This window comes from Paenibacillus mobilis, assembly GCF_058267595.1.
The window spans coordinates 172,369-401,931 of record NZ_JBZCMS010000001.1; the positions used below are offsets into that span (position 1 = coordinate 172,369).

A 229,563-nucleotide genomic window follows, 5' to 3' on the forward strand; every position below is an offset into this window, starting at 1 on the left:
TTGGCGACATTCCGGAGAAAACCCGCAGCCTGATTCCGCAAGCAGCCGCGTTGGAGCTTGCCGATCCCGGCGATTATTATTTTGCCGTAGGCAAAACTGTTTCAGGGGTCCAGTCCACGAAAGGCAGAGGATATATGAAGGGGCATCCGCCGTTTGAATTCCAGACCGCACTGCCCGTTCACGGATCGACTGCCTATGAAAGAGCCGACCGGCTCAGAGCTGAAATCGGCGAGATAGCGGACGGATGGAAAAGCGGCAGGGCGCCGCGGGTTCCCTCGACGCCGGCCAAGGTGAACTTAAGGGAACTGCTTCCTGTCGGCCGGCAGTTTGGTCTCCAGCCGGCTTCGGTACCGGTTCCGGTCGGTCTTGATGCTGAAGATTTGACCCCGGTCTCCGTTCAACTGGGCAGCGGTCCGCATTTCATAGTCGCGGCTCCGATGGGCGGCGGCAAAACGACCTTTTTGCAAAGCTGGATGTTGTCCTTGTCCTGGCATGCCGCTCCGGAGAATTTGGCTATTTATATCCTGGAGGCCCGGGCGGCGCAGCCGGACAGCCCCCATTTGTCGATGCTTTCAAAACTTCCCCATGTACGGGGAATTGGCTTGGGGGAAAGCGGGGCGGCCGATATTCTCGGTATGCTGCAGGAGGATATGCGGCTTCAGGAAGAGAGCGGAAAATCACGGCCGGTAAAATTGCTGGTCATCGATGATGCGGATCTGCTTGCCCGAAGACTGACCGATTTTACGGTTAAGGACCGGCTGACGGAGCTGGTGCGGGGAAGCCGCGACAGCGGGCTGCATGTTGTGCTCGCGGGCGTGCCGGCGGATTTCCCGGCATACGGGACCGATTGGGTGGCCGAAGTGAAAGCTTGTCAGACCGGTTTTATCCTGGGCACCAAGGATCCTTCCGATTTGGCATTTATGCGGATTCCGATGAAGGAATCGGCGTCGGGACAAGGGGAACTGCCTGTGCTTCCGCCGGGTGAAGGTTTTTACGTGAACCGGAGATATATGCGAATTAAAACGGCGGTTCCTTTCGACAAAGTCTGGACGCCCGAAACTTGGGTTACACGGGTCTGCGACCAATGGGAAATGAGCGTATGAAGGGAGGTGACCTAGTGCTGACTACAAACGATATACGCAAAGAGGCAATCAACCTGGAGACGAAGGAACTTTTTTTTCTGGCCGGCATTTTGGGCTCGGACCGGCTGCTCGGGGTGGAAGATCCTTTTTTGGGTTACCTTTCGGATGAAATTGCAGTGGAGTGGGAGCAGGCGAAAAGTTCTTTGCTTGCCAAAGGGTATTTAACCAGCGGGGCCACGGAAAATGAACTGACGATGAGGCCCGAGGTGTTCGCGAGAGTTGCCATCGCGGGATTTGCCGAACGTGCCTGCTGGGTGCGTTACGAACATGACACGGAAGCCTTCGAGGGATACCTGCATATCACGAATGAAAAAGTCGTTGAAGTGGCTCGCGAAGGCGAGACAGACGATATTTATACCCTGAAGGAATTGGGTAACGTGGAGGAAGCATCGGGTTTGCTGGTAGAAAGAATGAAATGGAGAAGGGAATCTCTCTCCGATCTGCCGGCACTGCTGCTTTCACGGCGCAAATTTAACGAACTGTACGAAAAAAGCGGCACGATGGATCTGGAGGAGCTGAGCAATGAGCTTTCCCAGTCTACGGGGGATATTGAAGCTTCCTGGGCGCTTGCCAAATGTTTGAAGGACCGCGTCTGCGAAGGGGAGCTGCAGCTTTCCATCTGGAATGAAGAGGGATGGGAGAGCCAGGGGGCCGCTTTTATTGTAGGACAATCGATGAATTGGTTAATCCGGATGAGTCTCCGGGATGAAGAGGATTGGCTGGTGGCTACGCCGGCTACAAAAAAACAGTTTCAGGATATGCTGCTGCTGTGGCTGGAACAGCCGCCAGAAACAGATGAAAGGGGATAATCCATGCGTATCAGTTTAGAACCCGAACAACTCCGGTCTGCGGGCAGCGGCCTGCAGCGCTCTGCGGAGCAGCTTCATACGATTGCCGAGCATTTAAACCGCCTTCTGTATTCATTCAGCCAGGAAAATGAATCCGCATGGGCCGCCGTCCACGCCAAGTGGGAGCAGGCTCGCCGCTTGTCCGATCAGTTCGGACAGGAGCTGTTCCGTTTGGGACAAGGCCTGCAGGTGAGCTCCCTATCTTTTGAAGAAGAGGACCGGCATTTTGGCGGCGCGTTGTCCAGAGGAAGAGGAAGCTATGGACAGGCGGCAAGCCTGTACCGGACACTCCGGCTGGGAACGGAATCGCTCATTCTTCCGTCGGCCAAATTTTCTCCGGGCATCATCTCCAATCCCAGATCGGCCGTCGATGCCGTGCGCAGGGAGCGGAACGAAACAAAATATAGCGCCGCAGAGCTTCCGGCGGTATGGGACACCGATCTGCCGGGTCAGCCCGGATCAACGGAAGAGCCTGCGTGGAATCCAGCCGTTTATTCAGGACAGGTGCGAAAAAAAGCGGCAGACAGAATGCTTCTGAAGGAAGCTGCCTTAAATCCGCAGCCTTGGGTATTTACCAATCCGGCTTCCGGGTTATAGCACTACCGCTGAGGATTATAAAGTGGAATGATTTAAAAAATCAAAAACCACTGATTCATTTTATTCGAATTTGGTTAAATGTTTTCGATACTCTTCCGTCCGAGGATTCCAATGAAGGGAGTAAAACCATGCCAGGTAGAATTACGGTTAATCCGGAACAAATTGAAGAGATGGCTCGTCAATTTCTTCAAGGCGGCGAGCAAAGCCGTCAGATTATCGCCGGGCTGACCAAAATGGTAAGCAGCCTGGAACAGGATTGGGAGGGGCTGTCTAAACAGCGCTTTTTCCATGAATTTCAGGAAGCAGACAAGCAAATGAAAGCTTTCGTGTACATGCTGGAGTCGATAGGCGAAGAGCTTGCGGCTATGTCAAACAAGTTCAGGAATTTGGATCAGAAACGTTTTTAGCATGGGTAAAAGCTTGAGGCCATTGCTATTGGCCTATAGTTAGTCAACGGCACGAAGCGGGCTTGCAGCCCGATACATACAATACCAGGTTTGCGCCCGCAGGATAGAGCCTTCTCTGCCGCAGCGGGCGGACAGAAAGAGGGAAAGAGGAATGGCTTTTAATCCGAATCCGGGAGATCAACTTCAAATTGGCGGAAGGGCCTACATCATTGGAACTCATCCGGCGGCTCCGGGCATGGCTTACGCGCAGGCCGGGCGTCAGGGCGTTGTGTACCAGCTGATCCCGGAAAATGGAGAAGCCAGCCTGACGATGGCCTTAAAAATCTTTTTGCCCAAGTTCAGGATCCCTTCCCATGTGCATTTATCGCAAACGATGGATGCGTTCAGCCAAATTCAGGGCTTGAAAGTTTGCAAACGCGAGGTGCTTACCCCGGAGAGGAACGGCGAACTGATTGCGGAGTATCCGGATTTGCTGTACGCCGTCCTTATGCCCTGGATCCATGGCTGGACGTGGATGGACAAGATCGCAGGAGGAGAGAAGCTTTCCCCGGCGGAAAGCCTGAATGCGGCTCGAGCGCTCGCATCGGTAGGTTCTGCCATGGAGCAGAGAGGGTTGGCCCATTGCGATTTGTCCGCGCCAAACGTCATGTTTACGGGAAACGGACAGGCAAACATCGAACTGGTTGACGTTGAACAGATGTTCAGTCCGCGGCTGGACCCTCCTGATCTGCTGCTCGGAGGATCGCCGGGATATGCGTCTTACCGGACGTCTTCGCCTGATTCTGCCCCTCACTGGAACGCTTATGCGGACAGGTTTCCCGGCGCGGTGATGATCGCCGAAATGCTGGGCTGGTGCGAACCGGAAATCCGAGCTCAAGCCTTTGGGGAAAGTTATTTTGACCCTGAAGAGATGCAGCGTTCTACGGAAAGATATCTCTTGATGGTCAAAACGCTTGACAATCGGTGGGGGAAGGAACCGGCGGAGCTGTTCGCAAGGGCCTGGGGCAGCGGGGACGCGCGGTCTTGTCCGACTTTCGGCGAATGGGTCGTTGCCTTGTCGAAGGCTTCCGTCCGCTTAGCAGCGGCCGGGCTAAAGGAAGAAGAGGTTTCTCCGGGCATTTCGGCGTCTGAAATTGAAGCCGGGGTTCCGTTTCCGGCACTGCCGGTCAAAGAAGGAGCAGATATTTTGGATGAGATTCCTCTTTCTACGTCTGCAGCGCGTTATGGCCCTGAGAGGGAAGCTGTTTTAATGGCGGAAAAGGCAAGGAAGCTGGAGCGCCAAGGCCAAAAGGAGGAGGCGCTGGGGTTGTATCGTCAAGCCCTGAAAGCTTCCGTGCAGAACAGCCCGCTTTACCACGAAATCGATGCTGCGGTTATGGAGCTTAAACAGCAAAGCCGTGAAGCCGACGTCCGGAACGAAACTTCCGGGGCAGGAAAAGATCCTAAGGACAGCCCTTGGCGGCTTCATGCCGCGCAGCGTTCGGCAGCGGTCCTCTCCCGGCGCCGTCTTTGGACCGGCGGCGGAATCGCAGCGGTTTTGCTGCTGATTTTGCTTGGTGTTCTGCTGGTTGAAGGATATCCGCCAGGAACGGCCAAACCGCTGGCCGATCCGTCAGGTTCGTCTTCTGCGCCGCCGAAGGCTGCGGGATCTCCATCCTCCGGCCAGACGTCCGGTACGGAATTGGCCCTGCAGGATGAAACGAAACAGGCTGAAGCCGACCGGATCGCCCGCGAAGAGGAAGAGAAACGGCTCGCGGCCGAAAAAGCGGAATTGGACAAGGAAAAACAGCAGGCTGAGATTAAAGCGGCGCTTCAAAAGAAATATGATCAGCAGGCCGTATATAATAAATACCTTGAATGGAAAGCAAACAAAGCGCAGCAGCAGGCCCAGGAGAAAGCGGCAGCCGAGGAGGCCGCCAAAAGGGAAGCGGAGAAAAAAGCAGCACAGGAAGCGGAACAGAAAAAACTTGAGGCCGCCAAGCTGAAGCAGGCCCAGGCTCTTAAAGCGGCAAGGCAGCAAAAAACGGTCAAAATGATCGCTTATTATAACTCGGCTTATAACGCCCAAACCGGAGGACACCGGGATATGGCGGAGAAGTACTGCCGGGATTTCCTGGCTATTTATGACACGGATGCCCAATACTTCGTTAAAACCGGCGAGATAGGCAAACGTGTCGGGCACATTTATAAGTATCTGCAGAGCTCGACTTACGAGCTGCCGGATGTTTAAGGTGCAGGCTTACAGCATAAGAAAAGAAGGGAACAAGCATGACATATACGGTACAAGCGTCACAGCGAACACCCGCATTGATCATTTACCTGATCGACATCAGCGCTTCCATGAACATGCTGATGGAGGGCAAAAGAAGAATCGACATCGTTTATGAGGCGCTTTCGCTGGCCGTCCGGCAAATGGTGTTCCGCTCCACGAAAGGCACCCGGCTCACTCCCCGCTACCGGGTAGCGATGCTGGCCTACAGCGATGAAGTGTACGATTTGCTCGGGGGAGTCAAAGGGATTGATGAAATCGCCGCATTGGGGACGCTCCCCTGGATGTCGCCCAAACGTTTTTCGGACAGCGCGAAGGCGTTTTTGCAGGCTGAAAAAATTTTGCGGGACGAGCTTCCTTACATGCAGGATTGCCCGGCGCCGCTCATTTGCCATATGACCGACGGCGTGCATACCGGACAGGACCCGCTGCCGATTGCCAAGCGGATTATGGAGCTGGGCGTTCCGGACGGCAACGTGCTGGTCGAAAATATTTTTATTACCGATCATTTGCTGAACGAACCTGTCGCGGAGCCGCGCAGATGGGGCGGAATAACGGCCGGAACAATCCTTAAGGATGACCACGGCGAGCTGCTGCGGCAAATGTCCTCCCCGCTGCCGCCAAGCTACCGCGAGATGCTGCTTGAAGCCGACTACCAGCTGTCGGAAGAAGCGCTGATGCTTCTGCCTGGTACTTGCGCCGAGCTGGTGTCCGTAGGTTTTCAAATGTCTGCGGCGACGCCGGTCAGATAGGAGGCGGTGACTTGAAGCTACCATCCAGGGGAAACGGCGGCAGAAAGCATCCCGAGCCTTTTATATGGGTCAGCCGGCAGGATAAGCTTCAGCCTATAGCCTCTTGGACTAACGGAGGATTAACCTGCCGTTATGGTTACAGCCCGTCCGCCGAAAGCAGCAGCTACGGAGAACCCGGACAGGACTTCGGGGCGGTGGCCGTCGAGGAAGGCGCAGTCCGTTTTGTCTTGTGCGACGGGGTGTCCTTAAGCTACCGGGGAGATTACGGCGCCAGGGTTTTAGGCGAAGGATTGTTTGACTGGCTGCGCAAACCGCCCGTGATGGAAAGGGAGCCGGTCGTCCGTCTGCTTGAGAAGCTGTCTTCAAAGGCGAACCGGGGATTGTCGCGGCTGGAGCTTCCGGAGGAGCTTCCACCGCTCGTTCGGGACGTTTTGCTGGAGAAGAGAAGCAGAGGCACCTCGGCCATGTTTGTTTGCGGCCACCTTATCCGTCCTTCGGGCGGAAGGGGCGGTTTGCTGCGGCTGCTTTGGCAGGGGGATTTGCGCATCCGTCTCTGGAAAGAGGGGGAAGAGAATCGAATTTTCCCGGCGGCCAGCTTCCGGACAGACGAGAGCTGGACAAGCCAGGAACCTGAACGCAAGACGGGGCAAGCAGCTGCCGCGGCGAACCTGCCGCATATGTTGACCGTGCCCCTTTCGCCGGGAGAAACAGGCGGCCTGCTGCTGTACACTGACGGTCTGGAGTCGCTTGACGTTTCTAACCTCCCGCTTTCCGAACACAAGCTGGCAAACATTTTTAACGGAGAGCCGCCTGCAGGGGAGCTGGAGGACGACGCTTCGCTGCTTGAGCTGAGCTGGAGTGCTCAACCCGTTGGTTCTTTAAACAGAAAAAAGCCGAAGAAAAAAAACTGAGGTTGCATCCAAGCAAACAGAACGTATTGGAATCTTCTCAATAAGCGGAGCGAAGGCTCTGGAGAGGTTTCAGGCTGTTTGCTTTTTTTGTTTGTCTTTTTTTTTGCGTTTTTTAGATAGGGAATTTTTAGATATAAATCTTTTGAACGGATTATTTCGAGCCTTATGATTTAGGAGTTACCCCTTTTGGGTAATACTGAGTTAGCAGGTTAGAGCTTACAGGCATTTGTAGAATATAACATCCAATTACGAAGGAGCGCGCGCATATGACAGGATTTTCTCGTAACCACCCCCGTTTTCACGGAAAAACGGCGATCGTAACCGGCGCGGGGTCGGGAATCGGCAAAGCAACGGCCATCCAGCTGGCGAAAGAAGGAGCGAAGGTGGCGCTTTTTGATTTGAACAATCAGCGGACTTCTTCGACCGAATCGGAAATTAATACGATTTTCCATGGCGTTTCGCGGGCTTTCGATGTCGATGTGGCGGACGAAGCCAGAGTGGCTCAAGCCGTCAGGGAAGCAGCCGATTATTTCGGCGGCGTGGACATTTTGTTTGCGAATGCCGGCATCAACGGGGCCTGGGGCCCGATTGAGGATATGAAGCTCGAGGATTGGGAGAAGACGCTGCGGATTAACTTGAACGGCACCTTCCTTTCGGTCAAACATGCCATCCCTTATATGAAAAAAAGAGGTGCGGGCAGCATTGTCATTACGAGCTCGATCAACGGGCTGGACCGTTTTGCCGGCTGGGGGGCTTCCGCTTACAGCACGACCAAAGCGGGGCAGGTCGCTTTCGCCAAAATGGCGGCGCTGGAGCTGGCCAAGTTCAAAATCCGCGTGAACGTCATCAGTCCGGGGGCCATAGCCACCAATATTGACGAATCGACGGAATTCAGCGACGAGCTGAAAGAAATCGTGATCCCCGTTGAATATCCGGAGGGCAGTCAGCCGCTGGCGGACGGCCCGGGGCAGCCGGAAGACGTGGCTGAGCTGGTCTGTTTCCTGGCTTCGGACGCTTCCAAACATATTACCGGAGCCCGGGTGCGGATCGACGGGGCGGAGGCTTTGCTGTAAGCTTTCAGGAGTCGTGGACATTAAAATAGACCTCGAGGCAGCCAGCCGACGGGGACTAAATAAAATAAGCCGAACATGGAGGGCCCCAGCCTCTTTGTTCGGCTTATTTATTGGTTATTACGGGTACAGGCTGCTGTCCGCAACAAGGATTTCAAGACTTTCCCATTTACTTTCCGCTGCTTAGCGGGTCCCCTCGATCAGTCGCCGGATCATTTCGGAAGTAAGCGTAAACGGCTTGCCGGAAATCCGTTCAAGCTTAAATCCGGAAATCAGTTCGGAGGCTTTAACGGCTTCCGGTCTGTCCGTCAGACCGCTGATATAAGCCAGCCATCCGATGACCTTCTCCGCCGGCACTCCGGAGCGGCGCAGATGAGCCAGGCTAAGATCTCCGTGCCGTTTTGCCAGCCGGCGCCCGTCTTCCCCCATAATCAGCGGCGCATGGGCGAACCGGGGAGGCATCCACCCCAAAGCTTCATATAAGGCCAGCTGGCGAGGGGTAGAATCCAGCAGATCGCTTCCGCGCAGCACATCGGTAATTTCCATAGCCGCATCGTCCACCGTAACGGCCAGCTGATAGGAAAACATGCCGTCCGCCCGTTTGACGATAAAATCGCCGCCGCTTGCCTCGGTGAAATGCTGAGGGCCGGCAATGCCGTCGTAAATGTCGTAGCGTTCGTTCCGGAACGCAAAACGAAGGGAAGGCCTTTTAAGCTGCGCTCGCAAATCGCGTTCCTCCGCGGACAGTCCCCGGCAGGTGCCGGGATATGCCGGGCCTTCCGAAGCCAGCCCGTGCGGAGCCCCGGCTATTTGCAGCAGCTCCGTCCGGCTGCAAAAGCAGGGATACAAACGATCCTTCTGCTTGAGCTGCCGCAGCGCCGCTTCATACCGTTCCAGCCGTTCACTTTGCGTATACGGAGCGAAAGGGCCTCCCTGCCCGGGGCCTTCATCCCAATGGAGCCCCAGCCATTCCATATCCTCAATAATCGTTTGAACCAGCTCGGTTTTGGAGCGCTGAAGGTCGATATCCTCAATCCGCAGCACAAATACGCCGTTTGCGGCCCTGGCTTGCAGCCAGGACAACAAGGCGATTTTGGCATTGCCCAGATGCATCATCCCGGAAGGGGTGGGCGCAAAACGTCCTCTTACCATAACCATCACTTCCTATCGAGTCTTTGCTTAAGTGAGCGAGGTTCGTCGTGCAGACGGAATCTGCGGTTAAAACCTGCCTGCTCTACCATTTCTCATCCCATTATCATAGCAAAAGCGGCCCCGACTTGCACGGCCGCCGGGTTTTGACAGGATTTTGCGGCCCGCTTATGATTAGAACAGCAAACCAGGAAGAACAGGAGAAACAAAGATGAAATTACCGGTTGACGATTGTTTGCCCGAGCTGGTCCAGGCGCTTGCGGAAGGCGCAAATGCGGTATTGATCGCGGAGCCGGGAGCGGGCAAAACGACAAGAACGCCGCTTGCGCTAGTCAAGGAGTCCTGGCTGGACGGTCAGGGCATCCTTATGCTGGAGCCCCGGCGCCTGGCGGCCCGTTCTGCCGCTGCTTATATGGCGCGCGAGCTCGGGGAGCAGGTGGGAGAAACGGTCGGCTACCGCATCCGGATGGAGAGCAAAACCGGCCCTAAAACCCGGATTACGGTGGTTACCGAGGGGATTTTAACCCAAATGCTGCAAAATGACCCGGCCCTGATCGGGACCGGATTGATTATATTTGATGAATTTCACGAAAGGAATCTTCATTCCGACCTTGGACTGGCGTTGGCCAGACAAAGCCAGCTGCTGCTGCGGGAGGACCTGCGCCTTTTGGTCATGTCGGCTACCCTGAGGGAAGGGCCGGTGGCGGAGCTGCTGGGCGGCGCGAAGGTGGTTCGCAGCGGAGGACGGGTGTTCCCGGTGGAAACCCGCTATTTGCCGGAGCGCAGCGAAGCGCCGCTGGAGATGCAGGTTCGCCGGACGGTTCTTGCGGCGCTTCAGGAACATGCGGGGAGCCTGCTCGTTTTCCTGCCGGGCATCCGCGAAATCCGCAAAGCCGAGCAGCTGCTGGGAACCGGCGGTCTAAATGGCGCGAAGGTGGTCAGGCTGTATGGCAGCATGACGCAGGAGGAGCAGCAGGAAGCGATTAAAGCCCTGCCGGACGGGCGGAGGAAAATTGTGCTGGCGACCTCCATTGCGGAGTCGAGCTTAACCGTGGAAGGAATCACGGTGGTCATTGACAGCGGGCTGCGGCGGACGGAGCTGTTTTCGCCCCGGACCGGGATGGGGCGGCTGACGACGGTGCGGGCGGCCCGGGACTCGGCCGACCAGCGGCGCGGGCGCGCGGGCCGGACCGCGCCCGGTGTGTGTTACCGCCTGTGGACGGAAGAGGACGACAGGCAGCTTCGGGAGGAGACGCCGCCGGAAATGCTGGAGGCGGATCTGGCGCCGCTGGCCCTGGCGCTGGCGGTGTGGGGTTCGCCCCCGTCCGAGCTGGACTGGCTGACGCCGCCGCCGCAAGGGCCTTTTGCTGCGGCGGTCCAGCTGCTCCAGGCGCTTGGCGCGCTGGACGAGGACGGGAAGCTGACCCGGTCCGGCCGGGAAATGGCCGGACTGGGCCTGCATCCGCGCCTGGGCCGGATGCTGCTGGAGGCCGGACGCCTCGGTTACGGGCGTCTGGCCTGCCTGCTCGCCGCGCTGCTCGAGGATTCCCGCCAGCTTCGCGCTGGCGGGAACGACGCCGACGTGCGGCGGGCGCTGGCCGCGCTGCTGGCGGCGGAGCGCAGCGCGGACCCGTCAGGCGCAGACCATGCCGCGCCTGGCCTGCCGGCGGCTGCCTCGCTGCAGCCGCTGCTGCGCCAAAGCCGGCGCTGGGCGCAGCAGCTTGGCGCCGGCCGGGAGCCGCTTCCTTCTAGCGCGGAAGCGGAAGACGTCTGCGGACTCCTGCTGTCGTTCGCCTTCCCGGACCGGATCGGCCAGCTGCGTCCCGGCGGTCGATACCTGCTGAGCGGCGGGCGCGGCGCGGTTTTGCCCGCCGCTTCGCCGCTTGTGGGCAGCCCTTATATCGTGGCTGCCGACGTGGACGACGAAGGGACGGAAGGCCGTATCGTCTGGGCGGCCCCCCTGGAACAGGTACAGATCGAGCAGTACTGGCGCCCGCTCATGAAGGAATCCAAACGGGTCGTTTGGGATGAGGCTACCGAATCGGTCAGGGCCTGGCATACGGTGATGCTGGGAGCGGTCGTATACAAGGAAACCCCGGATCCGAAGCCTTCCCGGGAGGATATCCAGCGAGCGCTCCTGGAGACGATCGCGGGCGGCGGCATCGGCCTGCTGCCTTGGAACGCCAAATCTCGCCAGCTTCAGGCGCGCATCGAATTTCTTGCCCGTTATGCTCCCGAAGAATGGCCGGACGTCTCCGACGAAGCGCTTCAGCGGCGGGCCGTGGAATGGATCGGCCCTTATGCCGCGGGTTTCAGGCGCAGGTCGGATTTGCAGAAGCTGAACCTGGTGCAAATGCTGGAAAGCCTTCTTACCTGGGAGCAGAAGCGGCAGCTTGATCAGGAAGCGCCTTCTGCCATCCAGGTGCCAAGCGGCTCCAGAATCGCCGTAGCCTACGAAGGACCGCAGGCCCCCTATATTTCGGTGAAGCTGCAGGAGATGTTTGGCCAACTGGATACGCCGAAGCTTGCTTTCGGCCGCGCGCCTTTGACCATTCATCTGCTTTCGCCGGCTGGGCGTCCGGTTCAGGTTACATCAGACCTGCGGAGTTTTTGGGAAAATACCTACTTTGAGGTTAAAAAAGACCTGAAAGGGCGTTATCCCAAACATTATTGGCCGGACGACCCGCTTGCCGCGGAAGCTACCCGGAGAGTGCGCCCGAACGGAAGCAAATAACAAGCGGGAATCACGATAAGCGTTTAATCCTGCTCCTCCTGGGTAAAAGTAGGTTGTACGACCTACTTTTAAGGAGGCGGTAAAGATGGCTAAGAAAATCGTAGGTGTTTTTGAAACGGAAAAAGAAGCGACGGCTGCCATTTCGGCGCTGCAGCAGCAAGGATATAATGCGGAGGGCATTTCCGTCATAACCCGGGACCGCCGGGACAGCGAAGCGATCGCCGAGGATACCGGGACCAAAGCGCCTGAAGGCGTTGCGACGGGGGCGGCTACCGGCGGCGTATTGGGCGGGGTAACCGGCCTGCTGGCGGGTCTTGGCCTGCTGGCCATACCGGGAGTAGGTCCGATTTTGGCGGCGGGACCTATTGCTGCTGCTTTAACGGGGGCGGCCGTAGGAGCCGGTGCAGGAGGCATTGTAGGCGGTCTGGTGGGTTTGGGCATTCCGGAAGAGGAAGCCCGCGAATATGAAGGTTACCTTAATGAAGGTAAAATCCTGGTTCTGGTCGATGAAGAAGAGGCAACCCGCCAGACCCGGGTGTATGATGCTTTCCGCGACAACCGGGCATTAAATGCCAGCCGATTTGACGATATCGACCCGGGAGAGGTCGGGGCGGGCGCCCATTATGGCGTAAATGACGCTCCTATAGACGGCTACACGCGGAAGTAATCTCGCGATCCGGTATACCGTCCAAGTTTTTATAGGTTCATAAAATTATTGAAATGCTTTTGAAATAAGCTTTTCAGCATTTTAAGCCCTGCGCTGGCGCAGGGCTGTTTTTTTCATTAAGAGGTTAGTTCATTAGCGATCCATTTATTAGCAGTCAGCCCACGAAATCCTGAAGAGGCGTTAATGAATCAGCCGGCTGTCCTTCACCTTTTTGACGAAAGACGAAGATACCGAATTGATGATCTCCTTCAAGCCGATGCCTACAGCGAGGGCGCTGGCCGCAAACAGGAACAGCATCAAAGCGGAGGAGCCGACGACATCCCATAAAATCCCCCCGACCGCCTCGCGCATCATGCGGATGGCATAAGTGAAAGGGAGGAACGGATAAACCGCCTGGAAAAAGGGCGGGGTCACCTGAATCGGAAAGGTGCCGCCGGAGCCGGCCAGCTGAAGCACCAGCAGCACGATCGCCATCGCTTTGCCGACGTTGCCGAAGACGGAGACAAGCGTATAGATCATGAGCATAAAAACGCTGCTGAGTACGGCGCCGAACACCACAAACCAAACCGGAGAAGCGACATAGGTACCGAGCAGCAGCAGATCCCCGGCCGTTACAAAGACGGACTGCAGCACCGCCAGCGTCCAGAATGTGAGGAACCGTCCAAAATAGACCTCATAACTGCGGTAGGAAATCCCGGGTTCATGGACTTCCACCGTCAGAAGCGAAACCAGCAGCAGGCCGCCGACCCAAAGCGAAAGAGTGGAGAAGAAGGGGGACATCGCCGAGCCGTAATTCGGAATAGGAAAAAGCTGATGCTCCGACAACGTTACCGGTTCGGCAAAAAATTGGCTTTCCTTCTGAAAATTCAGCTTCAGCAAATCGATCAGGCTCTGCAGGTCTCCTTCTTTGGCGAGCGCCCGGAGCTTCTCCGCTAATTCATGAACCTTTTGCTCAGCCTCGGGGAGCTGTCGGTTCAGAACGGCCGCTTCCCGGCTGCCGATCATAATGCCTGCGGCGGCATCGCCCAAAATTTTGCCCACCTCGGGCAAGGTTTTTTTGGCTCCTGTCAGCAGGTCGCCGGCTTCTTTCGCTGACGTTTGCGCTTCGCTTACCGTTTTTAAAATCGCCGGCTGAATGTCGCTGTCGAAGCGGTCCAGCATATCACTGGCTGCTGCCGAGATTTCGTTTGATAAGAGAGCGAAACGGTCCAGTTGGGCAGGGGGAATCGAAGCCCCGGCTTTAGCTGCATTGAGCAGCGTGCCGTTCAATTCCTCCAGCTTGCCCAGCTGGTCCGCGATTTGCGTGACCCGGCTTGCAGTCCGGCCTAAAACGGCTGATGACGCCTCGGTGCGGCTCCAATTCCGCAGGTTGTTCAGCAGCACGGCCAAACTTTCGGAAGCCTGGCGTACGGCCGTTAAGGCCGCCTGATTCTGCTCCAGCCGCGGAAGGGCTTCCCGGACCGAATCGCTTGCTTCTACGGTTTTCAGCTCCTCCGCCAAGGCGGCGGAGCCGGCCGCCGTCTGCCGGATTTGCGTTAAAACCGCTTTGGCTGCAGGGCCGGTGGACCCCAGCACAGTTTGGCTGTTTTGCAGAAAATCGGACAGGGCGGAAGCCGCCTTAAGCCCTTTGTCCGCCAAATCCTCCGCTTCCGGCAGGGCCGTTTGGACGCGCGACACGATGCTGCCTGCCTCGTTCAAATCGGTCTGAGCGGTTTGTGCGGCGCGGTTGATTTCCGGAAAACGGCTCTCCAGCTTAAAAACAAGCGAGGTGAGCTTCTGAATCAGAGGAAGCTGCTCCTGCAGCTCGGCTCCAAGTTCGTTAAACATTTTAAAAATGGCCCCGTTAGCGGTTTTAACGAAATTTTTGCTGACCTCTTCGACAATGGAGCTGGCCCCTTTGGAAGTGATTTTCGGGGCGACGGCATTTATTTTTTCGTTCACGTAATAGTTGATTTCCGCTTTCTGCAGGTTTTCGGTCAGGACGGAAGCGATCCGCTCCGAAAAATCGGCCGGAATTTCGATCGATGCGTAAAATTCCCCTCGCTGCACGCCGCTTAAGGCCGCCTCGGGGGTCGTAAATACCCAGCCGATGCTGTGATTTTCTTTTAAGGAACCGATGATTTCATTTCCGACGTTGATGTTTTTGTTCTGGACAACAGCTCCGGAATCCAGGCTGGCCACGGCTACGCTGAGCCCTTTGGTCTGACCGTAAGGATCCCAGGAGGCCAGAATGTTGAACCAGGCGTACAGCGAAGGCAACAGGACCAGTCCACCAATCACCACGGCGGCGGCCCAGTTGCGGGTCATTCTGCGAAGATCCCCGGCATAAATGGAAAAAATATGGCTCATCATGTTCTCCGATCCGCTTTTTTGCTTATTGTTTGTGAGCGGAAGGGATAATATGCCTGCTTGTTCCTTGGGACTTTGAAAGTCCTAAAGGAAAATAAATCGGATTTTTTATATTGACGAATAGAAAAGCCTGATTTATGATGGACACAACAAAAAGCAAATTTTCTGATGGCGTGTTACCATGGACGTATAAATGGGCATGAGCCAAGGAAAACTTCCCTTTAATCCCAAAGGCGCAAGTTTATCCTTGGCTCTTTTTGTTTTGCTTTTTGGGTTTTGAACGGTTGCTCTTTGAAGCGCGGCATTTATTTTTTTATGCAGGGGGCGGTGACGATGAAAGAAGCTGATGTTTTACAAGTCCAGCGGATTATAGGCAACAATGTCGTCATGGCGAACACGGTCAACACCAACAAGGAGTATGTACTGCTGGGCAAAGGAATCGGCTTTATTGTAAAAAATGAGGGTACGATAGACGTAAACGATCCCAGGATTGAAAAGAGGTTCAGGCTCGAGGACCGGGAACAGTGGAGCCAGTATCAGAGTATTCTTGAGGATTTTGATCCTAAAGTCATAGAAATCACGGACAAAATCATCGATAACATTTCCAGTGAATTTCCGGGCAAACTTAATGACAAGGTTTATCTGGCGCTGCCAAGCCATCTTCAGTTTACGATTTACCGCATCCGCAACGGCATGGACATTATCAACCCTTTTCTGCTGGAAACCAAGCTTTCTTTTCCAAAGGAATTTGAGATCGCTTCCAGAATTGCCGAAATGATCGGGCAGGAATTTGAGCTTGAAATCCCGGAGGACGAAATCGGTTTTCTTACCTACCATGTTTATTCTGCGGTAAGCGACGTCCCCGTCGGCCAGCTGGTCAAGGCCTCCAACATCGTCGGAAGGCTGCTTGAAGCGATCCAGCAGGAGAAAAACGTTGATTTCGAGCAAGGCAGCTTAAGCCATGTGCGCCTGATGCTGCATCTGCGATATTCCATTGAGCGGATTCTGCAGGGGCACTCAGTCGATAATCCCTTTGTCAACCATATCCGGTTTGAATACCGGGAAGAATACGCCCTGGCCCAGAAGCTTGGACGCATTATGGCTGAAGAGCTGGATGCCAAGGTGCCCGAAGAAGAAATTTGTTATATGGCCATGCATCTCTACCGGCTGTTTCAGAGAATCCGCAAGTAGAGACAGTTAAAGTCCGAATCATTAAAAGAAAAAACAACTTAGTCCATCTGGAGGTAAACTAGCATGTTCTCAAAATGGAGAAATAAAAGTAATACTAAACAAGCCGTCGAGATTCTGGCCCCCGTCAGCGGTGTGGCTGTACCGCTCTCCGCCGTTCCGGACGAAGCTTTTGCTGCCGGACACATGGGAAAAGGGCTTGCCGTCGAGCCGAATGAGGGCAGATTGATTTCTCCCTTTAATGGTACCGTAGCGCATGTGATCAAGTCAAATCATGCCCTCATGCTTGAACAGGAAGGATCGGGACTTCAGTTCCTTTTCCATATAGGCATCAACACGGTTTCCCTGAAAGGCGAAGGTTTTACCAGCCATGTCTCCGTAGGCGACCAGGTAAAACAAGGCCAGCTCCTGCTTGAGTTTGATCTTGAGAAAATCAAGGCGGCAGGTTATCCCGTCATCACGCCGATTATCGTGACTAACGCGGATGAACTCGTTGAAAGCCTGACGCAAGCTGAAGGTCCGGTAAAAGCCGGGCAGGATGCCGTTTTAACAATGGTTTTACGAAAATAAATTATAGATGAAAGGGTGTTGATCACATGTTGGCTTTTCTTCAGAAAATCGGGAAATCCCTCATGCTTCCGGTTGCCACGCTGCCAGCGGCGGCCATCCTGCTTCGTTTCGGCAACATCGATTACGTCAAGGATTTTCATTTCGGTGAGGTAGGCAAGTTTTTAAACCAATACGTCGCACCTTTCCTGGCTGCCGGCGGGGGGACGATTTTTGACAACCTGCCGATGATTTTTGCGATCGGGGTTGCGATCGGACTGGCCGGCGACGCGGTAGCCGCATTGTCGGCGGCGCTCGGTTACCTGATTCTGCTGCAGGTGCTTGCCAAAGTGCCTACGGTATTCACCGGTGTTATGAGCGCTGACGCCAAGCTGGATATGGGTGTTCTCGGCGGTATCTTTACCGGCTGCATCGCAGCGTTCCTGTACAGAAAATATTACAATATCAAGCTGCCGGACTGGCTCGGCTTTTTTGGCGGCAAACGTTTTGTGCCGATGGTTACTGCCGGCGCCATGGTTGTATCCGGTATTATCTTCGGTTTGATCTGGGGTCCGGTGCAGGAAGCGCTGGATACCTTCGGCAACTGGATCGTGTCTCTTGGCGGCGTCGGCGCAGGCATTTACATGCTGGCAAACCGTTTGCTCGTCCCTTTTGGCCTTCACCACATCATCAACTCGATCGTCTGGTTCCAAATCGGTGATTTCACCGACGCTGCGGGCAAAGTCATCCACGGCGACCTGAACCGTTTCTTTGCCGGCGACAAATCGGCGGGCATGTTCATGACCGGTTTCTTCCCGATTATGATGTTTGCGCTGCCGGGTGCGGCTTTTGCCATCATTCATACGGCAAGACCGGAAAGAAGAAAAGCGGTAGCTTCGATCTTTATCGGTGCCGCGGTAGCTTCCTTCCTGACAGGGATTACTGAACCGCTTGAGTTCTCCTTTATGTTTGTTGCGCCGTTCCTGTACGTGATCCACGCGATACTGACCGGTGTAGCCGGATTTATCATGTATGCGCTTGGCGTGAAATTAGGTTTTGGATTCTCAGCCGGTTTCATCGACTATGCGCTGAACTTCCCGCTTTCGACCAAACCGCTGGTGCTTATTCCGGTAGGGCTTGTGTTTGCCGTCGTTTATTACTTCTTGTTCAGGATCCTCATTGTGAAGCTGAATCTAAAAACGCCGGGACGCGAAGACGACATCGAGCTGTCCGCAAACGGAGAAGCGGCTTTGGCCGGAGCGGTAGCTTCCGCCGACAGCCAGGCGGCTAAAATTCTGGCGGCTATCGGCGGCGCCGATAACGTAGAATCCGTTGACGCCTGCATTACCCGTCTGCGGCTGGTCGTTAAAGACGATAAGGCTGTCAGCGATCCAACGCTGCGCGGCTTGGGCGCTTCTGGCGTCATGCGCCTTGGCAAAGGCGCCGTGCAGGTCGTGTTTGGACCAAGATCGGAAAGCATCAAAGACGAAATCAAGAAACTGCTGTAATCGCAGCAGCCTGCCTATTCTAAACTGCGGTTAGGCTGTGGGCCTGAGCGGTATGTGTCAGGCGAAAAACATGTAAAACCGGCGTCCACGTGTCGCCGGTTTTTTATTTTTGCAAGCATTGTTCAAGATCCTATGAAGAGGTTCAGCGGCTTCGGGGCACGAACTTTCCGTTTTGCCTTCTACCCATTATTGTCGTATATTCGTAAAAGAGCAGGAACGTCTTATTGCAAGTATAATAGAGGTTTTTTATAGCTGGAGGATTATTTGCGATGTCTTATAAACAGGTCAAATGGCTGATACTCCTGTTTCCGCCTTTGCTGGTCGGGTTGTGGGAGCTGGTGCGCCACACGCTGCTGATGCCTTATTTTTCGATGAGCATGGGGAATGCCGTTACGCCGGTCCTGCTTTTTCTGGTCAGTCTGGCTTTTTTGTTTCCTTTATTCAGGCGGTTGGAAAGAATTCAGGAGGAGCTGCAGCAGGAACGCGCGGCCAATGCCAGGCTTGAAGCGAGAGAACAGCTCGCAAGAGAACTGCACGATGGAATCGCGCAGTCGCTGTTTCTGCTGGCGGTCAAGCTGGAGAGAGCGGAGAAGCAGCGTCAGAAAGGCGAAGATATCCCGCTGGACGAACTCAGGAAAACGGTTCACAAGGTGAATGATTACGTCCGGCAGGCCATTTCCAACCTGCGGTACCCCGCGGAGGAAACGCCGCTTACGGGGGAAACGATGATCAGCCTCATTAACGATCTGGGCCGGGAAGTGCAGATCGGGCTCCACCTGCAGTGGGGGCTGGAGGAGAGACGGCTGACGGTTCAAGAGAAGGTTGAACTTCTGGCTTGTATTCGGGAAGCCGTCATGAATGCGCAGAAGCACTCCGGGCAAAACGAGGCCTATATAGAAGCTTGTCCGGTTGGCCCGGGTTGGAAGGTTACGATCCGGGATTACGGAAAAGGCGTCGCCCCCGAGGAGCTGGACAAGCCGGGAAAATACGGTCTGAGAATTATGCGGGAACGCGCGGCCAACATGGGCTGGCAGGTTTCGCTGGACACCCTTGAGGGGCAAACCGAGATCAGGATCATAAAGCCGTGACGGCTAAAGGAGAACTTGGATCATGAAAGCAAGAATATTGGTAGTTGACGATAATGCGCATGCGAGGGAAGGAATTTTCGAAATTCTGGCTGATGACGAAGCTTTTGAAGTGATCGGCATGGCTTCGGGCGGGCGGGAGGCGATCACGCTGACCGAGCAATATATGCCGGATTTGATCATCATGGATATCGGCATGCCGGATATGGACGGTCTCGAGGCGACAAGAACGATCAAGCTGCGGTTTCCCTATATCAAAATCGTGCTGGTGACGGTGTCCGATGACGCCGCTTATCTGTTTGAGGCCTTAAAACAAGGGGCCCAGGGTTTTTTGCTGAAAAATCTTTCACCCTCTACCTGGCTTGAATATTTGCATGCCGTCCTGAATGACGAAGCGATGTTTTCCAGCGAGCTGGCCCTGCAAATTTTGCGGGAAATCCCGGCGGCATCCCGTACCGAGCAGGAGAGAGAACATCCTTTAACGGCGCGGGAGCGGGAAATTCTCCAGTGGGTCGCCCAAGGAATGACCAACCGCGAGGTGGCGGAAGTGCTGGAAATTTCCGACCAAACCGTAAAAAATCATCTCAAGAACATCATGCACAAGCTGCAGCTTGAAAACCGGGTTCAGCTCACCCGCTACGCCATGGAACGGGGGTGGGTCAAAGCCCGCCGGGACAGCAAGGAGCAGCGCAGAAAACGTTAATAGTAATAAATAACGTTAGCAATCGATAAACAACGATAATAATCGAAAAAAATCATACGGACGGCCGCCTGGAACAGGGGCCGTTTTTTGCTGCCCCGCAATTTTAATGGAATCAAAAGGACTTTATTTTTGGAGATTATTCGCATGATTGCAACCCTATTTATATTATTACAACATATGAAAAATTCATAATAGTAAAAGCTATACTCCCAACTCCTTTACTACTTTCCATTAAACCTTCACTTTACTCTCCCTGGATTCTAAAAGCCCCGAAAAAAGCCTGAATTGAACCTGTTTCTAATTTTTCATATAATAAAAGAGCTTGGATTATTACCGGAGATAAGAAGGGGGAAAATCATGGCTTTTATGATTGCCCAACGGGCTTTTTTGAAGCTGTATCTGTTGAAGCTGGTGGAAGAGCACAGAGGGTACGGCTATCAGATGCTGGAAGAATTGAAAAGCGAATTCGCACCGCTGGGTTACGTACCTCCGCAAAGCGAAATTTATCGTGCTCTGCACGAGCTTGTCCAGGAAGGCGTGTTATACCGCACCAAAAAGCTGAAAGGCGGAGATCCGGGCGTCGATTTCCAGGAAATCGTTTTATACCACTTTACGGACGGGGGAATGGAGAAAGCGCAGCTGTACCGCAAACAGGTCAAAACAGATTTGGACCGGTGCCTGGGCCTTTTGAACAAGGCGACCCGCGATCATTTTGTTTGAGCGTAAGAAACTGGGAGGCCGCTTTCTTTTCTGCTGTAAGCTTATGATTTGAAATTAAAAAAAATTTAGTTGACAAGTGACTAATGACCACTTACTATAATAAATATAGTTATAAAATAAATTTTAGTTAATTCTCAGGAGGGAAACCATGGCACACGTTTTGTTTATTAAAGCTAACGGCCGCCCGGCCGAGCAATCCGTTTCCGTTAAATTGTACGAAAGTTTTCTGCACAGCTACAAAGCTGCACATCCAGAAGACGCAGTAACCGAGCTTGATCTGTTTGCAGCAGACCTTCCTTACTACGACAACGATATGCTGACTGGCCTGTACAAACTGGGCAACGATATCCCGGCTACACCGGCTGAGCAAAAAGCCGCTGACCTGGCTAATACTTACCTGGATCAATTCCTGGCTGCCGATAAAGTCGTATTTGCGTTCCCGCTCTGGAACTTCACGATTCCGGCACAATTGCTGACTTACCTGTTCTACCTGAACCAAGCCGGCAAAACTTTCAAATACACGGCTGAAGGTCCAGTTGGCCTTGTAGGCGAAAAGAAAATTGCCCTGCTGAACGCACGCGGCGGCGTTTATTCCGAAGGTCCTATGGCCGGTCTGGAAATGTCCCTGAACTATGTGAAGAACGTGCTTGCATTCTGGGGCGTTCAAAACCCTGAATTGGTAGTGGTTGAAGGCCATAACCAATTCGGAGACCGCGCTGAAGCCATCATCAGCGAAGGCGTTAAGAAAGCTGCCGAGCTGGCTGCTAAATTCTAATTTTTGACCCTTGTATAGCCTTTGTTATTAACATAAGAAAGTTAAGAGAGAGCCGTCTGAAGACGGTTCTCTTTTTTTATTTTTATAAGAAAGAGTATAAGTTTCCCGGGCTTCCCGTAAAGTAAGCTAGAAGGCAATTTGCAACATAATGAAATCAACTTGCCAATACATGGTGAATACAATTATACTCAGGTATATTTTAGGAGGAGTTGCAGACATCATGGACTTGAACTGGGAAATCGCCTTAAAAATGGGGATAGCGCTTCTATTCGGGCTGCTGATCGGGATCGACCGGCAGTTAAAGCAGAAGCCGCTTGGCATAAAAACAAGCATGGTCATCTCGATAGCCAGCTGCTTGATTACGATCGTGTCGATCGAATCCTTTCATAAATTTGCCGGACCGGACCATCCGAATATGGATCCAATGCGCCTGGCTGCGCAAATCGTAAGCGGAATAGGTTTTCTGGGCGCCGGCGTCATTCTGCGCAGGAACAATGACGCTATCTCGGGATTAACTTCGGCTGCGCTGATTTGGGCGGCTTCCGGCCTCGGAATCGCCGTAGGGGCAGGATTCTATGAAGAAGCGGCTATAGCGGTGATCCTGCTGATTATTTCCGTGAACTTCGTCCCGTATATGATAAAAGTAGTCGGCCCGACGAATTTGAATAAAAGAGACGTTAATATAAAAATCGTCTTAAAAACGAACGACTCTTTAACCGATATGATCCGTACCATTGAAAATACCCATTTCGTCAAATTGGAAGATATCTCAAAGGAACATCGCATCCGGCATTTGAAGATTAAAGACCTGGACGGCGAGCGGCAGCAGGTCAGCATGGTTTTGTCCGCGCAGCGCAAGGAATTCGCCACGGAGATTTATTATTTTATCCGTCATTTGGATTACGTGATCAGCGTGGAGGTGGAGCAATTATAAACTCTGCACCCGGTTCCCGAAGCAGCCGGGCAGCGGCGACCGACGAAAAAAGAGGGCTGGACCACGGCTCTGGACGATGCTGCACCATATATTTCCGGAAGCTTTTCGGGAGAATGAGTTCGGTAATTTGAGTTATAGGTGTGTCCGTTTCTAGGAAACAGAAGGCGAATTTGCTGTCCAACGGGATCATGTTAGAATAGAAGCTATCAAAGAACTAAAGGATGGTTGTTTCCCTTGGACAAACAAATTCTGATTGTGGATGATGACGATAAAATTGCAAGACTGGTCGAGATTTATTTATTAAATGAAGGTTTTTCGGTGGCCAAAGCCTCAGGAGGCGCCCAGGCGCTTGAAATTATGAGTAGAGAAGAGATCCAGTTAATCATTTTGGACGTGATGATGCCCGGTATGGACGGCATTGACGTTTGCATCCGGATCCGCGAAACCCATACCACGCCGATTCTGATGCTTAGCGCCAAAGACAGCGACATGGACAAAATCAACGGACTGATGACCGGCGCGGACGATTATATGGTCAAGCCGTTTAACCCCCTGGAGCTGGTTGCCCGGGTGAAGTCGCTGCTGCGGCGTTCTTCCTATCAGGCAGTGCCTTCTTCGTCGTCGGAACATGTCATTAAAATCGGCCCGCTGCAGTGCGACAAAGAGACGCATTCGGCGACTGTATACGGTTCCCCGGTCAAGCTGACTCCGATTGAGTTCGGGATTTTATATTTGCTGGCGAGCCACCCGGGGCGGGTATTCAGCTCGGAGGAAATTTTTGAGCTGATCTGGAAGGACAAGTATTTTGATTCCAACAACTCCGTTACCGTGCATATCAGCAGGCTGAGGGACAAGCTGGAGAAAGAGATGGAAGGCGAAAAGCTGATTCATACGGTGTGGGGGGTAGGTTATAAACTTGAAGGCTAGCTTACGTGTACTGGCATGGCTGTTTTGGACCGCCATTTCGTCGGTCATCGCTTTTTTGCTGTTTATTTTACTGGCGAAATCGGTCTTTATGTTTTATCCTTCCATCAACGTTCAATCGGTTCTGATTTGGGTCAACCGGTATATCGGTTATCCGGAAGCTTATTATTACGCGGCTTTCCCGATCGTGCTGCTCTTCTCTGTCTATTTCTTCCGGAGGGAGATGCGGCGCAGGGAACGGAGCTATCTGGATCAATTAATCGATGAAGTGCACTTGATCGGCCATGTTGGCCCGGATCATAAAATTACGGTACGCTCCATCGGCCAGCTCGGTCAACTGGCGGCGGATATCAACAGCATGCTGGACCGGCTGAAACTGTCGGTTGAGGAGGAACGGCGCGCGGAACAGACGAAAAACGAACTGATCACGAACATTTCCCACGATTTGCGCACGCCGCTTACCACGATTACCGGCTATCTCGGTTTGGTGGAGCAGGACAAATACCGCGATGAGGTCGAGCTTCGTTATTATATGAACATGGCCTACGAGGAATCGATCCGTTTGAAGAAGCTGATGGAGGATTTGTTTGAATATACCCGGCTCAGCAATAAAGGCAATAATATGCAGTGGGCCCGGATTAACGTCGCTGAGATGCTGAACCAGCTGGTTGCCCAGTTTGGCTGGCAGCTGCATGAGCACGGGATGGAAGCCAGGCTGGCCATTGAGGGGCAGCTAGTCATATGGGCGGACGGCGACAAGCTCAGAAGGGTTTATGAAAACCTCATTACGAACGCCATTCGTTACGGCCAGGACGGTTATTTTCTCGATATCCGCGGACGGGTGCAGGGGGACGAAATTGTTACGGAGGTCGTCAACTATGGCGAGCCGATTCCGCAGCGGGATCTCCCGTACCTGTTCGAGCGGTTTTACCGGGTCGAGAAGTCCAGAGCCCAGCATACGGGAGGATCGGGAATCGGCCTGGCGATTGCGAAAAATATCGTCGAGCTGCATCATGGCTCCATTTCCGCGGACAGCGACGAGGAACGGACGATTTTTACGGTGCGTCTGCCTCAAAAATACAACCAGCCGGAGCAGGAGAACACGTAAAAAGCGGCAAAAAAGTTACCGTTCCTCGCAAATCTTAATAAATTCTTTATAAATTCTTAGCGGTACAGTAAGCTCTGGTCGGCATAATAGAAGCTGAGCCTGGAGAAATCCGGGGGAAGCGGCGCCGTAACGGCGCCCGGATTGGATCAGAGGAGGAAACCGAAATGAAATCTGACAGTCTGGATACGATTTACAGGGAATATCAGATGGACGTGTACCGCTATTTATTGGGATTATGCAAGGATCACTATACAGCAGAAGACTTGATGCAGGAAACTTTTTACCGTGCTTTTATACATTTGGATCAAACGCAGAACGACAGGGTGAAACCCTGGCTGATCCGGGTGGCTTACCATGCCTTTATCGATAAAACCCGGAAGGAAAGCCGCATGAAAACATACGACGCTGATTACTTCCGTTCCCTGCCGGATCTAGATACGCCGGAAGCCCGGCTGATGAAGTCGGAGAACAAGGAAAACCTTTACGAACGGCTCGGGCGGTTGTCGGAGCAGCAGCAGGAAGCGATTTACCTTTATGATATCCTGGGCTACTCTTACCGTGAGGCGTCGGAAATGATGGGCATGAAGCTCTCCCGCTACAAAATCGTTTTGTATCGTGCCCGACAGCGTCTGAAACAGGATTGCCTCAAAGGCAGCCAAACCTTTTTGGAGGTCATTTAGCCCTCCGGCCATAGTTGTGCTGGGATGCAAATAATCTGTCATGTATAATAGCAATCATAACCTTTTAATAGGCAGATTATAGCAGGGAAAGAGGCGGGACGGAATGAGCGAGCAGTATCGCATCGAATCGCTGAATGTCGGCAAACCCCAGCCGCTGAAAGCGAATGCCCGGGAAGTAATGTCAGGTTTCGGAAAACGGGCGACCGAAGAACGTTTATTATTGGCTGAAACCCAATTGGAGGGAGACGGCCAAGGCGACACGGTCCACCATGGAGGCGTGGATAAAGCCGTTTGCGTGTACTGTTTTGAACATTATCCGTATTGGGAGCAAAAGCTGAACATACCGCTAAAGCCAGGTGCTTTCGGCGAAAATGTAACCCTTGCCGGAATGACGGAAGAAGACGTTTGTATTGGCGATATCTTCAAGTGGGGAGAGGCCGTCGTACAGGTAAGCCAGCCCAGGCAGCCCTGCTACAAAATTGCCGTCTACCATCAGATTCCGGAATTAACCGCATACGTCGAACAAACCGGATTCACCGGATTTTATCTGCGCGTTTTGAAGCCGGGTATAGTAAGCAGGCAGGACCTTCTGTTGAAATCGGAAAAGGATCCGCTGGGAATAACGATTGCCTATGCCAATGACATCATGTACCGCAGCAAGAAGGATCAGGCAGGACTTTTAAAAGTTCTGGAAGTGAAAGCCTTGTCGGAAAGCTGGAGAAAAACGTTGACCAAACGGCTGGAAAAGCTGGATTAAACCGCTCGTCAAACGTTTAAAGAATCGTCTGAGTTGTCCAAAATGAAGAGGGTGCCCTTACCAGTCCGGTAGCGGGTTCCTCTTTATTTTTTTGTGGAGAACCGCGGACAAGGTTTGAACAAGCCAAGACGTTAGCCTATAATGATGGATGATTTTGGAATCTGCGCAAGAAGAGAACCAGTGAATAAGGGAGGAACAAAGAAAGGTGAAAAAAAACGAAAATAACGCCAGTGGAGAGCCTGCGATAGAGGACTCAGACTCTTTATACTGGATCAAGAGGATGAGAATGACAAGCGAGGAGATTCTTTCGCACAGCTACAGGGTTTCTTCCATAGCCGAACGGCTCGGGGAGGAATTGAACCTGTCGGAATCCGAGCTTGGGGAGCTCCGGAGAGGGTGCTTCCTTCATGACATCGGGAAGGTTATGGTTCCCGGAGACATCCTGCACAAGCCCGGGAAGCTGAACGAAATGGAGCAGAAAACGCTGGGACTGCACCCCATTTTGGGCGAGCTGATTGTGTCCACGATTCCCGGCCTCGGGCCTGCCGTTTCAAGCACCGTTAGATCCCATCACGAAAGGTGGGACGGCAGCGGGTATCCCGATCACCTGAAAGGGGAGAAGATCCCGCTTTTTGCACGCATTTGCAGCATTGCCGATGCGTTTGACCATATGCTTCAAGAAAGGACCGTACATAAAAGGAAAGCGCTCGAGGAAGCCAAAAGTAAATTGCAGCAAGGCCGCGATCAAAAGTTCGACGCGGAATTAGTTTCGGTATTTTTAAATCTTCCAGATGAGATGTTAAGCATTTATTCCCTTTAATTAGCAATTATAGAGCCATAAACTTCACTTTAGCTGTCAAAACGTTCATAATAGGAAATGTAACCCAATTTAAAGGAGGATTTCTGAATGCCTACTTCCCTGCAGGACAGAGTTGCGCTAAACAATGGAGTTGAAATGCCTTGGTTTGGTCTTGGTGTCTTTAAAGTGAAAGAGGGCAATGAAGTCGTGGAATCGGTGAAAGCCGCCATTAAAAATGGATACCGCAGCATCGATACCGCTGCCGCCTACAAAAACGAAGAAGGCGTTGGACAAGCCATCGCGGAATCAATCCGGGAATATGGCGTTCCCCGCCAAGAGTTGTTCATTACCTCCAAGGTTTGGAATTCGGATCAAGGTTACCAAAGCACGCTGGATGCGTTTGAGCTTTCCCTGAACAAGCTGGGTCTCGATTACCTGGATCTTTATCTGATTCATTGGCCGGTGAAAGGCAAATATAAAGAAACCTGGAAGGCGCTCGAGAAAATTTATAACGACGGCAAAGCACGCGCTATCGGAGTAAGCAACTTCCACGTCCATCATTTGGAGGATTTATTGACTGATGCTTCAGTCGTGCCGGCGGTGGATCAAATTGAATTCCATCCGTATTTGTCCCAGCCGGAGCTGCGTGAATATGCGCCGAAGAAAGGCATCCGGCTGGAGGCCTGGTCTCCGCTTGCTCAAGGCCATATTTTGAAAGATGAGGTAATCGGCAAAATTGCGGCAGATCATGGCAAAACGCCGGCCCAGGTCGTGCTGCGCTGGGATCTTCAGCAGGAAGTGATAACCATCCCTAAATCCATTCATGAGGCGCGGATTATCGAAAATGCCAATCTGTTCGATTTCCAACTGTCCGACAGCGAAATGAAAGCCATCAACGATTTGAACAAAAACCAGCGGATCGGTTCAGATCCGGATAACTTTAATTTCTAATCCCGATGATCTTTGGGATCGGAGCGGCCTTAAAAGAGAAAACGAACCGGAGCAGAAGAATTGCCTGCTGCCCGGCTCGTTTTTTTGTTGCGCAGATAACCAGCGATGGGAGCCCCCGGAAATTCCTCTATTCTCTACTGCCGAAATGCGAACAAAATGGTATATTTAATGAAGATGGCTGACCGGCGCTGCCAAAGGCAGCTGGCGGACAACGTACATAACTAGTGATTTTATGCAGAAGGAGGCCAAGGGCATAAGACGAAGTTTTCTGCTTAAGAAGCGTTCTAAGGCATTCCCGCAGCGGGTTGTGAGGATAGAGGTGCTGAAGGTTAACCTTTAAAATCCAATTTTGCAGGAGGAAGATAAAAAATGATTGTCATAAGAAAAATGAGGCCGGAGGAGCGGCGTTTGGAGCTTACGAAGGCGAACGGCTGGCGGGTTTCGCCGTGCTTGCGCCTAAGTTTCGCGGAATCAATCGGGACCAGCTGCAGCTGGATCTGATGTACGTAACCCGCTCGCATCGCAGAAAAGGACTGGGCAGCCAACTGATGAACGAGATGAAACAGGAGGCTTTCCGCCGAGGGGCCCGTTACCTGTATATTTCATCTACGGAAACGGATTCGGCCGTTAATTTCTAACGGTACTCGGGCAGCGTACCCACGGATGAAGTTGATCGTGAGCTGTTTGAGCTGGAGCCTGAGGACATCCATATGCTCATGAAGCTGGATCCGTCCGAAGCGGACAGTTCCCGGCCGGATATGGAGGAGAACGATATTGAGGAGCAATAAGGGGTATTTTTATCTTTTGGTATGGATTGCGGTAGCGGTCCTGCTGCTTTATTACGGAAATTCCTGGCTGGGCCAGATGAAGCACAAGACGAACATAGCGGGCGATAAAAATTTTGCGATTATCGGCGAAACCGCTTATGCCTTGGTGCTTGGCGCCTGCCTGAGTCTGCTTGTTGGCATACCCGGCCGCTTCAAGCCCCACAAGCCGCTGCTGCTGGCTTTGTTTGCACCCAGCTTTATTTTGTTTATGTATGCTATAGCGGGTCAATATATGAAATTGCCGGAAATTCCGTGGTATTCCGAGGTTACTCAGTATGAGGGCCGGTTCTTTTTCGGGATCGTAAGCGGATTTTCCCTGATTCAGGGTTTGTTCGAAAGCAGGAGAAGATAGTCCAAATATTGGGCAAACTAAGGAAGGCAACCGGATGGAAGAATTCCAACGGAGTTAGCCAAAGGAGGCGAAGACATGTCCTTCGAGAACAAGAAGGTAGTGGTAACCGGAGCCGGACAGGGAATCGGCAAAGGGGTAGCGGAGGCTTATGCGAAAGCCGGAGCTCATGTCGTGCTGGCCGATGTCCATGCGGAACTGGGCGCGGCAGCGGCGGCAGCTATTCGGCAGGACGGAGGCAAAGCCGATTTTATCGTTTGCGACGTCAAGTCCGAAACTTCCGTTCGGGAGCTGATGGAGCAGGCCGCCGGGGAAGACGGTGCCTTGGATATTTTAATCAACAACGCAGGGTTAGGAATATGGAAATCGCCGCTCGAGCTTGAAATCGCCGAATGGGACCATGTGCTGAATACGAATGCGCGGGGCTGCTTCCTTTGCGCGCGTGAAGCTGCGAAATACATGAGAATATCGGGCGGGGGCTCCATCGTGAATCTGGCTTCAACGCGTGCGCTCATGTCGGAGCCGAACAGCGAGGCGTACGCCGCTTCAAAAGGCGCTATCGTGGCTTTAACCCATGCGCTGGCGGTTTCCCTCGGACCGGACGGCATTACGGTCAACTGTATCAGTCCGGGGTGGATCGAAAACGGAGATTACGAAGCCCTTCGCCCGGAAGATCATCAGCAGCATCCGTCCGGACGTGTCGGCAAAGCCGAGGACATCGCCCGGGCTTGTCTGTATTTGACTTCTCCCGACAACGATTTTGTGACGGGCGTTAATTTGGTTGTGGACGGCGGTATGACCCGAAAAATGATCTACGAGGAATAGACGAAAACCTAAAGTTTAGAATCAAATAGCTTGCTTAAAACTTCGAACGGTAGTCTTGAATCATAAAAAAAGCCGGTCCGGAAAATTCCGGAGCCGGTTTTTTTGTTTATCTTTGGCAGCGCCTTTGTTTAAATAAAGGCGCTGCCTTTTTGATTTACGTTAAAGGCGTTTGAACGGCCCGCGCGGCGTTAACCCGCCCGTTTCTCCACAGCGTTCCCGTGCCGGAAACAGGATCGGCGGAATGGAGCAGGGCATTTTGAATCTGGATGTTGGATCTTCCCTGGGCAGCCGACGCTCCAATCCATAACCACATACGAAATTCCTCCCTAACTTTTGATAGAAACTAGAGCACGGAGTATTCTATGCGGTTTTGATAGAAGAGGTTTGGGTTTGGCTTCCCCTTAAAAAACCTAATGAAATTGTAGAAGATGATGGCGAGTTTGAATGTTAAGAATCCGGAGAAAGCTCTAGACTTGAGATAAGGCAGATTCAATCGATTTTGGGGAGGTGATTTCAATCACAGAACAGATCTACGCCGGCACGGTGTTTGCCGCAGGGATATTATCTTTTTTTTCGCCATGCATCCTGCCCTTGCTGCCGGTCTATTTGGCTTATCTCGGCAGTTCCGGGACAAACGGGGTTAAAGCAAGCGAAGGATTGCGCGGAGGGATCGGCTTCTCGCCGATGCTGGCCGGAAGAACGCTGGTATTCATTTTGGGTTTGTCGACCGTATTTGTTTTATTGGGATTTGGAGCGGGGGCGCTTGGAAGCGTGCTGAACAGTTCCGTTTTTATAACGGCTTGCGGAGTCGTCGTGATCGCTTTCGGTCTTTACCAAACCGGAATCATCCATCTTCCTTTCTTAGAAAGGGAAAAAAAGATGCAGGCTGATTTTCAGCATAACCGCGGATGGTTTGGCGCCTATTTACTTGGCTTCACGTTCAGTTTCGGATGGACTCCCTGCATCGGTCCGGTGCTGGCTGCCGTCATCAGTTTTTCCGCCAGCGGCGGCTCCTGGGTGCAGGGCGTGATCTATATGAGCATTTACGCATTGGGTTTGGCGGTTCCATTTTTGGTGATGTCCTTGTTTTCCGGGCTCCTGCTGACGCGAATCCGCGGTCTTTACAAACATATGAACAAGCTGAAGATTTTATCGGGGGTGGTCCTGATGGTCATGGGGCTGCTGCTGGTAACCAACAAACTTAATGCGATTACGGCTTATTTTCAATTTTAGAAGGAGTGGAGAGAGATGAACGGTAAACGAAAAAAATGGGTATGGGGAGCGGCGGCGGTCGCCGCTTTGGCGGTTGTTTTTGTCGGAGCGGAAGGGCTCGATAAACAAGGGGGGATTTCCCTCAACAGTTCGGCAAGCGCTGCAGAGACGGCAGGTCAGCCGCTTAATCAGGGCAAACCGGCCCCCGAGTTCAACCTTAAGGATACGAAAGGCAACTCCGTATCCCTCGCCGATTTTAAGGGGGAGAAGGTTTATGTGAAGTTTTGGGCTTCCTGGTGCCCGATCTGTCTGGCAGGGCTGGATGAAATCAACCAGCTTTCCGGCGAATCGCATGATTACAAGGTGGTGACCATCGTGAGTCCCGGGTACAACGGAGAGCAGTCGGAAAAGGATTTTGTCGACTGGTTCTCCAAGCGTGGCTACAACAACATGGAAGTGCTGCTTGACGAAGGCGGTTCTTTGGCCAAACAATTCGGGGTCCGGGGTTATCCAACTTCCTTTTACATCGGCTCGGACGGCGTTTTGGCAAAAAGCGTGCCGGGGCATAACCCCAACGATCTGATTGCGCAAACCATTGATTCGATCCACTAGCCTTACAGAAACATAATAACGAATTTGTTCCAAGGAGGACGAATATGAAACGAATCAAGTTGTTTTCCGGTTTAGCAAGTGTTTTATTTCTTATCATGGCGATTACGGCTTGTTCCCCTTATAATCAAATAAGCGGAGCCGCCGAAACTGTTGCCGCCGCCGCAGGAAGCGCCTTGGACAGCAGCGCGCGTGTTACGACGGCTTCTTTGCCCAATCCGAATAAAGAAGTGGACTACTCCCACAGTCAGCTGCGTACGATTTATTTGGCCGGCGGGTGTTTCTGGGGAATTGAGGCTTACATCTCTCGTATTTACGGCGTAAGCGACGCCGTCAACGGTTATGCCAACGGCACGGGAGCAAATCCGACATATGAAGATGTGGAGAGAGGGAACCGGGGGTTCGCGGAAACCGTCAAAGTCACGTATGACCCGTCCCGGGTATCGCTCAAAATGCTGCTCGAGGATTATTTCAAGGTTATTGATCCTACCAGCCTGAACAAACAAGGAAACGACCGCGGTGTTCAGTACCGTACAGGCATTTATTTCGATGACAAAAACGACCTGCCCGTCATTCAGGCCGCCGTTGCGGCGGAGCAAACCAAATACGACAAAAAGATCGTGACCGAGGTGCTGCCGCTCGGCAACTATTATATGGCGGAAGAGTACCATCAGGACTACTTGGAGAAACACCCGGACGGTTACTGCCACGTCGATTTAGGCATCCTGAAGGATCAGACCGTACAAATCGATCCGGCCAAATATCCGAAACCCAGCAATGAAGAGCTGAAGAAAAAGCTGACCAGCGAGCAGTACCAGGTAGCCGTGCTTGGGGATACGGAGCATGCATTCTCCAATGAATACTGGGATAATTACGATCCAGGCATTTACGTGGATGTTACGACAGGCGAACCGCTGTTTTCCAGTGCGGATAAATACGATTCGGGCTGCGGATGGCCCAGCTTCACCAAACCGATCATTCCTGAGGTTGTTAATTATAAAAAAGATACCAGCTTTGGCCTCGTTCGGACCGAGGTTCGCAGCCGTGCGGGAAATATCCACCTTGGACACGTATTTGATGACGGACCAGCGGACAAGGGCGGAAAAAGATACTGCATCGACAGCGCCTCGATCCGTTTCGTACCTGAAGCCGACATGGACAAAGAAGGCTACGGCGATTTGATCAGTGTCGTAAAATGAAGCCGAAGGAGCTCATTCTTTCATGTATAAACTGCTTCTTGTTGAAGATGAAGAGTTGATCCGAAATGGAATCAAACGTTTTGTGCCTTTCGAAGAACTGAACATCGCCGAAATATTCGAGGCGGAGAACGGGGAAGAGGGGCTGCAAATTTTTCAGGAGCACAAGCCGGATCTTGTGCTCCTTGACATTAATATGCCCCGAATGAACGGCCTGGATTTTGCGTCAAAAATCAAGGCAATGAAACCCTCCGTCAAAATTGCGATCATTACCGGCTACGATTATTATGATTACGCGGTTACCGCGCTTAAGCTCGGAGTGGACGATTATGTGCTAAAACCCGTCTCGCGGGCCGATGTGTTTGAAGTGCTGGGCAAATTGGTCCGTAAGCTTAAAGGGGAAATCCAGCAGGAAGAACTGCTTAACCTGTTAAAGGAATTTAATGCCAAACCCGCAAGCCCGCAAGAGGAAGCCGAGCCGGATAACGAAAGAAAACTCATCGATGAGGCCGTGGAAAGGAATTTGGCCAATCCGGAGTTTTCCCTGACGGTATTGGCGGAGCAAATCGGGTACAGCCCCGGTTATATGAGCACGCTTTTTAAAAGGTTATACAACGCATCCTTCCAGGACTACGTGGCACACGAAAGACTGGAACGGGCCAAGCTTCGGCTGCTGGCTACCGATAAAAAAATTTACGAAATTTCCGAAGAAGTCGGGTTTGATAATCCCAACTATTTCAGCTCCTCGTTCAGAAAAAAATACGGCATGTCGCCGCTTCAATATAGGGAAAGGATTAAAGAAGGATGAAGCTGTTCGTTCGTTCGCTGCAATTTCGCATTTCCTGGATTTATATGCTCATCAGCATCCTGACGATCGGGATCACCGGGTCCGTTCTGTACGCTGGCATATCCCGCGTAGTTATGCATGAATCCGTGGAATCCAGCCAGATGACGATCTCCAAGGGCGGCACTTATGTCGTGATGTACCTGGACCGCCTTAAAGTGCTTGCCCAAACGCTCGCTGACAGTCCCCTGACGAAAAGAACGCTGGCGTCAAAGGACAAAACCGGAGAGCGGGACGTTCTCGTCTCCATAGATAATGTGCTGGCCGCGGACCCTTTCATTAAATCGGTAATCGTGATCGGCAAAGACGGTTATGTGCTGTCGAACGAAAAAAATTTAAATATGACCCGCTCTTCCGACATGATGAAGGAGCCTTGGTACGCCGCCGCCGTACACAGCAGCGTGCCCTCTCTGACTTCCGCTCGGATGCAAAATTTTTCGATGAACAAAAACGATTGGGTCATTTCTTTGAGCCGGGAAGTCCGGGATGATGCCGGTCAAAACCTGGGTGTTGTTTTACTGGATGTAGATTATAAGGGTTTTGAAGATAATTTGAACAGCCTGAATCTCGGAAGCGAAGGATATGTCTGCATCCTAAACGCGCAGAACGAGGTGGTTTACCATAAGGATGTTTCTTATTTTACCAACGCCTCCAAAAAGCAGGAGCTTATCGATCTGAAGGAAGGCTCGCAGGGGTATGACGAGAAACAGAACAGGCTGGTTTATCAAACCAAGCTGGAAGGCACGGATTGGACCCTGATTGGGGTCAGCTCCCTGGACGGACTCCGCCAGATCCGGACTCAGCTGCTGAGGACGTTTCTGATCGTGGCGGCCGCTTTGCTGCTGTTCATGTTCTTGACGTCGCCTTGGATCGCCAAAGGGCTTACGCGTCCGGTCCGGCGGCTGGAGGCAGCCATGCAGCAGGTGCAAAACGGACGGCTTGCGGTCAGCGTTCCCGAAACGGGCGTGACGGAAGTCCAGGGACTGGCCCGGCATTTTAACGTCATGGTTCAGGAAATCAGCCAGCTCCTTGAAGACAAGGAAGCTAAAGAACGGGCTCTGCGGATGCATGAGCTCAGCGTGCTGCACAGTCAAATTAATCCTCATTTTCTCTATAACACGCTGGATACCATTGTATGGATGGCCGAATTTCAGGATACCGAGCGGGTCATAGCAACAACGAAAGCTTTGGCGGAATTTTTCCAGTTGTCCTTAAGCGGAGGCAGTGAGTTTACTACCGTCGAGAAAGAGCTGGCGCATGTGACCCAATATCTGTTTATTCAGAAGGAACGTTACGGGGAAAAGCTTTCCTACGAAATCAGCTGCGATCCGGAGCTTAAGGAGATTACGATTCCGAAAATCATTCTGCAGCCGCTGGTCGAAAATGCGGTGTATCACGGCATAAGGGAGAAAAAGGGTCCCGGATCGATCCGTATCGGCTGTGCAAAAACGGAAGACGGCAGAATTGAATTTTCCGTGAAGGACGATGGGGAGGGTTTTGATCCCGGCAGGCTTGAGCATTCTTCAGGCTTGTCCAGGCTGGGAGGCGTAGGCATCCGGAATGTGGATGAGCGGTTAAAGCTTTATTATGGGCCCCATTACGGAGTTACCCTGCATTCCATGCCGGGCAAGGGCACGGAGGTGCTGGTCCATATTCCTTATCGGCAGGAACTTAAAAGTTCATCTTAATCCTTTCTATGGCAAGTCTTTGGCAAAGCCTGCGGGACGCTGGATAAAAACAGCGGTTTTGCAGGCTTGTTTTGCTGTGTTTAACGGTTATATTTTTTGCAGCGGCGGCTTCCTGCCGATTTTAAGTTATTAGCTTTCCTAGAACTGGTTAAAAATAAGAAGAGATGCGAACCCTAACTTTTCAGACATGCACCTCTCTTCAGAGGGGACACGGAAACAAGGACCGCGGCCTGATCAGGCTATCCGGCGGTTCGTCGGCAGGAGGAGGCAGAAAGGATGCAAGAGAGATGGTGGAAGGAAAGCGTTGTATATCAAATTTATCCGGTGAGCTTCCGGGATACTAACGGGGATGGCATAGGCGACCTTCGCGGGATTACGTCCAAGCTGGATTATTTGAAGGACCTTGGCGTAGACGTCATCTGGGTATGCCCGATCTACAAATCTCCAAACCACGACAACGGTTATGACATAAGCGATTATTGCGACATTATGAAAGAGTTCGGCACCATGGAAGACTTTGACCGGATGCTCCGGGAAATCCATGCCCGCGGGATGAGGCTTGTCATGGACCTCGTCCTGAATCATACTTCCGACGAGCATCCGTGGTTTCTCGAATCCGCATCCTCAAAGGATAATCCCAAAAGGGACTATTATATTTGGCGCAAGGGCAAAAATAACGGCCCACCCAACAACTGGGAATCCTACTTCAGCGGTTCGGTATGGGAGTATGACGACAAAACGGATGAATATTACCTGCATCTATACTCCAAACATCAGCCGGACCTGAATTGGGAAAATCAGACTGTTATCGATGAGCTGCACAATATGGTGCATTGGTGGCTTAAAAAAGGGGTCGACGGCTTCCGCTTTGATGCGGTTGCCCATATCGTAAAAGCCCAAGGCCTTCCCGACGCCCTGAATCCGGACAATTCGAAGACGGTCCGTGCTTACGAGATGTTTTCCAATCTGGAAAAGGTTCATACCCTCTTGCAGAATCTCAATGATAAGGTGCTTTATTTCTACGACATCATGACGGTTGGCGAAACGTCGGGTCTAGGTCCCGAGCAGGCTTTGGATTATGTGGGCGATACGCGGCGGGAGCTGAATATGGTGTTCCAGTTTGAGCATATGTTTCTCGACGCGGTGTCGCCCGGCAGCGGCAAATGGGATTATAAAGCGTGGAATCTGCTGGATTTGAAGAAAGTGATGAGCTTGTGGCAGACCGTTCTTCACGGCAAGGGCTGGAACGCCAATTATCTGAATAATCATGATCAGCCAAGATCGGTCAGCCGTTTTGGCAATGACGGCGAATACCGGGTCGAATCCGCCAAAATGCTCGCCACCTTCATCCATACGCTGGAAGGGACGCCGTATATTTATCAGGGCGAGGAGATCGGCATGACCAATGCGGATTTCGCGTCCATCGGGGATTACCGGGATGTCGAGACGCTGAACCTGTATCAGGAGCGGAAATTGGAGGGAGTGCCGGAGGAAGAGCTGATGGCGATGATCAAGCGGAAAAGCAGGGACAATGCCCGCACGCCGATGCAGTGGGACGATACGGAGCATGCCGGTTTTACGGCTGGCCGGCCATGGATTAAGGTCAACGACAACTATAGAGAAATCAATGTGGCCCAGGCCGTCAAGGATCCGGATTCCATCTATCACTATTACCGCAAACTGATCGCTTTGCGCAAGGAACATAAAGTCATCGTATACGGAGAGTACAAGCTGCTGTTTCCTCTGCACACGGAGATATACGCCTATACCCGCACGCTGGAGGAAGACGGACTGCTGGTGCTGCTTAATTTCTTTGATGAGGAGCCGCCGTGCGAGCTGCCGGCCGACCTGCGGGACAAGGAGCTGGAGCTGCTGATCTCCAATTATGAGCAGGCTCCGGGAGAACAAATCAGTAAGCTGAAGCTAAGGCCTTACGAAGCAAGGGTTTATAAATATAGGGTGTAAGACGCTTTAATGAACAGGTAATGACGTATAGGAGAGAGGGAAAGAAAATGATATATGATTGCTTGATCATCGGGGGAGGCATTGCGGGATTGCAGGCCGCCATTCAGCTTGGCCGTTATTCCGCCCACAAGATTCTGGTGGTGGACGCAGGGAAGGGCCGTTCGACGTTATGCCGGGAATACCATAACCTGCTCGGGTTTCCGGACGGGATTTCCGGAGAAGAACTGCGGAGCCGTGGCAGACGCCAGGCCGAGTCTTTTGGGGTGGAATTCACGGAAGACCGGATCGTGCAGGCGAAGAAGGAAGGAGAGATATTCAAGCTGACAGGGTCCGGAGGGGCAAGCTATGCTGCCCGCACGCTGCTGCTTGCTACCGGACTTCTGGACCGTTATCCGGCCATTCCCGGCCTTGAGCCTACCTTCGGACGGAGTGTGTATGTATGCCCGGACTGCGACGGGTATGAAATCGAGGGCCGGAAGACGCTGGTCATCGGCTCGGGAAATCCCGGGGCCAATATGGCGCTGCTGATGGCGGAACGCGCCGAAAGCTTGATTTACATTAACCACGAGAAAGAGCATGTGGATGAAGAGAAACACCGCCAGATGCATCAGGCTGGCATTCGTTACATGGAGCAGGCCGTGACGGAGATCCTCCACGAAAATGACGGCTATATCCAGGCCGCCATGCTGGAAGACGGCTCTTTGGTGGAGACGGAGCGGGGATTTATCGCTTTTGGCGGCAATCATGTGAATGCTGAAATTGCAGAGCAGCTGGGCATCGAGCTGCATCATAACCGTCATGTGGAGTCCAATCCCCGTTCCAAAATGACCAACGTGGACGGTGTATGGATTGCCGGAGACCTTGGCGTGCACTCCGAGCTGGTCACCGCAGCTATGGGGGACGGGGCCATAGCTGCTGTCTGGATCAATAAAACGCTCCGCAAAATGAAGCAAGAGCAGTCCCATTAAAGAGGAGGCCGATTAGGAACAGCCCGGTCTTCGTTCCCAAAACAAAAAGCCGGATCCCGCAAATGCTGCGGTCCGGCCTTTTGTTTGCTTATTTTTCCCGAAGGAAGGTTTATCCCTGTACGATCAGGTTCTGCGGTTCTCCACGCTTTTCATCCGGTTTTGGTCGTCATCCTGACGGTCGGTACTGAATTCCTGTCCCGCAGGCGCTTCCCCGTCTTCACTCACGCTTCTTGCAAAGCTGGCAAATTCCTCTTTCTGCTGAATCAGTTCCTGCTTGTGCTTCAACAACTCTTTCGGATCCTGAGTAGTCATAAGAACTCCTCCTTTGAAGTTTCGATGCACATTTATTATTACCCGAGGGCGGTCGGTCCAAACTTTCCTGCTGGAGGCTGCGGTTTTATGATATATTGAAAATATTTAATTCAGCAAAGGCAAAGCAGGCGGGGTTACGCCCCCTTTCGACGTGAAGCGGAGGAGAATAGCATGTCAGAACTTATTTATGAAATCAAAGATGCCGAACTCGGTGATTTGGGACGGATCGTGGAAATCTACAACTCGACGATTGCGGGCCGGCAGGTGACGGCCGATCTGGAGCCGATCACGGCGGAAAGCCGGATCCCGTGGTTTGAGCACCATAGTCCGGATCATCGCCCTTTGTGGGTGCTTAGAATAGATGGTCAGATTGCGGCCTGGCTCAGCTTTCAGTCTTTCTACGGCCGGCCGGCTTATCTCGGGACGGCGGAAATCAGCATTTACACAGCCCAAGAATTCCGATCAAAAGGGCTCGGCAGCATCCTTGTCCGGCATGCGATCGACAAATGTCCGGAGATCGGGGTACATACGCTGCTTGGTTTTGTATTCGGCCATAACGAGCCAAGCCTTGGTTTGCTCCGCAAATTCGGGTTTGAAACCTGGGGCCATCTGCCGAAGGTGGCCAACATGGACGGAATCGAGCGGGATTTAGTCATTGTGGGCCTGCGAGTAACGGACTAAAGAGCCTGCTGGCGGTTAAAAAAGAAGACCGAAACGCGAACAACCGCCTGGAGCGCTCCGGGCGGTTGTTTTTTCGTTCCGGTTTTTATTTTGGCGCTGCTGCTGTGTTCCTGTCTGCGGCTTCCGCGCTTGCTCTCCTGCGATACAACAGGATCAGCAGCGCCGAGCCGGCAAATGCGGCGGTTACAAGCCACAGCGGGATGCGCGGATCGATGGTGTAAGCCCAGCCGCCGATGATGCCGGCCGGCGAGGTCAGCAGCAAAATGAAAACCGAAAGCATGGAAAACATTTTGGCTCTTTTTTCGTCGTCAATGGCATTCTGGACCGCCGCTTCCAGGTAAGGCGAGCTGATCATCAGCCCTACGGCGGACAAAACGGTGCTGAGTCCCACCCAAAGGAGATTGCCGGTCGGGAAGACCGCAAGCATGACATTCGACGCTACGGAAAGCCAGAAGCCGGCGGTCATGGCCCGAGTCTCCGCAGAGGAAGAAATTTTTGGCATGATCAGCCATAGGGCCAGCAGCATGACGGCGGAAGAAACGGCCGGGAACAAAGAAATAATGCCGCTGCTGATATGTAAATAATCCGCAAGATACAAGGACAGGTACGTAGTTTTGAGCGTAGCCTGAAAATTAAACAGGATGTAAACTCCGAAGATCAGCAGCAGGCTTCTGCTGCGGAAAATCTCCCGGGCCGAACCCCAGTAGTCCTGCCAAATCTCTTTAAATCCGAGCTCACGGGTTTCCCGCATTTTCCGAAGCCCGATTTCGGTTTCACGGGTCGTTAAATGGCGGCCTACAAACTGAATCGTCATCATGACGCAAGCAAGCGCATACATCATCCGGACGCCGCTAACAAGCCCGTAATGTGCCACAAGCAGGCCGCCCAGCGGGGCGAACAAACCGCCGATCACGCCGATAATTTGCAGCAGCGTAAACACATAGGTCCGGTCCTCCGGTTTGGAGTCCTCGACGATCAGGCAATAGAAAGCGGTGTTTGGCACGCGCTGAAACCCATTCAGCAAAGCGGCGATCAGGAAAAACCAGACGTTTTGGGAAACGGCCCACAGCAGGGTGGCCATGGTCCAGCTAAGCAGGTCGAAATACAAAATCGAGCCCTTCCGTCCCATCCGGTCCGTCAAATACCCGCTTACCAAAGAGGAAAACACCTGAACCACCAGACCGAGGGTCGTAATCCACCCAATGGCGGTCTCCGTTATCCCCAGCTCGTACATATACAAGGTAGCGTAAGTCGAAAACATGCTGTAAGGGATCAAAAACAGCGGCTCGAAAGCCAAGCTTCCTCGGCTGTTCCCCTTCAGCCGGCTAAAAATAGGTCGCATTCATAAGGTCCTCCGGTCAAAAAAGCTGAATGGGTCATGGCTGGCAAAAACTACGTAAATGGTACTATAGTCTCTCCGGAAGCACAACCCGATTTTTTAGACACCTTTTCCGCAGGAGCTATACGTTGTTAACAGCCAAGAAGCGGGTAATGTATAAAACAGATAAGGAAACAGGAACCCGAAGCAGGGAACCAGGAAACAGAAGATGGGCAGACGGGAGGTGTTCCTCCGGGCCTAACGGGAACCGTTTCAGGCCAGGGAGGAGTTTTCAATGGACATCGTTAAACTGATTGTGGTCATTTTGCTGATTTTATGTACGGCCTTTTTTGTAGCATCCGAATATTCGGTGATCCGCGTGCGGATCTCCCGGATCGAGCAGCTTGCGGCCGCGGGGAATAAAAAAGCGGCTGCGGTGCAGAGCATTCTGAGCAGGCTGGACGAATACCTATCGGCCTGCCAGCTGGGCAACACGCTGACGGCGCTGGCTTTGGGCTGGCTCGGGGAATCTACGATCGAGCACCTGCTCGCGCCGCTGTTCGAGCTGCTGAACGTTCCGGCTTCGGTCGAATCGGTCGTTTCTTTTCTGATTGCCTTTATGCTGCTGACGTTCTTCGAAGTTGTGGTCGGCGAGCTTGTACCCAAATCCTTTGCTATTCAGCTTGCCGAACCGATGGCGATGTTTTTCAGCCGGCCGCTGATCATTTTTTATAAACTTACTTATCCGATTAACTGGTTTCTGAGCCGCTCTTCCCGGCTGATCACCGGGTGGTTTGGCATAAAGCCGGCTGGAGAGCACGAAACGGTGCAAACGGAAGCCGAGCTGCGCCTCGCATTATCCGAGGGCTACAAAAGCGGTCAGATCAATCCTTTTGAATACCGCTACTTAAATAACATTTTTGAGCTCGACAAGCTGGCGGTGCAGGGCATCATGGTGCCGAGAACGGAAATCCAGTCGGTGCCCCGGGACATGCGTCTATCCGATTTCCTGCAAAAAGAAGACAGCACCCGGTACGCGTATTATCCGGTGACCCTTGACCATGACAAAGACCGGATCGCAGGGATTGTGGATACCCGTGAGCTGCTCGGAAGTTATATCCGAAGGCAGTCGGACGGATCGGAGCCGGTCGGCCAATTCGTCAAACCCGTCATCCATGTGATCGATACGATCCGGGCCCAAAACCTGCTGCTCAAGATGCAGAAGGAAGGGATTAAAATGGCGGTGCTTCAAGATGAATTCGGCGGAACTACGGGGATCGTCACGATTGAGGATATTATCGAAAGCATCATCGGCGATATCGGGGACGAGCCCTACGCCGGCGTTCACGAAGAAGAAATTATAGAGCTTGAGGAAGGTCTCTACCGGATTAATCCGAAGGTGCCGCTCTATGAAATCAACAACCGGCTGCATGCCGGCCTGGAAACCGGGGAAGCCCATACGCTGGGCGGCTGGATGCTGACCCGGAAATACGATCTTGTGACCGGCGGCATGATTTCTTCCAAAAATTATGTGTTTACCGTTAAGGAAATGGAACGCGGGCAGCTTAAATGGATCGAAGCGCGCAAATTAACCCGCGAAGAGCAGGTGGAGATGAAAAATAAGCAAAGCGGCGTCCAGCGCCCCGCCCACTGATCTTAACGGGACGGAGCCAGATCTGACGGCTATCAAGCCGAGCTCCAAAGCTTTGCAGCAAAAATCCCGGAAGTGCTCCGTTTGCGGCACATCCGGGATTTTTGCGAAAGATCTCCGTCCGCCCTCTTTCGCTTATTTCGCTTTATGGTCCTGTTCAAACGCGGCAACGGAATCCGCGCTCGGGTAAACGTAAGGAACGGAAGGTTCGGCTTCAGGAGCGATTTGGTCGGCGTCAATCCGCAGCACTTCCTGTCCCCCGACGGTTTCCACATTGATTTTCCCCGTTACTTTGATCCAAGCATCCTTGGCGACCGGCGCGGCAGAAGCCGGGGTTTTGACCAGGACGCCGAACGGAAGAGCGTCGGCAGTGCAGCATAATACCAGGAAACGGCCTACCGCAAATTCGTCTGCCGATTTGCCGACAGCGGCATCTTTATAAACAAAACCGGTAAGGGAGATAGATTTGCCGATGAAATCCTGCTTAAAAAGCTCGATAGCCCCGATCGTTTCTGAATAAATATCCGGCGTAACTTGAATGACGGGCTCCGCATACAGAAGACCGGCAAGCCGGGCGAATTCTTCGTTATATTCGTCCGGAGCGGTAAACGTTTTTGACGGCTTGACGGAAACCTTCTCCGTTGCCGTTTGAGCGGTTTGATCCGTTTGCGCCGCTTGCGGCGTTTTGCCGCCAGTCCCGGCTCCGGCTGCGGCTTTCAGGGCGGCCTTTTCCTTGCTGACATGCTCCTCCTGAAGCGGGGTGGTCAGCGAGAATCCTTTGGTGGAAGCGGCGGCGCTGCCTAAGGGCCGGTTCGGAAACAAGGCGCCGAAAGCAACCGGCAGGAGAAACAAAACGTAGACGGCGGTTCTTTTAAATAAGGATTTGGGCACCTCATGGCTGCAGCCGCAGACCGGATCGTCGTCCGGCGCAATAGCGCGGTAGGCGGTAAAAACCGCCATCAGGCCCAGCAGGATCGGGCAGGGCAGCATCCATTTTTCCATGCGCGGAGCCAAATAATATTGAAGGGAACCGGTTTTGACCAGACTGCCGATCAACAAGGCCAAACCCAGCAGCAGCACGGCCTGTATCGCATGGTGGCGTTTTGACGAAGGCGCGGCGTTCATAAGGAGCCTCCTTCCGCAATAATTGGTTTAAGGGATCAGGAAACGGTCTGCGAGCAGACATCCGATCAGCACCAGAGGAGGGACGACAAGCATAAGGATCAGAACAAATTTAGCCTTGAAGGCGGAAAGCAGCATCAGCATGTTTTTGAAATCCAGCATCGGTCCCAGCACCAGGAAGGACAGCAGGGCACCGTGCGAAAAGGTATGCATAAACGTGGAAGCCACAAAAGCGTCCGAGGTGGAACAGAGCGAAAGCACAAACCCGAGACCCATCATAAAGGCATAGGAAGCCGCGGGGCCGCTGGCAAAAGCGGCAAGTGAATCGCGGGAGACGAAGGTTTGCAGCGCAGCCGTGATCAGGCAGCCGATAATGAGATATTTTCCGGCGTCCAAAAAATCGTCCGAGGCGTGCTGGAACAACGAAATCGTTTTGGTCTTGAACGAATGACCGCCTCCGAACCATTTGACCTCGGCATGCTCGTGACCCGAACTGTCGGCCAGCGTATGGCGCAGCGGATTTTTACGAACGACCAGATATAGCACAAATCCCGTTGCGGCCGCAACGAACAAGGCGATGCCGAGCCGGGCGTAGATCATTTCCGGATGCCCCTGGAAAGCAAGGGCCGTTGCCCCGAAAACGATCGGATTAACGATGGGGCCGGACAACAGGAAAACGGTAGCGGTGTAAGCGGGCATGCCTTTTTGCACGAGTCTTTTCACCAGCGGAATCATGCCGCATTCGCATACGGGGAACAGGGCCCCGAGCAGACAAGCCATGGCAATACCTGCCAAAGGATTTTTCGGCCACTTGCGTGCCAGAAAATCCTCCGGCATGATAAGATGAATCATAGAAGAAGCGAGCGCTCCGAAAAGGATAAAGGGCACCGCTTCGAGAAATATACCCAGGAAATGGTTTTTAAAGGTGGCCAGCTCGGCATTTCCGGTCAAGGACCCCCATTTGGGGAGCAGGACCACCAGGCAAGCCAACAACAAAGAGAAAGGGAGGATCAGGGAAAACCGTTTCAAAACCACAGCAGCACTCATCATTCACACTCCGATTACGCTTTTCAAAGTTCTTGTCCTCTATGAATTGTATTTGCGCAGCAAGCCGAATATGACAATCCATTCTAGTATTCTTTTAACACCAGTTTTTCTTGCCTCTTCAAATGTTAGTTACCGATTAACGAAACTCCGCAAAGGTTAAACATTAGTATTGGCAGTCCCGTACCTTGAGGCTCCCCAGTCATTTTTAGAAGAAGGTGTATCTTTGACCGCAAACAGCGGTTGAATTCGTGGAAGAGTTTGAAGGGTTGAAGAAACTGGAGGAGGCGCAATCAGGATGAAAAAAGAAGTCGTAGCTATGCTGTTAGCCGGCGGACAGGGGAAACGCCTGAAAGGGCTAACTAAATCTCTTGCCAAACCGGCGGTTTATTTTGGCGGCACATACCGGATCATAGATTTCCCGCTCAGCAACTGCACGCATTCCGGAATAGACACGGTGGGGGTACTGACCCAATACGAACCGCTGGTTCTGCATTCATATATCGGAGTAGGCAGCGATTGGGACCTCGACCGCAGGGGCGGGGGCGTGTACGTTTTGCCTCCCCATGAAAGGGAGAACGGCAGCAGCTGGTATCAGGGAACGGCGGACGCGATCTACCGGAACCTGAATTTTATCGAGCAGTTTGACCCCGAGCACGTGCTGGTCCTTTCCGGCGACCATATCTACAAAATGGATTACAATGAAATGCTCCGTTTCCATAAGGAAAAAAACTCGGACTGCACCATCTCCGTGATAGACGTGACGGCGCAGGAGGCAACGCGTTTCGGCATTTTAAATACAAACGATGATTTAAGCATTTATGAATTTGAAGAGAAACCGCAGGTGCCGAAAAGCACGCTGGCCTCCATGGGCATCTATTTATTCAAGTGGGAGGTGCTGAAGCGGTTCCTGATCGAAGACAAACAGACGGAAGCCTCCTCGTATGATTTCGGCAAGGACATCATTCCGCTGATGCTGGCGAACCAAAAGAAGCTTTACGCTTATCCGTTCGACGGTTACTGGAAGGACGTCGGCACCATCCAAAGCTTGTGGGAAGCCAATATGGACCTGCTCTGCGAAGAGCCTGAGCTGAATCTGAACGATCCGGCCTGGCGCATTTATACGAAAAGCCCCAACCAGCCGGCGGAGTTTATCGCCCCGGATGCCCGGCTCAGCAACTGCATGATCAACGAAGGCTGCGTCGTGAACGGCGAGGTGAGCCGCTCCATCTTGTTCTTTGGAGTAGAGGTGGGAGAAGGCAGCGTCATTAAAGATTCCGTCATTCATCCGAAAGTCAAAATCGGACGCAACGTCCGCATCCATAAAGCGATCGTGAACGAAAGCCTGGTGATTCCGGACGGGACCGTCATCGGTTCCGAGGATGCGGCCGACATTGTGCTTGTCCACTCCGACGATTTTGCCTACAGCCCGGATGGCGGAAAGGAAGCGATGAAACGATGAAAAAGCTGATCGGTGTCATTAACCTGGACGACGAGCTGGATCAATTAAATGAACTGACCTATTTTCGCTGCGGCGCCGCCGTTCCTTTTGCCGGGAGATACCGGCTGATCGATTTCGTGCTGTCGAACATGACCAACGCGGGAATCGTGGACATTGCCTTGTTTGTCCGCCGGAAATACCGTTCGCTGATGGACCATTTGGGGGAAGGCAAGTCCTGGGACCTGGACCGCAATCACGGCGGATTGTTTATTTTGCCTCCGGACTGGAACGACCCGACGGATGTTTCCCTCGGCGACCTTCAGCACGTTCACAACAACATGGACTTCTTCTACCGCAGCTCCGGCAGCCATATGGTGCATTCGGGCAGCCGCCATATCAGCAAAGTGAATTTGCGCGAGGTTTATCAGCAGCATATGGAAAGCGGCGCCGACATTACGCTTATTTACAAACCGGTGCCGGAGCTCCGTCCCGAGCATGAAGCCTGCCTCCGGATCGATACGGACGGTCAGGGCTGGGTGACGGACATTCATAAGGAGCTTGATCATCCGAATATATACATGGAAATGTTTATAATGGATAAATATAAATATTTGGAGCTGGTTAAGGACTGCATTGCGCATGGAAAAAACCAGTTTTTCCGCGACGCGATCCAGGAAAACCGCGACCGCCTCAAAATCGGAGCCTATACTTATACGGGTTATCACGCCGTCATCAACTCGATTGAAAGTTATTTCGCGAACAGCATGGATTTGCTGCGGCGTGACCACTATGAAGACCTGTTCCGGGAAAATCCGATCCGCACCAAAATCAAATATGAGGTGCCGGCCAAATACCAGGAGAGCGCGGATGTAAAGAGCTCGCTCGTAGCCAATGGCTGCATGATCGCCGGCCAGGTCGAAAACAGCATTCTTTTCCGCGGGGTTCAGGTAGGCAAGGGGGCCCGCATTTCGAATTCCATCCTGATGCAAAAATGCGTGATCGAAGAAAACGCGGTGATCGAAAATGTCATCATGGATAAAGACGTTCGCCTGTCCCGCGGGGTCACGCTGATGGGCGATTCCAAAAAGCCGTTTGTCATAGCGAAAAGCAGTCACATTTAAGGACGCAGCGGGCAGGAGGAATAGACCTTGTTTAAAGACAAAGAAAGCTTTAAGCGCGCTTTTACGAAACAGCTGGTGGATAAACTGGGCGTACCGCTGGAGGAAGCGTCGGAGGCCGACGTTTACAAAATCATCAGCGGCATGATCCGCGAACAGGTCGGCCGGGATTGGGCCCAGACCAATACGTTGTATAAAGAGCAGAAGGAGAAGCAGGTATATTATTTCTCCATGGAATTCCTGATCGGGAGGCTGCTGGGAAACAATCTGCTGAACCTGGGCGTGCTGGAAACGGTTAAGGAAGGCCTGGCCGAGCTGGGTTATCCGTTTCATGAAGTCGAAGAGCAGGAAAGCGACGCGGGACTCGGGAACGGAGGACTGGGCAGGCTTGCCGCCTGCTTCCTGGACTCGCTGGCTTCCCTTCAATATGCCGGGCATGGTACGGGTATCCGTTATAAATACGGATTATTTGAGCAGAAAATCATGGACGGCAATCAGGTGGAGCTGCCGGATTATTGGCTGCAGAAGGGCAATGAATGGGAGATCCGCCGGCCGGATAAGCAGGTCGAGGTTCGCTTCTGGGGCAATGTCGTGACCCGCGAGGTCCAGGGCCGTTTGATCTTTGAAACCGTGCAGTATGAGGCGGTCCGGGCTGTTCCGTACGATGTGCCGATCATCGGCTACGGGCACCCGCATATCAATACGCTCCGGCTCTGGAGCGCCGAATCGATGATGGACCCGTTCCGCCAGCCCTCCGGCCAGGACGGCAGCTACTACCGATATCTGGACTATAACCGTTCGGTAGAGTCGATCTCCGAGTTCCTGTATCCGGACGATTCCCATTATGACGGCAAGCTTTTGCGGCTAAAGCAGCAGTATTTCCTGTGCTCGGCCGGCGTGCAAAGCGTGCTGCGGACGTTCGGCAAGCTGAACCTTCCGCTTACGGAGCTGCCGAGCAAAGTCGCCATTCAGATCAACGATACGCATCCGACCCTGGTCATTCCGGAGCTGATGCGGATCCTGATCGACGACAACGGTTTCGGCTGGGACGAAGCCTGGGACATTACGAATAGAGTGGTCGGGTACACGAACCATACCATTCTAAGCGAAGCATTGGAGAAATGGCCGCAGCAGATGGTCAAGGAGCTTGTCCCGCGCATTTACATGATCATTGAAGAGATCGACCGCCGCTTCCGGATCCAGTTAAACGAACGTTATCCGGATCAGCCGGAACGGGTGGCCCGCATGGCGGTCATAGGCAACAACCAGATCCGGATGGCGCATCTGGCGATTCACGGCGGACATTCCATCAACGGGGTGGCGGCGCTGCACACGGAGATTTTGAAGAAACGGGAAATGAAAGATTTTTACGAGCTGTATCCCGAACGCTTCAACAACAAAACAAACGGGATTACGCACCGCCGCTGGCTAATGTACGCCAATCCCGGGCTGGCCTCCCTCGTTACCGAATGCATTGGCACAAGGTGGGTCAAACATCCCCAGGAGCTGAACGGCCTTATCAAATGCTGCAAGGATACCGCCTTTCAGAACGAGGTCGCCAAGGTCAAAAATCAAAACAAAGAACAGCTGGCGCAGTATATTTTTGAGAAGCAGGGCATTACCGTCCATCCGGGTTCCTTGTTCGATATCCAGGTCAAACGCCTGCATGCCTATAAAAGGCAGCTGCTGAACGTGTTCCACATCATCCATTTGTACAATCAGCTTAAGGAAAATCCGAATATGGACATCGTGCCGCGGACCTTTATTTTTGGAGCCAAAGCCGCGCCGAGTTATTATTTGGCTAAACGGATCATCAAGCTGATCAATACGGTTGCCGCCCGGATTAACAAAGATAAATCGGTGCAGGAGGTGCTTAAGGTCATTTTCCTGGAAAATTACTCCGTCTCCCTTGCCGAAAAAATCATTCCGGCCGCCGACGTCAGCGAACAAATTTCCACCGCCAGCAAGGAGGCTTCGGGAACCGGCAACATGAAATTCATGATGAACGGGGCATTGACAGTCGGCACCATGGACGGCGCCAACGTGGAAATGTATGAGATGCTGGGTGACGAAAACATGTTTATCTTCGGCCTGAGCGCGGAACAGGTGCAGAATTTCTATCAGTACGGCGGATATTCTGCCTGGGATACGTACAACAGCGACTCCCGTATTCACGAGGTAATGGACCAGCTGATCACGCCGGGATTAATCTGTTCCCAGGAAAATGAATTCAGGGACATCTACCAATCCATCCTGGACCACAATGACGAATATTTTGTGCTGAAGGATTTTTCGAGTTACATCGAAGCCCATTTGAACATCGACCTGGCTTACCGCAACAAACCGGATTGGCAGAAAAAAGCGATATTGAACATCGCCCACTCTGGCAAATTTTCCAGCGACTGCACGATCCGCGAATATGCTTCTGAAATTTGGAAGGTGAATCCGGTGCGTCGTAATCCGTAACGTCATTACAAAGAGAGGTGCCCCGGCCAGGTGATGGCCTCGGGGGGGCCTCTTTTTGCCTGTGCGAGCAAAAAAGATTGACGCTGAGAATGATTATCAATAAAATGGAAGTTGCATGGTTAAATCAGCTTGTCATGTATACATAATTGACAGCAAGGCAGATAGGAGCAGATGGATGATGGAAGCAACCTCATCAAATCCTGCGGAGACGAGAACTGAAGGCGCTCCGGAGCATAATAAACCGAAAGGACGGCCGCTGGCGGCCGTTACGATATTGATCGGCGGAGCGGCGCTGCTTGTCCTGGCGCTGCTGTTTTCCATTTCGGTAGGTTCGATTTCCATTCCGCTCAGGACGGTTTGGCAGGCCTTGTTTCACTTTAATCCGGATGTGACGGACCACCAAGTGATCCGCGAAATCAGGCTGCCTAGAGCTCTTGCCGGCGTTCTGGTCGGCGCGGGCCTTGCGGTTTCCGGCGCGGTCATGCAGGGCATGACCCGCAACCCGATCGCCGACCCGGGGCTGCTGGGGCTTAACTCCGGGGCGGGATTTGTGCTCGCCGCCGTGTTTGCTTTTTCCCCGAATATGTCCTATACAAGTTTGATCTTATTTTCTTTTTTGGGTGCCGGAATCGGGGCAGGGCTGGTATTCGGGATCGGCTCTTTGTCCAAAGCGGGGCTGACGCCGATGAGGCTGGCGCTTTCTGGCGCGGCCGTCAGCGCGCTGCTCTCCGCCCTGGCCGAAGGCATCGCCGTTTATTTCAAAATCGGGCAGGACCTGGCCTTCTGGTATGCGGGCGGCTTGGCGGGCATTCATTGGACCCAGGTGAAAATTATGTTCCCGTGGGTGGCCGCCGCTTTGATCGGGGCGATCTGCTTATCCCGCTCCATAACGGTGCTGAGTCTGGGCGACGAAGTGTCCTCCGGGCTCGGCCAGCGGAACGGGCTAATCCGTCTGGGCGGCACGCTGGTTGTGCTGGTGCTCGCCGGAGCGGCGGTTTCCGCCGTAGGGGTGATCGGTTTTCTCGGTCTGCTGATTCCGCATATCGTACGTTACCTGGTCGGGGTCGATTACCGGTGGGTAATTCCCTGCTCAGGCATGTTTGGCGCTTTGCTGATTGTCGTGGCGGATATCGGCTCCCGGGTCATCAACCCGCTGCAGGAAGTGCCGGTCGGCGGTTTGATCGCGTTGATCGGCGTTCCGTATTTTCTGTATCTGGTCCGTAAAGGAGGCAGAGAAATGCGATGAAAAGTTCTCCTTACAGCCACCTGAACCGGCGGTCCAGGACAGCGATAGGAATCGCCATCCTGCTTGTGGCCGCTATTATAGCGGTTTTTCTGATCAGTATGAATCTGGGCGCCGTCCGGATGTCGCCGGGGGAGGTTGTCCAAACCTTGTTCGGCGGCGGGGACGCCCGTCAGCACCTGGTATTGTTCAAGCTGCGGCTGCCGAGGATCGTCATTTCGGTGTTGATCGGCGCAGGGCTTGCCGTCTCCGGTGCCATTATGCAGGGCTTGACCCGCAACCCGCTTGCGGAGCCTGGCATTTTGGGCATCAACGCCGGTGCGGGTTTGGCGATTATGCTGTACGCGTCGTATTTTCCGGTTGTGACGCTGGGGACGGCCTTTATGATGCCGCTGTGCGCGCTTGCCGGCGCGGCGCTGACGGCCGTGCTGATCTACAGCCTGGCTACCAAGAAATCGGAGGGTTTGTCTCCGACCAGCCTGGTGCTTAACGGCATCGGCATAGCCGCCGGCATCAGCGCGGCGATGATCGTTCTGGCCGTGCGGCTGACGCCGGAGAAATACCAGTCCATTTACATTTGGCTGGCCGGGAGCATCAGCGGCACCACCTGGGATTACGTGCTGGCCCTGCTGCCTTGGATTGTGATCCTTATCCCTTATGTGATCTATAAATCACAAGTGTTGAATATCCTGATGCTTGGCGATAAGACCGCTTTAGGACTTGGAGCGAATCTGGAAAAAGACCGCTTCGGCCTGCTCGCCGCGGCCGTCGGCCTCGCGGCTGCCTGCGTGGCCTCCGGCGGAGCGATCAGCTTTGTCGGCTTGATCGGTCCGCACCTGGCCAGACGCCTGGCTGGTCCGAACCACAAGCAGCTGCTGCCGATTTCGGCGCTGCTGGGCGCGCTGCTGGTGCTGGTCGGCGATTCGATCGGACGTTCCGTGATGCACACCGGCGAGGTGCCGACCGGGATCGTAGTCGCCGTCATCGGCGCGCCTTATTTCCTGTATCTGCTCGCCAAGGCCAAAGCCTAGCCGACAGGAAGGCATAGTTGAAGGTTTTCCGCGCTCACGAAGCCGCCCGTTCCGACAGGACTACGGACGGCTTTGTTATATTTTTATTACACAGTCACGGATCCGATTTTGCAAAAGAGGCATGTTCAATCCGCCCGAAGTGGATATAATTGAAAAGAGAACATTTCAAAATTGAGGAAAGGGGCCCCATCCGTCCCATGGAGATATTTTTTACCGTTTTGATTTTGTTGGGGCTGGTCGGCTTATCCAATCTGCTGAACCGTTTTGCTCCGTTTGTGCCGGTGCCCTTGTTTCAGATTGCGCTGGGTGCAATCATCAGTATTATTCCGCCGTATATTCATCTGCCGTTGAATCCGGAGCTGTTTTTTGTGCTGTTCATCGCTCCGCTGCTTTATAATGACGGCAAAAAAACGCCGAGAGGCGAGCTGTGGAGCCTGCGCGCGTCCATCCTGCTCATGGCGCTCGGCCTTGTATTTGCGACAGTTGTAGTCGCCGGCTATTTCATTCATTTTCGGATTCCGTCGATTCCGCTGGCTGCGGCGTTTGCGCTCGCGGCCATCCTGTCGCCGACCGATGCTGTAGCGGTCAGCTCGCTGGCCGGCCGGATCAAGCTGCCGAGACGGATCATGCGCCTGCTGGAAGGCGAGTCGCTGATGAACGACGCCTCCGGCCTAGTCGCGTTTAAGTTTGCCGTGGCCGCGGCCGTCACCGGCGTATTTTCGCTTGCCGACGCGACGCTCAGCTTTTTCCTGATCGCGATCGGCGGGCTGCTGATCGGGGCCGTGTTGGCGCTGCTGATCTTTCGCCTGCAGGCCTGGATCCGCAGCCTTGGCATGGAAGACGTGACGCTGCTGATGCTTGTGCAGATCCTGACTCCGTTCCTGATCTACATCAACGCCGAGGAGCTCGGCGTTTCCGGCATCCTGGCCGTTGTGGCCGCAGGCCTTGTCCATTCGATGGATACGGACCGGATCAGCTCGCCTCATTACCGCCTGCGGGTAACGTCCGACAGCACCTGGTCCGTCATCCTTTTTCTACTGAACGGCCTGGTGTTTGTCATCCTGGGCCTGCAGCTGCCGGATGTCGCCAGGGTGATTTTCCAGGATCCGTCCTTCAGCAACGGACAGGTGCTTGGTTATATCGCCGAAATTTCCCTGCTGCTGCTCGCTCTGCGGTTCGTTTGGGTGTATTTGTTCTGGAGAGTGGGGAACGGCGACAACCAGGAGCATACCGAGCTGGATCAGCACCGGTTCAAAACGTCGCTGTTGACGGCTTTGTCCGGGGTCCGGGGGACGGTTACGCTGGCCGGTGCGTTTTCCATTCCGTTTTTTCTCGGAAGCGGGAACGCTTTTCCGGAACGCAACCTCATTATTTTTATAGCCGCCGGCGTTATTCTGTTTACCCTGCTGGTAGCCAGCATCGTGCTCCCGCTGCTCTCCCGCAGTCCTAATGCGGAAGATGTCCAGGAGGAGAAGGAGCAGGAAGTTACGGCACGGGTAGCGCTGCTGCAGAAGGCGATCGCCGTCACCAAAGACGAGATGACGGACGATAATAAGCGTGCCGCTATGGAGCTGATTTCGTATTACAATCAGGAAATCCGCGAAATGCAGTCCCTCGTGGTGCAGGACATTGACGAGTTCCGGGAAACGGAATGCGAGGTCCGGCTGCTTGGCGTCAAAGCGGAACGCGCTGAAATTGCAGCTTTGGTCAAACGGGGAGAACTTGACGAAGAGGTTGCCTCCAAATTTTACGATATGATCGACGAGATGGAATATATGCTGACGACACGGAGAAAGTTCAGAATGCGTTTTTCTTTCTTTGTGCTTTTGTTCCGGAGGGTCTTTAACAAGCTGTTCCGCCCGTCGGCTCTGCACAGGGAGAAAGCCCGGTTTGCCGAATATAAGAATGCCAAGGTCAAGACCTGCCAGGCGGCCATCCAGGCCATTTCCGACAATCTGTGCGCCGAGAACCGGATGATCTCCACCGGAGTGATTACCCGGTACAAGGAAATGATTTACCGGCTGACCGCCACAAGAGAGCTCGATGATTCCCCTGAACTTAAGGAGCATAAGAAAGAGCTGAGAATGAAGGCCGTACAGGCCGAGCGGGACGAAGTGCAAACGATGTATGAGAAAGGCAGCATCTCCCGTTCGGTCGCGAACAAACTGCGCCAGTTTATCAATATGGTGGAGGCGTCCCTGCTGGACGAAGAACCGGAGCACGGCTGATCGAAAAAGCTAGAAAAAACCGCAAGGCTAATGCCTTGCGGTTTTTTTGCTTATTGCTGTTTATGCAGGGGAGGGAGAGGTTCCTTTTGCCGATGCCGGAAGAAGGGAAAACGAATCCCGGAAGGATCCGTGATCTGTGTGCCCCGTGATCCATGCGTGCTTTTCCTATTGCTGCACCTGTCGCTGGTGCTCCAATACCTTCTTGTGGGAGGGCAGCAGCAGGGAAGAAAGGACGATTGAAAGTCCGATAAAAAAGACCACGATAAACACGATATGCATGCCGTGGGCCAGCGCTTCTATGCTGACATTTTCCCCGTGGGCGGCTGTCCCGCCCGTGTTTTCTTTTCCATAATTCAGAATGGAAGTGTTGAAGATCGATCCGAATACGGCGATCCCGACGGTTTGTCCAATCGAACGCATGAAGGTATTCGACGCGGTTGCCGCCCCGCGCTGCTCCCAGCCGACGGCGGATTGAATCAACACGGTTGTTGGCGTGGTGGCATATCCCATTCCGAGCCCGATCACAATCATGATGCCGACAAAATACCAATACGGCGATCCGAGCTCCAGGGCCATCAGCCAGGTGCTGCCAAGGGCGATCAGGACGGAACCGGCTACGGCCGTGAATTTTGACCCGATTTTATACATATAACGTCCGGCAAACGTAGCCGCCAGCGGCCATGCAACCGACATTGGCATCAAGGTCAGGCCGGAACTTGTGGCGCTGTGGCCCAAAATGGACTGAATCCACATCGGCAAATAAACGTTAACCCCAATTACGATAGCGCTCGTAAGGAAACTCACGAGGTTGGAGACCGAAATAACCGGAATCCGGAACAAGGAAGGCGGGAGCATCGGTTCCTTCACTTTGGTTTCGATGTAGCCGAAGAGGGCCATAAACACGACCGCTACGGCCAGCAGGGTGTAGATCGGGCCTGAATTCCAGGCGTATTTCTGTCCTTCGCCGGCGTTAAGCAGCGCGTACAAAAGAGCGGAAATGCCGATGGTAAAAGTAAGCGCGCCCCAATAGTCGATGTTCCGGGTCGACTTCTTGTCCAGCGACTCATGAAAGTAGAGGACGATAAGGACAAGTGAAATCAGCCCGATCGGCAGATTGATATAGAAAATCCAGCGCCAGCTGACCTGGTCCACAAAAAATCCGCCTACAAGCGGCCCGAGCAGGCCGGCAATTCCCCAGACCGAGCTGAATACGCCCTGCATTTTCGCGCGTTGTTCGCCCGGATAGAGGTCCCCGATAATGGTAAAGGTCAAGGGCATAACGGCTCCGGCGCCAATTCCCTGAATCGCCCGGAACCAGATCAATTGGCTCATCGTTTGTGCCGCCCCCGACAGCATGGAGCCGGCGACAAACAAAACGACGCCGATGATAAAAATGTTTTTCCGCCCGAACAAATCGGCTAACTTCCCGTAAATCGGAGTGGTAACCGAAGTGGTGAGCGTATAAATGGCGAAAACCCAGCTGATTAAGGACAATCCGCTGAGGTCGCTTACGATTTCCGGCGTTGCCGTGCTGACGACCGTAACATCGATGGCGACCAGCAAAATGGCCACAAGCATGGCGACGGTCACCATTTTTCGATTGGTTGTTTTCTTGGACATGGTTGTTATTCTCCCTATTTTGTTGTTCTTGTTTTCTCCCTTTCCCTGCGCTGCTATTAAGCGGAGAATCATCCCACTTATATTAATCGTGGAATTCTCCGATTGTCAATGTGTGCCAAAAGGAGCGAAGGAGACAGCGCGGTGGCTCGGCCGAACTAGAAACCGGTTTTTGCGGAGGCAAAAATGGGTTATAAAAAGGAAAGGCAAACCAAAGCGGGTGAAGGCGACCGAGGCTTTAAGCGCAAACCGCCTGCATGGTCCGGCTTTTTTTCGGTTTCACCGTGAATTATAATGTACATATTGTAAATGGAAGAGATCAGCAGCAGGATTCATGCACAGGAGATCAGCAGCGGCATGGAACTGATAAAGGGGAGGAAACTTAGCGTTGTCCGTTCAGAAGGAAAGGCAGATGACCAGCAATTACGGAGATCCCGTCATTACCGGGGGAGTGAGCGTATTTGACGCCGCGTTTGATGAAGCCTATTTTTATGACGGAAATGATCTTGGCGCTGTTTATACGGAAGAACAAACCAAATTCCGTTTGTGGGCCCCTACGGCGGGCGAAGCCTGGGTGAATGTGTACGAGAGCTGGGATTCGGCCGCCGCGGATAGGCGGAGGATGCGCAGGGACGTTAAAGGGACCTGGGTACTGGAAGCCGGCGGAGATTTGGCGGGTCTTTATTATACTTATACGGTAAAAATAGGCGACGAGCTGCACGAAGCCGTGGATCCTTACGCCAGGGCGGTCGGCGTCAACGGCGATAAGGGCTGCATCCTGGCTCCTGAAAGTACGGTTCCGCCGCGGTGGACAAACGACAAGCCGCCTCTTGACTCGCATCTGGATGCAGTGATTTATGAAATCCATGTCCGGGACGCCACTATCCATCCGGCCAGCGGGGTTCGGCATAAAGGAAAGTATTTGGGCCTAAGCGAAAGCGGCACCCGTGGACCCGGGGGGATTCCGACCGGATTGGACCACATCGCCAACCTGGGGGTTACGCATGTTCAGCTGCTGCCGGTCTACGATTACGCGACAGAAAGCGTAGATGAGACCCGGCTGGATGAACCCCAGTATAATTGGGGATATGATCCCAAAAATTATAACGTGCCGGAAGGCTCCTACGCCACGGATCCTTATGATCCGGCCGTGCGGATCCGGGAGCTCAAACACCTGATCCAGACCTTGCATGACCGTGGACTGCGGGTTGTAATGGATGTGGTCTATAACCACGTTTATGATGGGCATCTGATTCACTTTACCCAGCTCGTACCCGGTTATTATTTGCGTTATACGCCTGACCGGCACTTTTCAAACGGTTCGGGCTGCGGCAATGACGTGGCCTCGGAACGCCCGATGGTAACCAAATTTATAGTCGATTCTGTCTTGTATTGGGCAAAGGAATACCATATTGACGGCTTCAGATTTGATTTGATGGGACTGCTGGATGTGGAAACGATGAAGGAGCTCCGTCGGCGGCTGGATGAGCTGGATCCGTCGATCCTCCTCTACGGGGAAGGCTGGAACATTCCGACCGCGCTTGCGCCCGAGCGTCAGGCCTCCATGGCGAATGCGGCCCGGCTGCCGGGCATCGGCCATTTCAGCGATTTAATCCGCAATGCCGTTAAAGGCGACGTGTTTAATCCCCATGACGGAGGTTTTATTACGGGGACCGGCGGCCTTGAGAATCAAATCCGTAAAGCCATAGTCGGCAGCATTCCTTATAATGAAGAAATCAGAGGGTTTGCCCTTGAGCCGGTCCAATCGGTCAATTATGCGGAGTGCCATGACAATTATACGATGTGGGATAAAATCGTGATGTCCACCGGCAGCGAAGCGGCTTTGCTCCGACCGGCGATGCACCGCCTCGGTTCGGCAATTATCCTCACCAGCCAAGGCCTCCCTTTTATTCACGCGGGACAGGAATTTCTCCGGACAAAAGACGGCGTGGAGAACAGCTATAACGCCGAGGATTTGGTCAACCGGCTGGACTGGGACCGCTGCAACGTGCATCGGGAAGACGTCTCTTATTTGAAAGAACTCATTGCTTTGCGTAAAAAACATCCGGCTTTCCGGCTTCAAAACGCCGATTCGATCCGTCAGCATCTGCGCTTCGAGCTGTCTCCCTACCATTCCGTAGCCTACACGTTAAGGGAGCATGCGGGGGGAGATCCGGACCGGCATTTATACGTGATTTATAACGCCAATAGGGAGCGGATTACGGTGAACCTGCCTGAGCTGGGCAAGTGGGAGCTCCGGTTCGGAGAAAACCTGATTGTCGGCCTTGAGGAGGGCCGGCTCGATCTGGAAGGCATAGGTATGGTTGTTTTAGGAATTCGATAAAGCAGCTTGCCGGCCGCCCCTGTTTTGGCTCAAGCCCGAACCAGTGGAAGGAATAAATAGAAAAATGACAAAACATCAAACAGACAATGAGGTGCGGCCGCTCCGGCTGAGCGTGCTGGACCTGGTGCCGCAGGCGGAAGGGGCTTCGGCGGAGCAGGCCGTATCCGAAGCGGTAAAATTGGCCCAGCTAGCCGAGCAGGCCGGTTACGAACGTTACTGGGCAGCGGAGCATCATGACCTGCCCGGTCTGGCCTGCGCGGCGCCCGAGGTGCTGCTGGCCCACATCGGCGCCGTTACCCGGCGGATCCGGCTGGGGACGGGGGCGCTGCTGCTCCCGCACTACAGCCCGCTGAAGGTAGCCGAAACGTTCCGGCTGCTGGCGGCGCTTCATCCCGGCCGGATGGATTTGGGCATCGGCCGCGCTCCAGGCGGACCGGCCCATGCTTCTATGGCGCTCAGCGGGAATTTCCTGCAGCGCGTTTACGGCATGGAGCAGTCGGTGCAGGCCTTGATCGAACTGCTTGAAGACACTTATGCCTCTGACGGAGGGCCTGTCCAGGCCAAGCCGGTACCGGCGGCGCCCCCGGCAGTCTGGATGCTGGGGACCGCAAGCAAAAGCGCCGTTTATGCGGCCCAAAACGGCTGCGGGTTTGTATTCGGCGCCTTTATGAGCGACGAGGATCCCGGCCAGGCTATCGCTTCCTACCGCGAGGCTTTTGTGCCTTCCAAACGGCTGTCCAGGCCGGAAGCGATCGTTGCGGTCAGCGTTTTATGCGCCGATACGGCGGAGGAAGCGGAGAAGCTGGCGGAAGAAAGCCGGAAAGCGCGGCCGGATACGTCCGTACAAGCCCCACGGAAGCATAACCTCCGCGGGACGGCGGGGCGTGCGGCCGGGCAGTTGAAGCAGTGGCAGGATGAATACGGCCTTGAAGAGTTCCTGATTCTGACGCCTACTTCGAATTACGAGGCCAGAAAACGGTCCTACCGGCTGCTGGCGGATTACGTAAAACTTATGGAAAGCAAGGGATGAAGCGGGACGATGAAGCGGAATGATGAGAAAGCAAAGGACGAGCATCGGTGCACGGAACCGTCTGACTGTTTTTGCCGTGCATGCCCTGATTGCTTCACCGCTTCAGCCGAAAGATCAAAAAGCATGGGGAAACGTCTGGCGTTCTCCATGCTTTTTATTAACAAGCGGATTCCCGGGCTTTTTTCCTGAGTGCCTGGATTCGTTCGGTGTTGTATTCGGTGTCCGGTTTCGGTATCCGCCCCCGATTGTCCGTTACCAGAGTAGTTTAAAGGACTTTAATGAGCTCTGATGACCCGGGTTTTAGTATGCTGTTTGGCGCTCAGCGGCTTGACATAGTGCGGTTTGATTTTGCAAATTTTGCGTTTGGCCGTGCCCAGACGACGGGGTCTGGCCACCTTTACGCCGAATTTCCGCAGCGCCCAGTCGACGGGAAAAGAAATCGAAAGCCGGCCGTTGTCCGAGCCAGCAAAATTAACGGCGGCTGCGAAGTTTTTGTCCCTCGTCAGCCAGACGGATCCGGAATCGCCGGCCAGCGATACCGGGTCCTTCCCCCGGATGACGCTTTGATTTTTGAACTGGACGACGTCCAGTCCGCCAAAGCCGTCATAGGAGACGTTGACGTCCGTATTGATGGACTCAACGGTCCCGTAGACGAGTCCGGTCGTCCGGCCTACCTTTTTAAACCGGTCCCCGACTTTATAGGAAGAGACGCTGCCGGGCAATACGCCGAATTTGGCGTAGCGGGGAGAGAGGAGCGAACGGCGGAGCGGAACGGACAGGGCCGCATCCATAAAGTTGTCGCCGCTGCTTTTCAGTTTGACGAAGCGGTACAGCTTTCCGATTTTGTCCTTTTTGATCGTGCCGCCGTCCGCGCCGCCAGGCTGCAGCGTTTCGGAGAAACCGGCCGTATTGTTCCGGTTCAGGACATGGTTGTTGCTTAAAATGTAGAGAGCGCCTTCCTTATCCGCCACGATGAGGCCGGCGGTGCCGGAGGCCTGCTCGGTGCCGACGCTGTAGCCTGCGATCACCGGCCGGATCCGCTTCTGAAACGGCGTGCCGGAGGCATGCAGCCGGAAACGTTTGGCATGGACGTAGCGGACGGGGACCGTAATTTTTTTGCCTTTGTAGCGGATTGTATGCGCTTGTTTGCGGGCGGGTACCCGTTTGGTTGTTGCCGTATTTGAAAAAGCTCCCGTATACACGATAACCGCAGCTCCCCGGCTCGGTTTGCCGGGCTGCCGGTAACCGACCCCGACGGCATGGACGCCAGGCTGCTTCAAAAGCTGCTTGGACAAGCGTTCCTTCACGCGGTTTGCTGCCCGAAAATCAGCCAAATGGAATCACCTTCCTTATAAGAGTAGTACATTTTATGAAGGCTTGACGGAATGGTGAGGCCAATGATATAAGGAAAACGCGGAGAAAAGGGCAAATAAATGAAACTTTGACCCGGCAATCTGCGTATTAGATAGTATTTTCAAAATTTAAAGGAGTTGTTGAGTTCGTGGATAGTGATAGGCTAGGGTTAAAATTAGTTTTGGTTGTAGTATTGATCGGGCTGTCGGCGTTTTTCGTGGCCGTGGAGTTTGCGGCGGTGCGGATGCGTCCAAGCCGGGTAGACCAGCTCATTGCGGAAGGAAAACGAAACGCCTTATCGGTAAAGAAAGTTCTAAGCCATCTGGACGGCTATCTGTCGGCTTGCCAGCTGGGGATCACCATCACCTCCCTCGGACTTGGTTTCCTTGGAGAATCTACGGTGGAAAAGCTGCTGCATCCTTTGTTCCATGCGCTGCATATGCCGGATGCGCTCAGCGGGGCGATTTCCCTGATCCTGGCTTTTGCCATCATTACCTATTTCCATGTGGTGGTCGGTGAGCTTGCTCCGAAGACCGTCGCCATCCGCAAGACGGAAACCATTATTCTGCTTACGGCAGGCGCGATCATCTGGTTCAACAAACTAATGTACCCGTTTATCTGGCTGCTGAACGGTTCAGCCAATTTGCTCGTCAAGCTGTTTGGCATCAAGCCCGCTTCCGAGCATGAAGAAGCCCACTCCGAAGAGGAACTTCAAATCATTTTAAGCGAAAGTTATGAAAGCGGAAAAATCAATCAGGCCGAATACGGGTACGTGAGCCGCATTTTCGCCTTCGACAACATGCTGGCGAAAGAAATCATGGTACCTCGTACGGACATGATTTGTTTATATACGAATTTAAGCCGGGACGAAAATTTAAAAATCATTAAGGAACAGCAGTATACCCGTTTCCCGGTGGTGCAGGACAGCAAGGACCATGTTATCGGGATCATCAATACGAAGCAGTTTTTTCTGAAATACAATGACCAGCCGGACCTGGACGTTTCGGCGCTGATCCAGCCGGTGTTGTCCGTGGCCGAAACGATGCCGGTTAACGACCTGCTGAAGAAAATGCAGAAGGAACGTACGCATATTGCAATTTTGATTGACGAATACGGCGGAACCTCCGGCATGGTGACCATCGAGGACATTCTCGAGGAAATCGTCGGCGAAATCCGCGACGAATTTGACGCCGAGGAAGAAGAGAAGGTCAAAATTTTGGCTGACAATCATATCATCGTGGACGGCAAGCTGTCCCTGAACCAGCTTTCGCGGTACCTGCCGATTGAGCTGGACGATGAAGAATGGGATACGATCGGCGGCTGGCTGTATGCGCACCACGACTTGCTGGAGGAAGGCGAACAGTTTAATTACGACGGGTATTTATTTACGGTGCTGGAGCGGGAGAAAACCCGCTACCTGCGGATTGAAATCCAGTCCGGCCTGCCGGAGCAGGATACGGTTGCGGTTGCGGATACGGAAAGGGAGCTTTAAACGTTCTAATTCCGGCAGACCTGCTATCATTCTTTTATAAAGGTATTGCATTCCTAATAGCAAAAACAGAAATGGAACATCCCGCATGGGCGTTAGCATCCGTGGCGGGATGTTTTTTTATTCAATCACAGTCGTGAAGAGAAGGTTTCAAACCGGCCTGAACCGGGTAAAAGTTGTAGGGATACTGTAGAAAAAGCGGGCTGCCGCTTTGCGTTACAAGCCCCGTTCCTGCTGTCTTAAGGCGGGGCCGGGGCTTTTTTTGGATGTGAAATCAAGGCTTCAAATCAAATAGGATGATAAGTCGGAAAGGAATGGGAATATGTCAGAGCATGAACGCAATCCCGAAACACGCCCCAATGATTTGGACCTGTTGGATACGGCAGAGCTGATGAACGGGTTAATGGCTCTAAAGCGCGGAGATTTTGCTTTCCGGATGCCTTATAACCTGACGGGAATTTCAGGAAAAGTCGCCGATACGTTTAACGAGATCATGGAGATGCAGGAGAATCTGGTCCAGGAAATCGGCAGCGTCGCTCATATCGTAGGGAAGGAGGGGAAGCATACCCGCCGGTTTAAGCACAAAAATACGGGGGGTTCCTGGAAAACGGCGGTCGATACGCTAAACGGCCTTATCGAAGATTTGATCCAGCCTACCAGCGAGATGGTTCGCGTTATCAACGCGGTAGCGCAGGGCGATTTGTCCCAGAAGGTCGAGCTTGAAATCGAGGGCCGCCCTCTTACCGGGGAATTTCAACGTACGGCCGCCAATATTAACCGGATGGTCAACCAGCTGTCGAACTTTGCTTCGGAGGTCACGCGGGTTTCACTGGAGGTCGGCACCGAAGGGATTTTGGGCGGCCAGGCGGAGGTGAAAGGCGTCTCCGGCACCTGGAAAAGCTTGACTGACAGCGTTAACAACATGGCGAACAACCTGACCAGCCAGGTGCGGAATATAGCTGCCGTAACGACAGCCGTGGCCAAAGGCGATTTGACGAAACAAATCACGGTGGATGCCAAAGGCGAAATTTTGGAGCTGAAAAATACGATCAATACGATGGTGGACCAGCTGTCCACGTTTGCCTCCGAGGTTACGCGCGTAGCCCGCGAGGTGGGCACGGAAGGCCGCCTTGGCGGACAAGCGGACGTAAAAGGCGTGTCCGGGACGTGGCGTGATTTAACGGAAAGCGTCAACGACATGGCTTCCAACCTCACCGATCAGGTGCGCAATATTGCGGTTGTTACTACTGCGGTCGCCAAAGGGAATTTGACGAAAAAAATTACCGTTGACGCCAAAGGCGAAATTTTGCAGCTGAAGGACACGATCAATACGATGGTGGATCAGCTAAGCAATTTTGCGGCGGAGGTAACGCGGGTAGCGAAAGAAGTTTCAACCGAAGGGAAATTGGGCGGCCAGGCGGACGTGAAGGATGTCTCCGGCACGTGGAAAGATTTAACGGACAGCGTTAATTTTATGGCGAGTACGTTAACCGATCAGGTGCGCAACATCGCGGAAGTGACGACGGCCGTGGCCAACGGCGACCTGTCCAAGCAAATTACGGTCAATGCCAAAGGCGAAATCCTGGAGATGAAAAATACGATCAATACGATGGTGGACCAGCTGCTGACCTTTGCCTCCGAAGTAACCCGCGTGGCGCGCGAGGTGGGAACGTTAGGCATTCTGGGCGGTCAGGCCCAGGTGAAAGGAGCAGCCGGGACGTGGCGGGATTTGACGGAAAGCGTAAATGACATGGCCTCTAACCTAACCAACCAAGTACGGAACATTGCGGTTGTCACGACCGCGGTTGCTAATGGCGATCTTTCCAAAAAGATCACGGTAGACGTCAAAGGCGAGCTGCTGGAGCTGAAAAATACCGTCAACACGATGGTGGACCAGCTCAGCTCGTTTGCCTCCGAGGTAACGCGCGTAGCCAGCGAGGTCGGCACGGACGGCAAGCTAGGCGGCCAGGCGCGGGTTCGCGGCGTCGGTGGGATCTGGCAGGATTTGACCGACAACGTCAATATTATGGCGACGAATCTGACCGACCAGGTGCGGGGAATCGCGAAGGTCGTAACCGCAGTAGCGAACGGCAATCTGCAGCAGAAGCTGAACGTGGACGCCCGCGGCGAAATCGCCGAACTCCGGGATACGATCAACAATATGATCGACACGCTCGCGACGTTTGCCGCCCAGGTCACGACGGTAGCCCGCGAGGTGGGCGCCGAGGGCAAACTCGGCGGCCAGGCGGACGTGCCGGGAGCCGCGGGAACCTGGCGCAATTTGACCGACAACGTCAACTATATGGCCAGCACGCTGACCACGCAGGTACGGGCGATCACGAATGTCGTTACGGCCGTTACGGCCGGCGACTTGTCCCGGACGATCGATGTGGCGGCCGCCGGCGAAGTGGCGAGTCTGAAAGATAATGTTAACGAAATGATCCGGAACCTGAAGGAAACGACGCGGATCAACATGGAACAGGATTGGCTGAAAACGAATTTGGCCAAATTCTCGCGTTTGCTCCAGGGGCAGCGGGATCTGCTTGCGGTGAGCCGCATGATTTTGTCCGAGCTGGCCCCGCTAGTCTCCATGCAGCACGGTGTTTTGTATATGAACCAGAACCGCAGCGGAGAACCGGTGCTCAAGCTGTTTGCGAGCTATGCCTACCAGCACCGCAAACATTTATCCAACGAGTTTCACTCAGGAGAAGGTTTGGTCGGGCAATGCCTCATTGAAAAGCAGCGCATTTTGCTTACCGATGTGCCGTCCGATTATGTAATGATTTCATCGGGGCTGGGCGAAGCCACTCCTTTAAATATTATCCTGCTGCCGATTATTTTCGAGGATCAGGTGCTGGCGGTCATGGAGCTGGCTTCCTTCAGAGCCTTCACCAACATCGACATCGCGTTCCTGGATCAATTGATGGAAACGATCGGCAGCGTGATCAATTCGATGCTGGCCAACCAGCGGACCGAAGAGCTTCTCGCGCAGTCCCAATCCTTGACCGAAGAGCTGCAAAACCAGCAGCAGGAGCTGCAGGGCAAAAACGAGGAGCTTGAGGACAAGGCCAAACTTCTGGTTATCCAGAAAGCGGAAGTCGAAATGAAAAACAACGAGGTGGAGGTCGCCAAACAGATCCTGGAAGAAAAGGCGGAGCAGCTGGCCTTGACCTCACGCTACAAATCGGAGTTTCTGGCTAATATGTCGCATGAGCTGAGAACGCCGCTGAATTCCCTTCTGCTGCTGGCCGAGCAGCTTGCGGACAATCCGGACCACAATCTGACGGACAATCAGGTCAAATATGCAGAGACGATCAAGGATGCGGGAACCGAGCTGTTGAACCTGATCAATGACATCCTGGATTTATCCAAGATCGAATCGGGCACGATATCCGCCGATTACAGCGAAGTTTCTTTGCAGGACCTGCTGGACGGCCTGGACCGGACCTTCCGGCACATGGTCGATGACGACCAGCTGGAGTTCAGGCTTACCCGGGAGCCCGGCGTCCCGGATGTGATCCGGACAGATCTCAAACGGCTGCAGCAAATTTTGAAAAACCTGCTCTCCAATGCGTTTAAATTTACGGAGCGGGGAGAAGTGACCCTGAAGGTTGCGTTAGCCGAGGAAGGCTGGACGGGCCATAACGATCTGCTGAATCAGGCCAAAGCGGTGCTTCGCTTCTCTGTCACGGATACCGGCATTGGCATTCCGGAAGAGAAGCAGCAAATTATCTTTGAGGCCTTCCAGCAAGCCGACGGAAGCACCAATCGCGAATACGGCGGCACCGGGCTGGGGCTGGCCATTTCCAAAGAAATCGCCGCGCTGCTTGGCGGAGAAATCACCTTGTACAGCGTTGCCGGAAAAGGCAGCACCTTTAATCTGTACCTGCCGCTTGATAAGGCAATTCCCGAAACGGATGCGGCCAAAAAGTATGTGCCGGAGGTTATTGATATTACCCCAAGGGAGCAGAACCGCGCATTAACGATCAGAACGCCATTCAGCGAGCTGATCGACGACCGGGATCATATTCACCCGGGGGACACGGTTATTTTAATTATCGAAGACGACTGGAAGTTTAATCAGATCCTGCTCGGTATTTTTCATAAAAAAGGAATGAAGGCGGTTATCACGCCTAGAGGGGGCGAAGCTTTGGCTCTTGCCGAGCAATACAAACCCGCTGCCATCACCTTGGATCTTATGCTGGATGATATGGACGGCCTTCTGGTTGTCGACCAGCTGAAAAATGACCTGAAGACGCGCCACATCCCGATTTGTGTCATTACGGTGGAAGAAGATGAAGCCCAGGCCAAGCAAAAAGGCATCTACGAGTTTGTCCGCAAGCCCGTAGGAAATGAAGAGCTTGAGCTTAAACTGGATGAGCTGATCGCATACGCCAACGAACCGCAGAGAAGGGTGCTAATCGTGTCCTCCAACCCGCTTGAGCGGCGGGAGCTGATCGAGCTGCTGAAAGGGGACAACATCGACCTTGTCGAAGCCGAAGACGGGCAAGCAGCGGTAAACGAGCTTGACCGGCAGCCGTTTGACTGCGTGGTAGTCTTCAACGATTTGCAGCCGCCTTCCCAGGGAGCCCTTTCGATGGTCAGGGATATGGTGAAGCAGCCTAAGCATAAATATTTGCCGCTGATTCTCAAACGAAACGTCAAATGGTCGCCGGAGCAGGAAGAAGAATTGGAAGAGCTGATGAAGTTTTCCGTAGTGAAGGAAGCCAAGTCCATGAACCAGGCAGTAGATGAAATCGGCTTGTTCCTGCATCGGAAATGGGAGGAGCTCTCCAGCACGACGCAGGAGCTGCTGATCAAGCTGCATCAATCCGACGACATGATCAAGTTCAAGAAGGTGCTCGTGGTCGATGACGATATCCGTAATATTTTTGCATTAATGACGATCCTTGAGCGGCATAATATGAAGGTTATAGCCGCGGAGAATGGTCAGGAAGCGATCCGTATTCTGGAGGAAACGCCGGACATCGAGATCGTGCTGATGGATATCATGATGCCGGTGATGGACGGATACGAAACGACGCGGCGGATCCGGCAGGATAAACGATTCCGCAATCTGCCGATTATCGCGCTGACGGCCAAAGCCATGAAAGGCGACCGGGAGGCCTGCCTTGATGCCGGGGCGTCCGATTATATAACGAAACCGGTGAACAGCACGAGTCTGCTGACGATGATCCGCAGCTGGTTGGGGATATCCGTGTCCGAAGCCGCTGCAGCGGCCGAAGAGCCGGATTCCCCCGGGGAATCAAACAAACGCGAATGAATGGATGCAGAATAGGGTAATGAATGAATAGCATATAATAAATAAACGGGGAGCCGGCGTCAGCCGGTTCACCCGTTTAAAACCAATTAAAAAGGTGATCCCTGTAAGGAATCACCTAAAATATACACATATTGAACTAGTATAAAAAATATGTTATAATGACGGATAGCGATAAAAAAACCGTCTGAATCACTGCTTTATTTTTCATCATCATACCATATTTTATGCGGTTTTGTCAAACGGTGACTTTAGAAACCCGCTTTATTGTTCTCATTCAGGAGGAGGGGAGCCTGCCAATGGCTAACGATCAACATATAGAATCCGACTTGACCCTTGAACAGGTGAAAGAACAACTGATTGAACAAGGCAAATCGGCCTCTTCGTTAACAGCAAAAGAGATTGCAGACAAATTGGCTCCGTTTGATCAGGAACAGGAACAAATTGACGAATTCGTCGATCAGCTCTCCGAAATGGGCATTGACGTCGGCAGCGAGGGGGAAGAAGAACCCGGATCGGAAGATGCCGAGCTTTCGGATTTTCAGCTCGACGAGTTAAGCCTTCCCCCCGGGATGAAGATTAATGATCCCGTCCGGATGTACCTGAAAGAGATCGGACGTGTGCCCCTCTTGTCGGCTCAGGAAGAAATCGAGCTGGCCAAACGGATTGATCAAGGCGACGAGGAAGCGAAACGCCGGCTGGCCGAAGCAAATCTTCGTCTTGTAGTCAGCATTGCCAGACGGTATGTCGGGCGCAGCATGCAATTCCTGGATCTGATCCAGGAGGGCAATATGGGTCTGATCAAAGCGGTGGAGAAATTCGATTACTCCAAAGGTTTTAAATTCAGTACCTATGCCACGTGGTGGATCCGTCAGGCCATCACCCGCGCCATTGCGGACCAAGCCCGGACGATCCGGATTCCGGTGCACATGGTCGAAACGATCAACAAGCTGATCCGCGTCTCCCGCCAGCTGCTGCAGGATTTGGGTCGCGAACCGACACCGGAGGAAATCGCCAAGGAGATGGATTTGACGCCGGACAAAGTGCGTGAAATCATGAAGGTGGCTCAGGAGCCGGTATCACTGGAAACGCCGATCGGCGAAGAAAACGACTCCAATCTTGGCGACTTCATCGAAGACTCCGATGCGCCCGCACCGGCTGATGCAGCGGCTTACGAGCTGCTCAAGGAACAGCTGGAGGATGTGCTGGACACGCTTACGGAACGGGAAGAAAACGTGCTCCGTCTGCGTTTCGGCCTCGATGACGGACGCACCCGCACCTTGGAAGAGGTCGGCAAAGAATTTGGGGTTACCCGGGAAAGGATCCGCCAAATCGAAGCGAAAGCGCTGCGCAAGCTGAGACATCCGAGCCGCAGCAAGCGGTTGAAGGACTTCCTGGAGTAACCGGCAAGGCAAATATGAAGCAGCCTTTAGGAGATCATTAAAAGGTTGAAAAAAGCACCGCCCCATGAGGCGGTGCTTTTTTCCTGTTTATTCGGTTATGTACCGCCTTCAGGCTGGTAAGACAGCGGCATTTTTGAATCCGGCAAAACGAATGTCGCGCTCCATTACGCCTTTACGCATCACATAAATCGCATTAACCCTATACACCAAATCCTGCAGGCGTTTTAAGAATCGTGTTCCGATCCGTTTTCCGAATGGTTTTTCTTGGACGATCGTTTCAACCTGAATTTGTCTGAAAAAGATTCGCGGACAGGATGTTCCCCGCTGGCTTCTGATTTCTCCGGTTCGGGGTCGGTTTCCCGGATGCTGAAAGGCGGCAACACAAACTCCTCCTGCGGCAGCCTGATCCATTTTTGCAGGTAGCCCTGCTGCATCAGCTCTTTGATCAAAATCAGCAGAATCGGCGATAAGATGAGCCCCGCTACGCCGAACAAGGACATCGAAACAATCGCAAAGGACAACATGAGATATGCCGAGGAAACCCCGATCGAATTGCCGGTAACCTTGGGCTCCAGAAGCTGACGCACCAGCAGGACAACGACAAGCACGACGATCAAGCCAATGGCAAGCGGCACATTTCCGACAATGAACAGGTAGATGATCCAAGGCACCAATATGGTGGAAACGCCCAGCAGCGGCAAAATGTCAAATACCGCGCAGATCAGGGCCATGGTGATTTCGTTGCCGGATTTCAGGATAAACAGTCCGATCAGGACAAGGACAAACGTAATCGACATCAGAATGAGCTGAGCCTTTAAATAGGAGCCGATTGCCCGAAAGACGTGGGAACGCAGGAAGTCGAACGCGACCTTGAGCGTTTTCGGCGTTTTTTCATAGGCGATGCGTCGCCAGTCCTTGATTTCCATACTCAGGAAAAAAGCCAAAATAATGGAGATGCCAAAGTTGGCCATGAAGGAGGAAAAAGACCCGAGCGTGTTGATCAAATAAGACAACATCACTTTCAGCCATTTGGACAATATGTTGGTCGCATCCGCAAAATAGCCGTTCAGCTTTTCGGTTACATTTGGCGGCAGCGCGTCCAGCCTGTACTGCAGATAATCGGTCGTGCTTTTGAAATGGGTCTGCAGCATGGCCGTGTAGCCGGGAAGATTGTTGTACAGGTGGCTGATCTGAATGGCGATCAGGACGCCGGCCCCAAACAATAAACCAAGCAATACGACCAGGAACAAAATGACGGAAATCGCGGAAGCGAAAGGTTTTTTCATCCCTCTGCGGTTTAGGAACCGGGCAAAGGGCTCAATCAGCATAAACACAAAAAAAGACAGAAATACCGGCGCCGCCAGCTGATATAGTTTGCTGAACAGAAACATGACCAGATAGACGGTGAGGACAATTAAAGCGATATCAAAAATCGTGCGCCAATATTTTTTATAAAGGGGAAGCATGTCCGGCTGTTCCAACTCCTTTGGGTTTAATGTTTTTATTTTACAGGATATTTTTTGGAAAAGCATGCCCGGAAAGAAAATGTTTTGGTCGGAAGTGTGATGTAGCGCATGGATAGCTGCAATTTTAAACATTTATATTTAAATGGAAGAACTTCTGAATTCAAAGGGGCGGACATCATGTTGAAAATCAAAAAAGCGGACTGGATCCTAATCGTGATTGTCCTGCTTGCGGTAGCGGGCTATTTGGGCGGACGGGCTTTGTTCGAACGGGCGGATGCTTATTCCCCGGGCCGGCTGGAAGCGAGGATTACCGTAAACGGGGAGCTGTACAAACAGGTGCCCTTGACGGAGGAAGAGCAGATTATCGATATGCAGACGAAATATGGACATAATGTGCTAAAAGTATACGATAACGGCATTCGCATGACGGTTTCGGACGCTCCGCTGCCGATCGCCTTGAAAATGGGTTTTATCTCCAAACCGGGAGAACGGATCATTTGCGTGCCTAACCGGGTTTTGGTAGAAATCGTTTCGGCGGGTTCGGACCAGACGGACGGGGATAACGGTGAACTGAAGGATGGCCTGGACGCCGTGGTGAATTGATCGAACGAAAATGGAAAAACGAGAGAAAGGCGCATCCTCCGGGATGGGCTTTTTTCTATCTTCTGTTGACAAAAGAGAGGGAAGTAGCGTATATTACCCTTTGTTAATCGTAATAATTACGATTAAATAGCTGTACTGTTATATCATACAGAACCGATTAAATTCCTGCAGGACCAGATCGGAAAAGGAGCCTAAATGTTTATGAATTCAACTGCTGAGGACAACGTTAACGGCCGTGCACGGATACCGGTTACCGTTTTAAGCGGTTACTTGGGATCGGGAAAAACGACCGTATTAAATCATGTATTAAACCACCGGCATGGTCTCCGGGTCGCGGTTATCGTCAATGATATGAGCGAAGTAAACATCGATGCGGCGCTGGTACGCGGAGAAGCGAATTTATCGAGAACCAACGAGAAGCTGGTCGAAATGTCAAACGGATGCATCTGCTGTACGCTCCGCGAGGATTTGCTCAGGGAGGTCAAAACGCTGGCCGAGGAGGGGCGTTTTGATTATATTTTGATCGAATCAACGGGAATCGGGGAACCCGTTCCGGTTGCCCAAACCTTTACTTACGCCGACGAGGAATCGGGCATCGATCTGACCTCGTTAGCTAGACTGGACTGCCTTGTGACCGTGGTGGATGCCGCCCGGTTTTGGCATGATTTCGGTTCGGGAGAAAGCCTGCTGGACCGGGGCGAAGCAACGGGGGAAGAAGACACCCGGGACGTGGTGGATTTGCTGATCGACCAGATCGAAACCTGCGACGTTTTGCTGCTCAACAAATGCGACCTGGTAGCGGAGGAAGACCTTGAGAAGCTGGAGAGGGTCATCCGGATCCTTCAGCCAAGCGCCAAGCTGATCCGTACCGTTCGCGGCGAAGTGGCCCCTTCTGAAATTCTGAATACCGGAAGATTTGATTTCGAAGCGGCCAGCGGGAGCGCGGGCTGGTTGAAAGAGCTGGAGAAAGAGGTCCATGTGCCGGAAACGGACGAATACGGCATTGGTTCGTTTGTCTACCGGCGGAGAAGGCCGTTCCATCCGGAAAGGCTGGCAGCTTTTATGGAAGAGTGGCCGGAAGAGATCGTGCGCGCAAAAGGAACCGTTTGGCTGGGCGTCAAGGAAGATGTGGCGGCAATGCTGAGCCAGGCCGGGCCGTCCATCCAGTTTGGACCCGCGGGCAGCTGGATTGCCGGACTGCCGGAAGCCGAACGGAAATATGTTTTTGAAACGGAGCCGGAAGCCGTTCAAGAGTGGGACGAGCAATGGGGAGACCGCCTGACGGAATTGGTGCTGATCGGCATCGGTTATGACCGTTCCGAAATTGAGGCAAGGCTGGACGGTTGTTTGTTGACGGATACGGAAATGAACCTCGACTGGGCAGCATTTTCCAATCCCCTGCCATGGCCCGTCAATTAAGTCTGCCTTGGATAAAAAGAAATCCGGTGAATCCAGCTTGATGAGTTGACAGTACACAGGGGTTCGGCTAATATAGATGAGATGTTCGTAAAAATTACGATTATTTGAGAGCTAGTTAAATCGAAGTTTAAATCCATGAGGAGGTGACCATAATGCGAGTGACTGTTACTCTGGCTTGCACGGAATGTGGTGACCGTAACTATACGACCACTAAAAATAAAAGAAATCATCCCGAGCGTTTGGAGCTTCGCAAATACTCCCCGCGCCTGAAGAAATATACCATCCATCGGGAAACCCGTTAAATCAATTCAGAAAAGAGTTGAATCGCTTTGATTTTATCATCCATGCGCAACGTTGTGTTTGGTTACGGCAATGAACCTGTCGTTGAAAATATATCGCTAGACATCCATGCCGGGGAATTCCTCGGCATTACCGGTCCAAACGGCGCTGCCAAAACAACCATCCTTAAGCTCCTTCTAGGTCTGCTCAAACCCTGGAGCGGAACGGTTCAGCTTCATCCGGAGGTTTTGGAGGAGGGCAAGCTCGTTATCGGCTATGTGCCTCAGCAGGTTGCTTCCTTTAATAGCGGTTTTCCGAGCAAGGTGATTGAGCTGGTCCGCTCCGGCTGTTATTCGCGGCTTGGCCTGTTCCGCCGATTTACCGGCGAACAAGAGGCGATCGTGGAGAAAAGCCTCAAGCAGGTCGGCATGTGGGAGCACCGCGACGCCAGGATCGGCGAATTGTCCGGCGGTCAGAAGCAGCGCATCTGCATTGCCAGGGCACTCGCCCAGCAGCCGAATGTCTTGATTCTGGACGAGCCCACCACCGGAATGGACCATCAGAGCCGGATCGGTTTTTACGAGTTGATGAAGCATTATGTAAAGGTCCACCGACTTACGGTCATCATGGTCACCCATGGCCTTGAAGAGATGAACGATTATCTGGACCGGGTAATCTCGCTGGAGCGAAAGGAAAGTGAAGAGTGGAAATGTTTGACTACGAGTTCATGCAGCGTGCGTTTTGGGCCGGAGGTTTCATAGGAATCATCGCCCCGATTCTGGGCGTTTATCTGATGCTGAGAAGGCAGGCGCTCATTGCGGATACGCTCTCCCACGTTTCGCTGGCCGGCGTGGCTTTAGGTTCCGTACTTCACTTGAATCCGGTAGTCAGCGGATTTGTGGTGGCTATCGCAGGCGGTTTGGTTATTGAGCAGCTTCGGCGGACCTATTTGACGTACAGCGAGGTCCCGGTAGCGATTATTATGACCTCAGGCCTTGCGCTTGCCGTGCTTCTCATGAGTTTAAAGAGCAACCTGAACAAAAGCTTCAGTTCTTATCTGTTTGGTTCCATTGTTGCGGTGAATGAACAGCAGCTGTGGATGATCGGTTTTGTGGCTTTAATCGGACTTATTTTCTTTATCGTATTCCGCAGACCGCTGTATAATTTAACGTTCGACGAAGAAACGGCCCGGATCGGGGGCGTTCACGTCCGTTTGTTATCGTTTATTTTCTCCGTGCTGACAGGGATGACGGTGGCTTCCGCGATGCCGATCGTCGGGGTACTGCTGGTCTCTTCGCTGATGGTTTTGCCGGCCGCGCTTGCCCTGAAAATTTCAAGAGGATTTCTTTCAGCGATCGTGATAGCGGTAGCGGCTGGTTTGGCAGGCATTTTCAGCGGACTTTCCGCTTCCTATTATATAAATACCCCTCCGGGCGGAACGATCTCCTTGATCCTGCTTTTGTTTTTCCTGATCGGATTGGGCGTGCAAAAAATTCTTCTCCGCTCCAAGCGGCGCAAACGGTTTGCCAGACCTTCCTAGGTCGGGCAAACTTCTTTTCGTCTTATCTTACATCTAAAGGAGAATACCCCCGTGAAAAAGTTCGGCAGGAAAGCTGCGGTTATCGCGCTACTGTTCAGCGCAGCGGCCGCCATCGCCGGATGCGGTACAAATAAAGAGCCGGCGGCCGCCGGCCAACCGGACAAACTGAAAATTGAGGTCAGCTTCTATCCGATGTATGAGTTTACGAAGCAGGTGGCCGGCGATCTGGCCGATATCGAGATGCTGATTCCTGCCGGCGTGGAACCCCATGACTGGGAGCCGACGCCCCGGGACATCGGTCATATTGAAGCTGCAGATCTGCTTGTTTATAACGGAGCGGGTCTGGAAGGCTGGGTGGATCAGGTCGTGGATGCGCTTGACAGCAAAACGCTGGTGACCGTCGAGGCGAGCAAAGGCATCCGTTTGCTGACCGGTTTTAAAGAAGAGGAAGAGGCGGATGCCGATCCGAGGGATGAAGGCGGATACGATCCCCATGTATGGCTTTCACCGCCTCAGGCGATTAAAGAAATACGCAATATCCAGGACGGCCTGACCCAGGCGGATCCTGAACATGCTTCCGAGTTTCAAGCCAACGCGGACCGTTATGTAGCCCAGCTTAAGCAGCTGGATAAGAACTTCAGGGAAGGCCTGCGCGATACGAAACGCAAGGATTTTATTACCCAGCATACTGCGTTTGGTTATTTAGCCCGGGATTACGGACTGGATCAGGTGCCGATTGCCGGACTGTCGCCGGATCAGGAGCCGTCTCCTTCAAGCATGGCCGCTATCGTCACTTTTGCAAGGGCTCATGATATCCATACGATTTTCTTTGAAACGCTGGTTTCCTCCAAGGTTGCACAGACGATAGCCGACGAGATCGGGGCGAAAACGGCGGTGCTGAACCCGCTTGAAGGTCTTACGGATGAACAGCTGGCCCAGCATCTCGATTATCTGGCCGTTATGCGGCAAAATTTAAAGGCGCTTGAAGCGGCTTTGGATGAATAACGCTGTCCGGAATTAAGATAGCCATACCCTTGGAGGACAAAGGGCAAGGCTGTTTTCTGAACCTTCAGGGCTGGCTGCGGCCCCGAGATTCAAGATTCAAGATTCAAGAAGGAAGGCTTGCTTTGTCCTCGCGGAACAGGAGCCTCCAGCTTTCTTTCGCCTTAACCGGATCGACTTCAAGGCCGATAATAACGATATACCCCGTGCCCGGATAACGGGAGGGCTCGTAAGAGAAGCGGTCCCCGGCGAATTGCATGAGGCGGATGCCGCCGTCCTCCAGCGTTACATAACCTTTGGCGCGAAGAATCTGTCCCGGAAGCCCGGTCAGAAAATGTTCGAGCTCTTTTGCGGCTAGGGGACGGTTCCCTTGGCAGGACAACGTAAAGGTTTGAACGGCCGAGAAGGAGGCGGAACCCGAAGCGCTATTTTCCTGGGAGTGGGAATGGGAGTCGGAATGGGAATTAATGACCCGGAAAGGGCTTTGCCCGCCGGGTTCAGGGCGGCTTTGCGGCTGCGGAGGCGCGGACTTGACCTGCTTAGAGGTTTGATCCGGCAGTTCCGCAAACAGGCCGCGTACGTCTATTTCTGCGCGTTCTGTAATGTGCAGGACCGCTTCGGGATTGGCTCTGCGAACCATCGTTACGACCTTTTCGAGCTTGGCTTCCGACACCAGATCGGATTTGTTGACCAGCACCAGGTCCGCCGATTCAAGCTGCTTGCGGAGCGTCTGGACAAGCTGCTTATCCGCCGAGAAACGGCTGGCATAATCCAGCGCATGTTCCGCATCCATGACGGTAATGCTGTGCCTGATGGCCGCCAGTTCGGCAAACGGGGCCTGGGAAACGAGGTCGCGGATTTCAACGGGATTGGCGACTCCCGTCAGCTCTATGAAGATCAAGTCCGGTTTAGCGGCGAGAAGGGTATGCAGGCTTTGTCCAAGCTCTTCTTTTTTGCTGCAGCAAACACAGCCGTCCAGCAGCTTTTCCATCGAGTAGCCTGTTTCCTCGCTCAGAAGAATTCCGTCTACATCCTGCCGGCCCAATTCGTTCATCAGGATTCCCGGCTTTAATCCGCGCCGCCGGGTTTCCTGCAGCAGCTGGACGAGCAGTGTCGTTTTTCCGCTGCCCAGGAAGCCGCTTAATAATATAACCGGTATATTTATGTCCATTAGAGTTCGTCTCCTCTGCAGAAAGTGTTGTAGATCGACCTATTTCTATTCATTTATACGTAACGATTACGAATAAAATGCCTTTAAACTTCAATTCATCCTTCTTTTGAGAATACAACCACTTTTATCACCTATGTGCAGAATTAAATGTGTCAAAAATTAGACAATTCGATTGACGAATTTTGACTGAAGGTGTAAGATAACTAAGTCGGATACGCAATAACGATACGTAACCTGATATCATAAATATAGTTACTATAGAGCTATAGAGAGAGTGGAGGTAAAATAGAATGGACGCAATGACTTTTGTTTTGTTTGGCGCGACTGGGGATTTGGCGAAACGCAAAATCTATCCTGCGCTTTACAATCTTTTCCTGGACGGCAAACTGGCTTCGTCATTCACAGTTATTGGTCTGGGCCGTAAAGAAATAGCAGACCCAGATTTTCAAGATAGTGTGAAAGACTCGCTGAAGAGCTTTTCCAGAAAACCGATCGAGCAAAGCAATATTGATTCCTTCCTTAGCAAATTTCATTACAGCTCCTTGAACGTCAACAACGTGGACGATTTCAAGAAGCTGCTTGGTGTTGCGCAAAAGTATGAAAAGGAATTGGGAATTCCTGAAAACAGACTTTTCTATCTTTCAGTTGCTCCTGAATTCTTCGAAACGATTGCCGACAACATTAATGCCAGCGGACTGGGAGATACTAAAGGCTGGAAACGCCTGATCATCGAAAAACCGTTCGGACACGATCTGGAATCGGCCCGTTCGCTGCAGGCCAACCTGAACCGTTCCTTCGAAGAAGAAGAGGTATTCCGCATTGACCACTACCTGGGCAAACCGATGGTTCAAAACCTTGAAGTTCTAGGTTTCGCTAACCCTGTGCTGCAGGCTTTGTGGAACAACCGCTACATTGCCAACGTTCAGATTACAGCCAACGAGCTTGTAGGCGTTGAAGATAGAGCAGGTTACTACGACAATTCCGGCGCTATCCGGGACATGTTCCAAAACCACATGATGCAGCTGCTTATGATGGTGACGATGCACCTGCCAAACCGCTGCACGCCTAACGAAGTCCGCGCGAAGAAGAAGAACATCATTCAATCCCTTCGCCCGGTCAGCAAAGATAAAATCAACTCCACCATCATCCGCGGCCAATACGGTCCAGGCTCTGTAAAAGGCGTAGAAGTTCCCGGCTACAGAGACGAAAACGGCATTGGACCGGATTCCCATAACGATACTTACGTTGCTGCGCGCTTGAAGCTGGAAACGCCTTTCTGGGAAGGGGTTCCCTTCTACATCCGTACAGGTAAACGTACCGGTGAAAAATCTACCCGGATCGTCATTGAATTTAAAGAGCCGCTTAAGGCTTCGACATTCCCGGATGAAGTGATTCCTCCAAACCTGCTTACTATTGAGGTTAACCCTGAGGAAAGAATTACGCTTCAACTGAACTTGAGAGACAAAAACGACGGTAAAAAACTCGAGCCGATCGTTATGGAATTCGGCGGAAGCTCCAAGGAAACCCCTGAAGCTTACGAAAACCTGATCTATGACGCGCTTCTCGGCGATTCCACGTTCTTTGCGCATTGGGATGAAGTGGAATTGTCCTGGGCATGGGTACAGCCGGTGCTTAACGCATTTGCTGCGAACGAAGTTCCGCTGCATTTCTATCCTGCAGGCAGCGACGGCCCTGATGCCGCTCACGAGCTGCTGGCGCAAGACGGCTACAAATGGTGGTAAGCTAAAGCCCTTTAGGGTAATTAGCCAATATAGATTTTTTCCTTTGCAAAGCAGCTAGCCATATTTACAACATATTTAGGAGGTTTCTTCAAATGAAAGTAGGATTAGTCGGACTTGGTAAAATGGGCTTGAACCTTGGTAAAAACTTGATGGACCACAAACATGAAGTAGTTGCATTTGACCTTAACCAGGCAGCAGTTGCTGAAATGTCGGAATACGGCGCTACAGGCGCTTCCACAATCGCCGAGCTGGTAGCGGCTATGCCGACTCCACGCGTATTGTGGGTTATGGTTCCTCACCAAGTGGTTGATAATGTATTGGACGAAGCTGCGCCGCTTTTGAGCGCAGGCGATATCATCATCGAAGGCGGCAACAGCCACTACAAAGAATCCAAAGCTCGTTATGAAAAATTGAAAGCTTCCGGCATCCATTTCATGGACGCAGGTACTTCCGGCGGTATGGAAGGCGCTCGTAACGGCGCTTGCTATATGGTTGGCGGCGACCCAGAAGCTTGGGAAGTTGTTGAACCGATCTTCCGTGATACAGCTGTAGAAAATGGTTACCTGTATGCAGGCCCATCCGGCAGCGGCCACTTCCTGAAAATGGTTCACAACGGCGTCGAATACGGCATGATGGCTTCCATCGGCGAAGGTTTTGAAGTTCTCGAGAAAAGTAACTTCGAATTCGACTACGAAAAAGTAGCACGCGTATGGAACAACGGTTCCGTTATCCGTTCCTGGCTGATGGAACTGACTGAAAATGCGTTCTCCAAAGACAGCAAATTGGAAGAGCTCAGAGGCATCATGCACTCTTCCGGCGAAGGCAAATGGACCATCGAAGAAGCGCTTGACCTTCAAGCCGCTACTCCGGTTATCGCCATGTCCCTGCTGATGCGCTACCGTTCCCTGGAAGCCGATACGTTCCAAGGTAAAGTGGTTGCAGCGCTGCGCAACGAGTTTGGCGGTCACGCTGTAGAAAAAAATTAATCCATTCCTTGGAATGAAGAATGGAATAAAGCATAAAAAAAGCGGCAGTCCCCAGGGGCTGCCGCTTTTTTCTATCTAACAGGCAGATGAACGTGAAAAGCTGTTCCCGCGCCGACCCGGGTTTGAACGGTAATGGTGCCGCCATGGGCTTCCACCATGGACCTGCTGATCGCCAGGCCGAGCCCCGCTCCGCCGCGCTTGCGGGCTCTGGAAACGTCGCTGCGGTAAAACCGCTCGAACACATGCGGCAGATGCTCTTCGTCAATGCCCGGTCCGTTGTCGCTTACCGAAAGAACGGCCTCGGTTCCGGAGGACGTTAAGGCGACATGAATCGCACCGGCTGCCGGATCGGTATGCTGGACGGCATTTTGGAACAGATTCAGCACGACCTGCTTTAATTTGTCCTTATCGTAATAGCCCTGGACACCGGCGGTCAGGTCAAAGGAAACGCTCCTTTCACCGGACAGCATCCGAAGGTGGGGCTCCATTTCCACAATCAGCTCATCCAGACGGGTCCGGGTCAACGTCAGTTCAGGAGCCCGGTCCAGTTTGGCCAGCATCAGCAGATCTTCGATCAGCTTCTTCATCCGGATCGATTCCCCATGCATGCTGTTCAGCGCCGATTTCAGCTGTTCCGGTTTGATGCCGTGGCTGCGTAGCAGCACCTCCAGGAAACCGTGAATGGAGGTGAGCGGCGTGCGCAGCTCGTGGGAAGCGTCTGCGGTAAAGCGGCGCATCTGCTCCTTGGCTTCGCGCTCCGCTTCAAACGATAACTCCAGGCGTTCCAGCATGCCGTTAAAGGAAGAAGAAAGCCGGTCGATTTCTTCCTGTCCGAGCCGTTCGGGCACACGCTGCTTCAGGTTGCCCGCATCGGTTGCGGCCACGGCCCGAATGATCTGGTTGAGCGGGACAAGCGTGCGGCGAATGACCGGCATATAAAGCAAGAGGCCGCCAGCCATGGCCAGCACGGACAGGACGATAAAGATCAGCAGCTGGCGCATGGCCACATTAACCAGAGGAGCGGTTTCCGTGCCCATTTGGACAAGTCCGGTGATCCGTTCTCCGTAGGCGCCGCCCGGTGCGTTCGGGGAGCCGAAACCTTGCCTGACAGGATTAACGGGACTGTCGGATGGACGGAAAACAATCAGCTGGTCGTTTCCCTGGCTATCCCGGACAATCCGGTATTTGATCTTTTTATGGGCGTTCCAATCCTTAAGAATACTGCTGTATTCCGAAGCGGATAATACGGGATACCCCGTTTCGGTCGATTGCGTCAAACTGACATAACTGCCGTCGTCCTGGATATAGCCAAGGGACGTATCGGGAGGCGTAAATAAAATAGGGCGGTAGCCGCGGCCGGTGTTCTGCTGGCCCTGCTGGTTCAGCTGTTCCCGTTTGACCAGAAGCTCTACGGGCATGGAGCGCAGCTGGTTCTCCATCGTTTCCGCGCGGCTGTTGTACAGGAAGTTTTTCATCACGAAATATTGGACGCAGCCGATAAGCAGGAGAAGCATCGCCAGGATAAACAAGGATCTTGCCAGCAGCTGCGCTCTCAGCGATTTTGGCGAAATGATCCGCTTCAGCCATTTCCAATGCGGAAGCCTTATAACAGTCATGACAGATCAACCCGGTATCCCGCGCCGCGCAGCGTGCGGATGAGGCGATGCTCCTTGTCGCCAAGCTTGTCCCTGAGCGAACGGATGTATACCTCAACGATATTTTCTTCCCCGCCGAAGTCATATCCCCAAACCTTGTCCAAAATCAGCGTTTTGCTGAGGACGATGCCGTGGTTCAGCACCAGATACCGGAGCAGCTGATGTTCGGTAGGCGACAGCTCCAGCACCTTTCCTTCAAAGACGATTTCCTTCCGCCTGTCGTCAATCCGGAAAGGACCGATCGCCACTTCGCCGAACAGGCTCGGAAACTGGTTGCGGAGACGGGCCTGAATGCGGGCCAGCAGCTCTTCGAAGCTGAAAGGTTTAACTACATAATCATCCGCTCCCAGCTTGAGGCCTTTCACTTTGTCCTGAACCTCATCCTTAGCGGTCAGCATGATAACGGCCGCCTGGCTGCCGTTTTTCTTCAGCATCCGGCATACCTCAAACCCGTCAAGGCCCGGCATCATGACATCGAGAATAACAATGTGGGGAGAAAATTTTTCAGCGGCGGCTATGGCCGCCATTCCATCCGGGGCTGTGGCTACCTCGTATCCTTCATTCGCTAGGCCCAACTCCAGAAACTGCAAAATATGCGGCTCGTCATCCACGAGCAGGATTTTGATCTCTTGTTCCATGTCGGTCACCCTTAACTTTAATTTCTTCTCTAATTTTTAAATATCGTTTCTAATTTTAAATATCGTTCTATTGGAATGAGTATGCTTCTTCCATTATGCCGCCTGACACTGAGTCCAGCCTGAGTCCAAACTGAAGATTTGCTGAAGAACACGTCATTTATGATGAAAATTTTCAGTTTAATTTCTTTCAGCTAACTTTCAGCTTCTCTTCATATAAACCTCAGGAAGAACAGGCACAATGAAAAAACAGAACGGCTGGGGACGCAAACAACTACACAACTACCGGCCTGCATCATTCATTTGCATAAGGAAGTGGGCATAAACATGGAGACAACCATCGGTAAACAGAAGTTCAAAAAAGGCGCGGATTATTATTTGATCGGCAGCATGCTGCTCGCGGCCTTTTTGAACATGTACCTGATTTGGACAGACAAATACGTCAATACGTATTATACGACAGCGGTAGCGAGCATGATGAAAAATTTCCACAACTTCTTCTACGGAACGCTCGACAGCGGCGGTTTTGTGACGGTGGATAAACCGCCTCTGACCTTTATGATCCAGACGATTTTTGCTTTCATATTCGGTCTGCACGGCTGGAGCGTCATTTTGCCTCAGGCCCTTGCCGGCGTGGGGTCAGTTTTGCTCATTTATTTGCTTGCAAAACCAAACTTCGGAACGGGCGCAGCCCGGATCGGCGCATTGGTTATGGCCTGTACGCCGGTTGCGGTGGCGGTCAGCAGAACCAATAACATCGACAGCATGCTCGTGTTTGCGCTGCTGCTTGCGGTCTGGTTTCTTTTTAAAGGCGTTAAGCAGGGGAAAATGGGGGCCGTCATCGTCGGTTTTGGCCTGATCGGCGTCGGCTTTAACATCAAAATGCTTGAAGCCTATATGGTTCTTCCGGCCTTTTATTTCTTCTATATTATTGCCGGTAAAGGCAGCTGGAAGAAAAAACTGACGACCCTCGCCGCTTCTACGCTGGTCTGCGCCGTGATTTCGTTGTCTTGGGCGGTGATTGTGGATTCGACGCCGGCAGATCAGCGGCCTTATATCGGCAGCAGCCAGACCAACTCGGTGCTGAACCTCGCTTTTGGTTATAACGGGGTGTCTCGTCTGACAGGCGACCGGAATCCCGGCGGTAACGGAAGCCGTGGAGGCAGGGAAGGCCTGATCGGCTTCGGCAGCAGCAGCGGCGGCTTCGAAGGTGCCGAAGCCGGTCAAGGAAACGGACAAGGGTTTGCAGGCGGAGAAGGACAGGGAACTCCGCCAAACGGAGCGGTCAGCTTCGGAAATAACGGAGGAGCCAACACAGGCTCCAACACCGGAGCAAATGCGGGGACAAGTGAAGGCAGAACCGGCAGCCGTTCGGGCGGCGGACGTTCCTTCGAGGATAGGAGCGGCTTGATCGGCAATCCCGGATTTGCCGGGGAAAGACCCACCATGAATTTTGGCGGGGGCGGAGGCATGTTTGGTACCGGCACCAAAGGGCCGCTGCGCTTGTTCCAGTCCGACTTGTCCGGTCAGGCCAGCTGGATGCTGCCGTTTGTTCTGTTTGGGATTCTAGCGCTGTCCGCCGGCTTCAGACTACGTTCCATGAGCTGGAAACATAAAGAGGTATTATTCTGGCTGGCCTGGCTCGTCCCGGTTATGGGATTCTTCAGCATGGCCGGATTTTTCCACCAGTATTATTTGATCATGATGGCGCCGCCGATTGCGGCGCTGACCGGAGCAGGCTGGACGGAAATGACCCGCGCATGGCGGGAACGGGACGGCTGGAGAGCTTGGCTCTTGCCTGCCGGCGTGCTTCTTACCGCAGGGTTTTCCTGGTATATCGTTCATCCGTATGATTCGGTGATCGGCCAAGGCTGGTCCATCGCCATCATCGTTACCGGCGTGCTGGCAGCGGCTTGGCTGGCAGCCGCCATTTTCAAGCCTTCGCTAGGAAAAACCGCGGCCGTCACCGGCTTCCTGATTTTGCTGATCGGCCCGATGTATTGGGCGTTGACGCCCATTATTTACGGTCAAAGCAGCATGACGCCTGCGGCCGGACCAAGCTCAATCGGCGGGTTTGGTGGCGGCTTCGGCGGCGGTTCCTTAGCCCTGGATTTTTCGGGAGCTGATTGGGGTAACCGTAACAGTGCGGACGGAAGGAGCGGAAACCGAACGGCCCGTGATTTTGCCGGAACGGATGGAGGCGGTTCAGGATCCGCAAGCAAATCAGCGGCTTCGAACGGAAATGCCCAGGGTGCAGCCAAGAATAGCGGGAATTTCGGAGCCGGCAGAACCATTGGCCAGGCGACCTCCTTTTTTGGCGGTACCGGCCGGGGCGTTTCCGGCGCCGGGGAAAACCTTAGCTTGGATGAAGGTTTATATCAATATTTGAAAGCCAACAACACGGGTGAAAAATACCTGTTTGCGGCAACCGATTATACGACGCTGGCCCCTTACATTATCGAAAAAGGCGAAACGGTGATCAGCCTTGGCGGCTTCAGCGGCTCGGATCCCGTGCTCAGCGTAGACCGGCTGCAGGGGCTGATCAATTCCGGACAATTGAAATTTATCTACCTGTCCGGCGGGCGGGGAGGGAACAGCACTTTAACCCAGTGGATTCAGGACCACGGCACGGAGGTTCCGTCCAGCGAGTGGCAGGGAACAACGACTCCAAATGCGGACAGTGGTTTTGACAGAGGTTTTGGCTTCCAGGGCACCTTATATGAACTTACGCCGGAGCAAGGGGGGTGAACAGCATGACAGCATGGATTTCAGGACAACCCCGGTATTCGGTCATCATTCCGATGTATAACGAAGAAGAGGTCATTGCGGAAACCTACCGGCGAATAAAAAAAGTGATGAGCGCAGCCGGAGAAAGCTATGAGCTGATTTTCGTCAACGATGGCAGCAGGGACCGCAGCGCGGAAATCATCAAAGATTACAGCCAATTTGACGATACGGTCAAGCTGCTGGATTTTTCACGCAATTTCGGGCACCAGATTGCCATTACGGCAGGCATGGATTACGCTTCCGGGGACGCCGTGGTCATTATCGATGCGGATTTGCAGGATCCGCCGGAGCTGATTCATTCGATGATCGCCCGCTGGAAGGAAGGTTACGAGGTCGTATACGCCCAGCGGATCAAACGTAAGGGGGAGACTTGGTTTAAAAAGATTTCGGCCGGCGTATTTTACCGTTTGCTTCGTGCCGCTTCGGATACGCCCATTCCTGTAGACACCGGCGACTTTAGGCTGATGGACCGCAAAGTGGTCAATGAGCTGAAAAAAATGCCGGAAAATAATCGGTTCGTACGCGGACTTGTGAGCTGGGTCGGCTTTCGCCAGATTGCTGTGGAATTCGAACGGGACGAACGGCTGGCCGGTGAAACGAAATATCCGCTGAAGCGGATGCTTAAGCTTTCGCTGGACGGCATCACCTCTTTTTCAACGAAGCCGCTCAAGATCGCCGGTTATGCCGGCGGGGTTTTGTCCGCAACCGGTTTTCTCTATTTGCTGTACGTGGTTTACTGCGCGATTTTTACACACTCCACGGCCAAAGGCTGGGCCTCCATGATCAGCCTAATGCTGATCTTTAACGGCTTTATTCTCATCATGCTCGGCGTTCTTGGCGAATACGTCGGCCGCATTTATGACGAAACCAAAGGCAGACCGCTCTACATTGTCCGGGAGGCCAGGGGACTTGAGAAGGTTAAAGCTGAAAGAGACGATCCGCCGGTATTACTGCAGAAACCGTAAATCGGCAGCTTGTGCGCAGAAACAGTTTGGAAATCTCAGGAACAGGAGGGGAAATCGATGAAAGTCAGAAAAGCGGTCATCCCGGCGGCGGGGCTTGGCACCCGCTTCCTGCCGGCAACCAAAGCGCAGCCCAAGGAGATGCTGCCGATCGTCGATAAGCCGGCCATCCAATACATTGTGGAAGAAGCCCTTCACTCCGGCATTGAGAGCCTTATAATCGTCACGGGCCGGAACAAAAAGTCGATCGAAGACCATTTTGATAGAAATATCGAGCTGGAGCAGCTCTTGCGGGAAAAAGGCAAGCTGCGCATGCTGGAGGAAATCGAAAGCATCAGCGGCGTGCCGGGCATCCATTTTATCCGGCAGAAGGAGCCGCTTGGACTAGGTCACGCCATCTTATGCGCGCAGCAATTTATCGGCAACGAGCCGTTTGCGGTGCTGCTCGGGGATGACATCATTGAATCCCGCCATCCGGCGCTGCGGCAGATGATGGACGTCTACGAGCAGACTGGCCGCCAGGTGATCGGCGTGAAACAGGTGCCGCGGGAGGAGACACACAAATACGGCATCATCAACCCGGGCGCATACCGGAACGGCGTTTATGAAATCCGCGGGCTGGTCGAGAAACCTCAGCCCGAATCGGCCCCATCCAACCTGGCTATTGTCGGGCGATATGTGCTGAGTCCGGAAATCTTCGCCCAATTGTCCGAGTTGAAATTAGGGGCGGGCGGCGAATACCAGTTGACGGATGCCCTGCATGAGCTGAACCGGAAAGAGACGATGCTTGCGCTGGAGCTGGAAGGAGACCGCTACGACATCGGCGATAAATTCGGCTACATGCAGGCCGTTCTTGAAATCGGACTGCGCCGCGAGGAGCTGCAGCCGCTGCTGCTTCCTTATTTAAATGAATTGGTGCGCAACAAATGGCAGCCGGATGGCGTCATAAAGTTGTAGGCTTTTTATTAAAGAGACAAATAGAGAAAAAAATATAGAGAGAAGACTCCAATCAGACAGAAAATAAGAAAAGGTTAGCAGACGGAGGATTCGGAAGTAGGGTTGGGTTCATGCCACAGAAGCGGCTGCAAATGCGATTGCAGCTACAGTGGCAGCACAAAAAGGAGCAGGACGCCGGAAGGGCGGACCTGCTCCTTTTTGCTTTTGTGAAGAAACCCCAATTCTTCCCGTTACCGGCTTCCCACCAATACCGCGTATCCCAACTCCTGCCCGTAATCCCGGATAAAAGCCTGGTTCCGCTCAAAAAATTCAACCACCTGCGGATCGGTCAGCTGGTTGACGTCTAGGATCTGATACGGGTCGAACCATGCGGAGGATTGCGCGCCGAACAGCTGCTGGGAGTGGCCTTCCCCTGCCCAAACCAGTGGATTCAGAAAGGGGACGGATTGCAGCCTCTGCACCCAATCCCCAATCGTCGGAAGTGAATGGATGCCGTATAAATCCGTCATCCGCTCCTCCAGCTGCTTGTTGGGCCGGGTTGCAAAAAGCTCCCGGTCGAATAATTTCCCCCCTGGCGCAAGCACCCTCGCATATTCGGCTAGTGCTGCGTTCGGATCGACAAAAATCGTGACCGATTCCGCAAAAACAAAATCAAAAACGCCCTCCTTGAAAGGCATCTGAAGAAGATCCCCTTCCATAAACTGCACCTCGACGCCCTCAACCCTGGCGCGGGCCCGGGCTTTGGCCAGCATGCGCGGATTCCGGTCCAGTGCGGTCACCCGGCATCCCAGACGGGCGAGGTAACAGGCGGTCCGGCCCGTGCCGCAGCCCACCTCCAGCAGGCTGGCCCCATGCGGGATTTGAATGTTTTCCAGAAGTTTAACCGTGCCTTCGAAACCTCCCGGATGAGCTGCCCCTTCACCAGTTAACGCTATAATATCGGAATAATTCATGGACGAGAGCCCCTTTCGCTAATCGATTATGGTGAGTGGCATTGCTGGCGGACAATGAGGACTTCGTTTAACGAAATCGGAAGAACGGAATATACTGTTGTGAATCAAAATCTAAAGGAGGAAAGTCCGTGCAACTGATTCAGCCGCTCTCCCACGAAGGCTGCAAGCCGTATATTGGCCAGCATGTTTGTGCTGTTCTTCACGACGGAACCCAGGTCCATGGAGTTATCAGCAATGTGACGGATAAAGGCATTGAGTTTAACGGTGCCGTCAGGGGTGCCGAAGTCATGTCGACAAATCCTCAGAAAGCCAAAAAACAGCTCCAGCAGGCCCAGCAGAAAAGCAAGCTTAAATCCCCGGCAAAAGGGAAAGTTTCGGCTTACGGTCCCTACGGCGCTCCATATGGCGGCGCATACGGCGCACCGTATGGAGGAGCCTATGGTGCCCCATATGGTGGTTATGGTTACGGAGCCGGTTTTGGTTTGGATTGGGCCGCCATTGCGCTTTTGTTCCTGATTCCGTTTCTGTTTATTTAGCAGGAAGAAACAGGAAGAGGCATTTCATTTTGAAGACAAGAATCGAATTCTTGTCTTTTCTTTTTTTCCGGGGAGAATGGGGAAGAATCGGTCTTTTTGCTCCTAATTCATATATACATAAATTAGCGTTAAATCATGCTTGAGTACATCCATAAGGAGGAGAATTATGCTGGACAATAGGGCGGTTTCCGGTCATACGGACCATGGCTTGGGTTCTCTGTCCGAGGAGCTCTGCGGCGATATTGTTACCGTGCTGGGCGTGCCGCGTGTTCCCCGGTTTTTTCAGGTGCTTGAATCCTTCGGCTTGGCGGAGGAAGCTTGGTCGGCCGTCCGGATGAACATGGCGTCGGAGGAAGCCGATCGGGCGGCGGAGCTGCTCCGGAACCACCGGCTGGAGGCAGCGCCCCTGTCGATCCACTGGCGCAGTTTATACAGCCCGGGATCCTTTGAGCATCTAAGAAACCTCGTGAATACGAGTCATGAGGCAGCTCCAAAGCTCCTAATTATGGTCAGTTTGTGGGTGGAAGGATTAAGCGGCCGGGCCGTCCGCGGGAAAAAGGAGAGGGGCGGAAGTAGGCAGAGGCAGGAGCCGCCTTGTAATCAACCCCCTCAAAAGGAGGCAAGCAGCTCTAAAGCGGCTGATGGATTACCAGGACGCGGACCCAAGGCGGTTTCAGAAGCAAGCATAATTGAAAACGCTTTAAATTCCAGATTGCTGCTGAACGAAATGGCTGAAAGCTATTCCAGCGTCGGAATTCCTGAAGACTACCGTTTATTGGCGGCTTATCCGGAATTTTTGCGTATTCATTGGGGATATTTAAAAACCCATATGAGGACTCCGGCTTCCCGCGACTTAAAACAGCAGGTCATCGGGGAAGTTTCGATGCTTGTTCATGAGCTGCCGTTTGCGGCCGAGCTGGATTTAAGTCTTATTGAGAAGCGGGCAGTGGACGACGAAAGGGAGGCGGAAACGGAGAAAGCCCGTTTGCTGGAGCAGCTGCTGCTGGTTCAGGACCAGCTGGCGGGACTACTTCCGGAGCTTTCTTTTATTCGCGGCAGCTTGCGTTAAAGGGATAGGAAGCTTCGTTAGGAAAAGCTTGAAAAAACGGCGGCAGCCCGGTCACCTTATGGTGTCCGCAGGGGCTGCCGTCTTTTTTAATAGAAAAGAGTTGAACTTCATGCTGCAAAGCCGGACTTACAGCCTCTGATTTTAACGATTAAGGTAAGGTTAATCCTGCTTTCCTTCTATTGAACAGAGCAAAATGCCGGCTGCAAGGCCAAGCCTCGGGTCAAAAGGCTGCTGCCTCAGCTCCGAAAAATCGCAGTTGACCTTGGTGACAAGCGGATTGATATTTTGCGTAAAGGCGTGCATTTTCCGTCCATTCATTTCAACATAATAACTTTGGGGAATAATATGTATGAACCGGCGCAGCAGAGCCAGGAAGGAATTGGCTTCCTTGATCCTGCCGATCTCCTGGTCGCCTTGTCCGAGAATCACCCATTCATCTTTGAGAATGGATTTGAAACCCCGTCTGCGCAGGGCGCCGACTTCCTCGCCCGTGACAGAGTCGGTTACGTCGAAAGTAGCTGAGAAATCAATGACACTCCGTGCTTTAATCCAGAGCAGCTCCTCGGACATGGACTCGTCCCGGTAGAGCCGGATGTCTTCTTTCAGCTTAAAAGCTTTCATTTCCGAATAAAGCGCAAGCTGTCCGGCTTCATCATAAATATGGTATTTGGTCCCCAACAGGGAAAATATCTTTTTGCGGATCACGTACTGGGTACGTTGGAATAAGGGATTCATGACGCGGCATTCCTCCTTCTTTTCATCGCTATGTATATAGGTCTATCATCTCATAATTCCAGCCCGCCTGCCATAACAGGAAGAGGAAGATTTTTGAATTTCTTTGGTTCTTTCAGGAAAATTGGGGGAAAGTTAAAGGGAGTAAACTATCGGGGAATCGAAGGCATTATGCTGGCACAAGGCAGAAAAAGAAAGTTCTAAAGGAGAAAATATATAATGCGTATTTACCGGAATGCATTGGCATTGATCGGCCAAACGCCCTTGGTCGAAATTCACGGTTATCCGCTGCCGCGGGGCATTCGTTTGTTCGCCAAATTGGAGTTCATGAACCCGGGCGGAAGCGTGAAGGACCGCGTCGGCAAATATTTGGTGGAAGAGGCGCTGAATACGGGCAAACTGAAACCCGGGGGGACGCTGATTGAAGCTACCGCCGGCAATGCGGGGATCGGGCTGGCCATGGCTGCCCTTCATTACGGGATAGCGGTTGTTTTTACGGTCCCTGAGAAGTTCAGCCAGGAAAAGCAGGAGCTGATGAAGGCGCTTGGCGCCACCATCGTGCATACGCCTACAGCCTTAGGCATGAAGGGCGCGATCGAAAAAGCGCGCGAGCTGACGGAGACCACGGAAGGCGCTTATTGCCCGGGCCAGTTCTCCAACCCCAATAATCCAAAGGCTTATTATGAAAGCATGGGGCCGGAAATTTGGGACGATCTGGATGGCCGGATCGATATCTTTGCGGCCGGGGCGGGTTCCGGGGGGACTTTTATGGGGACTTCACGATATTTGAAGGAACGGAAACCCTCCATCAAAACCGTCATCGTGGAGCCGGAGGGCTCCATTCTGAACGGCGGGCCGTCCGGCCCGCACAAGACGGAGGGCATCGGCATGGAAATGGTGCCGGATTTTATGGATCGGAGCTACTTCGACGCGATCCATACGATCCGGGACGAAGATGCCTTTAACCGCGTGAAAGAGCTGGCCCGGCGAGAAGGGCTGCTGGTAGGCAGCTCTTCGGGCGCGGCCTTGCAAGCCGCTTTGCTGGAAGCTGATCAAGCGCCGGACGGCGCAATCATCGTGACCGTTTTTCCGGATAGCAGCGAACGATATTTAAGCAAAAAAATCTATGAGGGAGGCTTGTAACCGATGCGTAAAAAAACGAAACTGATCCACGGCGGTATTCCGGGCGACGAGCATACCGGAGCGGTGAATACGCCGATTTATCAAGTCAGCACTTATAAGCAGCAATCGATCGGAGTGCATAAAGGCTACGAATATTCGCGTACGGGCAATCCGACCCGGTTTGCATTGGAGGAACTGATCAAGGATTTGGAGAGCGGGGTTCGCGGATTTGCATTTGCTTCCGGGATGGCGGCGATTCATGCCGTGTTTTCTTTGCTGAAGCAGGGGGACCATGTCCTGCTAACCGACGATGTGTACGGGGGAACCTTTCGGATCGTCACCAAAGTGCTGAACCGAACGGGCATCGAAAGCACGTTTGTGGACACGACCAAACTGGAGCTTCTGGAACAGGCGGTTCGTCCAAACACAAAAGCTTTATATATCGAGACGCCCACCAATCCGCTGCTGAAGGTAACGGATTTGGCTGCCGTTTCGGCTTTTGCCAGGAAACATGAGCTGCTGCTGATCGTGGACAATACCTTCAGCACGCCTTATTGGCAAAATCCCCTTGCCCTTGGAGCGGATATCGTGGTGCACTCTGCCACGAAATATATCGGCGGGCACAGCGACGTAGTTGCGGGTTTGGCCGTTGTGAACAGCGAGAAGCTGGCCGATGAGCTGCATTTTCTGCAGAATTCGATCGGAGCAGTCCTTGGGCCGCAGGATTCCTGGCTGCTTCTTCGCGGCATGAAAACGCTCGGGGTGCGGATGGAAGCCACGGAGCGGAATGCCCGTGCCATTGCGGCCTTTTTGGATGGGCATCCGGCCGTATCCAAGGTCTTTTACCCGGGTCTCGCCTCCCATCCGCAGCATGAGCTGGCAGGTCGTCAAGCGGGCGGTTATGGAGGCATGATCTCCTTTGATGTCGGCAGCGCGGAAAAAGCGGATGAGCTGCTGAAGAAAATTCATTATTTTACGCTGGCCGAAAGCCTTGGCGCGGTGGAAAGCCTGATTTCGGTTCCGGCGCGGATGACCCATGCCTCGATTCCTGCCGAGCGGCGTGCAGAACTTGGCATTACGGAAGGTCTGGTGCGCATCTCCGTCGGCATCGAAGATGGCGAGGATCTGATCGAGGATCTGCGGGCTGCGCTGGAATAGACGAACCTGAAGGGAATGAAGGGAAGCTGCTCTAATGGGGTTCCCAGCCGCGCAAGCAGCGAAATTGCGTGAATCAAAATGGTGGATTATAAAAGTGTGCCCGGTGGGGTTAGCCTGCCGGGTTTTGTTTTTTAAAGAATCAGGTGGAGGATTTTAAGGAAATGAAATCGATTTCGAAAATTCTGTTTATTATTCGAAGGAGATGAGGTACAATGAAATCGATTTCAGAATGATCAAGGAATGGAGAATGAGAGCCATGGCGAAAATAGAAAAGTTTGTGACAAGCCAGTCTACGGGAGATCGTCTTACGTCTAAAGGAGAAGTAACGTTCAGCAATACTTCCGGCAGTGCCGACCTTAAGGTGAATCCGGAGCAGAATTACCAGGAGATTATCGGGTTCGGGGGCGCTTTTACGGAAGCGGCTGCTTATACGTTGTCCCGGATGAGCCCTGAGAAAAGAGCGGAAGCGATCCGCGCTTATTTTGATCCGAAGGACGGCCTTGGTTATTCGATCGGCCGCGTGCATATTCACAGCTGCGATTTTGCGCTCGGCAACTACACGTACGTAGAAGACCATGATGCGGAGCTTAAAACGTTTGATATTTCCCATGACTTTGAACATATTATTCCGCTCGTGAAGGACGCAGTTGCCGCAAAAGGCAGCGAGCTGAAGCTGCTGGCTTCCCCGTGGAGCCCTCCGGCCTGGATGAAGACGAACGGCGAAATGAACCGCGGCGGCAAACTGAAGCCTGAATTCCGCGACGCTTGGGCGCTTTATTATACAAAGTTTATTAAAGAGTACCGCAAAGCCGGCGTAGATATTTGGGGCATTACAGTGCAAAACGAGCCGGACGCCGTTCAAACGTGGGATTCCTGCATTTACAGCGCGGAGGAAGAAAGAGATTTCGTCAGGGATTATCTCGGTCCAACGATGCACCGCGAAGGTTTGGCCGATGTTAATCTTCTGATCTGGGACCATAACCGCGATATTATCGTTGACCGTGCAAGCACGGTTTATAACGATCCTGAAGCGGCCAAATATGTCTGGGGTACCGGCTTCCACTGGTATGTGAGCGAAGAGTTCGAAAATGTAGGGAAGGTCCATGAATTGTTTCCGGACAAACACCTGCTGTTTACGGAAGGCTGCCAGGAGCAAGGGGTTCATTTGGGTTCTTGGAAAACGGGCGAACGTTACGGCCGGAACATGATCGGCGACCTGAACAACTGGACCGAAGGCTACCTGGACTGGAACATCGTTCTGGACGAAACCGGAGGTCCAAACCATGTCGGCAATTTGTGCGACGCTCCGATCATCGCGGATACGACAACGGACGAATTGCACTACAACAGCTCTTATTATTACATTGGGCACTTCAGCAAATTTATCAAACCGGGCGCAGTCCGCATCGGGCTGAATGCAGCCGGGGGCGAGCTGCTGTCCACCGCTTTCCGCAATCCGGATGGAACAATTGCCGTGGTCGTGCAAAACGAAACCGACGCTCCGCACAGCTTTACGCTGGGCTGGGAAGGAACGTCTTCCGCCCAAGAAACGCTGGAGCCGCATTCTATCGCAACTTACGTGATTGCATTGTAAGCTTGGGCGGTGAGCATAAGCTGAATGGAGCGGATGGGTCTGGTCTCCAGTCAGCCAACGTTGCCGCAATAGGCCGGGTCCGTGGATGAAACGCCGCCTGAACTTCCGAGGTTTCCGTTTGGAATTGGGGAGAAAGAGGCCGGAAACTTCGAGGAATCAGAAGGATTTATTCATTGGACCTGCGACAATTTGATTGTTGTTAGAGTCAGCCTTTACATGAAACACGTTTTTCTTATTGAAATCATCGCCGGACGGGGGTTCGGCGGTGATTTTTTTGGTTTGGGCCTTAATCCTGTATAATGGTTTCTGAATTGTTTTTTTACAATCTACAACTTATGTACGGAAAGAAGGCTAATTTACGAATGAGCTGGGGAATCGGACTGCGGAACATCAAAACGGGCATTGCCATATGCATTTGCCTGGTCATCGCGGTCATCTTTAAACTGAATTCGCCGTTTTATGCGGCAATCGCAACCATCATTTCTATGGAAAACACGATTACAAATTCTTTCGCGGCCGGAAGGCACCGGACGATGGGCACGCTGGTCGGGGCACTGATTGGCGCTTGTTTTGCGTTCGTCGATCCGGGGAATGTTCTTTTATGTGCCTTGGGTGTGGTTATCGTCATTTATGTTTGCAACTTGCTGGGCTGGAACAAATCCGTTTCGATCGGATGTATCGTTTTTCTGGCCGTCATGCTGAATCTGGGCAGCGGAGCCAGCTCTTGGGCCTACGGATTTCACCGCATCATCGATACGTTGGTAGGCATCGCCGTAGCGGTGGCCGTCAATTATTTGATTTTTCCTCCCCGGCTGGAAGAGAGGCTGGAGGAGAAACGGGTAGCCTTTGCGGAAAGGCTCAGCCGTGAATTCAAAAAGCTGGCAGAAAGGGAAGAAGCGGCCGATCTCCCAATGCTGCGGGCGGAGCTGATCAACCTGGAGCAGGCGTTTGAGCAGTGGAACAACGAAATCCATCCGCGCAAGCAAACCTCCCTGCAGACCCGGGAAAAAGGAGAGGTGATTTTTTCCTACCGGCAGATTTACGAGCATTTGGTGATTATGGAGCGCTTGCGGGAAGAACAGGGAGCAGGGAGCGGCATTGCGCAGCCGGTCCAGGAGCAAGCCCAAATCGTGTACGCCTACCATCGGAATTGGATCCATCAGGAGCTGCGGAAGCAAGGGCTTCCTGTGCCTGATTTGAAGGCTCTCCGTCCGCTCGGGACGGTCACGGGACAAGCGGAGCAATAAATATAGATTCCGGGGATACGCGCCGGATGTAAACTTATTTTCCAAATAAGAGAATGGAGGAAGCCAGGCGGTTCCATGGAACCGGGTGAAACCTTTGAGGAAGCCGCAGCCAGAGAGCTGATGGAGGAAACGGGGCTTGTGGCAGGGGGGGCTGTGTTTCATGGAGCTGTTCTCCGGAAAAGTGTTTTATTACCGGTACCCTAATGGGGATGAGGTTTATAATGTGATAGCCGCATATATCTGCGAAGCCTATGAGGGGCGGCTGATGGCCGACAGGGAGGAAGTTTCGGAGCTGCGTTTTTTCGGCCTGGAGGAGCTGCCTGCTGATGAAGAGATCAATCCGGCGGACGGGCCGGTAATCCGGAGATTTTTAGAGCTGAGGGCTTGAAGGACAACATAACATGGCGTTAGAAAGAGTTGATTTGAGCTTCCCCTGTTAAGAAAATAGAAAGCTTCCACGGTTGCCCCTCTCCGTTTTCAGCTTTGGCGAATATATTAAATGGGGACTTTATTCGCAATGCGAGAAATGGAGGCTTTAGAGGGATGGGATACATGCTGGATTTGAGAACTCTCGTCGGGACAAGGCCTTTGATTATGAACGGATCGTGTGTTGTGCTGCTGGATGCCGATGACAGACTGCTGCTGCAGCGAAGAACCGACAACGGTCTTTGGGGACTGCCGGGCGGCTCCATGGAGCCGGGGGAAAGTTATGAAGATACGGCCCGCAGGGAGCTGCTGGAGGAAACCGGCCTGCGTGCAGGAAGGCTGAAGCTGCTGGACCTTTATGCGGGAAAAGATTTTCACTTCTTTTATCCAAACGGAGACGAAGTGTTTTTGGCAGTTGCCTCTTATTTGTGCACCGAATATGACGGCGAGATAAACGGCGGGGACGAGGAGGTGCAGGAGGTTCGATTTTTCGAGTTGAACCGGCTGCCTAAAACGATTCATCCGCCCGACTGGCCGGTGATTCGCAAGCTGTTGTTTAATATGCCGAGATGATGGGATTTTAAAATTTCTGCTGAACAGGTATGCACATGTTGATTGCGTTTGTGGCGGTTTCCGTTTCGGCCCTATACTTGGAGGTCGTTGTTCTCAATGGAGAGCTGCGGCCTTTTTTTTGCTGAGGGGGAGGGGGAATCAGGGGGGAGACATAAGAGAATTAAACAAAGGAAATTGATTGATAAAGAGGAAGGGAATGGATAGCCGGGAACCGAATACGTAAGGAAAGTAACTCCTTGGGAGAGGAATTTTTTTAAAAACAGGAAGAATCGGGAGGTATTTCTCCTCAATACATACTAATGCAAAGTCAGTTAAGATTGAACAAGATTTGGATACTATAGTTCAAGTAAACAACTCAGAATTGGGATTTTTTGCGGGACTGGTACTGTTCATTGTATTGTTCGTAGTATGGAAGGTGTTTTGTGAATTATTGCTAATCATATTTAACGCCTTTAAATACTACATGAAGTCTGAATGAGGATCAGGTGAATAAGGGGTACAACTCTATCAAATCGCCTCCAATAATAGAAGACCTAAAACCTGATATAAAAAGGGAGATACAGTATAAAGCCATGCCGGGACAGAGCAAGCTTGAAGGTAAACATGTTCGCCCGGCTTGAATTTTCCTTGTTAATATGCTACATTATTCAAGCGTGACTCATGCGGGTGTAGTTCAATGGTAGAACTCCAGCTTCCCAAGCTGGTGGCGTGGGTTCGATTCCCATCACCCGCTTTAGCATGAAAAATCGTTGAAACCCTTGTACTGCAAGGGTTTTTCTTTTGCGCAAAATAAATAACTAAATAGGAGGAAATAGCATGCAGGAAATTTTGTCCGTACTTGGTGGTCCACGTATCCAACATTTAACGAAATTATCGGAGGATCAAGGCTATTGCTTGATGAGAGCTGAGTTCGGTCCGGGTGTATTTGTGCCTATGCATAGCCATGAAGATCGGGAAACCTTCTATGTTCTTTCTGGGGAGCTTGAAGCTTGGACGGGAGACGGTTGGACGAAAGTTCGGCCCGGTGAAATATTGGATGTTCTAGGAAATGTGAAGCACTCCTGGAGAAATGTATCCAATGAATCAGCATTCGTGGTGGTAGCCTCAACGGTGAGGATGGGGGAATTTTTTGAAAAGGTCGGAAGACCTGTCTCATCCGTAACGCCTGGTCCGCCGGATCCAGAGGACCTGAAAAATTTTAGAACCGTAGCTGGACAGTATGGCTTCTGGCTGGGATCTCCCGATGACAATGCCGCCATTGGTCTTTCGATGGGCTAAGGCCGGGAACGGTTTTTGGATTAATGTGAAAACAGTATGACAAGGAACCTTATTTATGAAAAATGTAAATATACCATCGAGCACTGGTACATGACCAGGCGTTCGGATAAATGGCCAGGCACCCGGCTCGCAACCGGGACGCCGGCCTTTTTTGTTATTTATGATAGAAAAAGGAGGGAGATGATATGCAGGACGGTGATCGTGCCATCTTTATAATTACTATGATTAATGGCTCGGAGAAGGAATATCCCTTCCAATGAGCGATGTTACTGCGTTTATGAACGGGTACATGCTAAAGATGCTGGGAACCGATCCATCGAAGTTTGCAATCAGCAAATACACCAATAATAATGGGCCAGTTCTTAATTTGATCTCCCAGCTGTTGAGCTGCTTATAGCAGGGAAGGTTCGGAAGAAGCAGCAAACCCCCTGTCAGCTACGGCTGACAGGGGGCTTTTTGTTTCATTTAATCGCTTGCCAATATTCCATCAAAGTTTTCTGGACCTACCCGTATTGTGCCCAGCAGGTTCGAGCTAACAAATGCCGTGTAAGTTATTTGCGGTGTGATCGGCGGATCAAAATCAGTTGCAGAAAATGTGAGTACCTGTGGAGCCAGGACTGTCAGATCAAAAGTAGAGGTTGCAGAATATACAAGTGGATCAGTAGGCTCAGTACCCCGAACAATAGTAATGGTTATACCAACTAAAGCCAATGGCAGCTGTAAAGAAACCGTACCAGAGAGGCTTACTCGTGGATTAGCGCCAACTCCTGCGGTAACGATACCTATTTGTCCAAATAATTGCGGTGTATCGACTACGAGGATTGGGATGGCTATTGAGCCTGCAAAACTTGCATTCTGAGAGGTTCTAAGGTCAATGAATGTAGACATGTTGTTTCACATCCTTTCTTAGGATAGCTTATTCATTAACCTTCCATATGGAGATAGTTTAATATCTATTTTAATTTTTGGCAGAGCCTTTTTTATTAAAGAAAAGACATTGTGGCCCAATAGGTGGCTGGTTTTGTTAGTAGGCTTCGTTATTAAGTTGTGAAAATAGGCTATTGCGTAATAAACCTGTCTGACTTCAATTCCATATTTGTAGCTCCGCTCTGTTCTTCGGCTCCTAAGGGCGAAATCCTTATTCTAAAAAAATATCCAACGGCCTAGTCCAAACTCGAAATTATTCATATACTGTGATGTATCGCAAACTTAGATTTTTAGGAGGAATTATTTATGAATGATGTTGGCGGAGGTTACGGCGGCGGCCTCGGAGGACTGGGTACTTCCACAGCTGCGATTCTGGTATTGTTCATCCTTTTGGTAATTATTTCTCGGGCATTCTTTTTGTAAGACGAACGCCCGGTTAGTCAAATCAGAAACAGATCAAGTACAGAAGAAGACCACCGAGGAACAAGTCCACGGTGGTCTTTTTAGTATCATTCTGATGAACTCTCCTTTAAAATTAAATTTCAAAAGCAAGAATACAGTTTATACCAAGGATTGTCTAAACAATATTGACTATTTATGTAATGAAGGACTAAGATAACAGAAAAAATAAGGATTAAGCAAAATAGTAGTATGTTTCAAGTTTTTTAACTGTTGAATGGGGCACCAAGCCAATTTATATTACTGCTATAGAATAAACCATCTCCATCTTCCAAAGGATAATGTCTGAATATTCCTTTAAAGGTGGTGCAAGTTATGTTAAAAAAATGGATTGTGTGTATTTTTATTTTGACGGTTATGATGCAGCCCAAAGCCTGCTTTGGAGAAGAGCCTGCAGACTCAAGAGAATTGCAGTTTCAAGACATGCTGATGCTTTTTTTGGTGCCTCATATGAATGAAGAGTTGGCAATCATTTATTCCCCTTATTTAAAAAGCCCGCCAGTGCTTTATCCGTATTTTGTTGACATCCTCCAGGTGGAACGAATAAATGGATATAGAGGTTTTGATTTTTTGGTAACCGTAGAGGTTACTCCAACCGTAGGCCCGCATATAGCCGTGGGGAAAGACCGCTTTTTTTATGAAATTTCGCCTCTGTTCCCTGACAACGTGAAGTTTATTAGAGCAGAACATTTAGAGGGGCCTAACAAAAAGCTAATTCCGCCAAATTATTTGGATATTTTTAAGTAAAGTTGATGTTTTTAGTATTAGGAGGCCAATTGTATTTTTTTGATAATAAAAATTTAAAGCCTAAATTTAGGTAAGGAATTTTAAGTTGAACAGATGACAGAAGGTTACCACGTTTAAGGAGCTTGCCATGCGAAAAGCTTTAACCCTATCCATTTTAGTAGTTTTAATGGGTTTGATAATTTCTATTATCGTGTTCTTTTACCCCAAAAAGATAAGCGTGAATGTTCAAGGTGTAGATTACAGGTTAGGCGAAAGCGACCAGGGAATGAAATTAACCAATATAAAGATGAACGGAAAGCTGTATCGCCAACTGAACGGGAATCGGACGTTTAAAGGATCCCTGGATATCGAAGGAGAAAAAATCCCTGTACCCGAGGATCAGAGAGACCTGACGATTCGTTTTTATAAAGCGATTGGCGAGGGCGGGTTAATAGTTTATCCGTATATAGAAAACCATGGTCCTTATATTTTTCAATATGGATATTTGTTTGCTAATAAAAGGTTTAACGAGTTTACCATAAGCATTTTTGAACAAGATAAGGATGGAAGCGGCTCCTGGAAACCGGATGATGGTCGAATGATTTCAGCTCCGGCCTCAAACCGGGAGGAGGCGCTTCGAATCTCGAATCAACTTATGGGAGCTTTTAATAATGGGAAGGAACTAAAATGATTGAACTACGGAGCCAACGGCTCCCTTTTTTTCGCCCAGCTAATCCTCCAAAATCAATGCTCCTGCCCGCTCCTTGCTGCTATACTTTGCTTATGATCTGTTATTAGGGGTTTTACAGTGGCAATACTGAATTGCTCATTTACTAGGGAAGCCTCATGCAAAGCCTGATCTGGGGCGATACTTTGCGTGGGGAGCGATAGACGAACAAACTTCTTTCGCCCATACTAAACTTTATCGTTTCTAATAGCAGGCTTTGGACCTTAGGTTTTTTATTAAAAATAAGGGGCTGGAAGCTGTGCACACACCATTTATTAGAAACCATCAGTTTAACGTAATTAAAAAACAATCGGAATTTCTGCAAAAAACATTGCGAACGGTCGCGGACCGGAAGGTGCTTGAAACCGTAAGATATCGTGCCGGGCAAAACGTTGCTGAAGCTTTTTCTTCCCTGACGGAAGAGCAGAAGGGCCTGCTGGAACCCATCACGACGCTTGAGACGGCCCATGATTTTCAGCATTATCTTACCGGATTAGAGTCTTGCTTGGAGTCTTTCCCGCCGATTACGCCGATCAACAAAAAAGAGTACTGCTTGTTCTGCAACGGGCACCAGGAGCTAGCCTTTTTCTCGGTCAAAACCAAGTCTGCCAATGCCTTGCCGGATAATCACACGACCTATGCTCAATACGTTTGTCTGGACAATCATATATGCAATCAGAGCATTACCGATCCAGGACCTCTGGAGAGATTCATTTTGTCGGTAAGCAAATGACAGCGGCTGCCTGAGGCAGCCGTTTTAAGTTAGCTGTTAACAGCACCCTTCTAAAAAGTTGACAAATACATCAAAACAAATTATCTTTAATTAAAGAAATATTATTTAAAAATATTTTCCCTTCAATGCACCAGACGGAAAATCAGTCAAAGGCTGCATAAAAGGATCTTAAAGAAAGAGGTGGAGAAACATGATTCCTATGCTACCCAGAATCAATGAACTTAGCAGAAAAAGCCTTAACGAAGGATTAACCGATAAAGAAAAAGCTGAACAAGCCGGTTTGCGGCAGGACTATTTGAAGCTCATTCGCGGTCAAATCGAAACCACTCTGTTGAGCGTCTCCGTGGTTGACCCGATTGGAAACGACGTTACCCCGGCCAAGCTTGTCCAGGAGAAAGAAAAGCAAAACAAATATATAAACTGAGCCAAAAAATAAAGAGTAGAACAGTCAGGCGGTTTTAGTTGGGGAGCACCCTAATTAAAGCCGCCTCATTTTTTTACCGATAGGAAAATCATACACTCCTCCAGCCAGAATCGTTAAATATTGAAAGCCCGCCTTAAATCTACGTATTGAGGAGAGGGGCGATTTGGGGTTACAATTTAGATGGCTTCAGCTGATAGGGCCAGTGAACGGTTAACTTTAAAAGATAATGCAAGCGCTATCAATCAGGCCTTGTATACGATTTATTTCGGCATCTATCTATCAGGGAACGGGCTTTTAGATGGTTAGGAGGAAGGCTAAGATGAACACCATTGTAAATCCGATTCTGCGCGGGTTTGACCCTTCGCTTTTCATGACGAGGACGGGCGAAAATGGCTGCTCAATATGGTGTGGGATCACCGCAAAGGACGCAACCACTTCGGCGGAATTGTGATGCAGGAGTATGATTTCAGGGAGAAAAAGCTGACCGGCCCGATACATAATTTTCAGCGGAACTCCGCTTGGTTTGACGGAAGCGCCTCATCTTTACCGGCATGGGGATTATTATTATCTGCTTACCGCTGAAGGCGGCACCCGCTTGGATCATGCCGTAATGATGGCGCGGTCCAAGTCTATTTTGGGTCCCTTCTGCGCCTCCGGGGCGGGGAGTCATTCTCGTCTGCTCATGGCCAAAGTCTGGTCGCCAGACGGCAGCAGGCTTTTTGCGCAGAAGCGGAAACGGCCGTGGAGTTTGATTCGTATACCTATCAGCAGATGGCAGGACTGGTCTATTATTACAACGCCCGGAACTGGTATTACCTGCGGGTCAGCCGGGATGAAACCTTGGGCAAATGCTTAAATCTGCTGACCAGCGGCCAGGGACAATACGATGAACCTCTGGCCGAAGAAATCTCTCTGGAGGGAATCCCAAATGTTTATCTGAAGCTGAAGCTTGAGGAGGAACAGGCCCAATTTTTCTACTCGACGAATGGATCCGGCTGGCACCCGGTTGGACCCGTGCTTGACGCAAGCGTCATGTCCGACGAACACGTAGAGACCAAACGCGGCGGCGTCCTGTTGGATCAAGGGTTTACAGGCGCTTTTATCGGTATCTGTGTACAGGATTTAAGCGGGCGCCAAAAACATGCGGATTTTGATTATTTTGCTTACCGTGAAGGCGAGGAATGAATTCTGTAGGTTCAGCACTATATTTTTAGGAGAGGTGTGTGCTTATGACGACAGGTATGATGAAAGCAGCCATCATGGATTAGCCGCTGTCGATAGCCGTCCGGGACGTCAGCATCCCGGTACCCAAGGAGAACGAGGCGCTGATCAAGGTTTATTGCATTGGTATTTGCGGATCCGACGTTCATTATTACGAGCATGGAAAAATCGGCCGCTACAATTTGTGCCCGGACGTTTCCTTCCTGGCCATGCCTCCCGTCAACGGGGCCTGGGCGGAGTATATCGTGAATGCCAAGCGACTATCTGTTCAAGCTGCCCGACACGATGAGCTACGAGGAAGGAGCGCTGCTGGAGCCGTTGTCCGTCGGCTTCCATGCCTTGCTTCGCGGTCAGGCCAAGCCGTTCGACCGGCTGCTGATCACGGGACTTGGCCCGATCGGCCTGCTGGCCGGGCAGGCAGCCAAGCTGTTCGGCGTGTCGCAAGGTGTTGATTTATCCTAATTTGCTAATTTAACTGAAAAGGAGCTTCCAAATGAATAATAAAATTCCTGTTCCGAACCAGCCGCTTGTAACCCATATTTATACGGCGGACCCATCCGCCCACGTTTTTGAAGGCAAAATTTATGTTTATCCGTCCCATGATCTTGAGCACGACGGTCTGGATAACGATAATGGCGATCAATATGCCATGGAGGATTATCATGTGCTGTCACTGGATAACTTTGAATCTCCGGTAGTGGATCATGGGGAAGCACTTCACCTGCGTGACATTCCATGGGCCTCCAAGCAGCTGTGGGCACCGGATGCCGCGCATAAAAACGGCCTTTATTATTTGTTTTTCCCGGCTCGCGATCATGACGGCATTTTCCGGATCGGCGTGGCAACCTCCAAATCGCCCGCGGGGCCTTTCCGCGCCGAACCCGATTATATTCCGGGAAGCTTCAGCATTGATCCGGCCGTGCTCGTCGACGACAATCAAAAGGCTTATATTTATTTTGGCGGCCTTTGGGGCGGACAACTGGAAAAATGGCAGACCGGAACCTTCCAGCCGGATGCGCCAGAGCTCAAACCGGATCAGCCTGCGCTTGGCCCCCGCGTAGCGTTGTTAAGCGAAGATATGTTGTCCTTCCAGCATGAACCGCAAGAAATCTCGATTGTGGACGAAGAAGGTCAGCCGATTTTGGCAGGCGACGAGGACCGGAGATATTTTGAAGGCCCATGGGTCCATAAATATAACGGTCTCTACTATCTCTCTTATTCTACGGGGACAACCCATAAGCTGGTCTATGCGGTAAGCGAAAATCCGCTGGGGCCTTATACCTTTAAAGGGACTATTCTTACGCCCGTCATCGGCTGGACCACCCATCATTCGATTGTCCAATTCGAAGACAAATGGTATCTTTTTTACCACGACAGCTCCCTGTCCGGCGGTGTTAACCATAAGCGCAGCGTGAAATATGCCGAACTAAAATACAACGAAGACGGCACCATCCAGACGATAGATCCATATCCGACAGAAACAAACGTTTAGGAACAGAACAGGTTCGAAAAAAAGAATCCAAGCGATCCAAAAAAGCCGGGGGAACCCCTGGTTTTTTTGCTGTTTTTTCGCTTTGTAGAAAAAGCTCCTGCTTTCCGCTATGCTATTGTAAGAAGAAAACTTATGTTGGAAAAGAGAGAACCGGAAAATGAAAAGGCTGAAAATAGACGATGTTGCCCGCGAGGCGGGTGTATCAAAAAGCACCGTGTCCCAATATTTAAACGGGCGCTATAAGTATATGAGCGAGGAGACCCGGAAACGAATCGCAGAGGTGATCGAGGAACTCGGGTACCAGCCGAACGGCCTTGCCCGCAGCCTGAAGCAGAACCGGACGTTTCTGGTCGGCGTCGTCGTGGCAGATATTGATTATTCCCTATCGATTCAATGCGTCAAGGCGATTGAAAGCGAGCTTCAAAGCCGCGGAATCCAGGTGCTGATCTGCAATTCCGACGAGAACCCGGAGAAAGAGCAGCGGCATATCGAGACGCTTATGGCTAGGCAGGTCGACGGATTGATCCTTTTTCCCACCGGCCATCAGGCTTCTGCTTACGAACGGCTGAATGAACTGCAGCTGCCGTTTGTATTAATCGACCGGCTTGTGGAGGGCGTAAGCACTCAAAGCCTGCTGCTTGATAATGAAATGGCGGCGAAGCTGGGGGTGGAGGAGCTGGTTCGAAGCGGGCACTCCCAAATCGGCATCGTAACGCTTCCGCTGGGCGAGCAGGGGATTACGCCGCGCAAGGAGCGGTTGGCCGGATTCCGGAAGGCGATGGAGGAAGCGGGGCTGCAGCCGAGGGAAGCCTGGATGATCAGCACGCCGGCGAGCGAAATTGCCGGCAGGCTGGAGGAGCTGCTGGCGCTGCCGGAGCCGCCGACGGCCCTGATCGCCGGGAACGATATCGTGCTCGCCGAGCTGCTGAAAGCAGCGAACCGGCAGGGGATCCGCATTCCCGAGCGCCTTTCGCTGATCGGCATTGACGACGCCGAATTTGCCCGGATTTATAATCCCGCCATCACCACGATTCGCCAGCCTGCATGGGAGATGGGCGCCCAGGCGGCCAAGGTGATTTTATCCGCGATAGAGGAAAAAGATCGGCCTGTCCCGATTACCTACCGCTTTCCGCCAACGCTTCAACAGGGGGCATCGGTGAGAGGCGTGTAGCCGGAAGGAAAGCTGTTTGCTTTCCTTTTTGAAGGCTTGAGGCGTTTCTCAGCATAAGAAAGGGAGCACAACCGGAAATCGAACCTGGTTTGTGCTCCCGTTTTAATTAGCCAATACATACTCTATTTCATCAAAGCGCCATGAGCCAGAAACGTTTCCAGTTCGGAGCGTCGCGGCAAACCTTCTCTGTCCCCGGGGGACATCACAGCCAGCGCTCCCAGCGCATTGCCCCGCATGGCAGCAGACCGCACATCCAGATTTTCCAGCAGTCCGCTGATGACGCCTACGGCAAAAGCATCGCCTGCGCCGACCGTATCCACAACCCGCTCTACTAGATATCCCGGCGCAAAACCTTCCGTTTCTGCCGTTTTATAAAAGGCCCCGCTCGGCCCCATCTTAACGGCGACGAAAGAAACTCCCTGCTTCAGATAATAGTCCGCGATTTCCTCCGGTGATTCCAGGCCGGTCAGCAGCCGGGCTTCCCCGATTCCAGGGAAAAACCAGTCGCAATGGGCAGCCAATTCGTTAATCGTCCGGATCATGGTGTCCTGATCCTGCCAAAGCACCGGACGGAGATTAGGATCAAATGAGATCGTCCGGCCTATTTTTTTCATATAATCCATGGCATGGCGCGAAAATTCCAGCATGGAAGGCGAAAGGGCGGCCGAAATTCCTGTTACGTGCAGATGGCCTGCAGCAGCAAAATAAGAAGGGTCAAAATCGGCAATGCTCAGCGTGGAGGCCGCGGAGTTTTTGCGGTAATATTCGACTTTGGGATCTCCGGTTAACACCTGTGATTTGAGGAGCAGTCCCGTTGGACGTTCTTTGGAAAACAGGACGCCGGCAGTATCGATTCCCTCCAGCTTCTGCGCTTCCAGAATAAACCGTCCGAAGCTGTCTTCGCCCAGCTTGGTTACGTAACCGGTTGCATGACCGAGACGACAGAGGCCTGTCGCCACATTATTTTCCGCACCCGCCACCCATTTGGAAAAGGTAGTTACTTCATGCAGCTCTCCGATTTCCTCCGCCCGAAACATCACCATCGGTTCGCCAAAAGTAATGGCCGCCAATGTTTTTGACATGCTTAATCCCCCTTAAAGATTACTTTCCCTCAAAATATCACATAAACCGATTTAGTACAACGTTAACTTTGTGATCAAAGCAAATAGTAAATGGGTTTCTAGCGACCTTAAAAGTGATAAATTGAGGATTTTATTTAATATAACAAGAAATTTATGAAAGTAGACCTCTTATTCTGAAATCGGTTGCAAAAAAGCGTTGACTCTGTACTTTAATAAGTTTAGTATCTATTTTAAGAGATGTTTAATGAATTTGATAAATTAATTTACTAAAATTATAGAAACCAACTAAAGGAGAAGAGGACCGATGAAAAAATTGAAGGTGCTGGGAAGTTTGACCGAATGTGGAGTTGTGGCCGTTATCCGTGCTGAAAATGCGAAGGAAGCCGTCAAAATGTCTGCAGCCTGTATCCAGGGAGGTCTAATCAATATCGAGGTAACCTTTACAACACCGGGAGCGGATGAGGCCATTCGTGAACTGGCCGCCGAATACGGAGAACGAGCCGTTATCGGCGCGGGAACCGTCTTGGACCCCGTGACGGCCCGTATTGCCCTTCTGGCAGGCGCTGAATTCGTGGTTAGTCCTTCTTTTGATGCAGAGACAGCCCGGATTTGTAATTTGTACGGCATCCCTTACATGCCGGGCGTGTTGACGCCAGGAGAAATCAAAGAGGCGCTTAAGTTCGGAGTGGACGTGCTCAAACTGTTCCCGGGCAGTGCTTTTGGCCCTGATTACATCAAAGCTGTCAAAGGTCCGATGCCGCATGTGAACATCATGCCAACCGGAGGCGTTGATTTGGACAACATGGAGCAGTGGCTGAAATCCGGCTGTATAGCCGTTGGGATTGGCGGCAACCTGACGGCCCCGGCAAAACAAGGGAACTATGATAAGATTACGGAACTCGCTGCGGCTTATGTAGCTAAATTTCGGTCGCTTCGCGGCACGAAATAAGAAAGGCTGTTTTTAACTAACTCGTAAAAGAACCAACGTTTCCCCTCGGTTAAAAAGTGGATGTTTCATCTCAGGATGAGCAACCTGCTTTTGAGCTGAGGGGATTTTTCTTGTTGTCTAAGAAGCTTTAACCCGAAGTTGACGATGCATAGACATCTATGTATAATCGAATCATGCTTAAATACAACTCAGCATCCATGATTGGAAAAATTAACGACGCCGTACACAGCAAAATTGTATCCGAGCTGGAGAAAAACGGAATTGAAGGCATGGTGCCTTCTCATGGCGATATCCTGGTTTTTCTTTATCGGGAAGACGGGTTATCCGTGAAGGAGCTGGCCGAGAACATCCATCGCACACAGCCGACGGTCACCGTTCTGGTGAACAAGCTGGAGCAGCTTGGTTATGTGAAACGAATCAAACGGAAGGAGGATGCAAGAGTGACCTCCGTATATTTGACCGAGAAAGGAAAGGAATTGGAGCCTGTGTTCCGAACCATTTCGAATTCCTTAAACGAGGTCATTTATGGAGGTTTATCCGATTCGGAAAAAGAACAGCTGGAATATTTGTTGCAGCAGGTGTATCGCAGGTTTTAAAATTCATTTTTTTATTTTTTGTTAAAATCATAGATATCTATGCAGTTTAACGATTCTATAAAAGGATACGGAGGAGATCAAAATGAAACATTTAATCGTATACGCCCATCCCAATGAAGGAAGCTTTAACCAAGCTATTCTCGAAACAACAACAAATGCTTTGAAAAACAAGGAACACGAAGTAGTTGTTCGTGATTTGTACGCGCTCAATTTCCAGCCTGTGCTCAAACCTGAAGATACAGAGGCTATGAAAGCGGGGCAAACGCCTGCCGATATTCGAACCGAACAGGATTATATTACGCAAGCAGACGTGATTACGTTCATTTATCCGATCTGGTGGACAGGTTTGCCGGCTATTCTTAAAGGATATGTCGATCGCGTATTTGCTTACGGCTTCGCTTATGCTTATGGCGCAGAGGGGATTGACCAGCTGCTGAAGGGCAAAAAAGGCCTGATCATCAACACCCAAGGTACGCCAATAGAAATTTACGATCAAATCGGGATGAGCGATGCGCTTAAGCTTACTTCTACCGCCGGAATTTATGGTTTCACGGGCATTGAGTCCGTAGGGCATTTACTGTTCGGGAATGTTCCGGGTGCAGGTGAAGAAGTCCTCAAGGGCTATTTAAAAGAGGTTGAAGAGACAGTTCATTCCTTGTTTTAAGAAAAAATAGTTTTTCTGGATTCCCTCAGATCGCAGATAAACAGGATTCATCTTTGGATGAGTTTTGCTGGAGCGATTTGGGGGATTTTTTTGCGGCTAAGAAAGCTGGAAGAATATGAGAGAGGCCCTGGGGCTGAATTCGAACCAGTTGAGGAAGGAACTGGATATCCGCAGGGAGAAGTAGTGAGAGGGGCAAGTGGGGACGAATTAATTCGAAGAGAAAGAGATGACCTTTCATGATCGTTTTGTATGGAACCGGAGTTGCAATAATTTTAACCGTTGCGCTTTCCTTCATCATCGGGCCGTATAGTGGAGCGGTTCTTCTCGCTGTGATTTTTGGACTAGTATTATCCAATTACCAAAGGAACAAGGAAATTCAGACGGACCTGCTTCTTATCAAAGAAAAGTTGGGGATCAGAGAACAAAATGAATTTGAAATGAGCAATGAGGATATCGAAAAAAAGTTAGAGCTATATTTAAATGAGGACGCTTCAAAGAATAGAGCCGATAGATGAGCCTACAAAATCAAATTCGGCGTTTGATTCGGAAGCACTGCGGGTACGTAAAAGCGGAAAAAATCTAAGAGTTGTGAGCGGCGCTAATGGGGTTCAAATAGGGCTACAAAATTTAACGGCTGCCAACGGGCCTGATTCTCTTAGGTAAAGGGGGAAGCACGATGACAACCGTTAGCGCAGAGCCAGCAAATGGAGCCAGGAAACAGGCTGTAGAGCCGGTGAACCGGATAAACCGAGGGTGAATAGTGAACTAGAGTAGACCCTAAAATGAATCTTTCACTGGAGAATTTTCCTATGACACAAAATTTAATTGTTATCTTCATTTTAACCATGATCATTCATATGTTTGAAACCTTGTCTTATTCGTTGCGTCTGGCGGGAATTCGGGTAAATAAACTGGCGGTCGCGCTTTCTTTAACGGGGATCCTTGTTTTGGTTTCGAGAACGGCCAATCTGATTCAGGCTCCTTTGACGGCTAAATTTATTGATTACGCGAAGATACATCCTTCTTATAACGTGCTGGGTGATCTCCGGATTATCCTTGTGGCCTCTTCCCTTGGAACCCTGCTGGCTATAATGCTTTTCCCGACGTTTGTGCCGATTTGGGGAAGGGTGATTACGAGATTTGAAATTGCCGGTTCGCTGCCCAAAATGATATCAAGCGTCACGTTGGGACAATTAAGAAACGTAAAACATTACGTCAGAAAACCCTCTTTTCGTATTTCAAATTTTCGGTATTTGGGGATCCCCAAAAGATTTATTTTATTAAACGTGCTGGTCACCGGCATTTATTCCGTGGGTGTTTTGTCCTCGTTATATGCAGCTCATTTGGTGCCCGAGTTAAGCACTTCGGCATCCCAGTCTTCCGGATTGATTAATGGCATTGCAACCATCCTGCTTACCATCTTTATCGATCCGCAGATCGGTTTGATTACCGATAAAGCTTGTCACGATGAGCGGTACAAAGAGAAGATCGGCAGAATTTACGTCATGCTGATGGTTTCCAGACTGCTGGGCACGATGCTGTCGCAAGTGCTGCTGATCCCGGCGGCTTATTTTATTGGCACAATGATTCGGTTCATATGAAGATTCCGGAAGGATGCAGAACGTTTTCAATTCAAGTAAAGTGAGCTAAACGGGTAGGGCTTTTACTGGATGATCAACTGAATGAAAGGTGTGGCTTTTTGAGAAAATACGGGATCTCTATTCTAGTTTTTTCTTATTGGTATCCGTCTTAACTTAACGTTTCTTTATTGATGAGCATTACAAAATGACGCCCGGTAAGGGGAAGTCAAAGGGGCATATGAATCCTTTAAAGAAAGGGGACTAAAGTCATGGACCCTATCCTTAGGGAAATCCGTGTATCCGATTATCCGGATATCTATTGGCTGAATCAGGATTTCAACCCCAAGCTGGCGCTTTTTCCCGCGGAGAAAGTTAAAGAAAGGATTGAAATCATCACCCGAAAAACTCAGGATGTGATCTTTGTTTATGAGCTCAACCAGGAGGTTGTAGGTTATATTCATGGCAATCCGTATGAATTGTTGGTATCCGATTCTTTGGTTAACGCTCTGGGATTTGTAGTGAAAGAGCGGTACAATACTTCTCAGAATGTCACAGATAAGAAAACCGACAAGGAGACCTTAGGATGAAAGCTTTTATTTTTGATATGGATGGCGTGATTATCGACAGCGAACCTATCCATTTTGAGATAGATTTGGTCACGCTTGATTATTTTGGGGTTCCGTTTACTAAAGAAAAGCTGGAGCCTTACGTGGGAATGACCAATCCTGAAATGTGGAAAATCATCCGGCAGGAGCAAGGACTGATTCCATCGGTCGAGGAAATCATTGAATATCAATTGAAGAGAAAGCTGTCCCATCTGGACGAAATAGACATCGAACCTATGGACGGCATCCGGGAGCTGATTTGCGGCCTGCGAAGGGCGGGGATCCCCATTGGGCTTGCCTCCTCGTCTCCAAGGATTTTTATTGAACGGGTTCTGAAAAAGTTCCGGCTATACGATGAATTTACGTCCATCATTAGCGGGGAGGAAGTGCCGCAGGGGAAACCCGCGCCGGATATCTATCTTGAAACCTCACGTTTATTAAAGGTGAGTCCCCACGATTGCTGGGTGCTTGAAGATTCAAGGCACGGGATCGCCGCGGCCAAAAAAGCGGGCATGAGCTGCATCGGCTTCGTAAACCCGAATTCGGGGGATCAGGATTTGTCTTCGGCTGACCTGATCGTAAAATCGATTAGTGAAATAAAGATTTCAGATCTATAGGAAAAGAGGGGACGACCATGGACAAATCCACCCAACCCTCCTCCTTTGTAAACTGGGGAGGTCATTCCGTGAAGCTTACCTGGTTCTCAAAGGTTTACCCCGAAGATTTAAGCAAAGTGACCAGTGTTCACGGATTTTGTTTTGAAGACGACAAGGTGCTGCTGGTACAGCTCAAAGAAAGAGGGTTTGATTTTCCTGGAGGCCATGTGGAAATAGGAGAGACACCCGAAGAAGCGTTTCACCGCGAGGCGTACGAAGAAGGATATGTCAGAGGAGCAATTCAGTATCTCGGCATGATCGAGGTCAGTCATGAAGAAAATCCTCTATTCGACCCTAACGGCAGATATCCAAGGGTGGGGTACCAGCTTTTTTACCGGATGGACGTTACGGAACGATTGCCTTTTGCAAGAGAACATGAGTCGGAAACCCGAATTTGGGTGGAGCCGGCTGAGATGCCTTACTTGATCAAGGACCATGAGCTGGCTATTACGGCCATAAAGGAAGCGTGCGGGATGAGGTCAGAAATAAAAGAATTGTTTTGAGGTGAACCATGAACCGTCTGCAGCTCATTAGGCAAAAGGAAAAAGAATATCACGATGATGCTTATGAACGCTTTGAGCTTTTTCAGCCCGGTTCCTGGTTGCACAAACCGGTGCGGTCAATCATGGAGCTGTTGGTCCATTTCGCTGACAAGGACGATTTGCGGGTACTTGATTTAGGCTGCGGAGTGGGAAGGAACAGCATTCCCATAGCTGAAAGCATGAAGCATAAATCGGGAGAGGTCGTATGCGTTGATTTGCTGGAATCGGCCATTTCCAAATTGGATGGTTACAGTCGGCAGTTTGGTGTGACGGATAAGATTCGTCCGGTGCTGTCGGAAATTTCGGCATTTTCTATTGCGGAGCGGTATTTTGATCTGATTATTTCCGTTTCCGCCCTCGAACACTTGGATTCCGAAGCTAGTTTTTATAACGGGATAGGTAAAATGATATCCGGCACGAAACCTGGCGGTATAAATGTCATTATCATGAGTACAGCGGTTAAAGAAACCGTTAAGGATACGGGAGAGAGTCTTGAACCGATGTATGAGCTTAAGTTTGACACCAATTTTTTGCTCCAGGCTCTGGAAGGGCTTTATGAGGGGTGGAAAGTATTGAAAAAGACAGTCAAACCTTATGTCGTGGAAATCGAAAGAGATGGCCGAACAATAAAGCTGGAAAGCAATGTCGTCACTTGGACGGTACAAAGGTCATAACGGGTGAATCTGCTTGGCAAGCAGGGCATATAATGGGAAAAGTGCCAGTAAGGAAAATGAAGCAGAGGTGATACAGGATGCAGGTGCTGGAAGTGGCTATTTTGCAAGTTAAACCCGGAACGATTAACGATTTTGAGAGCAGTTTCAGAAAAGCCTCCAAGATTATTTCAGGCATGAAGGGGTATATCAGCCACGAGCTTCAGAAGTGTATTGAAACGGAGAATAAATATATTTTGCTGGTGAGATGGGAGTCGCTTAAGCACCACACCATCGGGTTCAGGCAATCTGAAGAATACCAGGAATGGAAAGCGCTGCTGCATCATTTTTATGACCCCTCCCCTGAAGTGGAGCATTACATCAATATCAACGTAAATGTAGGAGAGGCATGATTTTGAGGTGAATTTTCCTGTTTACATTCCTGTTAAAAAATGGAGGTTTTCGGCATGCCGCCTATTCTCAAAGAAATCGGTACGGTGTTTATACCTGTAAGCAGCATTGAAGCCGCTCGGGACTGGTATTGCGGTATTTTGGACATCCCGGCTGAAGGGGAGATCCAGTTCGGACATCTTTATGTCCTGCCGATGAGAGGAACAAACATCGTTCTGGATAGTAAAATGTACGCCGAAGATCGGATTTACAAAATCCCGGCTTTTCATTTTAATACCCAAAATATTGAGGAAGCCTACGAATATATGAAGGACAAAAACGTCGATTTGGCCACGGGCATTGAACACAACCATTGGTTCAACTTCAGGGACCCGGACGGGAATCTTTTGATGGTCTGCAAACGTTAGGAGTCTGCAAACGTCAAATCATAGGTCACAGGTCAGCAAATTTTTAGGTTTTTTTATAAAAAGTTAAGGACGGCTTAAGCCGATTTTAAGCCAGCCGGGCTAAGATATAAATACATACCCCCTACAAAATATAGATTGGCTGCTCCGGAATTTGTGGTTATTTTGGAGCAGTCCTTTTTTTTATTGTGATGATCTTACACCTCGCGAAAAAGCTGATGCTGAAAATAATCTTGACACTGCATTCCGAAGTAACTAAAATGGTTACAACGGTGGTGTTGCACATGAAGCAAATAAGCACGAGGTTTTCCATAGCTGTCCATACGCTTTCGCTGATTGCCCAAAATCCCCATGAATGTACGGGCGATTTTATTGCAGCAAGCGTAAACACCAACCCGGTTGTGATCCGGCGAATTATGGGCATGCTGAAGAAGGCCGGTTTGGTCGAGGTGCGTCCGGGCGTCGGAGGGGCTACTCTCCTGAAGAGTCCTGAGCAGATCACGCTGCTGGATGTTTACCGGGCCGTTAATGCGGCGGAAGAAGACCAGCTGTTTCGGGTTCACGAGAACTCCAATATTCAATGTTCCGTAGGCCGGAATATCGAGTCGGTCCTTCAAAGCGAATTTTTGGAGGCCCAAAAGGCTATGGAGCAAAGGCTGGCCCAGACCACGCTCGAAGACTTAAGGGCTAAATTTATATGAGAAAATGAAAAGGCCGCTGCGGCGGACAAGGTTCTGGAACAACGTCGAAAGACGTTTTTTCATAGATGAGTTGTAACTATTGTTGTTATAACAAAAATACTTACATCAATTATTGGGGAGGAATTTCAAATGAAGTTGTTGGTTACAGGAGCTACGGGTAAACTGGGTACCAAAATAGTGGAGGTTTTGTTAAAAACCGTACCTGCAGAGCAGCTGACGGTAAGCGTACGTAATCCCGAGAAAGCGGAAAACTTCCGCGTCCGGGGAGTGGAGGTACGCCATGGCGATTTCGACCAGCCGGAAACGCTGGATCGGGCTTTTGCAGGAATCGACCGCTTGTTGATCATTTCCGCCGACGGAGACACGGATACGCGGATTCGCCAGCATACAAACGCAGTGGAAGCGGCAGCACGGGCAAAAGTAGGTTTTATCGCGTACACCAGCCTTGGAAAAGCAAGCGAAAGCCAATTGTTCCTCGCTCCGGTACACCGCGTTACCGAGGAAGTTATCCTTAAAACCGGTATTCCTTATTCTTTTCTGCGGAACAACTGGTATTTGGAAAATGAAACTTCCAGCATTCAAGGCGTATTGGCGGGGGCACCTTGGGTGACTTCGGCGGGCAATGGCAAAGTAGGCTGGGCGCTGCAGCTGGACTACGCCGAAGCGGCAGCTGCTGTGCTGGCCGGCGAAGGTCACGAAAATACCATCTACGAGCTTTCCGGCAAACCGCTGACCCAAGAAGAACTGGTTTTGGTGCTAGGCCGTGTGCTTGGCAAGGAAATTTCGGTACAAAACGTGGACGAGGCTACCTATGCGGACATCATGAAAGGTGCCGGCGTCCCTGAACCGGTTATTCCTTTCCTGCTTGCGATCCAAAAAGGCATCCGCGACGGAGAATTGGATATCGAAAGCGGCGATTTCGAAAAACTGCTTGGCCGTCCAGTGACACCAATTGAGCAAGGCTTGGAGCAAATCGTGAAGCAAAGTCAGGCCGCCAATAACTAATTTCAGAAACATAGAACAAATAGAGGACTGGTCCCCGGAAGGAGGCCGGTTTTTCTTCTTTATGGGATGCCGATCCTGCGCCCAGAGAAGGAGCCGTCCCATTCATGGAGAATACAAGAAGGGAACAGCTCGGAAGCTGCAAAGAAACTTTAAGGAAACAGCATGGAAATTATTGGAAAAAGAAGGGGATTAGCGATGAGCACGCGGCCGGAAGTTTTCTCCATCAGTCAGACTGTCATCGAAGACCTCGATGAATGGGTTTTGCTGTTCAATCAATACCGCGTGTTTTACGATCAGCCGTCCGACCCCGAGGGGGCGAGGGTATTTTTACGGGATAAGTTCTGCCATCTGGATTCTCAATGTCTGTATAGGCTCAAGGCTCAACGTCTTTACGAAAGTTTGGGATACAAAAGGGATGAAGAATATTTGCATTATTATTTAACGATATAAACGCGATATAATTGATGGCTTAAAAGGAGGGGTTTTACGGTGAGCAGCAAACTCAAATGTGCAATTTTGGACGATTATCAGGAGGTTGCCCTGCAAATGGCCGATTGGTCGGCGCTTGCCGGGCGGGTGGAAGTTACGGTTTTTAAGGAGCATATGGCTGAAGAAGATGAAATCGCCCAAACTCTGCGGGAGTTTGAGATTATTATCCTTATGAGAGAGCGCACTCCTTTTCGGGCATCCTTGCTGGCACGTCTGCCGAAACTGAAGTTACTGATCACGACGGGGATGCGGAATGCTTCCGTGGACATGACTGCTGCAGCTGACCGGGACGTTGTTGTGTGCGGAACGGGAGGTCATTCGGAGCCGCCGGTGGAATTGGCCTGGGCCCTGATTTTAGGCCTTGCCCGGAACCTTGCCCGGGAGCATCAGGCGATGCAAACCAACGGTCCTTGGCAGCAAACGATAGGGACAGATTTGAATGGCAGCACGCTGGGACTTTTAGGGCTCGGAAGAACAGGCAGTCGCATGGCCCGGATCGCTAAGGCGTTTGATATGAATGTTGTGGCTTGGAGCCAAAACCTTACGGCAGAACAAGCGGAAGCGTCAGGGGCTCGATTGGCGGCTTCCAAGGAAGAACTGCTGCGTTCGAGCGATTTCGTTTCCATCCATCTGGTGCTTAGCGACAGAACCAAAGGATTGATAGGCGCGGCCGAGCTTGCCCAGATGAATGCCTCCGCTTATCTGATCAATACCTCGCGGGCACCGATCGTTGTTCAGGCCGCCCTTATACAAGCTCTTAAAGAGGGAACCATAGCGGGTGCAGGTCTTGATGTTTATGAGCAAGAGCCGCTGCCCTTCAGCGATGAGCTGCGCAGGCTGCCAAATGTGCTGCTGGCCCCGCATCTGGGTTACGTGACGCAAAGGAACTACCAGACTTTTTACGGCGATGCGGTTGAGGATATCCGTTCCTATTTAGAGGGCCAGCCGGTTCGGAAGCTGAATTAGGGTTAGAAATTTCAGAGGTCTTTTATTATACGGAGAGGGTTTCGGATCTGGCGCGCTCCATCCGGTTTTACGAGCAGGTTTTTGACGCCAGGGTGCTCGTCACGGGAAGGAAGCTGGCTTAATGCTGATCCAGGATATTCGCGAATTGAAGCAGAAAGTTATTACATTAAGCAGAAAGGTTATATCCACATGTACCTTCATGAATTGACGAAGCTGAATGACAAAATTACAGCCCCCGGACAATATCCGTTTAACATCCCGTCTATCAGCAGCCTGGAAACCTTATCTTTCCGGAAAAAGATTACCTTTTTCGTCGGAGAAAACGGGTCGGGCAAATCCACGTTGCTTGAAGCCATAGCTTATCAATGCGGGTTTCATACGGCAGGCGGAGGCAGGAACAATAGTTATGATCTGGCAGCGTCCGAGGCCAGGCTCGGCGATTATATCCGTCTATCGTGGCTGCCCAAGGTAACGTCGGGATTTTTCCTGCGGGCGGAATCTTTTTATCAGTTTGCCAATCATATTGATGAGATTGCCAAGGAAGATCCGGATGTTTATGAAGCCTACGGAGGGAGATCCCTGCATGAACATTCGCATGGCGAGTCGTTTTTTGCGCTTTTCAGAAACCGGTTCGGTCGCCGGGGCATATATCTGCTGGACGAACCGGAAGCGGCTTTATCCCCGAACCGGCAGCTGGCTTTTTTAAGTATGATTCATGAGCTGCAGAAGAGCGCCCAACTGATTATCGCCACCCATTCTCCCATCCTTCTGGGATACCCGGAGGCGGATATTTATGCGTTTGGAAGAAAAATCGAACCGATCCTCTACGAAGACACGGAGCATTACCAGGTGACCCGACGTTTTTTGGAAAATCGAAAAATGTATCTGAAGGAACTGCTGGACTAATCGCCGCCTCATTCGATCAAAGCGAACATTTAAAGGCTACATAACTAAAAAGGGCTTGATTGAGCAGAACGAAAGGGGATCAACCATGAAAATTCCGTACGCTTCTAAGGAAAGAGGAATGCTGCATATGGGAGTTTCTATTCGCATAAAACAACCACACGAGCCGCCCCCTTACGATTTGCTTCTTTCCGCCGATCCTTCGCGCCGCCTGGTCGATGAGTATCTCCGGATAGGAGAATGTTATCTGGCTTTTGTGGACGGCGAGCTGGCGGGGGAAATCCTTCTGGTCCGGAGGGGACCGGATACGTCCGAAATTATGAATCTGGCCGTAAGGGAACTTTTTCAAGGGAAAGGAATAGCTAAAGCGCTGATTGCGTATGCCTGTCAGAAGGCCGGCGAACAAGGCTGCGTGCGGATGGAGATCGGTACGGGCAATTCCAGCTTGAATCAGCTGGCGCTTTATCAGAAATGCGGATTCCGAATCATTGGCGTGGAGCGGGATTTTTTTGTGAGGAATTATAAAGAAACGATTTATGAAAACGGAATTTGGTGCCGGGATATGATCAGGCTGGGGCTGGATTTGAACCCGGGAGGCAAACAGGAGGGGAAATGAATTTTAACTTGAAATCCACTGACTGGAGCGTTACGTTCAGCACGGATTATGAGCTGAATTTTATGGCGTATGCGGGCTGCTGCTGCGGTTTTTTTGCCCTGGACAAAGCAGGAGCGGCCAAACCTTGGCCTGACGTCCGTCATTCTCCCGACTATCGGTTGAAAAAGGAATTCCACTTCTTCTATGAAGAGATGCTAAAACAAAAGGCGGCGTTACATCAAAAGGGCGGCCCTATGCGGCCAGTGCTTAAACTGCCTGATTTTAATAAGATCGGGGACCCTGAACTGAGGGGTCTGCTTCAATCCGTATGGCCGGATTTTAAAGACTGGTGGTTTATGCCGGGAGGCGGTCATTATGCGCTCAGCTATTGGGAAGGGGCTCCCGACGTACATAGCTATCTGCGGAGCTACGAGGAGCAATCCCGAAAATTCATAACAGGAATCCGGTATTATCTTGATTTGGTTTACTGGGGAGAATCGGTCAGGGCGTTTCCGGGCGGGTATATCGTCGTGCCGGTAAATACAGGTCGTTTGCTGGATAAAGAATGGTGGTTTGAATGCTTTGATGAAACGGCCTTTCTATAAAAGAAGACTAACCAAGGAGGTACATATGTTTACTTATCAAGTGAATGACCATGTGGAACTGAAACTGCTTGGAAAAAGGCATGCCGGACCGCTTTTTGCCTTAACTGACCGCAACCGGGCGCAATTAAGAAATTGGCTGCCTTGGGTGGATGACACAACAAGCGAGGCGGACAGCGAAAGTTTTATTTCATTCAACCGGCTAAGATTTGCGGAAGAGAAGGGACTTTACCTGGGCATATTTGTTGACGGTGAACTGGCGGGCTGCATCAGCCTGAACACGATCGATCACGGCAACCGGCAAACCTCCATCGGGTATTGGCTTGGCGAAGAGTTTCATGGCCGGGGCGTGATGACGGCCGCCTGCCGGGGACTGATCCGCTATGCTTTTCATGAACTGGATTTGAACCGGGTGGAAATCCGTGCCGCGGTTGAAAATGCAAAAAGCAGATCTATCCCGGAGCGTTTGCAGTTTGTGCAGGAAGGGATCGTCCGGCAGGCGGAGTGGCTGTATGATCATTATGTGGATCTTGTCGTTTACGGGATGCTGAAGGAGGATTGGCTTAAGCTCGAAAAGAGCCGTTGATCGCGGCTTGTCTGTTGTTTCTGGTTCCGGGAGAGGCTTGAGGATTACGGTTATAAAATTCGTGAACAAAGAGGTGCGGCATGGAGATTAATTGGACAGAAGAGGCGTTCCGGCGGAAAGAACAGCTGCTTCAGGATTTATTTGGCCTGCTCCAAATCCCAAGTGTCAAAAACTTGGAGGACCGTTCGCCAGAGCGGCCTTTTGGACAAGCAGTGGGAGAGGCGCTGGAGTATACGTTGGAGCTGGCCGGACGCCTTGGATGTGAAGTCAAAAATGTGGACGGTTATGCCGGTCATGCCATTTACGGCGGAGATCCGGAAGCGGAGAAGGATACGGAGACGATTGGTATCCTCTGCCATATCGATGTCGTGCCTCCGGGGGAAGGATGGACTACCCCTCCCTTTGAGCCCGTTATCCGCGAAGGGCGGATTTATGCCCGGGGGGCGATTGACGACAAAGGGCCCACCCTTGCGGCTTTATACGGCTTGCGGATCGTCAAGGAGCTTGGACTGCCTCTGCGTAAAAAGATCAAGCTGATCATTGGGGCTGACGAGGAAAGCGGCATGAGGTGCATGACGCATTACAGAGAGGTGGAGGACATGCCGCGGTTCGGCTTCGCGCCGGATGCCGATTTTCCGATTATTCATGCGGAGAAAGGACAGATCAATGCAACGTTAAGGACGAGCGGCAGCGGCAGAAGCGAAGGGGAATCGTTTGATCCGTTCGGATTGATTTCGTTCCAGGCAGGAACCCGAATCAATATGGTGCCGGAAACGGCAACGGCGGTCCTGAAGACGGCAAACCTGCTTTACATCGATAACCTGTTAGACGAGTTTTATTCCTATTGCAGGGAAAATGGGCTTAATGGGCATGCAGATGCAGACGGCGGACGGATTACCTTGAGGCTTGAAGGCCGCTCAGCCCATGCCATGGAACCGGAAAAAGGCAGGAATGCGGGAACCGCTTTGGCCAAGTTTATTCTTGAACTGGTTCAGAACCGTGACAGAGCGGAGGCTGTTCCGGAATTGGAGCAGGCACGCCTTCAAGCGGCCCGGCAGGAGCGCCAATTCATTACCTTAGCGGCAAGCCTGCATGATGATTACTACGGAAAAATCTTCGATTTGGTTTTTGAAGACGAGGTAACCGGACCGCTTACGGTGAATCCCGGGATCCTGGCCTATGATGAACAAGACGGGGGACAAATTGGACTTAATATCCGCTGCCCGGTTTCCCTCTCTTATGAACAAACGCTCAAGCTGCTGCAGGACGAAGCGGAAGCGCGGGGGCTGATTCTTTCGTTGGATTCCCAAACGCCGCCTCATTTTGTAAACGGCAGCGATCCGGAAATCCGGATTTTGCAGGAGGTTTATTCCCGCTTGACGGGGCAGGAGCCGCGGCTGCTATCCACCGGCGGGGCTACTTATGCCCGGTTTATGGAACGCGGGGTAGCCTTCGGCGCATGTTTTCCGGGCAAAGCGATGACAGCCCATCAGAAGGACGAGTATATGGAAGTCGAAGATTTGCTGCAGGCTGCCGCCATTTATGCCTGTGCCATTTATGAGCTTGCCAAAGATTGATTTTTCATTAAGCTTATAAAAAATAGAAAGAGTGAGGAGAACTAAGGATGACATCCGTCATTGAAGTATACAGAGGAAATTTTCTCGAGAGCTCGCACGAGATTCATGCTGCCTAGAAAGAGCCGAAGCGCTGCTTACAATTGGTAAAGCAATGATGGAGCATCCGGAAATGGTCGCTGGTAAAAAACGATTCGACACGGACGTCATGCGGGCTTTTAAGGGCCGCGTCATTTCCAAGACAGGCGCCGAAGGTGTACAATGTTTAGGCATTACGGATTTGGGAATTGGCATCGCAGTCAAGACAGAGGACGGCACGGCCCGTGCAGCCGGCGTTGCGGCGCCCGAAGTGCCGAAACAGCTGGGCATCGGGAATGCCGAAACCTACAAAGAGCTCGAGTTGCATGTACATACGCCGGTTACAAATGCCCGGAAAGAAAAAATCGGAGTTATTCGGGCAAACTTTACATTAAACCGGATAAATTAAGAGTTGGAGGTTATGGATTTTATATGTCGGATATGTTTATTTTCAACCTGATGGGCACGGCCCGCGAAAACATCGTCAAACTGCTGGAAAATATGCCCGAAGCGCAGCGCGCCTTGGTGCCAGAGGGCTTTAACAATAATCTGCATTGGCAAATCGGCCATATCGTGACCATGGCCGAACGTTTGGCCTATAGTCTAAGAGGGGAGCCTTCCAATCTTCCTGCCCCTTATACGCAGTTTTTCAGCTCCGGAACGAAACCAGCGGATTGGAACGGAGAGCCTCCGGCTTGGGAAGAAATTTTGGGCATGATGCAAAGCCAGCTGGACAGGATCCGTGCAGATTTTGAAGGACGGTTAAACGAGGATTTGGCTCACCAGCAAAATTTTGCGAAAGCGAAAACCTTCCGGGATTTGCTTGAGCTGAATGTAGCTCATGAAAATTCCCATGTCGGAATGATTAACGCGATGTCGCGGATACTGAAGCAATCCTGATTTTCCATCCACGTATCTAAAAAGTTGAATAAGAATCGTTTCGCATTTGCCAGTAGCCCTGATCAAACCATCGGGGCTATAGCTTTATGTTTAGTAACAGGAGAGGCAAGATATGCGGCAATGCTTAAAGAAATCGGGATCGCAGATCGAGAAGGCGTTATGAAGGATCGGGTCAAAGGCGAAAACAACAGGAGTGAAGGGATATGGCCAATCATCATGCATTAGATAGAGATCGGTTTAAAGCCTTTTTGGTTCAAGCCAAAAAATCGGCATATGCAGCGGCAGAGGACTCCGCTTCTGTCCATCCGGTCTTAAACGGCTCCAAACAATCGGAATACCGGGAAGGCGATTTCCTCTATCGTGACGTGCATTTTGGCAAGTCCTGTTTTGCAGGACAAGAGGTAGCCGAATATCGGCGGGAGCCGGTTTGGTCCATGGTTTATGCGGGAGGGATAAAGGCCAGTGGCCAGGGGGACCCGGATTCCAGCGAGGTTTTCGACTTTCTTGGAATGGCCCTCCAGGCCATAGAGACGGATACGCCTTTTCGCGGCCCCGGCCAGTTCGTGGAGGGCGATTATAACTACAATTGCCTGTTTAATGGGGAATGGGAACGTTTTGACGGAACGGAGACGATTTTTCACCAGGGCAAGCTTGTTTATGAACTTAAGTTTAGCGGGGGGCTTATCCTATGAATGTCATGAATGAAAATGAAATGGACAAGCTGGACAGCCTGCTTCCGGGCTGGGTGGAGAACAGCCGGCCGGAGAGCGCGCACGGGAGGGTGGCCACCTACATTCCCGAGCTTTCCAAAGCCCAGTGGGATTTGCTTGGAATTACGGTTTTAAACGGAGAAGGGCGGTCATCCGAGGCGGGCGATACGGCCTTTTCTTTTACCCTGCAGAGTATTTCAAAGGTTTTTACGCTGATTCTGGCTTTAATGGACCATGGCGAAGCGGGAGTTTTTGCCAAGGTGGGCAAAGAGCCTACCGGTGATAATTTTAATTCGATGATGAAGCTGGAACTCGTGCAGCCCGCCATTCCTTTTAATCCGCTGATCAACGCCGGCGCCATCGTGATTTCATCGCTTGTCAAAGGGGATTCGCCGGAGCACAAATCCGCCCGGATTCTGGATTTCTTCCGCAGGCTTGCCGGAAACGAGCGGCTGGATTATGATCTCGGCGTGTATCGTTCGGAACGGGAGACGGGGCATTTGAACCGTTCCATGGCTTATTTCTTGCTGGATAAAGGCATACTTGAAGGAAAAGTGGAGGAAGTGCTGGACGTTTATTTCCGCCACTGCTCGATTCAGGCGAGGACCGCCGATTTGGCGCGGATGGCGCTTGTTATGGCATATAACGGCAAAAATCCTTTAACGGGAGAGCAGCTGATTCCAAGGCGGTATGTGCAGATCGCCAAAACCTTTATGATTACCTGCGGCATGTATAACGGGTCAGGGGAATTTGCCATTTGTGCCGGCATGCCGGCGAAAAGCGGCGTGTCCGGCGGCATCTTGACCTTTGTTCCCGGACGGCTGGGCATCGGGGTTGTGGGACCTTCTTTGAATGCCAAGGGAAACAGCATCGCCGGCGTACATCTGATCGAACGGTTATCAAACGAGTTTGAGTGGAGCATGTTCTAATTCAGCCGAAAGCTGGAAAATAAAAGGTCTTAAACGTTTGACAAAAATACGGTGGGGGGGTATATTGAGATCGAGAGGAAGAGGAAAGGAAGGTCCTGATCATGGAAGCAGAAGCGACTCCCCATGGATCTATAGAACCGGCGGATTTCAGAAAGGCCACCCTGCAGATTACGGGAATGACCTGCGCGGCTTGCGCAGCCCGGATTGAGAAAGGTCTCGGGAAGCTGGAGGGCGTGAAGGAAGCGAGCGTCAATTTTGCGATGGAGCGGGCAAGCGTCACGTACAATCCCGCTGAGATAAACGTACCGAAGCTGGAGGAGAAGATTGAAAAGCTGGGCTACGGCACCGTCAAGGAAACGGCTGACCTGCAGCTGATCGGCATGTACTGCGCGGCCTGCGCCAACCGGATCGAGAAAACGATCGCCAAGCTGCCCGGCGTCACCAGCTCGAACGTCAATTATGCGCTGGAGACGGCACGCGTGGAATTTAATCCTGCGGAGGTTTCGGTAGCCGATATCCAGCAGCGGGTAGAGAAGCTGGGCTATCAGGCGGTGCCCAAACAGGATCATGGCAAACAGGCGGAGCACCGGGAGCTGGCCCTTGCGAAACAGAAACGAAAGTTATGGATTTCGATTATTTTGTCCCTGCCGCTGCTGTGGGGCATGGTCAGCCATTTTTCGTTCCTGTCCTGGATCTGGATGCCGGACATTTTGATGAATCCGTGGGTGCAGCTGGCGTTTGCGACGCCGGTCCAGTTTTATATCGGGGGTCAGTTCTACAAAGGGGCTTATAAAGCGCTGCGCAACGGCAGTGCCAATATGGATGTGCTGGTGGCACTCGGAACTTCGGCGGCTTATTTCTACAGTCTGTATCTGACACTGGACTGGGCCGCAGAGGCAAGCGACGGCATGCATCATACCCCCTCCCTGTATTTTGAAACGAGTGCCGTGCTGATCACGCTGGTCATTCTGGGCAAGCTGATGGAGGCGCTGGCGAAAGGACGTTCCTCGGAGGCGATCAAAACGCTGATGGGACTGCGGGCCAAAACGGCGCTGGTCATCCGGGACGGCGAAGAGATCAGCATTCCGGCTGAGCAGGTGATTAAAGGCGATCTGGTGATAGTCCGTCCCGGCGATAAAATTCCTGTGGACGGTGAAGTGGTGGAGGGAACCTCGGCCGTAGATGAATCGATGCTGACGGGGGAAAGCCTCCCTGTTGAAAAACGTCCAGGCGACCCCGTGATCGGGGCCACGGTGAACAAAAACGGATCGATGAGAATCCGGGCGTCGAAAGTCGGGCAGGAAACGGCCCTTTCGCAAATTATCCGGATCGTGGAGGAGGCGCAAGGCTCGAAAGCGCCGATTCAGCGGATTGCGGACGTCATTTCCGGCATTTTTGTGCCGATTGTCGTCGCGATTGCGATCATCGCCTTCTTGGTCTGGTATTTCTTTGTTTCGCCCGGCAGTTTTGCCCACGCGCTTGAAATCGGCATCGCTGTTCTCGTGATCGCATGCCCTTGTGCGCTGGGGCTGGCTACGCCGACCTCCATTATGGCCGGATCGGGCCGTGCGGCCGAATTCGGAGTGCTGTTTAAAGGCGGCGAATACCTGGAATCGACGCAAAGCATCGATACGGTAGTGCTGGATAAAACAGGCACCGTAACCCAAGGGAAACCCGCTTTAACCGATGTGGAACCCGAAGAGGGGTATACCGAGCAGCAATTTCTTCAATGGGTGGCAGCGGCCGAAAAAAATTCGGAGCACCCTCTGGCCGAAGCCATCGTATCGGGAGCCTCGGAGAAAGGTATCGTTATGGGTCAGACGGAAACGTTCGAGGCCTTGCCGGGTTACGGCATCGAGGCGTCCGTCCTGAATGTGAAGCTGGCGGTGGGAACCCGCAGGCTGATGGCTAAACGGCAGGTCGAGATCACGGAAGCCGCCGAACGCCGGATGACCGAGCTGGAGCATGCCGGAAAAACGGTCATGCTTGTGGCGGCTGACGGCAAATTTGCCGGCTTGGTCGCCGTAGCGGACACAATCAAGGCCACCTCGGCCCAGGCGGTAGCCGGATTAAAGGCGCTTGGCATTCAAACGATCATGGTAACGGGCGATAATGAACGGACGGCCAAAGCGATTGCGACCGGCGCCGGCATTGACCGGGTATATGCCGAAGTGCTGCCTGAAGGCAAAGCGGAGATCATCCGCCGGCTGCAGCAGGAAGGCCGGAAAGTCGCCATGGTCGGCGACGGCATCAACGATGCGCCGGCTTTGGCCGTCGCAGACATCGGCATGGCGATCGGGACGGGCACGGATGTGGCGATTGAAGCCGCGGACGTTACGCTGATGCACGGCGATCTGAATCATATTCTGGCGGCGATCTCCGTCAGCCGCAAGACGATGCGCAACATCCGCCAGAATTTATTCTGGGCGCTCGGCTATAACGCGATCGGCATTCCGATTGCGGCGCTGGGCCTGCTGGCCCCGTGGGTAGCCGGGGCGGCGATGGCGCTCAGCTCCGTATCCGTTGTCGCCAATGCGCTGCGGCTGCAGCGGATCAAGCTGTAAACCGAGGCCTCCTTCCAAACAAGAGGAGGCCTGAATCAGCAGAGCAAAAAGTCCCGCAAGGAAGGCAGCAGCCTGGCCTTGCGGGACTTTTTCGGCTTTTTCGCAAATGGAACCTAATGAATTAGAAGCCTTTGTATTGCGGCTCTTCATTTTCCAATTGTTGAACACGGCTGGCAACTTGATCAATGATCATTTGCGTCTGTTGAGCGGCGTTCGAGAACAGGTCTTTGGCCTGTTGGTTTTGAGTGCTCAGAGCAAATGTTTCAAGGCTGGCTTGTGCGCTTTTCAGCGAAGCCACGCAAGTTTTCACTTGGGATGCAACGGTCACGGTCATTCACCTCCAACCCGGCAAGGAATTAAGCAACGTTTTATAATTTGACGATTTAAGCGCAGAAATATACATATCGAGCTTGAAATGAAAGAAAATACCATTTTTATCTTGGATCCCTAAAAGCGCATAATTATTTGGTTTCAGGCAATAATTCCATTGATCTTTGTTTACCTGGATAGGAAAGGAGTTGTTTGCATGCCGCAGTGGCTGGAAATCATTGTCCGGACTCTGGTTACGGTCGTTTTTCTGTTTGCGCTCACCAGACTGCTGGGAAAAAGGCAAATTTCACAATTATCGTTCTTCGAATACATTACCGGCATTACGATCGGGGATATTGCCTCTTCCATTTCATTAAACTTGAACGAAAAATGGTATTTGGCCGCCATCTCGCTGGTTGTCTGGGTGCTGGTTTCGCTCGGGATCGAGTTTGTCCAGCTGAAAAGCCAGCGCATCCGGGGATGGGTGGACAGCAAAGGCACCGTTCTGATCAAGGACGGCAAAGTCATGGAAGACAACATGAAGAAAGAAAGGCTCACCAACGAGGAACTGCTCGAGCAGCTTCGGAAGAAAAGCGTGTTTCGGGTTTCCGAGGTTCAATATGCGGTGATGGAGGCCAACGGCGAAATCAACGTCCTGTTGAAAAAAGAATACCAGCCGCTCACGCCGTCCGATCTCGGGGTCAAGGTGGCGCCGGAAAGCGAACCGCAAGCCGTCATTTTGGACGGGAAAATTATGGACGAGCCGCTGGCGACGGCCGGTTTTAACCGCAGATGGCTGAATACGGAGCTCGAAAAGCTCGGCGTATCCGTAGATAACGTTTTTATTGGCCAGGTCGACAGCTATGGTCAGCTGTATGTCGACTTGTTCGACGACAAGCTGAAGGTGCCTGAACCTCAGGAGAAACCTTCGTTGCTGGCCACCTTAAAGAAATGCGAAGCCGACCTGGAAATGTTCGCTTTATCAACCAAAGATAAAGAAGGCAAATCGATGTACGAGCAATGTTCCAAAGAGATGCAGAAGGTCATTGAAGGCATCCGGCCGCTGCTGATCAGTTAGGAGGGATCCTTATGGCGGATAAGAAAAAGAAAAAGCTGACGCCTGTCCAGCAGGAGTACCAAGCGTTGGCCAATAATATAGAACCCAAGCGGCCGGTGGCGGGGAACTGCCTCCGGGCTTTCGTATCCGGCGGTTTGATCTGCGTATTGGGCCAAGCCATCGAGGAGCTGTTTGTCCGTTTTGGAGGTTTTGACCACAAAACCGCCGCGGGTCCGACCGTAGCCGTTCTGATTCTGATTTCCATTATCTTAACCAGTTTGGGCGTCTACGATAAAATCGCCCAATGGGCCGGCGCAGGTACCGCCGTTCCCGTAACCGGGTTTGCCAACTCCATGTCATCCAGCGCTATTGAGCACAGGTCGGAGGGTTTGGTGCTGGGCGTCGGGGCCAGCATGTTTCAGCTGGCAGGGTCGGTGATCGTGTTTGGGGTTGCTGCGGCTTTTATCATTGGGATCATTCACCTGATTATCGACACGATTTAGCTGCTAGGAGGGAAAGCCGATGCTTAAAGGACATCAAAGCTGGATATTTGAGAATAAACCCGCCATACTTTCGGCGGCAACGATCGTTGGCCCTTTTGAAGGGCAGGGACCTCTGGTGGAGGATTTTGATACCGTGCATGGAGACCTGACGCTGGGCCAGGACAGCTGGGAAAAAGCGGAGAAGACGCTGATTGAGGAAGCGGCGAACAAAGCGATCGAGAAGGCGGGCCTGACCAAGGAGCAGATTCATTTTTATTTTGGCGGCGATCTGATGAACCAAATCATCAGCAGCAGCTTTTCGGCGCGTACCCTTTCCATCCCGTACTTCGGCATGTTTGGCGCCTGCTCTACTTCGATGGAAACCTTGGCTATGAGCGCCTATGTCGTGAATTCCGGCGGTGCCGACTACGTGCTGGCAGCAACGGGCAGCCACAATGCCAGCGCCGAAAAGCAGTTCCGTTATCCGACGGAATACGGGTCCCAGAAACCGCCGACAGCCCAGTTTACCGTAACGGGTGCCGGCGCGGCGGTGATTTCGAAAGAAGGATACGGCCCGGTGGTGACTTCAGCGACGATCGGCCGGGTCATCGATATGGGCATCACTGACCCGTTTAACATGGGAGCGGCTATGGCACCTGCGGCCGTGGATACGATCGAAGCCCATTTTCGCGACCTGCAGATCGAACCCGGCCATTACGACCTGATCGTGACCGGCGATTTATCGAAGGTCGGTTACGCTATCGCGAATGAGTTGTTCGAGAAACACCGTTTTCCGATCAACCAGACGGAGTACAAGGACTGCGGCATGATGATCTACGACTACGAAACCCAATCCGTTCAGGCCGGGGCAAGTGGCTGCGGCTGCTCGGCGGTCGTCACTTACGGCCATTTGCTGAAAAAAATAAGCAGGGGCGAAATCAACCGCCTGCTGGTCGTGGCGACCGGGGCCCTGCTGTCGCCCCTGTCTTTCCAGCAGGGCGAAACGATCCCGTGCATCGCCCATGCCGTATCCATCGAGGCGGGGAGATAAAGCATCCGCCCGTAAGTTCCCAAGCAGCCCGTTTCCCGCTCGCGGAAACGGGCTATTTTTGTGAATAAGGTCGTCAATTAAAGAAAATAAAGGCCAAAACAGCGATATAGACGGCTTGAATAAAAGCCCGCAAAGGGAGAGGGGTGGCCGGCTTTCCCCCAAAGGATAAACCGGCCGCTGCCGCTTTGACGTTGGCAGGAAAGAGGGCAAGCAGCAGCACGATCAAGCAGAAGGCTGCCGCGGTACGCAGTGAGGGAAGGACGAGCCCCGCCGCGCCGGCGATTTCCAGCCAGCCGGTTAACGTCACAAAGAATCCGGGATTCGGGAATCTATCCGGCACCATTCGGATCAGATCCTGTCTCCGCCGGCCCCAGTGGGCAGATGCGCCTATCAGCAGCATAACGGCAGACGACCACGCCAGCGGGTTCATCCAGTTGTTGAAATACGCTGCTCCGAGCCATCCAATTACTCTGAACACCACAAAAGAAACGAGCATGGCCAAGAAGGGAATCATTTTTTCACTCCAATCTATTGTTTTTCTTTAAAATAATTATTGCTTGACCTTGACGGTGCGTCAACGTGTACATTCGTTTTGTCGGGAGGTGTTCAGATGGAATATACGATTCAGCGTTTGGCTAAGCTGACCGGCGTCAGCACACGGACGCTCCGGTATTACGACGAGATCGGTTTGCTCAAGCCGGCAGGCATGACGGAGGCGGGCTACCGACTACCGACTTTACGGGCAGTCCGAGGTGGACCGGCTGCAGCAGATTTTATTTTACAGGGAGCTTGGGGGCGGCCTGGAGAAGATCCGGGAAATCCTGGATTCTCCCTACTATAACGCTTCACAGGCGCTGAGGGAACACCGCGGAATTGACGCCAAAAAAGTTCCGCTTCCCCGTTTCAGCATCCCCGGGGGAGGTTAATAAAGAACAAGTGGGAAGTGGTCAAACATCAATTCACACGTAGGAAAGACATGTTAATCGTGTATTCCGAAAGGTAGTTGATTATCCATGAACACCCGTATAAGAAAAAATAACCGAAGGCTTCGGAGGTTGTTTTTAGGCAAAGGACCCTAGAGCCATTGGGAAATGGCTTGACGGCGTTAGCTAGCAAGTTCGTTATATCGCTTCCCACTATAAAAGACTCTGCGGCGGATGCCGCAGAGTCTTTCCATGTTTTTAACGGAAATCAAGTTTTCCTCAGGATAAGATGCCAATAGGAAATAGCTTTATCGATTTCCGTTAATATCCCGGTTCCTGAGTTTACTGTAGAATAAACTCTTTTCTGCGTATCGAGAAGAGAAGATAAGAACGCAAGCGGGTGGAATTCCTATCTATCTATTGATTATTATTTATGCTTCTTAAAATACTTCTTCGCCAATTCAGTTGGTGAAAAGCGATGAGCTGCAACGAGTCGGCCAGCTGCGTTTTTCCCCCATCCTGAAACAAGGACACGGTTGCTGTTTGTAGTAAACTCAACTTCAAATTGAACCAAATTAGCAACATTCAGAACTCGGAAGCTGGAAGCGCCTGGTGAAAGAGTGAAAGTAAATGTGCTAACCAGAGCTTTTGCTCCATTCAAACGATATAAGCGGATACGTACCTTAGCATTGCTCTTTCCATTATTAACCGCCTTAGCGAAAAAAGTTCTGGACTCTCCGGGAACTGTCACCCAATTAATAGCATTTTCAACCGGACCCGTAGAATATTTTATTAAGGTCATAAATATCAACCTCCTAAAAGTGATAGGATATATTATTCTATTAGATTCATATTGATTGGGTATCTCCGGATGCTAAGGAAGAATTATTACAAAGGACAAACCATTGGACGATTTTCTGCTGCGGGTTTGTTCTTTTTTCGCCGTGGATATAGATGCCGCCCATTGAAATGTTATAATCAGGAAAAAGGAAAGGGAGGCGGCCGGCATGAATCAGAGCATTATTTCGATGCCCTCGGCCTGGGGGCGGAATGTGGACCACCGTTATCATTCAGGGAACAGCGACACACTAGTCGTGCTTTTTCCGGGAAAAGCTTATTCCTGCGAGCTGCCTCTGCTGCATTATGCGGGCCAAATTGCTCTCGAGCACCGTTACGATGTGCTGATGCTGGAATATGGATTTCAGAGCGCCAGGACGGCATTCCAGTTTGAGGATTTGAACATTTTGCTTTATGAATGCAAACATGCCTTGGGCCAAATCAGAAATAAATATAAACGGCTGTTTTTTGTCAGCAAAAGCATCGGCACCGTGATCGCCGGCGAAATCGGAGCGATGGTGGAGGAAGAGGTGCGCCAGCTTTACCTTACGCCGCTTGACCGGACGCTTCCTTTCATGGAAACCTCCGTTTGCACGGCCGTTTACGGAACCGCTGATTCGGCGTTCAGTCCGACAAGCGTCAAGGCCGCGGAAGCAGCGGGCAAGGCGACTTTGTATCCGGTTGAGGGAGCGGATCATGCGCTGGCTCTGCCCACGGTCCGTGAAACGCTGGAGGCATTGCGCGAGACCTGTGTCATTTACGAACGTTTTTTTGCAGGATAAAATGAACAACTTGAGAGGAAGGACTTCTTATGTTATCCAGACTGATCCGAAAAATCCCGAACCGCTGGCTGGTCTGGATGTATGTCCGTTTTCCGGTTAAAGGCCTGAAGGACTGGATGGTTTACCGGGCGCAAAGCAAATTTCTGATGGCCGTGCTGGCGGTCGTGACCAACGACGCCGGGGAGGTGCTGCTGTTAAAGCATACCTACCGAAAGGAACCGTGGGGAATTCCCGGAGGCTGGATGCAGCATGAAAGCCCGAAGGAGGCACTGGAGCGCGAAATCTTTGAAGAGACGGCCTTCAAGGTGAAAGTGGAGGGTACGGCAAAGCCCGTCTACCAGACGAAACCCCACCGGATTGAGCTGCTGTACAAAGCCCGCCTGCTATCGGGGACGTTCCGGCCCAATGAGGAAATCTCGGAATATAAGTTTTGCAGGATCGGGGAGTGGCCTGACGGTTTGCCGGAAAGCCAGATCGAGCTGATCTGCGCGGTTATGGAAGAAGATAAGAGATAACGGTTGCGGATCTATTTGCGACAAGAGATGCAGCAGAAGAGGGGATTAACATGGGGAAATATGCGACGATTTTATTTGATGCGGACGATACCTTATTTGATTATGTCCAAGCGGAAACGCATGCCTTAAACCGGACTTTTGAGGAAGCCGGACTAGATTTGACGGAGCAGCTTTTTGCCAGCTACAAGCTCATTAACGGCAAACTCTGGAGGGAGCTTGAGCAGGGGCTGGTGAAGATCGGCGAGCTGCGCACGGAGCGTTTCAGAAGGCTGCTGGAGCAGGAACGGCTGGTGATCGGGATGAACGAGGAAGACCTGAGCCATACGTATGTCAAATATTTGAGCGAAGGGATTTTTCTGCTGCCGGGAGCGGTGGAGCTGTGCCGGTACCTGGGGAAAAACGGCTTCCGAATGGCCGTTGTCACCAATGGGATCCGAGAGGTTCAGCTCAGCCGGATCAGAGGCTCCGAACTGAAAGAAATGTTTGAGGAGATCATTATCTCCGAGGATACGGGATACCAGAAGCCGCATACCGGATTTTTTGATTACGCGTTTACGAAATTGGGTTTGATGGATAAAGAATCGGTGCTGATCGTCGGGGATTCCCTGACGTCCGATATTCAGGGCGGGGTTAACTTCGGGATCGATACTTGCTGGTTTAATCCGAAAGGTCTCCCCAATACGCTGCCCGTGAAACCGACATACGAAATTCGCGATTTAAGCGAACTGATTTCCATAGTCGGCTAATAGGGCCGGGGACTTTCCGAATGGAGCGAATGGGACGGATGGATGGGATGAATCGGATAGAGCTTGAGCGAACAAAACGAAAAAGGATCGTCTTCACCGGCGGGGGATCGGCCGGACATGTCACGGTTAATCTGGCTTTGATTCCCTGGGTTCAGGAGCGGGGATTTGAGACCTTCTACATAGGCTCCCGCAAAGGGATTGAAGCCGGGTTGGCCAACCCGGCTTGCGATGCCCTTCGCGCAGAAAGTGTGCGTGACCTTTCCGGAAACGGCGCAGCACGTGAGAAACGGCAAGGCCGTTCCCGTTGGAGCGATCGTCCGGGAGGAACTGTTCGGTGGATCCGCGGCAAGAGGCCGCTCCTTTTGCGGGTTTACGGCAGCAAAACCGGTCATTCTCTGCATGGGCGGCAGCCTGGGCTCAGCCAAGCTCAACCGGGCAATCCGGAATAACCTGCCGGAGCTCCTGGGCGATTTTCAAATCGTTCATCTTTGCGGCAAAGGACAAACGGATCCTGCCATCCGGGAAAAAGGGTACCGCCAGTTCGAATATATTGCAGACGAATTGCCTGATGTGCTTGCCTCGGCGGACCTCGTCATTTCGAGAGCAGGCTCCAATTCGATCTTTGAATTTCTGGCGTTAAACAAACCGATGCTGCTGATCCCGCTTTCCAAAGCGGCAAGCCGCGGCGACCAGATTCTGAATGCCGAATCGTTCCGGGCTTCCGGTTACGCTGATGTTCTGTTTGAAGAGGATTTAAACGACGAAAGCTTTGTGAGTGCCGTGCGGCAGTTGTACAGCAAACGCTGGGAGATTAAATCCCGCTTGCAGCCCCATGACAATCCGGCGGCGATCCGGACGGTGGCGGAGCTTATTGAGCAAACGGCTAAGCCGCATGATTAAAAATGAAACTTTTTTCCTGAAAAAGTAGGAAAATGGGCCTGCCTGCAGAATTGTAAGAAGGAACATTTCAATTCTTGAGGGAGGCACTCTCATGTTGGCTAAATTTGCAAAAACAATTACTGCGGCTTTGCTGGTTTGTTCGCTTGCGGTTCCGCTTTCCGCTTCTGCGGCGGGAACCAAGGTGAAAGTCAAGGTTACCTTCGTCAGCGCCCAACTGGTTGAGAACAACCATGTAGGCAATGAGTGGGTTTATGACGGTTATGTCAATGGCAAGGAGCTTAAGAAAGGCGGAACGGTTACGTTAAGCCTGAACAAAACGGATAATATCAAGCTGAAGGGGTATGCGGAGGAGCAGGATAAAGTGCCGGACTTTAACAGTCAAGAGCTGACAGTTAAGGCATCATCGTTATCCAAATCTTTGACGAAATCCCTGAACGTGACGGTCACCGAAAACCGCGGACGGTATTCGGGAGAAACGGCGACCTGGAAGTTCGTGTTCAAGCTGCAGAAAATTTAGATTGCGATTCAGAATTTATTGGCGCCGCATTAAACGAATGGGATTTCCGGTTTCTTTCAGGCTGACTGGCTGTAAAGAGACCGGTTTTTTTATATCTTCTCTAATGGACGGAGGCAACCGCTTATGAGCGAAATTGTGAAGAGCTATTACGAGCAAAACGCTGACCGGGAGTGGGAACGGCTGAATCATCCTTACAGCGGAATCGAATTTGGAAGCACGCTGCATTTGATCCGCAGCTATTTTCCGGCGGAAGGAAAGGTTTGCGATATCGGGTCCGGCCCCGGGCGGTATGCGATAGAGCTGCTGAGGCAGGGCTGCAAGGTCACCTTGTTTGAGCTGGCTTCCAAAGAACTTGAACTGGCGGCTGCCAGAATAGCCGAGCTGGGGCTGGAAGCAGACGCTTATATTTGCGGGGACGCCCGTAATCTTCACGGGCTGGAGGAGGGGGGATTTGACGCCGCGCTGGTGCTTGGCCCGCTCTACCACCTGCTGGAGGAGAAGGATCGTAATCAGGTCATTCGTGAAGCTCATCGGGTGTTAAAGCCCGGCGGGATCGCCTTGTTCGGGTATATCAATTCCTGGGGGGCGCTGAAGGCCGGGGTTACGGAATTCAGCGAGTCTTTCAGGGAGCTGAACACCGTGTACAGCTATTTACAGGAACTGAGGCTGGACGAGAATCAGGGGTTTACGGAATGTTATTTTACAATACCGCCTCAAGCCCTTAGAGAGGTGGCGAAGGGTGGATTTGAAGTGCTGTCTCATGCCGGGGCGGAAGGATTTCTGTCCGGCACGCAGACGGAAATCAGCCGGCTGTACCGCGAGGACCGGCTCGTATATGAGCATTTGCTTCAGGTGGCGGCGGAAACGTGCGAGGCTCCCGCGTTCAGGGACGCAACGGAGCATCTGCTTGTTATTGCGCGCAAGCCGGAAGGGGAATAAACCCAAAACAGGAAGGGGCATACTACCAGTACCTATCCAAGGACTGGAGGACCTTCATGAGAACCATAGCAGACGCTGTTGTTGAAGTGCTGGTAAATGCCGGAGTCAAACGAATTTACGGAATCGTCGGAGATTCCCTGAACAATATGATGGATGCGATCCGCATAAACGGCCAAATCGAATGGATTCATGTCCGCCATGAAGAGGTTGCCGCTTTTGCCGCCGGCGCGGAAGCGCAGCTGGAAGGCGGCCTTGCCGTATGTGCCGGAAGCAGCGGCCCCGGAAATCTTCATTTGATCAATGGCCTGTACGACTGCAACCGGTCGCGGGTGCCCGTGCTGGCCATCGCGGCCCATATTCCGAGCGACGAGTTTGGCAGCGAATATTTTCAGGCCACGCACCCGGAGCAGATTTTTGCGGAATGCAGCCATTATTGCGAAGTGATCACGACGCCCCGCCAAATTCCGCGGACCGTGACGATGGCGATTCAGCAGGCAATCGCCAACCGGGGCGTGTCGGTGATCGTGCTGCCCGGCGATGTCGCCGCGCTTGCCGCGGAGAAAAATCCGGTGCCCGAGCATGTTATGTACGTCAGCCAGCCGGTTGTTCATCCCTCCGAAGGAGAGCTGGAAAAGCTGGCGGCTTATCTGAACGGCGGCAAACGCATCACGCTGCTGTGCGGGGCCGGCTGCCGGGATGCGCACGACCGGCTGATGGCCTTATGCGACCGGCTTAAATCCCCGATGGTAGTGGCTTTGCGGGGCAAGGAATTTTTGGAGTTCGATAATCCTTATTACGCCGGGCTTACCGGCTTGATCGGATATTCTTCCGGTTACCACGCCATGATGGACTGCGACGTGCTGCTCATGCTCGGAACGGATTTTCCGTACAGGCAGTTTTACCCTGAGGAGGCGACGGTGCTGCAGGTGGACATTAATCCGTCGCATTTGGGCCGGAGAACGCATGTCACCTACGGGTTGTGCGGAGACGTACGTGCTACGATCGACCGGCTGCTGCCGCTGCTCACGGAAGAACATGATCCAGCCCACTTGCAAAAGTCTGCCGAACGTTATGACAAGGTCAGACAAGGGCTGGATGAACTGGCGGTTGGCAAACCCGGACGCAAGCCGATTCATCCGCAATACGTCACCCGCCTGGTCAGCGAGCTCGCCAGGGAAGACGCCGTATTCACCTGCGATGTGGGCACGCCGACCGTCTGGTCCGCCCGTTATTTACGGATGAACGGTCAGCGCAGGCTGCTGGGCTCTTTCAATCATGGCACGATGGCCAACGCGCTGCCGCAGGCCATCGGGGTGCAGGCCGCCCAGCCGGGACGGCAGGTCATCTCCTTGTCAGGAGACGGAGGCCTTGCGATGCTGATGGGGGACCTGCTGACCTTAAAGCAGTACAATTTGCCGGTCAAGGTTATTGTGTTTAACAACGGAGCGCTCGGTTTTGTGGAGCTGGAGATGAAAGCCGCCGGCTTCCTGGAGAGCGGGACTGAGCTGGTGAACCCCAACTTTGCCGACGTCGCCAAAGCGATCGGGCTGGGTGGCATCCGCGTTGAAGACCCAGCCGAGCTTGAGGGCGCTTTGTCCCGGGCTTTTTCAGAAGAGGGGCCGGTTCTGGTCGATGTTGTGGTCAACCGCCAGGAGCTGTCCATGCCGCCGAACATTACGCTCAAGCAGGCGCAGGGGTTCAGCATGTGGTTGATGAAAGTGGTGCTGAGCGGCCGCGGCGATGAACTGATCGAGCTGGCAAAAACGAATCTGATCCATTAAACTGTTCATCTAGTCTGTAATCCGGCCGGTTAGAGAGCAGATAAGAGAGTTTTGAAGGCTTGGAGGCTTGTTTCCTTTCGGAAACGGGCCTTTTTCCTTTTTTCTCGGCGGGGAGTAAAGGTTTCTCTCGGCTTCATTTTGCGTTAATATGGAAAGCAGTGGGTTTTCGCACGGACAGAACTTTCGTACATATGTCCAGCATAGTCAGTCATGCAAGATGAGGAAAGGTATGGTAAAGAATGGAACAGCATAAAATGGTCATAAATCAGGCCGAGCTTTTTGTACAGGAGCAGCTTGGCTCGGACAGGAGCGGCCACGACTGGTGGCATATCTACCGGGTCCGGAAAATGGCGCTGGAGCTTGCCGGTCTTGAAGGGGCGGATCCGTTCGTCTGCGAGCTTGCCGCGCTGCTGCATGATGTGGCCGACGAGAAGCTTAATGACAGCAAAGAAGCCGGTTTAAAGAAGGTGGAAAGCTGGCTTAAGCAGCATTTAATCGGGGAGCAGGACGAACCTGTTCTCTCGCACGTGATGTCGATTATTGCAACGATGTCCTACAATGGCGGGAAAAATCCGCCGGTGGCGACGCTGGAAGGAAAAGTCGTGCAGGATGCCGACAGGCTTGATGCGATCGGGGCGATCGGCATTGCGCGCGCTTTTGCGTACGGCGGGTCAAAGGGGCGTTCCATGCACGAGCCCGGCAAGGATCTTTCCGGTGTCGAATACCGAAGTGACGAGAATACGACGGTCCATCATTTTTACGAAAAGCTGCTCAAGCTGAAGGATCTGATGAACACGGAGCATGCCAGAAGGCTGGCGGAGAACAGACACCGTTTTATGGAGCAGTTTCTGGAGCAGTTCTATAAAGAGTGGGAAGCGCTGGACGGCAGGGATGCCTAATCAAATGGGAAACACGGGTGATTGAAGTGAGAATTGCTTTTTTTGATTCGGGAATCGGGGGCATAACGGTTTTACATGAAGCGCTTAGCCAACTGCCCGCCGAGGATTTTCTATATTTTGCGGATACGCTTCACGTTCCGTACGGTACAAAATCGCTTGCGGAAGTGAATCAGTACGTCAAGGAATCCGTCCGGGCGATTATGCAGGAGGAAATCAAGGCGCTGGTCGTAGCCTGCAATACCGCCACCAGTGCCGCCATCGCGGAGCTGCGCCAAATCTATCCGATTCCGATTATCGGCATGGAGCCGGCGGTTAAGCCTGCGGTAGAGAAAAGCCTGGAGGCCGGCCGCCGCGTGCTCGTGTTTGCCACGCCGCTGACCTTAAGCCAGGCTAAATACACGGATCTGGTAGCCCGGGTAGATGACCACTCCATCGTTGATTCTTTTCCGCTGCCGGAGCTGGTGCCTTATTGCGAGAACCTGAATTTTGATCCTGCGGAGATCGGACCCTATTTCAGGAATAAGCTGGCCCCGCTGGATTTAAGCCAGTATGGCACGGTGGTGCTGGGCTGCACGCATTATCCGTTCTATAAGGACATTTTGCGCGAGATCCTGCCGGATCACATTGAGCTGATCGACGGAAGCCGGGGGACGGTAAAACGGCTGATGAGCATGCTGCGGGAACGGAACCTGCTCGGAACGCAGGGGACCCGGGACATTAAATTGATGTGTTCGGGACCTAACCCGGATTATGTGAAGAAAATGGAAAAAGCCTTGGCCTATTTGGCCGGCAAACAGCAGCTCCGTTGACAGCGGGCTATCAGCCGGGGATCGGGAGGGTCAAGGCAAGCTGCGGTTGTGGAGGACAGGCTGTCCGACAATCAGGCGTTATGGCGAGAAAAAGATAAAAGTAGACGAAAGCCCGCACGTGGGCCTCGTCTACTTTTTATTTTCCGGGAGATTTCCGCAGATTAATAGACATCCTTCAGATATCGTTTGTCCTGTCTCAACTGATTCAGGTAAGCGGCGGCCTGATCTTCGCTTAACCTGCCTTCACACCGGAAAATGTCCAGCAGGGCCAGGTCCACGGCCCGGGCCATTTCTCCTGCGTCGCCGCAAACATACAGGGACGCACCGCTTTCGATCCAGCGCCATAACTCGGCTCCCTGTTCGGTCATGCGATGCTGGACGTAGACTTTTTCGGTCTGATCCCGGGAGAAAGCCGTATCCAGCCGATGGAGCAGCTGATGGGAGAGGTAGCGCTCAAGCTCCTCTCTATAATAAAAATCCGTTTCCGCATGCTGTTCGCCAAAAAACAGCCAGTTCCGGCCCGTCGCCCGCACCGCTTCCCGTTCCTGCAGAAACCCGCGGAAGGGGGCAATGCCCGTGCCCGGTCCAATCATGACGATATCCCGGCCCGGATCGGCGGGAGGGCGGAAACGGGAGTTCCGCTGAATGAAGAGGGGAACTTCACCGCCAAGCTGAACCCGGTCCGCGAGAAAGGTGGAGCAAACGCCCTTCCTCGCCCGGTCCTGAAGCTCGTAGCGGACGGTGGACACGGTGATGTGTACCTCGTTCGGATAAGACTTGGAGCTTGAAGAGATCGAATACAGCCGCGGCTGAAGCGGGCGCAGATGGCGTATCCATTCCTCCGCCGGAACGGCAGCCGGATATTCCTGCAGCAAATCAATAAGCTGCAGGCTGCGAATCCATTGGGTTTGTTCTTCGGGCCGCATGGCCTTAAGCCGCTCAGCCAATCTGCGATCCCGTTCGCGCCCATGTGAGCTGATCAGCTGCACCATGCCGGGCGTAACCTGATGGATGTCCAGCCGGTGCAGAAGAGCATCGGCTAACGTCATCGGCTGCTGGTTTACTTGGACCTCGGCATCGCCGGAAAGGCCCAGCAATTCGAGCATTTCCGCAATAAGCTCCGGGCAGTTTGCCGGCCAGACGCCAAGCGCATCCCCCGCCTCGTAGGTTAAGCCGCTGCCGCTTAAATCAAAGCTGTACTGCCGCGTTTCTTTGCCTGAGCCGGGCCGGCTCAGCAGGCGGTTCAGCAGCAGACGGGCCGGGAAAGGTTTTTGCCGGCCGTACCCGCCTGCCGGCTCTGCCGTTTGCAGGGCCGCCGCATGCTGCAGCGCACCGCCAAAAGCCTGGCTGCTCTCTTCCGGGAGGTTTTGCCTTTGTTCTCCGGTGCCGCTGTGTCCGGCTGCCTGCCCGGAGAGCAGCGGAGTGACGGCAGACAGCCATTTTTCCATCGGTCCGCTGAAATCGGTATCGCAGCATTCGCATTCCAGCAGACGCCGGGCGCCAAGCTCCGATAATCTTCTATCGAGATTCCGGCCGAATTCGCAGAAGGTAGCATAGCTGGAATCGCCAAATGCCAAAACGGCATACTTCAGTTGGCTTAAAGAAGAAGGTCCGGCGGCCTGGAGTGCCTGGTAGAAGGCCTGGCCCTGATCCGGAGGGTCCCCGGCGCCAAACGTGCTGACGGCAAATAAAACCGGCGACTCCCGCTGCAGATCGTTCACCGAAACAGTATCCATCCCTAAAAGGTTTACGGTCAGTCCTTGCTCGCGGAGCCTGTCTGCGCAAAAAGCGGCGGCTTCTTCGGTACTTCCGGTTTGCGAAGCCCAGAGCAAGGTGACCGAAGGGGCCGGAGAGGAGGCCGTAACCGGAGCCTGGCCCGGATTTTGATCAGGCCCAAGGTTTAAAGCCGAATCCGAAGGCCGGATTAGCTCCGCTTCATTTTCACCGAATAAACCTGCCAGCAGACCGTTCACCCAGTCGCGTTTGAGGGGATCCATGGCCGCCGTCCGGGGAAGGGAAGGGACAACCTTCAAAGGGGCTCTTCCGCCGAGTCCCTTCAGAAACCCGGATACATAAGCTTGTTCGTGTTCATTTAGTTCCATTTCTAGCTGCTCTGACACGCCGAGCATGCCAGCGAGAACGGCGATCGGCTTTTCGAGGCTGGCGGAGGTTTTGGGGTCAAAGTTTTCTAAAGGATCCTGATGCCGGTTCGTTTCCGGACCTGCAGCCAGGGGGGCGAAATGCGGCTGAACGCCCGCTTTGGCCAAAGACACGGCGCTGTGCTTCAGTTCAGGCTGAAGGGAAACAGGGTCCACCGCATCCTGGGTCACTTCATTCACGGTGATCTGACTGCCGAACAGATCGTTCCAATGAATCGGCGCAAAGCAGTTTCCGGGCCGGACCCGTGTCGTAAGGACAGCGGGCAGCAGGGCCGTCCCTCTGCGGGAGGCCACTTCCGTCAGAACCCCTTCGGATAAGCCGAGCCGTTTGGCGTCCTCCGGGTGAATTTCAATAAAAGGCCCGGGATTTAGTTTGTTGAGTTTAGGTACTTTCCCGGTTTTGGTCAGGGTGTGCCACTGATGCTGAACCCTGCCTGTGTTTAACACGAAAGGATAATCTTCGTCCGGCATTTCAGCGGGAGGAAGATAGGGACGGGCCCAGAAGGCAGCTTTTCCCTGTTCCGTCGGAAAAAAAAGCGCCCGCTGACCGTCGTCGCCCGAATGGCCGATATAGCGGATCGGATTGCGCGGCTCCGGCTGGTCGGGAGGACAAGGCCACTGCATAGGGCCCTCCAGAAGTTTTGTCTGATCGGCCCCTCTGAGATCATATCCGGTTGCCGGGTTCCACGCCTGCTGAATTTCGGCATACACTTCCGCCGCAGCCGTATAGGGGAAGGCTTCGCCAAACCCCATGGCCCGGGCTACCCGGGTGATGATTTCCCAATCGGGGAGCGCTTCGCCCGGCGGATCCACGGCTTTTTGCATCCAGGTGATGTTCCGTTCCGAGTTGATCATCGCTCCTTCGCCTTCGGCCCATAAAGCGCCGGGAAGAAGAATGTCCGCATACGGGTTGGTTTCCGTGTCGAGAAAAGCATCCTGAGCAATGACCAGCTCTGCGGCCTGAAGGCCTTCGATCGCTTTGCGGCGGTTAGGCATCGTAGCGACCGGATTGGTGCAGATGATCCAGACAGCTTTGATTTCGCCGGCGGTCATGCGCTCAAACAGGGATACAGTTCCGGGTTTCATTTCCGTTCGGAGGGAGCCTTCGGGAATGCTCCAAAGCTTTTCGATGAATGTGCGGTCTTTTTCCTCCAGGAGGGAACGCTGCCCAGGCAGGCCAGGCCCCATATACCCCATTTCTCTGCCTCCCATGGCATTGGGCTGTCCGGTGAGCGAGAAAGGGCCGCTGCCCGGACGGCAGATGGCGCCGGTAGCCAGATGCAAGTTGCATAAGGCATTGGTATGCCAGGTTCCGTGCGTGCTTTGGTTCAGGCCCATCGTCCATAAGGAAACCCAAGCGGAAGAACGGCCGATCCAATCCGCCGCCTTACGGATGTCCGCCTCCGGGATTCCCGTCCACTCGGACACCTGCTCCGGGAAATAGTCCTGAAGAAATTCCGGCATGCCATCAAATCCGGCTGTATGCCCGGCAATAAATTCTTCGTTGATTTGCCCGTTCTTCACCAGAAGATGAAGCAGCCCGTTCAGGAGAGCCAGGTCCGTTCCGGGTTTGATGGGAAGAAACAGGTCGGCTTTCTCCGCCGTGGCCGTCCGCCTGGGATCCACGACGATCAGCTTGGCTCCCGCCTTCAGCCGGTCCATCAGGCGGAGAAACAAGATCGGGTGGCAGTCCGCCATATTGGCGCCGATCACCAGAAACAAATCGGCCTGATCCAGATCGTCGTAAGAGCCCGGCGGTCCGTCGGCGCCGAGCGACAGCTTGTAACCGCTGGCCGCGCTGGCCATACATAATCTCGAATTGGCTTCGATGTTATTGGTGCGGATAAAACCTTTAGCCAGCTTATTGATCAGGTATTGAGCTTCCAGGGACATCTGTCCGGAGACGTAAAAGGCTGCGGCATCCGGTCCGTGTTCCTTAACCACCCGCATCAGCCGGTCTGCCGTCTCCTGGATCGCCTGTCCGATGGATGCAGGTTCAGGTTTGGAATCCCGGGAGCTGCGGATAAGAGCGGTAGACAGCCGCCCCGGCCCGGTTAAGGGAAGGGCAGCCGTTGCGCCTTTGGTGCAGAGCCTGCCGCGGTTGGCAGGATGATCCGGGTCACCCTTGATCCGTACGACCCGGTTGTCCTCAACGTCCAGGATCATGCCGCAGCCGACGCCGCAGTAGGGACACACGCTTCGAACCTGTTGGATAGTCATCGTTTATCACCCCTCGTATGCCATCCGGTTTAAAGGTTGATGCCGGACTGCGCGCCTGCCCAGGTTTTTTTCCATGAACGGGTTACCCCGTAAAAAATCAGCGTAGTCACAAGCACGATCGTGCCAACAACAAGAAAACCTGCCACCTGGGAGCCGGTCTGCTCCTTTAGCGGGCCTAGAATATAGGAGGGGAGCAGATAACCGCCAAGTCCGCCTGCCGCTCCTACGATTCCGGTGATCACGCCGATTTCACGCGAGAACCGCTGGGGAATGATTTGAAAAACTGAACCGTTGCCCATGCCCAGGCAGGCCATCATGAGGCTCGTATAAACCAGCATGACAACAAAGGAGCCTGGCATGGAGGCGATCGCAAATGCGCTGGCGGTAATCAGGCTGAACAAAATCAGCAGAAGGCGGATACCGCCGATCCGGTCAGCAATCCAGCCGCCGATCGGCCGGAAAAAGCTGCCGGCAATCACCGTCACGGTCACCAGGTAGCCGACTTCGACTTTGGTTAGTCCGCCCGGGTGAACATTGTCCCCATAAACGTCATAGAAGAAAATATTGGCGTAGTTGGCGAAACCCACGAAACCTCCGAAGGTGATGGCGTAAAACATCGAAAACCACCAGGTATCCGCATGCTTGAACACGCTGAGGTATTCCTTGAGGGATTTGGGAGCTGGTGCATTAGGGGCATCCTTTACCAACACGGCATAGAGAATCATTACAATAAGCAGGGGAATGAGGGCGATCCCGAAAACGCTGTGCCAGCCATAAGCTTCGGCTATTTGAGGACCGAAAAAGGTCGCCAGGGCGGTTCCGCTGTTGCCCGCTCCCGCGATGCCCATAGCAAGTCCCTGATACTGCGGCGGATACCAGCGGCTTGCCAGCGAAAGCGAGACTGCAAAGCTTGAGCCCGCGAACCCCAGCAAAAAGCCGATCATATGGACCTGCAGCAGGGTCGAGCCGCCAAGCCATCCCCAGAGGAGAGGAAGGATCGTGAGTACCATGCCCGTGAGTCCGGCTTTTTTGCAGCCGATGCGGTCGGCCAGAATGCCCATGGGGATGCGGAAAATCGAACCTCCAAGCACCGGTATGGCCACCATGGCCGCTTTTTGGGTATCACTAAGGCCGAAATCACGGGTGATAAACAGGGAAAGCGCCCCGCACATGACCCAAATCATAAAGCTTACATCAAAATACAAAAAGGCTGACAGCAAACTGGGAAAATGACCTGCTTTCCGGAAATTCTGAACTTTCATCTCCAAACTCCTCCTTTATTTTTCTCTGTCTGTTTATTGCTTGGCATCAAAAAAAGCCGAAAAACCTAATCCGTGCAAGGACGGATTCGATTCATCGGCTTCGTTGCCAAAGTCAGGCACGGCATTGTGGCTGACTTTTTATCCAGTTTTAGGGCCCATTCCCAGAGCCATTTCCAAGCTGTCACTTACGGGTCCGGCGGCTGCACAGCGTTGTGCGATCCGAGCGGCGCGATGGGAAGACGGCGAGAAAATCTTTAATGACAATATAAGGGGTTTTTAAAATGGTGTCAATAATATTGACATATAATTCGTTTGAATTTGAGTTATCACTAATTTTTATTGATTAATGTAACAAAAGCTAACGTGCATCCTGGGTGATCTCCCAACATGAACGTTAGCTTTGGTCAAAAAAATTCATCCGACAGAAGGAGTTGCCTTCTATCCTCCGGTTGCCCCTTTTATGCCTATCCGATATACCGTTCTCAGCTGCCTACCGGAATTTTTGCTTCCGGCGTTTCCTGAACCAGTCTTGCTTTTGTAAACTCATAGGTCCAGGTACGGTAATACTGCGAGTTTTTGCCGTAGGAATTGTCAATCAGCACATGAGGTTTATCCATCAGGCAGGCCAGAATATGACCGTGGAGCCTGGAGGTATGGATTTCCCGATAGCTGCCGAACAGCCTTACGGCTTTGCCGATCAGGTAATCGGTGTATTTGTACCAGAACAAACGGGTCGGCAGGGAGCCGCCCAGCTTTTTGTCCAGCCGGCAGAAACGGGTCAGATGGTGCGTTACCCGGCTCTCCGCATGCGTAAACAGCGAGTCCCAGTCCCGGCAGTCCTGCGGATCCAGATCGTCGGCGAACGGCTGGTCTCCCGCTTCGATATCCGTGCGAAGGAAATAGAGCCGGTCCCTTTCTTCCTTCGTATTCGGCAGGATGGGCCACAGCTGGTGAGCCATATCCGGCGAAAGGTAGACCTGGCAGTGAGCAAACTTGCGTTTGGCAAGCTCGTAACCGGCCAGATCTCGGACAAACAGATGCAGGTCGTTATGCGCGTTAAAAACAGCCGCCGATTTGTCGTAGTTGGCTTCGCTGCTGAAATAAATCGTTTGCGGCATCACCACGATCCGGTGATCCGGGAATTGCTGGACGACCCGCTCGCGGATTTCCTGGTGGTGCACATACAAATCGCCGAAATTACCGCCGCCATGCAGCACAAAGATACTGCCGGGAGCCGGTTTCAGGTTTTCCGGAAAATCAAACAGGTTATATCGCGCGAGGATGTTGATGCCGTAATCTTTGAAAAATTTTTCGGTCCCCTTCATGATCAGCATATCTCCGCCGTTATTGTGGAGCGGGTAATCTACGTAATAAATATTCGAGCCTGCCGGAACTGCCTCCAGAATGCCGCGAAGCCTTTCTTTCAATTCAGCCATGGGATGCATATTCTAAAGCCTCCTTGTTGGATGGTTTTCGTTTGTTTCGGATCATCTGGAGCACAAAAGCAAAGTCGCCCGCATCAAACAGGATGCGTCCAAGCGGAACTCTGAAGAACACGGGGAAAGACAGGACCGATACGGCCAAGCGGACCAAAGCCCCGGAAAGCAGGGCCAAAGCAATGCCCGGCAGTCCAAGCCAAGGCGTAAACACAAAAAACAGCGCCGCCGTCACCAGATAGGCCGCAATCTGCCGGACGAGAACCAAGCCCGGCCGCCCGAGCGCGTTGAAGGCAGACGCGAGGATCCACGAGCCGCCCCCGATGATGCATTCCAGCGACAGCAGATAAAAAGTCGAGGCTCCGGCCAGAAAGGTGCTGCCGTACAGCAGACCCAGCATAAACCGGCCGATGAACAGGCTGGGCACAATAAGGATCGCCATGCCCAGCATGGAAATGCGGAAGGCCCGGCCTATTTTTTCGATGATGACGTCATTTTCCATGCCCGTCACTTTAGGGAAAATCACGCTGGTGATTGCATTTTGCACAACATTAAAGACCCGGGAAAGGGCGTAAACGACCGAATAAAGCCCGAAGTCCGCCGGGGAGAGCAGGGCGACGATAACGATCTTGTCGGTCTGGTTGCTGAGCGTGCCCATGAGGTCCATGCCGTATACTCTGGCCCCGTAGCTGTAGTAGGGCCGGAGAACCGATGTTCCTACGGACCAGCGGAAGGAATCGAGCTGGAGCTGTTTCCTCAAGCGGAACACGGCCCAAAGCAGCGTAACCGCTCCGGCGCAGAGATTGACCGCGGTAGCTGTAGCCACGTTGAGAAGTCCAAGCTGCCATAAGGCCATCAGGACGCAGAAGTTAACGAACGGAACAAAAAACAAAAGTCCGTTATAGACGCTGAAGTGGTCCAGGCTTTGGGCGAGGGCCATGCACAAGTTGGTCAAGACGGCGAGCGGAATCGCGGCCAGGGTATAAATCTGGGCGATCCTGATGACGTCCGGATCATAATTGGCGAGCCAGGCCGGCATGCAGATCCAGGAGACGGCTCCCGTCAGGAGAGCGGCCGGCAGCTGAATGCGCAGCGCAAGGGAGAGGAGCTGGGGGACGCTGCCGGTTTTATTTTTGACGCTGTAGATGAGGGAGGTGGGGAGCCCGAAGCCGATCAGGCTGCCCAGCAGGGCGGGCCAGAACAGCACGGCGGACAATTCGCCTTTGCCGCCTGCGCCAAGCATGCGCGCCGTCAGGATGGACGTCAGAGTCGTCAAAATAAGGACGAAAAAATTGTTGAAGCTGGTCCGCATGATCGTCTTGGCCAGACTGTTGCCGCTGAAAATTTGTTTCGCTGCAGCTATGGCGTTCATCGCGTAAGCCCCCTTTCATGGGTGATTGGAATGAAATCAGTCCGTTAAAAACTCGCGGTATTTGTTCTTCAGAGGGTTCATCACGAAACCGATGCCTTTCATATAGCCGAAGGCGGCGCCGGTATTGCGCTTCAGCGTTTCTTTTCCGGTCAGGTAGAGCAGCGTCCACATCAAAGCGACGTATCCGGCGGCTCCCGCCTTGCGCAAATTCAGCAAATAATAATGATTGACGGCTGTAGCCATAGCGACTTTGCCGGCCCGGTCCCGGGATCTTTGGGATTCGTGATGGAGAATTTTCAGCTCGGGATTGATCACAAGCCTGCCGTATTTGGAGGCCAGAGCGCACATGTACAAATCGTCGCCGACCGCGTAGCTGGTCATCCAGGGATAAGGGAGCATGTCCTTGAGCGCTTCCCTTTTGAAGGACATATTGCACCCGTGAAAAATTTCCGTCTCGAACATCGTATCGGTCTCGTTCCAGTACAGCAGGGAGCCGGCCAGGCTGCTCGGCGACAGTTTGCCCGGCGAGGTGGACATCTGGCAGGTCAGCACGCCCAGCACCCGTCCGAGCGGGCTGGTGCGCAAACCCTTGGCGATGCCTCCGACGCCGACGATGCTTTCATCCTGCTCATAAGTATCGATCAGCTTTCGGATGTATAAGGGGTCGTCCAGCTCGGCGTCATCGTCGAAGTAAAGCACGATATCGTGATGCGCCATCGTAAGCGCCTCGTAGCGGGACAGCCATACGCCGGGGCGGGTTTTCTTGTAATAAACCAGCTCGGCACGTCCCATGCGTCCGGCAATATCGCAGTAGTAATCGAGCACCTCCTCCGGGATATTCCCATCATCGACGAGGATGAATTCCAGCGCGGTATCGCCGATCTGCTGCTGCCTGCCGATAGACTCGATGCAGCGGGTGAGATCGGGTACCCGGTTCCGGGTCGGAATAATAATCGATACGTCGAACATTCCTGAACGTCCTCCTTCTAAAGCCGGGCGGCAGAGCCGACAAGCCGTTTATATTTAATGCCGGAAAATAATCCCCACAAGCGGAACAGGCAGCAGACGGCAAAGAAACGGCCGAACAACTCGCTTGAAAGGCTGCCGCCCGTTTGGCTGCGGTAAAGACTCATGGGCTTGCCGAAAGCAAGCTTGCGCATATAAGAAGCATAGTCCTTGCTTTGGGCGGAGGAAGTAAACCGGAGCGCTTCGCCGATTTTATCGCTGCCCCCGCCCGAATTATAAATTTGCGTAATGCACGCATTTAAGAGATCGTACAGCAAAACGGGAAGGACGGGTTCGACTTCCTTCTCCAAGCCGTTGTTCAAGGCATATTGCTTGAAACGTTCGACAAGCGTGACGTAACGGGCGCCCATTTCCGGGTTTGGAATCTGCATGATTGAGCCTTCCCGCTGCAGATAATAATAGAAGGATTTGTTGACCGCGGAAATTTTTCCGGCATGGCAAAGCACGTATAAATTAAACATCAGATCCTCGGAGAAAATTTCTTTGTTTGGTTCGAAGCGGATGCCGTTTCGTTCAAGAACCTCCCGCCGGTAAAGCTTGTTCCAGACCTCGTGCCCATGCTCATAGGTGAACAGATAACGGTAGATGTACTGCGCGATCCCAATTTCCTGGATATTGACCGGCTCCTTCCTGAGCCTCAGATACATCCGTTCGGTGTGATCGGCGTACACCTTGTCATAGTTGCAGACCACGATATCGCTTTCCGAGCGTTCCGCGGCCTGCACCAGCTGCTCGAACATCTCTGGAGCAATCCAGTCGTCCGAGTCGACAAATGCGATGTATCGGCCTGTGGCGATCTCCATCCCGGCATTCCGGGCAGAGGATAAGCCGCCGTTCGCCTTGATCAAAGAACGAATACGCCCGTCGCGGCGGGCGTATTCGTCAATGATTGCCTGGCTCCCGTCCAAGGTGCCGTCGTTGACGATAATGATCTCCAGATGGGGATAGGTTTGTCGGCCTATGGAATCCAGGCATTTTCCCAAATAAGCTTCGACATTATAAACTGGTACGATCACGCTTACCAAAGGGTTCATGGTTCCTCACTCCAATCCTGTCCGTTTACCCTACCCGCTGAAAGCTGCCTTGCGGCTCAGGCTCTTCTCTATAGGGATTTCAGTGTCAGTTTACTATCAACCCATGGGAACGTACATACCACTTTTGTTTACTTTTCAAGGTGCTAAACGAACCAGTTGCAGTTGGCAGTCCGTGTCTGTATATAGGAAAAATGTGATAAAATAGGAAACATAAGAAATATCCTGCAACAAAAAGAGAGAGCGGAATTCAGGGAGGGGATGTGATCGTTGGGGGCTACGCTACATAGAATGAGAAGCAGAAGGAAGACCTGAGGTTTTTATAACAATTTTAGGATTATGATTTTACGAGGGGGAAGGAACTTGAAAGAACCAGCAGGGTTTTGGATCCGGTTAGGGGCAGCCATTGTGGACGGTATTCTTGTTTGGATCGCGACCCTTATTTTGACTTTAATCTTCTTTGGCACGTTGTTTTATGGTCCGCGTGAGTTTTCGGATCTGATCTCTTTGCTTTATACCCTTCTGCTTCCTGTGTTCTGGGCGGGTTTTACGCTCGGCAAACGGATGCTGGGCATCCGGATTACGAAGCTGGACGGAAGCCGCCCGGGGTTTCTGACCATGCTGCTGAGAGTGATTGTAGGCGGAATCGTGTATGCCGTGACCTTGGGCATAGGCGCGATTGTAAGTGCGATTATGGTTGGCGTACGGGAAGACAAACGTGCGATCCATGATTTTATTGCAGGTACCCAGGTGGTTTACGACTAAACGATTTTTACCGTTAAAAAGCTGAAAAGCGCCCTGCCGCCGCACCGGAAGGTGAAGGCGTAGGGCGCTTTTGCCATGCGCAAAGCTTTGCTGCGTTTCTTGATTTCTGCTGGCTCGTGTGCGTTATTTCCCGCTTAGCGGAACGATTTTAGGGATTCAGCAGCTTTTTGACATCGGCGTTAACGGCTCCGGGATCCACCGATGAAAGGGTTTTGTCGCTGAGCCCATATTTCTGCTTCAGCTTCAGGATGCGGTAAACGTGCTGATCAATGGACTGCTTGGAAAGTTTTCCGCTTGCCGCCGCATTTCTTAAGGCTTTAATTACGGCGGTCTCGCGTTCAACATCATGCCCGACAAGCACGATGTCGCTGCCCGCCTGAATCGACCGGACGGCCGCTTCGGCGATTCCGTAATGCTTGACGATGCCGCCCATCGTCAAATCATCGGTAATGACGACGCCGTCATAGCCGAGTTTTTCGCGGAGCAGATCCGTGATCATCTGTTTGGACAGGGAAGCCGGGTAATCAGGGTCGATTTTCGGAATCAGCAGATGCGCTACCATGACCATGTCCGTTCCCTGCTTAACGGCGGCTTTAAAAGGCAGCAGCTCGAAAGATTCCAGCTGTTTCAAGGATTTGTTCACGACGGGAAGCTCCAGATGGGAGTCTACCGAAGTGTCGCCATGTCCGGGAAAATGTTTGATGACCGCGGCTATGCCTTTCGACTGGATGCCTTTCAGCACCGCAGTTCCGTTTTTGATGACCGTGTCGGCGTCGGCTCCGTATGAACGGTCTCCGATCACCGGGTTATTCGGGTTGCTGTTAATGTCCATAACCGGGGCGAAATCCAGATTAAACCCTACCGATTTGATTTCTTCGGCAAGCGCCCGGCCCATGCCTTCAGCGTAAGAGGTGCTGTTTTTCTGCCCGATTTCTTTGGCGGTCGGGATTTTAAGATACGGGGCCGGCATGCGGCTGACCCTTCCGCCTTCCTGGTCGGTGCTGAGCCAAAGCGCAGCCGGATTCGGTTTGTTGGCTTTTTTGAGCTGATTCAGAAAATTCAAAGTCTGATCGGCGCCCGTAATATTCGGTTTATACAAAATAAAGCCGCCGACCTTGTAGGTATCGATCATTTTGCGGGCGCCAGCTTGCAGCTCGGTGCCGTCGATGCCTACGATGACCATCTGGCCGATTTTTTCGTCAACCGTCATTTTGTCCAATTGCGCCTGAACCGGGTCGGCGGGTTTCGCCGGCGTTTCGGACGGCTGGGCAGAGATCGCCGGTTCCGTGGACGAGGCCGCAGCGGAAGTAGCGGGTGAAGAAGACGCCGGCTGAAGCGATGCGGATGGCGCTGCCGTTTGTCCCGGCGCTGCGGCATTGCCGCCCGAATTCGCGCAGCCCCCGGCGAGCAGGCCAAGGGTTAAAGAGGCCAGCAGCAGAACAAACTTTGGATAAGTCATTTTTTAAATAAACCTCCTCGGTGCATTAATCAATCATCGGTATGGAACGTCTTCCAAGCTTTTCCCATTCTTGCCTTGAATATTATAACTTATGAAGCGCGATAACCGAAATGAGCCCTAAAAGTTCGGCATGCCGGTTGTAGACAAGCCGGGCACGGAGTGCGAAAATAGAAACTATTCGGCAAATCGGCAAATGAGACCTTAACCGGGATAAGAAGCAGGAAAGAGAGAATAGCGGGGGAGAGGTGCGGACGGCATGTACACGATCACGGAATTTATGATGGAAGACTACGAGGAAGCCTACCGCTTGTGGGAAAATACGCCGGGAATGGGACTCAGCCAGGCAGACTCCCGTATAGCGATTGCTTCCTTCCTGAACCGGAACGTAGGATTAAGCTTCGTCTGCAAGCATGGCGATGAGCTGGCCGGCACCGCACTATGCGGCCATGACGGCAGACGGGGACTCCTTTACCATGTTGCGGTTGCCCAGAACCACAGAGGTAAAGCGCTGGCCGCCCGGCTCGTGGCCCAGAGCTTGTCCCGGCTGAAAGAGCAGGGCATCGAAAAGTGCCATCTGATGGTGATCCGGGACAATGAAATCGGCAAACGGTTCTGGTCTAAATCAGGCTGGCAGCTGCGGGATCAAATTTTGCTTTATTCACAGGATACATAAAGAGGAGAGTAGAAATATGAATTCGTCAAAAAGCGCTGAACCCGGCGTGCAGTCCGCCCATTCGCCGGAACTGACCCGTTCGCGCAGAATTTTGTTTGTAGTTATTTTAGGAATGTTATCGGCTATCGGTCCTTTTTCGCTGGATATGTACCTGCCTGCGCTGCCGAAAATGGCCGGCGAGCTGAACACCGGCACCTCGGCGGTGCAGCTCAGCCTCACTTTTTGCATGCTGGGGCTTGCGCTCGGACAACTGCTCGCCGGTCCGCTCAGCGATACGATGGGACGCCGCCGGCCCTTGATTACCGCGATGGCCCTTTATGCGTTGTCTTCGCTGCTTTGCGCCTTCAGCCCGAATATCACGGTGCTGGTGATCCTGCGGTTTATCCAGGGGTTATCCGGTGCGGCAGGCATCGTTATTTCGCGGGCGGTGGTTCGGGATTTATTTTCCGGCAAGGAGCTCACGCGTTTTTTCTCCCAGCTGATGCTGATTAACGGGGCGGCGCCCATCGTGGCTCCTGTGCTTGGAGGACAGTTTCTAAGGTTCATGTCCTGGCAAGGCGTGTTTGTTTTTCTGTTTGTTTTAGGTCTGGTTCTGCTGCTTGCCGTTCTGGCGGGTTTGCCTGAAACGCTGCCGAAGGAGCGCCGCCACAGCGGCGGGCTTGGCAGCACGGTCCGCACCTTCGGACAATTCGGCAGAGACCGTTTGTTTGTCGGCTACGTGTTGTCTATGGGCCTGGTTTCGGCAGGGATGTTTTCTTACATCTCCGGTTCTTCGTTTGTCCTGCAAAATCTGTATGGCGTTTCGGCGCAGGGCTACAGCCTGATATTTGCGTTAAACGGGCTGGGCATCATTGTAGCTTCCCAGGTCACCGGGCGTCTGGCTTTGAGCAGGGATGTCCGGAAGCTGTTTGTGACCGGACTTGGGATTGCGCTGGCCGGCAGCATCGGATTGCTGGTTTCCATCCTGCTGGACGGAGGGCTTGCTGCAGTGATCTGCTGTCTGTTCCTGATCGTATCCAGCGTCGGGGTTGTCAGTACGACTTCAACCTCGCTGGCCCTGCAAAATGCCGGAGCGGCTGCAGGCAGCGCTTCCGCGCTTCTTGGCCTGCTTCAGTTCGTCCTTGGGGCGCTGGCGTCGCCGCTTACGGGACTTGGCGGCAGCGGTACGGCCATGCCGATGGCGGTGACCATTTTTGCCGCGGAGCTGCTCGCCGTGATCAGCTGTATCGTGTTCGTGCGCGGACGGGCGGGCAGCGGCAAAACCGCTTAACCCGCTTGACCGTCCGCAAGGTGATTAATGGTTTGTGTATTTGAATTTAACGGTTTGTGCATTTAAAGCAAAGGAGCAGGCGTTAACCGCCTGCTCCTTTCTTTTTCCCGGGACAAGTCTTATTCCAGCTCACACGCCTCCATTTGAAGCCCAGGCCAAAGCGCCTTCCAGCCTTTCTTCGCGACACGTTTCCGGTAAACCTCAAGCAGCCCGGGCTGTTCCCGAAAATACGGCGTCGGTTTGACCCGCAGATTGAGCGCATCTTCCAAGCCCCAGGGGGCGGTGAGTTCTATTTCACCTGAAGAACCCAAACGGAGACCTAAAGCCGTAGCCGTTTCCGGGAACTTGGAAATTGCATCTACCGAAGAATGAAAGGGAGGCAGGTCATTCACCTCATGCATTCTGGCTTCATTTTTGACGGACCAGGGGACGCCGGGAAGAAGCCCGCCCAAACGCCGTTCCAGCTGCTTTTCCTTGGCCTCATCCAAACGTGCGCCGTCAAAATAAACGACGTCTATATCCGGCAGCGGCGTCCGCTCGGAATAGCCGTGAATCGAATCCTAAATTTTGGAACGCACAAACCCGGCGCAAACCCACCCATCCGGCAAATGCAGTTCAGCAGCAGTTTGTAAAATGTCCATCATCCACCGGTCCTCTTTGATCAAACGAATCAAATCCTGTTCGTTATTAAGCAGGGCTTGAGCCACGGAAGTTCTCCTCTCAAAAAAACCTTCATGCTCCTTATTATATCAGGCTAAAAAAAGCGCATAAAACCAGATTTACAAGGGTTGTGCATAAACGGTAAGAGCACCCAGTAGTGGAAGGGAGCAAAACTTTTATTTTCCCAGTATTAATTGTAAGATTAATAGATGTAATAAAATTGATATATTAATTTGAATCAGAAAGTGAATTTAACAAGATGAAAACATTTCTGCAGTTGAATACCATTTTCCTCAGCATGATCATGGAGGCTATTCCGTTCGTGCTGGTGGGCGTCATTGTATCCGGCGTTATTCAGATTTTTCTGAAGGAATCGACGATCGCGAGAATCATGCCGAGGAACCGGTTTCTGTCCGCGATGCTGGGCTGCGGCTTAGGATTGTGTTTTCCGGCCTGCGAATGCGGCATCGTACCGATTACCAACCGGCTGCTGCGCAAAGGGGTGCCTTTGCAGGCCGGCATCGCTTTTATGCTGACCGGTCCGATTATTAATCCGGTGGTGCTGTTTGCGACCTATATTGCCTTCGGCAACGATTGGAGAATGGCCGCCATCCGGGCGGGGATGTCGATCGTGGTGGCTTTTGTGACGGCCGTCGTGCTGTCGCTCCTGTTCCCTGTACTGCCGTTCCGTTCTTGGGCTCCTGAAGTTACCGGCAGTGAAGGCCTGGTAGCGGCGGCTTCCGAAACGCCCGGGGTTCAAGCGCCTAAAATCCCGCTTCGCCGGGAGCTGATGATGGTTATGGAGCATGCGATAGAGGAATTTTTCTCCGTCGGAAAATATCTGGTTATCGGCGCCTTTATCGCGGCAAGCATGCAGACCTTTCTGCCCACCTCGACGCTGCTTCATCTGGGCAGCAATCCGGTTACCGCATCGCTGGTCATGATCGTGCTTGCTTTCGTCATGTCGCTGTGCTCGGAGGCGGATGCGTTTATCGCCTCGTCCTTCCGCAGCACCTTCTCAACTGGTGCTTTGTCGGCTTTTCTGGTGTTTGGTCCGATGATCGACATTAAAAATACGCTTATGCTGCTCGGCGTCTTCAAGGGGAGATTTGTGGCCGTGCTGATTGGCCTGGTCGCGGTATGTACGCTCTTATCGTCGCTGGTAGTAGGGAGGTTGTTCGGATGACCCGGCTGTATGTGATACTGGGGTTCATTTTTCTGTTCCTCCAGCTTCACCTGAACGGAAATTTGAACAAATATATCAACCTGAAATATTCTTATTTATCGGTCAGCGCGATTGTCCTGTTGTGCCTGCTGGCTGTCTTTGAGCTTCTAAGGCTTGTAATCCGGGAACGCAGGCAGCGCAAATCAGACCGGGAAGCCGATCCTGCGACGGCTCCCGAGCTTAATTGCCAACTTCTTCTTGAGCGGGAGCACGGGCATGATTCTGTTCATAACCATGACCATGTCCATGTCCACCACGACCACTACTCACCAGGCGAAGGCCATCGTCACGATCATTCCCACGGCCCGAAATCGAGGTGGGGAAAAGGGTTTGGTTATCTGGTGCTCATCGTGCCGATTTTGACGGGCGTGCTCCTGCCGGTCGCCACGCTGGATTCCAGCTTTGTCAAAGCGAAAGGTTTTTCGTTTCCATCCGTCGATAATACGGCGGACAACCCCGGCTTTCATCAGTTTCTGCGGCCGGATACGAGCGTTTTTTACGGAAAAGACAGCTATACGAAGGTCTCCCACAAAGAGCTGGGGGAATTCACCGGTTCGAGCACGGTGTCCCTGACGGATAAAACCTATCTCAAAGGGATGGAGGCCATTTATAATTTCCCCGATCAATTTATGGATAAAACGTTGTCCTTTGACGGATTTATTTATAAAGGCGATCAAATCAGCAGCCATGAGTATTTTGTTTTCCGTTTCGGTTTTATTCATTGCGTAGCGGATTCCGGCGTTTTCGGTATGCTCGTGGATTTTCCTGAAGGGACTCAGCTTGAAGACGATCAATGGGTGCAGGTTACCGGCAAATTGGGCATGGAGCTGTACCAGCCCTTCAAGCAGACGATTCCGGTGCTGAAGGTAGACAAGTGGGAAAACATCGATGCCCCCAAAGATCCTTATGTGTACCGCATTTTTTAATCTTGATTTCGATCTTTAATTTAGAAGCAGATATCATACTCGCTAATAGAAAGGGAAAGTCATGAACAAGTTTTCAATTAGACCTCTTACCGCGCGGCCGGTTTTGTACAACGTGCTGTTGCTGCTGCTGAAGCTGCTTTTGCTGCGGTATTTTTTATTCTCGGACATTATGTGGAGCAAGGTCGGCGCCGATTTGTTTGGGCTTTGGATCCTGCTTGGATTGTTTGAACTCATTACCCCGCGTCAATGGGGAAAATATGTATTTTTTGCGCTGAACGCGCTCGTCTCTCTGATTCTCTTCTCCTCGACGCTGTATTACGCGCATTTCGGTTCGGTTCCGACCTATACGGCATTGGAGCAGCTGCATCAGGTGCTGCAGATTAAAGCCAGCGTGCAGTCAACGATCCGTCCGGAGTTTTATCTCTATTTCCTGGATCTGCCGATTTTGCTGATCGTATGGCTGGTCCGCCGCAAAAAGGCTGCGCCTGCAGCGCGCAAAAGCGTCATTTGGAGGGCCGGTGTGCTGGTGACGGCCATCGCCTGTTTTTTCCTGTCCGAACGGAGCATTCAAGCCAGCGACTCCATTGTGAACGAAATCGTACAGGTGGAGCATCTCGGTTTCTTTGATTATCAGGTGGCCGCAGCCATCAAGACAAGCAAGGAGGACGCCTTGATCCGCAACGGAAATATCCAGGATACGATCAAGAAGGTCAACGACCTCCAGAGCACGTATGTTTATAACGATAAGGACAGCGGCGTTTCGGCCACGGTCACGCCGGCTCATTTCGGCGCCGCCAAAGGCAAAAACCTGATCGTCATTCAGATGGAAGCCTTCCAGAACTTCCCGATCAACCTGAAGGTGGGCGGGAAGGAGATTACGCCGAACCTGAACAAGCTGATCGGTTCCAGCTATTATTTCCCTTATATGTTCCAGCAGATCGGGCAGGGCAACACTTCGGACGCCGAATTCATGTCGAACACGTCCATTTATCCGACCGGAACAATTCCGATGTCTACCGGCTACGGAGACCGGGCGCTGCCAAGCCTGCCGCGGCTGCTGGAGCAGCACGGATATGAAGCGGACACGTTCCACGTCAACGACGTCACGTTCTGGGACCGGATCAAACTTTATCCGGCGCTGCATTTTGACCATTATTTTGACAAGCCTTTTTACAATAACGACCATTTCAACGATTTCGGGGCGTCCGACGAGGAGCTGTACCGGGTGGCCGTGAATCATATGAAAGAGATCGCGGACAGCGGCAAACCGTTTTATACCCAACTGATTACGGTTTCCAGCCATTTTCCGTTCAAAGTGCCGGAGGACCGCAAAAAAATCCAGATGCCCGATTCCCTGAAGGATACGCAGCTAGGGGATTATCTTACGGCTATTAATTATACGGATTATGCGATTGGAACCCTGATTGCAAGACTGAAGCAGGAAGGGCTTTGGGACAATTCCGTGCTGGTGCTGTACGGGGATCATTTCGGTTTGCAGCCGGATCAAAACGACCCGAAATGGATCGAATCGGAGCTTGGCATCAAATATGACGCGCGAGTTTCCAGGTTTAACATCCCTTTCATCATCCATCTGCCGGGTGAACAGAAAGGCCAGGTCGTAGACCAGGTGGGCGGTCAGCTTGACATGATGCCTACGATTGCGAATCTGCTCGGCGTTTCCCTGAAGCAGGAGAAGTTTACGGCTTTCGGGCATGACTTGTTTAACATCGACCATAACGTGTTTGGCATGAGGTATTACCTGCCGACTGGCTCCTTTTTTAATGACGATATCCTGTTCGTGTCCGGCACCGGTTTTGACGACGGAACGGCCGTTTCGCTGAAAACGCTGGAGCCCGTCACGGATTTTCAGAAATACCGCAAGGACTATGACTATATCCTCAAGCTGATGGGCTTGTCGGACGAATATGTGAAGCTCCTGCCCAAACGGGAGCCCGGCAACGAATAGATTAAATTAAATGATAAGGCAGGCTGAAAAAAATAGTGGGCCGGATCCTCCGCTTGGAGGACCGGTCTTTTTTTGCGTCCAAGTAGGGAGAAAGGAGAAAGGAGAAAGGCCCTGCTCCTTGCGGAGCTCTATTTCCGGTCGTATGCATAAATTTCCAACTCCTACGGGAAAATACAGGAAAGGACCGGAAGGAGGGCCGAAAATGGAGTCTTTGCTGGACCAGTTAAAAACGGAGCTGAGCGGCAGTACGGATGTCGTTTATCAAACGTTCCAAATTCATGGAACTCCATGTACGCTTGTGTTTATTCCGTCCATTATTGACAAGGATTCCTTTGACCAGGAGGTCAGAATCACTTTAAAGCGGGAAGCCTCCTCCGATTCCGATTCGGACATGGACAGCTTTATCTCCCGGATTGAGGAGGGCAGGATGTTTGCTCTGCCTTGCCTGCGTTCGGAGAAGGTACAGGAAGCGGCGTTTTTGGTCGTGCAGGGAAAGGCGCTCCTCCATATTCAAGGATACAGCTATTTTTATTATTTCGAGGTCACATCCTATCAGAAGCGGGCGGTCTCGGAATCCCAGAACGAACTTGTCGTTATCGGGCCCCAAGAGGCGTTTAATGAAGATATTCATACCAACATTTCGCTGCTTCGGCACAAAATCAAACATCCCGACCTAAAAATGAAAGAATATACGATCGGCGAATATACGCAAACCTCCGTTTATGTGTTCTATATCGAAGGCATCGCTGAAAACAGCAAGCTGAAAGAGGTGGACGGCAAGCTAAAGCAAATTTCGACTGACGGCGTGCTGGGCATCAGTTACCTGGCGGAGCATATCAAGGGAAAAATAACCCCGTTCCCGCAATTCCAGTACACGGAACGTCCGGATTCGGTGGCGGCTTCGCTCCTTGAAGGACGGTTCGCGATGCTTATCGACGGAACGCCTTCGGCTTTGGTGGCTCCCGTAACCATGTTCTCCCTGCTGCAATCGTCCGAGGACTATTATCAGAGTTATTTTGCGGGGAGCTGGATTCGGATTATCCGGTTTTTTTTCGCCGTTATTTCCATGCTGCTGCCTTCCATTTACGTAGCCGTTACGACCTTTCAGCCGGAAATCATTCCGACTGCTCTGCTGATCACGATTGCCGCAGCCCGTGAAAATCTGCCTTTTTCCGCGCTGACGGAAGCGCTTGTCATGGAGCTAACGTTCGAAGCGCTGCGTGAAGCAGGAACACGAATTCCCAAACCAGTAGGATCGACCGTCTCCATTATCGGAGGCATTGTCATCGGACAAGCGGCCGTGCAGGCGGGCATCGTGTCCGCGCCCATGATTATCGTGGTGTCCATTACGGGGATTGCCTCCTACATTATTCCGCATCTGGAGCTGGGGCTGGCCTTTCGGCTGCTCAGGTTCCCGCTGCTGATCCTGGGCGGCACGCTGGGGCTGCTGGGCGTGTTTGTGGCTGCGTTTATCGTTTACGGCCATTTGGTGAACCTTCGCTCTTTCGGCACGCCTTATCTGTCTCCGGTTGCCCCGCTTGTTTTTAAAGACTGGAAAGATATTTTCGTCCGGCTTCCTTCGCCGTTTATGAGCAAACGGCCCACTGCATACACCAGGAAAAATAGAAGGAGGCAAACATAACCCATGGTTATGAAGCCTTTGATCTTATTGTTGCTGAGCGCTATGCTGCTGACCGGCTGCTGGTCGAAAGCCGAGCTTAACGAAGTACTGTTTATAGACGGCGTATATTTGGATAAAGGCAAGGAGCAAGGGCAGGTGGAGTTGTCCATCAGCACCTTCATTACGGCGAAGCTGAAAGAGGGGGAGAGCGGCGGCGGTAATCCGTTTACGGTAATTACCAAATCCGGCGATAACATCCCGGACATTCTTACTTCCATTCAGAGGGATTTAACCCGCAGAATCAATTTCAGCCACTTGCAGATCGTGCTGGTATCCGAGGATTATGCGAGGCTGGGGTTGAATGAATTATTTGACTGGTTCAAACGGGAGCCCGGCCTTGAGCTTAATACTTACATCCTTTCGGTGGAGGGGCAGGCGAAGGATATCGCGCAGCTGAATCCGATTACGGAGCAGCTTCCGGCAGACGTATTCAAACGTTTTGCGGTACAGGATTACATGCTGAATTCCACCGTCAAGCAGTGCCTCATATCGGCTGAATCCGGGATGGGATTTTCCGTGACGGCTTTAAAATACGGGGACAAGCAGGTAGCCAGTGAAAACGGGCAAACCGAGCGCTGGGCAAGCATCAAAGGAGTGGATTTGTTTAGAGACAGGGCATTAAAGGGAGGGCTCGGAATCGAACAGGGATTGGCGATCTCCTGGGGACTGGGCAAACTTAAGGACCGAGTATATACCGTAACCTGGGACGGGGGCAAAAGCAAAGGCAGCGTCTTATTAACGCGCAACAGCTCCAGATTAACTTATATGGGAAATCAGGGGGGGCCGCTTTTTAAAATCGCTCTGAAAGGCAGAGGCAATTTGATCTATAAAAAGGATATCAAACATCGAACCGAAGTAGAATCCAACGCCATCATCAGGGAGCTGCTTGAAAAGAAGATTGCCAAGGACATGGAGGAGGCGTTGGCTAAAACCAAGCAGTGGGGAACCGATGTCTTGAATCTCGGCATGACGATGGAATGGAATAATCCGAAGGAATGGGAGCCCATCAAAGATCACTGGTCGGAGGTTTACCGAAGCGAGGCCCGTTTTCAGGTGGATGCTGACATCCGAATCGCCAATATCGGATCAACCCACTGAAATCATTCATACGGAAGAAGGGATTACGATGCAAACTACGTCATGGCAGTTGTTCCGCTTCGCCTATGTTTACCTTTATACGCAGTCGGTGATTTTTCTGGTCCCCACTCTGATCGAATCTTCCGGCTACCAGGGATGGATGTCAGTTTTAGGAGGGTTTGTCCTTAGTGTATTTATCCTTTGGTGCACCTACTCCGTAGGCAAACTTGGAAAGGATAAGCCCTGGTACATCTTCGGCCGGCAAATCGTAGGCAAATGGATGCACAAGCTGTTTCTCTTTCTGATGTTCTGCTGGTTTGTGTATTATTCGGGGCTTGAGCTTGAAAATTTCAGCAAATTTTTTGGTTCGGTTTATATGCGGGAAACGCCTGCCTGGGCCATTGTGCTGATTGTGGCCGCAGCGGTGTTCTATACATGCCGGCTGGGTCTTACTACGCTGATTTACATGTCGGAAGGGATATTTTTGATGACCCTGCCCATTGTCGGCGTCCTGGTCTTTTTGTTTTATCCCCACGCCGATTACCGGATGCTTCCGGCCTTGATTCATTATCATAATCCGGGACTGATGCTGCGGGATTCCTTTACGGTGATGGCCTGGTTAGCGGAATGGATGATTTTTCTGTTTATTTCGCCTGATTTTACTTTCGATAAAAAAGTGTTTAAAAATCTGTTTTTCGCCGAGGTTCTGACGATTGTGGCTCTGCTGCTCGGGTGGTTTTTTATTATTTTGAATTTTCGGCCTTATCTGGGGGCGCAAATCGAATATCCTTATTTGGAGCTTATACGGGGAACCTCACAGGCAGGGATGATGGGCAACACGGATACGTTTTTTATCGCGATCTGGACAACCTCCATGTTTGTTCACAATACCTTTCTGATCTATGCGGCTTCGAAATGCGCGCGGCAGCTTTTCGGCATCCATAAATTAAAAGGCGTTACGGCCGGCGCTCTTGGCCTGGCGGTCATTATCGCCTGCCTTTATTCAAGGAATCCGGCTTTGTTCATCGCCCATTTCAACTCTTTGTGGCTGGCCTATATCTGGATCGGATTCGAGTCTATCCCGGTGATCTATTATGGAGCGGCTCTGCTCCGCTGGAAAAAGTTCCGGGGAACGGGCGGCCGAACCCGGCAGCAGGCGTCATGAAGCGCCGCCGAAAAGCCCTGGCACTAAATCGTTAACAAAGGAAAACCTCGTCTGTTTTTCGTCCATTTTTCCATAGGGAAGATTAGTCTTTTTTAAATGGGCGAGTCCAAGTATACTAGAGTAGGTTTCGAACTTTATTATAAATTCAGATTAAAGGGAGTGTAAGGAATGGAAGATTATACTGCGCTGTTGAACGAACTTCTCCGCCAGGAGCAGGAGCTGCAATTTACAGAATTCAGCAACAACACGGCTGTCAAGCTAGGACAACTGATTTTGGACAAAGCTTTTGACGAAGGCAAGCAAATCACGGTTGACATCCGTAAAAATGGCATGACTTTATTTCATGCGAAAATGAATGAAAACGGTTTAGGCAATGACAGATGGATCGCGCGCAAAATCAATGTGGCCCATCATTTTGAACACAGCTCTTATTACATACACGTGCTTTTGAAATCCCGGAACACAACGCTTCAAGACAGCGATTTCGTCAATCCTCTGGAATATGCGGCTGAAGGCGGCAGTTTTCCGCTCCTCATTAAAAATGTAGGCATGGTCGGTACGATCAGCGTCTCCGGTCTGGAAGGCCACCAGGATCATGAGATGGTCGTGTCTTCGCTCAAAAAATTACTGCTGGATTCCACGGTTTCCTAATCAACCAGCGGAATAGCAGAAGCTTATCCTCTTTCGGGTAATTTCCCCGGGAATTGCAGATACTAAGGCAAAATTTCCCCGGGGAGGTTCTTTAAGGATGGAGCGATACAAAAAAGGGTTATCAGCCTGGCAGCTTGCGATGCTTGCTTTGGGAACGGTTGTGGGAGGTTCATTTTTCCTCGGTTCCTCAGTAGCCATTCAAGCGGCCGGGCCTTCCGTGCTTCTGTCGTATGTGATCGGCGGTTTCCTGGTCTACTTCATATTAACGGCTTTATCGGAAATGACCGTGGCGAATCCGGTTTCGGGCTCTTTCCGCTCCTATGCCGAGCAGGCTTTCGGGAAGGGGGCGGGATTTACGGTAGGCTGGGTGTATTGGACAGGACTGGTCCTCGCGATGTCGAGTGAATCCACGGCAGTTTCGATTCTGCTAAAAAGCTGGTTTCCCCGGCTGTCCCTGCCGCTCGTAGGAGCAGCAGTCATTATTGGGGTAACGCTGGTGAATTTATTGGGCGCGCAGAAGCTCAGTAAGCTGGAGAGCGGCCTGGCCGCGATCAAGCTGCTGGCAATCGGCGGTTTTATTCTTCTTGCTTTACTCCTTGTAGTTGGAATCCTGAGCCGGACAGCGGGCTCTGCAGGTTTTGGCATGCTTCGCAGCCAGAGCTGGATGCCCGGCGGGATCAGCGGCATAGCGGGAAGCATGCTTGTTGTGATGTTTACGTATGCCGGATTTGAAGTGCTTGGCCTGGCCGCATCGGAAACGGCCGAACCTTCTAAAACGATCCCCAAAGCGATCCGCTTGACCGTAATCCTGCTGGTCGGGCTCTACATTTTGGCGATGGCCGCTTTGTTTCTGCTGCTGCCTGCGCGGGCGGTCAGCACGCAGACCAGTCCGTTTGTAACCGCCTTAAGCCGGTTTGGCCTGGGCTGGGCAGGCACCTTGATGAACCTGGTCCTCGTTTCGGCGATTCTATCCACCATGCTGGCCTCCGTTTTCGGATTGGGCCGCATGCTGCGGTCTCTGGCCGAGGAAGGCCACACGCCTGTTTGGATGCGCGACAAAACGGACATTCCCTACCGAGGCATTCTGATTTCAGGAGGTGCGATGCTGGCCGGTTTGGGGCTCGGATTGCTGCTTCCCCAAAACGTTTATTTGTTTCTGGTGAGCTCCGGCGGTTTTGCGCTGTTGTTCTCCTATGTCATGATTATGGCGAGTCACTACAGACTCCGGAGAAAGGGACTCCTTAAAGCTTCAGCTCAAGGGTTTGCAGGCTTCCCGTATACTTCCTTGATTTCCATAGCGGCTATGCTGGCCATTCTTGCGAGCATGCCGCTGGTTCCCGGGCAAGGGGGAGGTCTGGCGGCAGGACTGCTGTTTGTGGTTGTTTTTGCGGGGATATACGCCTTCAGGTTCAGGCTGACGGGAACGAAAAGACGCATTGCCGACCGAACCGCTTCTTCCGACCGGTCGGCCGTCCCAGGAGTTGTGGTTACACTGCCGAAAGGGCCGGCAGCCCCGGCATGGGCCCAGGCGGAGTGGGCCGAGGAACTGCATCCTGCAGTTACGGCCCGTGAGAGCAGGGAGCGGAGGACCACAGGAGGACAAAACCAGGGACACCAGCCAGAACACAACCAAGAACACCAGCCGGAACACGACTAGGATTAAGTGCTTTGCAGAACGGGATAAGCCCCTCATTAAAAGTGCCGGAAAGTTTAAACCTGCCTGAATCGGAGCAGACTAACGATGCCTTGGCCGTTAATGAATTCCTTTCATGCGGGCAAGGCATCGTTTTATTTTCTGAATCCAAAATATTCATATAGGAGAGAGGTTCTTATGCTGGCGACGATTATTATTTTGGCGATCCTGATGGTTATTGCGGCAGGCCTTTACCTGTTTATGCGGACCTATCCGGCTTTCGGCGGTAATGTAAACCGCTATAGAATCAGCAGCTTCGAGCAATCGCAGCAATACGCGAAGGGTAAATTCCATAACCGGATTCCGACTCCGTCCATCGACGCATCTATCCGGAGCACGCTGTCCCTTTTTACGGACCATCTGAAAAACAATCCGAAACGGCGTCCGCCGGCAGAACTTCCGGTCCTAGAGCCGGATCCGGAACGGCTCCGGCTGCTGGAGGGCGATTCTGCTGTTTGGCTTGGCCATTCCACGCTGCTCATGAAAATAGACGGCAAAACTTTGCTGCTTGATCCGATGCTGGGCGAACATTCGGCACCGCTGCCGCTGCCCGGACTCGGGGCTAAACGTTTTAAAAGCAGTCTCACGATCGGGCCGGAGGACCTGCCTTTTCTGGATGCAGTGCTGATCTCCCATGATCATTACGATCATCTGGATTACGGCACTATTCAGAAGCTGTCCGGAAAAGTCGGCCGGTATTTCGTTCCGCTTGGCGTTGGAAGCCGGCTGATCAGGTTCGGGGTGCCCCGGGAGCTGATCCGGGAGTTCGACTGGTGGGAAGAGACGGACTGGCAGGGCATCCGGTTGGTCTGCACGCCGGCACGGCATTTTTCGGGGAGATCTCTGTTTGATAAGGACGCCTCGCTGTGGTGCTCCTGGGTGATTCACGGCCGGAACGAGCGGGTTTATTTCAGCGGAGACAGCGGGTATGACGAGCATTTCAAGAAGATCGGGGAATTGTACGGTCCGTTTGACTGGACCTTGATCGAATGCGGGCAATACGATCCCCGCTGGGAGTTTATCCACATGGTGCCGAAGCAGACGGTGCAAGCCCACCTGGATCTAAAGGGAAACCGGCTGCTGCCCGTTCATTGGGCGGCGTTTGCGCTGGCGATGCACGGCTGGACGGAGCCGGTAGAGCTGCTGTCTGAAGAGGCGGAACGCAGAGGCATAAAGCTGGCCTTTCCGCAGATCGGGGAGGCAATCCTTCTTGAAAAAGGGGCTTCTGTCCCTTCGGAAAAATGGTGGAGAACGGTCTAGGGAATAAGGCCGGGGTAACCGAATTCGCTCGGGAAACAAATAACTCCTTGCCATTTCCCGGGGATTCCGATATATTAAATTTGAACTTTGAACTTCATATAGGGAACACGGGTGCTGGATGAAGTCCGGCTGAGATAGGAGCCTTATGCTCCTGACCGTTAATCTGATCCAGGTAATGCTGGCGTAGAGATAGAATCCGAATTGTTAAGACCATTCGTCTATTCTCGAATGGTCTTTTTTATTTCAACTTACCGGATACTCGTCAAACTTTGCCTGGGAACAAGGAGGAAACTAACGACATGGATTCCCGGACGATTGAGGTTTTGCAGCAATTGGCGGAGGAAAAACAAGACGAGCTGTTTCAGATCCTGGAACGGCTTGTTTCATTTCCGACCGTAAGTCCGCCGGCGCGGAACACGATGGACGCGCAGCGTTACGTCGAAGGACAGCTGAAAGAGGCGGGTTTCGAAGCCGACCTGTGGGAGGTTTATCCGGGCGACCCGAATGTGACGGCGGTAAAAAGAGGCAGCGACCCGGCCCGCCACAACGGCCTTTTGCTGAACGGCCATATCGATGTGGCAGAAGTGGGGGATACCGGCCGCTGGGACCGGGATCCGTTTGAGCTGGTCATCGAAAACGGCCGGGCTTTCGGAAGAGGCGCCACGGATATGAAGGGCGGTCTGGCCGCCCTGTTGTTTGTCGTTAAGCTGCTTAAGGAACAAGGGATCGACCTGAAAGGAGATCTCCATTTTCAGTCGGTGATTGGAGAGGAATCCGGCGAGGCCGGAACGCGGGCCTGCATGGAGCGCGGCTGCGCGGCCGATTTTGCGGTCGTGGCCGACTCCAGCGGCTGCCGGATCCAAGGCCAGGGCGGCGTAATTACCGGCTGGATAACCGTACAAAGCCCGGTTACCTATCATGACGGCCTGCGCTCGCGGATGATTCATGCGGGAGGCGGCGTCAGAGGCGCAAGCGCCATCGAAAAAATGATGAAGCTTATCCAGGGCCTGCAGGATCTGGAGCGTCACTGGGCCGTAACCAAAAGTTACCCCGGCTTTGCGCCGGGCATCAACACGATTAATCCGGCCGTCATTGAAGGCGGCAGGCATGCCGCGTTTATCGCCGACCGGTGCGCCCTTTGGATCACGGTCCATTTTTACCCGAATGAGGACTACGATTCGGTTACAGCGGAAATCGAAGAGCACCTGCTGCGCGTGGCGGCGGCCGATCCCTGGCTGAAGGACAATCCGCCCACTTTTAAATGGGGAGGTCGTTCGATGATCGAAGAGCGTGGCGAAATTTTCCCCGCGCTTGAATTGGACCCCCATAATGCCGGCCTGAAATCGTTAGCCGACTGGCATCGGCGCACCCACGGGGCCCCGCCTGAAATCGGCATGAATCCCAGCGTGACGGATGCAGGTTGGATCGGAAGAGCCGGCATCCCGACCGTCATCTACGGCCCCGGAGAGCTGGAGCAGGCGCATGCCGTCAACGAAAGTGTTTCCGTAAAACAGCTGGTCGAATACGCCAAAGTAATGATTGCTTTTATCGCCGAATTTTGCGAAACGCCTAAAGGGGAGGAGACTAGAAAATGATGGACCAGACGGAAATCCGAATGCCGGGTACAGCCCCGGCCATGGAACCTTTTACCGACCGTCTATACCGTTCGGTTCAAGAGGTTTGGGAGAACTGCCACAGCCATGCTTTTCTGACGGAACTGAGAAGCGGCGAGCTTCCTTTGGACCGGTTCGCTTTCTATATGAAGCAGGATTATGTGTATCTGAAGGACTATGCCAAAATGTTCGCTCTAGGCAGCCTCAAAGCGCAGGATCTGGAGACGATGGGGAAATTCGCCGACCTGCTGCAGCAGACGCTGAACGTGGAAATGGAACTGCACCGGCAGTATGCGGAGAAATTCGGCATTACCCGGCATGAGCTTGAAAACACCGAACCCGCTCCTGTAACGATCGCTTATACGAAATACATGCTGGATGCCGGAACCCAGGGCTCCCTGGGCGATGTGGTCGCGTCCTTGCTGCCCTGCATGTGGAGCTACTGCGAAATCGGCAGCCGGGCCGTCCGGCAGCAGCCGGATTGCCTGAAGCATGAGCTTTACCGGGAATGGTTCCTGATGTACAGCTCGGATGAATTCAGAAGCCTTACGCAGTGGTGTGTACGGCTGATGGACCGTCTGGCCGAAGGGCTGCCGGAAAGAGAGCTGGCAAGGCTCGAGGAACGGTTTATTACAACATCAAGGTTTGAATATATGTTTTGGGATATGGCCTACCGGAAGGCCGCGTGGGAGATATGAAAACTCCAACGCATCCCGCACCTGCTCACCAGGTCCAAAATCCCGCCGTACCGGAAGGCGGAACGAACCGGACGCTGCGCAAGCCGGACGAAGAAACCCGCTCATCTCTTTCCGTATGTGGGCTCAGCTATACTTTCTCCAGCAGCACACCGCTCTTCAGCGGGCTCAGCTTTGAACTGCAGGAAGGGGAGTTTGTCTCCCTCCTGGCACCAAGCGGCGTGGGCAAGACAACGCTCTTCCGGTTAATCGCGGGTCTGCTGGATCCACAGGAGGGGGAAATCCATACAGCGGACGGGCAAATCGGCTACATGCCGCAAAGAGACTGCCTGATGCCTTGGCGCACGGTGCTGGATAACGCGGCCGTAGGGCTTGAAATCGCCGGCATGAGCAAACGGGAAGCGAGACGCCGCGCAAGCGAGCTGCTGCCTGAATTCGGGCTTGAGGGTACCGGAAGCCGGATGCCGCATGAGCTGTCGGGCGGGATGCGCCAGCGGGTTTCTTTCATGCGGAGCCTCCTGGCCGGCGGGCAGCTGCTTTTGCTCGACGAGCCGTTCAGCGCGCTAGATGCGATGACGCGCATCGGCATGCAGGAGTGGCTGCTGCAGGTGTGGGAGAAACACCGCACCACGATTTTGTTTATCACGCATGACGTGGATGAAGCGCTGCTTCTGTCGGACCGGCTGCTGATCGCTTCCCAGGCGCCGGTTTCCAGGCTGCACGAGCTTAAGGTCGGCCAGCCGAGACCGCGCACGTACGAAACCCTGCTGACGCCGCCGTTTATCCGCTTGAAGCAGGAGGTTCTGCAGTGGCTGCGGCCGGGCCAGCCGGCAGCGGGATCAGCTGCAGCTGCTTCACCCGGGGAGGGAGAGCGATGAAACGGATTGTGCATGATCTGCCCTTTATTCTGATGCTGCTTCTGCTCGCGATCCTTTGGGAAGCCGGAACCACCTTCCTGAATATACCGCATTACATCATTCCAAAATTATCGGATGTGTTCCGCTCGTTATGGGAGAACCGGGCGCTTCTGCTGAAGCATTCCGGCGTTACGCTTGGCGAAGCGCTGTTGGGACTGACCTTTTCCGTCGTGTTCGGCGTTCTGGCCGCCGTCTGGATCGAAATGTCGGGCCTGGCCAAAAAGACTTTTTATCCGCTGATCATTGCTTCGCAAAGCATTCCGATCATCGCCTTGTCGCCGATCATGGTCATGTGGTTCGGCTACGATATTTGGAGCAAGGTATCCGTGGTGATTCTGTTTTCCTTTTTTCCGGTCGCGGTCAACACGGCGGACGGATTCCGCAGTGCGGACGAAGGCATCGGAGAGCTGCTTCGAACTATGAAAGCAAACCGGAGGCAGCTTTTTCTGAAGTGGAAACTTCCGTCGGCTCTGCCCGGTTTCTTTACGGGATTTAAACTTGCCGCAACCTTCAGCATCGGCGGCGCCACGCTCGGCGAATGGCTGGGCGGCGAATCGGGCCTTGGCGTCTACACCAAAAGGGCGTCGAACATGCTGCGCAGCGAAGCGGTATTTTCCGGCGTTCTGCTGCTCGCCCTGATGGGCGTGCTGATGTTTGCGGCAGCGCATGGACTCAGCCGGCTGGCTTTGGCCAAACGGCGAGAACGTACATAAGCCGCCGCTGCTATTTTTTAAAATGAAAAGGGGTAAGGCCAAATCATGAACATTCATTCTCGCACTGCCGTTAAACATAAAAAACTGGTACTCTTATCTATATTGCTTTGTTTGTCCATAGGTCTTAGCGGGTGCGCTTCCGGCAAAGGGGCGGAGAAGGGGCTCACCGAGGTGAACGTGCTGCTCGACTGGTATCCGAACGCCGCCCACTCCTTCCTGTTCGCCGCCCAGCAGGAGGGCTACTTTGAGCAGGAAGGGCTGAAGGTAAACCTAGAAACGCCGGCGGATACCAACGATGCGATCAAACTGCTGGCCAGCGGAAAAGCCGATCTTGCCATCAGCTATCAAATGCAAATCGCTGAGTCCCGTGCCGAGAACATTCCGGTCGTGTCTGTGGCGGCTTTGGTCCGGCATCCGCTGGATCAGCTTTTTGTTCGCAAGGATTCAGGCATTACCAGTCCTAAAGACCTTGTCGGCAAAAAAGTCGGTTATCCTTCAACTCCGATGAGCGAAGAGACGGTGAGCACGATGGTGGCCAGCGACGGGGGCGATCCTTCCAAGGTAGATTTCACCGACGTAGGCTGGGACCTGATTCCGGCCATGGCAACGGGCAGGGTGGACGCGATCATCGGCGGTTACATCAACCACGAGAAACTTCTGATCGAAAAAGAAGGCATCCCGCTGACGGCGTTTGACCCGGCGGATTTCGGGGTGCCGGACAATTATGAATTGGTGCTGGCGGCCAGCGAAAACGGCTTGTCCAAAAAAGAGGACACGATCCGGAAATTCCTGAAAGCAGCGGCCAAAGGTCAGGCTTATACGGTACAAAATCCGGATAAAGCGCTGAATATCCTGCTGGAGCATGAAAGCAAGGATTTTCCGCTGGATCCGGATGTCGAGAAGCAAAGCCTGAATATTTTGCTTCCTCTGATGGACGACGGCTCCGCCGGATTCGGCGAGCAGACAGAGGAATCCTGGGATGCGGTCATTAAATGGCTCAAAGAGCATGGACAAATCAAAGCCGACAATCCCATTAAAGCGCAGGATGCATTCCGCAACTTGGGCATTTAGCAAGAATCAAGAATGCAGGCCTGAGGAAGTGAGGCATATAGATGCTTGAAAGATATTCGAGACAGATGCTGTTTGCTCCGATAGGAGAGCAGGGACAGCGGAATTTAATGAACAAATCGGTTCTGATCGTAGGCATGGGCGCGCTCGGTACGGTGCTGGCCAACCATATGGCGCGTTCCGGTGTAGGGCATATCCGGATGGTCGACCGCGATTATGTGGAGCCCAGCAATTTGCAGCGGCAGATGTTGTTTGACGAAGAGGATGCGGAGCAGGGGCTGCCGAAAGTCATCGCGGCGAAAAACAAACTTGCAAAAATCAACTCCTCCGTCGAGCTTGAAGCCGTATTTTCGGATGTGACGGCTCAAAATATATTGAGTCTGATCGAAGACGTGGACCTCGTCCTGGACGGAACGGACAATTTTCAAACCCGGTTTCTGCTGAACGATGCCTGTTATCGTCAAGGAGTTCCGTTTGTATACGGCGGGGCTGTCAGCTCGCGAGGCATGAGCGCAATTCTTGTGCCGGGCGTAACGCCTTGTCTGCGCTGTTTCATCCAATCCGCCGATTCGGCGGGGCAAACCTGCGATACGATCGGCGTCATTTCGCCGATCGTGGACATCGTAGCGTCCTACCAGGCAGCCGAAGCTCTGAAGTTTCTGGTGGGTGCGGCGGAGCAGCGGAGAAACAGCCTGCTTACGCTGGATATTTGGCAGAACCAGTATTTTGAAATGAAGCTTGGGAAACCGAAGGACGATTGCCCTTGCTGCGGTCTTAAACAGTTCCCGGCGCTGGATCAGCAGGCCGATGAGATGGTTTCCCTGTGCGGAAGGGAATCGGTGCAGATTTCCGGGCATGAACCTTTTGAACTGGAGGTTTGGCGGGACAGACTGGCGCCGGCGGTCAAAGACACAAAGCTGAATCCCTATCTGCTGCGCGCCGAGCTGAACGAAGGCCAGCGGCTTGTGCTGTTTGCCGACGGGCGAGTGCTCGTGCAGGGCACGGATGACTTGGTAAGGGCAAAAACGTTATATGCCCGGTATATAGGAGGCTGACGAACCGTTGGCCCCGAGATGAAGTAGCCCCTAAGCTGACACATCCAGAAGGGAGAGAAAAGCAGTGAAAGATTTTCGTTTATATGCCATTACAGGCGAGCAGTTTCACCCTGGCCGGAGTTTGACCGAGGTTATGGAGCAAGCGATCCTTGGAGGGGCCGATATCCTTCAGCTTCGGGACAAACACAGCGGACGCGAGGAACTGCTGCGCAAAGCCAAAGAACTGCGCGTGCTGACCCGCAAGCATGGCGTGACGTTTATCGTCAATGACCATGTAGACATCGCGCTGGAGGCCGAGGCGGACGGCATTCACCTGGGACAGGGGGATATGCCGCTGTCCGAAGCCCGAAAGCGTGTCGGCAGCAAGATCATCGGCATTTCCACGCATGCGATCGGGGAAGCGCTGCTTGCCGAAGAGCAGGGAGCCGATTACATCGGCGTAGGACCGGTATTCCCGACCGCGACCAAAGCGGAAGCGGCCCCGGTGACCTTGTCTTATGTCCGCGAAGTGGCGGAGCGCATCCGGATTCCTTTTGTGGCGATCGGCGGAATTAAGCTGGACAATGTGGACGCGGTACTGCAGGCGGGAGCTACCCGAATTTGCGCGGTCAGCGAAATCGTGGGCAGCAGCGACGTGGCCGGCACCTGCCGGGCCTTCATCCGCAAGATTGAGGAAAGCGGGGCGCGCGCATGGAGCTGATCGTCAACGGAAATGTCCGGGAACTGGAAGCTAAAACGCTGGATGACGTCATCCGGCTGCTGGGCCTGGACGGCAAACCGGTCGTGGCCGAAGCGGACGGCCTGGTCGTCACCTCCGAAGACTGGAAAGAGACCGCGGTCAGACCGGGGATGAAGATCGAGCTGGTTCATTTTGTGGGAGGAGGCTGAAGCGATGAACGAAATCATGAAATCTGCTGCTCCATCGGGCGGAGCCAATCGGACAGAAGGAAAGGATACCTGGAAAATAGGGGAGACCGTATTGCACTCCCGCTTTTTCCTCGGGACGGGTTTGTTCCCGAATCCTTATGTGCAGACGGAAGCAATTGAAGCCTCCGGCGCAGAGGTGTTGACCTTTGCCATTCGCCGGGTCAATCTGGAAGCGGCGGAGGATGATTCGATCCTGCAGCATTTGCAGGACCGCAAATATATTTATTTGCCGAACACTTCGGGAGCGCGCACGGCCGAAGAGGCCGTGCGGATTGCCCGGCTGGCCAGAGCCTCCGGATTAAGCGATTGGGTAAAGGTGGAGATCAGCGCCAACGAACGAACTTTGCTGCCGGATCCGATCGAAACCTTAAAGGCCACCGAAATCCTCGTAAAAGAAGGTTTCACGGTGCTCCCTTATATTTCGGATGATCCGATCATCTGCAAAAAGCTGGAGGAGGCCGGCGCGGCAGCCATCATGCCCGGGGCGGCGCCGATCGGCACGGGTCTTGGTCTGCTGAACCCGTACAATATCGGCCTGATCGTGGAGGAAAGCGGCGTTCCGGTTATCGTAGATGCCGGACTCGGAACGGCAAGCGATGTGACGCAGGCGATGGAGCTTGGCGTTTCCGGCGTTCTGATGAATACGCCGGTGGCCAAAGCCAAAAACCCGGCCGGTATGGCCGAAGCGATGAAGCTGGCGATTTCGGCGGGACGGCTGGCTTATTTGTCCGGCCGCATGGCGAAGAAGCGGTATGCTTCCGCGAGCAGCGGGCTGGAACAGTTTAAGGTTGAATGAGAAGCGGGAGTGAAAGCCAATGAAACAGCAAGTCATCGTCATGGGCGGAGGCGTAATTGGTCTGGCCTGTGCTTTTGAACTGGCTATTCGGGGATACGGCGTAAAGGTGCTGGAAACCGGACACTGCGGCGGCCAGGCTTCCGGGGCTGCGGCGGGCATGCTTGCTCCGTATTCGGAGAACCTGGAGTCGCCGGACGAGTTCTTCCGGCTTTGCCTCGAAAGCTTGCGGATTTACCCGGCGTGGCAGAAACAGGTCAAGGAGGTTTCCGGCTGCGGCTTTGAATATACGGAATCCGGCAGCCTTTATATCGTTTATCATGAAGCGGATCTGCTGGCATTGGAAAGCCGCCGGTTATGGCAGCGCGCACACGGGTCAACGGCTGTCATCCTGGAAGGCGAAGCGCTGTTCGAACGGGAGCCTCAGCTCTCCAGGCAGGTGCGCGCCGCGCTTTGGACGCCGGAAGAAAGCCACGTTTATGCTCCCGATTACGTGAAGGCGCTTGAAGCAGGCTGCCGGCAGCTGGGCGTCGACATTTTTGAAGAGCTGGGTGAGTTGGAGCTGCTTGACCAGAAAGAGCGGATTGAGGTTAAAGCGAAGGACGGAAGAATGTTCAGAAGCGATCAGCTGCTGGTCTGCACGGGGGCCTGGGCTGGACGGATGGAGTCCGAGCTGGGCATCCGTATCCCGATCCGGCCGATCCGGGGGCAAATTTGCGCCTATCATGCGCAGTCTTTCCATCATCCGCTTCATCATATGGTGTTCAGCAGCCAGGGATATCTCGTTCAAAAAGTGTCGGGAACGCTGGTCTGCGGAGCGTCCGAGGATATGGCGGGATTTGACAGCACGGTGACGGAACAAGGAATCAATCGGCTGATCCGGTGGAACAAAAAAATGATGCCGGTGCTGGAAGCCGAAACGCCCTTCCACCGCTGGGCGGGGCTGAGGCCGGCCACCCAGGACGGTGCGCCGCTGATCGGCCGTTTGCTGGAGCATCCCCGAATCCTGCTTGCTGCGGGGCATTACCGGAACGGCATCCTGCTGAGCCCGGTTACGGCCAAGCTGGCGGGCGATATCCTGGATGGCGCGGAGCTGCCGGCCTGGGCCGGGGCGTTCCGACCGGAGCGTTTTGGACAGGCGTTCAGTCCCTTATAAATTGAATTTGAAGTTATGTCCCATGCGGCATAAGAAGCGTTCAACGGATCCCTCCGGTTGAACGCTTTTTTCTTGTTTATTATGCATGATTGAAGAAAATTTAGGAAAAATAAGAATTAGCTTTTATGGAGGATTTGGAGAGGGAGGGGAAAAGATGCCTGCATCCGTGAAAGGCGAACAAAACGTTAAAGTTAAAGGCATTTTAAGCGTTGATCTGACCTTTATCCGTCAAAGCTTTCAGCGCTGCTCGGACCTCTCTTACCGGACTTTTTCGATGCCCTCCGGCCTTAAAGGGGCTTTGGTTTTCATAGATGGGCTAGTAGATGATGCCCGCCTGGAGCAGGTCATTCTGCAGCCGCTTAAGAACGGGGTTTTGACTCAATTAAGCGAAAAGGCCCTGAACGAAAACGAGCTTAAGCCGCTTCTTGCGTTATCTTTAAACGATATTCAGGCAGATCAGGTCCGGACCCTTGACCAAATAAACGAGGTCATAGAAGGGATTTGCCAGGGGGAAACAGCGTTATTCATCCATGGTCTTCCCGAGGTTTGCATGGTCAGCCTCAAGAAATGGGAACATCGCTCCGTCGAGGAACCCGGTACGGAAATGGCGATACGGGGGCCGAGGGACGGTTTTGTAGAAAATTTGAGAACGAATACCGCTTTACTGCGCAGGAGGCTGCCAACGCCGGAGCTGAAGATGGAAAACCTGCAGGTAGGGCGCTTGTCCAAGACAAACATTCTGATCGTCTATTTGGATTCTGTTGTTATGCCCGGTTTGACGGATGAGATCCGAGAGAGGATTTCAAGAATAGACATCGACGCCATCCTGGAAAGTAATTACATTGAGGAATTGATCAGTGATAGTCCCTTAAGTCTTTTTCCCCAGATGCTAAACACGGAAAGGCCTGACAAAGTCGCGGCTTTAATCTTGGAAGGCAGAGCGGCCATCCTGGTGGATAATACTCCGTTTGCTTTGATAGCGCCTTCCGTATTGGCCGATTCCTTCCAAACCAGGGAAGATTACTATCAAAATTACGGAGTGGCTACGGTCCTTAGATGGTTGCGGTTGTGGCTGTTTTTCAGCGCGCTTGTTTTTCCATCGCTTTATGTGGCCGTTTCGACTTTTCATCAGGAAATGATTCCGACCAGCCTGCTGCTCAGCATTGCTTCCTCCAGAGAAAACGTGCCTTTTCCCGCGATCGTGGAGGCCTTGCTCATGGAAGCGGCCTTTGAAGCGCTGCGGGAAGCCGGGATCCGGCTGCCTCGAGCAGTCGGGCAGGCGGTGAGCATCGTCGGGGCCTTGGTTATCGGGCAGGCAGCGGTTCAGGCGGGAATTGTATCCTCTACCCTGGTTATCGTTGTATCTTTTACAGGGATCGCTTCCTTTGTATTTCCTATATACAATCATGGGATGGCTGTCCGCGTGCTTCGGTTTCCTTTGATTATACTGGCGGGTTTGCTGGGCCTGTACGGGGTTTTCTTGGGCCTGCTGATTCTGATGATTCATTTGTGCAAGCTGCGTTCTTTTGGCGTGCCTTATCTGTCGCCTATTGCTCCATTGCATGTGGAGGACTTCAAAGATTTGATCGTCCGTATTCCCCTTTGGGGAATCAAATACAGGCCCGCGTTTATTCAAAGCAAAAATTCCCGGCGGATGAGAGGGTACTTGCGTCCTGAGCCGAACAACAAAAGATAAGGTGGAATTTTTCCGAAAGGATATCCCTATGCGCCGAAAAACAGCTTTATTGATGCTCATACTGAGCATGAGTCTTCTGCTGACGTCCTGCTGGAGCGAGCAGGAAGTTGACAGTATTGCCATTGTAACCGCAACGGGCCTTGATAGAATGGATAACGGAAATCTTCGTCTTTCGCTGCTGATTGCAGTTCCCCGTCTGTTTGGGACCGGATCTGCCCAGGGTGGCGGAGAAGGAAGGCTGGAAAGCTCGGCAGGATGGGTGGTTTCCGAGGAGGGGGACTCCATTATGGATATCACGCGCCTTTTGCAGAAAAAGCTGCCCAGGGTGATCTTCTATTCGCAGAGCCGTGTGATCATTTTAGGAAAAAAACTTGCTGAAGAAGGGCTGCGGCCTGTGATGGATTTTTTTGAACGGTACAGGCAGTCCCAGTTGGTCAGTTACGTCGCCGTTTCCAAAACCACGGCCCTTGATATTTTAAATTTCCAGCCCAAGTTTGAGAAGCTCGGGTCCGAAGTTCTTAAACAAGAGATGCGTCAAAATCTGCTGCCGAGCGTGCGGTTTATTGATTTTATTAACATCCTTATGTCTGAAGGGGTAGAGCCTTATGCCCCAATGATAGAAATTCTGTCTTCCCAGCAGGGGGAGGGGGCCAAAGAACAAATCAAAAGCATCGGGATTACCGGGCTGGCGTTGTTCCGCAAGGATAAAATGATCGCGGAGCTGGATGAACGAAACAGCCGCGGGGTTTTGTGGATCAACAATAAAATCCATAAGGGCGTCATCACGGTTCAGATTCCAGGTACGGCACGCCCGGGTAATATCAGCTCGGAGCTGGAAAGAGTCAACGTATCCCGGGAAACCGAGGTTAGAAACGGCAAAGTACATATTACTTTGAAAATAAACCTCACGGAGAACATTTATGAAAATACTACGGACCTGGATATGGATAATGCCCGGAACGTGAATAAGATCCAGCAAATGATTGAGAAAGCGATCAAGGATCGGATCTATGCCAATTGCAAGATGGTTCAGGGCAAATATAAGGTCGATGTTTATGGATTTGGGCAATCTGTTTATCGCCGTTATCCGAAATTATGGCATCAATATAAAGAAAATTGGAATGCACTATTTCCGCAGGTTGAACTTGAAGTGGTTATAAAAGGCCGAATAATCCGGAGCGGGCTGACTAATAACGTTATTCAAACTGAGGAGTGATCACATGCTTCGAATTTCGAAGTATCAGTTGTTTGCCATGGTCGTCATTTTTCAGATGGGCACGACGATCATATTCGGTTTCGCTTCTTCCGCGGGAAGGGATGCCTGGGTTGCAAATCTGATTACTACCGTATTGGGTTCGATTCTGGTCGTCTGCTATTCGCTGATTTTCAAACTGACTGGCGGACTTACGCTGGTAGAATGGCCGACGGCCCTGTTTGGAAAATGGATCGGCATGCCGATTGCCTGGCTGTACCCGCTTGTTTTTATTTATGACGGGGCAAGAATCATAAGCGATGTCCGCTTCCTGTTTCCTATTACGATCCTACATGGAACACCAAACTGGCTGATCGGACTCACCTTCCTGATGGTGGTAGCCTACGCCTTGTACAGCGGATTTGAGGTCATTGCCCGAATGCTGAGCATTTTCCTGCCGCTGCTGCTGTTATTTCTGATCGCTGAAACGCTGCTTTTGTGGTTTTCCGGGCGGATCGACCTTCTGAATCTGCTGCCTATCGTGGGGGAAGGCTGGAACCGGGTTTTAAAACCCGTCTGGCCATTGGGAATTACTCAAACCTTCGGGGAAACGATCGAATTTGCCATGTTTTGGGGGTATCTGGAGAGCAAAAGAAGCAAGCCGCCTTTGAGCCGGCTTATGCTGGGAGGGAGCCTGTTGTCCGGATTTTGCATCACTTTGCTTATTCTCCTCGGCGCTGCCTGCATGGGCGAACCCGTTTACAAACAAATGATGTACCCTGCTTTTGCCCTGCTCAAGCTGCCGAATATTTCCGACCTGCTGGATAACCTGGATGCGGTAGGCGTCATTTATCTGGTGATGACCGCTTTCGGAAAGCTGTCCCTCCATTTGTTTGCCGCCGTCTTCTGCATTCGCAAGCTGCTCGGCGCCAAAAAGGACTGGGGCATCATTACCTTGGTGTGTCCTTTGACCTTTTTTATTTCCATGACCATGGTGATTAGCTTTACTAATCATTTGCAGGTGGCTTCATTCGTGCTTCCTTCCCGGATCTGGCTGCCCCTGTTCCTGTATCTGCCGGCGGCCTTTTTAGGAGCGGCATTCATGAAAAAAATGATTCAGGGGGCAAAATCATGATTGAATATTGGTTCCCGTGGGAATCCATGAATTTCATATCTGCCCCCTGGAAATTTCAGCTCACCCTGCTGGGAAGCGCTCTGGTTTTATCCACGGTAAGCTGGATGAGGCAAGCCGGAGGCAAATCTAACCAAAAACCGCCTTCGAACGGCGGACGTTCAAAAGGCGGCGATTCTAAAGCCAAAGGTTCACAGACCAAACGTTCACAAGCCGTGGGATCGGCTGGCGAATAAAAGCAGAATTTAGGATTTCAGCTCCTTTTCAGAGAGGGCGCCGTTTTCTGCCTTTCAGCTGCACGTTGACCAGCAGTATGCTGGCCAGCACCAGCAGCATGCCAAGTCCAAGCCTCAGGCTGACCTGCTCATGCATGAATACGGCGCTGAAGCCAAGGGCGAGCAGCGGAATCAGAAAGGTGAACGACCCGACTTTGCTGGCTTCGCCGGACTGTACGAGCTTAAAGAATACCAGCCAGCCGATGGCGATCACAAATATGGAAATAAACAGCAGTTCGACAATAAAGGCAGGCGTCCATTCAATGGCGCCAAACGATTCGGTGGAGCCGCCCCAAATGAACAGGAATACGCTGCCGAACAGCAGCTGCACGGCCGTCATCCAGATAAGGTCCACGGAATCCCCGGTTTTTTTGATGAAAACGGTTCCCAGGCACCAGCTGAGCGCGGAAGCGAGGGCAAGCAGAATGCCCGCAGCCGACAGCCCTTCGCTGAGGCCTCCGGCGCTGATCACGCCGACGCCGCAGAAGCCGAGCAGCAGTCCGCTCATTTTGGAGGCGGTCATCGACTCCCCTAGCCACAGCCAGGAGCAGATGCCGAGAAGGACGGGCTGCAGAAATACGATGGCGGAGAAAATACCGGCGGGCATATAGCCGAGTCCGACGGTTTGCAGGCCGTAATAAAGTGTAATGTTCAGAATACCGGCTATTAAATAGGCGGGCCAATTCCGGCGGAGATTCAGTTTTTTATAGTTGGGCAGGGCGATCAGGACTAGGAGCGCCCCGCCAATGAACGTGCGGATGGCGGCAAACAGCACGGGAGGCGTATGAACAAGCGCCAATTTGGAGAGCGGCCAGTTGATGCCCCAGACCAGAATAAGAAAAGTCAAATACAGCGCCGTTTGGCGCTTGGAAAGCGAACTCATGATGGGATCTCCTTTTTATAAAAATATGAATATTTAAAAACTTTATTATTATATCGCAAATTTGCGAAATGTGGTTTAGTTTCATCGGAATTGTAATTGGCTATTCATGTACATACTATTCGTTATGGATGGGGAAAGGAGAAAAGGAGGAAGAGGCCATGAACCGTACCGGACCGAACACTGCCCTGAAAGGGACTGGCGGGAAGGAAAGCTGGAGGGTGTTTGCGGCCGTCCCGATTCCTGAGGGCATCAAAAAAAAGCTGGCGGCTTGGTGCCGTCAGCAGCAGTCAAATATTCCTTTCAGGAAATGGGTGCATCCGGAAGACTTGCATATCACGGTGCAGTTTCTGGGAGATATCGAACCGGACAGGCTTCCCGGGATTCAGCAAGGCTTAATTCAGGCCGTCGAACCGTTCACTCCGTTTACGCTCGGCATCGCCGGCACGGGAGTTTTCGGGCGTCCCGAGCAGCCCCGTGTCTTATGGGCGGCTGCGGTAGAAGGAAGGGAAGAGTTAAACAGGTTATACGAAGCTGTCACCGCGGCTTTGGCCCCGAGGGGCTTTAAACGCGAGGACCGTCCTTATAACCCGCATGTTACCCTTGCCCGCAAATACCTTCCGAACGCGGCCGTCCTGGCCTACGCGGCACCCGGCCAGGATGGACAACCGGATTTTGGCAGCGAACAGGTTTCTTCGATCGTACTGTACAGGACCCGGCTGGGGTATGAGCCAATGTACGAAACCGTAATCCGTGCTGAATTTGGCGGAGGTTGAGCCAGGGCGGACAATCGGGCATCCGTGGCCGCGATCATCCGCGTTTATCAGGCAAACGGGAACCAGCGGAACCACTTGTTATTTTACGCCGACCCTCATGCGGTAGCTGATCAACAGGTCCAGGGTCTGTCCGGCGAAAGCAGCTTCCGTCCGCTTGCGGAATTCCTCGGCAGCCTCCGGAATGTCCGTGGCTCCAAGCTTCAATGCGGTTTGGATGCTGCCTTGGCTCAAGGCGAGATTTACATAACGTTCGGCGTCGAAGGCTTCCCGCTGATGGAACACGATTTCGCGGGCATAGCGGAACAGTCCGGATTCGCGGATGTTGCGCAGATGCTGGTTTTTATCCCATTTCTTCGCCCATTCTTCTTCCGAGGCCAGCTCGCGGGCGCGGGTATCGCCAAGCTCCAGCAGTTTCATATAAAGGTCTTCGATCTCCCAGCGGAAAGCGGGCGGCCAATCGCAGTCGTATGCGGCGAATACGCCCCCCGGTTTCAGCACGCGGGCAAACTCCTTCAGGGTGCTTTCCGGCTCCATCCAGTGAAAGGACTGCGAGCAGGTGATAACGTCGGCGGAGGAGGAAGGCAGCTCCAGCTGGTGGGAGAGGCGTTTGATGAACTCTATCCCTTCGGGCTTCTGCAGCTGCGCCCATTTGCCGATCGCGACGGCCCTCATGTCGTCGTTGGGTTCGACGCCGTAGACCTGCCTGGCTTGGCCAAACCACAGAAACGAAGATAAACCCGTTCCGCAGCCGACATCCACGACTGTATCAGGCTGTCCGTTCAGGTAGCCGTTAATCAGGGATACGACCTCGTTCGGGGCGTGCGGTCTGCTTTGGTCATAGAGGTTGCCATATCCGTTAAATCGGTTGATATTATTGCTTCTTGTTTGCTCTAACACAGACAGTCTCCTTCCTGAAACAAACGTTTTATTTATTCAATTATAGCTTGGAGAGACCCATTATTAAAAGGCGCAAGGATATTTAGGAGGGATATTATGCATGCGTTTAACTCTACGTTTATTGAATTGCTTATTCTGCTGGCCATTTCGGTTTCGGTCATTGCGGTCGCCAAGAAGATCAATATTCCTTATTCCATTGCCCTGGTCGTGGTTGGCCTAGGGCTGGGCTTAACGACGATTCCTTTTCTGGAGGACGCTAAATCCTTTATTACCCAATCCCATGTTTTTCAAGGTATTATTATTTCGTTGTTCCTGCCGATTCTGCTCGGAGACGCGGCGATCAAAATGCCGGTTTCCCACTTGAGGGAGCAAGCCAAGCCGGTCGCGGCTCTGGCTTTCGGCGGTACGCTGTTATCTTTTGCCGTCATTGCTCTGCTCGCCTATTATGTTCTGAAGCTCCCGTTGCCTGTCGCTTTCACCTTCGGGGCGCTGATGAGCGCCACCGACCCGATTAGCGTTATCTCGATTTTCAAATCCATGGGGGTGCCCAAACCGGTTGTTGCCGTCATTGAAGGGGAGTCATTGCTCAATGACGGGATCGCCGTCGTGCTTTTTCAAATTTCCTCCGTTTATCTGTTCACTTACCTGGAAATGGGTTGGGCGGGACTGGGGCACGGCATCTTGCTGTTCCTCCAGTTCGGACTAGGAGGGCTGGCGCTCGGAGCGGCGCTTGGCTATTTGTTCTCGCAGATCATCAGGCTATATGATGATTACCCGCTCGAGATCGCTTTCTCCATGCTGCTGTTCTTTGGCTGCTATTTTATCGCCGAGCATTTGCAGGTGTCCGGAGTCATCGCCGTGGTGACCGCAGGATTGATCTTTGGCAGCTATGGCGCTAAAGTGGGAATGTCGGATAAAACGCAGATGAATATCCATTCTTTTTGGGACACGATTACGCTGATTGCCAATTCCCTAATTTTCCTGATGATCGGTTTGGAAATCAAATGGATTACTTTCGGCGATCAGTGGCCGCTTGTACTGGCTGCCGTTGTCATCGTAGTCGTTGGGCGTACCCTGGCGCTGTATGCCAGCACGGCTCCGCTTAAATCGTTCCCCTCCTCCTGGAAAGCCGTATTGAATTGGGGAGGACTGAAAGGCAGCTTGTCGCTGGCGCTGGCCCTCAGTCTGCCCGAATCGTTTGAAGGCAGGAGAGACGTGCTCGTCCTCACCTTCAGCGTCGTATTGTTTTCGCTGCTTGTCCAAGGGCTGACCATCAAACCGCTGGTGGTCAGACTGGGGTTAAGTCAGCCGGAAGGCGGGGGGATGAGCAGTCAGAAATAAACCATAATCAGGAGTGTTTTATGTTTCAAAACAAAACTCAAAACAAAACTCAAAACAAACAACTGAAACAGATCAACCAGATCCGCTTCAGCCCTCCCCAAATTTTATCGATCGGTTTTATAGTCATGATCGTTGCCGGAGCGCTACTGCTGATGCTGCCGGTCTCCCTCAGGCCCGGGAAGTCGATCTCGTTCCTGAACGCGCTGTTTGAAGCCACATCGGCCGTCTGCGTAACCGGACTGGTCGTCACGGACACGGGAACCACCTTTACCGTGTTCGGGCAAACGGTCCTTCTTCTCCTTATTCAAGTCGGCGGGCTGGGCTTCATGACTTTCGGCATCCTTGTCGCCCTTCTTTTGGGCAAAAAGATCAGCTTGTCCAACCGGCTGATGGCCCAAAGCGCCATGAACCAGTTTAACCTTTCCGGCATCGTCAAACTGGTCAAGCTGGTGCTGATCATGACGACGGTCATTGAAGGGGCCGGAGCGCTGCTCCTGGCTTTGGCCTGGTCCAGGGAAATGCCGCTCGGCTGGGCTGTTTTCTACGGTATTTTTCACTCGGTCTCCTCTTTTAATAATGCGGGCTTCGATATTATGGGCAATTATGCGAGCATGACGAAATATGTGGGGAACTGGCCGGTTAACCTGGTTTTATCTTTCCTATATATTTTGGGCGGTTTAGGATTTACGGTTATTCTGGAGATCGTCCAGAAAAAGAATATGCGGAAATGGTCCTTGAACACCAAAACGGTGTTAGGCGTAACGTTAGTGATGAATATATTGGCCTCTATTTTATTTTTCCTGCTGGAACACAACAATCCGCTGACCTTGGGCGCACTGCCCTTCAAAGACCAGGTTCTGGCCTCTTATTTTCAGGGAACGGTTCCGAGGACCGCGGGTTTTAATACGGTGGACTTGACCCGGCTGAACAGTGATTCCGTTTTGCTGACGATGGGTTTAATGTTTATAGGCGGGGCATCGGGCTCAACGGCGGGCGGCATCAAAATCACAACGTTTTTCTTATTGCTGCTCGTGGTCTGGACGTTTATCAAACAAAGAGAGGACATCACCTTTCTGAAGAAAAGAATCCCCAAAGATCTGGTCTTCCGGGCGCTGGCAATCGCGATGATCGGCATCGGTCTGGTATTTATGAGCAGCTTCCTGCTGGAAGTGACCGAAAGCGGCATTCCGCTGATGAATCTGGCTTTTGAAGCCGTCTCGGCTTTCGGCACGGTGGGTTTGACTCTGGGGGTCACTCCGAATTTGAGCGATTGGGGCAAAATCATCATCATGCTGCTGATGTTCGTCGGCCGTCTCGGACCGTTGACGATCGCGCTGGCCTTAACGCGCTCCAAAGATTCCTCCAAGCTTAAATATCCGGAAGAGAAAATTCTGATCGGGTAAACGCAGCCGGCCTCTTTCGTATATAAAAAGCAAAAAGACCCTTTTCCGAGAAAAGGGTCTTTTTGCGCCGCAAGCGGCGGCTGGGCAAGGCAGAACCCGGCTTCAGCCTTTCGTAGCCGAAGAAATGTTCATGCCTTCGATAAAATATTTTTGGAACAGGAAGAACAGGAGCACTACAGGCAAAAGCACTATGACCGATCCGGCCATCAGGTAATGCCACTGGGTCGTTTCCGTGCTTTTGAAGGCCTGCAGTCCGATCTGCAGGTTAAACAGCGATTCGGAGTTGATGTAGATGAGCGGTCCCGTAAAATCGTTCCAGGCTCCCTGGAACGTCATGATCGCAATGGTGGCGATCACCGGCAGGGAGAGGGGAAGCATCAGCTGCCACCAGATCCGGAAATGGTTCGCTCCGTCCACCTTGCCGGCTTCGATCAGCTCATTCGGAATCGTCAGGAAAAACTGCCGGACCAGGAAAATCTGGAAGGCGCTCCCGAAAAAGCCGGGCACGGTCAGCGGCAAATACGTATTGATCCAGTGCAGCTTTGAAAAGAGAACATACTGCGGGATCAGCGTGACGAAGCTGGGGATCATCATCGTGCCGAGCATGATGGAGAACAGCAGTTTTTTGCCCCTGAAGCGTATTTTGGCAAAGCCGTAAGCGACAAACGTATTGGACAACACATGGGAGAAGACGCCGATGCCTGCGAGCAGCAGCGTATTAAGCGCATATCTGCCGAAGTTGCCTTTCTGCCAGGCATGAATGTAGTTATTCCAATGCACCTGCTTGGGCACGATCGTCGGCGGATAAGACATGATTTCCCGCATCGATTTGAGCGACGTCGAGATCATCCACCATAAAGGGACCAGCATGAGCAGGCCAACAAACGTCATGAGCAAAAACATGAGCACCGTGACCAATTTTCTGCTCATCGGTTTCGCCGGCGAAGCGGCCATAAGCGCAATTTTTCGCTCTTGTTCACGTTCGCGCTCGCGCGCATATTCTCTTTTGCTGTACGCCGTCATGTTCATTACTGTTCACCCCCCTCATAGTGGACCCAGAATCTGGACAAGGTCAGATTGATCAGTGTGAGCACCAGCACGATCAGGAACAGGAACCAGGCCATCGCCATTGCGTATCCCATGTCAAACACCTTAAAAGCTTTCAAAAACATGTGCAGATTATAGAACAAAAGGGAGTTCATAGGCGCTCCAGGGTCGTTCCCGTAGCCCATGACGTAACCCTCCTGGAAAATCTGGAAGCCGCCGATCAAACCGGTCACGATTTCGAAAAAGATCACCGGCGTGATCATGGGCAGCGTCACGTGCCAGAACTTGCGGAGCCGCCCGGCTCCGTCGAGCTCGGCTGCTTCATACAGCTTGTTCGGAACGGCCTGGAGGCTGGCCAGATACAGCAGCATCATGCTGCCTGCTCCCCAGAGCTTCATGAGGATGATGGCATTTTTGGTCCAGGCCGGGTCGGTGAGCCAAGCCGGTCCGTCGATGCCGAGCCAGCTTAAGGTCAGGTTCACCAGACCGGCGCTGGGGGAAAGCAGCATCATCCATAATACGTAAACGCCTACCCCGGACAAGACGGACGGCAGGTAAAACACGGTCCGGAAAAGCCGGATGCCCGGCATCTTCCGGTTCAGAATCACGGCCAGCAGCAGTCCCGCCGCCGTCTGCAGCGGTACGCTGATGACAACGAAATACAGCGTGTTCCTGAGCGATTTCCAAAAAAGCGGATCGTGGTTAAGCATATTGTCATAATTGCTGAAGCCGATCCAGGCCATCTGCGAAGTGATGTCATAGTTCGTAAAACTCGCATAAAGCGAGAAAAGCATCGGACCGGCGGTAAAAAGCAGGAACCCCAGGATCCAGGGACTGATGAATACAAATCCCTGCCAGGCTTCCCGGCTGGCGAGCGACCTGCCTTTTCTGGCTGCGGCGGGCTGGAGGAGTGCCATGTTCTGCACCTCTTTCTTAGGATTGCTGAAAGTAAAAGTAAATTAGCTTAACGTGAGGGCGCGTTTATTTATTTCCGGATACGAGCTTCTCCACGTCGGCCTGGGCTTTGTTCAGCCCATCCTGGATGGAGGTTTGTCCCAGCATAATCGCGTCCCGCTGCGGGTTGATCAGGTTCATGTAATCCGGTGCGTTCAGCGGATTAGGCGTCAGCTTCGTATGGGCAAGGTTCTCTACGGAAGCTTTATAGACCGGATTGGACATCAGCTCAGGCGAATTAGAAGCTTCCTTGTTGGCGACGTTGTCGAAGTTTTTCTCCGCCCAGTAGGTTTGAGCTTCAACATCGGTCATGTATTTCAGGAACTCCCACGCTTCGTCCGGATGTTTGGCGCCAGCAGGAATTTCAATGACGAAACCGCCGCCGACGCTCCAGTGTCCGGCACCTTCTTTCGTTTCGGGCAGGGGAGCTACGCCAAAATTGATTCCGTCTCCGTAATCGCGGATTTGCGTATAGAAATTAGTCACGTCGGTCCAGATGGACACTTTGCCTGACAGGAACGGGTTGGCCTGCTGGCTGCCGAAATCCGCTTTGAAGGCATCGATATTTTTCTGCCCGAGCCGTTTCGCGTTGTCCAGGATATACTGCATGGCTTCGGCTTTGGCCGGCGCGTTGACGATCGGTTTGCCGCTGTCGTCGAAGAAGTTGCGGCCCCCGTCGAAGTTCAGCTGGAGCAAATTCCAGTCGGAGTTGAACTGCGGCGAATAACCGATATGGGTATAAGTATTGCCGTGTTTCTTATCCAGCTTCCGGGCCACCTGCTCCAGCTCGTTCCAAGTATCCGGGAATTTGTCCGGATCAAGGCCGGCGGCTTTAAAATCATCTTTGTTGTAGAACATCATGCGGGTATCCGTATTAAACGGAAGCGCGTAAGGATCGCCTTTGTAAAGCACTGTATTCCACAGCTCCGGGAAAAACCGGTCCTGCACCTTGTCGCGTTCGACGTATTTGGACAGGTCCATCGCTTGGTTTTTGCTGGCCCGCTGCTGGACCGAGTTGATATCGTTCATCATGATATCCGGCGGGTTGCCGGCGGAAACGGCGGCAAGCTCCTTGGTGAAAATGTCGGAATAAGGATAATAGCTGTGTTTTACAAAAATTTTGTCCTGCGATTTATTGAAATCATCGACAAGTTTTTCAATAATCGGCCTGCGGGTTTCGGAGCCCCACCAGGTCCAGTAATCCAGCACGACCCGTCCCTCAGGGCTGACGGAGGAGCCGGAGCCGGTGTTGGCTGCAGCGTCCGCCTGGGCGGCTCCTGGGCCGCCGGACGTGCCGCCGGAGCAGGCCGCAAGCATGGATACAAGGCAGGCCACGGCCGTGAATTGGAAGGCTTTTTTCATCTGTTTGAATGGCATTCAGGTAAACCCCCTTGAGTGAAGTAATTATGACACTTATTTAACCTAGCTTGCCGAATTTGCAACAAAGGAAATGAAAAAAGGGAAAACATGGCGGTGAATAGGCGGGGGGAATTTGGTGTAAATATCAGGTGAACGCGGTGCAAATACAGCATGCATGGCGCAGGCGTTCTTCATGAATTCAGCATGAATTTTAGGAGGAAACAGGTCCGTAAGGCAGGAAGATCTATTTAAATTCGTTGGTACTAGTACCAGCTACTAGGATAAAGTGTTATAATCAAATCATAAGCAGTGATTTGGACTAAAAAGGGGACAGCAGGGTGAACGTACAGGAATGGATTGCGCCAGAGGTTTATAACATCGCTTCAGAAGTGGAAAAACATCCAAAGGACAAAACGGCGCTTAAATGGCTGAGTGAGGACGGCAAAGATAAAGAAATTACTTATGGCGAACTGGTCGTCCGGATGAACCGGCTGGCCGGCGGCCTGAAGCAGCTGGGGCTGGAAAAAGGGGACCGGGTGCTGGTGATGGTGCCGCGCACGATTATCGCTTATGTCATTTATTTGGCCTGCCTGAAGCTGGGATTGGCAGTTATCCCTTCCTCGGAGCTGCTCCGCGCCAAGGATTTGTCCTACCGCCTTCAGCATGCGGAAGCCAAGGCCGTTCTGGCCTGGGGAAAATTGACGGGGGAAGTCGACAGAATCGAAGAGCCGCTTCCAAACCTGGCTCACCGCATTGCCGTTTCAGAGGAAATGTCCGAGCCGCAGGAAGGATGGCTGGACATCAACGGGCTTATGGAAGGCCAGCCGGATACGCTTGAGGCCGTTCAAACCCGGCGCGAAGATATGGCAATTCTGGCTTATACTTCCGGTACGACGGGGAATCCCAAAGGCGTCGTGCATTCCCACGGCTGGGGATACGCTCACCTCCGCATTGCGGCGGGAAATTGGATGGATATCCGCCAGGACGACATCGTTTGGGCAACCGCGGCCCCGGGATGGCAGAAATGGATCTGGAGCCCGTTCCTGTCCGTGCTGGGAAGCGGCGCTACCGGATTTATCTACAGCGGTTCGTTTTCTCCGAAACGCTACCTGGACCTGCTGGAGAAATACAGAATTCAAGTGCTCTGCTGCACCCCGACCGAATATCGGCTGATGGCGAAAACGGGAGGACTGGAGGAGCACGATCTGGGCGCGCTGCGGAGCGCCGTTTCGGCAGGCGAGCCGCTTAACCGCGAAGTCATTGAGATTTTTGAACGCAAGCAAGGGCTCACGATCCGCGACGGATACGGACAAACGGAAAGCACGCTGCTGATCGGGGCCCTGAAAGACGCCCCGCTGCGGATTGGCTCCATGGGGAAAGCGCTGGCTGCGGGCATCGTGGAAATTGTGGACGACGAAGGCCGTCCGGCCGCTCCGGGCGAAGTGGGCAATATTGCCGTTCATGAGGATATGCCGGCGTTGTTCCGTACGTATTACAAAGATCCTGAGCGGAAAAAATCCAGCATGCGCGGCGAATATTTCCTCACCGGAGACCGCGCTTCGCGGGACGAAGAGGGTTATTTCTGGTTCGAAGGCCGCGGGGACGACATCATTATCAGCTCAGGCTATACGATCGGGCCATTCGAAGTCGAGGAAGCGCTGATGAAGCATGCAGCCGTAAAGGAATGTGCGGTGGTGGCAAGCCCGGATGAAATCCGCGGCCATATCGTAAAAGCTTTTGTCGTGCTGCGGGATGGGGAAGAGGCTTCGCCGGAACTGGCGAAAGAGCTGCAAAACCATGTGAAGCAGATTACGGCGCCTTACAAATATCCGCGGAAAATTGAGTTTGCAAGCGATCTTCCTAAGACCAGCTCGGGAAAAATCCGCCGGGTCGAACTCCGCGAGCAGGAGAAAAACGCCGCGAAACCGAATCATTAAATCCAAGGTCCCTGGCCCGACGATTCGCCATGAATGGCCGGTTGGCGAGAGGCAGAAGCGCTGGGAGCCGGACTGGAGCAGAGGAAACAAATCGCCGAACAAATGAAGAGGCTGCTCGAACGGGGAGAGACCGGGGATGAGCAGAAGATCGAGGAGCTCAACCGGAGCATCTTGAAGTACAACCGTTCTGTGCCCAATCCCTTGCTGCAAAAAGGGCTGGTGACCCCTGAAAATTTCATGCAAAAATATGATCAGTGGATGTGAGCGCCCTTCGGGGCGTTTTTTGTTGGAATCGTCATGCGAACATATATGCGTATATAGGTTTTATAGTGTTATAATAAAAAAACGAAATCAGGTTTGGGGCTAAGAGCTAGAGCTCGATTAAACCCTAAATGAAAGTCAGCCGCTCTGCGGACTGCAGGCGGGAAAGGAGAATTTTTTTGGCAGAGCCACTAAAAAACGTATACAACGAGCCTTTTATCAGGCAGCTTGGAGACAAGCTTCACACGGCATACCCGCCGTTTGACCGGGAAGGATTCGCCCGTTCCGTTCTGGAAGCGGATTGGGAAACGCTGGAGCTGAAAGCGAGGATGCGCAAAATTACCGAAACGCTCGGACGTTATTTGCCGTCCGCTTATCGGGAGGCCATCGCGGTTTTGTTTGCGATTGACCGGGACTGCAGCGGCTTTCCGTATTTGATTTTTCCGGATTTTGTGGAGGTGTTTGGCCGGGCCGAGGAAGATTGGGACCTGTCCATGCAGGCGCTGGAGCGTTTTACGCCGAAATCGTCGGCCGAGTTTGCCGTAAGGCCTTTCCTGCTCCGCGATCCCGAGCGGATGATGAAGCAGATGCTGACCTGGGCCGGGCATCCGAATGAACATGTGCGCCGATTGGCCAGCGAGGGCTGCCGGCCCCGGCTTCCCTGGGGACAAGCGCTCGGCATGTTCAAGAAAGACCCGGCCCCGATTTTGCCGGTGCTGGAGCGCCTGAAGGCCGATCCCTCCCTGTATGTCCGCAAAAGCGTGGCGAACAATCTCAATGATATAGCCAAAGACCATCCCGGTCTCGTGATCCGGCTGGCCCGGCAGTGGGCGGGCCAGGATTCGAACACGGACTGGATCATCCGCCATGGCTGCCGGAATCTCGTCCGTAAAGCGGATCCAGAAGTGCTGGCCCTCTTCGGTTATGCGAATCCGGAGGAGGGGGAAGCTCTGGCGGCCGCTGCCGCTCTATCGGCATCCCCGAAGAAGGCGGCCATCGGGGAACAATCCGAGCTGGCTTACGAGCTGCGCATCCGGGACGGGGAAGCGGCTCACATTCGCGTCGAATACGGCGTGGATTTTGTGAAGGCGGGGGGGAAGGTTTCCCGGAAGCTGTTTCTGCTGAGCGACAAAACGGTGCCGGGCGGAACAAGGATCGCCGGGACCCGCACGCACCGCTGGGCCAATCTTACGACCCGCCGCCATTATCCGGGGCTGCACAGGATCGTGCTGCTCGTTAACGGAAGGGAGATCGCGGAAACGGAAGTGCAGCTGTTGGAGGAGTAACATACAACGGTCTTAGCTGCAAAAGGCGGCTCCAAGTCCTGTTCTGGACTTGGAGCCGCCTTTTTTGTTTTATCAACCCGGGTTCAGGCTTCTATCTTAACCGATGGGGTTTGGCTTGCGGCCGGTTTGGTTCGAGAAAGCAGAACGAAAGAGGCAAGCACCAGGATCAGGCATACCCAATACACGTTGCGGAACCCTGCAAACTGGGATACGGTGCCGCCCGTCAAATTTCCGGCCACCTGCCCAAGTGTCGTAGCGTTCGTATATAAAATAGTTGCAAGCCCCGGCAAAGTCGGCAGCAGGTCCTGAAAATAACTGAGCGCAATCGCAATGACCATAGCGACAAAGGCGGCTTGCAGCACTTGACCGGCAATGATGGGCCACAGCTCATGAGTCTGCAGCAAAATAACGTGATAAAGGGCTGCCAGGATGCAGCCGATCATCATCATGGCCCGGCTTCCGATTTTTGCGGCGACCCCGCCGAGGCCGATCATGAGCGGTATTTCCAGCCCGGCGCACAAAGCGACGACAAAACCGGCCTGGCTTTCCGTGCCGTGCAGCTGGTTGACGACAAACAGCGGAATGGTCTGGTTGTAAACGGTATTGCAGGTATTCAGCAGAATCAGCGTGACGAACGGAAGCAAAATGAGCTTGTTGCGAAGCCCTACGCTGCCGCTCATGTTATCGGCAATAGGTTTGACGTTTACCGCAGATTTCACGGTTTTTTTGTTCTTCAGCAGGAAAAAAACGAGCAGCCCGATGCCTATAAACAGGCTTGAAGTTCCAAGAAATACGCCTTTATATCCGATGTTCAGCAGCAGCAGGCTGCCGACCAAAGGGCCGATCAGAAATCCGGCGGAGAACAGGGAACGTAGCAGCGAATTGGCAAAGGTGGAATCGACGGCTTCCTTGTTTTCATTCACCGCTTCCCGCGCGGACGCAAAAATTTGCGGCATCGCCGGAGCGCCAAGCCCGACCAGCAGCGAGACGCAGATCAGCAGCGTTATATAGTTATGGAAGATCAGAAAAGAGGCGTAGCCCATCGCCGAGCAGCACACAGCGGCAACGATGACCGCTTTGCGGTTAATGCCGTTATCGGAAAACCGGGCCAGAATCGTGTTCACCGCCACGCCGCTTAAAGCCAGAACGGCCATAAACAAACCGTAGGCCCCGGTGCTCATGCCGATGACTCTGGTGCAGTATAAAGATAAATAAGGGCCCGTTACCCCGATCGAGACGCCAAGCAGCAGCATCGCCACGACGTACATCCCGTAATTTTTAATCCGGAAGAGACTTCGTATTCGGTCAATCAATGGTTTCCCTCCAGTTGCTGTCTAACTCTGATGTCAGCTTTTACAGTCCTAAAAAGTTATTTTAGCATAAGTTGACCGGATGAACAGTGGGAAATGATCGTTTTCAGGCCAAAAAAAAACGCACGCCCGGAGGCGTACGCTAAGTCTTTTTAACTCTAAATTCTTTTAACCCGTTTGCAGCGAAAAATAACTATCGGAAGATTATCCTTATTTCCGTATCGGCAGCGAGGAGACAAAACCGTCGGACATGCTGACCAGCTTGCGGGCCTTGTCGTATTCCGTCTGCGCTTCCAGCGGCTTGTTCACCAGGTCGCCGTTCAGCTTGTAAGTTTTGCCGTCGCTGAAGCTGGTGCCCGGCACAAAGGCGCCCTGCTCGGTAATAAAGGAGCCGGAAGGGAGGTAATACCGCTCCGGAAGCACGTTTTCCGTATGGTTAAGCAAATCCTGGCCAAAGTGAACCTGATCCTTCAGAGAAACCCCGAGCAGGTTGGCGATCGTCGGATAAATATCCGATTGCCCGCCGATCTGGTCAAACACCTTCGCGCCTTGGCCGGGAACCGATACCACCAGCGGGATGTTCATCATGTCAGGCACGGTATACGTCCGGCCGTAGATTTCCTTCATGAGCGCTTTCTCGCCATTATTCAGGGAGTAAACCGGGAGACCCTGGTGATCGCCGTACAGGACGATGACGCTGTTATCCCAGACGCCGCTTGCTTTCAGCTCCTGAATGAACTGGCCTAGCGCATAGTCCGCATAATTCTGGGCCTGAATATAATCGCCTACAAGCGTGCCCTTAAAGCGGTCAGGCAGCTTCATTTTGAATTTCGCTTCCGGAATCCGGAACGGATGGTGACCGGACATCGAAATGATTTGCGCATAGAAAGGCGTGCCTTCCTGTTGGAATTTCGCTAATTCTTCGGAGGTCTTTTTGTAAAGCACCTCATCGGAGGAGCCGAACGCTACCGGATCGCTGTCGCCGAAGAACGTATTGTCGTAATATTTTTCCCAGCCCAAGGCCTTGTACAGCTGATCCCGGTTCCAGAAAATGACGCTGTTCGTATGGAACGTTGCCGTCCGGTAGCCGTTTGCGGCTAAAGTCTTCGGCATGCTTGGCAGCACTTTGTCCGCATAAACCTCGGAGGCCGCGCCGTTTGGCGGAACATACAGGGAGGTATTCACCACAAACTCGGCGTCGGCCGTGTTGCCCTGTCCCACCTGCTGGAAGAAATGAGGGAAATAAAACGTGTTTTTCACCAAGGCATTCATGTTTGGCGTAACTTCCTGGCCGTCTATTTTCAGATTGATCAAGAAATTTTGAAAAGCTTCGAGCTGCAGGATAATGACGTTTTTGCCTTTGGCCGCATTCCAATAGGCCGGCTGAGCCGGATCGGTGATTCCCTTCACCTGGGCTACCTGATCCGGGGTTACGCTTTGCGGGTCTATCTTCAAGTCTTTGGAAGTTCCGAAAGCGACGTACACTTCATAGTTGATGACGCCCATGTTTTTGGCCTGCTGCAGCTCGTTCATGCCGTTTCGGAAAGGAAGGATGGTTACGGCGCACAGCACGAGCATGACCACTTGGCCGATGCCGAACAGACCACGGTTTCCCTGAACCCGGAGGCTGCGTCCGAAAGCCTGGAACCGTTTATTGGACAGCATAAGGACGAAGATAACCACGATATCCGTATAAATGAGCAGGTAATAAGGATCCAGCAGGGAAAAAACGCTGCTGTTGACCTCGGAAACCTGGTTCACCTGGCGAAGCTCGTGATAAGTTACGATGACGCCGAAATATTTGTAATACATAATTACGGCAAAATGAATGACCGTCAGCAGCAGATCCACGATCAGATAAGCGCTAAGCTTGCGTTTGTACGCATAACTTTCCAGCAGGCTGAAGATAAACCACACCGGCGGGATTCCGACAAGCAGAGACAGGATCAAACTGCCTTCGGTTCTGAATACAACGGCCCAAACCAGCACCATTTTTAAAAGCATAACGATGGAGAAAAAGACAAATGGCGTAAGCGCAATTTTCCTCCAGGATATTTGTTTCATCAAACCTGATCGCTCCCTTTTACGTAAAAAACTTGTTGCAGAAATGGCCGCAGGGCCGCTCTCCGATTTGCGGGCTTTCCCTAGAAGGTACGGTACACGTAGGGATCGGATGGAGCCTCAATCGTTTTCCAGCTGTCCACCTTTAAAACGGGCAAGGTTTGTTTAAACGGCTGGTACAGCTCGGAGGTTAAAGTTCCGGTCACATGCACCCATTGATCGTCCTGAAGTTGGGTCTCCTTCGGAAATTGCACGAGCATGCCGAAAACGCCGGAATCCGCCACGCAATGGATAAAACCAAAGCGGAATACAAAATAATTCCCGGCCTGGGTTTGTTCGCCCTTGTAAATGAAACCGTCGAAGCTGATGGTCTTGTCGGAAAACTTATCGGGAAAATTGTAGAGGGCCTCGAGGCCGCTCAGATAAGTTTTATCCGTCAGATCCAGCTCGGGCTGGTTCTCGAACCCGGCCAGTTCTTTCTGGGAGACGGTCTTGTAGCCGGATTTCCCGTAAAAAACGCTGGTGTCGGGTTTCAAAAACTGGTGATAACCCGGATTGTCGTTGGATACGTCGATTGCAGGAAAGGAAAACCCTTTCGCTTTGACAAAGCTCGAATCCAGCGTTTCCACCGGGAGGAACAAACCCGTTGCCACCGGAAAAATCAGCACCGCGTAGGTCAGCCAGCGGATGATCCGGGATGAGCTGGCGTGCTGATGGCCGTGGTCCGCGTGCGAGTGGCCGTGATGGTGCGAGTGCCCATGCCCGTGATGTTCGTGCGGCACGGAGTGTACGTGCTCCGTCGCAAGTTCGTGCGGCATGGAAGGCCCGGCGCCCGGCGCGGCAAGTCCGTGATCGCAATCCTTCTGATCTGCGTACGGCGTATGTTCTTCGTCAGAAGTGACGCGGAAGGGTTCCTGCCGATCATCGGCCTGTTCCCGGTTCACCCGGATGCTTTTGCCGGTTACCTCCAGGACAGGGGGCGTTTTTTGCCGGGTTCTGCTATTCCTTTCCCTGGCATAGAAACGGGCAGCTTCAAAAATGAACAAAAGAATCAGCAGCACAATAGAGCATACCGACAGGTAAGCGTATTTGGTGTTGATATATTTGTTCAGATCCCCGTCGAGCTGCATTTTTAGAAATACCATAATAAATCCGGCTAGGACGTAAAGTCTTACCATTCGACTGACCCCCAAATGGCATAGTGTAAAGCTCATCTGTCTATTATCTTACAATTCAGACGAAAAATCTAATTTCCTTCAAGAGCCGCTTCTCCTATGGCCAAAAAGGATACGTTACTCCTTTATAACGTTTACTAATGAGTTCTATAAGAGGAAGCAAATTGACCCTGTCTACCTTATATGTTACGTTCAAGTGAGCGAAAGATATAAACCTTCAAAGTTGATCGATTTAAAAGGAATTAAAATTAAAAGGAATTAAAATTAAAAACATGTATGCTGTGCGAGGTGGATGTAGTTGGAACTTTTAGTTACGAATAGCCCTTTTACTCAAGAGCAGGCCGAGCTTCTGAACCGTCTGTTGCCGACGTTAACGGAATCCCAGCGGATCTGGTTAAACGGTTATCTGGCCGCCTTTCAGGCCGCTCCGGTTCAGGCTGCAGCCCTGTCCTCAACAGCTGCGGGCCCGGCTCCGGAAGCCGCAGCAGGCCCGGTTACTGCCGCCGCAGCACCGTCCGCCCCGAAAGAAGCGACCGTCCTGTTTGGTTCCCAGACGGGCAACAGCCAAGGATTGGCCAGAAAGCTGGGTCAAAAGCTGGAGCAGCTGGGCTTCCAGGTGACGCTGTCGTCCATGAGCGATTTCAAAACAAACGGGCTTAAGAAACTTCATTATTTGTTTATTGTCGTAAGCACGCAGGGCGAAGGGGATCCGCCGGACAACGCGATTGCGTTCCACGGTTTCCTGAACAGCAAGCGGGCTCCCGAATTGAAGGATCTCAGCTATTCCGTGTTGGCGCTGGGGGATACCTCTTATGAGTTTTTCTGCAAAACCGGCAAAGACTTCGATCAGCGGCTTGAGGAGCTGGGCGCAAAGCGGCTTGTTCCCCGCACGGACTGCGACGTCGATTTCGACGAGCCGGCGGCGGAGTGGATGAATCAGGTGCTTGCGGCCGTTGGTCAGAGCCAGCCAGAATCGGCATCCGCATGGGTTAGCCGGACAGAGGCGGGGGCGTCTGCAACCGCCGAGGTACAATCGGAATATTCGAGAATCAACCCGTTCCATGCGGAGGTTCTTGAGAACCTGAATTTGAACGGACGGGGTTCCGCCAAGGAAACCCGCCATCTGGAGCTTTCGTTGGAAGGCTCCGGACTGACTTATGAACCGGGCGACAGCCTGGGCATTTATCCGGAGAATCATCCGCGGCTGGTCGAAGAGCTGATCGCCGCCATGGGCTGGAAGCCGGATGAGACTGTACCCCTGGATAAGAAGGGACAACAAGGCCCGCTGCGCGATGCGCTGCTGCGGCATTACGAAATTACCGTGCTGACCAGACCGCTGCTGGAACAGGCCGCAAAGCTTGTGCCTGACAGTGCGCTCAAGGAATTGCTGGCGGCCGGCCGCGAACAGGAGCTGCGCAGTTATCTGCACGGGCGGGACCTGCTGGATCTTGTGCGGGATTACAGCCTGAAGGGCGTCCCGGCCGGTGATTTCGTCGGCATTTTGCGCAAGCTGCCGGCCCGCCTTTATTCGATTTCAAGCAGCCCGTCGGCAGCGCCGGATGAAGTGCATGTCACGGTCAGCGCGGTCCGTTATGAGAACGGCGGGCGCGAGCGCTACGGCGTTTGCTCCGTCCATTTGGCCGAGCGGGTGGAGCCGGGCGACAGCCTGCCGGTATTTATCCAGCAGAATCCAAACTTCAAGCTGCCGGCCGACCCTGACGCCCCTATGATTATGATAGGTCCCGGCACCGGGGTTGCCCCCTTCCGCTCGTTCCTGGGCGAAAGGGAAGAGCAGGGCGCAGGCGGACGGACCTGGCTCTTTTTCGGGGACCAGCATTTCGCGACGGATTTCCTGTACCAGGTGGAGTGGCAGCGCTGGTTGAAGGATGGGGTGCTGACCCGGATGGACGTGGCCTTTTCCAGAGATACAGACCAGAAGGTGTACGTGCAGCACAAGATGCTTGAACGGAGCTCCGAGCTGTACAGATGGCTTCAGGACGGCGCTTATGTTTACGTTTGCGGCGATGAGAAGCATATGGCCCAGGACCTTCACGGCGCGCTTCAGAAAATTCTTGTGCAAGAAGGCGGGATGAGCCCGGAAGCGGCATCTGAATACCTCGCCGACCTGCAGCAGCAGAAACGCTACCAGCGGGATGTTTATTGAGGATAAACAGAAAGGCCGTTCTGAAAGGAGATAGAGGAGATGTCAGAAAATCATTTATTGTCGCCTAACAGCGCACCACACAGCGACGTTGAAGAAATTAAACGGAAAAGCGATTATTTGCGGGGCAGCCTGACGGAAACGCTGGCGGATCCGATTACCGGCTCCATTCCGGAAGACGACAACCGACTGATGAAGCATCACGGCAGCTACATGCAGGATGACCGGGATTTGCGCAACGAACGGGCCCATCAAAAGCTCGAGCCTGCCTACCAGTTTATGCTGCGTGTCCGTGCCTCCGGCGGGGTCGTGACCCCCGAGCAGTGGCTTATGATGGACCGTATTTCCCACAAATACGGCAACGGATCGATCCGGCTGACTACCCGCCAGTCGTTCCAATTGCACGGCGTGCTTAAGTGGAACCTGAAAAATACGATCCGTGAAGTTAACGACGCGCTGCTCAGTACGCTCGCGGCCTGCGGCGACGTTAACCGCAACGTGATGTGCAACCCGAATCCGTACCAGTCTGAAATTCATGGCGAGGTCTATGAATGGGCGACCAAGGTGAGCAAACACCTGGATCCGCGCACCCGGGCCTATCATGAAATCTGGCTTGACGAGGAGAAGGTGATTGACAGCCGGGATCAGGACACCGAAGTGGAGCCGATCTACGGGCCGGTTTACCTGCCGCGGAAATTCAAGATCGGAATCGCGGTTCCGCCGTCCAACGACGTGGACGTGTTCTCCCAGGATCTTGGTTTTATCGCGATAGTCGAGAAAGGGAAACTGGCCGGCTTCAACGTGGCGGTCGGCGGCGGTATGGGAATGAGTCATGGCGATCCGAAGACGTATCCGCAGGTTTCCAAAATCATCGGCTTTTGTACGCCAAAGCAGATGGTGGATGTCGCGGAGAAAATCGTGACGATCCAGCGGGATTACGGCGACCGCTCCGTTCGCAAGCACGCCCGCTTCAAATATACGATCGATGACCGCGGCATCAACTGGCTTATAGAAGAAATGACCGCGCGGCTCGGATATTCGCTTCAGGAAGCGCGTCCTTATCATTTCGACCATAACGGCGACCGCTATGGCTGGGTGAAAGGGAGCAACGGCAAATGGCATTTTACGATGTTTGTCCAAAACGGACGAGTCAAAGACTTTGACGATTATCCGCTGATGAGCGGACTCCGTGAAATTGCCAAGATCCATACCGGCGATTTCCGTCTGACGCCGAACCAGAACCTGGTGATCGGCAATGTCAGCAGCCAGAAAAAGAAAAAAATCCAGAGCCTGATCGACCAGTACGGCTTGACGGACGGCGCTCATTATTCGGCGCTGCGCCGAAATTCGATGGCCTGCGTCGCTCTTCCGACCTGCGGCCTGGCCATGGCCGAATCCGAGCGTTATCTGCCGGCGCTGCTGGACAAAATCGAGCCGATGCTCGAGGAGGCGGGTCTCCGCGAGGAGGACATCGTCATTCGGATGACCGGCTGCCCGAACGGCTGTGCAAGACCGATGCTGGCCGAGCTGTCGTTTATCGGCAAAGCGCCGGGGCGTTACAACATGTACCTTGGCGGCGGTTTTACCGGCAATCGCTTGAATAAGCTGTACAAGGAAAATATCGGCGAAGACGAAATTTTGAACTCGCTGCAGCCGATTATCAGCCGTTATGCCAAGGAACGGCTCGACGGCGAGCATTTCGGCGATTTTACAATCCGTGCCGGATACGTACCTGAAGTGCTGGACGGACGGGAATTCCACGCTTGATCTTCGGCATTTCGAGTTTAGGCATCGCAGCAGAAAAAGCGCTCCTGTCCGGAGCGCTCAGAGTGTCGAGAAAGTCCAGAGGACTTTTCGACACTCTGTTTTTTATATGGGGAGACTCATCTTTTAAAACAAAAATGGATTTAAAACGATCTGAGAACCCATTTTTATAAACTAATAAGGCAATTTTAAACCCCGTGCAAAAAACAGGGGGTTTCTCGACAGCCTGAGCGCTCCTGTCCGGAGCGTTTTTTGTTATGGGCAGTAATATCATATTTCAATCCTTCTAATCCCACAGCAGATAACCCGGGGGAAGCAAGATTTCCGTAAATCCGGCCATATGGCGGGATTGGTACAACAGCGGTTTGGCTGAACCCGTCAGAATGAAATTGACTACGTCCCCGCGGTTTTCCGCTTTTAAAGAGAAAACTTGAGTATACGCAAAATGTTGGCCCAGCGTTTCGCCGATCGCGCCGAGCAGAGCGTTCTGGCCGGCTCGCCCGGTCAGGTTCAACATCACCGTTCCGCCTGGCTGCAGCTTGTCCGAAACGAGGCAGAAGAACTCCATGGAAACCAGGTGCCCGGGCGTGCCCTCCGCATTAAAAGCATCCAGGAGGACGTAATCCAGCTTTCCGGATGGCTGTTGTTCAAGTATTTTTCGCCCGTCCCCTACAATTACGTTATCACCGCTATAGCCAAAATAATCCCGGCTGATCCGGACGACCAGGGGGTCTAGCTCGGCGACCGTCACGTTTTTTCCGGCCAAATATCCCGATAAGGTTCCGATTCCATGCCCGATCATAAAAACATGTTCGAAAGACGGAGCGTTGTGCTCCATCAGATGAAGGATAGCCCGGGGATATTCAAACAGAATCCGCTGCGGATCCTCCAGGTCCATAGCGCCCTGATTCGCTTCACTGGCAAACTGCAGAACCCGGAAGCGGCCTTTCTGTCCGTCCAGCTCGTCCGTATCGTAAACGGAAAGTTCATGATGGCCGGTCTGGCTTTGAAATAAGAAATGCTGCACAAAAATCCTCCAATCGGCTGCCGCCTTGACTGATACAGACCAGTATAAGGGGTTCCAACAGACGGAGCAATCTTTAGGTGTATGACAAACAGGCCCTTTTTTTAAGATCATATTTGACACATTCCAAACATGCGAGAATTTGGAAAATCCCGCCTTATATAAGGCTTTGCAAGCTAAAGCCGCCTGTCAGACCAGAGCCGAAGGAATCCTTTTTAACATAGCAAAAATAACATATTTACGTCTGTCATTGTCTTCATTACACTTTTTTGTAAGCGCTAACAAATAGCGGTTACAGAGGCGCTCCAGTTAAATAAGGGTCGCAGCTGCGGGTCCAAGATGAAGCCGCTCACTACAAAGGAGACAGGAGGAGTCATTTGATGAGAAAAAGCTTAAAATCATGGGGGATCATCCTGAGCCTGACGATGCTTGTTTCCCTGCTTGCCGCATGCGGTTCCGGCTCGGCGGGGAACGGGGGAAAGGCTTCCGGCTCTGCCGAAAGCGTGCATAAGGAAGGTTTTCCGATCGTCGACAAGCCGATCACCTTGTCCGTTTTTGCGCCTGACGTTGGTGCTGCCAAATGGGATACGATGCCGGTGTTTCAAGAAATGGAGAAAAAGACCAACATCAAGCTCACATTCCAGACCGCTCCCGTGGACAGCTTTGAGACCAAAAAGAATCTGGTATTTGCGAGCGGGGATCTGCCGGACATCTTTTATGCCGCAAGTCTGACCCCGGCCGAACAGGTCACTTACGGCAGCCAGGGGACGCTGATTCCGCTGGAGGGCCTGATTGACGAGTACGCGCCGAATCTCAAGAAGCTATTGGATGAGAATCCGGATATCCGAAAGTCCATCACGACGCCGGACGGCCATATTTACGCTCTGTCATATATTGACAAAGGCGCTGTATGGTACAAAAGCCCGCTCTACTATAACGGAAGTTTCCTGAAAAAGCTTGGCGTGACCAAACTTCCCGAAACGCCGGATGAGCTGTACGACTATCTGAAGCGGGTGAAAACCGAAGATCCGAACGGCAACGGACAGGCGGACGAAATTCCCCTCACCTCCACGAAGCTGAAGGATATTCGCGTCCAGCTGCTGGGCTTCTGGGGCATGTATGACGAGGTCTATTATGCGGATAAACAGGGGAAAGTGCACTATACCCCGCAGGAGGAAGGATACAAGGAGTACCTGACTTTCTTGAACCGGCTGTGGAAAGACGACTTGCTTGACCATGAGACGTTTTCTCAAACGGATGACCAGAAGAAAGCCAAAGGGAAAAACAACCAGGTTGCGCTGTTTAACGACTGGCTGCCTTACTTTATGCTCGGCGGGGAACCAAACACCGATAATCCGTTTATGGAACCGCTGAAAACGGGCTTCCCGGATTCGCCGGTCGTGGCGAAAAACTCGGGCATTTCCAAAAACGGCACCTTTGCCATCTCCAAAACCAATCCGGCGCCGGAAGCGACGATGCGCTGGGTTGATTATCAGTATGGTTATGAAGGTTCGACTTTGTTCAACCAAGGACCGGAAGATGTGTTGTGGAAATATACGGACAAAGATAAGCATATCAAAGAGTGGCTGCCCGTTCCGGATGGAGGAGACCGCGAGCAGTATCGCGGCACACTGACACCAAACTACGGCATCACGACGCCTGGTGTCAGCCTGCCTGAAGTTACCCAGGGCTTGAGATCCGAAATGGATGATTGGGTCGAACAGGAAAATCAGGCGAAAATTTTGCCTTATGCAAAAGTGCCTTATCCAAACGTCTACCTGACGGAAGAGGAACAAAACGAGGTCACTTCGCTTCAGTCGGACCTCGGCAGCTATGTGGAGCAAATGGAGGCCAAATTCGTGACCGGTCAGGAACCGCTCTCGAACTGGGACAAATATAAAGCCCAAGTGAAGAAAATGGGCGGCGACCGCATTGCGGAGATCTACCAGGCCGCTTATGACCGCTGGGATCAGCAGGCAGCCAAATAGGATAGGAAGCCGGGCCTGATGGGCTGCTGCAACTCAAGGGCTCGCCTAATCCGCATAAATTAAGGTTGAACAAAAAATCAAAGCTGGCGTTCACGGACCGTTGGATCCGGAAGAACGCCAGCTTTTGTTTTCTTCAAAAAATTACAGCAGCCCGACCATTTGCAGGCCGTGCAAAATACCGTCTTCATCGGCCGTTTTGGTGACGTATCTGGCCGCGGCTTTAGCCTCAGGTACACCGTTGCCCATAGCGACGCTGTTTGCGATCTGCGTCAGCATCTCGATGTCGTTCAGCCCGTCCCCGAAAGCGTATTGGCGTTCAGCGGGAATGCCCAGCGCTTCGGTTATTTTGGCGATGCCTTTCGCTTTGGAGCCGCCAGCCGGAATGATGTCGGTGGAGTAAGGATGCCAGCGGATCAGATCGAAGGCTTTAAATTGCTGCTCGTATTCCTCTTCTTCACCCTCGACGCAGAACAGCAGGGATTGATAAATATCCCGGTTTTGATAGTAGAGCGGGTCGTGGGCGGGCAGATTCTGTATCTTTAAGGTCCCCATGCTGGTAGCGACGAATTCGTGATCCGGGACCGTCACCTTCATATCCTCGTGATCCATATAAACGACGGGATGATTACGCTGGAGAGCCAGGTCCGTCAGCTGCTGCAAGGCGTTTTTATCCATGGGATTCGTGTAAATCGCTTCGCCGCGCAGGACGACGTACTGGCCGTTGTAGCTGACGAAGCTGTCGATGTCCAGCTCTTTCCGAAGCTCTTTAAACATAAAGGGAGCCCGGCCGGTTGCGATCGCTACTTCATGGCCCAGGCGTTTTAAGGCAAATACCGCTTCTTTGGCGGAAGCCGGCACCTTTTTATCCTCTCCCAGCAGCGTTCCGTCAATATCGAAGAAAATAATGCTTCTCTCCGTCATTTTTTTCACCTGACTTTCAGAAAATTTTTGTTCATTTGCAATTAGTCTTCATCATTATAGCAAACCATTCTGAAAATGGCCGGAATACCGCTTATTTTTCCTTCTCTTTAACAATTCTTACATGGAGCTAACTTTTCTCGGAGCGAATTTTCATGTTCAGCCTATATACTTGGAGTGCTAGCGAAAATATTCGACGTTTATTCAGGAGGGAGCTGCTTCGTGGGATGCGTCAACCGCGCATTATGATTTTAACGGCCGGTTACGGGGAGGGGCATAATCAGGTTTCTCGAGCTGTGGAGCAGGAATTCGCGGCCAGAGGGATCAAGGACGTTTTCATCGTTGATTTGATGAAGGAGGCTCATCCGCTGTTAAATTCGGTTTCGACAAAATTATATTTGAAGAACAGCCTGACTTCCCAATACGGCCTGGATCTGTATGGCTGGAGTTATTATTGGACGAGGGGAACCCGTCCGGGCAGCTCGCTGGGCAAATATTTTAATTCCATTGGAAAAAGAAAGCTGAAAGCCCTGCTGCGTGAGGTCTCTCCCGACCTGATCTTAAATACCTTCCCTTTCGGGGCGGCAGCTGAAGCCGGAAATGAGCTTGGCGTGCCGGTCTGCACGGTGATTACCGATTATACGCTCCACGGACGATGGACGCATCCGGATATGAGCCGCTACTATGTGGCGACGGACGAATTAAAACACGATATGGAAAAGAAAGCTTTTGCTTCACCGCAGCAAATTCTGGTGACGGGGATTCCGGTCCGCAGAGGTTTTGTCATACAGAATCAAGGCGCCGGGGATGCCCGGGATCCCTATCCGGCCTCATATCAGGATCAGGACGTATCCGCAGATGGTCGTGGCCTTCGCAAAAAGCTGGTGATGCTCAGCGCGGGTTCCTTCGGCGTACCGCAGCAGATGGAGGAGATCGTCCGGCGGCTGCTGGAGGCGGGAACCTGCCGGCTCGCGATCGTCTGCGGCCGCAATGAACGATTATATGCCAGGTGGTCCGCAATGTTTGGGGGAAACCCGGAAGTCGAAATTTTTGGATTTGTGCCGCATATTCACGAAATTATGGCGCAGGCCGCCTGTCTGGTTACCAAGGCCGGAGGAGTCACTTTATCGGAAGCGATCGCTCTGCGTGTGCCTGTGTTTATTTATAAACCTTTTTCAGGGCAGGAGAAAGAAAATGCGGTATACCTCGCCGGAAAAGGCGCAGCCAGAATCGCGGAAAGCGCCCCGGAGTTAAGCCGGCAAATCGGCCGTTTGCTGGACAATCCCGCAGAAGAATCGGGAATTCGCAGACGGATGTCCGATCTCTGCAGGGGCGTCGCGACGGAAAGGATTGTCAGTGATATGTTAGAGCTGCTGCAAAGCAGGCTGCGGGTTACGGTTTAATAAAAGGATCCCGACAGGGGGGCCTATAGCCGGGGGAATTCATGGATAACAATAGCAACGGCAAAACGTGCACGGCAGGCGTGAAATGGGTATCGGCCTTTAGCCTGCTGCTGATTCTTGCCGCAATCGTTTATGTGGCTTATTTAATCAAAACCGGACAATACTCCAAGGTCATGAATTCCATTCAACAGCTGGGGATTTTAGGGATCGTCGCCGGCATTTTCATCCAGGCGGTGCTCAATATGCTGCCGGTTCCGGGGGAATTTTCCGCTTTGCTTCTGCTGGAGGTCTATGGACCGGTATGGGGCGGCGTTTATGCCTGGATCGGCGGAATCGTAGGTTCCATAGGCGGCTTTTATCTGACCCGCTGGGTGGCTAAACCCCATGTCGGAGCCGTAAAACCGGCGCTGGACAAGATGGAGGAGTGGCTGGTCAGGTACGGGGACCTGGGGCTTTTGATGATCCGGTTTGTGCCATTTGTCCCTTATCATGTCGTCAATTATGCGGCGGGGCTTTTGAAAGTGGGGTTATGGGGATTTGCCTGGACGACGGCCGTAGGCATTTTACCTTATTCCATCGCCATGAGCTGCCTTTATGCAGGGATGCGGAGCAGCCCCTGGGTTTGGGCTTTTGTACTCGGCATCGGTATTGCCGCGGCGGCCTGGCTGTTTTTTGCCCGGAGAAAAAATGTCGTGTTTGACCGCAAATGAGGTTGCCTCAAAACCGAAAAAGCAGCTTTCCCGTCGCCTTGACGGAAAAGCTGCTTTTATTGTTGTTCCGGCGGGTTTTAAACTCTGCTGCTCGTGCTGAACCGCCAGGAGCCGGATTCCATCCATTCGATAAAATGATCGGTGACCGTCTCCAAATATTGTTTGGTAGGTTCGTGGATCAATTCGCCCTGCTCGTTGAATTTCTCGTGGGCTGTGCCGATATAAACCTCGTTGCCCGGGTAAAACGGGGAAGCGATGCTGGGCGAAAACAAAATTTCGCGCAGATGGAGCTGGGCGCGTACGCTGCCCAGAAAACCCATGGAGGATCCGAGAATCCAGGAGGGTTTGCCTTTCATAACTTTGTCAACGCGCGACAGCCAGTCTATCGCGTTTTTAGTGACGCCCGGTATGGAATAGTTGTATTCAGGCGTGATCCACAAAACCGCATCGGCCATATTGACTTTATGTTTAAAGATTTTAACGCTTTCCGGCGGATCCAGCTCGATATCCTGATTGTAAAAAGGAAGCTCATGGATTTTTAAAATTTCTATATCAACCTTGTGTTTAAATTGCTCCTGCATGTAACGGGCAAGTCTCATATTAAAGGATTCCTTCCGCAGACTTCCTACAATGGCCGCGATTTTCAAAGGGGTTCCTCCTTTTCCTAAGTATAAATATGTAATTGGACTAATAACTCTCCTGTTTAGATAATAGCACTAATGCACCGGTTTTAACCAGTCATATTAAGCATTTGCACATTTAGAAAAAATAAAAAAAACTGCAACATTGCAAAAGTTTCCTGCGTCAAGAGGTCAAACCTATACAAGAATCCGGATAAGGAGCAAACCTTTATGAAAATAGTCAAATCGGCGGCGGCCCTTTCTTTGTTATTTGGCGCTTTCAGCGCCCATGCCTTTGCGTTCAGCGATGTAGATGCGGGTCAGTCCGAGGCGGTTCAAAATCTTCAGCAAAAAGGCATCGTCAGCGGTGTGGATGCGGAGCATTTTGCACCAAAGGAAACGTTGAGTTATGCCCAGGCTCTGCAGATGCTTGTCAAAGCCTTTAATCTGAACCTCGATGGTCTTCGTTTCTTTAAAGAACCGCTGGCTTCCGACATGTACCGAAATGCCAAGGATCATGTCTGGTATTCGGATGCTTTCATCATCTCTTATTATCATGATTTAAGAGTGGATCCCGAGGTTGACCCGAACGCGCCGATTTCCCGTGAAAAGTTTGCGGATTTGCTCGTAAAGGCGCTCGAACAGCAGGGCGATTTCCCGATGGTCAAAATTTTTGTGGATCTCAAGGATAATGATCAGATCACACCCGAACTTCAAGGAAGCGTTCAGCGATTGTTTTATTACCGATTGGCGCAGCTGGACGAAGACGGTTTGTTCCATCCTCAGGACAGCTTGAAGAGGGGCGATGCCGCTGTATGGCTAAACCGGGCAGTCGAGCTGCTGGGGGACAAAAGCGAAACCGGGGAGCAAGATGGTTCGAATAGTTTAGGTGTGGAAAAGACGAAATAACCGCTCCTTCCGGGGCGGTTATTTTTTTCGAATGGCCTAGTCTCTGGCAGCTTCATATAATCTTTCGGCCACGCGGGCTGGGGCGGTCACCGCCGTGGACATATGGTCGCCATGGTCTTTAATCAGCCTGAACAAGCCAAGATTTCCGGACATATGGGGGTGCCAGCCGTAGCCATTCCCTTGGGGAAGCACGTTGTCCTCCGTCAAATAAACATAGCTTTTAGGCACCTGCAGCGAGTAAAATTTTTTTAAATCGAGTTGGGCAAACAAAGGTTCCGCGGGTTCCGGCGTAACTCTGCTGTACATCTGCTTGGCTAGACCTTCATCCGCAAGATTGACAAACCCTTCGCGGAATAAAGCATACGGAAGGATGACGGAATAATTTTTAACTTTGAGTATTTTCCGGGTTTCCGGAGGGATTTCGTCTCCAGCCGATTGACCGTCCTTAAGTACAAAAGCGTTCAGGAAAACCAGCCGTTTAATCAGGTCCGGGATTTGCTCGGCAGTTTTTTGAATGACCGTCCCGCCAAAGCTGTGGCCGACGAGGATAATATTTTGCAGGTTGTTGGACTTGATATAATCGGTTACGGAGGCTACGATCTGCTCATGGGTCACCTTTTTGTCCGGATCGGCTCCATGTCCCGGATATTCGGGGTTATAAACCCGGTGCCCGTGCTGCCGGAGCACAGCGGCAACGCCCTCCCACCAGCCGGCGTCTGCCCAGGCCCCGTGAACCAGCACGAAGGTCAACGGCTGCTGTTGGGTCCGGTAATCATAGGCCGGGGGAGCAATAGCGCCTGCAGGATAAGGGGGACGGAAGTTAGGCAGGGGAGGAAAAGGGTAAAGATAGTTAGGATAGTTATAGGCAGGCTGGAGAGGACGACCATTTGGAAGATCTCGCTGCAGGAACACGGGCGCCGTTGGATCGGAACCAGGCAACGGGAATGGGGTTCTGAACATGATCAGCTTCCTTTCTGTTTGCCCTGATATACAAGTTTATATGTATGTCGCAGGAGCCAAATCATGTATACAATCCGCCAAGAGAGGGAATCTAGATAAGAACGCGGAAAACTTGACGCCCGTTTGGGCAGGTTCTTTTAGCGGAAATCACGGTAGAATGGCAACCTTTTTGAACCCTATGTCGTTTTATAAATATCCTGTACAAAGCGATTCGAACAGCAAGTCAGTCGCTAAGGATTAAAATTTGAACAACTGGAGTGGACCTTCATGATGAAATCGATAAAATTTGCCGCAGGAGCTTTTTTCATTTCAACCGTATTTGCCTTATCGGCTTGCAGTTCTAATTCTTCCAACGAAGCTCAAACGGCAAGCCCGGCACCGTCCGGGACGGAAACGGCCTCCGAAGCCCCTTCGGGCGCCGGTCAGGGGGCATCCGCAGCTCCGCCGGCAGGCGCTGATGGCGGCACCCAGCCTTCGGCACCTGCAGAACAGCCGTCCTCCAGCGAAGAGCAGATCAAGCAGCTGCTGGAGCTGGCGAAAAAAGGGGAAGCGCCTGGCATTCCGTTTGCCGCCCACAATTCCTTGATTGACGATGTGACCAAGGCCTGGGGGAAAGCCGACAAGGTGGGTTCGGCAGGCAGCGGCATGTATGCGACCTATGCGAAGAAAGACGCAGTGTTCGGATACAATAAAGGCAGCCAGCTTTTTGATGTCCGGTCCAGCAGCCCGGATTTGCAGAACCTGACGCTCGAAGAGATCGAGTCGGCGCTCGGCAAGCCGGTTTCTACCAAAAAGAACGGGAACGATACCATTTATATTTATACCGCAAGCGATCAGTTTCAATTAAAGTTCATCATTCCGGCTTCGACCGGGAAGGTGGATCACATTTCGGTATTTTCACCGGAGGATTCCGTTAACAATATGGCGGGATGACCTTTCTTGAATCGAGCAAGCCCCCTTGAAGCAGCTTCAAGGGGGCTTGTTTTTTGAGGTTTACAGCCGGATGATTAGTTAGAACAAGGTCGTGTCCTTTATAATTTTGCAAAATTTATAAGGCATGCCGATCCCAATATTTCTTATCTTATTTTGCAGGTATTGCGGCCAAGCAGCTTGTTGATTCCGCATTTCTGGGCCAATCCGGTGATCAGGAACGGCAGGGCCGTCAGGCCAAACAGTTTCCAGTACCCTGGAAGGACAACAAAGAGAGCCAAGAGAGCTACGCCAAGAATAATCCGGATTACGCGATCCGCTCCGCCAACGTTTTTCATTATGATTTCCTCCTTGAATGTTTTAGTTAGTAGGTTTTGTGCCGCTTACAAGTACGATCTTATCAAGCCTTGTTGAAAGGAACCGTAACTTTGTCACAAAACGAAGCGGAGGAGCCCCCCGCAGCCGGACAAATAAAAAAGCCGATCACCCCGCGCGCAGAGCATTCAGCAGCATTAAGGGGAACTAATCGGCTTGAAAAAGACGAAGGTCAGGATCGTATAATCTTAATACTGATCGCTTTTATGGAGCGGCTGTTTCGGATAATAAGAGAAACCCGGATATTTTACGACAGGCCACTTTTCTTTCCGCAGTTTGGACATGAAGGCAGGCTGCACGTTCAGATTGGTTCCCACAAGCTCCTTGGGCGTAAGGGCCAGCCATTGATTAAGCGAAACATCCTGAAACCGGTCGCTTTTGAACATTTCAAGAAACCAGAGCGTCGTATCGCCCGTGTTCTGAATGTAGTGTCCGTAGGCAAACGGGACATAACCTACGTCGCCGGCCCTGACATCGAACGTTCGGGCGGCTCCGCTGCCGGCAAATACCGTCATGCGTCCGCTGCCGGACAAGTAATATTGCCATTCGTCCTTGTTGGGATGCCAGTGCATTTCGCGCATGGCGCCAGGTTTGATTTCCACAAGCGCGGCTGCCACGGTTTTTGAGATCGGGAAATTGGTTGAATCCACAATGCGTACCGACCCTCCAGGCGTAATCAACGGTTTCTGGGCCAGCAGCTCGTGTTTGAATGATAGCGGAATCGTACCGTAGGGGGAGGAGACAGCTTGGCTCTCGAGACTGCCTGGTATCGGGGCCTGGTAAATATACACCTGTTCGTCCGGAATGCTGCTGAAATCGGAGAGGGGGACGCCAAAGTTGGCGGATAAAACGTCCTTGGGCGTATGGGCAACCCAATCGGACAGGGACAACGTATTTAAATCCGAAAAAGCGCCGTCGTCGAAGACAAGTAAAAATTCGCAGCCTTCCTCAAGCCCTTGAATCGAATGGGGAATACCCGGCGGAAAATACCAAAGGTCCCCTTGTTTTACATCGGCGATATAATTACGCCCGTCCTGGTCAACCGCCGTGATTCGGGCGCTGCCCAGCAGCATGTAAGACCACTCGGCCTGCTGATGCCAGTGCAGCTCGCGGACGCCGCCTGGCGTCAATGCCATGTTAACGCCAGCAAGGGTGGTGGCAATCGGCAGCTCGCGCTGCGTAACCTCGCGGGACCATCCCCCTTCATTAAGCTGCATGTGTGCATTCGAGAAAGAGAAACGCATATTGGGCACAAGACCGTTGTCCGTATCGGGAGGCACCAGCAGGTCTGGATTTTGAAGATCCAGCATTATGTTTCGCGGCCCTTTATCCACGGTGCCTTCCTTTCCTCTGATCGGCTGCGGGACAGGCACCGGGTGCTTTGACTCGTCATACAGGTTCAATTCCATTTCTCCTTTCATCCTGGACTGCTGCGAAATGGCGGCAAATGATCCATACATCATTGAATATGAACGTGGAGGCGTTTTATGCAAGGGATGGGGCGGAAAAAACAAAAAATCCCCGAAAAATACGGGGATTATCTACAGCTCTATATACTCTTCCAGCTTGCCGCGATCGGTAATTCTGATTTTCCCGCGGGAAAGCTCGAGAAGGCCTTCCTTTTCCAGCGCTTTTAAGGTACGGCTGATCACCTCTCTGGCCGTTCCAAGCTCTACCGACAAAACGTCGTGCGTAGTCAGCAGGGTTTCTCCGGATTTCTTCGTTCTGCCAATCAGGTATTCCGCGACTCTGCCCCGGATGGACTTGAAATTGATGCTGTCCAGCAGGTTGGACATCACGACGATCCTTTGAGCCAGGGATTTGAACATAAATTGCCTGAAATTCCGGTAACGATCCATCCAATCGCGGAAAATATCGACCGGAACCACAAGCACGCGGGCAGGTTCTTCTATGCAGGCCGAAGCTTCGTATTCCGTATCCCCCAGAATGCTGGTAGTCATCAGCGGACAACATTCCCCGCCCCGGATCCGGTAAAGGGTGATTTCCCGTCCTCCGGCGCTGAGTTTGTACATCCGGACGGTTCCGTCCAATATGAAAGCGGCAAACTCCAGAAACTGCCCTTCTTCGATGGTGTAGTTCGGTTCTACCTGTACGACGCTTATGCCGTCTTTCCTCCAATCTTCTTCCTTAATATCGGATAAGCTTGGGAAAGAGGCCAAAATCAGCGGCAATTGTTCTAAAACGGCCGTACCCAATTTTTCAGCTCCTTTACTTCCTTGTCAGAATGGATGACGAATGCTTAGCAAGGGATATAAACAGAATAGCATCCGTCTGGCCCCCAAACAAATTTAACAAAAGGGTTGACAGAGATAAAAATAAGGAGTATAAATAAATTGTGCAAAATATAATTGTTCAAAATCAATAAAATAAAACAATGATCGCGGAGTTGAAAACGACCGAGCATCCGACCCTATATAAAGTTGAGGCAGGTCCAATAAATTTTGCGCGTTTAAATGCTGGTAATTATTTTTTTAAACAAATATATTGTTGACAATTAAATTGTTAGAAATTAAAATGAGTGGAGGAAATCAACATGTATAAAGCAATCGTAATCGGTACAGGACCAGCGGGGTTAACAGCGGCAATCTATCTGGCAAGGGCCAATATGCAGCCTTTGGTCATTGAAGGCGAACAGCCGGGCGGCCAGCTGACTACCACGACGGAAGTGGAGAATTTCCCCGGTTTCCCGGATGGCATTCTTGGTCCGGATCTGATGGACAATATGAGAAAGCAGGCCGAGAAATTCGGCGCAGCTTTCAAAACCGGCTGGGTCCGGGAGATCGATTTGCAAAACCGGCCGTTCACGCTGCGACTGGAAAACGGAGAGACCTTGACGACTGAAGCCCTGATCGTTTCCACCGGGGCATCGGCCAACCTGCTCCATATCCCGAATGAGATGGAGAATATCGGCAGAGGCGTCAGCACCTGTGCGACTTGCGACGGGTTTTTCTTCCGCGGCAAAAAAATCATCGTGGTCGGCGGCGGCGATTCCGCCATGGAGGAAGCTCACTTCTTGACCCGGTTCGCCAGCGAAGTACGTGTCGTACACCGCCGGGAGGAACTAAAGGCTTCCCGAATCATGCAGGTGCGGGCACGCAGCAATGAAAAAATCGAGTGGAGCCTGAACCGTACGCCGCTGGAAGTAGTGGAAGGCGAAAACGGCGTGACCGGTCTTAAAGTTCTTAACAACGAAACCGGCGAAACCGAAGTCATCGATACGCAGGGCATCTTTGTGGCCATCGGACACCGTCCGAACACTGCGTTTTTGCAAGGCCAGCTGGAAACGGACGCTAACGGATACCTTGTCGTTAAACCGGGGACTTCCGAAACCAGCATTCCGGGCGTATTTGCCTGCGGCGACGTCAAGGACCCTGTATACCGTCAGGCGATTACTTCCGCGGGCAGCGGCGCCATGGCCGCGCTGGATCTGGAAAGATTCGTGGATGAACACCCTGTAGCAGAGCCGCCTGTGCAGGAGGTGGTCTAATCCCTTTGCTTTGACCGTAAGCATGCTGCACAACAAAAAAACTATAAAACATTTATTGGAGGAATTTTATAATGGCACAAGAACGTACTGGAGTAGCAACTTTTGGAGGAAACCCAATTACTTTGATCGGACCTGAATTGAAAGCTGGCGATAAAGCCCCTGATTTCCGTATCAACAAAGACCTGGTAACCGAAGCCGGCTTGTCCGATTATAAAGGCAAAATCAAACTGATTTCGGTAGTTCCTTCCCTCGACACGGACGTGTGTGATGCGCAAACCCGCCGTTTTAACGAAGAAGCGTCCAAACTGGGCGACGATGTGGTCGTACTGACGGTATCCGTAGACCTTCCGTTTGCGCAAAGCCGTTTCTGCTCGGTAGCCGGAATCGACAAATTGGAAACTTTGACCGACTACAAACACCGTTCTTTCGGCGAAGCTTATGGCGTATTAATCAAAGAACTTCAGCTGGAAATGCGTTCGATCTTTATCATCGATGCCGATGACACGATCCGTTACGTGGAATATCTGGGCGAAATGGGCGACCATCCTAACTATGAGGCAGCCATTTCCGCTTTGAAACAACTGGTTTAATTTAATCTTGCCTTAAAAAAAGCTCAGCTGCTGCTGGGCTGCAGCCCTTCGGGTTTGCAAGCGGCGATTGGAGACGATTTTTGCGTCTCCAATCGCCGCTTTTTTTAGCCCAAAAGACAGGTGCGTGATTGACTTTACAGAACACCTCGTGATACATTGTGAATATACAACATACACAATTTGTGAAGGAGGTAGGGTATGCTGGCATTAGACATTCGAAATCTGCACAAAAAATACACTGATTTTCAGATAAAAGACGTCTCTTTTCAGTTGGAGAAGGGTTATATCATGGGTTTTATCGGTGCCAATGGCGCCGGGAAAACGACTACGATAAAATCGATCTTAAACCTGGTTCAAATCGACAGCGGCGAGATTTACGTTTTTGGCAAGAATATGGCTGAACACGAATTGGAACTGAAGCAGGAGATCGGGTGCGCCTTCGGCGATATTGATTTCTATACTCGCAGCAAAATAAAAACGATGACCCTTATCACAAAAAAGTTCTATAAGAATTGGAACGATGAAACATATTACAACTATTTGCAAAGATTCAAATTGGATGAAAACAAAAAAATTGCCGAGTTATCTACAGGAATGAGAGTCAAATACAGCTTGGCCCTTGCTTTATCCCATGGCGCAAAGCTCCTTATTCTGGATGAACCGACAAGCGGACTTGACCCTGTTTCAAGAGACGATTTGCTCGATATCTTTCAGCAGCTTATCGTCGATGGCGAGATCAGCATTCTTTTCTCTACTCACATTACATCCGATTTGGAAAAATGTGCAGACTTTATAACCTTTATTGAGAATGGGCAAATCATTGCCAGTTCCGAGAAAAACGATTTTAAGGAATCCTACCGTTTACTCAGCGGCAGCGAGGACCGGCTGCACGAGGTGAAAGAACAGTTAATTTCGTACAAAATAAACTCTTTCGGCTTTACCGGATTGATTCATGCCCGAGACCTTGAGCCATCCTCCACGCTGAAAGCAACCACGCCGAGCCTTGAGGAAATCATGATTTATTTCGCGAAAAAGGAGGATGTGCATGTATAATTTGGTGATGAAAGATTTGAAATTAGGCGTAAATCCCTGGTTTCTCGTATTGCCTTTATTTACAGGAGCCTTGATGTTTGTTCCCGGTTGGGTTTATTTCTTCGTTCCGCTTTATTTCTGCCTCATAACGGTACCGAATATGTTTGGCGGATTTAAAAGTCAGAACGATTTGGTGTTCAGTACGATCATGCCCGTGACCAAAAAAGACATCGTAAAAGCCAGAATCACCGTTATTGTTATTCTGGAGCTCATGCATCTGCTTGTTGCCATGATCTTCAGCCTGTTTACGCTTCGGTTATACCCGAATCTCACTTATTTTTTCTTTTCGCCGCATACGGGTTTTTGGGGATTATGTTTCGTCATGCTTGGGATCTTCAACATCGTGCTGCTGCCCATGTATTACAAAACGGCGTATAAATATGGGGCGGCAACGATTGTATCCACTGCGGCGGCCATTCTGTTTGCCGGAGTTGCCCAATGGGCGGGAATAAGCAGTCCGTGGATGAACGGTATTTTTTATGGCTCCGGTGCGAACAACACGGTGCTGCAGCTATCCATACTGGTCGTAGGCATTGTCCTTTTTATTGCATTCACTCTGATTGCTTACCGGATTGCGGTGAAACGATTCCTAAAAGTGGAGATATTATGAATGTAACGATTTTGAATACATCCGAGAAACCGATTTATCAGCAGATTTATGAACAAATCAGCGCTCAAATCCTGAAAGGCGAGCTGGAAAGCGGTTATTGTTTGCCTCCCATTAGGCAGGCGGCCCTTGAGCTTAGTGTTAGCGTCATCACTGTAAAGAAAGCTTGGGAAGAGCTCGAACGAAGCGGTTTGATCAATACGATAACGGGAAAAGGATGTTTTGTAGCGGAATTTACGGCGGATGAGATGCTGCGAATACGCAGCGACATGATTCTGAAGCAAATGGAGAGCGACGCCCTGTACTACAAATCCTTTGGCATCACCCTGGATGAAATGATTGAGCTGTTGAAGAAGATTTATTGACAGCTTGATCGGCGATGAAAATTCTCGAGATATAGGATGGTTTTGGCAGGCGCTTTAATGGGCGCCTTTTTTGTGCCATAGAAGTTAAAGAAGAGGTTAGACCTGTGTATCGGGGCCGACGGTTACCGGATAGATTTTTCCTTCTAGGCAGAAGGAAGCCAGGCCCGTTTCTTCGGACACGACCAGCACAAGCGCGTCGCAGCGCTCGGATAACCCGATGGCCGCACGGTGGCGGGTGCCAAGCTTTTTAGTCCCGTAAGCCTGCTCGGTAAGAGGCAGCACATTCGCGGCTGAGACGATCAGATCTTCGCTGATGACGACGGCTCCGTCATGCAGCGGACTGCCGGGAATAAAGATGGATTCCAGCAGGGGACTAGTAACAGCTGCAGCCAGCGGAATACCCGGCGTGATCAAGGCCTCCAGGGAATCCTCCCGCTGGATGACGATAAGAGCGCCTAATCTTTTTATAATCAAATGATAAATGCTTTGAGAAATTTCGTTATATTTGTTTGTATAAGGCGATAGGAAACAGTTCAGATAATAAGTGGAGGCCAAAGCCTCGGTTTCCATAAACTCGCGCGAGAGCGAATCGATTTCGTTCAGCAGGCAGACCTCTTTGTGGTCAAGACTGGCCACGATGCCGCTGATGTGCTGCGAAATGCGCTCCAGATTCTCCTTCAGCTTGACTTTCAGCGGCGAGAAATCGCATTTATTTTGCATGTAAATCCTCCTTCGGCTTTAGCGTTGCCGTTTGCGCTTATCGTTATGCGGTCCGCAAGCAAAAGAAGACCCCCGGTTCCGCTCATTTGGCGGGTTTTCGAGGGCCTTCAAGGTATGGATGATCAAGCTTGCTTGGTGCTCATCCGCTGTCCGCGTTTGGAGAACCATAAACGGAAGCCGGTCAGCAGGGCGGCCAGTGTGCTAATGGAGGCCGAGGTCATAAAGACGACATGCATGCCGGTGATAAAAATATCCGGTTGCCCCGGAATCAGGCCGGTAACGCGGTGTCCCGCTTCCGAACTCATCACGCCGAACAAGGTCGTCGTAGCGACCGTAATGCCCACCACCATCCCGACGTTTCGGATCAGCGAATTAATGCTGCCGGCGATCCCAAGCTGGGTTTTGGGAATCCGCGACATGACCAGCGAGTTGTTCGGCGACTGAAAGACGCCGTTGCCGAAGCCCAGCATGGCGATCCATAAACCGACAAGCGGAATCGAGCTTCCTTCATGCAGGTTGGCCAGGCCCACCTGAGCGATAACGGTAACGACCAGACCTACGAAGGTCAGCAGCTCGGAACCGATTTTGTCCGATAAGGCGCCGCTCAGCGGAGCTACGATCACCATCATGATCGGAAACAGCATCAGCAGGAATCCGGCATGAAACGGCGACAGGTTCAAAATGCTCTGCGCGTAAAAAGGAGCAATGATGTTGTAGCAAAAATTGCCTACGAAAACCAGGAAACCGCAGGTAATACTTAAAGAAAACAACGGATTTTTAAACATGGTCAGCTGGAGCAGAGGATTTTCCTTCCCCGATTCGAGCCATAGAAAAACACCCAGAGTCACAACGGCCACGATCAAAGCCGCCACGATCCTCAGATTTCCATATCCGTATTGCTGGCCGAGCAGCAGGCCGGAGAACAAAGCCAATATAAACAAGGTAAACAAGAGACTGCCTTGGCTGTCGATTTTCACCTTCAGCTTCGTGTAGTCTTTAGGCAGTACCCGTACCCCGAAGATAAAAGCAAGGATTCCGATCGGCAGGTTGACCCAAAAAATATATTCCCATCCCAGCGCCGAGACGATAACCCCGCCCAGACTTGGACCGGCGATACTGCCCAGCGAAACAAAAGTGCCGACCAGGCCCAGCGCTCTGCCTCGTTCGGTGCTCGGAAAAATATCGGTGACGATCCCCTGGCTGTTCGCCATAGTCATCGAGGCTCCTACGGCCTGAATCAGGCGGGAGGCGATGAGGAAGGGGAGGCTGTGGCTTAACCCGCATAAAGCGGAGCCGATAATGAAGATAACCATTCCGATTTTAAAAATTTTGATTTTGCCGATGATGTCTCCCAGTTTGCCGAAAAATAAAATCGCCGCGCAGATCGTCATCAGGTAGCTGGTGACCACCCATTCCGTTTGCGCTACCGGCAGGTTCAGCGTTTTGGAAATGACCGGAAGCGCGATGTTGACGATACTCCCGTCGAGCGTGGACATGAAGGTAAACAAATTCATAACGATCAGGATAATCCAGCGCCTTCTCTGTATATTCGGATCCTCCTGATAGGTTTTCCTGGGAGCGGCTGCCGCTTGACTCATAACTATAGACACCTCTATTCCCTAAAAAAGTAGGTAGTTGCACCCGCAACTATCTGAACATTTCTTAATGTACTCCGATTTTGTTGCGGACGCAACTGAATTAAGGTAAACTTTTTCTCAGGATCGATTCAGCCGGATCGGCATTCCAAAGGAAGGTGCCAATGGTGAAACAGCCATCCATGGGGAAGCTCATTTCCCTGATCAGCCGGGTTAACCAAAGAAAACTGGCCAACGAGTTAAAAACGTTCGGTATCGGAAGCGGCGGCGCCCATAGCTATTTAAAGGCCATTCTCCAGCGTCCCGGGCAGAGTCAGGAGCAGCTTACGAGCGATTTGAAATTCGATAAGGCAACGACTACCCGCACGGTCAGACAGCTTGAAGAAGCCGGATATATCGAACGCAGGACCGACGAGAAGGACCGGCGCTCTATCCGCCTGTATCCGACGCAGAAGGGGAGAGAGTTTGCCCCAGCGCTGCAAGCCATTCTGGATGAATCGAACAGCCGGCTGGCCCGGGATTTGACCGCGGAAGAGCAGCATCAGCTTGTACAGCTTCTTCAGAAGGTATATGGCAGCCTGCAGGATCAAACCGAAGGAAAAGCATAAGCCTCGGCGGACGTTTTGGAATTCCAGGTTGCTAATCCTAATATGAACCAAACCCTTCTTATAAATCCTTTAATGTGTTTAACCCCGTAGCCAAGCCTAAAAACAGCCTGCCCATCCGGGAGGCTGTTTTTTATTTTTCGATTCCTTATCAGGTGTGATCAATATTACAGCAAGGTTCCTAACGCTATTTTATAATTTACCCACAATTGAGAATGATTATCAATTACGGAAGGTGAAAATATGAGATTAACGGATGCCGGAATCGGCGTAGCAGTCCGGATTCTGGACCTGTCCTGCCGGAGCCGGCTGGTCAGCCGCCGGCTAAACGATTTGGGCGTAATGGAAGGAATCGTAGTTCATGTGGAGCAGAAGCTTCCCTTTGGCGGCCCCTTTACCCTGGAAGCGGATGGACAGCGGATCGCGATCCGCCGCTGCGAGGCCGAGGAAATCCTCGTGAACCCCGTATGATGGAGGTCGTATTAGCCGGGAATCCGAATACCGGAAAAAGCTCGCTGTTCAATATGCTGACAGGCTCTTACGAATACGTCGGAAACTGGTCGGGCGTCACGGTCGAGAAAAAGATCGGCAAATTAAAAGGGGAACGGGGAAAGTTGACCGATCTGCCGGGCCTTTATTCGCTGAACCCGATCTCCCGGGATGAGGCGGTGGCTTCCCGCTTTCTGATCGACGAACCCTTTGATTTTATTTTGAATGTAGTAGACGCCTCTCAGCTCGAAAGAAACCTGAATTTGACGATGCAGCTGCTGGAATGCGGAAAACCTATGGCAATTGGCCTGAACATGATCGACGTTGCCAAGCGGAAGGGCTGCCATGTTCAGGCGGACCGTTTATCCGCCCTGCTGGGCGTCCGGGTGGTGCCTTTGGTGGCTCGCACCGGGAAAGGCTGCGATCAGCTGCTGGGCATGCTGGCCGCCACCTCAAGAGAACTGGAACAGGCAAATTCAGTAGCCGATTCCGGAAATATCCTTTCTAAAACGGTGCCTTATCTTGTTCCGTACGGCGATGTTGTGGAAGAGGGGATTGCAGGTCTGATCCGGCTGATGCCGGCTGACATCCGGTCTCCCCGCTGGCTGGCGGTCCAATTTTTCGAAGGGAATCCGGTAGTGCGCGATTTGTTGGCGGCCCATGTGGACCCTGAACAGCTGGATTCGCTGCATCGGTGTGTAGAGCTGGAAGCCGCCAAACGGTATGGAGCCAAGACCATAGCTCTATATATCCGCAAGAAACGGGCCGAACATATCGCCATGCTGGCGAGTCGTTGCACGGTTCGGACCCGGGGAGAAGCCGGCTCTCTCTCGGAAAAAATAGACCGGATCGCCGCCCACAAATTTTGGGGCATTCCGCTTTTCCTGTTCTTCATGTATTTGACGTTTAAATTGACTTTTGAATGGGTGGGCAGCCCGCTGTCGGATCTGCTTGACGGCTTCATTAACGGTCCCCTCAGAAGCGGTGCCGGTTGGCTGCTGGACCGCATGGGGGCAGGGAGCCTGATCAAAGCGGTCATTTTTGACGGGATATTTGCCGGCGTCGGCGGGGTGCTTGTTTTTGTGCCGCAGATCTTTATGCTGTTTTTCATTATTTCCTTTATTGAAGATTCCGGATATATGGCGAGGATTGCCGCGGTGATGGACCGTCTGATGGAGACGGTTGGCCTAAACGGGAAAACCTTCATCCCGATGATCATCGGCTTCGGCTGCAACGTCCCGGGCATTATGGCAGCTAGAACGATTGAACAGCCGAAAGAACGGCTGCTCACGATTATTTTGACGCCGCTGATGTCCTGTTCGGCCCGTTTGACGGTCTACAGCTTGTTTGTAGGGATTTTTTTTCAGGCACATCAGGCGATCATTGTGCTTTCCCTGTATGTGCTCGGAATCGTGGTGGCCCTAGCCTTGGCCAAGCTGTTCTCGGGTACGATCCTGAAGGAGGAGGAATCCATGTTTGTCGTGGAGCTGCCGCCTTACCGGATTCCGCAGTGGAGAACCTTGTCCCGCAGCACCTGGGAGAAAGGCAAAGGTTTCGTCCGCAAAGCAGGAACGTTTATATTCGGCGGATCGGTGCTGATATGGATTCTCGGATACACGGGGCCGCATGGTTTTGACGTGCCGATGGATCAAAGCTTTTTGGCGAAAATCGGCGGAGGGATCGGATATCTGCTAACTCCGCTTGGTTTCGGGAGCTGGCAGACCGGGGCGGCGCTTATTACGGGTTTCCTGGCCAAGGAGATTGTGGTTTCCACCATGAATATTATTTATGCCGTTCCGGATACGGCCTCTCTGCAGGGGCTGCTTGCTGGCCATTTTACGGCGCTGCAGGCTTACGGGTTTATGGTTTTTATTCTCTTGTATGTTCCTTGCCTGGCGACAGTGGGGGTGATCCGGAAAGAAACGATGTCCACCCGCTGGACTTTATTTTCCGTCTCATATTCGCTTGTCATTGCTTATTTCGTTACCTTATTGATCGTCTTGACAGGCAGAGCTTTGGGTTACCACTGATAGGCAGGTTTTTTCAATGAATGATAACGAAAGGTAGGGGTTAAAATGGCTGCCAGCCTTGTGCTTGGACTGTTGATTTTCGGTTATGCCGCTTGGACTTTAGTTTCCTTTATCCGCAAAAGCAGGAAGGGAAAATGCGCGGCCTGCTCCATGAACAAAAGCTGCGGAGCATCAGCACCCTGCGGCAAAACGAAATAGGCGGGGGAAGTTAAAAGACGGCTTCACGGCGTTTTAATAGAAAAATGTATGATTCTCCTGATAGATTCGTCGATGCCTTACTAGATTCCTCGCATAAGATAAAGTGCAACAAGAAAAGGAGGAATGAAAATGGCTATTTTGTTACCAGAACAATTTTTTAACATCGGTCCTGGCATCGGCAAATCGTATTTTGAGGATTTGCTCGGCGGCACGAATGCAACCGTAACCGTGAACAATAACGGAATCTTCCCCATCGACCTGGTTCTGTACCCTGTCAACTCGCCGGTGCTCACGTACACGGTTCCTGCCGGTACCAGCTTGACCATTGGTGTCGGGCTGCTTCTCGTAGCGGCGCTTCTGACATCGCCGGCCGGCGGAACCTTCGGTACCATCCAGATTGCCACATCCGATTTCTAATGTAGATTGGCGGGTGGTTCCACAGCCTCGCTGTAAAAAGAACGGCCCCTGTCCTTTATGGATGGGGGCCGTTCTTTTTAAGCCGGCTTTTCTTCATAAATAAATCTTTCAACGGCGGTGGCGGCCAGCTGTAGATCGGAAGCGGAATTGTCCAGATAGAGCACATGGGTCCCCGGCAAAGGCCAGGCTAGGTTTCTGGCGCCAAGCGAACGGCGGAATTCCTCCCAGTGTTCCAGCTTCCACGCATCCAGCGGCGAATGCCGGTTTTCAATCCTTTGGCGATACAACGTTTCGTCAGCCAGACTGACCAGGACAACTTTGACTTCGACGTCTTCAAGCGTCCTTCCGATCCGGCTGAGTTCCCCTTCAATCCAGTCCTGCTGTGCTGTTTCCTTTGTAAACGGGCCAACGATAAAAACATCCGTGTCCAGCACGACGTTATCGAGCGCGGCGTCCATCGTAATCCGGTAACCCAAGTCGCGGCACAAGCTTTTGTATTCGGCGGAATCTCTGTCGGCAGGATCCAGTCCGTGCATGCTCATAATGGCGTTTGCCGCCGGTCTGAGCAGGACGTCCATATCAAAAAAAGCCGCTTTGCGGCGGGTGCACACCGCTTTAGCCACAGTGGTTTTTCCGGCGCCTGCCGGTCCCAGAAAAAATACTAGTTTGCTCATTTCCTTGTCCCCCATCAGCATGTCCAGCTCCTTGATTGTTTTCTTATCATATAAAAAATCGCTATGAACCGCCAGCAGGCGGCCGTAATTTTTTTCCAGAAGCAGGTAACGTGGATAGGCATACGCACATAGGATAGAGCGACAAGAATCAGTCAGAAGGAGGAAACGTCTTGGCGGTTGTAAAGACGAATTCGGAAGACGTCAAGCTGCTGGCCCGCCTGATGCGAGCGGAAGCGGAAGAGGACCTCGATCCGGGCATGTTGATGGTCGGAAATGTCGGAATTAACCGCATTTTAGGCAACTGCCTGGATTTCAGGGGCATCCGGACCATGAACCAGATGGTATTCCAATCGCCCGGCGGATATGAATCTACGCAGAAGAGTTACTTTTACCAAAGAGCTCGCGAAAGGGATATCCGTTTGGCTCAGCGCGCCATCAATGGCGAAAGAACTTGGCCGGCCACCAACGCTTTATGGTTTTTTCGTCCGGCGGGGGATTGTCCGGCAACGTGGTATAACCAGCAGAACGTCGGAAGATACAAAGCGCACTGCTTTTTCGCTCCGGCGGCAGGGGAGTGCCCAGCGGTATATTAGATTGCTCCAGGCAATTCACCGGCATGCATATTTATTCATTTAACCATTCGATTTAAGGAGGAAAAGTTCAATGTTTAACCCGAATTACCGCGTTTCCTATGGGAGCGCTCCGATGACTATGCCTACACACATGGGAGGCACGCAGGCTGGCATGCCTATGCAAGTGGGGGGCAGCAGCACGCCGCCGTCGCTCAGCGGCAACCAGATGACTCAAGGCGGCGCGGTGGTTGTAGCTCCTACGCCAACCTACGAGCAGTCTTATATTGAAAACATTTTCCGCTTGAACCTTGGCAAGATCGGTACATTCTACATGACGTATGAGAACAACAGCCAGTGGAATGCCAAAATTTTTCAAGGGGTGCTGGAAGCGGCGGGCCGCGACCATATCATTATCAGCGACCCTAAAACCGGCCAGCGGATCGTGCTTCTGATGGTGAATTTTGATTATGCCACCTTTGATCAGCCGCTTATTTACACTTATCCGGGCGTTATCGGCAATCCGCCTACCGCAACAAGACGGGGCTAAAAAGGCGCAAAATGACGAACCTTCTCCACATTTGGAGGAGGTTCTTCGGCTTTCAGCCGAATTTCTGTACTAATACGGGGTTTGACTGTGTAGTGTATAAATATATAATGAAATTAAGATTTATGAAAGGCTTGACACATATTTCTGAAAAGGGGGTGGAACCATTGGGAAGTTGACGCTCAAGCAAGCGATAGCCATTTGCGCTTATGATCCACACTTTAATCCGCGAAGGAGGTGCTCCTATTCACCGCCTGCATATGCGGGAATAGGATTGAGTATTGAGTGACCCTTTACCGAGTCTTTTGCATTTAGGACTTATTTTGTTATTGGTAATTTTAAACGGTTTCTTTGTATCGGCCGAATACGCCATCGTCAAAATGCGAGGAAGCCGGATCGATACGCTTGTTGAAGAAGGAAGAAAAAACGCGGCTGCCGCCAGAAACATCATTAACCATCTGGATGGCTACATGTCGGCCTGTCAGCTGGGCATTACGCTTGCCTCGCTTGGATTGGGCTGGGTAGGACAGCCGGTTGTGGCGTCTTTCCTGCAGCCTTTATTTGAAGCCTTTGGCTGGAAGCAGGGCTGGACCTACGCCATTTCGTTTATCCTTGCGTTCCTGTTTATCGGCATCCTGCACATCGTGCTCGGCGAACTCGCTCCGAAGACGATTGCGGTCCGCAAGGCCGAAGAGGTAACGTTGTTGTCGGCAAAGCCGATGCAGATTTTTTACAAAATCATGTACCCTTTGATCTGGGTGGTTAACAGTCTTGCCAATCTGCTGCTGGGTCTGCTTCAGATCAGACCGACCAGTGAGCAGGACTATCTGCATACCGAAGAAGAAATTCGGATTATGATGAAAGAAAGCAGCGAAAGCGGTTTGATCGACAGCGCGGAAATGAAGCTGGTTGACAACATTTTTGATTTTGCGGCTACCACGGCGCGGGAAATCATGATTCCCCGCACGGAAATGATCTGTTTATATATGAACAATTCACTGCAGGAAAATCTCGATATCGCGATGGACGGCATGCGGACTCGTTATCCGCTGTGCGATACGGACAAAGACCATATCATCGGCTTTATCCATATCAAGGATATGATCCGGTCGGATTGCAGCGACCTCCGGGATTTGCTTCGCCCGATCCTGGCCGTGCCCGAATCGATTTCCATCAGTGATCTAATGAAACGCATGCAGAAAAGCAAAACGCAAATCGCTATCCTGATCGACGAATACGGCGGAACGTCAGGTCTGGTTACGCTGGAAGACATCATGGAAGAGATCGTAGGCGAAATTCAGGATGAGTTTGACGAAGAACGTCCCGGAATCGAGCAAATTGCAGAAGACGTTTATTCCATTGACGGGTTGATGCTGATCGATTCGGTCAATGACCGGTTTCATCTGGAGATGGATTCTGAAGACTATGATACGATTGGCGGCTGGCTGTATGCGCGTATCGATGTTCTCCCGCCGAAAGTGGGGCAGACCGCCGAGTTTGGCGGATATGTCTTTACGGTCGAGGAGACGGACAACAAGAGAATTTCGCGCGTCAGACTGCTGAAACAGCAGTATATCCCGCTGGAAGAGGCGGGCGCTTAATGAAATAGAAGAAACGGCAGAAGAAAAGCATGGCAGCAATGCCGTGCTTTTTGCTTGCTTTTTACCTATATGTAGAGATTTTTATAAAAGACTTAGTATAATAAAAGGAACTGAGAGGAGAGTGCAGCGGTGAAAGATGCTCTGAATGTAGACCTGCAGTTTATGCCGAAATTCGAATTTATCAGCAGCTTACATAGTTATATTTGCCGAAAGTCGCATCGAAAAATCGATCTCACTCCCCACTGGGCCGAAGAGGTCAAGCAGCGGATTACCCCGGACTTTGCAGCCGTGCTGGATGAAATGGAGATCAATGCGGATTGGAAACTTGCATACCTGTTAATCGTCATGTCCGGCCATACCCGTACCGCCGAAGACGTCATCGGCTGGCTGGAAAGCCTGACGCCCGGCAACTTGTATGAATGGTTCGCCCCTTACGGCGGGCAGTTTCCGGAGAACATGGCAGGTTTTCAATCACAAATGATCAAGGTGTTCACCGAGTGGAACCGTCAATATTTTGAAACGTGTAGTCCCGCCGTCCATGAGGCTTTGGAGGTTCATTTGGCTGAACGGGCGGCGGCAAAGGAAACGATGACGGAAGAGGCTTTTATTGACGAAACGACGGAAGGCTTTATGTTCGAATCTGCCGGTGGGGCGGACACGCTGCTTCTGGTCCCCCAGTACCATTTCCAACCGGTAAACCTGGTTTATCAGTTCGGATCGGTTATTTTTTGCCATTACGCCTCCCGGATTGACCTGAGCGATGAAGATTTTATGTCCTCGCATGACTATCGTGTTATCCGAAGTCTGGCGGAGAGAAGCCGGTTGAAGATTCTGCGTTATCTCCAGAAAGGGCCCAGGCCTTTTATCGAGATCGTCCGTGAATTGAAGTTGTCCAAAGGCATTACCCATGATCACATTTCCAAGCTGCGCAGCGCGGGGTTGATTTATGCCCATTTCCAGGGAGACAACCTGACCGGCTACAGCACAAGAATGAAAGGTCTGGAGCGGATGCAGGAGAAGCTGGTGGAGTATATTACGCAAGACTAATCATGGCCTGAAGACCATTTCAATACAGCGAAAACGAACTTCCGTCCTTCCTAAAGAAGGGCGGATTTTTTTATGGGGACCTGCAGGGATGGGGATTTCTTCCTGATGTTTCCGTGAAAGAAGAATAAGTGAAAAGTTCTCTCTTTACAGAACCGTCATACTTACTTATAATAGGGTTCACAAGCCTAAAGCACACTGAAATTATCGGAATTATACTTATATGTTACATAAAATATCTTCTTTGTGCCATAGGCCTAGACAAATTCAAATAGAGGGGTAAGAGTGAAATGAGAAAAAGTACCATTTTGTTAGCTTCCTTAATGCTCGCGGGATCGATTTTGCTGTCGGCTTGCTCGAGCAATAATAATGCATCGAATGCTTCGAATGCGAGTTCCAATACAGCTTCAACCAACGCGGGAAGCAACTCGTCTTCGAATGCCGGAAGCGCGCAAAGCGACGCTCCGTTGGCTATTCAAGCGAGCGACATGTCCAAATTGCCTAAGCTTGCCCAAGAACGGACGGATACGATTATCGTTGGTTTGACCGATCCGAGCGGTTCGTTTACGCCATACTTCCAGCAAAGCGGTTATGACGGCAACGTTTCCTCCTTGCTCTACACGCCGCTTGTTACCCAAGATGACAAGGGCTTGCCTAAAGCCGGTTTGGCCGAGAAATGGGAAGTTTCGGACGATCAGCTTACTTACACCTATCACTTACGCAAGGATTTGAAGTTCAGTGACGGAACTCCGCTGACCGCCGATGACGTAGCGTTTACGTGGACGATTCTTAACGATCCATCCTATGACGGGGATTCTTTGATTCCTTCGGTAGGCATTAAAGGCGCAGCCGATTATAAAGCCGGTAAAGCGACTACGATTTCTGGAATCAAAGTTATCGATCCGCAAACGATCTCCGTAACCCTGGAGAAGCCAAACGCAACCGCACTGCAGCTGCTGGGCTCCGATGTTCTGTCCAAAGCTTATTACGGCAAGGATTACAAATTCGGCAATCTGGATTATATGAAGGATTTGTCCACGAAACCGGTCGGCACCGGCCCTTACAAACTGGATAAATTTATTCCGGGGCAAGAAGTGCGGATGGTAGGGAACGAAAATTACTTCGAAGGCAAACCGAAAACCGAGCACTTCATTTATAAAACCTCCGACGGCGACACCTGGCAGTACCTTGAAACCGGTGAAGTCGATTACGCTTCCTTTAGCGCGACCCAAGAAAATATCGACAAGCTGAAAAGCATGGGTTTCGTCAACCTTGCGACTTATACGCCTAGCAACTACGGTTACCTGCAGGTCAACCTGGAACATACCCAAATGAGCGACAAAAAAGTTCGCCAGGCCATCGCTTACGGCCTTGACCGTCAAAGTATTTACGTAGATGCCAACCAGGGGGCCGGCTCCGTGGCCAACATCCCGGCCGCCGCGATTTCCTGGTCCTATACGGAAGACGGTATCAACCCTTACAAATACGATCCAGACAAAGCTAACCAGCTGCTGGATGAAGCCGGATGGACCCTGGGTCCCGACGGCATCCGCGAGAAAGACGGCAAAAAGCTGACTGTGCATTTCCTGGGCTTCAAGAACGATCAAAACGATGTTTTCATTTCGGTCGCAACCGAAAACTTTAAAGCGATTGGCGTCGATTTCCAACCAGAGGTTTTCGCCGATTTTAATGCAATGGTTGCGAAAGTGGAAGGCGGAGATTACGATTTGGCGGCATTCTCCACTTCGCTGCTGAACGATCCTTCCGACGGTGTTACCCAGTTCGTGGATGGCGAGTTGAAAGGCTACAACAACCCACAGGTGAAGGAGCTTTACGACAAGGCTTTGGCGACTAGCGATATTGAAGAACGCAAAAAAATCTATGCGGAACTTTATAAATTGCTGAACGACGAGCTGCCTGTCATTTTCACGAACTACAAGAAATCGGTGTATGCCTATAACGGGCGCATCCAGAACTTTACGATGAATCCGATCCTTGGACTTTCGCCGAACGTCAACAATTGGACTCTGAAGTAATCAATAAGCGGACATCCCCTGTGCCTTTTGACGGTATGGGGGATGCCTTATCATAAGGAGCCGATCATGAGCAGTTATATCACTAAACGTCTTTTATACATGATATTGATTTTGCTGGCCGCTTCGCTGCTGATCTTTTGCCTGTACGCTTTTACGCCTGGTGATTTCATCAGCGGCAACATGAAGCTGAGTCCGGAACGCAAAGCGGAGCTTAGAGAAATATACGGACTGAACAAACCGGTTCTGGAACGGTACGTCATTTGGATGAAAAACGCCTTTCACGGCGATTTCGGTTATTCCCTGGCGCAGCAGAGACCGGTTCTTACTTTGTTTAACGAATACATCTGGAATTCGTTCCTTTTGGCCGTCGTGTCCACCTTTTTCACCTGGTTTATAGCGGTTGTTATCGGGGTAGTGGCAGCCTATAAGCTTTACTCCTGGTTTGACTCGCTGATCATGATTTTGATATTCGCCTTTATGTCTTTGCCGTCGTTTTTTATGGGGCTGCTGCTGATCAAGATGCTGGCGGTTGACCTGAAATGGCTGCCTCCGGGAGGCATGATGACGACGGGCAGCAATGCCACGGGCATGGCTTATGTCCTGGAAGTCATTCATCATATGACGCTTCCGGTCATCGTCATGACGATCCTGGGTTTGGGTTCCTTGACCCGTTATTTCAGAAGCAACATGATCGACGTGATCCAGCAGGATTACATCCGTACGGCACGCGCGAAAGGGCTGAAAGAGCGGAAGGTATTGTTCGTCCATGCCCTGCGGAATGCGCTGCTTCCGGCGATTACGCTGATCGGTTTCGAGCTTCCGGGACTGTTCGGGGGATCTTTAATCATTGAAAAAATATTCAACTGGCCCGGTATCGGCCAATTGTACATGTCGTCTTTCTCCACCCGCGATTATCCGCTGCTGATGGGCTTTACGATGCTGATCGCGATTTTGACGGTCATCGGCACCCTTTTGTCGGATTTGCTGTACAAAATAGCCGATCCGCGCGTGAAATTATAAGGAGGTAGTCATTCATGTCATCGGTTAGCGGCAACTTGGCCGCCGGGAGTGCCCGGACGACTCCGGTCAAAACTTCGCTTTGGAGACAGTCCTTTAAACAGCTGCGCAAAAACAAGCTGGCTGTCATCGGGCTGGCTATCGTCATTATTATGTTTCTGGCCTGCTTTATAGGTCCTTTATTTTCGCCTTATACCGACAATCAGATTAATATGCGGATCATGGGAAAAGGCCCCAATGCCCAGCATTGGTTAGGCACGGATAAGCTGGGGCGGGACGTGCTGCTGCGCCTGCTGATGGCCGGCCGGATTTCGCTTACCGTCGGTTTTGCAGCCATGGTGCTGTCCGTGTTTATCGGAGCCCTGCTAGGGATTCTTGCAGGTTATTATCGCGGCGTAGTGGATCAAGTGATCATGCGGATTGCGGATCTTCTGCTTACGATTCCGAGTTTGCCTTTGCTGCTCATTGCCGGTTCCATGCTTTCCAACTGGAAAGTGCCGACAGATTACCGGATGTACGTCGTAATGCTGATGTTAAGCGTCGTCGGCTGGCCGGGCTTGGCCCGCTTAATCCGCGGGGAGATGCTGAGCCTGCGCGAGCGGGAATACATGCAGGCGACGGTGGTGCTCGGTCTGCGAGACCGCCGCAAGCTGTTCAAGCACCTGTTGCCGAATCTGGCTCCGCTAATTATTGTCATCGCCACCTTAAACATCGGCAGCTCGATTTTGCTGGAATCGGTGCTCAGCTTTTTTGGTGTCGGGGTTACGCCGCCCACGCCTACTTGGGGAAACATGATTCAGAGCAGCAACAATCTGATCGATTTCCAAATGAGACCTTGGCTTTGGATTCCGCCGGGCTTGTGCATTTTTGCTACGGTTATCGCCATTAATATATTCGGCGACGGTTTGCGGGATGTTCTTGATCCCAAACACAAAAGGTAGGTGGCAAGTACGAAATGAGTAAAACTCTGCTGGATATAGAGCATTTAAGCACGCATTTTTATACAGATGAAGGAACGGTCAAAGCGGTCGACGATATCAGCTTTCAGGTGCGCAAAGGCGAAATCGTGTGCATTGTGGGCGAATCCGGTAGCGGCAAAAGCATAACGGCCATGTCTATCATGGGTCTGATCAAGGAGCCGGCCGGCCGGATTGTGAACGGTGAAATCAAGCTGGATGACCAAAATCTGCTGACCTTGACGAAAAATGAAAAACGGGTGATCCGCGGAAGAGAAGTCGCTATGATTTTTCAGGAACCGATGTCTTCCCTGAATCCCGTGCTGCCGATCGGCCAGCAAATTATGGAGCCTCTGCGTGAGCATCTGAAATTGGGGAAAAAGGAAGCCCGCCAGCGCGCCATCGAGCTGATCAGCGAAGTGGGGATTTCCCGCCCCGATCAGATTGTGGATGCCTATCCGCATGAACTGAGCGGGGGGATGCTGCAGCGGGTAATGATCGCCATCGCCATTTCGTGCAACCCGAAACTGCTGATCGCGGACGAGCCGACAACGGCGCTCGACGTGACGATTCAGGCGCAAATTCTGGAAATGATGCGCAAGCTGCGCGAAGATTCGGACATGTCGATTCTGCTGATCACGCACGATTTGGGTGTTGTCGCCGAAATGGCCGATTACGTCGTAGTCATGTATGCAGGCAAAGTGGTCGAGCAGGGCGAAGTCGTTGAACTGTTCAAAAATCCGAAACATCCCTACACGCAGGGACTGCTCAAGTCGAAACCGGTTCTGAACCAGCGTCAGGATGAGCTGTATTCGATTCCGGGGCAGGTTCCGAACCCGCTTGAGCTGAGTGAATCGTGTTATTTCCATGACCGCTGCGAGCATTGCATGGAGATCTGCCGGGTTCGCGAGCCGAAGCTTAAGGATGTCGGAAACGAACAGAAAGTGGCCTGCTGGC

At 52.2% G+C, this 229,563-nt stretch carries 215 protein-coding genes, 1 tRNA gene and 5 pseudogenes (2 of these 221 cut by a window edge); 175 read left to right on the forward strand and 46 right to left on the reverse strand.

Annotated features, from left to right (window positions below; genetic code table 11):
• The 8 genes from essC to AC3ZPD_RS00900 form a co-directional block, all read left to right on the forward strand.
• Positions 1-1,103, forward strand: partial view of a type VII secretion protein EssC gene (gene essC, locus AC3ZPD_RS00865; RefSeq protein WP_490982374.1) — the end only. It extends 2,887 nt beyond the left edge of the window; the window shows 1,103 of its 3,990 coding nt (coding positions 2,888-3,990); its start codon lies off the left edge, out of view; the stop codon is at positions 1,101-1,103.
• Positions 1,104-1,117: 14 nt separating this feature from the next.
• Positions 1,118-1,951 (forward strand): hypothetical protein, encoded by an 834-nt coding sequence (locus AC3ZPD_RS00870; protein ID WP_490982375.1) that lies wholly within the window; start codon positions 1,118-1,120, stop codon positions 1,949-1,951.
• A gap of 3 nt (positions 1,952-1,954) precedes the next feature.
• Positions 1,955-2,587, forward strand: coding sequence for a hypothetical protein (locus AC3ZPD_RS00875; RefSeq protein ID WP_490982376.1), 633 nt, complete (start codon positions 1,955-1,957; stop codon positions 2,585-2,587).
• A gap of 128 nt (positions 2,588-2,715) precedes the next feature.
• Entirely contained in the window at positions 2,716-2,994 is a 279-nt protein-coding gene (locus AC3ZPD_RS00880; RefSeq protein WP_490982377.1) for a WXG100 family type VII secretion target, read from the forward strand.
• Positions 2,995-3,145: 151 nt separating this feature from the next.
• Complete coding sequence (locus AC3ZPD_RS00885) at positions 3,146-5,224, forward strand: serine/threonine-protein kinase (RefSeq protein WP_490982378.1); 2,079 nt, start codon at positions 3,146-3,148, stop codon at positions 5,222-5,224.
• A 38-nt stretch (positions 5,225-5,262) separates the two neighbouring features.
• On the forward strand, positions 5,263-6,015 hold the full coding sequence (locus tag AC3ZPD_RS00890) for a vWA domain-containing protein (protein WP_490982379.1): 753 nt from the start codon (positions 5,263-5,265) through the stop codon (positions 6,013-6,015).
• An 11-nt stretch (positions 6,016-6,026) separates the two neighbouring features.
• Positions 6,027-6,926: a hypothetical protein gene (locus AC3ZPD_RS00895; protein WP_490982380.1), complete on the forward strand. Its 900-nt coding sequence runs from the start codon at positions 6,027-6,029 to the stop codon at positions 6,924-6,926.
• A gap of 266 nt (positions 6,927-7,192) precedes the next feature.
• Positions 7,193-7,999 carry an SDR family oxidoreductase gene (locus AC3ZPD_RS00900; protein WP_490982381.1) on the forward strand — a complete coding sequence of 269 codons (807 nt, stop codon included), beginning with the start codon at positions 7,193-7,195 and terminating at the stop codon, positions 7,997-7,999.
• A gap of 180 nt (positions 8,000-8,179) precedes the next feature.
• Here the strand turns inward: AC3ZPD_RS00900 and gluQRS are convergent, their stop codons facing one another.
• Complete coding sequence (gene gluQRS, locus AC3ZPD_RS00905) at positions 8,180-9,148, reverse strand: tRNA glutamyl-Q(34) synthetase GluQRS (protein WP_490982382.1); 969 nt, start codon at positions 9,146-9,148, stop codon at positions 8,180-8,182.
• A 208-nt stretch (positions 9,149-9,356) separates the two neighbouring features.
• Here gluQRS and hrpB point away from each other — a divergent pair, with 208 nt between their 5' ends.
• Positions 9,357-11,879, forward strand: a complete 2,523-nt coding sequence (gene hrpB / locus AC3ZPD_RS00910) for an ATP-dependent helicase HrpB (protein WP_490982383.1) — start codon at positions 9,357-9,359, stop codon at positions 11,877-11,879.
• Between the two features lie 85 nt (positions 11,880-11,964).
• Entirely contained in the window at positions 11,965-12,546 is a 582-nt protein-coding gene (locus AC3ZPD_RS00915; RefSeq protein WP_490982384.1) for a general stress protein, read from the forward strand.
• A gap of 180 nt (positions 12,547-12,726) precedes the next feature.
• On the opposite strand, the gene AC3ZPD_RS00920 is transcribed toward AC3ZPD_RS00915, so the two are convergent.
• Entirely contained in the window at positions 12,727-14,898 is a 2,172-nt protein-coding gene (locus AC3ZPD_RS00920; RefSeq protein ID WP_490982385.1) for a YhgE/Pip domain-containing protein, read from the reverse strand.
• Positions 14,899-15,228: 330 nt separating this feature from the next.
• Here AC3ZPD_RS00920 and AC3ZPD_RS00925 point away from each other — a divergent pair, with 330 nt between their 5' ends.
• From AC3ZPD_RS00925 to AC3ZPD_RS01005, 17 genes are all read left to right on the forward strand, one after another.
• A complete protein-coding gene (locus AC3ZPD_RS00925) occupies positions 15,229-16,086 on the forward strand; it encodes a PRD domain-containing protein (RefSeq protein ID WP_490982386.1) in 858 nt (285 codons plus the stop codon).
• 63 nt (positions 16,087-16,149) lie between these two features.
• Positions 16,150-16,653 (forward strand): PTS sugar transporter subunit IIA, encoded by a 504-nt coding sequence (locus AC3ZPD_RS00930; RefSeq protein ID WP_490982387.1) that lies wholly within the window; start codon positions 16,150-16,152, stop codon positions 16,651-16,653.
• 26 nt (positions 16,654-16,679) lie between these two features.
• Positions 16,680-18,137, forward strand: coding sequence for an N-acetylglucosamine-specific PTS transporter subunit IIBC (gene nagE, locus AC3ZPD_RS00935; protein ID WP_490982388.1), 1,458 nt, complete (start codon positions 16,680-16,682; stop codon positions 18,135-18,137).
• A gap of 269 nt (positions 18,138-18,406) precedes the next feature.
• On the forward strand, positions 18,407-19,225 hold the full coding sequence (locus AC3ZPD_RS00940) for a sensor histidine kinase (protein WP_490982389.1): 819 nt from the start codon (positions 18,407-18,409) through the stop codon (positions 19,223-19,225).
• A 22-nt stretch (positions 19,226-19,247) separates the two neighbouring features.
• Positions 19,248-19,925, forward strand: coding sequence for a response regulator (locus tag AC3ZPD_RS00945; protein ID WP_490982390.1), 678 nt, complete (start codon positions 19,248-19,250; stop codon positions 19,923-19,925).
• 357 nt (positions 19,926-20,282) lie between these two features.
• Positions 20,283-20,645: a replication termination protein gene (locus tag AC3ZPD_RS00950; RefSeq protein WP_490982391.1), complete on the forward strand. Its 363-nt coding sequence runs from the start codon at positions 20,283-20,285 to the stop codon at positions 20,643-20,645.
• A 148-nt stretch (positions 20,646-20,793) separates the two neighbouring features.
• The gene (locus AC3ZPD_RS00955; RefSeq protein ID WP_490982392.1) at positions 20,794-21,420 is read left to right on the forward strand and encodes an FMN-dependent NADH-azoreductase; all 627 of its coding nucleotides are present in this window, start codon (positions 20,794-20,796) and stop codon (positions 21,418-21,420) included.
• A 220-nt stretch (positions 21,421-21,640) separates the two neighbouring features.
• Complete coding sequence (locus tag AC3ZPD_RS00960) at positions 21,641-22,354, forward strand: MgtC/SapB family protein (protein ID WP_490982393.1); 714 nt, start codon at positions 21,641-21,643, stop codon at positions 22,352-22,354.
• A gap of 234 nt (positions 22,355-22,588) precedes the next feature.
• Positions 22,589-23,281 carry a response regulator transcription factor gene (locus AC3ZPD_RS00965; RefSeq protein ID WP_490982394.1) on the forward strand — a complete coding sequence of 231 codons (693 nt, stop codon included), beginning with the start codon at positions 22,589-22,591 and terminating at the stop codon, positions 23,279-23,281.
• Positions 23,271-24,386: a sensor histidine kinase gene (locus AC3ZPD_RS00970; protein WP_490982395.1), complete on the forward strand. Its 1,116-nt coding sequence runs from the start codon at positions 23,271-23,273 to the stop codon at positions 24,384-24,386. Before AC3ZPD_RS00965 ends, AC3ZPD_RS00970 begins: the two co-directional genes overlap by 11 nt.
• A 164-nt stretch (positions 24,387-24,550) precedes the next feature.
• Positions 24,551-25,066 carry a sigma-70 family RNA polymerase sigma factor gene (locus AC3ZPD_RS00975; RefSeq protein WP_490982396.1) on the forward strand — a complete coding sequence of 172 codons (516 nt, stop codon included), beginning with the start codon at positions 24,551-24,553 and terminating at the stop codon, positions 25,064-25,066.
• Positions 25,067-25,169: 103 nt separating this feature from the next.
• A complete protein-coding gene (locus tag AC3ZPD_RS00980) occupies positions 25,170-25,823 on the forward strand; it encodes an MOSC domain-containing protein (RefSeq protein WP_490982397.1) in 654 nt (217 codons plus the stop codon).
• 286 nt (positions 25,824-26,109) lie between these two features.
• Positions 26,110-26,643 (forward strand): HD-GYP domain-containing protein, encoded by a 534-nt coding sequence (locus AC3ZPD_RS00985; protein ID WP_490982398.1) that lies wholly within the window; start codon positions 26,110-26,112, stop codon positions 26,641-26,643.
• 87 nt (positions 26,644-26,730) lie between these two features.
• Positions 26,731-27,573, forward strand: coding sequence for an aldo/keto reductase (locus AC3ZPD_RS00990; protein ID WP_490982399.1), 843 nt, complete (start codon positions 26,731-26,733; stop codon positions 27,571-27,573).
• 362 nt (positions 27,574-27,935) lie between these two features.
• On the forward strand, positions 27,936-28,211 hold the full coding sequence (locus AC3ZPD_RS00995; RefSeq protein WP_490982811.1) for a GNAT family N-acetyltransferase: 276 nt from the start codon (positions 27,936-27,938) through the stop codon (positions 28,209-28,211).
• A 136-nt stretch (positions 28,212-28,347) separates the two neighbouring features.
• Positions 28,348-28,752, forward strand: a complete 405-nt coding sequence (locus AC3ZPD_RS01000) for a hypothetical protein (protein WP_490982400.1) — start codon at positions 28,348-28,350, stop codon at positions 28,750-28,752.
• A gap of 75 nt (positions 28,753-28,827) precedes the next feature.
• Positions 28,828-29,574, forward strand: a complete 747-nt coding sequence (locus AC3ZPD_RS01005) for an SDR family NAD(P)-dependent oxidoreductase (RefSeq protein WP_490982401.1) — start codon at positions 28,828-28,830, stop codon at positions 29,572-29,574.
• Positions 29,575-29,728: 154 nt separating this feature from the next.
• Here the strand turns inward: AC3ZPD_RS01005 and AC3ZPD_RS01010 are convergent, their stop codons facing one another.
• Positions 29,729-29,887 carry a hypothetical protein gene (locus tag AC3ZPD_RS01010; RefSeq protein ID WP_490982402.1) on the reverse strand — a complete coding sequence of 53 codons (159 nt, stop codon included), beginning with the start codon at positions 29,885-29,887 and terminating at the stop codon, positions 29,729-29,731.
• A 194-nt stretch (positions 29,888-30,081) separates the two neighbouring features.
• Here AC3ZPD_RS01010 and AC3ZPD_RS01015 point away from each other — a divergent pair, with 194 nt between their 5' ends.
• The 7 genes from AC3ZPD_RS01015 (at position 30,082) to AC3ZPD_RS01045 (ending at position 38,056) form a co-directional block, all read left to right on the forward strand.
• Positions 30,082-30,807 (forward strand): cytochrome c biogenesis CcdA family protein, encoded by a 726-nt coding sequence (locus tag AC3ZPD_RS01015; protein WP_490982403.1) that lies wholly within the window; start codon positions 30,082-30,084, stop codon positions 30,805-30,807.
• A 15-nt stretch (positions 30,808-30,822) separates the two neighbouring features.
• The gene (locus tag AC3ZPD_RS01020) at positions 30,823-31,398 is read left to right on the forward strand and encodes a TlpA family protein disulfide reductase (RefSeq protein ID WP_490982404.1); all 576 of its coding nucleotides are present in this window, start codon (positions 30,823-30,825) and stop codon (positions 31,396-31,398) included.
• 44 nt (positions 31,399-31,442) lie between these two features.
• Positions 31,443-32,594, forward strand: a complete 1,152-nt coding sequence (msrB, locus tag AC3ZPD_RS01025) for a peptide-methionine (R)-S-oxide reductase MsrB (RefSeq protein ID WP_490982405.1) — start codon at positions 31,443-31,445, stop codon at positions 32,592-32,594.
• Positions 32,595-32,616: 22 nt separating this feature from the next.
• Entirely contained in the window at positions 32,617-33,399 is a 783-nt protein-coding gene (locus AC3ZPD_RS01030; protein ID WP_490982406.1) for a response regulator transcription factor, read from the forward strand.
• A complete protein-coding gene (locus tag AC3ZPD_RS01035; protein ID WP_490982407.1) occupies positions 33,396-35,123 on the forward strand; it encodes a cache domain-containing sensor histidine kinase in 1,728 nt (575 codons plus the stop codon). Before AC3ZPD_RS01030 ends, AC3ZPD_RS01035 begins: the two co-directional genes overlap by 4 nt.
• 276 nt (positions 35,124-35,399) lie before the next feature.
• Positions 35,400-37,088 carry a glycoside hydrolase family 13 protein gene (locus tag AC3ZPD_RS01040; protein WP_490982408.1) on the forward strand — a complete coding sequence of 563 codons (1,689 nt, stop codon included), beginning with the start codon at positions 35,400-35,402 and terminating at the stop codon, positions 37,086-37,088.
• Positions 37,089-37,135: 47 nt separating this feature from the next.
• The gene (locus AC3ZPD_RS01045; RefSeq protein WP_490982409.1) at positions 37,136-38,056 is read left to right on the forward strand and encodes an NAD(P)/FAD-dependent oxidoreductase; all 921 of its coding nucleotides are present in this window, start codon (positions 37,136-37,138) and stop codon (positions 38,054-38,056) included.
• 123 nt (positions 38,057-38,179) lie between these two features.
• On the opposite strand, the gene AC3ZPD_RS01050 is transcribed toward AC3ZPD_RS01045, so the two are convergent.
• On the reverse strand, positions 38,180-38,368 hold the full coding sequence (locus AC3ZPD_RS01050; protein WP_490982410.1) for a hypothetical protein: 189 nt from the start codon (positions 38,366-38,368) through the stop codon (positions 38,180-38,182).
• A gap of 171 nt (positions 38,369-38,539) precedes the next feature.
• On the opposite strand from AC3ZPD_RS01050, the gene AC3ZPD_RS01055 reads away from it, so the two are divergent.
• On the forward strand, positions 38,540-39,049 hold the full coding sequence (locus AC3ZPD_RS01055) for a GNAT family N-acetyltransferase (RefSeq protein ID WP_490982411.1): 510 nt from the start codon (positions 38,540-38,542) through the stop codon (positions 39,047-39,049).
• A gap of 85 nt (positions 39,050-39,134) precedes the next feature.
• On the opposite strand, the gene AC3ZPD_RS01060 is transcribed toward AC3ZPD_RS01055, so the two are convergent.
• On the reverse strand, positions 39,135-40,391 hold the full coding sequence (locus tag AC3ZPD_RS01060) for an MFS transporter (protein ID WP_490982412.1): 1,257 nt from the start codon (positions 40,389-40,391) through the stop codon (positions 39,135-39,137).
• 271 nt (positions 40,392-40,662) lie between these two features.
• On the opposite strand from AC3ZPD_RS01060, the gene AC3ZPD_RS01065 reads away from it, so the two are divergent.
• Positions 40,663-42,021 (forward strand): hemolysin family protein, encoded by a 1,359-nt coding sequence (locus AC3ZPD_RS01065; RefSeq protein ID WP_490982413.1) that lies wholly within the window; start codon positions 40,663-40,665, stop codon positions 42,019-42,021.
• 132 nt (positions 42,022-42,153) lie between these two features.
• On the opposite strand, the gene AC3ZPD_RS01070 is transcribed toward AC3ZPD_RS01065, so the two are convergent.
• Both AC3ZPD_RS01070 and AC3ZPD_RS01075 read right to left on the reverse strand, forming a co-directional pair.
• Positions 42,154-43,143, reverse strand: a complete 990-nt coding sequence (locus AC3ZPD_RS01070; RefSeq protein WP_490982414.1) for a TIGR03943 family putative permease subunit — start codon at positions 43,141-43,143, stop codon at positions 42,154-42,156.
• A gap of 27 nt (positions 43,144-43,170) precedes the next feature.
• On the reverse strand, positions 43,171-44,190 hold the full coding sequence (locus tag AC3ZPD_RS01075) for a permease (RefSeq protein ID WP_490982415.1): 1,020 nt from the start codon (positions 44,188-44,190) through the stop codon (positions 43,171-43,173).
• A gap of 292 nt (positions 44,191-44,482) precedes the next feature.
• Between AC3ZPD_RS01075 and AC3ZPD_RS01080 the strand changes: the two genes are divergently transcribed.
• The 6 genes from AC3ZPD_RS01080 (at position 44,483) to AC3ZPD_RS01105 (ending at position 53,711) form a co-directional block, all read left to right on the forward strand.
• Entirely contained in the window at positions 44,483-45,646 is a 1,164-nt protein-coding gene (locus tag AC3ZPD_RS01080) for a glucose-1-phosphate adenylyltransferase (RefSeq protein WP_490982416.1), read from the forward strand.
• A complete protein-coding gene (gene glgD / locus AC3ZPD_RS01085) occupies positions 45,643-46,746 on the forward strand; it encodes a glucose-1-phosphate adenylyltransferase subunit GlgD (RefSeq protein ID WP_490982417.1) in 1,104 nt (367 codons plus the stop codon). Before AC3ZPD_RS01080 ends, glgD begins: the two co-directional genes overlap by 4 nt.
• Positions 46,747-46,773: 27 nt before the next feature.
• Positions 46,774-49,209, forward strand: coding sequence for a glycogen/starch/alpha-glucan phosphorylase (locus tag AC3ZPD_RS01090; RefSeq protein WP_490982418.1), 2,436 nt, complete (start codon positions 46,774-46,776; stop codon positions 49,207-49,209).
• A gap of 175 nt (positions 49,210-49,384) precedes the next feature.
• Positions 49,385-50,455 carry a FecCD family ABC transporter permease gene (locus AC3ZPD_RS01095; protein ID WP_490982419.1) on the forward strand — a complete coding sequence of 357 codons (1,071 nt, stop codon included), beginning with the start codon at positions 49,385-49,387 and terminating at the stop codon, positions 50,453-50,455.
• On the forward strand, positions 50,452-51,483 hold the full coding sequence (locus AC3ZPD_RS01100) for a FecCD family ABC transporter permease (RefSeq protein WP_490982420.1): 1,032 nt from the start codon (positions 50,452-50,454) through the stop codon (positions 51,481-51,483). The genes AC3ZPD_RS01095 and AC3ZPD_RS01100 overlap by 4 nt, the downstream gene beginning before the upstream one ends.
• 197 nt (positions 51,484-51,680) lie before the next feature.
• Positions 51,681-53,711, forward strand: a complete 2,031-nt coding sequence (locus AC3ZPD_RS01105; RefSeq protein ID WP_490982421.1) for a Na+/H+ antiporter — start codon at positions 51,681-51,683, stop codon at positions 53,709-53,711.
• 165 nt (positions 53,712-53,876) lie between these two features.
• Here AC3ZPD_RS01105 and AC3ZPD_RS01110 read toward each other — a convergent pair whose 3' ends face one another.
• Positions 53,877-55,331 (reverse strand): MDR family MFS transporter, encoded by a 1,455-nt coding sequence (locus tag AC3ZPD_RS01110; RefSeq protein WP_490982422.1) that lies wholly within the window; start codon positions 55,329-55,331, stop codon positions 53,877-53,879.
• A 409-nt stretch (positions 55,332-55,740) separates the two neighbouring features.
• On the opposite strand from AC3ZPD_RS01110, the gene pulA reads away from it, so the two are divergent.
• Entirely contained in the window at positions 55,741-57,672 is a 1,932-nt protein-coding gene (gene pulA, locus AC3ZPD_RS01115; RefSeq protein ID WP_490982423.1) for a type I pullulanase, read from the forward strand.
• Positions 57,673-57,736: 64 nt separating this feature from the next.
• Positions 57,737-58,702 (forward strand): MsnO8 family LLM class oxidoreductase, encoded by a 966-nt coding sequence (locus AC3ZPD_RS01120; protein ID WP_490982424.1) that lies wholly within the window; start codon positions 57,737-57,739, stop codon positions 58,700-58,702.
• 275 nt (positions 58,703-58,977) lie between these two features.
• Here the strand turns inward: AC3ZPD_RS01120 and AC3ZPD_RS01125 are convergent, their stop codons facing one another.
• Positions 58,978-60,036 (reverse strand): chymotrypsin family serine protease, encoded by a 1,059-nt coding sequence (locus tag AC3ZPD_RS01125; protein ID WP_490982425.1) that lies wholly within the window; start codon positions 60,034-60,036, stop codon positions 58,978-58,980.
• A 167-nt stretch (positions 60,037-60,203) separates the two neighbouring features.
• On the opposite strand from AC3ZPD_RS01125, the gene AC3ZPD_RS01130 reads away from it, so the two are divergent.
• The 3 genes from AC3ZPD_RS01130 to rpoD all read left to right on the forward strand — a co-directional run bounded on the left by AC3ZPD_RS01130 (position 60,204) and on the right by rpoD (position 68,228).
• On the forward strand, positions 60,204-61,547 hold the full coding sequence (locus AC3ZPD_RS01130) for a hemolysin family protein (protein ID WP_490982426.1): 1,344 nt from the start codon (positions 60,204-60,206) through the stop codon (positions 61,545-61,547).
• 319 nt (positions 61,548-61,866) lie between these two features.
• A complete protein-coding gene (locus AC3ZPD_RS01135; protein WP_490982427.1) occupies positions 61,867-66,828 on the forward strand; it encodes a HAMP domain-containing protein in 4,962 nt (1,653 codons plus the stop codon).
• Between the two features lie 296 nt (positions 66,829-67,124).
• Positions 67,125-68,228, forward strand: coding sequence for an RNA polymerase sigma factor RpoD (gene rpoD / locus AC3ZPD_RS01140; protein WP_490982428.1), 1,104 nt, complete (start codon positions 67,125-67,127; stop codon positions 68,226-68,228).
• Positions 68,229-68,452: 224 nt separating this feature from the next.
• Here rpoD and ytvI read toward each other — a convergent pair whose 3' ends face one another.
• Entirely contained in the window at positions 68,453-69,694 is a 1,242-nt protein-coding gene (gene ytvI, locus AC3ZPD_RS01145; protein ID WP_490982429.1) for a sporulation integral membrane protein YtvI, read from the reverse strand.
• A gap of 177 nt (positions 69,695-69,871) precedes the next feature.
• Between ytvI and AC3ZPD_RS01150 the strand changes: the two genes are divergently transcribed.
• From AC3ZPD_RS01150 to AC3ZPD_RS01175, 6 genes are all read left to right on the forward strand, one after another.
• Positions 69,872-70,297, forward strand: coding sequence for a NusG domain II-containing protein (locus tag AC3ZPD_RS01150; protein ID WP_490982430.1), 426 nt, complete (start codon positions 69,872-69,874; stop codon positions 70,295-70,297).
• Between the two features lie 201 nt (positions 70,298-70,498).
• The gene (locus tag AC3ZPD_RS01155) at positions 70,499-71,716 is read left to right on the forward strand and encodes a GTP-binding protein (RefSeq protein WP_490982431.1); all 1,218 of its coding nucleotides are present in this window, start codon (positions 70,499-70,501) and stop codon (positions 71,714-71,716) included.
• Between the two features lie 152 nt (positions 71,717-71,868).
• A complete protein-coding gene (rpmG, locus tag AC3ZPD_RS01160) occupies positions 71,869-72,018 on the forward strand; it encodes a 50S ribosomal protein L33 (RefSeq protein ID WP_490982432.1) in 150 nt (49 codons plus the stop codon).
• Between the two features lie 27 nt (positions 72,019-72,045).
• Positions 72,046-72,756, forward strand: coding sequence for a metal ABC transporter ATP-binding protein (locus tag AC3ZPD_RS01165; RefSeq protein WP_490982433.1), 711 nt, complete (start codon positions 72,046-72,048; stop codon positions 72,754-72,756).
• Complete coding sequence (locus tag AC3ZPD_RS01170; protein WP_490982434.1) at positions 72,699-73,535, forward strand: metal ABC transporter permease; 837 nt, start codon at positions 72,699-72,701, stop codon at positions 73,533-73,535. The genes AC3ZPD_RS01165 and AC3ZPD_RS01170 overlap by 58 nt, the downstream gene beginning before the upstream one ends.
• Before the next feature lie 51 nt (positions 73,536-73,586).
• Entirely contained in the window at positions 73,587-74,540 is a 954-nt protein-coding gene (locus tag AC3ZPD_RS01175; protein ID WP_490982435.1) for a metal ABC transporter substrate-binding protein, read from the forward strand.
• A gap of 103 nt (positions 74,541-74,643) precedes the next feature.
• On the opposite strand, the gene AC3ZPD_RS01180 is transcribed toward AC3ZPD_RS01175, so the two are convergent.
• Positions 74,644-75,708, reverse strand: coding sequence for a CobW family GTP-binding protein (locus tag AC3ZPD_RS01180; RefSeq protein WP_490982436.1), 1,065 nt, complete (start codon positions 75,706-75,708; stop codon positions 74,644-74,646).
• A 290-nt stretch (positions 75,709-75,998) separates the two neighbouring features.
• Here AC3ZPD_RS01180 and zwf point away from each other — a divergent pair, with 290 nt between their 5' ends.
• Positions 75,999-77,450 (forward strand): glucose-6-phosphate dehydrogenase, encoded by a 1,452-nt coding sequence (zwf, locus tag AC3ZPD_RS01185; RefSeq protein ID WP_490982437.1) that lies wholly within the window; start codon positions 75,999-76,001, stop codon positions 77,448-77,450.
• 92 nt (positions 77,451-77,542) lie between these two features.
• Complete coding sequence (gene gnd, locus AC3ZPD_RS01190; protein WP_490982438.1) at positions 77,543-78,436, forward strand: phosphogluconate dehydrogenase (NAD(+)-dependent, decarboxylating); 894 nt, start codon at positions 77,543-77,545, stop codon at positions 78,434-78,436.
• A gap of 71 nt (positions 78,437-78,507) precedes the next feature.
• Here gnd and AC3ZPD_RS01195 read toward each other — a convergent pair whose 3' ends face one another.
• Entirely contained in the window at positions 78,508-80,052 is a 1,545-nt protein-coding gene (locus AC3ZPD_RS01195; RefSeq protein ID WP_490982439.1) for a sensor histidine kinase, read from the reverse strand.
• Complete coding sequence (locus tag AC3ZPD_RS01200; RefSeq protein WP_490982440.1) at positions 80,049-80,729, reverse strand: response regulator transcription factor; 681 nt, start codon at positions 80,727-80,729, stop codon at positions 80,049-80,051. The genes AC3ZPD_RS01195 and AC3ZPD_RS01200 overlap by 4 nt, the downstream gene beginning before the upstream one ends.
• 324 nt (positions 80,730-81,053) lie before the next feature.
• Between AC3ZPD_RS01200 and AC3ZPD_RS01205 the strand changes: the two genes are divergently transcribed.
• The 3 genes from AC3ZPD_RS01205 to galU are packed head-to-tail and all read left to right on the forward strand — an operon-like array spanning position 81,054 to position 85,432.
• Complete coding sequence (locus tag AC3ZPD_RS01205; protein WP_490982441.1) at positions 81,054-83,474, forward strand: glycosyltransferase family 39 protein; 2,421 nt, start codon at positions 81,054-81,056, stop codon at positions 83,472-83,474.
• A 17-nt stretch (positions 83,475-83,491) separates the two neighbouring features.
• A complete protein-coding gene (locus AC3ZPD_RS01210; RefSeq protein ID WP_490982812.1) occupies positions 83,492-84,478 on the forward strand; it encodes a glycosyltransferase family 2 protein in 987 nt (328 codons plus the stop codon).
• A gap of 57 nt (positions 84,479-84,535) precedes the next feature.
• On the forward strand, positions 84,536-85,432 hold the full coding sequence (gene galU / locus AC3ZPD_RS01215; protein ID WP_490982442.1) for a UTP--glucose-1-phosphate uridylyltransferase GalU: 897 nt from the start codon (positions 84,536-84,538) through the stop codon (positions 85,430-85,432).
• Positions 85,433-85,662: 230 nt separating this feature from the next.
• Here the strand turns inward: galU and AC3ZPD_RS01220 are convergent, their stop codons facing one another.
• Positions 85,663-86,385, reverse strand: coding sequence for a class I SAM-dependent methyltransferase (locus tag AC3ZPD_RS01220; protein ID WP_490982443.1), 723 nt, complete (start codon positions 86,383-86,385; stop codon positions 85,663-85,665).
• Positions 86,386-86,513: 128 nt separating this feature from the next.
• Here AC3ZPD_RS01220 and AC3ZPD_RS01225 point away from each other — a divergent pair, with 128 nt between their 5' ends.
• Together AC3ZPD_RS01225 and AC3ZPD_RS01230 are read left to right on the forward strand one after the other, a co-directional pair.
• Positions 86,514-86,921 (forward strand): hypothetical protein, encoded by a 408-nt coding sequence (locus tag AC3ZPD_RS01225; protein WP_490982444.1) that lies wholly within the window; start codon positions 86,514-86,516, stop codon positions 86,919-86,921.
• 166 nt (positions 86,922-87,087) lie between these two features.
• A complete protein-coding gene (locus tag AC3ZPD_RS01230; protein WP_490982445.1) occupies positions 87,088-87,990 on the forward strand; it encodes a halocarboxylic acid dehydrogenase DehI family protein in 903 nt (300 codons plus the stop codon).
• A gap of 159 nt (positions 87,991-88,149) precedes the next feature.
• Here AC3ZPD_RS01230 and AC3ZPD_RS01235 read toward each other — a convergent pair whose 3' ends face one another.
• A complete protein-coding gene (locus AC3ZPD_RS01235; protein ID WP_490982446.1) occupies positions 88,150-88,725 on the reverse strand; it encodes an LURP-one-related family protein in 576 nt (191 codons plus the stop codon).
• Between the two features lie 216 nt (positions 88,726-88,941).
• Here AC3ZPD_RS01235 and AC3ZPD_RS01240 point away from each other — a divergent pair, with 216 nt between their 5' ends.
• The 9 genes from AC3ZPD_RS01240 (at position 88,942) to AC3ZPD_RS01280 (ending at position 96,120) form a co-directional block, all read left to right on the forward strand.
• Entirely contained in the window at positions 88,942-89,865 is a 924-nt protein-coding gene (locus tag AC3ZPD_RS01240) for a PLP-dependent cysteine synthase family protein (RefSeq protein WP_490982447.1), read from the forward strand.
• Positions 89,866-89,868: 3 nt separating this feature from the next.
• Positions 89,869-91,002, forward strand: coding sequence for a bifunctional cystathionine gamma-lyase/homocysteine desulfhydrase (locus AC3ZPD_RS01245; protein WP_490982448.1), 1,134 nt, complete (start codon positions 89,869-89,871; stop codon positions 91,000-91,002).
• Between the two features lie 256 nt (positions 91,003-91,258).
• Entirely contained in the window at positions 91,259-92,596 is a 1,338-nt protein-coding gene (locus AC3ZPD_RS01250) for a glycoside hydrolase family 30 protein (protein ID WP_490982449.1), read from the forward strand.
• Positions 92,597-92,958: 362 nt separating this feature from the next.
• Positions 92,959-93,843: an FUSC family protein gene (locus tag AC3ZPD_RS01255; protein WP_490982450.1), complete on the forward strand. Its 885-nt coding sequence runs from the start codon at positions 92,959-92,961 to the stop codon at positions 93,841-93,843.
• Between the two features lie 45 nt (positions 93,844-93,888).
• The gene (locus AC3ZPD_RS01260) at positions 93,889-94,047 is read left to right on the forward strand and encodes an NUDIX domain-containing protein (RefSeq protein ID WP_490982813.1); all 159 of its coding nucleotides are present in this window, start codon (positions 93,889-93,891) and stop codon (positions 94,045-94,047) included.
• Entirely contained in the window at positions 94,004-94,231 is a 228-nt protein-coding gene (locus tag AC3ZPD_RS01265) for an NUDIX hydrolase (RefSeq protein WP_490982451.1), read from the forward strand. Before AC3ZPD_RS01260 ends, AC3ZPD_RS01265 begins: the two co-directional genes overlap by 44 nt.
• Positions 94,232-94,386: 155 nt before the next feature.
• Positions 94,387-94,842, forward strand: a complete 456-nt coding sequence (locus AC3ZPD_RS01270; RefSeq protein ID WP_490982452.1) for an NUDIX hydrolase — start codon at positions 94,387-94,389, stop codon at positions 94,840-94,842.
• Positions 94,843-95,504: 662 nt separating this feature from the next.
• Positions 95,505-95,575: transfer RNA gene (locus tag AC3ZPD_RS01275), tRNA-Gly, on the forward strand.
• A gap of 83 nt (positions 95,576-95,658) precedes the next feature.
• Entirely contained in the window at positions 95,659-96,120 is a 462-nt protein-coding gene (locus tag AC3ZPD_RS01280) for a cupin domain-containing protein (RefSeq protein ID WP_490982453.1), read from the forward strand.
• A 465-nt stretch (positions 96,121-96,585) separates the two neighbouring features.
• Here the strand turns inward: AC3ZPD_RS01280 and AC3ZPD_RS01285 are convergent, their stop codons facing one another.
• On the reverse strand, positions 96,586-97,008 hold the full coding sequence (locus tag AC3ZPD_RS01285) for a hypothetical protein (protein WP_490982454.1): 423 nt from the start codon (positions 97,006-97,008) through the stop codon (positions 96,586-96,588).
• Positions 97,009-97,353: 345 nt separating this feature from the next.
• Between AC3ZPD_RS01285 and yjcZ the strand changes: the two genes are divergently transcribed.
• The 11 genes and pseudogenes from yjcZ to AC3ZPD_RS01340 form a co-directional block, all read left to right on the forward strand.
• Positions 97,354-97,470, forward strand: coding sequence for a sporulation protein YjcZ (gene yjcZ / locus AC3ZPD_RS01290; protein WP_490982455.1), 117 nt, complete (start codon positions 97,354-97,356; stop codon positions 97,468-97,470).
• Between the two features lie 351 nt (positions 97,471-97,821).
• Complete coding sequence (locus tag AC3ZPD_RS01295; protein ID WP_490982456.1) at positions 97,822-98,253, forward strand: DUF3888 domain-containing protein; 432 nt, start codon at positions 97,822-97,824, stop codon at positions 98,251-98,253.
• Between the two features lie 127 nt (positions 98,254-98,380).
• Positions 98,381-98,923 (forward strand): hypothetical protein, encoded by a 543-nt coding sequence (locus tag AC3ZPD_RS01300; RefSeq protein WP_490982457.1) that lies wholly within the window; start codon positions 98,381-98,383, stop codon positions 98,921-98,923.
• Between the two features lie 295 nt (positions 98,924-99,218).
• Positions 99,219-99,692: a FusB/FusC family EF-G-binding protein gene (locus AC3ZPD_RS01305; RefSeq protein WP_490982458.1), complete on the forward strand. Its 474-nt coding sequence runs from the start codon at positions 99,219-99,221 to the stop codon at positions 99,690-99,692.
• A 190-nt stretch (positions 99,693-99,882) separates the two neighbouring features.
• Positions 99,883-100,116, forward strand: coding sequence for a DUF896 domain-containing protein (locus tag AC3ZPD_RS01310; protein ID WP_490982459.1), 234 nt, complete (start codon positions 99,883-99,885; stop codon positions 100,114-100,116).
• Between the two features lie 319 nt (positions 100,117-100,435).
• Positions 100,436-100,567, forward strand: coding sequence for a hypothetical protein (locus AC3ZPD_RS01315; protein WP_490982460.1), 132 nt, complete (start codon positions 100,436-100,438; stop codon positions 100,565-100,567).
• A 72-nt stretch (positions 100,568-100,639) separates the two neighbouring features.
• Positions 100,640-100,801 (forward strand): annotated as a pseudogene (locus tag AC3ZPD_RS01320) (family 43 glycosylhydrolase); the annotation flags it as partial.
• 8 nt (positions 100,802-100,809) lie between these two features.
• Positions 100,810-101,301: a beta-xylosidase family glycoside hydrolase gene (locus AC3ZPD_RS01325; RefSeq protein WP_490982814.1), complete on the forward strand. Its 492-nt coding sequence runs from the start codon at positions 100,810-100,812 to the stop codon at positions 101,299-101,301.
• 285 nt (positions 101,302-101,586) lie between these two features.
• Positions 101,587-101,799, forward strand: coding sequence for a hypothetical protein (locus AC3ZPD_RS01330; RefSeq protein WP_490982461.1), 213 nt, complete (start codon positions 101,587-101,589; stop codon positions 101,797-101,799).
• Positions 101,800-101,830: 31 nt separating this feature from the next.
• Positions 101,831-102,829: a glycoside hydrolase family 43 protein gene (locus AC3ZPD_RS01335; protein ID WP_490982462.1), complete on the forward strand. Its 999-nt coding sequence runs from the start codon at positions 101,831-101,833 to the stop codon at positions 102,827-102,829.
• Between the two features lie 130 nt (positions 102,830-102,959).
• Positions 102,960-104,000, forward strand: a pseudogene (locus AC3ZPD_RS01340) (LacI family DNA-binding transcriptional regulator); the annotation flags it as partial.
• A 122-nt stretch (positions 104,001-104,122) separates the two neighbouring features.
• Here the strand turns inward: AC3ZPD_RS01340 and AC3ZPD_RS01345 are convergent.
• Entirely contained in the window at positions 104,123-105,082 is a 960-nt protein-coding gene (locus AC3ZPD_RS01345) for a sugar kinase (RefSeq protein ID WP_490982463.1), read from the reverse strand.
• A 304-nt stretch (positions 105,083-105,386) separates the two neighbouring features.
• Between AC3ZPD_RS01345 and AC3ZPD_RS01350 the strand changes: the two genes are divergently transcribed.
• From AC3ZPD_RS01350 to AC3ZPD_RS01470, 25 genes are all read left to right on the forward strand, one after another.
• Complete coding sequence (locus AC3ZPD_RS01350) at positions 105,387-106,031, forward strand: bifunctional 2-keto-4-hydroxyglutarate aldolase/2-keto-3-deoxy-6-phosphogluconate aldolase (protein ID WP_490982464.1); 645 nt, start codon at positions 105,387-105,389, stop codon at positions 106,029-106,031.
• A 158-nt stretch (positions 106,032-106,189) separates the two neighbouring features.
• Complete coding sequence (locus tag AC3ZPD_RS01355) at positions 106,190-106,627, forward strand: MarR family winged helix-turn-helix transcriptional regulator (RefSeq protein ID WP_490982465.1); 438 nt, start codon at positions 106,190-106,192, stop codon at positions 106,625-106,627.
• 82 nt (positions 106,628-106,709) lie between these two features.
• Positions 106,710-107,291 carry an NAD(P)H-dependent oxidoreductase gene (locus AC3ZPD_RS01360; protein WP_490982466.1) on the forward strand — a complete coding sequence of 194 codons (582 nt, stop codon included), beginning with the start codon at positions 106,710-106,712 and terminating at the stop codon, positions 107,289-107,291.
• Between the two features lie 236 nt (positions 107,292-107,527).
• Complete coding sequence (locus AC3ZPD_RS01365; protein ID WP_490982467.1) at positions 107,528-107,806, forward strand: hypothetical protein; 279 nt, start codon at positions 107,528-107,530, stop codon at positions 107,804-107,806.
• A gap of 294 nt (positions 107,807-108,100) precedes the next feature.
• Entirely contained in the window at positions 108,101-108,892 is a 792-nt protein-coding gene (locus tag AC3ZPD_RS01370) for a lipid II flippase Amj family protein (protein ID WP_490982468.1), read from the forward strand.
• 248 nt (positions 108,893-109,140) lie between these two features.
• Positions 109,141-109,458 (forward strand): hypothetical protein, encoded by a 318-nt coding sequence (locus AC3ZPD_RS01375; RefSeq protein ID WP_490982469.1) that lies wholly within the window; start codon positions 109,141-109,143, stop codon positions 109,456-109,458.
• Complete coding sequence (locus tag AC3ZPD_RS01380) at positions 109,455-110,093, forward strand: HAD family hydrolase (protein ID WP_490982470.1); 639 nt, start codon at positions 109,455-109,457, stop codon at positions 110,091-110,093. The genes AC3ZPD_RS01375 and AC3ZPD_RS01380 overlap by 4 nt, the downstream gene beginning before the upstream one ends.
• Positions 110,094-110,161: 68 nt before the next feature.
• Positions 110,162-110,635, forward strand: a complete 474-nt coding sequence (locus AC3ZPD_RS01385) for an NUDIX hydrolase (protein ID WP_490982471.1) — start codon at positions 110,162-110,164, stop codon at positions 110,633-110,635.
• A gap of 8 nt (positions 110,636-110,643) precedes the next feature.
• Positions 110,644-111,348, forward strand: coding sequence for a class I SAM-dependent methyltransferase (locus AC3ZPD_RS01390; protein WP_490982472.1), 705 nt, complete (start codon positions 110,644-110,646; stop codon positions 111,346-111,348).
• Positions 111,349-111,425: 77 nt separating this feature from the next.
• Positions 111,426-111,737: an antibiotic biosynthesis monooxygenase family protein gene (locus AC3ZPD_RS01395; RefSeq protein ID WP_490982473.1), complete on the forward strand. Its 312-nt coding sequence runs from the start codon at positions 111,426-111,428 to the stop codon at positions 111,735-111,737.
• A gap of 54 nt (positions 111,738-111,791) precedes the next feature.
• Positions 111,792-112,142: a VOC family protein gene (locus AC3ZPD_RS01400; RefSeq protein WP_490982474.1), complete on the forward strand. Its 351-nt coding sequence runs from the start codon at positions 111,792-111,794 to the stop codon at positions 112,140-112,142.
• 281 nt (positions 112,143-112,423) lie between these two features.
• Positions 112,424-112,840, forward strand: coding sequence for an Rrf2 family transcriptional regulator (locus AC3ZPD_RS01405; RefSeq protein ID WP_490982475.1), 417 nt, complete (start codon positions 112,424-112,426; stop codon positions 112,838-112,840).
• 129 nt (positions 112,841-112,969) lie between these two features.
• On the forward strand, positions 112,970-113,845 hold the full coding sequence (locus AC3ZPD_RS01410; RefSeq protein ID WP_490982476.1) for an SDR family oxidoreductase: 876 nt from the start codon (positions 112,970-112,972) through the stop codon (positions 113,843-113,845).
• Between the two features lie 195 nt (positions 113,846-114,040).
• Complete coding sequence (locus AC3ZPD_RS01415) at positions 114,041-114,295, forward strand: hypothetical protein (RefSeq protein WP_490982477.1); 255 nt, start codon at positions 114,041-114,043, stop codon at positions 114,293-114,295.
• A gap of 39 nt (positions 114,296-114,334) precedes the next feature.
• Positions 114,335-115,300, forward strand: coding sequence for a D-2-hydroxyacid dehydrogenase family protein (locus AC3ZPD_RS01420; protein ID WP_490982478.1), 966 nt, complete (start codon positions 114,335-114,337; stop codon positions 115,298-115,300).
• Between the two features lie 189 nt (positions 115,301-115,489).
• Positions 115,490-116,206 carry an AAA family ATPase gene (locus AC3ZPD_RS01425; protein ID WP_490982479.1) on the forward strand — a complete coding sequence of 239 codons (717 nt, stop codon included), beginning with the start codon at positions 115,490-115,492 and terminating at the stop codon, positions 116,204-116,206.
• A gap of 85 nt (positions 116,207-116,291) precedes the next feature.
• On the forward strand, positions 116,292-116,819 hold the full coding sequence (locus AC3ZPD_RS01430; protein ID WP_490982480.1) for a GNAT family N-acetyltransferase: 528 nt from the start codon (positions 116,292-116,294) through the stop codon (positions 116,817-116,819).
• Positions 116,816-117,403, forward strand: coding sequence for a hypothetical protein (locus AC3ZPD_RS01435; RefSeq protein ID WP_490982481.1), 588 nt, complete (start codon positions 116,816-116,818; stop codon positions 117,401-117,403). The genes AC3ZPD_RS01430 and AC3ZPD_RS01435 overlap by 4 nt, the downstream gene beginning before the upstream one ends.
• A 25-nt stretch (positions 117,404-117,428) precedes the next feature.
• On the forward strand, positions 117,429-117,986 hold the full coding sequence (locus AC3ZPD_RS01440; protein WP_490982482.1) for a GNAT family N-acetyltransferase: 558 nt from the start codon (positions 117,429-117,431) through the stop codon (positions 117,984-117,986).
• A gap of 80 nt (positions 117,987-118,066) precedes the next feature.
• Positions 118,067-119,563, forward strand: coding sequence for a dipeptidase PepV (gene pepV / locus AC3ZPD_RS01445; protein WP_490982483.1), 1,497 nt, complete (start codon positions 118,067-118,069; stop codon positions 119,561-119,563).
• 67 nt (positions 119,564-119,630) lie between these two features.
• A complete protein-coding gene (locus AC3ZPD_RS01450; protein ID WP_490982815.1) occupies positions 119,631-120,047 on the forward strand; it encodes an asparaginase in 417 nt (138 codons plus the stop codon).
• A 23-nt stretch (positions 120,048-120,070) separates the two neighbouring features.
• Positions 120,071-120,538, forward strand: coding sequence for a DinB family protein (locus AC3ZPD_RS01455; protein WP_490982484.1), 468 nt, complete (start codon positions 120,071-120,073; stop codon positions 120,536-120,538).
• 203 nt (positions 120,539-120,741) lie between these two features.
• Positions 120,742-121,230: a DUF5680 domain-containing protein gene (locus AC3ZPD_RS01460; protein WP_490982485.1), complete on the forward strand. Its 489-nt coding sequence runs from the start codon at positions 120,742-120,744 to the stop codon at positions 121,228-121,230.
• A 5-nt stretch (positions 121,231-121,235) separates the two neighbouring features.
• Positions 121,236-122,177: a glutaminase A gene (glsA, locus tag AC3ZPD_RS01465; RefSeq protein ID WP_490982816.1), complete on the forward strand. Its 942-nt coding sequence runs from the start codon at positions 121,236-121,238 to the stop codon at positions 122,175-122,177.
• A 101-nt stretch (positions 122,178-122,278) separates the two neighbouring features.
• Entirely contained in the window at positions 122,279-124,741 is a 2,463-nt protein-coding gene (locus AC3ZPD_RS01470) for a heavy metal translocating P-type ATPase (protein ID WP_490982486.1), read from the forward strand.
• A gap of 121 nt (positions 124,742-124,862) precedes the next feature.
• Here the strand turns inward: AC3ZPD_RS01470 and AC3ZPD_RS01475 are convergent, their stop codons facing one another.
• Positions 124,863-125,069, reverse strand: a complete 207-nt coding sequence (locus tag AC3ZPD_RS01475; RefSeq protein ID WP_490982487.1) for a DUF1657 domain-containing protein — start codon at positions 125,067-125,069, stop codon at positions 124,863-124,865.
• Between the two features lie 198 nt (positions 125,070-125,267).
• On the opposite strand from AC3ZPD_RS01475, the gene AC3ZPD_RS01480 reads away from it, so the two are divergent.
• Genes AC3ZPD_RS01480 through spoVAD form a run of 3 tightly spaced genes read left to right on the forward strand, consistent with a single transcriptional unit; the run spans position 125,268 to position 127,640 of the window.
• Positions 125,268-126,128 (forward strand): DUF421 domain-containing protein, encoded by an 861-nt coding sequence (locus AC3ZPD_RS01480; protein ID WP_490982488.1) that lies wholly within the window; start codon positions 125,268-125,270, stop codon positions 126,126-126,128.
• A gap of 11 nt (positions 126,129-126,139) precedes the next feature.
• Entirely contained in the window at positions 126,140-126,610 is a 471-nt protein-coding gene (gene spoVAC / locus AC3ZPD_RS01485) for a stage V sporulation protein AC (protein ID WP_490982489.1), read from the forward strand.
• A 19-nt stretch (positions 126,611-126,629) separates the two neighbouring features.
• Positions 126,630-127,640 (forward strand): stage V sporulation protein AD, encoded by a 1,011-nt coding sequence (gene spoVAD, locus AC3ZPD_RS01490; RefSeq protein WP_490982490.1) that lies wholly within the window; start codon positions 126,630-126,632, stop codon positions 127,638-127,640.
• A 73-nt stretch (positions 127,641-127,713) separates the two neighbouring features.
• Here the strand turns inward: spoVAD and AC3ZPD_RS01495 are convergent, their stop codons facing one another.
• On the reverse strand, positions 127,714-128,154 hold the full coding sequence (locus AC3ZPD_RS01495; RefSeq protein ID WP_490982491.1) for a DoxX family protein: 441 nt from the start codon (positions 128,152-128,154) through the stop codon (positions 127,714-127,716).
• A 96-nt stretch (positions 128,155-128,250) separates the two neighbouring features.
• Here AC3ZPD_RS01495 and AC3ZPD_RS01500 point away from each other — a divergent pair.
• Positions 128,251-128,509: pseudogene (locus AC3ZPD_RS01500) on the forward strand (MerR family transcriptional regulator); the annotation flags it as partial.
• A 481-nt stretch (positions 128,510-128,990) separates the two neighbouring features.
• On the opposite strand, the gene AC3ZPD_RS01505 reads toward AC3ZPD_RS01500, so the two are convergent.
• Entirely contained in the window at positions 128,991-129,365 is a 375-nt protein-coding gene (locus AC3ZPD_RS01505) for a hypothetical protein (RefSeq protein WP_490982492.1), read from the reverse strand.
• A gap of 205 nt (positions 129,366-129,570) precedes the next feature.
• Between AC3ZPD_RS01505 and AC3ZPD_RS01510 the strand changes: the two genes are divergently transcribed.
• From AC3ZPD_RS01510 to murI, 9 genes and pseudogenes are all read left to right on the forward strand, one after another.
• Positions 129,571-130,182: an alpha/beta fold hydrolase gene (locus AC3ZPD_RS01510; protein ID WP_490982493.1), complete on the forward strand. Its 612-nt coding sequence runs from the start codon at positions 129,571-129,573 to the stop codon at positions 130,180-130,182.
• 29 nt (positions 130,183-130,211) lie between these two features.
• Entirely contained in the window at positions 130,212-130,697 is a 486-nt protein-coding gene (locus tag AC3ZPD_RS01515) for an NUDIX hydrolase (protein ID WP_490982494.1), read from the forward strand.
• 50 nt (positions 130,698-130,747) lie between these two features.
• A complete protein-coding gene (locus AC3ZPD_RS01520) occupies positions 130,748-131,443 on the forward strand; it encodes a YjjG family noncanonical pyrimidine nucleotidase (RefSeq protein ID WP_490982495.1) in 696 nt (231 codons plus the stop codon).
• Positions 131,444-131,490: 47 nt separating this feature from the next.
• A pseudogene (locus AC3ZPD_RS01525) lies at positions 131,491-132,343 on the forward strand (glycosyltransferase).
• A 91-nt stretch (positions 132,344-132,434) separates the two neighbouring features.
• A complete protein-coding gene (locus AC3ZPD_RS01530) occupies positions 132,435-132,860 on the forward strand; it encodes a hypothetical protein (RefSeq protein WP_490982496.1) in 426 nt (141 codons plus the stop codon).
• A 123-nt stretch (positions 132,861-132,983) separates the two neighbouring features.
• On the forward strand, positions 132,984-133,799 hold the full coding sequence (locus AC3ZPD_RS01535; RefSeq protein WP_490982497.1) for a class I SAM-dependent methyltransferase: 816 nt from the start codon (positions 132,984-132,986) through the stop codon (positions 133,797-133,799).
• Between the two features lie 56 nt (positions 133,800-133,855).
• Positions 133,856-135,580: a ubiquinone-dependent pyruvate dehydrogenase gene (poxB, locus tag AC3ZPD_RS01540; protein ID WP_490982498.1), complete on the forward strand. Its 1,725-nt coding sequence runs from the start codon at positions 133,856-133,858 to the stop codon at positions 135,578-135,580.
• 239 nt (positions 135,581-135,819) lie between these two features.
• Positions 135,820-136,479: an HD domain-containing protein gene (locus AC3ZPD_RS01545; protein WP_490982499.1), complete on the forward strand. Its 660-nt coding sequence runs from the start codon at positions 135,820-135,822 to the stop codon at positions 136,477-136,479.
• Positions 136,480-136,505: 26 nt separating this feature from the next.
• Positions 136,506-137,288 (forward strand): glutamate racemase, encoded by a 783-nt coding sequence (gene murI / locus AC3ZPD_RS01550; protein WP_490982500.1) that lies wholly within the window; start codon positions 136,506-136,508, stop codon positions 137,286-137,288.
• A 161-nt stretch (positions 137,289-137,449) separates the two neighbouring features.
• Here murI and AC3ZPD_RS01555 read toward each other — a convergent pair whose 3' ends face one another.
• From AC3ZPD_RS01555 to AC3ZPD_RS01580, 6 genes are all read right to left on the reverse strand, one after another.
• Positions 137,450-141,667, reverse strand: coding sequence for a sulfite reductase subunit alpha (locus AC3ZPD_RS01555; protein WP_490982501.1), 4,218 nt, complete (start codon positions 141,665-141,667; stop codon positions 137,450-137,452).
• 29 nt (positions 141,668-141,696) lie between these two features.
• The gene (locus AC3ZPD_RS01560) at positions 141,697-142,929 is read right to left on the reverse strand and encodes a nitrate/nitrite transporter (protein ID WP_490982502.1); all 1,233 of its coding nucleotides are present in this window, start codon (positions 142,927-142,929) and stop codon (positions 141,697-141,699) included.
• 482 nt (positions 142,930-143,411) lie between these two features.
• Positions 143,412-144,374: a polysaccharide pyruvyl transferase family protein gene (locus AC3ZPD_RS01565; protein WP_490982503.1), complete on the reverse strand. Its 963-nt coding sequence runs from the start codon at positions 144,372-144,374 to the stop codon at positions 143,412-143,414.
• Positions 144,358-145,737 (reverse strand): lipopolysaccharide biosynthesis protein, encoded by a 1,380-nt coding sequence (locus AC3ZPD_RS01570; RefSeq protein ID WP_490982504.1) that lies wholly within the window; start codon positions 145,735-145,737, stop codon positions 144,358-144,360. Before AC3ZPD_RS01570 ends, AC3ZPD_RS01565 begins: the two co-directional genes overlap by 17 nt.
• 36 nt (positions 145,738-145,773) lie before the next feature.
• Complete coding sequence (locus tag AC3ZPD_RS01575; protein ID WP_490982505.1) at positions 145,774-146,706, reverse strand: glycosyltransferase family A protein; 933 nt, start codon at positions 146,704-146,706, stop codon at positions 145,774-145,776.
• A gap of 17 nt (positions 146,707-146,723) precedes the next feature.
• The gene (locus AC3ZPD_RS01580; protein WP_490982506.1) at positions 146,724-147,797 is read right to left on the reverse strand and encodes a glycosyltransferase; all 1,074 of its coding nucleotides are present in this window, start codon (positions 147,795-147,797) and stop codon (positions 146,724-146,726) included.
• Between the two features lie 360 nt (positions 147,798-148,157).
• On the opposite strand from AC3ZPD_RS01580, the gene AC3ZPD_RS01585 reads away from it, so the two are divergent.
• On the forward strand, positions 148,158-148,559 hold the full coding sequence (locus AC3ZPD_RS01585) for an RDD family protein (RefSeq protein ID WP_490982507.1): 402 nt from the start codon (positions 148,158-148,160) through the stop codon (positions 148,557-148,559).
• A 148-nt stretch (positions 148,560-148,707) separates the two neighbouring features.
• Here the strand turns inward: AC3ZPD_RS01585 and nagZ are convergent, their stop codons facing one another.
• Positions 148,708-150,018 carry a beta-N-acetylhexosaminidase gene (gene nagZ, locus AC3ZPD_RS01590; RefSeq protein ID WP_490982508.1) on the reverse strand — a complete coding sequence of 437 codons (1,311 nt, stop codon included), beginning with the start codon at positions 150,016-150,018 and terminating at the stop codon, positions 148,708-148,710.
• A gap of 256 nt (positions 150,019-150,274) precedes the next feature.
• Between nagZ and AC3ZPD_RS01595 the strand changes: the two genes are divergently transcribed.
• Positions 150,275-150,691, forward strand: coding sequence for a GNAT family N-acetyltransferase (locus tag AC3ZPD_RS01595; protein ID WP_490982509.1), 417 nt, complete (start codon positions 150,275-150,277; stop codon positions 150,689-150,691).
• 16 nt (positions 150,692-150,707) lie between these two features.
• On the forward strand, positions 150,708-151,961 hold the full coding sequence (locus AC3ZPD_RS01600) for a multidrug effflux MFS transporter (RefSeq protein WP_490982510.1): 1,254 nt from the start codon (positions 150,708-150,710) through the stop codon (positions 151,959-151,961).
• A 119-nt stretch (positions 151,962-152,080) separates the two neighbouring features.
• Here AC3ZPD_RS01600 and AC3ZPD_RS01605 read toward each other — a convergent pair.
• A pseudogene (locus AC3ZPD_RS01605) lies at positions 152,081-152,605 on the reverse strand (nucleotidyltransferase family protein).
• A 275-nt stretch (positions 152,606-152,880) separates the two neighbouring features.
• Here AC3ZPD_RS01605 and AC3ZPD_RS01610 point away from each other — a divergent pair.
• The 23 genes from AC3ZPD_RS01610 (at position 152,881) to AC3ZPD_RS01720 (ending at position 177,458) form a co-directional block, all read left to right on the forward strand.
• On the forward strand, positions 152,881-153,807 hold the full coding sequence (locus AC3ZPD_RS01610) for a permease (RefSeq protein ID WP_490982511.1): 927 nt from the start codon (positions 152,881-152,883) through the stop codon (positions 153,805-153,807).
• Entirely contained in the window at positions 153,804-154,772 is a 969-nt protein-coding gene (locus AC3ZPD_RS01615; protein ID WP_490982512.1) for a TIGR03943 family putative permease subunit, read from the forward strand. Before AC3ZPD_RS01610 ends, AC3ZPD_RS01615 begins: the two co-directional genes overlap by 4 nt.
• A gap of 61 nt (positions 154,773-154,833) precedes the next feature.
• Complete coding sequence (locus AC3ZPD_RS01620; protein ID WP_490982513.1) at positions 154,834-156,738, forward strand: LTA synthase family protein; 1,905 nt, start codon at positions 154,834-154,836, stop codon at positions 156,736-156,738.
• A gap of 202 nt (positions 156,739-156,940) precedes the next feature.
• Positions 156,941-158,380, forward strand: coding sequence for a spore germination protein (locus AC3ZPD_RS01625; RefSeq protein ID WP_490982514.1), 1,440 nt, complete (start codon positions 156,941-156,943; stop codon positions 158,378-158,380).
• Between the two features lie 3 nt (positions 158,381-158,383).
• Positions 158,384-159,517, forward strand: a complete 1,134-nt coding sequence (locus tag AC3ZPD_RS01630; protein WP_490982515.1) for a Ger(x)C family spore germination protein — start codon at positions 158,384-158,386, stop codon at positions 159,515-159,517.
• A 28-nt stretch (positions 159,518-159,545) separates the two neighbouring features.
• Complete coding sequence (locus tag AC3ZPD_RS01635) at positions 159,546-160,661, forward strand: GerAB/ArcD/ProY family transporter (protein WP_490982516.1); 1,116 nt, start codon at positions 159,546-159,548, stop codon at positions 160,659-160,661.
• A 168-nt stretch (positions 160,662-160,829) separates the two neighbouring features.
• A complete protein-coding gene (locus tag AC3ZPD_RS01640; RefSeq protein WP_490982517.1) occupies positions 160,830-161,312 on the forward strand; it encodes a heme-degrading domain-containing protein in 483 nt (160 codons plus the stop codon).
• Between the two features lie 97 nt (positions 161,313-161,409).
• Positions 161,410-162,969 carry an amino acid permease gene (locus AC3ZPD_RS01645; RefSeq protein ID WP_490982518.1) on the forward strand — a complete coding sequence of 520 codons (1,560 nt, stop codon included), beginning with the start codon at positions 161,410-161,412 and terminating at the stop codon, positions 162,967-162,969.
• 174 nt (positions 162,970-163,143) lie between these two features.
• Positions 163,144-164,265, forward strand: coding sequence for an MBL fold metallo-hydrolase (locus tag AC3ZPD_RS01650; RefSeq protein ID WP_490982519.1), 1,122 nt, complete (start codon positions 163,144-163,146; stop codon positions 164,263-164,265).
• 299 nt (positions 164,266-164,564) lie between these two features.
• Positions 164,565-165,860 (forward strand): acetylornithine deacetylase, encoded by a 1,296-nt coding sequence (locus AC3ZPD_RS01655; protein WP_490982520.1) that lies wholly within the window; start codon positions 164,565-164,567, stop codon positions 165,858-165,860.
• A 41-nt stretch (positions 165,861-165,901) separates the two neighbouring features.
• Positions 165,902-166,576, forward strand: a complete 675-nt coding sequence (gene tenA, locus AC3ZPD_RS01660; RefSeq protein WP_490982817.1) for a thiaminase II — start codon at positions 165,902-165,904, stop codon at positions 166,574-166,576.
• Complete coding sequence (locus tag AC3ZPD_RS01665) at positions 166,573-167,451, forward strand: ABC transporter ATP-binding protein (RefSeq protein ID WP_490982521.1); 879 nt, start codon at positions 166,573-166,575, stop codon at positions 167,449-167,451. Before tenA ends, AC3ZPD_RS01665 begins: the two co-directional genes overlap by 4 nt.
• A complete protein-coding gene (locus AC3ZPD_RS01670) occupies positions 167,448-168,203 on the forward strand; it encodes an ABC transporter permease (protein WP_490982522.1) in 756 nt (251 codons plus the stop codon). The genes AC3ZPD_RS01665 and AC3ZPD_RS01670 overlap by 4 nt, the downstream gene beginning before the upstream one ends.
• Positions 168,204-168,248: 45 nt before the next feature.
• On the forward strand, positions 168,249-169,274 hold the full coding sequence (locus tag AC3ZPD_RS01675; protein WP_490982523.1) for an ABC transporter substrate-binding protein: 1,026 nt from the start codon (positions 168,249-168,251) through the stop codon (positions 169,272-169,274).
• A 41-nt stretch (positions 169,275-169,315) separates the two neighbouring features.
• The gene (locus AC3ZPD_RS01680) at positions 169,316-170,326 is read left to right on the forward strand and encodes a ThiF family adenylyltransferase (RefSeq protein WP_490982524.1); all 1,011 of its coding nucleotides are present in this window, start codon (positions 169,316-169,318) and stop codon (positions 170,324-170,326) included.
• A gap of 64 nt (positions 170,327-170,390) precedes the next feature.
• Positions 170,391-171,026: a thiamine phosphate synthase gene (thiE, locus tag AC3ZPD_RS01685; RefSeq protein ID WP_490982525.1), complete on the forward strand. Its 636-nt coding sequence runs from the start codon at positions 170,391-170,393 to the stop codon at positions 171,024-171,026.
• Positions 171,017-171,214 carry a sulfur carrier protein ThiS gene (gene thiS / locus AC3ZPD_RS01690; RefSeq protein WP_490982526.1) on the forward strand — a complete coding sequence of 66 codons (198 nt, stop codon included), beginning with the start codon at positions 171,017-171,019 and terminating at the stop codon, positions 171,212-171,214. Before thiE ends, thiS begins: the two co-directional genes overlap by 10 nt.
• 16 nt (positions 171,215-171,230) lie before the next feature.
• Entirely contained in the window at positions 171,231-172,049 is an 819-nt protein-coding gene (locus tag AC3ZPD_RS01695; RefSeq protein ID WP_490982818.1) for a thiazole synthase, read from the forward strand.
• 19 nt (positions 172,050-172,068) lie between these two features.
• Positions 172,069-173,202 (forward strand): glycine oxidase ThiO, encoded by a 1,134-nt coding sequence (thiO, locus tag AC3ZPD_RS01700; RefSeq protein WP_490982527.1) that lies wholly within the window; start codon positions 172,069-172,071, stop codon positions 173,200-173,202.
• Between the two features lie 154 nt (positions 173,203-173,356).
• Entirely contained in the window at positions 173,357-174,898 is a 1,542-nt protein-coding gene (locus tag AC3ZPD_RS01705; RefSeq protein ID WP_490982528.1) for a spore germination protein, read from the forward strand.
• A gap of 28 nt (positions 174,899-174,926) precedes the next feature.
• Complete coding sequence (locus AC3ZPD_RS01710; protein ID WP_490982529.1) at positions 174,927-176,114, forward strand: Ger(x)C family spore germination protein; 1,188 nt, start codon at positions 174,927-174,929, stop codon at positions 176,112-176,114.
• A gap of 4 nt (positions 176,115-176,118) precedes the next feature.
• Entirely contained in the window at positions 176,119-177,225 is a 1,107-nt protein-coding gene (locus AC3ZPD_RS01715) for a GerAB/ArcD/ProY family transporter (RefSeq protein ID WP_490982530.1), read from the forward strand.
• A complete protein-coding gene (locus AC3ZPD_RS01720; protein ID WP_490982531.1) occupies positions 177,222-177,458 on the forward strand; it encodes a hypothetical protein in 237 nt (78 codons plus the stop codon). The genes AC3ZPD_RS01715 and AC3ZPD_RS01720 overlap by 4 nt, the downstream gene beginning before the upstream one ends.
• A 28-nt stretch (positions 177,459-177,486) precedes the next feature.
• Here AC3ZPD_RS01720 and AC3ZPD_RS01725 read toward each other — a convergent pair whose 3' ends face one another.
• The gene (locus tag AC3ZPD_RS01725; protein ID WP_490982532.1) at positions 177,487-178,380 is read right to left on the reverse strand and encodes a DMT family transporter; all 894 of its coding nucleotides are present in this window, start codon (positions 178,378-178,380) and stop codon (positions 177,487-177,489) included.
• 158 nt (positions 178,381-178,538) lie between these two features.
• Between AC3ZPD_RS01725 and thpR the strand changes: the two genes are divergently transcribed.
• Positions 178,539-179,153 (forward strand): RNA 2',3'-cyclic phosphodiesterase, encoded by a 615-nt coding sequence (gene thpR, locus AC3ZPD_RS01730; protein WP_490982533.1) that lies wholly within the window; start codon positions 178,539-178,541, stop codon positions 179,151-179,153.
• Positions 179,154-179,231: 78 nt separating this feature from the next.
• On the opposite strand, the gene AC3ZPD_RS01735 is transcribed toward thpR, so the two are convergent.
• The gene (locus AC3ZPD_RS01735) at positions 179,232-180,050 is read right to left on the reverse strand and encodes a class I SAM-dependent methyltransferase (RefSeq protein WP_490982534.1); all 819 of its coding nucleotides are present in this window, start codon (positions 180,048-180,050) and stop codon (positions 179,232-179,234) included.
• A 96-nt stretch (positions 180,051-180,146) separates the two neighbouring features.
• Between AC3ZPD_RS01735 and AC3ZPD_RS01740 the strand changes: the two genes are divergently transcribed.
• Entirely contained in the window at positions 180,147-181,391 is a 1,245-nt protein-coding gene (locus AC3ZPD_RS01740; protein WP_490982535.1) for a cation:proton antiporter, read from the forward strand.
• A gap of 20 nt (positions 181,392-181,411) precedes the next feature.
• The gene (locus AC3ZPD_RS01745; protein ID WP_490982536.1) at positions 181,412-182,794 is read left to right on the forward strand and encodes a TrkH family potassium uptake protein; all 1,383 of its coding nucleotides are present in this window, start codon (positions 181,412-181,414) and stop codon (positions 182,792-182,794) included.
• A 102-nt stretch (positions 182,795-182,896) separates the two neighbouring features.
• On the opposite strand, the gene AC3ZPD_RS01750 is transcribed toward AC3ZPD_RS01745, so the two are convergent.
• From AC3ZPD_RS01750 to AC3ZPD_RS01760, 3 genes are all read right to left on the reverse strand, one after another.
• Positions 182,897-183,823: a carbohydrate ABC transporter permease gene (locus AC3ZPD_RS01750; protein ID WP_490982537.1), complete on the reverse strand. Its 927-nt coding sequence runs from the start codon at positions 183,821-183,823 to the stop codon at positions 182,897-182,899.
• Positions 183,823-184,758 carry a carbohydrate ABC transporter permease gene (locus AC3ZPD_RS01755; RefSeq protein ID WP_490982538.1) on the reverse strand — a complete coding sequence of 312 codons (936 nt, stop codon included), beginning with the start codon at positions 184,756-184,758 and terminating at the stop codon, positions 183,823-183,825. Before AC3ZPD_RS01755 ends, AC3ZPD_RS01750 begins: the two co-directional genes overlap by 1 nt.
• 64 nt (positions 184,759-184,822) lie before the next feature.
• Positions 184,823-186,172, reverse strand: a complete 1,350-nt coding sequence (locus AC3ZPD_RS01760; protein ID WP_490982539.1) for an ABC transporter substrate-binding protein — start codon at positions 186,170-186,172, stop codon at positions 184,823-184,825.
• A gap of 320 nt (positions 186,173-186,492) precedes the next feature.
• Between AC3ZPD_RS01760 and AC3ZPD_RS01765 the strand changes: the two genes are divergently transcribed.
• The 3 genes from AC3ZPD_RS01765 (at position 186,493) to AC3ZPD_RS01775 (ending at position 189,638) form a co-directional block, all read left to right on the forward strand.
• Complete coding sequence (locus tag AC3ZPD_RS01765; protein ID WP_490982540.1) at positions 186,493-188,091, forward strand: acetate--CoA ligase; 1,599 nt, start codon at positions 186,493-186,495, stop codon at positions 188,089-188,091.
• Between the two features lie 33 nt (positions 188,092-188,124).
• Positions 188,125-188,355, forward strand: a complete 231-nt coding sequence (locus AC3ZPD_RS01770) for a hypothetical protein (RefSeq protein WP_490982541.1) — start codon at positions 188,125-188,127, stop codon at positions 188,353-188,355.
• A gap of 176 nt (positions 188,356-188,531) precedes the next feature.
• Positions 188,532-189,638 carry a DNA alkylation repair protein gene (locus tag AC3ZPD_RS01775; protein WP_490982542.1) on the forward strand — a complete coding sequence of 369 codons (1,107 nt, stop codon included), beginning with the start codon at positions 188,532-188,534 and terminating at the stop codon, positions 189,636-189,638.
• An 83-nt stretch (positions 189,639-189,721) separates the two neighbouring features.
• Here the strand turns inward: AC3ZPD_RS01775 and AC3ZPD_RS01780 are convergent, their stop codons facing one another.
• The 3 genes from AC3ZPD_RS01780 to AC3ZPD_RS01790 all read right to left on the reverse strand — a co-directional run bounded on the left by AC3ZPD_RS01780 (position 189,722) and on the right by AC3ZPD_RS01790 (position 194,187).
• A complete protein-coding gene (locus AC3ZPD_RS01780; protein WP_490982543.1) occupies positions 189,722-190,951 on the reverse strand; it encodes a sugar efflux transporter in 1,230 nt (409 codons plus the stop codon).
• A gap of 207 nt (positions 190,952-191,158) precedes the next feature.
• Positions 191,159-193,012 carry an LTA synthase family protein gene (locus AC3ZPD_RS01785; protein ID WP_490982819.1) on the reverse strand — a complete coding sequence of 618 codons (1,854 nt, stop codon included), beginning with the start codon at positions 193,010-193,012 and terminating at the stop codon, positions 191,159-191,161.
• An 80-nt stretch (positions 193,013-193,092) separates the two neighbouring features.
• Entirely contained in the window at positions 193,093-194,187 is a 1,095-nt protein-coding gene (locus AC3ZPD_RS01790) for a TIGR03943 family putative permease subunit (RefSeq protein WP_490982544.1), read from the reverse strand.
• A gap of 295 nt (positions 194,188-194,482) precedes the next feature.
• On the opposite strand from AC3ZPD_RS01790, the gene AC3ZPD_RS01795 reads away from it, so the two are divergent.
• Complete coding sequence (locus tag AC3ZPD_RS01795) at positions 194,483-196,348, forward strand: assimilatory sulfite reductase (NADPH) flavoprotein subunit (RefSeq protein WP_490982545.1); 1,866 nt, start codon at positions 194,483-194,485, stop codon at positions 196,346-196,348.
• Positions 196,349-196,387: 39 nt separating this feature from the next.
• Complete coding sequence (gene cysI / locus AC3ZPD_RS01800; protein WP_490982546.1) at positions 196,388-198,112, forward strand: assimilatory sulfite reductase (NADPH) hemoprotein subunit; 1,725 nt, start codon at positions 196,388-196,390, stop codon at positions 198,110-198,112.
• Between the two features lie 283 nt (positions 198,113-198,395).
• Here the strand turns inward: cysI and AC3ZPD_RS01805 are convergent, their stop codons facing one another.
• A complete protein-coding gene (locus tag AC3ZPD_RS01805; protein WP_490982547.1) occupies positions 198,396-199,136 on the reverse strand; it encodes a spermidine synthase in 741 nt (246 codons plus the stop codon).
• Between the two features lie 377 nt (positions 199,137-199,513).
• Here AC3ZPD_RS01805 and AC3ZPD_RS01810 point away from each other — a divergent pair, with 377 nt between their 5' ends.
• Complete coding sequence (locus AC3ZPD_RS01810) at positions 199,514-201,121, forward strand: type 2 periplasmic-binding domain-containing protein (RefSeq protein WP_490982548.1); 1,608 nt, start codon at positions 199,514-199,516, stop codon at positions 201,119-201,121.
• Between the two features lie 141 nt (positions 201,122-201,262).
• On the opposite strand, the gene AC3ZPD_RS01815 is transcribed toward AC3ZPD_RS01810, so the two are convergent.
• Positions 201,263-202,042, reverse strand: a complete 780-nt coding sequence (locus tag AC3ZPD_RS01815; protein WP_490982549.1) for a Cof-type HAD-IIB family hydrolase — start codon at positions 202,040-202,042, stop codon at positions 201,263-201,265.
• Positions 202,043-202,266: 224 nt separating this feature from the next.
• Here AC3ZPD_RS01815 and AC3ZPD_RS01820 point away from each other — a divergent pair, with 224 nt between their 5' ends.
• Both AC3ZPD_RS01820 and AC3ZPD_RS01825 read left to right on the forward strand, forming a co-directional pair.
• Entirely contained in the window at positions 202,267-203,442 is a 1,176-nt protein-coding gene (locus AC3ZPD_RS01820; protein WP_490982550.1) for an MGDG synthase family glycosyltransferase, read from the forward strand.
• A gap of 41 nt (positions 203,443-203,483) precedes the next feature.
• Complete coding sequence (locus tag AC3ZPD_RS01825; protein ID WP_490982551.1) at positions 203,484-204,152, forward strand: TVP38/TMEM64 family protein; 669 nt, start codon at positions 203,484-203,486, stop codon at positions 204,150-204,152.
• A 77-nt stretch (positions 204,153-204,229) separates the two neighbouring features.
• On the opposite strand, the gene AC3ZPD_RS01830 is transcribed toward AC3ZPD_RS01825, so the two are convergent.
• On the reverse strand, positions 204,230-204,799 hold the full coding sequence (locus tag AC3ZPD_RS01830; RefSeq protein ID WP_490982552.1) for an NADPH-dependent FMN reductase: 570 nt from the start codon (positions 204,797-204,799) through the stop codon (positions 204,230-204,232).
• Positions 204,800-205,003: 204 nt separating this feature from the next.
• Between AC3ZPD_RS01830 and AC3ZPD_RS01835 the strand changes: the two genes are divergently transcribed.
• A complete protein-coding gene (locus AC3ZPD_RS01835; protein WP_490982553.1) occupies positions 205,004-205,681 on the forward strand; it encodes an S-layer homology domain-containing protein in 678 nt (225 codons plus the stop codon).
• 36 nt (positions 205,682-205,717) lie between these two features.
• On the opposite strand, the gene AC3ZPD_RS01840 is transcribed toward AC3ZPD_RS01835, so the two are convergent.
• Positions 205,718-206,641 (reverse strand): alpha/beta hydrolase, encoded by a 924-nt coding sequence (locus AC3ZPD_RS01840; protein WP_490982554.1) that lies wholly within the window; start codon positions 206,639-206,641, stop codon positions 205,718-205,720.
• 267 nt (positions 206,642-206,908) lie between these two features.
• Here AC3ZPD_RS01840 and AC3ZPD_RS01845 point away from each other — a divergent pair, with 267 nt between their 5' ends.
• Complete coding sequence (locus AC3ZPD_RS01845; protein WP_490982555.1) at positions 206,909-207,574, forward strand: YjgB family protein; 666 nt, start codon at positions 206,909-206,911, stop codon at positions 207,572-207,574.
• Between the two features lie 143 nt (positions 207,575-207,717).
• Here AC3ZPD_RS01845 and AC3ZPD_RS01850 read toward each other — a convergent pair whose 3' ends face one another.
• The 3 genes from AC3ZPD_RS01850 to AC3ZPD_RS01860 form a co-directional block, all read right to left on the reverse strand.
• The gene (locus AC3ZPD_RS01850) at positions 207,718-207,909 is read right to left on the reverse strand and encodes a YgaP family membrane protein (RefSeq protein WP_490982556.1); all 192 of its coding nucleotides are present in this window, start codon (positions 207,907-207,909) and stop codon (positions 207,718-207,720) included.
• A 225-nt stretch (positions 207,910-208,134) separates the two neighbouring features.
• Positions 208,135-209,355, reverse strand: coding sequence for an oxalate decarboxylase family bicupin (locus tag AC3ZPD_RS01855; RefSeq protein ID WP_490982557.1), 1,221 nt, complete (start codon positions 209,353-209,355; stop codon positions 208,135-208,137).
• A 132-nt stretch (positions 209,356-209,487) separates the two neighbouring features.
• Positions 209,488-210,162: a Crp/Fnr family transcriptional regulator gene (locus AC3ZPD_RS01860; RefSeq protein ID WP_490982558.1), complete on the reverse strand. Its 675-nt coding sequence runs from the start codon at positions 210,160-210,162 to the stop codon at positions 209,488-209,490.
• Positions 210,163-210,500: 338 nt separating this feature from the next.
• Between AC3ZPD_RS01860 and trxB the strand changes: the two genes are divergently transcribed.
• The 5 genes from trxB to AC3ZPD_RS01885 all read left to right on the forward strand — a co-directional run bounded on the left by trxB (position 210,501) and on the right by AC3ZPD_RS01885 (position 214,108).
• Positions 210,501-211,454, forward strand: a complete 954-nt coding sequence (gene trxB, locus AC3ZPD_RS01865; RefSeq protein WP_490982559.1) for a thioredoxin-disulfide reductase — start codon at positions 210,501-210,503, stop codon at positions 211,452-211,454.
• Positions 211,455-211,525: 71 nt separating this feature from the next.
• The gene (gene tpx, locus AC3ZPD_RS01870; protein ID WP_490982560.1) at positions 211,526-212,044 is read left to right on the forward strand and encodes a thiol peroxidase; all 519 of its coding nucleotides are present in this window, start codon (positions 211,526-211,528) and stop codon (positions 212,042-212,044) included.
• A 198-nt stretch (positions 212,045-212,242) separates the two neighbouring features.
• The gene (locus tag AC3ZPD_RS01875) at positions 212,243-213,097 is read left to right on the forward strand and encodes an ABC transporter ATP-binding protein (RefSeq protein ID WP_490982561.1); all 855 of its coding nucleotides are present in this window, start codon (positions 212,243-212,245) and stop codon (positions 213,095-213,097) included.
• Positions 213,090-213,746, forward strand: coding sequence for an ABC-2 transporter permease (locus AC3ZPD_RS01880; RefSeq protein ID WP_490982562.1), 657 nt, complete (start codon positions 213,090-213,092; stop codon positions 213,744-213,746). The genes AC3ZPD_RS01875 and AC3ZPD_RS01880 overlap by 8 nt, the downstream gene beginning before the upstream one ends.
• A complete protein-coding gene (locus tag AC3ZPD_RS01885; RefSeq protein WP_490982563.1) occupies positions 213,743-214,108 on the forward strand; it encodes a GntR family transcriptional regulator in 366 nt (121 codons plus the stop codon). Before AC3ZPD_RS01880 ends, AC3ZPD_RS01885 begins: the two co-directional genes overlap by 4 nt.
• A gap of 96 nt (positions 214,109-214,204) precedes the next feature.
• On the opposite strand, the gene cdaS is transcribed toward AC3ZPD_RS01885, so the two are convergent.
• Together cdaS and AC3ZPD_RS01895 are read right to left on the reverse strand one after the other, a co-directional pair.
• Entirely contained in the window at positions 214,205-214,828 is a 624-nt protein-coding gene (cdaS, locus tag AC3ZPD_RS01890) for a sporulation-specific diadenylate cyclase CdaS (RefSeq protein WP_490982564.1), read from the reverse strand.
• Between the two features lie 122 nt (positions 214,829-214,950).
• Positions 214,951-216,426, reverse strand: a complete 1,476-nt coding sequence (locus AC3ZPD_RS01895) for an MFS transporter (RefSeq protein WP_490982565.1) — start codon at positions 216,424-216,426, stop codon at positions 214,951-214,953.
• A gap of 164 nt (positions 216,427-216,590) precedes the next feature.
• Between AC3ZPD_RS01895 and AC3ZPD_RS01900 the strand changes: the two genes are divergently transcribed.
• The 5 genes from AC3ZPD_RS01900 (at position 216,591) to AC3ZPD_RS01920 (ending at position 220,162) form a co-directional block, all read left to right on the forward strand.
• Positions 216,591-217,031: a MarR family winged helix-turn-helix transcriptional regulator gene (locus AC3ZPD_RS01900; protein WP_490982820.1), complete on the forward strand. Its 441-nt coding sequence runs from the start codon at positions 216,591-216,593 to the stop codon at positions 217,029-217,031.
• Positions 217,032-217,271: 240 nt separating this feature from the next.
• A complete protein-coding gene (locus tag AC3ZPD_RS01905) occupies positions 217,272-217,499 on the forward strand; it encodes a FeoA family protein (protein WP_490982566.1) in 228 nt (75 codons plus the stop codon).
• A complete protein-coding gene (feoB, locus tag AC3ZPD_RS01910; RefSeq protein WP_490982567.1) occupies positions 217,496-219,547 on the forward strand; it encodes a ferrous iron transport protein B in 2,052 nt (683 codons plus the stop codon). Before AC3ZPD_RS01905 ends, feoB begins: the two co-directional genes overlap by 4 nt.
• Positions 219,548-219,592: 45 nt before the next feature.
• On the forward strand, positions 219,593-219,745 hold the full coding sequence (locus AC3ZPD_RS01915) for a FeoB-associated Cys-rich membrane protein (protein WP_490982568.1): 153 nt from the start codon (positions 219,593-219,595) through the stop codon (positions 219,743-219,745).
• 129 nt (positions 219,746-219,874) lie between these two features.
• A complete protein-coding gene (locus AC3ZPD_RS01920) occupies positions 219,875-220,162 on the forward strand; it encodes a hypothetical protein (protein WP_490982569.1) in 288 nt (95 codons plus the stop codon).
• Positions 220,163-220,239: 77 nt separating this feature from the next.
• Here AC3ZPD_RS01920 and AC3ZPD_RS01925 read toward each other — a convergent pair whose 3' ends face one another.
• Positions 220,240-220,836, reverse strand: a complete 597-nt coding sequence (locus tag AC3ZPD_RS01925; RefSeq protein ID WP_490982570.1) for a P-loop nucleotide/nucleoside kinase family protein — start codon at positions 220,834-220,836, stop codon at positions 220,240-220,242.
• Between the two features lie 170 nt (positions 220,837-221,006).
• On the opposite strand from AC3ZPD_RS01925, the gene AC3ZPD_RS01930 reads away from it, so the two are divergent.
• The 8 genes from AC3ZPD_RS01930 to AC3ZPD_RS01965 all read left to right on the forward strand — a co-directional run.
• Positions 221,007-221,429 (forward strand): cell wall hydrolase, encoded by a 423-nt coding sequence (locus AC3ZPD_RS01930; RefSeq protein WP_490982571.1) that lies wholly within the window; start codon positions 221,007-221,009, stop codon positions 221,427-221,429.
• 112 nt (positions 221,430-221,541) lie between these two features.
• Positions 221,542-221,955, forward strand: coding sequence for a spore coat protein GerQ (gene gerQ, locus AC3ZPD_RS01935; RefSeq protein WP_490982821.1), 414 nt, complete (start codon positions 221,542-221,544; stop codon positions 221,953-221,955).
• A gap of 278 nt (positions 221,956-222,233) precedes the next feature.
• On the forward strand, positions 222,234-223,553 hold the full coding sequence (locus AC3ZPD_RS01940; RefSeq protein ID WP_490982572.1) for a hemolysin family protein: 1,320 nt from the start codon (positions 222,234-222,236) through the stop codon (positions 223,551-223,553).
• 129 nt (positions 223,554-223,682) lie between these two features.
• Positions 223,683-224,600, forward strand: coding sequence for a winged helix-turn-helix domain-containing protein (locus tag AC3ZPD_RS01945; protein WP_490982573.1), 918 nt, complete (start codon positions 223,683-223,685; stop codon positions 224,598-224,600).
• A gap of 287 nt (positions 224,601-224,887) precedes the next feature.
• Positions 224,888-226,633, forward strand: coding sequence for an ABC transporter substrate-binding protein (locus tag AC3ZPD_RS01950; protein WP_490982574.1), 1,746 nt, complete (start codon positions 224,888-224,890; stop codon positions 226,631-226,633).
• 66 nt (positions 226,634-226,699) lie between these two features.
• Complete coding sequence (locus tag AC3ZPD_RS01955) at positions 226,700-227,653, forward strand: ABC transporter permease (RefSeq protein ID WP_490982575.1); 954 nt, start codon at positions 226,700-226,702, stop codon at positions 227,651-227,653.
• A gap of 14 nt (positions 227,654-227,667) precedes the next feature.
• Positions 227,668-228,591, forward strand: coding sequence for an oligopeptide ABC transporter permease (gene opp4C, locus AC3ZPD_RS01960; RefSeq protein ID WP_490982576.1), 924 nt, complete (start codon positions 227,668-227,670; stop codon positions 228,589-228,591).
• 14 nt (positions 228,592-228,605) lie between these two features.
• Positions 228,606-229,563 carry the 5' portion of an ABC transporter ATP-binding protein gene (locus AC3ZPD_RS01965; protein WP_490982577.1) on the forward strand. Its footprint extends 32 nt past the window's final position, so 958 of the gene's 990 nt are visible here — the first part of the coding sequence; the start codon lies at positions 228,606-228,608; its stop codon lies off the right edge, out of view.

What these genes read in the sequence shown, in the direction of transcription:
- AC3ZPD_RS00875 (WP_490982376.1), top strand. Translation starts at nt 1,955, where the DNA reads ATGCGTATCAGTTTAGAACCCGAACAACTCCGGTCTGCGGGCAGCGGC.
- AC3ZPD_RS00880 (WP_490982377.1), top strand. Translation starts at nt 2,716, where the DNA reads ATGCCAGGTAGAATTACGGTTAATCCGGAACAAATTGAAGAGATGGCT.
- AC3ZPD_RS00885 (WP_490982378.1), top strand. Translation starts at nt 3,146, where the DNA reads ATGGCTTTTAATCCGAATCCGGGAGATCAACTTCAAATTGGCGGAAGG.
- AC3ZPD_RS00890 (WP_490982379.1), top strand. Translation starts at nt 5,263, where the DNA reads ATGACATATACGGTACAAGCGTCACAGCGAACACCCGCATTGATCATT.
- AC3ZPD_RS00900 (WP_490982381.1), top strand. Translation starts at nt 7,193, where the DNA reads ATGACAGGATTTTCTCGTAACCACCCCCGTTTTCACGGAAAAACGGCG.
- gluQRS (WP_490982382.1), bottom strand. Translation starts at nt 9,148, where the DNA reads ATGGTAAGAGGACGTTTTGCGCCCACCCCTTCCGGGATGATGCATCTG.
- hrpB (WP_490982383.1), top strand. Translation starts at nt 9,357, where the DNA reads ATGAAATTACCGGTTGACGATTGTTTGCCCGAGCTGGTCCAGGCGCTT.
- AC3ZPD_RS00915 (WP_490982384.1), top strand. Translation starts at nt 11,965, where the DNA reads ATGGCTAAGAAAATCGTAGGTGTTTTTGAAACGGAAAAAGAAGCGACG.
- AC3ZPD_RS00920 (WP_490982385.1), bottom strand. Translation starts at nt 14,898, where the DNA reads ATGATGAGCCATATTTTTTCCATTTATGCCGGGGATCTTCGCAGAATG.
- AC3ZPD_RS00925 (WP_490982386.1), top strand. Translation starts at nt 15,229, where the DNA reads ATGAAAGAAGCTGATGTTTTACAAGTCCAGCGGATTATAGGCAACAAT.
- AC3ZPD_RS00930 (WP_490982387.1), top strand. Translation starts at nt 16,150, where the DNA reads ATGTTCTCAAAATGGAGAAATAAAAGTAATACTAAACAAGCCGTCGAG.
- nagE (WP_490982388.1), top strand. Translation starts at nt 16,680, where the DNA reads ATGTTGGCTTTTCTTCAGAAAATCGGGAAATCCCTCATGCTTCCGGTT.
- AC3ZPD_RS00940 (WP_490982389.1), top strand. Translation starts at nt 18,407, where the DNA reads ATGTCTTATAAACAGGTCAAATGGCTGATACTCCTGTTTCCGCCTTTG.
- AC3ZPD_RS00945 (WP_490982390.1), top strand. Translation starts at nt 19,248, where the DNA reads ATGAAAGCAAGAATATTGGTAGTTGACGATAATGCGCATGCGAGGGAA.
- AC3ZPD_RS00950 (WP_490982391.1), top strand. Translation starts at nt 20,283, where the DNA reads ATGGCTTTTATGATTGCCCAACGGGCTTTTTTGAAGCTGTATCTGTTG.
- AC3ZPD_RS00955 (WP_490982392.1), top strand. Translation starts at nt 20,794, where the DNA reads ATGGCACACGTTTTGTTTATTAAAGCTAACGGCCGCCCGGCCGAGCAA.
- AC3ZPD_RS00960 (WP_490982393.1), top strand. Translation starts at nt 21,641, where the DNA reads ATGGACTTGAACTGGGAAATCGCCTTAAAAATGGGGATAGCGCTTCTA.
- AC3ZPD_RS00975 (WP_490982396.1), top strand. Translation starts at nt 24,551, where the DNA reads ATGAAATCTGACAGTCTGGATACGATTTACAGGGAATATCAGATGGAC.
- AC3ZPD_RS00980 (WP_490982397.1), top strand. Translation starts at nt 25,170, where the DNA reads ATGAGCGAGCAGTATCGCATCGAATCGCTGAATGTCGGCAAACCCCAG.
- AC3ZPD_RS00985 (WP_490982398.1), top strand. Translation starts at nt 26,110, where the DNA reads ATGACAAGCGAGGAGATTCTTTCGCACAGCTACAGGGTTTCTTCCATA.
- AC3ZPD_RS00990 (WP_490982399.1), top strand. Translation starts at nt 26,731, where the DNA reads ATGCCTACTTCCCTGCAGGACAGAGTTGCGCTAAACAATGGAGTTGAA.
- AC3ZPD_RS01005 (WP_490982401.1), top strand. Translation starts at nt 28,828, where the DNA reads ATGTCCTTCGAGAACAAGAAGGTAGTGGTAACCGGAGCCGGACAGGGA.
- AC3ZPD_RS01010 (WP_490982402.1), bottom strand. Translation starts at nt 29,887, where the DNA reads ATGTGGTTATGGATTGGAGCGTCGGCTGCCCAGGGAAGATCCAACATC.
- AC3ZPD_RS01020 (WP_490982404.1), top strand. Translation starts at nt 30,823, where the DNA reads ATGAACGGTAAACGAAAAAAATGGGTATGGGGAGCGGCGGCGGTCGCC.
- msrB (WP_490982405.1), top strand. Translation starts at nt 31,443, where the DNA reads ATGAAACGAATCAAGTTGTTTTCCGGTTTAGCAAGTGTTTTATTTCTT.
- AC3ZPD_RS01030 (WP_490982406.1), top strand. Translation starts at nt 32,617, where the DNA reads ATGTATAAACTGCTTCTTGTTGAAGATGAAGAGTTGATCCGAAATGGA.
- AC3ZPD_RS01035 (WP_490982407.1), top strand. Translation starts at nt 33,396, where the DNA reads ATGAAGCTGTTCGTTCGTTCGCTGCAATTTCGCATTTCCTGGATTTAT.
- AC3ZPD_RS01040 (WP_490982408.1), top strand. Translation starts at nt 35,400, where the DNA reads ATGCAAGAGAGATGGTGGAAGGAAAGCGTTGTATATCAAATTTATCCG.
- AC3ZPD_RS01045 (WP_490982409.1), top strand. Translation starts at nt 37,136, where the DNA reads ATGATATATGATTGCTTGATCATCGGGGGAGGCATTGCGGGATTGCAG.
- AC3ZPD_RS01050 (WP_490982410.1), bottom strand. Translation starts at nt 38,368, where the DNA reads ATGACTACTCAGGATCCGAAAGAGTTGTTGAAGCACAAGCAGGAACTG.
- AC3ZPD_RS01055 (WP_490982411.1), top strand. Translation starts at nt 38,540, where the DNA reads ATGTCAGAACTTATTTATGAAATCAAAGATGCCGAACTCGGTGATTTG.
- AC3ZPD_RS01060 (WP_490982412.1), bottom strand. Translation starts at nt 40,391, where the DNA reads ATGCGACCTATTTTTAGCCGGCTGAAGGGGAACAGCCGAGGAAGCTTG.
- AC3ZPD_RS01065 (WP_490982413.1), top strand. Translation starts at nt 40,663, where the DNA reads ATGGACATCGTTAAACTGATTGTGGTCATTTTGCTGATTTTATGTACG.
- AC3ZPD_RS01070 (WP_490982414.1), bottom strand. Translation starts at nt 43,143, where the DNA reads ATGAACGCCGCGCCTTCGTCAAAACGCCACCATGCGATACAGGCCGTG.
- AC3ZPD_RS01075 (WP_490982415.1), bottom strand. Translation starts at nt 44,190, where the DNA reads ATGATGAGTGCTGCTGTGGTTTTGAAACGGTTTTCCCTGATCCTCCCT.
- AC3ZPD_RS01080 (WP_490982416.1), top strand. Translation starts at nt 44,483, where the DNA reads ATGAAAAAAGAAGTCGTAGCTATGCTGTTAGCCGGCGGACAGGGGAAA.
- glgD (WP_490982417.1), top strand. Translation starts at nt 45,643, where the DNA reads ATGAAAAAGCTGATCGGTGTCATTAACCTGGACGACGAGCTGGATCAA.
- AC3ZPD_RS01095 (WP_490982419.1), top strand. Translation starts at nt 49,385, where the DNA reads ATGATGGAAGCAACCTCATCAAATCCTGCGGAGACGAGAACTGAAGGC.
- AC3ZPD_RS01100 (WP_490982420.1), top strand. Translation starts at nt 50,452, where the DNA reads ATGAAAAGTTCTCCTTACAGCCACCTGAACCGGCGGTCCAGGACAGCG.
- AC3ZPD_RS01105 (WP_490982421.1), top strand. Translation starts at nt 51,681, where the DNA reads ATGGAGATATTTTTTACCGTTTTGATTTTGTTGGGGCTGGTCGGCTTA.
- AC3ZPD_RS01110 (WP_490982422.1), bottom strand. Translation starts at nt 55,331, where the DNA reads ATGTCCAAGAAAACAACCAATCGAAAAATGGTGACCGTCGCCATGCTT.
- pulA (WP_490982423.1), top strand. Translation starts at nt 55,741, where the DNA reads ATGACCAGCAATTACGGAGATCCCGTCATTACCGGGGGAGTGAGCGTA.
- AC3ZPD_RS01120 (WP_490982424.1), top strand. Translation starts at nt 57,737, where the DNA reads ATGACAAAACATCAAACAGACAATGAGGTGCGGCCGCTCCGGCTGAGC.
- AC3ZPD_RS01135 (WP_490982427.1), top strand. Translation starts at nt 61,867, where the DNA reads ATGTCAGAGCATGAACGCAATCCCGAAACACGCCCCAATGATTTGGAC.
- rpoD (WP_490982428.1), top strand. Translation starts at nt 67,125, where the DNA reads ATGGCTAACGATCAACATATAGAATCCGACTTGACCCTTGAACAGGTG.
- ytvI (WP_490982429.1), bottom strand. Translation starts at nt 69,694, where the DNA reads ATGCTTCCCCTTTATAAAAAATATTGGCGCACGATTTTTGATATCGCT.
- AC3ZPD_RS01150 (WP_490982430.1), top strand. Translation starts at nt 69,872, where the DNA reads ATGTTGAAAATCAAAAAAGCGGACTGGATCCTAATCGTGATTGTCCTG.
- AC3ZPD_RS01155 (WP_490982431.1), top strand. Translation starts at nt 70,499, where the DNA reads ATGAATTCAACTGCTGAGGACAACGTTAACGGCCGTGCACGGATACCG.
- rpmG (WP_490982432.1), top strand. Translation starts at nt 71,869, where the DNA reads ATGCGAGTGACTGTTACTCTGGCTTGCACGGAATGTGGTGACCGTAAC.
- AC3ZPD_RS01180 (WP_490982436.1), bottom strand. Translation starts at nt 75,708, where the DNA reads ATGGACATAAATATACCGGTTATATTATTAAGCGGCTTCCTGGGCAGC.
- zwf (WP_490982437.1), top strand. Translation starts at nt 75,999, where the DNA reads ATGGACGCAATGACTTTTGTTTTGTTTGGCGCGACTGGGGATTTGGCG.
- gnd (WP_490982438.1), top strand. Translation starts at nt 77,543, where the DNA reads ATGAAAGTAGGATTAGTCGGACTTGGTAAAATGGGCTTGAACCTTGGT.
- AC3ZPD_RS01195 (WP_490982439.1), bottom strand. Translation starts at nt 80,052, where the DNA reads ATGACTGTTATAAGGCTTCCGCATTGGAAATGGCTGAAGCGGATCATT.
- AC3ZPD_RS01200 (WP_490982440.1), bottom strand. Translation starts at nt 80,729, where the DNA reads ATGGAACAAGAGATCAAAATCCTGCTCGTGGATGACGAGCCGCATATT.
- AC3ZPD_RS01205 (WP_490982441.1), top strand. Translation starts at nt 81,054, where the DNA reads ATGGAGACAACCATCGGTAAACAGAAGTTCAAAAAAGGCGCGGATTAT.
- galU (WP_490982442.1), top strand. Translation starts at nt 84,536, where the DNA reads ATGAAAGTCAGAAAAGCGGTCATCCCGGCGGCGGGGCTTGGCACCCGC.
- AC3ZPD_RS01220 (WP_490982443.1), bottom strand. Translation starts at nt 86,385, where the DNA reads ATGAATTATTCCGATATTATAGCGTTAACTGGTGAAGGGGCAGCTCAT.
- AC3ZPD_RS01230 (WP_490982445.1), top strand. Translation starts at nt 87,088, where the DNA reads ATGCTGGACAATAGGGCGGTTTCCGGTCATACGGACCATGGCTTGGGT.
- AC3ZPD_RS01235 (WP_490982446.1), bottom strand. Translation starts at nt 88,725, where the DNA reads ATGAATCCCTTATTCCAACGTACCCAGTACGTGATCCGCAAAAAGATA.
- AC3ZPD_RS01240 (WP_490982447.1), top strand. Translation starts at nt 88,942, where the DNA reads ATGCGTATTTACCGGAATGCATTGGCATTGATCGGCCAAACGCCCTTG.
- AC3ZPD_RS01245 (WP_490982448.1), top strand. Translation starts at nt 89,869, where the DNA reads ATGCGTAAAAAAACGAAACTGATCCACGGCGGTATTCCGGGCGACGAG.
- AC3ZPD_RS01250 (WP_490982449.1), top strand. Translation starts at nt 91,259, where the DNA reads ATGGCGAAAATAGAAAAGTTTGTGACAAGCCAGTCTACGGGAGATCGT.
- AC3ZPD_RS01255 (WP_490982450.1), top strand. Translation starts at nt 92,959, where the DNA reads ATGAGCTGGGGAATCGGACTGCGGAACATCAAAACGGGCATTGCCATA.
- AC3ZPD_RS01265 (WP_490982451.1), top strand. Translation starts at nt 94,004, where the DNA reads ATGGAGCTGTTCTCCGGAAAAGTGTTTTATTACCGGTACCCTAATGGG.
- AC3ZPD_RS01270 (WP_490982452.1), top strand. Translation starts at nt 94,387, where the DNA reads ATGGGATACATGCTGGATTTGAGAACTCTCGTCGGGACAAGGCCTTTG.
- AC3ZPD_RS01280 (WP_490982453.1), top strand. Translation starts at nt 95,659, where the DNA reads ATGCAGGAAATTTTGTCCGTACTTGGTGGTCCACGTATCCAACATTTA.
- AC3ZPD_RS01285 (WP_490982454.1), bottom strand. Translation starts at nt 97,008, where the DNA reads ATGTCTACATTCATTGACCTTAGAACCTCTCAGAATGCAAGTTTTGCA.
- yjcZ (WP_490982455.1), top strand. Translation starts at nt 97,354, where the DNA reads ATGAATGATGTTGGCGGAGGTTACGGCGGCGGCCTCGGAGGACTGGGT.
- AC3ZPD_RS01295 (WP_490982456.1), top strand. Translation starts at nt 97,822, where the DNA reads ATGTTAAAAAAATGGATTGTGTGTATTTTTATTTTGACGGTTATGATG.
- AC3ZPD_RS01300 (WP_490982457.1), top strand. Translation starts at nt 98,381, where the DNA reads ATGCGAAAAGCTTTAACCCTATCCATTTTAGTAGTTTTAATGGGTTTG.
- AC3ZPD_RS01310 (WP_490982459.1), top strand. Translation starts at nt 99,883, where the DNA reads ATGATTCCTATGCTACCCAGAATCAATGAACTTAGCAGAAAAAGCCTT.
- AC3ZPD_RS01315 (WP_490982460.1), top strand. Translation starts at nt 100,436, where the DNA reads ATGAACACCATTGTAAATCCGATTCTGCGCGGGTTTGACCCTTCGCTT.
- AC3ZPD_RS01330 (WP_490982461.1), top strand. Translation starts at nt 101,587, where the DNA reads ATGCCAAGCGACTATCTGTTCAAGCTGCCCGACACGATGAGCTACGAG.
- AC3ZPD_RS01335 (WP_490982462.1), top strand. Translation starts at nt 101,831, where the DNA reads ATGAATAATAAAATTCCTGTTCCGAACCAGCCGCTTGTAACCCATATT.
- AC3ZPD_RS01345 (WP_490982463.1), bottom strand. Translation starts at nt 105,082, where the DNA reads ATGTCAAAAACATTGGCGGCCATTACTTTTGGCGAACCGATGGTGATG.
- AC3ZPD_RS01350 (WP_490982464.1), top strand. Translation starts at nt 105,387, where the DNA reads ATGAAAAAATTGAAGGTGCTGGGAAGTTTGACCGAATGTGGAGTTGTG.
- AC3ZPD_RS01355 (WP_490982465.1), top strand. Translation starts at nt 106,190, where the DNA reads ATGTATAATCGAATCATGCTTAAATACAACTCAGCATCCATGATTGGA.
- AC3ZPD_RS01360 (WP_490982466.1), top strand. Translation starts at nt 106,710, where the DNA reads ATGAAACATTTAATCGTATACGCCCATCCCAATGAAGGAAGCTTTAAC.
- AC3ZPD_RS01365 (WP_490982467.1), top strand. Translation starts at nt 107,528, where the DNA reads ATGATCGTTTTGTATGGAACCGGAGTTGCAATAATTTTAACCGTTGCG.
- AC3ZPD_RS01370 (WP_490982468.1), top strand. Translation starts at nt 108,101, where the DNA reads ATGACACAAAATTTAATTGTTATCTTCATTTTAACCATGATCATTCAT.
- AC3ZPD_RS01375 (WP_490982469.1), top strand. Translation starts at nt 109,141, where the DNA reads ATGGACCCTATCCTTAGGGAAATCCGTGTATCCGATTATCCGGATATC.
- AC3ZPD_RS01380 (WP_490982470.1), top strand. Translation starts at nt 109,455, where the DNA reads ATGAAAGCTTTTATTTTTGATATGGATGGCGTGATTATCGACAGCGAA.
- AC3ZPD_RS01390 (WP_490982472.1), top strand. Translation starts at nt 110,644, where the DNA reads ATGAACCGTCTGCAGCTCATTAGGCAAAAGGAAAAAGAATATCACGAT.
- AC3ZPD_RS01395 (WP_490982473.1), top strand. Translation starts at nt 111,426, where the DNA reads ATGCAGGTGCTGGAAGTGGCTATTTTGCAAGTTAAACCCGGAACGATT.
- AC3ZPD_RS01400 (WP_490982474.1), top strand. Translation starts at nt 111,792, where the DNA reads ATGCCGCCTATTCTCAAAGAAATCGGTACGGTGTTTATACCTGTAAGC.
- AC3ZPD_RS01405 (WP_490982475.1), top strand. Translation starts at nt 112,424, where the DNA reads ATGAAGCAAATAAGCACGAGGTTTTCCATAGCTGTCCATACGCTTTCG.
- AC3ZPD_RS01410 (WP_490982476.1), top strand. Translation starts at nt 112,970, where the DNA reads ATGAAGTTGTTGGTTACAGGAGCTACGGGTAAACTGGGTACCAAAATA.
- AC3ZPD_RS01415 (WP_490982477.1), top strand. Translation starts at nt 114,041, where the DNA reads ATGAGCACGCGGCCGGAAGTTTTCTCCATCAGTCAGACTGTCATCGAA.
- AC3ZPD_RS01425 (WP_490982479.1), top strand. Translation starts at nt 115,490, where the DNA reads ATGTACCTTCATGAATTGACGAAGCTGAATGACAAAATTACAGCCCCC.
- AC3ZPD_RS01430 (WP_490982480.1), top strand. Translation starts at nt 116,292, where the DNA reads ATGAAAATTCCGTACGCTTCTAAGGAAAGAGGAATGCTGCATATGGGA.
- AC3ZPD_RS01435 (WP_490982481.1), top strand. Translation starts at nt 116,816, where the DNA reads ATGAATTTTAACTTGAAATCCACTGACTGGAGCGTTACGTTCAGCACG.
- AC3ZPD_RS01440 (WP_490982482.1), top strand. Translation starts at nt 117,429, where the DNA reads ATGTTTACTTATCAAGTGAATGACCATGTGGAACTGAAACTGCTTGGA.
- pepV (WP_490982483.1), top strand. Translation starts at nt 118,067, where the DNA reads ATGGAGATTAATTGGACAGAAGAGGCGTTCCGGCGGAAAGAACAGCTG.
- AC3ZPD_RS01455 (WP_490982484.1), top strand. Translation starts at nt 120,071, where the DNA reads ATGTCGGATATGTTTATTTTCAACCTGATGGGCACGGCCCGCGAAAAC.
- AC3ZPD_RS01460 (WP_490982485.1), top strand. Translation starts at nt 120,742, where the DNA reads ATGGCCAATCATCATGCATTAGATAGAGATCGGTTTAAAGCCTTTTTG.
- glsA (WP_490982816.1), top strand. Translation starts at nt 121,236, where the DNA reads ATGAATGAAAATGAAATGGACAAGCTGGACAGCCTGCTTCCGGGCTGG.
- AC3ZPD_RS01470 (WP_490982486.1), top strand. Translation starts at nt 122,279, where the DNA reads ATGGAAGCAGAAGCGACTCCCCATGGATCTATAGAACCGGCGGATTTC.
- AC3ZPD_RS01480 (WP_490982488.1), top strand. Translation starts at nt 125,268, where the DNA reads ATGCCGCAGTGGCTGGAAATCATTGTCCGGACTCTGGTTACGGTCGTT.
- spoVAC (WP_490982489.1), top strand. Translation starts at nt 126,140, where the DNA reads ATGGCGGATAAGAAAAAGAAAAAGCTGACGCCTGTCCAGCAGGAGTAC.
- spoVAD (WP_490982490.1), top strand. Translation starts at nt 126,630, where the DNA reads ATGCTTAAAGGACATCAAAGCTGGATATTTGAGAATAAACCCGCCATA.
- AC3ZPD_RS01495 (WP_490982491.1), bottom strand. Translation starts at nt 128,154, where the DNA reads ATGATTCCCTTCTTGGCCATGCTCGTTTCTTTTGTGGTGTTCAGAGTA.
- AC3ZPD_RS01505 (WP_490982492.1), bottom strand. Translation starts at nt 129,365, where the DNA reads ATGACCTTAATAAAATATTCTACGGGTCCGGTTGAAAATGCTATTAAT.
- AC3ZPD_RS01510 (WP_490982493.1), top strand. Translation starts at nt 129,571, where the DNA reads ATGAATCAGAGCATTATTTCGATGCCCTCGGCCTGGGGGCGGAATGTG.
- AC3ZPD_RS01515 (WP_490982494.1), top strand. Translation starts at nt 130,212, where the DNA reads ATGTTATCCAGACTGATCCGAAAAATCCCGAACCGCTGGCTGGTCTGG.
- AC3ZPD_RS01520 (WP_490982495.1), top strand. Translation starts at nt 130,748, where the DNA reads ATGGGGAAATATGCGACGATTTTATTTGATGCGGACGATACCTTATTT.
- AC3ZPD_RS01530 (WP_490982496.1), top strand. Translation starts at nt 132,435, where the DNA reads ATGTTGGCTAAATTTGCAAAAACAATTACTGCGGCTTTGCTGGTTTGT.
- AC3ZPD_RS01535 (WP_490982497.1), top strand. Translation starts at nt 132,984, where the DNA reads ATGAGCGAAATTGTGAAGAGCTATTACGAGCAAAACGCTGACCGGGAG.
- poxB (WP_490982498.1), top strand. Translation starts at nt 133,856, where the DNA reads ATGAGAACCATAGCAGACGCTGTTGTTGAAGTGCTGGTAAATGCCGGA.
- AC3ZPD_RS01545 (WP_490982499.1), top strand. Translation starts at nt 135,820, where the DNA reads ATGGAACAGCATAAAATGGTCATAAATCAGGCCGAGCTTTTTGTACAG.
- AC3ZPD_RS01555 (WP_490982501.1), bottom strand. Translation starts at nt 141,667, where the DNA reads ATGACTATCCAACAGGTTCGAAGCGTGTGTCCCTACTGCGGCGTCGGC.
- AC3ZPD_RS01560 (WP_490982502.1), bottom strand. Translation starts at nt 142,929, where the DNA reads ATGAAAGTTCAGAATTTCCGGAAAGCAGGTCATTTTCCCAGTTTGCTG.
- AC3ZPD_RS01565 (WP_490982503.1), bottom strand. Translation starts at nt 144,374, where the DNA reads ATGCATCCCATGGCTGAATTGAAAGAAAGGCTTCGCGGCATTCTGGAG.
- AC3ZPD_RS01570 (WP_490982504.1), bottom strand. Translation starts at nt 145,737, where the DNA reads ATGAACGCCATAGCTGCAGCGAAACAAATTTTCAGCGGCAACAGTCTG.
- AC3ZPD_RS01575 (WP_490982505.1), bottom strand. Translation starts at nt 146,706, where the DNA reads ATGTTCGACGTATCGATTATTATTCCGACCCGGAACCGGGTACCCGAT.
- AC3ZPD_RS01580 (WP_490982506.1), bottom strand. Translation starts at nt 147,797, where the DNA reads ATGAACCCTTTGGTAAGCGTGATCGTACCAGTTTATAATGTCGAAGCT.
- nagZ (WP_490982508.1), bottom strand. Translation starts at nt 150,018, where the DNA reads ATGACTTATCCAAAGTTTGTTCTGCTGCTGGCCTCTTTAACCCTTGGC.
- AC3ZPD_RS01595 (WP_490982509.1), top strand. Translation starts at nt 150,275, where the DNA reads ATGTACACGATCACGGAATTTATGATGGAAGACTACGAGGAAGCCTAC.
- AC3ZPD_RS01600 (WP_490982510.1), top strand. Translation starts at nt 150,708, where the DNA reads ATGAATTCGTCAAAAAGCGCTGAACCCGGCGTGCAGTCCGCCCATTCG.
- AC3ZPD_RS01610 (WP_490982511.1), top strand. Translation starts at nt 152,881, where the DNA reads ATGAAAACATTTCTGCAGTTGAATACCATTTTCCTCAGCATGATCATG.
- AC3ZPD_RS01615 (WP_490982512.1), top strand. Translation starts at nt 153,804, where the DNA reads ATGACCCGGCTGTATGTGATACTGGGGTTCATTTTTCTGTTCCTCCAG.
- AC3ZPD_RS01620 (WP_490982513.1), top strand. Translation starts at nt 154,834, where the DNA reads ATGAACAAGTTTTCAATTAGACCTCTTACCGCGCGGCCGGTTTTGTAC.
- AC3ZPD_RS01625 (WP_490982514.1), top strand. Translation starts at nt 156,941, where the DNA reads ATGGAGTCTTTGCTGGACCAGTTAAAAACGGAGCTGAGCGGCAGTACG.
- AC3ZPD_RS01630 (WP_490982515.1), top strand. Translation starts at nt 158,384, where the DNA reads ATGGTTATGAAGCCTTTGATCTTATTGTTGCTGAGCGCTATGCTGCTG.
- AC3ZPD_RS01635 (WP_490982516.1), top strand. Translation starts at nt 159,546, where the DNA reads ATGCAAACTACGTCATGGCAGTTGTTCCGCTTCGCCTATGTTTACCTT.
- AC3ZPD_RS01640 (WP_490982517.1), top strand. Translation starts at nt 160,830, where the DNA reads ATGGAAGATTATACTGCGCTGTTGAACGAACTTCTCCGCCAGGAGCAG.
- AC3ZPD_RS01645 (WP_490982518.1), top strand. Translation starts at nt 161,410, where the DNA reads ATGGAGCGATACAAAAAAGGGTTATCAGCCTGGCAGCTTGCGATGCTT.
- AC3ZPD_RS01650 (WP_490982519.1), top strand. Translation starts at nt 163,144, where the DNA reads ATGCTGGCGACGATTATTATTTTGGCGATCCTGATGGTTATTGCGGCA.
- AC3ZPD_RS01655 (WP_490982520.1), top strand. Translation starts at nt 164,565, where the DNA reads ATGGATTCCCGGACGATTGAGGTTTTGCAGCAATTGGCGGAGGAAAAA.
- tenA (WP_490982817.1), top strand. Translation starts at nt 165,902, where the DNA reads ATGGAACCTTTTACCGACCGTCTATACCGTTCGGTTCAAGAGGTTTGG.
- AC3ZPD_RS01665 (WP_490982521.1), top strand. Translation starts at nt 166,573, where the DNA reads ATGAAAACTCCAACGCATCCCGCACCTGCTCACCAGGTCCAAAATCCC.
- AC3ZPD_RS01670 (WP_490982522.1), top strand. Translation starts at nt 167,448, where the DNA reads ATGAAACGGATTGTGCATGATCTGCCCTTTATTCTGATGCTGCTTCTG.
- AC3ZPD_RS01675 (WP_490982523.1), top strand. Translation starts at nt 168,249, where the DNA reads ATGAACATTCATTCTCGCACTGCCGTTAAACATAAAAAACTGGTACTC.
- AC3ZPD_RS01680 (WP_490982524.1), top strand. Translation starts at nt 169,316, where the DNA reads ATGCTTGAAAGATATTCGAGACAGATGCTGTTTGCTCCGATAGGAGAG.
- thiS (WP_490982526.1), top strand. Translation starts at nt 171,017, where the DNA reads ATGGAGCTGATCGTCAACGGAAATGTCCGGGAACTGGAAGCTAAAACG.
- AC3ZPD_RS01695 (WP_490982818.1), top strand. Translation starts at nt 171,231, where the DNA reads ATGAAATCTGCTGCTCCATCGGGCGGAGCCAATCGGACAGAAGGAAAG.
- thiO (WP_490982527.1), top strand. Translation starts at nt 172,069, where the DNA reads ATGAAACAGCAAGTCATCGTCATGGGCGGAGGCGTAATTGGTCTGGCC.
- AC3ZPD_RS01705 (WP_490982528.1), top strand. Translation starts at nt 173,357, where the DNA reads ATGCCTGCATCCGTGAAAGGCGAACAAAACGTTAAAGTTAAAGGCATT.
- AC3ZPD_RS01710 (WP_490982529.1), top strand. Translation starts at nt 174,927, where the DNA reads ATGCGCCGAAAAACAGCTTTATTGATGCTCATACTGAGCATGAGTCTT.
- AC3ZPD_RS01715 (WP_490982530.1), top strand. Translation starts at nt 176,119, where the DNA reads ATGCTTCGAATTTCGAAGTATCAGTTGTTTGCCATGGTCGTCATTTTT.
- AC3ZPD_RS01720 (WP_490982531.1), top strand. Translation starts at nt 177,222, where the DNA reads ATGATTGAATATTGGTTCCCGTGGGAATCCATGAATTTCATATCTGCC.
- AC3ZPD_RS01725 (WP_490982532.1), bottom strand. Translation starts at nt 178,380, where the DNA reads ATGAGTTCGCTTTCCAAGCGCCAAACGGCGCTGTATTTGACTTTTCTT.
- thpR (WP_490982533.1), top strand. Translation starts at nt 178,539, where the DNA reads ATGAACCGTACCGGACCGAACACTGCCCTGAAAGGGACTGGCGGGAAG.
- AC3ZPD_RS01740 (WP_490982535.1), top strand. Translation starts at nt 180,147, where the DNA reads ATGCATGCGTTTAACTCTACGTTTATTGAATTGCTTATTCTGCTGGCC.
- AC3ZPD_RS01745 (WP_490982536.1), top strand. Translation starts at nt 181,412, where the DNA reads ATGTTTCAAAACAAAACTCAAAACAAAACTCAAAACAAACAACTGAAA.
- AC3ZPD_RS01750 (WP_490982537.1), bottom strand. Translation starts at nt 183,823, where the DNA reads ATGAACATGACGGCGTACAGCAAAAGAGAATATGCGCGCGAGCGCGAA.
- AC3ZPD_RS01755 (WP_490982538.1), bottom strand. Translation starts at nt 184,758, where the DNA reads ATGGCACTCCTCCAGCCCGCCGCAGCCAGAAAAGGCAGGTCGCTCGCC.
- AC3ZPD_RS01760 (WP_490982539.1), bottom strand. Translation starts at nt 186,172, where the DNA reads ATGCCATTCAAACAGATGAAAAAAGCCTTCCAATTCACGGCCGTGGCC.
- AC3ZPD_RS01770 (WP_490982541.1), top strand. Translation starts at nt 188,125, where the DNA reads ATGGCCGGTTGGCGAGAGGCAGAAGCGCTGGGAGCCGGACTGGAGCAG.
- AC3ZPD_RS01785 (WP_490982819.1), bottom strand. Translation starts at nt 193,012, where the DNA reads ATGAAACAAATATCCTGGAGGAAAATTGCGCTTACGCCATTTGTCTTT.
- AC3ZPD_RS01790 (WP_490982544.1), bottom strand. Translation starts at nt 194,187, where the DNA reads ATGGTAAGACTTTACGTCCTAGCCGGATTTATTATGGTATTTCTAAAA.
- cysI (WP_490982546.1), top strand. Translation starts at nt 196,388, where the DNA reads ATGTCAGAAAATCATTTATTGTCGCCTAACAGCGCACCACACAGCGAC.
- AC3ZPD_RS01810 (WP_490982548.1), top strand. Translation starts at nt 199,514, where the DNA reads ATGAGAAAAAGCTTAAAATCATGGGGGATCATCCTGAGCCTGACGATG.
- AC3ZPD_RS01815 (WP_490982549.1), bottom strand. Translation starts at nt 202,042, where the DNA reads ATGACGGAGAGAAGCATTATTTTCTTCGATATTGACGGAACGCTGCTG.
- AC3ZPD_RS01820 (WP_490982550.1), top strand. Translation starts at nt 202,267, where the DNA reads ATGCGTCAACCGCGCATTATGATTTTAACGGCCGGTTACGGGGAGGGG.
- AC3ZPD_RS01825 (WP_490982551.1), top strand. Translation starts at nt 203,484, where the DNA reads ATGGATAACAATAGCAACGGCAAAACGTGCACGGCAGGCGTGAAATGG.
- AC3ZPD_RS01835 (WP_490982553.1), top strand. Translation starts at nt 205,004, where the DNA reads ATGAAAATAGTCAAATCGGCGGCGGCCCTTTCTTTGTTATTTGGCGCT.
- AC3ZPD_RS01840 (WP_490982554.1), bottom strand. Translation starts at nt 206,641, where the DNA reads ATGTTCAGAACCCCATTCCCGTTGCCTGGTTCCGATCCAACGGCGCCC.
- AC3ZPD_RS01845 (WP_490982555.1), top strand. Translation starts at nt 206,909, where the DNA reads ATGATGAAATCGATAAAATTTGCCGCAGGAGCTTTTTTCATTTCAACC.
- AC3ZPD_RS01850 (WP_490982556.1), bottom strand. Translation starts at nt 207,909, where the DNA reads ATGAAAAACGTTGGCGGAGCGGATCGCGTAATCCGGATTATTCTTGGC.
- AC3ZPD_RS01855 (WP_490982557.1), bottom strand. Translation starts at nt 209,355, where the DNA reads ATGGAATTGAACCTGTATGACGAGTCAAAGCACCCGGTGCCTGTCCCG.
- trxB (WP_490982559.1), top strand. Translation starts at nt 210,501, where the DNA reads ATGTATAAAGCAATCGTAATCGGTACAGGACCAGCGGGGTTAACAGCG.
- tpx (WP_490982560.1), top strand. Translation starts at nt 211,526, where the DNA reads ATGGCACAAGAACGTACTGGAGTAGCAACTTTTGGAGGAAACCCAATT.
- AC3ZPD_RS01875 (WP_490982561.1), top strand. Translation starts at nt 212,243, where the DNA reads ATGCTGGCATTAGACATTCGAAATCTGCACAAAAAATACACTGATTTT.
- AC3ZPD_RS01880 (WP_490982562.1), top strand. Translation starts at nt 213,090, where the DNA reads ATGTATAATTTGGTGATGAAAGATTTGAAATTAGGCGTAAATCCCTGG.
- AC3ZPD_RS01885 (WP_490982563.1), top strand. Translation starts at nt 213,743, where the DNA reads ATGAATGTAACGATTTTGAATACATCCGAGAAACCGATTTATCAGCAG.
- cdaS (WP_490982564.1), bottom strand. Translation starts at nt 214,828, where the DNA reads ATGCAAAATAAATGCGATTTCTCGCCGCTGAAAGTCAAGCTGAAGGAG.
- AC3ZPD_RS01895 (WP_490982565.1), bottom strand. Translation starts at nt 216,426, where the DNA reads ATGAGTCAAGCGGCAGCCGCTCCCAGGAAAACCTATCAGGAGGATCCG.
- AC3ZPD_RS01905 (WP_490982566.1), top strand. Translation starts at nt 217,272, where the DNA reads ATGAGATTAACGGATGCCGGAATCGGCGTAGCAGTCCGGATTCTGGAC.
- feoB (WP_490982567.1), top strand. Translation starts at nt 217,496, where the DNA reads ATGATGGAGGTCGTATTAGCCGGGAATCCGAATACCGGAAAAAGCTCG.
- AC3ZPD_RS01915 (WP_490982568.1), top strand. Translation starts at nt 219,593, where the DNA reads ATGGCTGCCAGCCTTGTGCTTGGACTGTTGATTTTCGGTTATGCCGCT.
- AC3ZPD_RS01920 (WP_490982569.1), top strand. Translation starts at nt 219,875, where the DNA reads ATGGCTATTTTGTTACCAGAACAATTTTTTAACATCGGTCCTGGCATC.
- AC3ZPD_RS01925 (WP_490982570.1), bottom strand. Translation starts at nt 220,836, where the DNA reads ATGAGCAAACTAGTATTTTTTCTGGGACCGGCAGGCGCCGGAAAAACC.
- gerQ (WP_490982821.1), top strand. Translation starts at nt 221,542, where the DNA reads ATGACTATGCCTACACACATGGGAGGCACGCAGGCTGGCATGCCTATG.
- AC3ZPD_RS01950 (WP_490982574.1), top strand. Translation starts at nt 224,888, where the DNA reads ATGAGAAAAAGTACCATTTTGTTAGCTTCCTTAATGCTCGCGGGATCG.
- AC3ZPD_RS01955 (WP_490982575.1), top strand. Translation starts at nt 226,700, where the DNA reads ATGAGCAGTTATATCACTAAACGTCTTTTATACATGATATTGATTTTG.
- opp4C (WP_490982576.1), top strand. Translation starts at nt 227,668, where the DNA reads ATGTCATCGGTTAGCGGCAACTTGGCCGCCGGGAGTGCCCGGACGACT.